At 60.7% G+C, this 230,686-nt stretch carries 217 protein-coding genes, 6 tRNA genes and 3 rRNA genes (2 of these 226 only partly in view); 101 read left to right on the top strand and 125 right to left on the bottom strand.

Annotation, left to right across the window (positions count from 1 at the left end; genetic code table 11):
• On the top strand, positions 1–418 hold the 3' end of the coding sequence (locus tag H6866_07575; GenBank protein USO08624.1) for a DUF3644 domain-containing protein. It extends 503 nt beyond the left edge of the window; only the last 418 of its 921 coding nucleotides appear in the window; its start codon lies beyond the left edge, outside the window; it ends in the stop codon at positions 416–418.
• A 116-nt stretch (positions 419–534) separates the two neighbouring features.
• Here the strand turns inward: H6866_07575 and H6866_07570 are convergent, their stop codons facing one another.
• The 6 genes from H6866_07570 to H6866_07545 form a co-directional block, all read right to left on the bottom strand.
• Positions 535–750, bottom strand: a complete 216-nt coding sequence (locus H6866_07570) for a hypothetical protein (protein USO07278.1) — start codon at positions 748–750, stop codon at positions 535–537.
• 641 nt (positions 751–1,391) lie between these two features.
• Positions 1,392–1,610 (bottom strand): DUF2892 domain-containing protein, encoded by a 219-nt coding sequence (locus H6866_07565; GenBank protein USO07277.1) that lies wholly within the window; start codon positions 1,608–1,610, stop codon positions 1,392–1,394.
• A 5-nt stretch (positions 1,611–1,615) separates the two neighbouring features.
• Positions 1,616–2,908: an NAD(P)/FAD-dependent oxidoreductase gene (locus H6866_07560; protein ID USO07276.1), complete on the bottom strand. Its 1,293-nt coding sequence runs from the start codon at positions 2,906–2,908 to the stop codon at positions 1,616–1,618.
• Complete coding sequence (locus H6866_07555; GenBank protein ID USO07275.1) at positions 2,901–6,137, bottom strand: efflux RND transporter permease subunit; 3,237 nt, start codon at positions 6,135–6,137, stop codon at positions 2,901–2,903. The genes H6866_07560 and H6866_07555 overlap by 8 nt, the downstream gene beginning before the upstream one ends.
• Entirely contained in the window at positions 6,134–7,123 is a 990-nt protein-coding gene (locus H6866_07550) for an efflux RND transporter periplasmic adaptor subunit (protein ID USO08623.1), read from the bottom strand. Before H6866_07550 ends, H6866_07555 begins: the two co-directional genes overlap by 4 nt.
• Complete coding sequence (locus tag H6866_07545; GenBank protein ID USO07274.1) at positions 7,114–7,440, bottom strand: helix-turn-helix transcriptional regulator; 327 nt, start codon at positions 7,438–7,440, stop codon at positions 7,114–7,116. The genes H6866_07550 and H6866_07545 overlap by 10 nt, the downstream gene beginning before the upstream one ends.
• A gap of 141 nt (positions 7,441–7,581) precedes the next feature.
• Here H6866_07545 and H6866_07540 point away from each other — a divergent pair, with 141 nt between their 5' ends.
• From H6866_07540 to H6866_07530, 3 genes are read left to right on the top strand one after another with little or no spacing between them, the layout of a single operon-like run.
• On the top strand, positions 7,582–7,914 hold the full coding sequence (locus H6866_07540) for a rhodanese-like domain-containing protein (GenBank protein ID USO07273.1): 333 nt from the start codon (positions 7,582–7,584) through the stop codon (positions 7,912–7,914).
• Between the two features lie 42 nt (positions 7,915–7,956).
• Positions 7,957–8,304, top strand: coding sequence for a carboxymuconolactone decarboxylase family protein (locus tag H6866_07535; GenBank protein USO07272.1), 348 nt, complete (start codon positions 7,957–7,959; stop codon positions 8,302–8,304).
• A 27-nt stretch (positions 8,305–8,331) separates the two neighbouring features.
• Positions 8,332–8,514, top strand: coding sequence for a DUF2892 domain-containing protein (locus tag H6866_07530; GenBank protein USO07271.1), 183 nt, complete (start codon positions 8,332–8,334; stop codon positions 8,512–8,514).
• Here H6866_07530 and greB read toward each other — a convergent pair.
• The 7 genes from greB to H6866_07495 form a co-directional block, all read right to left on the bottom strand.
• Positions 8,511–9,071: a transcription elongation factor GreB gene (gene greB / locus H6866_07525; GenBank protein USO07270.1), complete on the bottom strand. Its 561-nt coding sequence runs from the start codon at positions 9,069–9,071 to the stop codon at positions 8,511–8,513. The genes H6866_07530 and greB overlap by 4 nt on opposite strands.
• Positions 9,068–9,811 (bottom strand): rRNA pseudouridine synthase, encoded by a 744-nt coding sequence (locus tag H6866_07520; GenBank protein ID USO07269.1) that lies wholly within the window; start codon positions 9,809–9,811, stop codon positions 9,068–9,070. The genes greB and H6866_07520 overlap by 4 nt, the downstream gene beginning before the upstream one ends.
• 58 nt (positions 9,812–9,869) lie before the next feature.
• Entirely contained in the window at positions 9,870–10,415 is a 546-nt protein-coding gene (locus H6866_07515; GenBank protein USO07268.1) for a hypothetical protein, read from the bottom strand.
• 47 nt (positions 10,416–10,462) lie between these two features.
• Positions 10,463–10,963, bottom strand: a complete 501-nt coding sequence (locus H6866_07510; protein USO07267.1) for a response regulator — start codon at positions 10,961–10,963, stop codon at positions 10,463–10,465.
• A gap of 132 nt (positions 10,964–11,095) precedes the next feature.
• Positions 11,096–12,451 carry a VWA domain-containing protein gene (locus H6866_07505; protein ID USO07266.1) on the bottom strand — a complete coding sequence of 452 codons (1,356 nt, stop codon included), beginning with the start codon at positions 12,449–12,451 and terminating at the stop codon, positions 11,096–11,098.
• A 49-nt stretch (positions 12,452–12,500) separates the two neighbouring features.
• Positions 12,501–13,055 carry a pilus assembly protein gene (locus H6866_07500; protein USO07265.1) on the bottom strand — a complete coding sequence of 185 codons (555 nt, stop codon included), beginning with the start codon at positions 13,053–13,055 and terminating at the stop codon, positions 12,501–12,503.
• Positions 13,048–13,608: a pilus assembly protein gene (locus tag H6866_07495; GenBank protein ID USO07264.1), complete on the bottom strand. Its 561-nt coding sequence runs from the start codon at positions 13,606–13,608 to the stop codon at positions 13,048–13,050. Before H6866_07495 ends, H6866_07500 begins: the two co-directional genes overlap by 8 nt.
• Before the next feature lie 247 nt (positions 13,609–13,855).
• Here H6866_07495 and H6866_07490 point away from each other — a divergent pair, with 247 nt between their 5' ends.
• From H6866_07490 to H6866_07450, 9 genes are all read left to right on the top strand, one after another.
• The gene (locus H6866_07490) at positions 13,856–14,041 is read left to right on the top strand and encodes a Flp family type IVb pilin (GenBank protein ID USO07263.1); all 186 of its coding nucleotides are present in this window, start codon (positions 13,856–13,858) and stop codon (positions 14,039–14,041) included.
• A gap of 83 nt (positions 14,042–14,124) precedes the next feature.
• Entirely contained in the window at positions 14,125–14,625 is a 501-nt protein-coding gene (locus tag H6866_07485) for a prepilin peptidase (GenBank protein USO07262.1), read from the top strand.
• A 58-nt stretch (positions 14,626–14,683) separates the two neighbouring features.
• On the top strand, positions 14,684–15,568 hold the full coding sequence (gene cpaB, locus H6866_07480) for a Flp pilus assembly protein CpaB (protein USO07261.1): 885 nt from the start codon (positions 14,684–14,686) through the stop codon (positions 15,566–15,568).
• A 36-nt stretch (positions 15,569–15,604) separates the two neighbouring features.
• Positions 15,605–17,047: a type II and III secretion system protein family protein gene (locus H6866_07475; GenBank protein USO07260.1), complete on the top strand. Its 1,443-nt coding sequence runs from the start codon at positions 15,605–15,607 to the stop codon at positions 17,045–17,047.
• Between the two features lie 10 nt (positions 17,048–17,057).
• The gene (locus H6866_07470) at positions 17,058–17,747 is read left to right on the top strand and encodes a hypothetical protein (protein USO07259.1); all 690 of its coding nucleotides are present in this window, start codon (positions 17,058–17,060) and stop codon (positions 17,745–17,747) included.
• 121 nt (positions 17,748–17,868) lie between these two features.
• Positions 17,869–19,125 (top strand): AAA family ATPase, encoded by a 1,257-nt coding sequence (locus H6866_07465; protein USO07258.1) that lies wholly within the window; start codon positions 17,869–17,871, stop codon positions 19,123–19,125.
• Positions 19,126–19,137: 12 nt separating this feature from the next.
• Positions 19,138–20,604 carry a CpaF family protein gene (locus H6866_07460; GenBank protein USO07257.1) on the top strand — a complete coding sequence of 489 codons (1,467 nt, stop codon included), beginning with the start codon at positions 19,138–19,140 and terminating at the stop codon, positions 20,602–20,604.
• A 2-nt stretch (positions 20,605–20,606) separates the two neighbouring features.
• A complete protein-coding gene (locus tag H6866_07455; protein USO07256.1) occupies positions 20,607–21,611 on the top strand; it encodes a type II secretion system F family protein in 1,005 nt (334 codons plus the stop codon).
• Positions 21,612–21,614: 3 nt separating this feature from the next.
• Complete coding sequence (locus H6866_07450) at positions 21,615–22,583, top strand: type II secretion system F family protein (protein ID USO07255.1); 969 nt, start codon at positions 21,615–21,617, stop codon at positions 22,581–22,583.
• Positions 22,584–22,585: 2 nt separating this feature from the next.
• Here the strand turns inward: H6866_07450 and H6866_07445 are convergent, their stop codons facing one another.
• The 3 genes from H6866_07445 to H6866_07435 all read right to left on the bottom strand — a co-directional run bounded on the left by H6866_07445 (position 22,586) and on the right by H6866_07435 (position 24,980).
• Positions 22,586–23,455, bottom strand: coding sequence for a tetratricopeptide repeat protein (locus H6866_07445; protein USO07254.1), 870 nt, complete (start codon positions 23,453–23,455; stop codon positions 22,586–22,588).
• The gene (locus tag H6866_07440) at positions 23,455–24,069 is read right to left on the bottom strand and encodes a pilus assembly protein N-terminal domain-containing protein (GenBank protein ID USO07253.1); all 615 of its coding nucleotides are present in this window, start codon (positions 24,067–24,069) and stop codon (positions 23,455–23,457) included. Before H6866_07440 ends, H6866_07445 begins: the two co-directional genes overlap by 1 nt.
• A 128-nt stretch (positions 24,070–24,197) precedes the next feature.
• A complete protein-coding gene (locus tag H6866_07435) occupies positions 24,198–24,980 on the bottom strand; it encodes an FTR1 family protein (protein ID USO07252.1) in 783 nt (260 codons plus the stop codon).
• 275 nt (positions 24,981–25,255) lie between these two features.
• Between H6866_07435 and H6866_07430 the strand changes: the two genes are divergently transcribed.
• Genes H6866_07430 through hisI form a run of 4 tightly spaced genes read left to right on the top strand, consistent with a single transcriptional unit; the run spans position 25,256 to position 28,139 of the window.
• Entirely contained in the window at positions 25,256–25,969 is a 714-nt protein-coding gene (locus tag H6866_07430) for a hypothetical protein (GenBank protein USO07251.1), read from the top strand.
• A complete protein-coding gene (gene trmFO, locus H6866_07425) occupies positions 25,966–27,339 on the top strand; it encodes a methylenetetrahydrofolate--tRNA-(uracil(54)-C(5))-methyltransferase (FADH(2)-oxidizing) TrmFO (GenBank protein USO07250.1) in 1,374 nt (457 codons plus the stop codon). Before H6866_07430 ends, trmFO begins: the two co-directional genes overlap by 4 nt.
• Positions 27,336–27,680: an Mth938-like domain-containing protein gene (locus H6866_07420; GenBank protein USO07249.1), complete on the top strand. Its 345-nt coding sequence runs from the start codon at positions 27,336–27,338 to the stop codon at positions 27,678–27,680. The genes trmFO and H6866_07420 overlap by 4 nt, the downstream gene beginning before the upstream one ends.
• 57 nt (positions 27,681–27,737) lie before the next feature.
• Positions 27,738–28,139 carry a phosphoribosyl-AMP cyclohydrolase gene (gene hisI, locus H6866_07415; protein ID USO07248.1) on the top strand — a complete coding sequence of 134 codons (402 nt, stop codon included), beginning with the start codon at positions 27,738–27,740 and terminating at the stop codon, positions 28,137–28,139.
• A gap of 1 nt (position 28,140) precedes the next feature.
• Here hisI and H6866_07410 read toward each other — a convergent pair whose 3' ends face one another.
• The gene (locus H6866_07410; GenBank protein USO07247.1) at positions 28,141–29,001 is read right to left on the bottom strand and encodes a metallophosphoesterase; all 861 of its coding nucleotides are present in this window, start codon (positions 28,999–29,001) and stop codon (positions 28,141–28,143) included.
• A 12-nt stretch (positions 29,002–29,013) separates the two neighbouring features.
• Positions 29,014–29,640: a superoxide dismutase gene (locus H6866_07405; GenBank protein ID USO07246.1), complete on the bottom strand. Its 627-nt coding sequence runs from the start codon at positions 29,638–29,640 to the stop codon at positions 29,014–29,016.
• Between the two features lie 131 nt (positions 29,641–29,771).
• Here H6866_07405 and H6866_07400 point away from each other — a divergent pair, with 131 nt between their 5' ends.
• The 4 genes from H6866_07400 to H6866_07385 all read left to right on the top strand — a co-directional run bounded on the left by H6866_07400 (position 29,772) and on the right by H6866_07385 (position 35,556).
• Entirely contained in the window at positions 29,772–31,175 is a 1,404-nt protein-coding gene (locus H6866_07400) for a 3-deoxy-7-phosphoheptulonate synthase class II (GenBank protein USO07245.1), read from the top strand.
• 152 nt (positions 31,176–31,327) lie between these two features.
• On the top strand, positions 31,328–32,476 hold the full coding sequence (locus H6866_07395) for a hypothetical protein (protein ID USO07244.1): 1,149 nt from the start codon (positions 31,328–31,330) through the stop codon (positions 32,474–32,476).
• A gap of 54 nt (positions 32,477–32,530) precedes the next feature.
• Complete coding sequence (locus H6866_07390) at positions 32,531–34,180, top strand: NAD+ synthase (GenBank protein USO07243.1); 1,650 nt, start codon at positions 32,531–32,533, stop codon at positions 34,178–34,180.
• Between the two features lie 32 nt (positions 34,181–34,212).
• Positions 34,213–35,556, top strand: coding sequence for a glutamate--tRNA ligase (locus H6866_07385; protein USO07242.1), 1,344 nt, complete (start codon positions 34,213–34,215; stop codon positions 35,554–35,556).
• 13 nt (positions 35,557–35,569) lie between these two features.
• Here the strand turns inward: H6866_07385 and H6866_07380 are convergent, their stop codons facing one another.
• The 4 genes from H6866_07380 to H6866_07365 form a co-directional block, all read right to left on the bottom strand.
• Positions 35,570–35,866 carry a hypothetical protein gene (locus H6866_07380; GenBank protein USO07241.1) on the bottom strand — a complete coding sequence of 99 codons (297 nt, stop codon included), beginning with the start codon at positions 35,864–35,866 and terminating at the stop codon, positions 35,570–35,572.
• Positions 35,867–35,970: 104 nt separating this feature from the next.
• Entirely contained in the window at positions 35,971–36,444 is a 474-nt protein-coding gene (locus H6866_07375) for a hypothetical protein (protein ID USO07240.1), read from the bottom strand.
• Between the two features lie 95 nt (positions 36,445–36,539).
• Positions 36,540–39,929, bottom strand: coding sequence for a transcription-repair coupling factor (gene mfd / locus H6866_07370; protein ID USO07239.1), 3,390 nt, complete (start codon positions 39,927–39,929; stop codon positions 36,540–36,542).
• On the bottom strand, positions 39,926–40,186 hold the full coding sequence (locus H6866_07365; GenBank protein ID USO07238.1) for a succinate dehydrogenase assembly factor 2: 261 nt from the start codon (positions 40,184–40,186) through the stop codon (positions 39,926–39,928). Before H6866_07365 ends, mfd begins: the two co-directional genes overlap by 4 nt.
• Positions 40,187–40,223: 37 nt before the next feature.
• Here H6866_07365 and recG point away from each other — a divergent pair, with 37 nt between their 5' ends.
• On the top strand, positions 40,224–42,308 hold the full coding sequence (recG, locus tag H6866_07360) for an ATP-dependent DNA helicase RecG (GenBank protein ID USO07237.1): 2,085 nt from the start codon (positions 40,224–40,226) through the stop codon (positions 42,306–42,308).
• On the opposite strand, the gene H6866_07355 is transcribed toward recG, so the two are convergent.
• From H6866_07355 to H6866_07340, 4 genes are all read right to left on the bottom strand, one after another.
• Complete coding sequence (locus H6866_07355) at positions 42,305–42,973, bottom strand: DUF502 domain-containing protein (GenBank protein USO07236.1); 669 nt, start codon at positions 42,971–42,973, stop codon at positions 42,305–42,307. The genes recG and H6866_07355 overlap by 4 nt on opposite strands.
• 39 nt (positions 42,974–43,012) lie before the next feature.
• Positions 43,013–43,088: transfer RNA gene (locus H6866_07350), tRNA-Lys, on the bottom strand.
• 33 nt (positions 43,089–43,121) lie between these two features.
• Complete coding sequence (gene coaD / locus H6866_07345) at positions 43,122–43,622, bottom strand: pantetheine-phosphate adenylyltransferase (protein USO07235.1); 501 nt, start codon at positions 43,620–43,622, stop codon at positions 43,122–43,124.
• A 40-nt stretch (positions 43,623–43,662) separates the two neighbouring features.
• Positions 43,663–44,634, bottom strand: coding sequence for a hypothetical protein (locus tag H6866_07340; protein ID USO07234.1), 972 nt, complete (start codon positions 44,632–44,634; stop codon positions 43,663–43,665).
• Between the two features lie 64 nt (positions 44,635–44,698).
• Between H6866_07340 and H6866_07335 the strand changes: the two genes are divergently transcribed.
• Positions 44,699–45,586 carry a class I SAM-dependent methyltransferase gene (locus H6866_07335; GenBank protein USO07233.1) on the top strand — a complete coding sequence of 296 codons (888 nt, stop codon included), beginning with the start codon at positions 44,699–44,701 and terminating at the stop codon, positions 45,584–45,586.
• 88 nt (positions 45,587–45,674) lie between these two features.
• Entirely contained in the window at positions 45,675–46,475 is an 801-nt protein-coding gene (locus H6866_07330; GenBank protein USO07232.1) for an RNA methyltransferase, read from the top strand.
• A 69-nt stretch (positions 46,476–46,544) separates the two neighbouring features.
• Here the strand turns inward: H6866_07330 and H6866_07325 are convergent, their stop codons facing one another.
• Both H6866_07325 and gyrA read right to left on the bottom strand, forming a co-directional pair.
• Positions 46,545–46,937 carry a hypothetical protein gene (locus tag H6866_07325; protein USO07231.1) on the bottom strand — a complete coding sequence of 131 codons (393 nt, stop codon included), beginning with the start codon at positions 46,935–46,937 and terminating at the stop codon, positions 46,545–46,547.
• A 192-nt stretch (positions 46,938–47,129) separates the two neighbouring features.
• Positions 47,130–49,886, bottom strand: a complete 2,757-nt coding sequence (gene gyrA / locus H6866_07320; protein ID USO07230.1) for a DNA gyrase subunit A — start codon at positions 49,884–49,886, stop codon at positions 47,130–47,132.
• A 222-nt stretch (positions 49,887–50,108) separates the two neighbouring features.
• Here gyrA and H6866_07315 point away from each other — a divergent pair, with 222 nt between their 5' ends.
• The gene (locus H6866_07315; GenBank protein ID USO07229.1) at positions 50,109–51,101 is read left to right on the top strand and encodes a hypothetical protein; all 993 of its coding nucleotides are present in this window, start codon (positions 50,109–50,111) and stop codon (positions 51,099–51,101) included.
• Positions 51,102–51,122: 21 nt separating this feature from the next.
• On the opposite strand, the gene H6866_07310 is transcribed toward H6866_07315, so the two are convergent.
• Positions 51,123–51,329, bottom strand: coding sequence for a hypothetical protein (locus H6866_07310; GenBank protein USO08654.1), 207 nt, complete (start codon positions 51,327–51,329; stop codon positions 51,123–51,125).
• Between the two features lie 29 nt (positions 51,330–51,358).
• Between H6866_07310 and H6866_07305 the strand changes: the two genes are divergently transcribed.
• Complete coding sequence (locus tag H6866_07305) at positions 51,359–52,279, top strand: hypothetical protein (protein USO07228.1); 921 nt, start codon at positions 51,359–51,361, stop codon at positions 52,277–52,279.
• 9 nt (positions 52,280–52,288) lie between these two features.
• Here H6866_07305 and odhB read toward each other — a convergent pair whose 3' ends face one another.
• From odhB to H6866_07285, 4 genes are all read right to left on the bottom strand, one after another.
• On the bottom strand, positions 52,289–53,509 hold the full coding sequence (gene odhB / locus H6866_07300; protein ID USO07227.1) for a 2-oxoglutarate dehydrogenase complex dihydrolipoyllysine-residue succinyltransferase: 1,221 nt from the start codon (positions 53,507–53,509) through the stop codon (positions 52,289–52,291).
• 92 nt (positions 53,510–53,601) lie between these two features.
• Entirely contained in the window at positions 53,602–53,874 is a 273-nt protein-coding gene (locus H6866_07295) for a hypothetical protein (protein ID USO07226.1), read from the bottom strand.
• Positions 53,875–53,972: 98 nt separating this feature from the next.
• A complete protein-coding gene (locus H6866_07290) occupies positions 53,973–54,278 on the bottom strand; it encodes a hypothetical protein (GenBank protein ID USO07225.1) in 306 nt (101 codons plus the stop codon).
• 62 nt (positions 54,279–54,340) lie between these two features.
• The gene (locus tag H6866_07285) at positions 54,341–56,173 is read right to left on the bottom strand and encodes an ABC transporter ATP-binding protein (protein ID USO07224.1); all 1,833 of its coding nucleotides are present in this window, start codon (positions 56,171–56,173) and stop codon (positions 54,341–54,343) included.
• A gap of 62 nt (positions 56,174–56,235) precedes the next feature.
• Here H6866_07285 and H6866_07280 point away from each other — a divergent pair, with 62 nt between their 5' ends.
• Positions 56,236–56,688 (top strand): GNAT family N-acetyltransferase, encoded by a 453-nt coding sequence (locus tag H6866_07280; protein USO07223.1) that lies wholly within the window; start codon positions 56,236–56,238, stop codon positions 56,686–56,688.
• A 2-nt stretch (positions 56,689–56,690) separates the two neighbouring features.
• Here H6866_07280 and H6866_07275 read toward each other — a convergent pair whose 3' ends face one another.
• The 3 genes from H6866_07275 to H6866_07265 all read right to left on the bottom strand — a co-directional run bounded on the left by H6866_07275 (position 56,691) and on the right by H6866_07265 (position 61,248).
• On the bottom strand, positions 56,691–57,314 hold the full coding sequence (locus H6866_07275; protein USO07222.1) for a hypothetical protein: 624 nt from the start codon (positions 57,312–57,314) through the stop codon (positions 56,691–56,693).
• The gene (locus H6866_07270; GenBank protein USO07221.1) at positions 57,311–58,213 is read right to left on the bottom strand and encodes a 4-hydroxy-tetrahydrodipicolinate synthase; all 903 of its coding nucleotides are present in this window, start codon (positions 58,211–58,213) and stop codon (positions 57,311–57,313) included. Before H6866_07270 ends, H6866_07275 begins: the two co-directional genes overlap by 4 nt.
• 83 nt (positions 58,214–58,296) lie before the next feature.
• Positions 58,297–61,248 (bottom strand): 2-oxoglutarate dehydrogenase E1 component, encoded by a 2,952-nt coding sequence (locus H6866_07265; protein USO07220.1) that lies wholly within the window; start codon positions 61,246–61,248, stop codon positions 58,297–58,299.
• 123 nt (positions 61,249–61,371) lie between these two features.
• Between H6866_07265 and H6866_07260 the strand changes: the two genes are divergently transcribed.
• Positions 61,372–62,004 (top strand): exopolysaccharide biosynthesis protein, encoded by a 633-nt coding sequence (locus H6866_07260; protein USO07219.1) that lies wholly within the window; start codon positions 61,372–61,374, stop codon positions 62,002–62,004.
• On the opposite strand, the gene H6866_07255 is transcribed toward H6866_07260, so the two are convergent.
• A complete protein-coding gene (locus H6866_07255) occupies positions 61,970–62,536 on the bottom strand; it encodes a hypothetical protein (protein ID USO07218.1) in 567 nt (188 codons plus the stop codon). The genes H6866_07260 and H6866_07255 overlap by 35 nt on opposite strands.
• A gap of 42 nt (positions 62,537–62,578) precedes the next feature.
• Between H6866_07255 and H6866_07250 the strand changes: the two genes are divergently transcribed.
• Positions 62,579–63,070 (top strand): disulfide bond formation protein B, encoded by a 492-nt coding sequence (locus H6866_07250; GenBank protein USO08622.1) that lies wholly within the window; start codon positions 62,579–62,581, stop codon positions 63,068–63,070.
• A 16-nt stretch (positions 63,071–63,086) separates the two neighbouring features.
• Here H6866_07250 and H6866_07245 read toward each other — a convergent pair whose 3' ends face one another.
• The 3 genes from H6866_07245 to H6866_07235 all read right to left on the bottom strand — a co-directional run bounded on the left by H6866_07245 (position 63,087) and on the right by H6866_07235 (position 64,700).
• Positions 63,087–63,374, bottom strand: coding sequence for a DUF2312 domain-containing protein (locus tag H6866_07245; GenBank protein ID USO07217.1), 288 nt, complete (start codon positions 63,372–63,374; stop codon positions 63,087–63,089).
• A 65-nt stretch (positions 63,375–63,439) separates the two neighbouring features.
• Positions 63,440–64,117, bottom strand: a complete 678-nt coding sequence (locus H6866_07240; GenBank protein ID USO07216.1) for a DotI/IcmL family type IV secretion protein — start codon at positions 64,115–64,117, stop codon at positions 63,440–63,442.
• Positions 64,118–64,121: 4 nt separating this feature from the next.
• Entirely contained in the window at positions 64,122–64,700 is a 579-nt protein-coding gene (locus H6866_07235) for a COQ9 family protein (GenBank protein ID USO07215.1), read from the bottom strand.
• Positions 64,701–64,760: 60 nt separating this feature from the next.
• On the opposite strand from H6866_07235, the gene H6866_07230 reads away from it, so the two are divergent.
• Entirely contained in the window at positions 64,761–66,164 is a 1,404-nt protein-coding gene (locus H6866_07230) for an AarF/ABC1/UbiB kinase family protein (GenBank protein ID USO07214.1), read from the top strand.
• A gap of 13 nt (positions 66,165–66,177) precedes the next feature.
• Positions 66,178–67,071 (top strand): hypothetical protein, encoded by an 894-nt coding sequence (locus H6866_07225; GenBank protein USO07213.1) that lies wholly within the window; start codon positions 66,178–66,180, stop codon positions 67,069–67,071.
• On the opposite strand, the gene H6866_07220 is transcribed toward H6866_07225, so the two are convergent.
• The 3 genes from H6866_07220 to H6866_07210 all read right to left on the bottom strand — a co-directional run bounded on the left by H6866_07220 (position 67,068) and on the right by H6866_07210 (position 71,072).
• Positions 67,068–69,062 (bottom strand): M3 family metallopeptidase, encoded by a 1,995-nt coding sequence (locus tag H6866_07220; protein ID USO07212.1) that lies wholly within the window; start codon positions 69,060–69,062, stop codon positions 67,068–67,070. The two genes, H6866_07225 and H6866_07220, sit on opposite strands and share 4 nt — an antisense overlap.
• Positions 69,063–69,126: 64 nt before the next feature.
• The gene (locus H6866_07215) at positions 69,127–70,377 is read right to left on the bottom strand and encodes a hypothetical protein (protein ID USO07211.1); all 1,251 of its coding nucleotides are present in this window, start codon (positions 70,375–70,377) and stop codon (positions 69,127–69,129) included.
• On the bottom strand, positions 70,374–71,072 hold the full coding sequence (locus tag H6866_07210; protein ID USO07210.1) for a helix-turn-helix transcriptional regulator: 699 nt from the start codon (positions 71,070–71,072) through the stop codon (positions 70,374–70,376). Before H6866_07210 ends, H6866_07215 begins: the two co-directional genes overlap by 4 nt.
• A 228-nt stretch (positions 71,073–71,300) precedes the next feature.
• Between H6866_07210 and H6866_07205 the strand changes: the two genes are divergently transcribed.
• Positions 71,301–71,705, top strand: coding sequence for a hypothetical protein (locus H6866_07205; protein USO07209.1), 405 nt, complete (start codon positions 71,301–71,303; stop codon positions 71,703–71,705).
• A gap of 204 nt (positions 71,706–71,909) precedes the next feature.
• On the top strand, positions 71,910–72,455 hold the full coding sequence (locus tag H6866_07200; GenBank protein USO07208.1) for a hypothetical protein: 546 nt from the start codon (positions 71,910–71,912) through the stop codon (positions 72,453–72,455).
• Between the two features lie 15 nt (positions 72,456–72,470).
• On the opposite strand, the gene H6866_07195 is transcribed toward H6866_07200, so the two are convergent.
• From H6866_07195 to glpD, 3 genes are all read right to left on the bottom strand, one after another.
• A complete protein-coding gene (locus H6866_07195; GenBank protein USO07207.1) occupies positions 72,471–73,238 on the bottom strand; it encodes a hypothetical protein in 768 nt (255 codons plus the stop codon).
• An 85-nt stretch (positions 73,239–73,323) separates the two neighbouring features.
• Complete coding sequence (gene glpK, locus H6866_07190) at positions 73,324–74,772, bottom strand: glycerol kinase GlpK (GenBank protein ID USO07206.1); 1,449 nt, start codon at positions 74,770–74,772, stop codon at positions 73,324–73,326.
• The gene (glpD, locus tag H6866_07185; GenBank protein USO07205.1) at positions 74,769–76,310 is read right to left on the bottom strand and encodes a glycerol-3-phosphate dehydrogenase; all 1,542 of its coding nucleotides are present in this window, start codon (positions 76,308–76,310) and stop codon (positions 74,769–74,771) included. The genes glpK and glpD overlap by 4 nt, the downstream gene beginning before the upstream one ends.
• An 11-nt stretch (positions 76,311–76,321) precedes the next feature.
• On the opposite strand from glpD, the gene H6866_07180 reads away from it, so the two are divergent.
• Positions 76,322–77,557, top strand: coding sequence for a YjbH domain-containing protein (locus H6866_07180; protein ID USO07204.1), 1,236 nt, complete (start codon positions 76,322–76,324; stop codon positions 77,555–77,557).
• Between the two features lie 180 nt (positions 77,558–77,737).
• Here the strand turns inward: H6866_07180 and H6866_07175 are convergent, their stop codons facing one another.
• Together H6866_07175 and glk are read right to left on the bottom strand one after the other, a co-directional pair.
• Positions 77,738–78,712: an RluA family pseudouridine synthase gene (locus H6866_07175; protein USO07203.1), complete on the bottom strand. Its 975-nt coding sequence runs from the start codon at positions 78,710–78,712 to the stop codon at positions 77,738–77,740.
• Complete coding sequence (gene glk, locus H6866_07170; GenBank protein ID USO07202.1) at positions 78,709–79,665, bottom strand: glucokinase; 957 nt, start codon at positions 79,663–79,665, stop codon at positions 78,709–78,711. The genes H6866_07175 and glk overlap by 4 nt, the downstream gene beginning before the upstream one ends.
• 94 nt (positions 79,666–79,759) lie before the next feature.
• On the opposite strand from glk, the gene H6866_07165 reads away from it, so the two are divergent.
• From H6866_07165 to wecB, 4 genes are all read left to right on the top strand, one after another.
• On the top strand, positions 79,760–80,128 hold the full coding sequence (locus tag H6866_07165; GenBank protein ID USO07201.1) for a response regulator: 369 nt from the start codon (positions 79,760–79,762) through the stop codon (positions 80,126–80,128).
• 58 nt (positions 80,129–80,186) lie between these two features.
• A tRNA-Val gene (locus H6866_07160) sits at positions 80,187–80,261 on the top strand.
• Between the two features lie 68 nt (positions 80,262–80,329).
• Complete coding sequence (locus H6866_07155) at positions 80,330–81,205, top strand: methyltransferase domain-containing protein (protein USO07200.1); 876 nt, start codon at positions 80,330–80,332, stop codon at positions 81,203–81,205.
• Positions 81,202–82,296, top strand: coding sequence for a UDP-N-acetylglucosamine 2-epimerase (non-hydrolyzing) (gene wecB / locus H6866_07150; protein ID USO07199.1), 1,095 nt, complete (start codon positions 81,202–81,204; stop codon positions 82,294–82,296). Before H6866_07155 ends, wecB begins: the two co-directional genes overlap by 4 nt.
• Here the strand turns inward: wecB and H6866_07145 are convergent.
• From H6866_07145 to hisH, 5 genes are read right to left on the bottom strand one after another with little or no spacing between them, the layout of a single operon-like run.
• The gene (locus H6866_07145; GenBank protein ID USO07198.1) at positions 82,279–83,394 is read right to left on the bottom strand and encodes a glycosyltransferase family 4 protein; all 1,116 of its coding nucleotides are present in this window, start codon (positions 83,392–83,394) and stop codon (positions 82,279–82,281) included. The two genes, wecB and H6866_07145, sit on opposite strands and share 18 nt — an antisense overlap.
• Positions 83,391–85,013 carry a hypothetical protein gene (locus H6866_07140; protein ID USO07197.1) on the bottom strand — a complete coding sequence of 541 codons (1,623 nt, stop codon included), beginning with the start codon at positions 85,011–85,013 and terminating at the stop codon, positions 83,391–83,393. The genes H6866_07145 and H6866_07140 overlap by 4 nt, the downstream gene beginning before the upstream one ends.
• A complete protein-coding gene (locus H6866_07135; protein ID USO07196.1) occupies positions 85,010–86,146 on the bottom strand; it encodes an N-acetyl sugar amidotransferase in 1,137 nt (378 codons plus the stop codon). Before H6866_07135 ends, H6866_07140 begins: the two co-directional genes overlap by 4 nt.
• A gap of 2 nt (positions 86,147–86,148) precedes the next feature.
• Positions 86,149–86,916, bottom strand: a complete 768-nt coding sequence (gene hisF, locus H6866_07130) for an imidazole glycerol phosphate synthase subunit HisF (GenBank protein USO07195.1) — start codon at positions 86,914–86,916, stop codon at positions 86,149–86,151.
• The gene (gene hisH, locus H6866_07125; GenBank protein USO07194.1) at positions 86,913–87,536 is read right to left on the bottom strand and encodes an imidazole glycerol phosphate synthase subunit HisH; all 624 of its coding nucleotides are present in this window, start codon (positions 87,534–87,536) and stop codon (positions 86,913–86,915) included. The genes hisF and hisH overlap by 4 nt, the downstream gene beginning before the upstream one ends.
• A 72-nt stretch (positions 87,537–87,608) precedes the next feature.
• Here hisH and H6866_07120 point away from each other — a divergent pair, with 72 nt between their 5' ends.
• Genes H6866_07120 through H6866_07090 form a run of 7 tightly spaced genes read left to right on the top strand, consistent with a single transcriptional unit; the run spans position 87,609 to position 94,807 of the window.
• Positions 87,609–89,045 (top strand): oligosaccharide flippase family protein, encoded by a 1,437-nt coding sequence (locus tag H6866_07120; protein USO07193.1) that lies wholly within the window; start codon positions 87,609–87,611, stop codon positions 89,043–89,045.
• A gap of 10 nt (positions 89,046–89,055) precedes the next feature.
• On the top strand, positions 89,056–89,799 hold the full coding sequence (locus H6866_07115; protein USO07192.1) for a sugar transferase: 744 nt from the start codon (positions 89,056–89,058) through the stop codon (positions 89,797–89,799).
• On the top strand, positions 89,796–90,617 hold the full coding sequence (locus H6866_07110; GenBank protein USO07191.1) for a class I SAM-dependent methyltransferase: 822 nt from the start codon (positions 89,796–89,798) through the stop codon (positions 90,615–90,617). Before H6866_07115 ends, H6866_07110 begins: the two co-directional genes overlap by 4 nt.
• Positions 90,617–91,426 (top strand): transketolase, encoded by an 810-nt coding sequence (locus tag H6866_07105; GenBank protein USO07190.1) that lies wholly within the window; start codon positions 90,617–90,619, stop codon positions 91,424–91,426. Before H6866_07110 ends, H6866_07105 begins: the two co-directional genes overlap by 1 nt.
• Position 91,427: 1 nt before the next feature.
• On the top strand, positions 91,428–92,357 hold the full coding sequence (locus H6866_07100; protein ID USO07189.1) for a transketolase: 930 nt from the start codon (positions 91,428–91,430) through the stop codon (positions 92,355–92,357).
• A 36-nt stretch (positions 92,358–92,393) separates the two neighbouring features.
• Positions 92,394–93,554 (top strand): DegT/DnrJ/EryC1/StrS family aminotransferase, encoded by a 1,161-nt coding sequence (locus tag H6866_07095; protein USO07188.1) that lies wholly within the window; start codon positions 92,394–92,396, stop codon positions 93,552–93,554.
• On the top strand, positions 93,551–94,807 hold the full coding sequence (locus tag H6866_07090) for an O-antigen ligase family protein (GenBank protein USO07187.1): 1,257 nt from the start codon (positions 93,551–93,553) through the stop codon (positions 94,805–94,807). Before H6866_07095 ends, H6866_07090 begins: the two co-directional genes overlap by 4 nt.
• 228 nt (positions 94,808–95,035) lie before the next feature.
• Here H6866_07090 and H6866_07085 read toward each other — a convergent pair whose 3' ends face one another.
• The 8 genes from H6866_07085 to rsmI form a co-directional block, all read right to left on the bottom strand.
• Positions 95,036–96,946, bottom strand: a complete 1,911-nt coding sequence (locus H6866_07085; GenBank protein ID USO08621.1) for an ATP-dependent metallopeptidase FtsH/Yme1/Tma family protein — start codon at positions 96,944–96,946, stop codon at positions 95,036–95,038.
• Positions 96,947–97,012: 66 nt separating this feature from the next.
• Complete coding sequence (gene tilS / locus H6866_07080) at positions 97,013–98,011, bottom strand: tRNA lysidine(34) synthetase TilS (GenBank protein USO07186.1); 999 nt, start codon at positions 98,009–98,011, stop codon at positions 97,013–97,015.
• A 39-nt stretch (positions 98,012–98,050) separates the two neighbouring features.
• Positions 98,051–99,106, bottom strand: coding sequence for a tol-pal system protein YbgF (gene ybgF, locus H6866_07075; GenBank protein USO07185.1), 1,056 nt, complete (start codon positions 99,104–99,106; stop codon positions 98,051–98,053).
• Between the two features lie 7 nt (positions 99,107–99,113).
• Positions 99,114–99,668: a peptidoglycan-associated lipoprotein Pal gene (pal, locus tag H6866_07070; GenBank protein USO07184.1), complete on the bottom strand. Its 555-nt coding sequence runs from the start codon at positions 99,666–99,668 to the stop codon at positions 99,114–99,116.
• Positions 99,669–99,816: 148 nt separating this feature from the next.
• Entirely contained in the window at positions 99,817–100,674 is an 858-nt protein-coding gene (locus H6866_07065; protein ID USO07183.1) for a tetratricopeptide repeat protein, read from the bottom strand.
• 3 nt (positions 100,675–100,677) lie between these two features.
• Positions 100,678–101,556 (bottom strand): BON domain-containing protein, encoded by an 879-nt coding sequence (locus tag H6866_07060; GenBank protein ID USO07182.1) that lies wholly within the window; start codon positions 101,554–101,556, stop codon positions 100,678–100,680.
• 13 nt (positions 101,557–101,569) lie between these two features.
• Positions 101,570–101,920, bottom strand: coding sequence for a YraN family protein (locus tag H6866_07055; GenBank protein ID USO07181.1), 351 nt, complete (start codon positions 101,918–101,920; stop codon positions 101,570–101,572).
• Positions 101,907–102,782, bottom strand: a complete 876-nt coding sequence (gene rsmI, locus H6866_07050) for a 16S rRNA (cytidine(1402)-2'-O)-methyltransferase (protein USO07180.1) — start codon at positions 102,780–102,782, stop codon at positions 101,907–101,909. The genes H6866_07055 and rsmI overlap by 14 nt, the downstream gene beginning before the upstream one ends.
• A 28-nt stretch (positions 102,783–102,810) precedes the next feature.
• Here rsmI and H6866_07045 point away from each other — a divergent pair, with 28 nt between their 5' ends.
• Positions 102,811–104,097, top strand: a complete 1,287-nt coding sequence (locus tag H6866_07045) for a penicillin-binding protein activator (GenBank protein USO07179.1) — start codon at positions 102,811–102,813, stop codon at positions 104,095–104,097.
• A gap of 8 nt (positions 104,098–104,105) precedes the next feature.
• On the opposite strand, the gene H6866_07040 is transcribed toward H6866_07045, so the two are convergent.
• A complete protein-coding gene (locus H6866_07040) occupies positions 104,106–104,402 on the bottom strand; it encodes a hypothetical protein (protein ID USO07178.1) in 297 nt (98 codons plus the stop codon).
• Between the two features lie 54 nt (positions 104,403–104,456).
• On the opposite strand from H6866_07040, the gene H6866_07035 reads away from it, so the two are divergent.
• Positions 104,457–105,194, top strand: coding sequence for a rhodanese-related sulfurtransferase (locus H6866_07035; GenBank protein ID USO07177.1), 738 nt, complete (start codon positions 104,457–104,459; stop codon positions 105,192–105,194).
• Positions 105,195–105,230: 36 nt separating this feature from the next.
• Here the strand turns inward: H6866_07035 and H6866_07030 are convergent, their stop codons facing one another.
• Positions 105,231–105,611, bottom strand: coding sequence for an EF-hand domain-containing protein (locus H6866_07030; protein USO07176.1), 381 nt, complete (start codon positions 105,609–105,611; stop codon positions 105,231–105,233).
• 254 nt (positions 105,612–105,865) lie between these two features.
• On the opposite strand from H6866_07030, the gene H6866_07025 reads away from it, so the two are divergent.
• From H6866_07025 to H6866_06980, 10 genes are all read left to right on the top strand, one after another.
• The gene (locus H6866_07025) at positions 105,866–107,212 is read left to right on the top strand and encodes a nucleotide sugar dehydrogenase (GenBank protein ID USO08620.1); all 1,347 of its coding nucleotides are present in this window, start codon (positions 105,866–105,868) and stop codon (positions 107,210–107,212) included.
• Between the two features lie 4 nt (positions 107,213–107,216).
• On the top strand, positions 107,217–108,212 hold the full coding sequence (locus tag H6866_07020) for a Gfo/Idh/MocA family oxidoreductase (protein ID USO07175.1): 996 nt from the start codon (positions 107,217–107,219) through the stop codon (positions 108,210–108,212).
• Positions 108,209–108,772, top strand: a complete 564-nt coding sequence (locus H6866_07015) for an N-acetyltransferase (protein USO07174.1) — start codon at positions 108,209–108,211, stop codon at positions 108,770–108,772. Before H6866_07020 ends, H6866_07015 begins: the two co-directional genes overlap by 4 nt.
• Before the next feature lie 18 nt (positions 108,773–108,790).
• Complete coding sequence (locus H6866_07010; GenBank protein USO07173.1) at positions 108,791–109,957, top strand: DegT/DnrJ/EryC1/StrS family aminotransferase; 1,167 nt, start codon at positions 108,791–108,793, stop codon at positions 109,955–109,957.
• A 16-nt stretch (positions 109,958–109,973) separates the two neighbouring features.
• Positions 109,974–110,939 carry a TerC family protein gene (locus tag H6866_07005; GenBank protein ID USO07172.1) on the top strand — a complete coding sequence of 322 codons (966 nt, stop codon included), beginning with the start codon at positions 109,974–109,976 and terminating at the stop codon, positions 110,937–110,939.
• Positions 110,936–112,021, top strand: coding sequence for an alanine racemase (gene alr, locus H6866_07000; GenBank protein USO07171.1), 1,086 nt, complete (start codon positions 110,936–110,938; stop codon positions 112,019–112,021). Before H6866_07005 ends, alr begins: the two co-directional genes overlap by 4 nt.
• A complete protein-coding gene (locus tag H6866_06995) occupies positions 112,018–112,992 on the top strand; it encodes a GTP-binding protein (protein ID USO07170.1) in 975 nt (324 codons plus the stop codon). The genes alr and H6866_06995 overlap by 4 nt, the downstream gene beginning before the upstream one ends.
• Positions 112,989–113,993 carry a hypothetical protein gene (locus H6866_06990; GenBank protein USO07169.1) on the top strand — a complete coding sequence of 335 codons (1,005 nt, stop codon included), beginning with the start codon at positions 112,989–112,991 and terminating at the stop codon, positions 113,991–113,993. Before H6866_06995 ends, H6866_06990 begins: the two co-directional genes overlap by 4 nt.
• Positions 113,994–114,153: 160 nt before the next feature.
• Positions 114,154–115,221 (top strand): hypothetical protein, encoded by a 1,068-nt coding sequence (locus H6866_06985; GenBank protein USO07168.1) that lies wholly within the window; start codon positions 114,154–114,156, stop codon positions 115,219–115,221.
• Between the two features lie 94 nt (positions 115,222–115,315).
• Entirely contained in the window at positions 115,316–116,665 is a 1,350-nt protein-coding gene (locus H6866_06980; protein ID USO07167.1) for an ammonium transporter, read from the top strand.
• Between the two features lie 42 nt (positions 116,666–116,707).
• On the opposite strand, the gene H6866_06975 is transcribed toward H6866_06980, so the two are convergent.
• From H6866_06975 to H6866_06965, 3 genes are all read right to left on the bottom strand, one after another.
• Complete coding sequence (locus H6866_06975) at positions 116,708–117,973, bottom strand: class I SAM-dependent RNA methyltransferase (GenBank protein USO07166.1); 1,266 nt, start codon at positions 117,971–117,973, stop codon at positions 116,708–116,710.
• Between the two features lie 42 nt (positions 117,974–118,015).
• Positions 118,016–119,200: a CZB domain-containing protein gene (locus H6866_06970; protein USO07165.1), complete on the bottom strand. Its 1,185-nt coding sequence runs from the start codon at positions 119,198–119,200 to the stop codon at positions 118,016–118,018.
• Positions 119,201–119,403: 203 nt separating this feature from the next.
• Positions 119,404–119,480, bottom strand: a tRNA-Met gene (locus H6866_06965).
• 338 nt (positions 119,481–119,818) lie between these two features.
• Here H6866_06965 and H6866_06960 point away from each other — a divergent pair.
• Complete coding sequence (locus H6866_06960) at positions 119,819–120,682, top strand: hypothetical protein (protein USO07164.1); 864 nt, start codon at positions 119,819–119,821, stop codon at positions 120,680–120,682.
• Positions 120,683–120,688: 6 nt separating this feature from the next.
• Here H6866_06960 and H6866_06955 read toward each other — a convergent pair whose 3' ends face one another.
• From H6866_06955 to H6866_06945, 3 genes are read right to left on the bottom strand one after another with little or no spacing between them, the layout of a single operon-like run.
• On the bottom strand, positions 120,689–121,237 hold the full coding sequence (locus tag H6866_06955) for a hypothetical protein (protein ID USO07163.1): 549 nt from the start codon (positions 121,235–121,237) through the stop codon (positions 120,689–120,691).
• 9 nt (positions 121,238–121,246) lie between these two features.
• Positions 121,247–122,227: a hypothetical protein gene (locus H6866_06950; protein USO07162.1), complete on the bottom strand. Its 981-nt coding sequence runs from the start codon at positions 122,225–122,227 to the stop codon at positions 121,247–121,249.
• An 8-nt stretch (positions 122,228–122,235) separates the two neighbouring features.
• A complete protein-coding gene (locus H6866_06945; GenBank protein USO07161.1) occupies positions 122,236–123,651 on the bottom strand; it encodes a PQQ-binding-like beta-propeller repeat protein in 1,416 nt (471 codons plus the stop codon).
• A gap of 27 nt (positions 123,652–123,678) precedes the next feature.
• Between H6866_06945 and H6866_06940 the strand changes: the two genes are divergently transcribed.
• The 7 genes from H6866_06940 (at position 123,679) to atpC (ending at position 129,664) form a co-directional block, all read left to right on the top strand.
• Positions 123,679–124,494 (top strand): hypothetical protein, encoded by an 816-nt coding sequence (locus H6866_06940; GenBank protein USO07160.1) that lies wholly within the window; start codon positions 123,679–123,681, stop codon positions 124,492–124,494.
• A gap of 97 nt (positions 124,495–124,591) precedes the next feature.
• Entirely contained in the window at positions 124,592–125,140 is a 549-nt protein-coding gene (gene atpH, locus H6866_06935; protein ID USO07159.1) for an ATP synthase F1 subunit delta, read from the top strand.
• Between the two features lie 21 nt (positions 125,141–125,161).
• Entirely contained in the window at positions 125,162–126,721 is a 1,560-nt protein-coding gene (locus tag H6866_06930) for a F0F1 ATP synthase subunit alpha (protein USO07158.1), read from the top strand.
• 2 nt (positions 126,722–126,723) lie between these two features.
• Positions 126,724–126,921 (top strand): hypothetical protein, encoded by a 198-nt coding sequence (locus H6866_06925; protein USO07157.1) that lies wholly within the window; start codon positions 126,724–126,726, stop codon positions 126,919–126,921.
• A complete protein-coding gene (locus H6866_06920; protein USO07156.1) occupies positions 126,909–127,793 on the top strand; it encodes a F0F1 ATP synthase subunit gamma in 885 nt (294 codons plus the stop codon). Before H6866_06925 ends, H6866_06920 begins: the two co-directional genes overlap by 13 nt.
• A 26-nt stretch (positions 127,794–127,819) precedes the next feature.
• Positions 127,820–129,253: a F0F1 ATP synthase subunit beta gene (atpD, locus tag H6866_06915; GenBank protein USO07155.1), complete on the top strand. Its 1,434-nt coding sequence runs from the start codon at positions 127,820–127,822 to the stop codon at positions 129,251–129,253.
• Positions 129,254–129,262: 9 nt separating this feature from the next.
• Positions 129,263–129,664 carry an ATP synthase F1 subunit epsilon gene (gene atpC, locus H6866_06910; protein USO07154.1) on the top strand — a complete coding sequence of 134 codons (402 nt, stop codon included), beginning with the start codon at positions 129,263–129,265 and terminating at the stop codon, positions 129,662–129,664.
• A 13-nt stretch (positions 129,665–129,677) separates the two neighbouring features.
• On the opposite strand, the gene ppa is transcribed toward atpC, so the two are convergent.
• A complete protein-coding gene (gene ppa, locus H6866_06905) occupies positions 129,678–130,205 on the bottom strand; it encodes an inorganic diphosphatase (GenBank protein ID USO07153.1) in 528 nt (175 codons plus the stop codon).
• A 218-nt stretch (positions 130,206–130,423) separates the two neighbouring features.
• On the opposite strand from ppa, the gene H6866_06900 reads away from it, so the two are divergent.
• Positions 130,424–131,500, top strand: a complete 1,077-nt coding sequence (locus H6866_06900; protein ID USO07152.1) for a hypothetical protein — start codon at positions 130,424–130,426, stop codon at positions 131,498–131,500.
• Here the strand turns inward: H6866_06900 and phaZ are convergent.
• The 8 genes from phaZ to H6866_06860 form a co-directional block, all read right to left on the bottom strand.
• Positions 131,497–132,897, bottom strand: a complete 1,401-nt coding sequence (gene phaZ, locus H6866_06895; GenBank protein ID USO07151.1) for a polyhydroxyalkanoate depolymerase — start codon at positions 132,895–132,897, stop codon at positions 131,497–131,499. The two genes, H6866_06900 and phaZ, sit on opposite strands and share 4 nt — an antisense overlap.
• Positions 132,898–133,019: 122 nt before the next feature.
• A 5S ribosomal RNA gene (rrf, locus tag H6866_06890) occupies positions 133,020–133,134 on the bottom strand.
• 173 nt (positions 133,135–133,307) lie between these two features.
• Positions 133,308–136,134 (bottom strand): 23S ribosomal RNA (locus tag H6866_06885).
• A gap of 296 nt (positions 136,135–136,430) precedes the next feature.
• Positions 136,431–136,506: transfer RNA gene (locus tag H6866_06880), tRNA-Ala, on the bottom strand.
• A 16-nt stretch (positions 136,507–136,522) separates the two neighbouring features.
• Positions 136,523–136,599 (bottom strand) — tRNA-Ile (locus tag H6866_06875).
• 74 nt (positions 136,600–136,673) lie between these two features.
• Positions 136,674–138,163 (bottom strand): 16S ribosomal RNA (locus H6866_06870).
• Together the 16S, 23S and 5S rRNA genes with 2 tRNA genes alongside form the textbook arrangement of a ribosomal RNA operon.
• Before the next feature lie 566 nt (positions 138,164–138,729).
• A complete protein-coding gene (locus tag H6866_06865) occupies positions 138,730–140,241 on the bottom strand; it encodes a mannitol dehydrogenase family protein (protein ID USO07150.1) in 1,512 nt (503 codons plus the stop codon).
• A 117-nt stretch (positions 140,242–140,358) separates the two neighbouring features.
• Positions 140,359–142,092 (bottom strand): mannitol dehydrogenase family protein, encoded by a 1,734-nt coding sequence (locus tag H6866_06860; GenBank protein ID USO07149.1) that lies wholly within the window; start codon positions 142,090–142,092, stop codon positions 140,359–140,361.
• A gap of 107 nt (positions 142,093–142,199) precedes the next feature.
• Between H6866_06860 and H6866_06855 the strand changes: the two genes are divergently transcribed.
• Together H6866_06855 and H6866_06850 are read left to right on the top strand one after the other, a co-directional pair.
• Positions 142,200–144,653 (top strand): SLBB domain-containing protein, encoded by a 2,454-nt coding sequence (locus tag H6866_06855; GenBank protein USO07148.1) that lies wholly within the window; start codon positions 142,200–142,202, stop codon positions 144,651–144,653.
• A complete protein-coding gene (locus H6866_06850) occupies positions 144,653–145,312 on the top strand; it encodes a hypothetical protein (GenBank protein ID USO07147.1) in 660 nt (219 codons plus the stop codon). The genes H6866_06855 and H6866_06850 overlap by 1 nt, the downstream gene beginning before the upstream one ends.
• On the opposite strand, the gene H6866_06845 is transcribed toward H6866_06850, so the two are convergent.
• Genes H6866_06845 through H6866_06825 form a run of 5 tightly spaced genes read right to left on the bottom strand, consistent with a single transcriptional unit; the run spans position 145,270 to position 149,707 of the window.
• A complete protein-coding gene (locus tag H6866_06845) occupies positions 145,270–146,091 on the bottom strand; it encodes a glycosyltransferase family 2 protein (protein USO07146.1) in 822 nt (273 codons plus the stop codon). The two genes, H6866_06850 and H6866_06845, sit on opposite strands and share 43 nt — an antisense overlap.
• Complete coding sequence (locus H6866_06840; GenBank protein USO07145.1) at positions 146,088–146,894, bottom strand: hypothetical protein; 807 nt, start codon at positions 146,892–146,894, stop codon at positions 146,088–146,090. The genes H6866_06845 and H6866_06840 overlap by 4 nt, the downstream gene beginning before the upstream one ends.
• A complete protein-coding gene (locus H6866_06835; GenBank protein USO07144.1) occupies positions 146,866–148,122 on the bottom strand; it encodes a glycosyltransferase family 4 protein in 1,257 nt (418 codons plus the stop codon). The genes H6866_06840 and H6866_06835 overlap by 29 nt, the downstream gene beginning before the upstream one ends.
• 13 nt (positions 148,123–148,135) lie before the next feature.
• Positions 148,136–149,272, bottom strand: a complete 1,137-nt coding sequence (locus tag H6866_06830) for a hypothetical protein (protein ID USO07143.1) — start codon at positions 149,270–149,272, stop codon at positions 148,136–148,138.
• A 60-nt stretch (positions 149,273–149,332) separates the two neighbouring features.
• Positions 149,333–149,707 carry a hypothetical protein gene (locus H6866_06825; GenBank protein USO07142.1) on the bottom strand — a complete coding sequence of 125 codons (375 nt, stop codon included), beginning with the start codon at positions 149,705–149,707 and terminating at the stop codon, positions 149,333–149,335.
• 179 nt (positions 149,708–149,886) lie between these two features.
• On the opposite strand from H6866_06825, the gene H6866_06820 reads away from it, so the two are divergent.
• Together H6866_06820 and H6866_06815 are read left to right on the top strand one after the other, a co-directional pair.
• The gene (locus tag H6866_06820; protein USO07141.1) at positions 149,887–150,174 is read left to right on the top strand and encodes a hypothetical protein; all 288 of its coding nucleotides are present in this window, start codon (positions 149,887–149,889) and stop codon (positions 150,172–150,174) included.
• A gap of 11 nt (positions 150,175–150,185) precedes the next feature.
• The gene (locus H6866_06815) at positions 150,186–150,530 is read left to right on the top strand and encodes a hypothetical protein (GenBank protein ID USO07140.1); all 345 of its coding nucleotides are present in this window, start codon (positions 150,186–150,188) and stop codon (positions 150,528–150,530) included.
• A 33-nt stretch (positions 150,531–150,563) separates the two neighbouring features.
• Here the strand turns inward: H6866_06815 and H6866_06810 are convergent, their stop codons facing one another.
• A complete protein-coding gene (locus H6866_06810; GenBank protein USO07139.1) occupies positions 150,564–153,752 on the bottom strand; it encodes a hypothetical protein in 3,189 nt (1,062 codons plus the stop codon).
• Positions 153,753–154,096: 344 nt separating this feature from the next.
• On the opposite strand from H6866_06810, the gene H6866_06805 reads away from it, so the two are divergent.
• Complete coding sequence (locus H6866_06805; protein ID USO07138.1) at positions 154,097–154,684, top strand: hypothetical protein; 588 nt, start codon at positions 154,097–154,099, stop codon at positions 154,682–154,684.
• Positions 154,685–154,770: 86 nt separating this feature from the next.
• On the opposite strand, the gene H6866_06800 is transcribed toward H6866_06805, so the two are convergent.
• The gene (locus H6866_06800; protein USO07137.1) at positions 154,771–155,607 is read right to left on the bottom strand and encodes a hypothetical protein; all 837 of its coding nucleotides are present in this window, start codon (positions 155,605–155,607) and stop codon (positions 154,771–154,773) included.
• A gap of 88 nt (positions 155,608–155,695) precedes the next feature.
• Entirely contained in the window at positions 155,696–156,157 is a 462-nt protein-coding gene (locus H6866_06795; GenBank protein ID USO07136.1) for a DUF4402 domain-containing protein, read from the bottom strand.
• A 247-nt stretch (positions 156,158–156,404) separates the two neighbouring features.
• On the opposite strand from H6866_06795, the gene H6866_06790 reads away from it, so the two are divergent.
• Entirely contained in the window at positions 156,405–157,475 is a 1,071-nt protein-coding gene (locus H6866_06790) for a hypothetical protein (GenBank protein USO07135.1), read from the top strand.
• A gap of 95 nt (positions 157,476–157,570) precedes the next feature.
• On the opposite strand, the gene rocD is transcribed toward H6866_06790, so the two are convergent.
• Complete coding sequence (rocD, locus tag H6866_06785; protein ID USO07134.1) at positions 157,571–158,800, bottom strand: ornithine--oxo-acid transaminase; 1,230 nt, start codon at positions 158,798–158,800, stop codon at positions 157,571–157,573.
• A gap of 69 nt (positions 158,801–158,869) precedes the next feature.
• On the opposite strand from rocD, the gene H6866_06780 reads away from it, so the two are divergent.
• Entirely contained in the window at positions 158,870–159,517 is a 648-nt protein-coding gene (locus H6866_06780; GenBank protein ID USO07133.1) for a rhomboid family intramembrane serine protease, read from the top strand.
• Here the strand turns inward: H6866_06780 and H6866_06775 are convergent.
• Both H6866_06775 and H6866_06770 read right to left on the bottom strand, forming a co-directional pair.
• Positions 159,505–161,337 (bottom strand): tetratricopeptide repeat protein, encoded by a 1,833-nt coding sequence (locus H6866_06775; protein USO07132.1) that lies wholly within the window; start codon positions 161,335–161,337, stop codon positions 159,505–159,507. The genes H6866_06780 and H6866_06775 overlap by 13 nt on opposite strands.
• Entirely contained in the window at positions 161,337–162,902 is a 1,566-nt protein-coding gene (locus H6866_06770) for an electron transfer flavoprotein-ubiquinone oxidoreductase (protein ID USO08619.1), read from the bottom strand. Before H6866_06770 ends, H6866_06775 begins: the two co-directional genes overlap by 1 nt.
• Before the next feature lie 142 nt (positions 162,903–163,044).
• On the opposite strand from H6866_06770, the gene H6866_06765 reads away from it, so the two are divergent.
• The 6 genes from H6866_06765 (at position 163,045) to H6866_06740 (ending at position 170,836) form a co-directional block, all read left to right on the top strand.
• On the top strand, positions 163,045–163,962 hold the full coding sequence (locus tag H6866_06765) for a uracil-DNA glycosylase (GenBank protein ID USO08618.1): 918 nt from the start codon (positions 163,045–163,047) through the stop codon (positions 163,960–163,962).
• Between the two features lie 72 nt (positions 163,963–164,034).
• Positions 164,035–165,804, top strand: a complete 1,770-nt coding sequence (locus tag H6866_06760; GenBank protein ID USO07131.1) for a lytic transglycosylase domain-containing protein — start codon at positions 164,035–164,037, stop codon at positions 165,802–165,804.
• A 91-nt stretch (positions 165,805–165,895) separates the two neighbouring features.
• A complete protein-coding gene (gene alaS / locus H6866_06755; GenBank protein ID USO07130.1) occupies positions 165,896–168,556 on the top strand; it encodes an alanine--tRNA ligase in 2,661 nt (886 codons plus the stop codon).
• Between the two features lie 6 nt (positions 168,557–168,562).
• Positions 168,563–168,979: a hypothetical protein gene (locus H6866_06750; protein ID USO07129.1), complete on the top strand. Its 417-nt coding sequence runs from the start codon at positions 168,563–168,565 to the stop codon at positions 168,977–168,979.
• A 115-nt stretch (positions 168,980–169,094) separates the two neighbouring features.
• Positions 169,095–169,421, top strand: a complete 327-nt coding sequence (locus tag H6866_06745) for a hypothetical protein (protein ID USO07128.1) — start codon at positions 169,095–169,097, stop codon at positions 169,419–169,421.
• A gap of 107 nt (positions 169,422–169,528) precedes the next feature.
• Complete coding sequence (locus H6866_06740) at positions 169,529–170,836, top strand: Nramp family divalent metal transporter (protein ID USO07127.1); 1,308 nt, start codon at positions 169,529–169,531, stop codon at positions 170,834–170,836.
• Here the strand turns inward: H6866_06740 and aspS are convergent, their stop codons facing one another.
• Positions 170,837–172,651 (bottom strand): aspartate--tRNA ligase, encoded by a 1,815-nt coding sequence (gene aspS / locus H6866_06735; protein ID USO07126.1) that lies wholly within the window; start codon positions 172,649–172,651, stop codon positions 170,837–170,839.
• A 183-nt stretch (positions 172,652–172,834) separates the two neighbouring features.
• Here aspS and rnd point away from each other — a divergent pair, with 183 nt between their 5' ends.
• From rnd to H6866_06715, 4 genes are all read left to right on the top strand, one after another.
• Positions 172,835–173,938: a ribonuclease D gene (gene rnd / locus H6866_06730; protein ID USO07125.1), complete on the top strand. Its 1,104-nt coding sequence runs from the start codon at positions 172,835–172,837 to the stop codon at positions 173,936–173,938.
• Between the two features lie 111 nt (positions 173,939–174,049).
• The gene (gene xylB, locus H6866_06725; GenBank protein USO07124.1) at positions 174,050–175,546 is read left to right on the top strand and encodes a xylulokinase; all 1,497 of its coding nucleotides are present in this window, start codon (positions 174,050–174,052) and stop codon (positions 175,544–175,546) included.
• Positions 175,515–176,594 carry a hypothetical protein gene (locus H6866_06720; GenBank protein ID USO07123.1) on the top strand — a complete coding sequence of 360 codons (1,080 nt, stop codon included), beginning with the start codon at positions 175,515–175,517 and terminating at the stop codon, positions 176,592–176,594. The genes xylB and H6866_06720 overlap by 32 nt, the downstream gene beginning before the upstream one ends.
• A 93-nt stretch (positions 176,595–176,687) precedes the next feature.
• Positions 176,688–177,971, top strand: coding sequence for an AGE family epimerase/isomerase (locus tag H6866_06715; GenBank protein USO08617.1), 1,284 nt, complete (start codon positions 176,688–176,690; stop codon positions 177,969–177,971).
• Here H6866_06715 and H6866_06710 read toward each other — a convergent pair.
• Genes H6866_06710 through H6866_06700 form a run of 3 tightly spaced genes read right to left on the bottom strand, consistent with a single transcriptional unit; the run spans position 177,937 to position 181,032 of the window.
• A complete protein-coding gene (locus H6866_06710; protein ID USO07122.1) occupies positions 177,937–178,581 on the bottom strand; it encodes a hypothetical protein in 645 nt (214 codons plus the stop codon). The genes H6866_06715 and H6866_06710 overlap by 35 nt on opposite strands.
• 37 nt (positions 178,582–178,618) lie before the next feature.
• The gene (locus tag H6866_06705) at positions 178,619–179,680 is read right to left on the bottom strand and encodes an AI-2E family transporter (protein ID USO07121.1); all 1,062 of its coding nucleotides are present in this window, start codon (positions 179,678–179,680) and stop codon (positions 178,619–178,621) included.
• On the bottom strand, positions 179,680–181,032 hold the full coding sequence (locus H6866_06700) for a hypothetical protein (protein USO07120.1): 1,353 nt from the start codon (positions 181,030–181,032) through the stop codon (positions 179,680–179,682). Before H6866_06700 ends, H6866_06705 begins: the two co-directional genes overlap by 1 nt.
• 71 nt (positions 181,033–181,103) lie before the next feature.
• On the opposite strand from H6866_06700, the gene H6866_06695 reads away from it, so the two are divergent.
• From H6866_06695 to H6866_06685, 3 genes are all read left to right on the top strand, one after another.
• Positions 181,104–182,186: a phosphoribosylformylglycinamidine cyclo-ligase gene (locus tag H6866_06695; protein ID USO07119.1), complete on the top strand. Its 1,083-nt coding sequence runs from the start codon at positions 181,104–181,106 to the stop codon at positions 182,184–182,186.
• Positions 182,183–182,842, top strand: a complete 660-nt coding sequence (locus H6866_06690) for a phosphoribosylglycinamide formyltransferase (protein ID USO07118.1) — start codon at positions 182,183–182,185, stop codon at positions 182,840–182,842. The genes H6866_06695 and H6866_06690 overlap by 4 nt, the downstream gene beginning before the upstream one ends.
• A gap of 79 nt (positions 182,843–182,921) precedes the next feature.
• The gene (locus tag H6866_06685) at positions 182,922–186,149 is read left to right on the top strand and encodes a response regulator (protein ID USO07117.1); all 3,228 of its coding nucleotides are present in this window, start codon (positions 182,922–182,924) and stop codon (positions 186,147–186,149) included.
• A gap of 225 nt (positions 186,150–186,374) precedes the next feature.
• Here H6866_06685 and H6866_06680 read toward each other — a convergent pair whose 3' ends face one another.
• Positions 186,375–186,752, bottom strand: coding sequence for a hypothetical protein (locus H6866_06680; protein USO07116.1), 378 nt, complete (start codon positions 186,750–186,752; stop codon positions 186,375–186,377).
• Positions 186,753–186,855: 103 nt separating this feature from the next.
• A complete protein-coding gene (locus H6866_06675) occupies positions 186,856–187,548 on the bottom strand; it encodes an alpha/beta hydrolase (GenBank protein ID USO07115.1) in 693 nt (230 codons plus the stop codon).
• 178 nt (positions 187,549–187,726) lie between these two features.
• Here H6866_06675 and H6866_06670 point away from each other — a divergent pair, with 178 nt between their 5' ends.
• The 8 genes from H6866_06670 (at position 187,727) to H6866_06635 (ending at position 194,061) form a co-directional block, all read left to right on the top strand.
• Positions 187,727–188,317, top strand: a complete 591-nt coding sequence (locus H6866_06670; GenBank protein ID USO07114.1) for an Rrf2 family transcriptional regulator — start codon at positions 187,727–187,729, stop codon at positions 188,315–188,317.
• A gap of 93 nt (positions 188,318–188,410) precedes the next feature.
• The gene (locus tag H6866_06665; protein USO07113.1) at positions 188,411–189,481 is read left to right on the top strand and encodes a cysteine desulfurase; all 1,071 of its coding nucleotides are present in this window, start codon (positions 188,411–188,413) and stop codon (positions 189,479–189,481) included.
• A complete protein-coding gene (locus H6866_06660; GenBank protein ID USO07112.1) occupies positions 189,478–189,816 on the top strand; it encodes a 2Fe-2S iron-sulfur cluster binding domain-containing protein in 339 nt (112 codons plus the stop codon). The genes H6866_06665 and H6866_06660 overlap by 4 nt, the downstream gene beginning before the upstream one ends.
• A 25-nt stretch (positions 189,817–189,841) precedes the next feature.
• A complete protein-coding gene (locus H6866_06655) occupies positions 189,842–191,161 on the top strand; it encodes a replication-associated recombination protein A (protein USO07111.1) in 1,320 nt (439 codons plus the stop codon).
• Positions 191,158–191,523 (top strand): fluoride efflux transporter CrcB, encoded by a 366-nt coding sequence (gene crcB / locus H6866_06650; protein ID USO07110.1) that lies wholly within the window; start codon positions 191,158–191,160, stop codon positions 191,521–191,523. The genes H6866_06655 and crcB overlap by 4 nt, the downstream gene beginning before the upstream one ends.
• A complete protein-coding gene (locus H6866_06645) occupies positions 191,520–192,470 on the top strand; it encodes an RluA family pseudouridine synthase (protein USO07109.1) in 951 nt (316 codons plus the stop codon). Before crcB ends, H6866_06645 begins: the two co-directional genes overlap by 4 nt.
• Positions 192,471–192,555: 85 nt before the next feature.
• On the top strand, positions 192,556–193,347 hold the full coding sequence (locus H6866_06640; GenBank protein USO07108.1) for a hypothetical protein: 792 nt from the start codon (positions 192,556–192,558) through the stop codon (positions 193,345–193,347).
• 3 nt (positions 193,348–193,350) lie between these two features.
• On the top strand, positions 193,351–194,061 hold the full coding sequence (locus H6866_06635) for a hypothetical protein (GenBank protein USO07107.1): 711 nt from the start codon (positions 193,351–193,353) through the stop codon (positions 194,059–194,061).
• Here H6866_06635 and H6866_06630 read toward each other — a convergent pair.
• The 11 genes from H6866_06630 to H6866_06580 form a co-directional block, all read right to left on the bottom strand.
• On the bottom strand, positions 194,042–194,587 hold the full coding sequence (locus H6866_06630; protein USO07106.1) for a hypothetical protein: 546 nt from the start codon (positions 194,585–194,587) through the stop codon (positions 194,042–194,044). The genes H6866_06635 and H6866_06630 overlap by 20 nt on opposite strands.
• Positions 194,588–196,381, bottom strand: a complete 1,794-nt coding sequence (mutL, locus tag H6866_06625; GenBank protein USO07105.1) for a DNA mismatch repair endonuclease MutL — start codon at positions 196,379–196,381, stop codon at positions 194,588–194,590. It lies immediately after the preceding gene.
• A 92-nt stretch (positions 196,382–196,473) separates the two neighbouring features.
• Complete coding sequence (locus H6866_06620) at positions 196,474–197,763, bottom strand: pentapeptide repeat-containing protein (GenBank protein USO08616.1); 1,290 nt, start codon at positions 197,761–197,763, stop codon at positions 196,474–196,476.
• Between the two features lie 183 nt (positions 197,764–197,946).
• Positions 197,947–199,371: a glucose-6-phosphate isomerase gene (gene pgi, locus H6866_06615; protein ID USO07104.1), complete on the bottom strand. Its 1,425-nt coding sequence runs from the start codon at positions 199,369–199,371 to the stop codon at positions 197,947–197,949.
• On the bottom strand, positions 199,368–200,747 hold the full coding sequence (locus H6866_06610) for an insulinase family protein (GenBank protein ID USO07103.1): 1,380 nt from the start codon (positions 200,745–200,747) through the stop codon (positions 199,368–199,370). The genes pgi and H6866_06610 overlap by 4 nt, the downstream gene beginning before the upstream one ends.
• Complete coding sequence (locus H6866_06605) at positions 200,747–202,111, bottom strand: insulinase family protein (protein USO07102.1); 1,365 nt, start codon at positions 202,109–202,111, stop codon at positions 200,747–200,749. Before H6866_06605 ends, H6866_06610 begins: the two co-directional genes overlap by 1 nt.
• A gap of 30 nt (positions 202,112–202,141) precedes the next feature.
• A complete protein-coding gene (locus H6866_06600; protein USO07101.1) occupies positions 202,142–202,687 on the bottom strand; it encodes a DUF3035 domain-containing protein in 546 nt (181 codons plus the stop codon).
• Between the two features lie 9 nt (positions 202,688–202,696).
• Positions 202,697–203,239, bottom strand: coding sequence for a signal peptidase II (gene lspA, locus H6866_06595; GenBank protein USO07100.1), 543 nt, complete (start codon positions 203,237–203,239; stop codon positions 202,697–202,699).
• Positions 203,240–203,242: 3 nt separating this feature from the next.
• A complete protein-coding gene (locus H6866_06590; GenBank protein USO07099.1) occupies positions 203,243–206,113 on the bottom strand; it encodes an isoleucine--tRNA ligase in 2,871 nt (956 codons plus the stop codon).
• A 51-nt stretch (positions 206,114–206,164) separates the two neighbouring features.
• Positions 206,165–206,842 carry a hypothetical protein gene (locus tag H6866_06585; GenBank protein ID USO07098.1) on the bottom strand — a complete coding sequence of 226 codons (678 nt, stop codon included), beginning with the start codon at positions 206,840–206,842 and terminating at the stop codon, positions 206,165–206,167.
• 65 nt (positions 206,843–206,907) lie between these two features.
• Positions 206,908–207,822 (bottom strand): bifunctional riboflavin kinase/FAD synthetase, encoded by a 915-nt coding sequence (locus H6866_06580; protein USO07097.1) that lies wholly within the window; start codon positions 207,820–207,822, stop codon positions 206,908–206,910.
• Between the two features lie 5 nt (positions 207,823–207,827).
• On the opposite strand from H6866_06580, the gene H6866_06575 reads away from it, so the two are divergent.
• A complete protein-coding gene (locus tag H6866_06575) occupies positions 207,828–208,499 on the top strand; it encodes a D-Ala-D-Ala dipeptidase (protein ID USO07096.1) in 672 nt (223 codons plus the stop codon).
• A 128-nt stretch (positions 208,500–208,627) separates the two neighbouring features.
• Here H6866_06575 and H6866_06570 read toward each other — a convergent pair.
• Positions 208,628–208,704, bottom strand: a tRNA-Met gene (locus tag H6866_06570).
• A 55-nt stretch (positions 208,705–208,759) separates the two neighbouring features.
• Positions 208,760–209,869: a tRNA 2-thiouridine(34) synthase MnmA gene (mnmA, locus tag H6866_06565; GenBank protein ID USO07095.1), complete on the bottom strand. Its 1,110-nt coding sequence runs from the start codon at positions 209,867–209,869 to the stop codon at positions 208,760–208,762.
• A gap of 155 nt (positions 209,870–210,024) precedes the next feature.
• Here mnmA and H6866_06560 point away from each other — a divergent pair, with 155 nt between their 5' ends.
• Both H6866_06560 and H6866_06555 read left to right on the top strand, forming a co-directional pair.
• Positions 210,025–210,510 carry a hypothetical protein gene (locus H6866_06560; protein USO07094.1) on the top strand — a complete coding sequence of 162 codons (486 nt, stop codon included), beginning with the start codon at positions 210,025–210,027 and terminating at the stop codon, positions 210,508–210,510.
• A gap of 27 nt (positions 210,511–210,537) precedes the next feature.
• Positions 210,538–211,503, top strand: coding sequence for a threonylcarbamoyl-AMP synthase (locus H6866_06555; protein USO07093.1), 966 nt, complete (start codon positions 210,538–210,540; stop codon positions 211,501–211,503).
• A gap of 49 nt (positions 211,504–211,552) precedes the next feature.
• Here the strand turns inward: H6866_06555 and rpmG are convergent, their stop codons facing one another.
• The 3 genes from rpmG to H6866_06540 form a co-directional block, all read right to left on the bottom strand.
• Positions 211,553–211,747: a 50S ribosomal protein L33 gene (gene rpmG, locus H6866_06550; protein USO07092.1), complete on the bottom strand. Its 195-nt coding sequence runs from the start codon at positions 211,745–211,747 to the stop codon at positions 211,553–211,555.
• Between the two features lie 86 nt (positions 211,748–211,833).
• On the bottom strand, positions 211,834–214,131 hold the full coding sequence (rnr, locus tag H6866_06545) for a ribonuclease R (protein ID USO07091.1): 2,298 nt from the start codon (positions 214,129–214,131) through the stop codon (positions 211,834–211,836).
• 9 nt (positions 214,132–214,140) lie between these two features.
• Complete coding sequence (locus tag H6866_06540) at positions 214,141–215,859, bottom strand: acyl-CoA dehydrogenase (protein ID USO07090.1); 1,719 nt, start codon at positions 215,857–215,859, stop codon at positions 214,141–214,143.
• A gap of 24 nt (positions 215,860–215,883) precedes the next feature.
• On the opposite strand from H6866_06540, the gene H6866_06535 reads away from it, so the two are divergent.
• Positions 215,884–216,933: a transglycosylase SLT domain-containing protein gene (locus H6866_06535; protein ID USO07089.1), complete on the top strand. Its 1,050-nt coding sequence runs from the start codon at positions 215,884–215,886 to the stop codon at positions 216,931–216,933.
• Positions 216,934–216,951: 18 nt separating this feature from the next.
• On the opposite strand, the gene H6866_06530 is transcribed toward H6866_06535, so the two are convergent.
• From H6866_06530 to H6866_06500, 7 genes are all read right to left on the bottom strand, one after another.
• On the bottom strand, positions 216,952–217,602 hold the full coding sequence (locus tag H6866_06530; protein USO07088.1) for an RlmE family RNA methyltransferase: 651 nt from the start codon (positions 217,600–217,602) through the stop codon (positions 216,952–216,954).
• Between the two features lie 26 nt (positions 217,603–217,628).
• Entirely contained in the window at positions 217,629–218,228 is a 600-nt protein-coding gene (nusG, locus tag H6866_06525; GenBank protein USO07087.1) for a transcription termination/antitermination factor NusG, read from the bottom strand.
• Between the two features lie 12 nt (positions 218,229–218,240).
• Positions 218,241–218,429, bottom strand: coding sequence for a preprotein translocase subunit SecE (gene secE / locus H6866_06520; protein USO07086.1), 189 nt, complete (start codon positions 218,427–218,429; stop codon positions 218,241–218,243).
• Between the two features lie 227 nt (positions 218,430–218,656).
• Entirely contained in the window at positions 218,657–219,328 is a 672-nt protein-coding gene (locus tag H6866_06515; protein USO07085.1) for a hypothetical protein, read from the bottom strand.
• 16 nt (positions 219,329–219,344) lie between these two features.
• Entirely contained in the window at positions 219,345–221,657 is a 2,313-nt protein-coding gene (locus H6866_06510; GenBank protein USO07084.1) for a hypothetical protein, read from the bottom strand.
• Complete coding sequence (locus tag H6866_06505) at positions 221,654–222,163, bottom strand: hypothetical protein (protein USO07083.1); 510 nt, start codon at positions 222,161–222,163, stop codon at positions 221,654–221,656. Before H6866_06505 ends, H6866_06510 begins: the two co-directional genes overlap by 4 nt.
• A gap of 45 nt (positions 222,164–222,208) precedes the next feature.
• Complete coding sequence (locus H6866_06500) at positions 222,209–222,577, bottom strand: hypothetical protein (protein ID USO07082.1); 369 nt, start codon at positions 222,575–222,577, stop codon at positions 222,209–222,211.
• Between the two features lie 148 nt (positions 222,578–222,725).
• Here H6866_06500 and H6866_06495 point away from each other — a divergent pair, with 148 nt between their 5' ends.
• From H6866_06495 to H6866_06485, 3 genes are all read left to right on the top strand, one after another.
• Complete coding sequence (locus H6866_06495; protein USO07081.1) at positions 222,726–223,220, top strand: DUF3341 domain-containing protein; 495 nt, start codon at positions 222,726–222,728, stop codon at positions 223,218–223,220.
• 11 nt (positions 223,221–223,231) lie between these two features.
• Positions 223,232–223,813, top strand: coding sequence for a DedA family protein (locus H6866_06490; protein ID USO07080.1), 582 nt, complete (start codon positions 223,232–223,234; stop codon positions 223,811–223,813).
• A 112-nt stretch (positions 223,814–223,925) separates the two neighbouring features.
• Entirely contained in the window at positions 223,926–224,093 is a 168-nt protein-coding gene (locus tag H6866_06485; protein USO07079.1) for a hypothetical protein, read from the top strand.
• Between the two features lie 54 nt (positions 224,094–224,147).
• Here H6866_06485 and H6866_06480 read toward each other — a convergent pair whose 3' ends face one another.
• From H6866_06480 to H6866_06450, 7 genes are all read right to left on the bottom strand, one after another.
• Complete coding sequence (locus H6866_06480) at positions 224,148–225,347, bottom strand: NAD-binding protein (protein ID USO07078.1); 1,200 nt, start codon at positions 225,345–225,347, stop codon at positions 224,148–224,150.
• Between the two features lie 599 nt (positions 225,348–225,946).
• Entirely contained in the window at positions 225,947–227,311 is a 1,365-nt protein-coding gene (locus H6866_06475; protein USO07077.1) for a sensor histidine kinase N-terminal domain-containing protein, read from the bottom strand.
• Positions 227,308–227,967: a response regulator transcription factor gene (locus tag H6866_06470; protein ID USO07076.1), complete on the bottom strand. Its 660-nt coding sequence runs from the start codon at positions 227,965–227,967 to the stop codon at positions 227,308–227,310. The genes H6866_06475 and H6866_06470 overlap by 4 nt, the downstream gene beginning before the upstream one ends.
• Positions 227,968–227,994: 27 nt before the next feature.
• Positions 227,995–228,672: a hypothetical protein gene (locus tag H6866_06465; GenBank protein USO07075.1), complete on the bottom strand. Its 678-nt coding sequence runs from the start codon at positions 228,670–228,672 to the stop codon at positions 227,995–227,997.
• 31 nt (positions 228,673–228,703) lie between these two features.
• Positions 228,704–229,459 carry an SDR family NAD(P)-dependent oxidoreductase gene (locus H6866_06460; protein ID USO07074.1) on the bottom strand — a complete coding sequence of 252 codons (756 nt, stop codon included), beginning with the start codon at positions 229,457–229,459 and terminating at the stop codon, positions 228,704–228,706.
• Positions 229,449–230,123 (bottom strand): iron-containing redox enzyme family protein, encoded by a 675-nt coding sequence (locus tag H6866_06455; GenBank protein USO07073.1) that lies wholly within the window; start codon positions 230,121–230,123, stop codon positions 229,449–229,451. Before H6866_06455 ends, H6866_06460 begins: the two co-directional genes overlap by 11 nt.
• Positions 230,098–230,686 carry the 3' end of an AMP-binding protein gene (locus tag H6866_06450; GenBank protein USO07072.1) on the bottom strand. It continues 815 nt past the right edge of the window, so only the last 589 of its 1,404 coding nucleotides appear in the window; its start codon lies off the right edge, out of view; the stop codon is at positions 230,098–230,100. Before H6866_06450 ends, H6866_06455 begins: the two co-directional genes overlap by 26 nt.

Below are 230,686 nucleotides of genomic sequence, written 5' to 3'. Positions count from 1 at the left end.
TGAGTACCAATTCAAGGTTATATACACACTCGACAATTCTGCAAAAAGCGGTGCCCATATTCAGTTTGTCAAGCCAGGTTCAGCCGAAGGCAAAGAAATCCATAACATTCTAGAAAAACGCGTTCTTGCTGATGACGATTATCCTTTTAAGCCAGCTCAAGTTTGGGCGACTGTAGCAAGGGAAAGTAAAGTTACTTTTTCTAGGAATGACCATACGAAAGCTTTAAGGCTTTACAAAGCACGTCCGACTCAAAAGAGTTCTCAGCCTCAAAACACAGATAAGAAATATTGTATCTATCATAAAGCCCATAAGGATTACACATATTCTCAAGCGTGGGTGGATTTTTTAGTTACACAAGTTAAAAATCCTGATGAACTTGCCAAAATTCGAGCGGTAAAAGTATGGAATAAAAAATAGCCTTATTAAAGGAAAACGCTTTATCCTTTAGTAAGCGTGTTTCTAATTAAAGGGTGGCTTTTAAGAGCGTTGCAAAATAATATCCGAAATGCCCGCCATTGCCCGTCTTGACTATATCAGTCCTGAAAATTTGGATATTCCTTCATGACAGCTTGCAAGGCATAGGTAATACTACGGGCTGCCGATACGAAAGCACTAAATTGATAACCAAACTCATTATAGTCATGAAAAGATTTGTGCTTTAGCCCTTCAAGAAAATAATCAGCTTCAGCCACCTTGTCTGCAACGATATAAAACCCACGCGCGGGGAATTCAAATTTTTTTGAAGTCATTTAATCCCTCTTTTATCCAGCTAATAGAAATTGAATATATTGAAATTTCTATGCTGTATTAATGCAAGCAGTTGTTGTTGGATACACGCTGAACTACTCCGTTTTTTCGATCAGCATGAGGCACCAAGAAGCTTGATCGCATGATGCGCACTGCGCGTTCGGCGATTTCTATGCGCCACTACCCCGAGATCACCGCCGATTCCCAGTTGCCGGAAAGAGCCGTTTTGTCCTAAATGGCACAGCAGAATGTCACAAAATCAGCCATAGAAGCCATATCACGGCGAGGCGAAAAACTGCGGGAGCAAAACAAAAATGACCATTTTCTCTCCGAGCAGTGAGCCGATCGTCACACTCATTGAAGATATTGACCGAGGCAAAATCGGGTTACTGATTAAACACCAACGGGATTGCACGAAAACAAAACCTTAGCGATCATAGCGCTACAGCAAAAATATAGCGCTAATCCCTATCGGGCATGATCCGCTGGATTTTTGATACAATCGATCAATCCCTATCGTCCTTTAATTTTTGGAATTCTTACCGCAGCGAAGACGGGTTCGGTTTTTTCCAGCAAACTTTCTTCACTCGGATACAAAAAGGCCGGCGGATTCCGCCGGCCTTGGCATTCGTCAAAAGAAGCCTTATTCAAACGCCGCGCCGGGCGCGAGGCCGAGTTTTTTAAGGATTTTGACCAGCGGGCAAAACCCCGTGAAGGACGCCTGAAACAGGTTGAGGCCGACAAAGGCCGTAAGCAACAACCAGCCGGGACCGAACATATAAGCAAGCAGCGCCGATGCCAGCGTCATCACGCCCGCGAAGCGGAGCACCGCTTTGTCGATATTGGTTTTGTTTGCGCCCATGACGGTCATCCTTTTTGGGGTTCGACGATTTTTTTGAGTTTGCGCAGGCCAAGAAGCTGGAGGCCCCAGCGTTCATAGAACGGCTCGGCCGTACCGCGGCGGATCTTATAGACGAAGAAACGTTCAAACAGATATTTGGCCCAGTGGACCCATTTTCCCGCCGACGACCAGTTGAGATTGCGCGGCGGCAATTGCGGCTGGGCGACGAAGGCTATGCCACGGTCACCGAAATCGGCCAGGCAGACCGCGTTCCATGTCGCCTGCGTATTCATCGGCAGGCCGCGCAGCACGCGGTCGATGTTGCGCGCGGTGGCGGTGACCATGGATTCGATCATGAAGCCGGTTTTGGGCACGCCCACCGGCACCGGAGTCTTGCCCTGCGGCGCGATCGCGATGCACACGCCGATGCCGAAGACGTTGCGGTAAGTCGGGTTGCACTGATACCGGTCGACAAGCACGAAGCCGCGCGGGTTGGTCAACCCTTCGATGCCCGCAACCGCCGGCACGCCACGGAAGGCGGGCAGCATCATGGTGTATTTCGTCGCGACCTCGTGCGTGCGCAGGACGTCGCCGTTATCGCCCACTTCCTCGGCCAGAATCTTTCCGTCCTCGAAATGCTTGATCCGGGCGCTGGTGATCCATTTGATGTCGCGGTTGCGCATCTGGCTTTCCAGCAGGCCCTTGGTGTCGCCCACGCCGTCGAGGCCAAGATGCCCGACATAGGGTTCGGAGGTGATGAAGGTCATCGGCACGCGGTCGCGGATTTCGCGTTTGCGCAGCTCGGTATCGAGCACGAAGGCGAATTCGTAAGCCGGGCCGAAACATGATGCGCCCTGTACCGCGCCGACCACGATGGGGCCCGGATCGTCGGCGAATTTTTTAAAGGCATCGTATGCCTTTTCCGCGTGATCGATATGGCAGATCGACTGGGTGAAGCCATTGGGCCCGAAGCCCTGAATCTCGTCAAAGGCGAGATCGGGACCGGTCGCGATCACCAGATAGTCGTATTTGACCAGCGAGCCGTCTTCGAGCGTGATGGAATTCTCGGCCGGGTTTACGCGCTTGGCGCCTTGCGGATAATAGGTGATGCCTTTTTTGCGCATCACGTCCTTGAGATTGACGTCGACATGCTTGCGTTCACGCCAGCCCACCGCAACCCATGGGTTGGACGGTACGAAGTGGTAGCTGTAACCCTGGCCGATAACGCTGACCCGGTCACCCTTGCGCAGATGCGCGCGCAATTCGTACGCCATGATGGTGCCCCCAAGACCGGCACCCAGAACGACAATCTCAGCCATGATGATCCTCCTTATTCGTTAACGGACGTCCGTCGTCCCTTAGGATGACGTAAATTGCGGGAATTACCAAGACCGTCAAAATGGTCGAGGAGGCCAGACCGAATAAAAGCGAGATGGCCAACCCCTGAAAAATCGGATCGGTCAGAATTGTAATCGCGCCGATCATCGCGGCCAGTGCGGTCAGCATGATCGGCCGGAAACGCACGGCCCCGGCCTCCAGCAGCACGTCGCGCAGGCTTTTGCCCGCACCCGCGCCGTGGCGAATGAAATCGACCAGAAGGATCGAGTTGCGCACGATGATACCCGCCAGCGCGATGAACCCGATCATCGATGTCGCGGTGAACGGCGCATGAAAAAGAAGGTGCCCCAGTATGATGCCGATGAAGGTCAACGGAACCGGCGTGAGAATCACCAGCGGAATCTTGAAGCTTTTGAACTGCCCCACCACCAGCACGTAGATGCCAAGCAACGCCACGCCAAACGCGATGCCCATGTCGCGGAAGGTGACATAGGTGATTTCCCATTCGCCGTCCCACAGCAAGGTGGGCTTCGATTCATCGGTCGGCGCGCCGTGGTATTTTATTACCGGCTTCGGCACATCGCCCCAATCCGCCTTGTCTATCACCTTTTCCGCATCGAGCATTCCATAGACCGGGGCTTCGAACGCGCCGGCCAGTTCGGCCATCACCATGTCGGCGTAACGCCCGTTATGGCGGAAGATGACGGGCGAGCCCAGTTCGTCGCGCACGCGCGTGACATCGCCAAGTTCAACCATAGCGGCACCGGCCTTGGCCGGGGCCAGCGGCGTGGTCGCAAGCTTCGTACCCCAGACAAGATCATGCGCGGGCTGGCGAATATCGATCTGCACCGGATTGCGTCCGCCGCCGCGCTGCGAATACCCGACAGGCACGCCGCCCAACAGCATCTGGATGGTATCGTAAACGGTGTTTTGCTCCAGCCCATAGAATTCAAGCCGGTCGGGGTCGATTTCGATATGCAGGCGCGGCGGCTGCACCCCGAAGGAATTGTCGATATCGACCATATAAGGCACCTGCCCGAACGCCTTTTGCGTGCGTTCGGCCACCGCGCGGCGCATGTCCGCGTTTGGCCCGTAAATTTCCGCGATCACGGTGGACAGAACGGGCGGGCCCGGCGGCACTTCCACCACCTTGAGCGGCATATCCTGAAGCACCGGGTCGGCCTTCATGCGCGCGCGCAGGTCGAGCGCGATTTCGTGGCTGCTGCGCGAACGCTCGCCCTTGGGCAGAAGATTGATCTGCATTTCGCCCTTTTCCGGCGACTGACGCAGATAGTAATGCCGCACCAAACCGTTGAAGTTGAAGGGCGCGGGCGTGCCCGCATAGGTCTGCAGAGAAACGACCTCGGGGATTTCCTTCGCGACTTCGGCGGTCCGGTCGAGCGCGCGCTCCGTATCCTCAAGCGCGCTGCCCGCAGGAAGATCGGCAATAACCGCAAGTTCTGATTTGTTGTCGAAGGGCAGCAATTTGACCGTCACGCCGCGCGTCGCGAACAGCGTCATGGATAAAAGCGTCGCCGCGCCAACACCGATCAGGAAAAGGATGGCGACGCGCCGGTCGCGCACGATGGGCGTGGCGAAACGGCGGTAGAGCGCACCAAGCTTCCCCTCGCCGTGATCGGCGTGGTTTTCGCCCGCGGGGAAGCGTTTGGTCACCTTCATCATCAGCCACGGCGCGATGGTGACCGCGACAAAAAACGAAAACAACATCGCGACCGAGGCATTGACCGGGATCGGCGCCATATACGGCCCCATCAGGCCCGATACGAACAGCATCGGCAACAGCGCCGCGACCACGGTCAGCGTCGCGACAATGGTCGGGTTGCCGACTTCGGACACCGCGTCGATCGCGGCCTCGATTTTCGGACGCCCGTCCTTCATCGCCCAGTGGCGGGCGATGTTTTCGATGATGACGATCGCGTCGTCGACCAGAATCCCGATCGAAAAGATCAACGCGAACAGGCTGACGCGGTTGATGGTGTATCCCATCATCTTGGCGGCAAAAAGGGTCAGCAGAATGGTCACGGGAATAATGACCAAAGTCACCGCGGCTTCGCGCCAGCCGATGGAAAACCCGATCAGGACGACGATAGACAGGGTGGCAAGACCAAGGTGAAAAAGCAGTTCGTTCGCCTTTTCATCCGCAGTGTGGCCGTAATTGCGCGTGACCTCGATATCCACGTCCTTCGGCAGAAGCGTGGATTTAAGGGTGGCGAGGCGTTCGAGGATGTCGTCGGACACCACCACCGCGTTCGCACCCGCGCGCTTGGCGATCGCGACACTGACGGCAGGAACGGATTCCTGCCAGTTTCCGTCCTGCGCCTTGTGCCGTGTCATCACGCGCTGTTCCAACGGCATGGTTCCGACCACGACATCGGCGACGTCGCGCACGTAGACCGGGCGGCCGTCATAGGTGGTGAGTTGCAGCAATCCTGCGTCCGGAATACCGGTCAGGGTCTGGCCCGCAAGCACGGTCGCGGTCTTGCCGTCCGCGCGCACATAGCCGGGGGAGATCGCGCTGTTGGCCCCTTTGAGCTTGGCGACAAGTTGTGGCAAGGTGATGCCGTATTCGGCCATTTTGTCCGGTTTCGGCTCGATCCTGATTTCGGCGGGGTCGCCGCCGGACACGTAGGTCAGGCCGACATTGTCGACCTTTACCATTTCGGCCTTCAACCTTTCGGCAAGATCGTACAACGCGCCGCGGTCCCAATGCGTGGCGGCGCCGGGGCTGGGCGAAAGCGTCAGGACCACGATCGCAACGTCGTTGATGCCGCGCCCGACGATCAGCGGTTCAGGAATGCCGATCGGAATGCGGTCGGCGTTGGAGCTCATCTTTTCGTGCACGCGCAAGATCGCGTCCTCGGCCCGGGTGCCGACGATAAAGCGCGCGGTGACCATGACGCGGTCGTCCTGCGTCTGGCTATAGACGTGTTCGACGCCGTTGATGCCCTTGACGATTTCTTCCAACGGCTTGGTCACCAGTTCGACCGCGTCCTGCGCTTTTAGGCCGTCCGCGCGCACGGAGATATCGACCATCGGGACGCTGATCTGCGGCTCCTCCTCGCGCGGGATGGTGATCAGCGCGATCATTCCGAAGACCAGCGCCGCGATCAGCATCAGGGGCGTGAGCGGCGCATTGATCGTCGCGCGCGTCAGGCGGCCCGAAAGCCCAGAATCCCTGTGTTCGCTCATGGACGCACCACCACGTCGCCGGCTTTAAGACCTGAAAGAATCTCCGGTCCCTCCGGCGTCGTCTGGCCCAGACGGACCGGCGCCTCGATCATCTCGCCCGACGGGGTTTTGACGCGCACGAAGTCCATGCCGAAACGGTGCGCGACATAGCCCGCAGGAACGGCAATCGCCCGGCGGGAGTCAACCGCGATCCAGACGCGGACGCGTTCGCCCACGAAATAATCGCCGATGCCCTTGACCGACGCGTCGGCGCGCACACGACCGTCGTTTATTTCCGGATAGACCTTGACGATCGTGCCGGTGGGCGCGGCGGCGGCGCTGACCTCAGGCGCGTCGAGCGTCACGGTGTCGCCTTTATGGACATAGCGCGCATGGCGTTCGGGGATTTCCAGACGCAGCACAAAATCGCCTTCCGCCACCGTGGCCAGCGCTTCGCCCGGCATCACCACCGTGCCAGCGGTCACCGGCACGCTCAGGACGCGGCCCGTCACCGGCGCGAGCACCCGGCCTTCAGCGATCTGGCGGGACAGCACCTCGCGCTCCGCGACCAGCGCCTTGCGCGAATTGAAGGCGACGTCATAGGCACTTTGCGCCTTGTCGAGCGAGGATTGCGAGGCCGAGCCCGAAGGCACCAGCGCCTTGACGCGACCAAGTTCGGTGCGGGACTGGGTGATCTGGGCATCGGTGGCGGCGATGCGGGAGTCGAGCCCGCCGATCTGAAGCGCGATCTTGCGATCGGCAACGACACCGAGGACCTGCCCCTGTTTCACCTCGTCCCCCTCCCTGACCGAAAGGGTGGCGATGGTGCCGTTGATGCGCACGCGGGCGGGGACGACGTTGCGGCTTTCGACCGTGGCGAAGACCGCCTTCTGATCGTGGATCGACCATTCCCTGACCGTATATTCCGGTGCGAGGACCTGCGCGAGCGCGGAGGCGGGCAGCAGAGCGAGAAGCAGCAAGTATAAGGCGAAACGTTTCATTGGCAGTTTCCACAATAGGTATCGTACAAATACTGTATCACCGCACGCGCCGGAGCGGAATCCAGACGATAATAAACCGTCTGTGCCACCTTGCGCGAGGTCACCAGACCTTCGCTGCGCATCTTGCCGAGAAACTGTGAAACCTGGGACTGGCTGGCGCGGCCGTCTTCGGCGTCGACGATGTCGCCGACGCTGAGTTCGCCGCGATGCAGCAGATTGCACAAAATCGACAGACGCACCGGATGCGCCAGAAGCTTGAGCAGACCCACCGCCTGCATCAGGTTTTCGTGTCTTTGGGGTTTGGGTTTGCTTCGTCTGGCCATGTCTTACATTCCTTAAGCCGAATTATCTGTGATCCGGAGGCAGTTGACTTTAGCACGCCGCACTTATATGACTAGATTATTATTTTATAACATAATAATTTAACTTCCGGTAAATCCGGCAAAAGGACCTTCATGTTTTTTATGGCAGCGCACAAAACAATCCGGGCCAGCGACTTGACGCCCGAATCCTGCAAGAGTGCCACAATCCTTGATGTCCGTACCAATAAGGAACATGCGGACGCATGCCTTGACCTGCCGCATATCCACATCCCGATGGACGAAATTCATCCGGAATCCCTGGTGCACGACCACGGGCTGGCCAAGGACGCCAAACTGTATATCCTGTGTCTGGCAGGCAAGCGCGCGGTCGCAGTCGCAAGCCAGTTGACCAAGGCCGGATACACGGACGTGCATGTGATCGAAGGCGGGTTGATGGGGTGTCAGGCCTGCGGCCAGACGATCAAAAAAGGCTGACGGTCAAAAAAGGCTGGGGCAAAACAACGCAAGGAAACGAAAATGAGCAAGGAATTTCCATCGATCATCGCGGATATCAGCGCCTATTCCAAGGAGCTGCGGCAGATCATCCCCGACACGATGACCGGCTTCACCCAGATGGCGAACGCCGCGCTGAAGGCCAACGCGCTGGATGAAAAAACCAAGGAATTGATCGCGCTCGCGCTCGGTGTCGCCGGACATTGCGACGGGTGCCTCGGCTATCACGCCAAGGCGCTGGTGCGGCTTGGCGCAACGCGCGAGGAAGTCGCCGAAACGCTTGGCATGTGCGTATACATGGGTGGCGGCCCGTCGCTGATGTACGCCGCGGACGCCCTGCGCGCCTTCGACCAGTTCAAACAACAAGCCTGATTAACAACAACCCTGAAAGGTTCAAACATGAAACAGAATGTTGGAAATATCGACCGCGCACTGCGCATCGTCGCGGGCGTCGTCATCATCGGCGTTGGCATCTACATGAAAAGCTGGTGGGGCGCCGTCGGCATCGTTCCGCTTGGCACCGGGCTGGTCCGCTTTTGTCCGGCTTACCTGCCGCTGGGTCTTTCGACCAAGAAGGGCTAATCGCCGGTTACGTAGTCGATCGCCAGAATTTCCAGCGTTTCGATTCCGCCGCCGGTGCGCAACTCAACCCGGTCGCCCTCGCGTTTCTTCATCAGCGCGCGGGCGACGGGCGACTGCCAGTTGATCTTTCCATGGGCCATGTCGGCCTCGTCGATGTCGACCAGTTTCACCGTCTGTTTCGTGCCGTCGGCGCGCGCATAGGTCACCGTCGCGCCGAAGAACACCTGTTCCAGCGTCTGCTGGCGGCGCGGATCGACGATTTCCACCTTGTCCAGACGCTTGGTCAGATAGCGCACGCGGCGGTCGATTTCGCGCAAGCGTTTCTTGTTGTACAGGTAATCGCCGTTTTCTGAACGGTCACCGTTTCCCGCCGCCCAGGACACGATTTCGACGATGCGCGGGCGCTCGTCCTTCAGCAGAAAACGCAATTCCTCGCGCAGCGCAGCGGCGCCTTCCGGCGTCATGTAATTTTTCGTGCCGGGAGGCAACGGCGGCGGTTCGTCCGGACGTTCGGCGTCCTCGACCTCGGTCTCCTCGCTGGTGAAGGCCTTGCTCACAGCTTCGCGCCGCGTTTCTTCAAATCGTCGATCAGCGCCGCGACCTGTTTTTTCGAGACTTCGCGCAGCGCGCCTTCCGGCAGGTCGCCCAGCCGGAACGGCCCGTATTGAAGGCGGATCAGGCGGTTGACCACGCAGCCGAAATACTCCATCAGCTTGCGGATTTCGCGGTTTTTCCCTTCGGTCAGGGTGATGGTGTACCAGGTGTTGCGCCCGGTGGGCGCGCGGTCCTCGGTCACCTTCGCACCCTTGTACCTGACCCCGGCCACGGTGACGCCGCGTGCCAGACGCGCGATGTCGTCGTCCTTCAGGCGGCCATGGACGCGGATGCGGTAAACGCGTTCAAGCGCGGTGTCGGGGTGCATCATCGCCTGCGCCAGCGGCCCGTCGGACGACAGCAGCAGCAATCCTTCCGAGTTGACGTCGAGGCGGCCCACGGTCATCAGGCGTGGCAGGCCGGATTGTTTAAGACTGGGCAGTTCGAAGACGGTTTTACGTCCCTGTGCGTCGAAAGTGGTCACCAGCACGTCGAGCGGCTTGTAGACCATGAACAGGCGCGGCAACGGCCTTGTTTCAGCCGAAACGGGTTTGCCGTCGACACAGACTGCGTCCCCCTCCTCCACCGGTGTGGTGACCGTGGCAGGGACGCCATTGACGGTGACACGACCATCAGCGACGAGGCGCTCAGCCTCACGCCGGCTGCCGATACCGGCCTTTTGCAAAAAGATGTTCAGACGCATGGGGTGCAGAATAGCATGTAAGCATCAGATGATGGAATCCCCGTCAGATATGTATCCGTCAGGGGATACGATCGACGGCCATGCCGGGATTGAGATAATCGAAGACGGTGCGCGACGATGTGCCATCAATCAGCCCGCCGGAGAGGACTGGATTTTCAAATAAAACGCCGTTCTGGAAGACCATGTCGACACTGTAGTTATAGCCGGTTTCGTGAGTCTGCATCCGGATAGGCGAAGCAAAGCCGACATCTTTCTTGGTGTTGCGGAAATTCATACGATAACCGTAAAGCGAGTCGACAAAGGCGCGGGTCTCGGCCCGTTCAGCAGGACCGGAGATCATCTGGACCGCGCTGCCGCCATACAGGGCGCTGATCACTTCCGGACGCGAAAGGCGGGTCAGGCTATCGCGGTTGCGCCCGATAATCGCAAAAACCTGGGATTCCCCCATGCCGGGGACCAGCTGATCGATGCGGGTACGGAAATCGTCCGCGCCCTTGAACGCCTTGCCGTTGACGCTTTCCGTGCCGCCGGGCACCGGAAAACGGGCGCACCCGCCCATCAAAAGCGCAAGGCAAAGCAGCGGCACAAGCCAGCGTTTGTTCATGGATTTAGTGTACCATTTCTACGCACTAAACGCATCAATGTTCGAGCTTAACTTATCTCGATCTCGAATGTTTCGGCGTTTTGATGGCCGGAGGGCACGGTAGACATGGAAGGCGCTTCGTCAAGCGCCAACTCCGGTTGGCGGACCGTCGGGCACTTCAAGAAATATCTGTGCAGCGTATCGCGGGTAAAAGGCTTGGTGATAAAGGCCTTGGCCCCCGTACGCACCGTATTCATGACGTTGTCGCGGTTGCTGTCGGCGGAAAGCATCACCACATAGGCTTCCGGATCGGCCTGCATCAAGCGGGCCAGCACGTCCTTGCCGCTGCATCCCGGCAGGTGGATATCCAGAAAAACCATGTCGGGATTGCTGCGCAGATAGGCAGACATCACATCAGCGCCGTTCGACACTTCAACGATTTTTGCCTGCGCGCCCAGCCATTTTTTTACCAGAAAGCGAATAAAGGTATTGTCATCAGCCACCAGAACAACGTTATGTTCGCGGTCCTTGCGGTCAATGGCGGCCTGGCGCGGCTCTGGATTCCTCATGCTGAGACTCTAACCACATATCCGGCGGTTTCATTACGCGCCCATCACGGAAGCCGGAAAAACCCGCCAGGCGCTTTTTTATATATTACGGAAAAGCGCCTAAGATGCGGTGAATTTTCCCTACAATTCTATCTATTTGCTGACCCGCAGGTTGGAGAGAGAATCCCCGATCTGGCGGAACGCCTTGTGCAGTTCGTCGCTATCGGGCGAGTCGAAATAATAATCCGCCTGGCTGGCGCAATTGCGCAGCAGGTTCTGGATGCTCGTACCCGGACTACCGAAAGCGATCGTATAGACGATGACGTTGTTGTTCTTCATCTGGGTACAGACGCTGGAAAGGCGCGTATCCAGTTCATCGACCGCGGTGTTTTGATCGGTAGTGCCCAGACGCCCGTCGGACAGGTACCAGTACGCACCATGACTGGAGCTGCTGATAGTATTTTCGCCGTCAGTCATGATCACCACCGCCTTGTTCATGCGCGGCGTGTTGTAATCGAGCGGCAGGTCGTTTTCATCCATCTCGCCCCCCCACAGGCCGCGCCAGTTCGGGCTTAACATACGCCAGCCCCAGACCGCGCCGGTGACGATGTGAGTGTTGCCGCGCGCCTCCATATTATCGATCGCCGTCAGCACCGCGCTCTCGTCCGAGGTCAATCCCATGCTGGATTGCGGACAGTATTTATTCGGTCCGTGGGTGTCGTCGATCGTGTAAGTCGTCGTGGTCTTGCCTTTTTTGGTCGTCGTTTTGATCCAGTTGTTGTTGCCGTCGTCGGGCCAGTAATACGGTTCAAAACTACCGGAAGACGGCGGCGAGTCGGTGGTATCAAGACTGCTCAGCCGCGCATCGACGCATCCCGCCCAGCTGTCCGGGCCCCAGTTTTTGGCGGCGATAGATCCGGTGGTCAGCCAGCTTTCGTGCTGTGTTCCGATATTCACCGCCTGCGAGAAGGGGACGACGCCGATCCAGAGATGCTGTTGGTCATTGGTGCCGTCGCCGAACAGGGTGCCGACCATTTCCGAGGCCGCATCCTTAAGCGCGCTTAGCCGCGTGCCCGCCATCGACCCGGTGTTATCGAGCACCAGCGCCAGTTCAAGCCCGCTTGTCGCGCGGGTGATTTCGGTTGATGCATCGATCGGCACCGTATCGATGCCAAAATATTTCATGAAGGTGGTTTCGATATGTCCTGTGGCCGTGACGGTGATCACGTTGGTGTCGGGGTCGTATTGCGGATCAATATCGTCGATCGTCGCATCAAGATAATTGTTGAAGTTGACGTTGAGATATTTGTTCACTTCGGTATTCAAGTCTTGAGTACTGATGCTGGCCCCTGCGGCAAGCCCCGCGGCGTCGAGCGCACTTGATAGTTTCGATTGCGCGAGCTGCGCGCGCCCGATATCGACCGCAAGGCCTGCGGTACCCAGCATCGCGATGATGCCGAAGGTCGCGGCGACGACCATGCTGCCGCCCTGCCTCGCTTTACCAAGCAAATTGTTTTTTCCGTTCCTACGCATGACACACACCATCTTTTTTATCTTTTTAATTCGGCGCGGTGGTCAGCGCGCCGAAGCGCGGCTTGAAGACCGCGGTTTTATAGTTTTCACGTGTACTTAAATAATCCTCCGAAAACGGGGGCGTGTAGTAATAGAAAACCTCGGCGACGATGACATTGTCCTCGTCGTTCAGGGTGAAGCCGTCCGGCAATGTCGCCGGTTCGCCCGGATCACCGATCAAACTGTCGCGCGGCAAGGTGCCGCCGCCCGCGTATTGCCAGCGCACAACGGGGCCGTCATCCGGGTCCTGATAGACCGATGAGATGATCACCCGCCCGAGCTCGCCGAATTCGTACGGTTCCATGATTTTGGTCGCGGCGGTGACGATATCGGAAAGATCGGCGTTGGTAACGGCGGTTTGCTGTGCCGTCACGTCCGCAACGGTATAGGCGACGCGGTCTAGCTTCTGGCTGAACAGGACGAAGCGCGTCGATTCGTAAATACCCATCACCAAAAGCAGCAGAATGGGCAGCAGGAACGCGAATTCGGTCGCGGCCACGCCGCGTTCGTCGGATAGGATATGGTGCGCGTTTCTAACCACCGAAAGGCTCGTTCTTTACGACAAAACGGGATGAAATCTCGGCCACCCCATCCTGACCGAGCGAGTCGGTCAAATAGGGCGTCATCAAATTCCAGGGATAGGAAATGGTATAGACCGTGACCTGCCCCGCGGTGCCGGGGCCGGTCACCCCGCGGTCCATGTCGTACTGGCCGTTGCCATTGATGTCGGTATAATTTTCGCCGTTGTCGCGCACGCCGTTGCCGTTGGCGTCGATAAAGGGTTCGGGTTCGCCGACCGAGGAGAAGTCGTCGTAGGATTCGCTTATGATCGAAAGCCTGTCCGGGTCAAAAAATATGCCTAATCGGTCGGCCATCGCAGCGCGGATCGTTTCCTCGCGCGTCATGCCGGATTCGACATAGCCGGTCTTGCCCAGACGCGAAACGGAAAATGTCGCCCCTTCGAGCGCGGATTGCACGAAAAGATACATGCTCAGTTCGATCGATCCCATGATGATCGTCACAAGCACCGGCAGCAGCAGCGCGAATTCAATCGCCGTGACCCCGGATTCATCGGTGCGAAAAACGTTTTTCATCGTGCCCACAATAGATTCGCGGAAGTCTTTAATGCTCCCGTTCTTTATTAATTGTATGGCGCACCGCTTTAAGAGAAGTTTAAGAAAGGCGTTTTATCCGCCCGATTTTCTTGATATGATTCGTGCCGAGCAGTATTCGCTGCATTCTTAACTTACCTTTAATTCGCTTTCGATAGCATTAACCATAACGCCTGAATTCACGTGAGTGCAGGTTACAAACACAACAAGTGGGCAAAAGGAGTCTTTCATGCTGAAACTTTTGGCAAAAATTCAAGCTTTCCGTTATGACGAGCGCGGCGCGACCGCGATCGAATACGGCCTGATCGCCGCCGGGATCGCCGTGGGCATCTCGGTCGTCGTGTTCGCCTTCGGTGACGACCTCGCGAGCCTGTTCACCGACATGTCGACCAAAGTGCAAGAGCGTCCGTCCTAAGGCCGGATCGCCCAGAAATCAGGGCCCACGCCTTCGGGCGTGGGCCTTTTTCATGAGCCGCTATTATTCTGACGGACCCCCTAATGGCCGACATATTACCCGTGGTTTCACTTACGCTGCGCTGTGCCGTCATGGCTTTGGTGCTGATCGCGGCCTGGGAAGATGTGCGCCATATGCGCATCCGCAACGACATTTCGCTGGCGGTCGTGCTTTTATTCGTACCGATGATTTTTCTTCTGCCCTTCAAACTCGCTGGCGCACATGTGATCGTGGCGGTCGTGTTTCTGGCGGCAGGCGCGGCGATGTTCTTCGCGCGACTGATCGGCGGCGGCGATGCCAAGCTGATCGCGGCGCTGGGGCTTTGGCCGCAACTGACGCAGATCGGCAGCTTTCTTTTGATCATGACGGTTTGCGGCGGGATTCTGGCGCTGGCGGGCATCGGCCTCAAGCGCGCAACCTTTACGAAAAATATTGCCGAAAAAATGCCGGTGGATGGCTGGATCCCGGCGCTCGCGCGCGGGGAAACCGTGGTACCCTATGGCGTTGCGATCGCTGTCGCGTGCGCGGCCACGCTGTTTCGATAGATAAACCGCCGTATTTTTTTAACCCCTTGTTTAAGCGCGCGGGCGTAAAGTTGGGAACATGAATCGATCTACTGTCATCATTGTCGCTTCGGGCTTCTTTTTTGCGCTGCTGGCCGCGCTGGCGGTGCAGATGATCGGCGGCAAAAGCCGTAAAGCAGACACTACAGCCGAAACCCAGACCGAATACGTACTGGTCGCCGCGCGCGACCTGAAAACCGGGGAAGAACTGGATAAAAACGCCACGATCTGGGCGCCATGGCCCAAAACCTCGATCTTTAACGGCGCGATCGTGCGCGAGGGCAAGACCACGGCGGACGAGGCTCTTAAAGGCCGCGTCGCGCGCAATTTCGCCAAGGGCGAACCGATGATCAAATCCGCGATGGTCGATGCTGGCAAAAGCAATTTCGTGGCCGCGTCGCTGAAGCCCGGTTATCGGGCGGTTGCGATCAGCGTCAACGCGCAATCGTCGGTCGCGGGCTTCGTGACGCCGGGCGACCATGTCGATGTCATCCTGACTTACGAGGTCCATCTGCCCGCCGACCAGAAAATACGCGAGGCGGCAACACCCGTCGTTTCAAAACTGGCGACCGAAACCGTGATCGAGGATCTGCGCGTTCTGGCCACCGACCAGAGTTCGAGCGCCAAATCAGAAATCAAGGCACCCAAGACCGTCACCGTCGAGGTCAGCCCGACCCAGGCCGAACAACTGATTCTGGCCGCCAAGATGGGGACGCTTTCACTGGTGCTGCGCCCGATCGGGGACGATCAGCCGGTTCGCGCAGGACTTGAACATCAGCCGCCAACCACCACGGATATCAGGGTCAGCGGCGTGATGCGCGAGATCATGCACGGGCAAAATAAGACTGGTTCGACGACTCAAGTTGTGCGACTCTATACAGGCAACCGCGTCGAAAACGTGGAGTTGCGCCCCTTGGGGCAGTAGAAACGCCTTCAATCCCGCCGGTTCCGGCATTCAAGTATGGTTCGCAAGCTATTGAATTACATCGCTTTTGCGGTTTTGTCCGTGGGCGCGCTGGCGCTTACGGAGTCCGTGTATGCGGCCGATGCCAACAGCGTCGCAAAATCCAAGCCGAAAGAGCTTTTGACCCTTTCGATGGGCAAGGCCGACGTGGTGCGGGTGGGTCCGGGCGTCACCGATGTGCTGGTGTCGGATCCCGACATCGTGGAAGTCGGACCGGTCAAGAACGACCAGCTGTACCTGATCGGTTCGGCGGTGGGGGACACCAATGTACTGGTGTTCGGGAAAAGCGGCGACCTGATCAAGCAGATTTCGGTCCACGTCAAGGCGGATACCAGCAAGCTTGAAGAAAGCCTTAAAACCCTTTTCCCGAACGAGAACATAGTCGCCTCCTCGATCGGCGACAAAATCACCCTGAGCGGCACGGTATCAAACGCCGATGTCGCGGCGCGCGCCGCCGATCTGGCCGGACGGTTCGTCACAGGCACCCAGACCGTGGTCAACAATATCAGCGTGCGCGACAACCAACAGGTGATGATCCACGTCAAGATCGTAGAGGTCGCGCGCAACGTTCTTAACGAACTGGGGTTGGAAACCGACATCGCAGGGCTTAAGTCCGGCAATTTCGCGGGCCAGCATTCAACATCCAGCATCGGCACCTATGCCTCGGCCAACGCCGCTTTCAACGGCGGCCCACTGGCCGGCAACCCCGCATTCGGGCTTACGGTCGATCCATCCTTCGGCAACGGCGCCCTGATTTACGACACAGGTTCGACGGGCCCGATCTCGCTGGTCATCCACGCACTGGAGCGCGACGGACTGGTCAACACGCTGGCGCAGCCGAATTTGACCGCGATTTCCGGTGAAAACGCCCGGTTCCTTGCTGGCGGAGAATTTCCGATCCCGTCCCAGCGCGACAATAACGGCAACATCACATACGAATACCGCCCCTTCGGCATCTCGCTTTCCTTCAAGCCGGTGGTGCTGAACCGCGACCGGATCAATTTACAGATTTCAACCGAGGTTTCGGAAGTATCCAACGAACTGACCCTGCAACTGCCAGGCGTCACCGTGCCCAGCTTCACGGTGCGCCGCGCCGAAACCACAGTGGAAATGGCGTCGGGCGGCAGTTTGATGATCGCGGGGCTGATCGAATCCAAGGCCATCGAGCGGATGAACGGCCTGCCTGGCATCAATCAGGTGCCGGTGCTGGGCGCGCTGGCGCGTTCGGAAAGTTTTGCGCGCAATGAATCGGAACTGCTGGTCATCATCAGCGCCTATATGGTCGAGCCTTTCGCCGAAAAAGCCGCCGTGCGCACCACCGACGAAACCAAGCGGACCGAGCCGCTTAACCGGGCACTGGCGGAATCCCTTGCGCTGGCTTATGGGCAGTCGATCAAGACCTACGCGCAGGACCGGCCTTTCGGATATATCATGGAGTGAGGCGCGCAAGATGAAACGCTGGCAACACACATTGATGATTCTGGGTGTCGTTTCGGGGCTGGCTTCGGGCCTGAGCGCGTGTTCTCCCGACAAGCCGTGGCTGATGGAAAAATCGACACTGAACGCCGATAAACTGCGACTGGTCGAAAGCCGATACATTGAAAAACAGCCCCTTGGGGCGATGGATGCCGTGAAAATTGCCGAGGCGGCACAAACCTATCGTAAAAAAGGCGCGGGTCCCTTGTATCTGGTCGTCGCCTATAAGGACGGCGGCAAAACCGGCGACAGCACAATCAGCGCGCGCAAGGCCGAAATCATCAAGGAACTTTTGCAATCGGGCGTGCCTGATGGCGACATCACCGCGTCTAGCGTGCCTTTGGACGCACCGGTGCCGGTCGCGCTGATCGCCTTTGACACGCTGGAAGCCCAAGGACCCGCCGCGTGCGCGGACATGCCGATCCCGGGTTATGACGCCCCCGCAGAAGCCGATAATATGCTGACATACCAGACCGGATGCGGGGTCAAGGGCATGATGGCGCGGCAGATTGAAAACCCGGCCGATCTGGAAGGGCACGCGGGATTGGGCGGACGGAACGATGGCGGGCATCTGGCCGCGGTGGTCAATACACAGCTGCGCCCCGGCACCCCGCGCGATTTCCTGCCAAGTTATGTCCTTTCCGAGCTTGCCGCAGGCAAATAGCCGTTTCCATACAGCGGTTTAAAGCGACCTAAAAGCTGTTTCACCTTAATCCCGCGTTAAGGGTGTCCGGATACATTAAGGGGTAGAACCGTCCCTTATTTTCGTTGATTCTTTAAAGACCATGACCACCCAAAAAGACACACCTCGCCGCTCCGCCCTGAACACCATGCTGCCCACCGCCAGCGTGCATGTCTTCAGCGCAGAAGAGCACACACAAGACATCATCGCCTCGCTTGAGGGCGACTGGCGTTTCGGGCGCGTGACGCTGGAAGTCAAAGGCGGTGGCATCGACGAGGCCATCGCGCTGTACGCCGAATCGCCATCGCCCAGCGTCATCATCCTTCAGACCGACGATACCGGCGACTCGTTTCGGGGCCGACTGGAAAAACTGGCGGGCCAATGCGCCGAAGGCACGCGCGCGCTGGTCATCGGTCCGGTCAACGACGTGCAGCTTTACCGCCAGCTGACCGCGCTTGGCATATCCGATTACCTTGTCCACCCGGTCAGCCTGTTCGACATGGCGGAGGCGATTTCAGGCACGCTGCTTGAAATGCTGGGCGCGTCCGACAGCCGCCTGATCGCCGTGATCGGCGCCAAGGGCGGCGTGGGCACGACCAATGTCGCACACATGGCGGCGCAGATCGCCGCCGAAACGCTGGGGCAAAAAACCATCCTGCTTGACGCCGCAGCGGGTCATTCGACGCTGTGGGCGCAATTCGGGTTTTCACCCAACGGTACACTGGTCGAAGCCGCGAAGGCCGCAATCGATCGCGACCATGATACGCTTTCGCGTATTTTGATGGCGGTATCGGAAAACCTGACCTTCATGAATACCGGCGCGGAACCGCTTTTGGTCAACGGTTCGCAACAAAAACTGTTCGAGATGCTGCTTGAACGCATGCTGGCGCAGTATCCGGTGGTGATCGCCGATCTTTCATCGACCTCGCCCGCGATCCAGTCCCATGTCATTTCGCGCGCCAACGGGGTTTTCGTCGTCACCACACCCACGGTCAACGCGCTTTCGGTCAGCCGCACCCTGATCCGCGAAATCCTGACGATGCGCGGGCAGGAAACAGGCAGCCTGCACATGATCGTCAACCGGCGCGGCGAGATGCCTTCTTACGAGGTTTCGGACAAGGAAATCAGCAGCGCGGTCGGGTTCGACGTCGCCGTGAATATGCCTTACACACCCAAATTGTTCCTAAAGGCGGAAAGCGACGGAAAACGTCCGGGCGATCTGCCGGAGGGCGCGAAACTGCAAGCCGTGCTGGAGCCCATCGTGGCCGAATATCTGGGCGTTTCGTCGGAAGACCACGCGGAATCGGAAAACGGCGGCGGCGGATTTCTGCCGGGTCTTTTGAAGAAATTTTCATCGTAGGAACGGCTTTAAATGTTCGGCAAGCGCACAACGCCACCGTCAAGCGAACCGGCAAAAAAGCCGGAGGTTTCGATGCCGTCCATCGCGCCGGAAGCCAGCACGCCCGCAGCCGCGCCAAGTGAGGCGTCAACCAGACAGGCCGTCCCCAAAATCGACATCAACGAACCCGCCGCGGCGGCCGACGGCGAAGGCGGCGCGAAAATCAATCAACGTATCGAGGCGGTGCGCGAACGCATCTGGCGCGACGTGCGCGAGAGTCTGGATTTGAAGAACCTCGCCTCGATGGAGGTTTCCAAGGCGCGCGAGGAGGTGCAGGCAGCCGTCGCCGAAATCGTGCGTTACCGCGCGATGGACCTGACCAAGGCGGAAATCATCCAGGTATCGCAGGAATGCGCCGACGACATGCTGGGCTTCGGCCCACTGGAACCCCTTCTGGCGCGCGACGACATCGCCGACATCATGATCAACGGGCCGGATACGACCTATATCGAGGTCAAGGGCAAGATCGAAAAGGCCGAAATACGCTTTCGCGACGCGCACCATCTTTTGACCATCTGCCAGCGCATCGTCGGCGCGATCGGCCGCAGGGTCGACGAATCCTCGCCCATCTGCGACGCCCGCCTTTTGGACGGCAGCCGCGTCAACGTCATCATCCCGCCCTTGTCGGTCGACGGCGCGTCGATGACCATCCGGAAATTCAAAAAGGACAAGCTGACACTCGACAAGCTGGTGGAATTCGGCGCCATGACCCCGGCCTGCGCCAAGCTGATCATGGCCATCGGGCGCTCGCGCCTCAACGTCCTTGTTTCCGGCGGCACCGGCTCGGGCAAGACCACGATGCTCAACTGTCTGACGCGATACATCGACAAGGGCGAGCGCGTCATCACCTGCGAGGACGCCTGCGAACTGCAATTGCAACAGCCGCACGTCGTGCGCCTTGAAACCCGCCCGCCCAACCTTGAAGGCGTGGGCGAGGTCACGATGCGCGATCTGGTCAGAAACTGCCTGCGGATGCGCCCCGAACGCATCATCGTGGGCGAGGTGCGCGGGCCTGAAGCCTTCGACCTGTTGCAGGCCATGAACACCGGCCACGACGGGTCGATGGGCACGGTGCACGCCAACAACCCGCGCGAAGCCATTTCGCGCATGGAAAACATGATCGCCATGGCCGGGTTGAACATCGGCCCCAAGGCGGTGCGCGAACAAATCGCATCGGCCGTCAACGTCATTATTCAGGTCCAACGTCTGCGCGACGGGTCGCGCAAGGTCACGCACGTATCCGAAATTACCGGCATGGAAGGCGAGGTCGTGACCATGCAGGATCTGTTCACGCTGGAGATCGAAGGCGAGGACGAATACGGCCGCCTGATCGCAAGCCAGAAATCATCCGGCCTGCGCCCCCGGTTCTACGACCGGTTCCGCCAGTTCAACATGCAAAAACTGGCGGATGAAGCCCTTGGCGAATCCCTGGGGGCATAGGCATGAACGTACTGATCCTGATCGTCTTTGCTTTTCTGGGCCTGGCCGGGGGCGGCGTCGCCGCACTGATCAACCACCGGGCGGAGGCCGCGAAGAAAGCCCGCCGTCTGGCCGTTATCGCCGGGCAGACGCAGCAGGGTACCCGCACTTCCCCCAACCAGTCAGCGACGAGCCCGCAGGCACAGGCAGGCGCGCCGACAAACCCCGCAGAAATCGCCGCCAAACTGAAAAAGGCCGCGCGCGAGCAAAAGGCCCTTTCCGACACCAAGTCCCTGTCTTCGCTGATTTTGCAGACCGGGCTGAAATTAAACCTGACCAAATTCTGGGTTATCTCGGTCGTCTTCGGCAGCGGCGCGACATGGATGCTGTGGTCCACCAGCCTGCCGCGCATCATTGTCCTGCTGATGGGGTTCACCGCGTTTTTCGGTGTGCCGCGCCTGTTTTTGAAGATCAAGGCAAATCGCCGCCAACGCGCCTTTCTGGATGATTTCGCCGATGCGCTGGAATCCATGATCCGTCTGCTCAAGGCCGGGATGCCGGTGGGCGAGGCCATTGCCATGGTGGGGCGCGAATTCCGCGGCCCCGTGGGCGACGAAATGGCGCGGGTTTACGACGAACAACGGGTCGGTGTGCCGTTGCAGGACGCGGTGCGCCGCATGGTGCCGCGCATGCCGCTGGCCGAGGTGCAGATGTTCGCGACGTCGATCGCCATTCAGATCCAGACCGGATCGTCGCTTTCCGAGGTGCTGGGAAATCTGGCCGGGGTCATCCGCGCGCGTTACCGGCTCAAGCGCAAGGTGCAGGCGCTTTCGGCAGAAGCCAAGATTTCCGCGATGATCATCGGCGCGCTGCCGGTGCTCGTTTCTCTCGCCCTGTGGGCGGTCAACCCGGACTATATCGGGCTTTTGTTTTCGACCGGCACCGGGAAAATGCTGTTTAGCGGCATATGCGTGTGGATGTCGCTGGGCATCATCACCATGCGCCAGATGATCAACTTCAAGGTCTAAATCATGCCTGAATTCGACATGCTGAGCATACTGACCTTTCTAAGCGCGCTGGCGGCGGGCATCACCGTCATCGCCATCGCCCTGCCCATAGTCGCGCGCCGCGAAAAGCGTGACAAATATCAAGACATGATCGCACGCAGGCGCCGGGACCTGTTCCACGCCGCGAAGGCCGAACAGGAAAAGCTGCGCGAAAAGCCATCGGCCAAAACGCCGGACGCCAAAGAATCCATCGCCATGATGTTCAAGCTGCGCAAAATGGTCGGCGGCATGGCCGACGATTTGCGCAAAAAGCTGCAACAGGCCGGTTATCGCCAACCCAACGCGCCTTTGGTGTTCATCTTTATCCGTTTTGCCGTACCCCTTGTGCTGGCCGCGGTGTCGATGCTGCTGATATCGCTTTCAAAAAAGGAAATCGCAGATTCCCTCAAGCTTCTGATTCCGCTTGCGGCGCTTTTGCTTGGGTTCGTGCTGCCGAGCGTGATGCTCAAGAACCAGGCCATCAAACGCCAACAGGAAATCAACCTGACCTTCCCGGACGCGCTCGATATGATGCTGGTGTGCGTGCAGGGCGGCATTTCAATCGAGCAGGCGATCAACCGTATCGCGCTGGAAATCGCGGAACATTCGCCGATGCTGGCCGAGGAAATGGGCTTTCTTGGCGCCGAACTCGGACTTCTCAACGACCGGCGCGGCGCGTTTCAGGATTTCGCGCGGCGCGTGGGTTCGGGCGCGGCGCGATCCTTTGCCACGTCGATGATCCAGGCCGAGCAATACGGCACCAGCATTTCAAGCGCGCTGCGCGTCATGGCGGATGAATCGCGCGACATCCGCATGGCGGAAGCCGAGCGCAAGGCCGCGTCCCTGCCCCCGAAACTGACAGTGCCGATGATCGTGTTCTTCCTGCCTGCGCTTTTCGTCGTGATTCTTGGCCCCGCCGGCATTCAGGCCGTCACCGCCGCGCATGGCGGGTAAACCTATTCGACGATAGGCTGCATCCGGAACGATTTCTTGGATGCGGTTTTCTGCGCTTTGGGTTTTTGGGTGGCGGGTTTTTGGATAGTCGGTTTTTCTGGCGCGTCCTTTTTCCCCTCGACGATACGGGCGGGCGAAAGCGAGATCACCTCGCTGCCCGATTCCGTGGGGGCGGCGATTTTTTCCATCACGACCACATCAGTGTCCTTGAGCGAGTCGAGCATCGCGCGGTTGTTCTGGTAGACGGAGGAATCGAGCGCCTGTCCGGTGGCAAGGCGCATCACCCCGCGCGCCTCCTTGATCTTGCCCTGCGCGGCCAGCGACATCGCCAGATTGTTGATCACCGGGGTGGTGTCGCGGTCATCGGGCCAGAGATCGAGCGCCTTTTGAAACTGAAGCTGGGCGTCGGCGTTCTTGCCAAGGCCCGAAAGCGCCAGCGCCAGCGCGTGATGTGCGTCGGGCGACTTGCCGTCCTTATCCAGCGCCTTTTGCGCGAAATCCAGACCTTCGTCGTAATTTCCGGCCGAGATCATCACCATCGCCGCCTCGGTCAGCATGGGCGCGCCCGCGCGCTTGTCCGTGGCGGGGGTGCGGATCACCAATTCGGCATCGTCGATGCGCCCCGCGCGGCGCAGGCCATGCGCGTAATTGACGATGTTCGCGGCATCGCGCGGGTCTTGTTTGTAGAGTTTTTCCTGAAACATCAGGGATTCTTGTGTCATGCCGCCCGCGGCGGCGTCGCGCGCGGCACTGGCGATGGCGCTTGAGATCTTGTCGGATGCGGACGATTTGGAATCCGGCGCGCCCTTGGGATGGATATGGCTGCACCCCGCAAGGGCCAGAAGCGCGGCGCAGATCAGGACGCGGCGCATTATTGCGCACCCCCGTTTATTTCAATCGGATTTTCGCCGACGCTTTCAGGCACGGCGGGCGCATCGCCGCCATCCGACCCGCCAGAAGCGGCAGAGCTTGGCGGCGGCGCAGGCGCGGTGGCGGGCGCGGCGACATCGCTGCCGGGCTGGGGCACGCTGGTTTCATAGCAACGGTCGGGGCAGTAATACATCGCGACCGGGTGGCAGGTTTCGTTCTGGGTCGTAGCGCCGCAAGGCTTGTTGATACGGATGAAGCCGGAGCGCCCACCCCCCACCAGCACATGGCGGTTGAGCAGCGTCTTGCCATCGCGGTCGAGGACGATGATCTTGGTCGCGCCCGGCTGCTGCGGCACCAGCATGATCGTACGCGGATTTTCCAGCACCGCCGACGCCTGCGCCGGGTTGCCGATGATCACGCTGCCCGCATCGCGGTCGAGCTGGATCACCGCAGGGCCGTCCGGCGTCATGCGGATGGGCGTGTCGTCATCCATCGCGGCCGCATCAAGCGGCTTCAGGCGGCTGTAGCCGCCGTCATCAGCAATGCGGGCATCCTGCGCCGATGCCGCGGGCAGGAAGGCCAGAAACGTGAAAAGCGATAAAGCAACAAGACGCATCAGCAACCCGCCCGGAAAAAGCAACGCTGGAAAAGAAAAGCCGGGCCGCACGAATCGGCCCGACTTTATTGTACGTCAAAAGGCAGGGGGACGGGAATCCCCGATCTTGCCGGATTTTGCCGGATTTTTCAGGCCGCAGGGCCGGAATGCGCGTGCTGCATGCGGTCGCGCAGCGCGGCCCATGCCAGCCAGCCCAGCGGCACCGCGACCAGCGCGTAGGTGATGATCTGGGACCCAATCCCATCATCCTCGGCCAGCGTTTCGGTCATCTGGTGGAAAGCCCCTTGCGAAAGCAGGGGCACAGCGCCGGTTTCCGAAAGTTCATGCAGACCCTTCAAAATCATCTGCGCCGCGAACATGATCAGGAAGATCGCCGTCACCTTCAAAAAGCGCCCGATCTGAATCAGATGGCTTTTGCGCACCCAGAAATACGCCATCAGCGCGGCCAGCCCAAGGCCCGGAAGAACGGCCAGCGCTACGTGCGCGGCGCTCATGTCATAGCTGGCGGCGGACATCATCAGTACGGTTTCCATGCCCTCGCGCGTAATCATCAGCGCAACAAAGGCGAAAATGCCGAAGGACGCCCAGAACCCGTCGCGCAGGGCGTGCGATTCCAGACGGTCGCGGATCGACTGGCCCATATGTTTGGCGGCACGTAACATGTGCAGGGTGAAGGTCCCCACCATTACCCCCGCACCTAGCGCCAGCACGCTTTCGGTCATCGGGTTTTGCGAAAGATCGGACAGGACCACGCCCATCACGGCGCTGAGCACCAGCGCGGCGGCAATACCGGCATAGACCGGGCGCGCCAGATGTGGACGCCCCGTGCGCTGAAGATAGGCCAGCGAGATGGCCACAATCAGGAAGGCTTCCATGCCTTCACGAAACGCGATCGTCATGATTTGCAACATTATGTACCCCTTTTTCCTGTCTAGGACCTGAGTTGAGAATGATTATCGTGCGCAAATTGCACAGGGTCAAACCCAAAATCAAGACTCTTTTAGTCCTAATTTAAAAACGGCTGTTTTCCTTTGATTTTTATTCCATGCTCCGTTCGCGGGTTTTATAGAGGGACGGGCCGTTTTTCATACCCGCGCGAATCCCCATACGGCAGGCTAGACGATTCGCGGCCGCCGCCGCCCGGATTTGCAATTGCGGCGCGGGACTTTTACAACCGCATCCCGATATGACCCGCAGACCACGCATCGCCCTGTATCAGGATTACGTGCACAGCACGGCGGGCATGCATGATGCGCTGGCCGCGCATGGATGCAACGTCGTACCCATCGACGCGGCGCAGATCATCACGAACGGCATCGACGCCGACGCGCTGGCAATGCCGGGTGGGGCCGACCTGTATTATTGCGAGAAACTGAACGGCGCGGGCAACGCCACGATCCGTGCTTTTGTCGAGGCAGGCGGCGGCTATCTTGGTATTTGCGCCGGAGCGTATTACGCATGCCGGTCGCTGGAATGGAATAGTGGCGAAATCACGGGGCCTCGCGAACTGGCGCTGATCGACGCGCATGCATACGGGCCATTGACACAATACATGGAAGGCATCGACCGGTCGTGGTGCGGCGCCGCGCCGATCACCACCGCCTATGGCGAAACCTTCCGGTCCGGCTATATCGCGGGCCCGGTGTTCCAGGACATACGCGGCGAAGCAGATGTTCTGGCGCATTACGCGGAAGGCCCCGCGGTCATCGCGCGCGGGCGGGTTATACTGTCGAGTCCGCATATCGAATATACCGGCACGCGGTTTCTGGCCACACGCTATTCCCACAAAAATCCATCCGCCGCGCATGAACGGCATGTGGGCGAAATCCTGCGTATCCATGACGCCGCGCAGCGCGAATTTTTTGATTTTGTCCTCAAACGGCTTATAAACGGCGCATGAACAAACCCATCCATATCGTCGGCGCGGGACTGGCCGGGTCGGAAGCGGCGTGGCAGATCGCGCAAGCGGGCGTATCCGTCGTGCTGCACGAAATGCGCCCCGTGCGCATGACCGATGCGCACAAGACCGAAAACTGCGCCGAGCTTGTGTGCTCCAATTCCTTCCGCTCCGACGACGCGCAAAACAACGCCGTCGGACTTTTGCACGAGGAAATGCGCCGGTGCGGTTCGCTGATCATGCGGTGCGGCGCGGCGGCGGCGGTGCCGGCCGGCGGGGCGCTGGCCGTGGACCGGGACGCGTTTTCGCAAGCCGTCACAAGCGCGCTGCATGAACATCCTTTGATTACCGTCGAACGCGGCGAGGTCGCGGGTCTGCCGCCTGAATCATGGGGGCGCACGATCATCGCGACCGGGCCCCTGACCTCCCCCGCGCTGGCGCAAGCCGTGCAAAAACTGGGCGGCGAGGCGCAACTGGCGTTTTTCGACGCGATCGCGCCGATCATACACACGGAATCCATCGACATGTCGAAGGCATGGTTCCAGTCGCGCTACGACAAGGGCGGCCCGGCCGGCACCGGCAAGGACTATATTAACTGCGCGTTCGACGACAAGGCGGATTATATCGCATTCGTCGAGGCGTTGCTGGCGGCGGAAAAAACAGAGTTCAAGGAATGGGAGAAAAACACCCCCTATTTCGAGGGCTGTATGCCGGTCGAGGTGATGGCCGCGCGCGGGCTGGACACGCTGCGCTTCGGGCCGATGAAGCCGGTCGGCCTGACCAACCCCAACGCCACGCGCCGCCCGTGGGCCGTGGTGCAGCTGCGGCAGGACAACGCGCTGGGCACGCTTTACAACATGGTCGGATTCCAGACCAAGATGAAATACGCCGAACAGACGCGCGTATTCCGCATGATACCGGGGCTTGAGAACGCACAGTTCGCACGGCTTGGCGGGTTGCACCGCAACACCTTCATCAATTCGCCGCGCCTGCTTGACGCCCAGTTGCGAATGAAGGCGCGGCCGGATCTGCGTTTCGCCGGACAGATCACGGGATGCGAAGGCTATGTCGAAAGCGCGGCGGTTGGGCTGATGGCCGGGCGGTTCGCCGCCGCGGAACAGGCGGGACGTACAATCGCGCCGCCGCCTGCGACAACAGCGATGGGCGCGATGCTGGCGCATATCACCGGCGGCGCGGATGCCGAAACATTCCAGCCGATGAACATCAATTTCGGTCTGTTTCCCGATATCGACCTGCGCAACGAAAAGGGCAAGCCGATCAAGGGGCCGGAGCGTAAACAGGCGCTGTCCGCCCGCGCGCTTGCCGATCTGGACGCGTGGCTCAAAACACAGGGCTTGCAGGCGGCGGCATGAGCAGCGACATCACCCCCCTGATCCGCGCCAACCAGATGGTCATTCAATCCTATGGCACGCACGGATTCAAAATCAGCGGCACGGTTTACGGCCATCCCGTCATCGTCCTGCCCGATCGCGTTCTTGCGTGGGACGGCGTTTCGATGGACGCGTTGGCCGCGATCAAGGACGAGGTCGATCTTGTCCTGATGGGCACGGGTGCGCGGGTGCGGATATTGCCGCCCGCGCAACGCCCGGCGGGGATGCGGCTGGATTTCATGGATACCGGCGCCGCCGCGCGCGCCTATAACGCGCTTTTGGCCGACGGACGGCGCGTGGCAGCGGCACTGAAGTCGATTTAAAAACTTGCTTTTGTATTTTTGTGTTAGTACATTAATTCATTCAATCGGAGGACATATATGGCAAAAAGCGAAAAAGAGAAACTGCCCATCACAAGAGATACGATTGTCGCATCGCTCGACTTTTCAAAAGTTGCGGATGTGCATGAGGGACAAACCATCGGCCTTGTTCCCGCCATCGTACAGGACAACACATCAGGGCGCGTTTTGATGCTGGCATTCATGAACGCAGCGGCGTTGGAAAAAACGATCCGCTCCGGCAGGGCCACGTTCTGGACCCGGTCGCGCAAGCGGCTTTGGACCAAGGGCGAGGAGTCCGGAAACTTTATGAATGTCGTACGGATCGAAGTCGATTGCGATGCGGATACCGTGTTGCTGCTGGTGGAACCGCAGGGCGATGCCAAAGCCTGTCACACCGGCGAGGAAAGCTGCTTCTATCGCGGGTTCGATCTGAAGCCGTAAACTAAAACGCGTAAGTCCGGACCAAAGGCATCACCCCGCTGCGGCGCAGGGTCAGGCTGGTTTTGCCGATTTCGATGCGTGCATGGTTGATACCCGCCGGGCGATGTTCGCCCATGTCTTCCCAGCGCGTCATGCGGTCCATGGTGAACAGGCGGATGCGATCGCCATGCGCGGTTTCACGGTTCAGATGCCGGTGGCCGGAAAAGACGAAAACGGAACAACCTGATTGCTTGAGTATGTTCAACGCAAGCGCGCCATTTTTGTAATGCGAACGCAGCGGATTAAAGCGTTCGTCATTATCGACCGGGTTATGGGTCGCGTCGTCGTTGGGCGGTACATGCGTGAACAACAGCACCGGGCGCGAAGGACGGCACTGATCAAACGCGCGGGCAAGATCCACCAGATCGTCCTGCGTGGCCTTGTAGAATTTGTGACGCAGCTGCGGCACGCTACTCAGGCGGATATTCGTGCCGGATTTTCCTGGCTGAACATTCGCCGCCCAGAAGATCAAGGTCGCCTCGTCCGCGTCTATGACCTTCGTAGTCTGGATGAAATCGGGATCGATCCCATGACGAATGTCGTGATTGCCGGGCAACATATGCAGAGCATCGGCCACGGGATTGAAGATATCGCGCACCGTGGCCTGAAGCCAGGCGTCGACCACCCGATCCGGCGTGGTGTCGATATTATCGCCCGTATTGACGACCAGATCGCCGCGTTCATGCGCAAGACGCGCGGCATAGGCGCTGGCACCCTTTAATATGGTTTCGCGCATATCGGTCTGTTCCGCCGCGCTCATATCGCTTGCGCGGTGATCCAGCGACGGCAGATGCAGATCGGTGAACCAGTCGATCGCCAGCATCGAGAATGCCCGTCAGGCCGCCTTCGCGTCGGCCGCGCCTTCGTACATCCGGGCCACGTATTCCCAGTTGATCAGGGAGTCGACGAAGGCTTCGAGATATTTGGGGCGGGCGTTGCGGTAGTCGATGTAATAAGAATGTTCCCACACGTCGCAACCCAAAATCGCCTGTTTGCCATGGGCCAGCGGGTTTTCGCCGTTGGGGGTCTTCATCACCGCAAGTTTGCCGTCGGCTTCGCGCACCAGCCAGACCCAGCCCGAGCCGAACTGGCCCACGCCGCCCGCGATGAAATCGGCACGGAATTTATCGAAGCCGCCGAAGGACTCGGCGATCGCGCGCTCCAGCACGCCGGGCATTTTCTTGCCGCCGCCATCGGGCTTCATCCAGTTCCAGAAATGCATGTGGTTCCAGTGCTGGCCCGCGTTGTTGAACAGCGCCTGTTTTCCCTTGTCCGCGAAAGACGCCTTGACGACGTCTTCAAGGCTTTTGCCTTCAAGGCCGGTGCCCGCCAGAAGCTCGTTGCCCTTGTCGACATAGGCCTTGTGGTGTTTGTCGTGGTGGTATTCCAGCGTTTCTTTCGACATATAAGGCGCGAGCGCGTCATAGGCATAGGGCAGTTCTGGCAGGGTGAAATCGGTCATGGCGGCGCTCCTTGGTTTGTTTTGCGCCAGTCAAAGTAAGTCTTTTGCCGCAAACCGCAAGGGGTTTGCACCGATTGCCCCGGCACGCAAGCCTGTGGCGCAGGGACGCGGGAATGTGCTAAAACCCCGTCATGCACAGCACATTACAGCCCGTTTCCGCCCCGCAACCGAAAAGCGCGCAGCCGCAAAGCGCATGGACGCCCGAAAGCTGGCGCGGGCGCGAGGCGCGGCAAATGCCAACCTATTCCGACGCCGCGAAACTACAGGCCGCCGAAACGCGGCTGGCCGCCCTGCCCCCGCTGGTCTTCGCGGGCGAGGCGCGCAAACTCCAATCGCAGCTCGCGCGCGTGGCGGTGGGCGAGGCGTTTTTGCTTCAGGGCGGCGATTGCGCCGAATCCTTTGCCGAATTTTCCGCGAACAACATCCGCGACACGTTGCGCGTCATTTTGCAAATGGCGGTGGTGCTGACTTTTGCCGGGTCGATGCCGGTGGTCAAGATCGGGCGTATCGCGGGCCAGTTCGCCAAGCCGCGCAGCAAGGCCGACGAAACGCGCGACGGCGTCACCCTGCCCGCCTATCGCGGCGACATCATCAACGGCATCGAGTTCACGCCGGAAGCGCGCGCGCACGACCCCGAACGCATGGTCGCGGCGTATCATCAGGCGGCGGCGACGCTCAACCTCGTGCGCGCCTTCGTCACCGGCGGGTATGCCGATCTGCATCAGGTCAACCGCTGGAACCTTGATTTCGTCACGGATTCCCCGCTGGGCGCGCGTTATGCCGACATCGCACAACGGATCACCGAGGCGCTGGCCTTCATGCGGGCGTGCGGCATCACGTCGGACAAGGTCGCACCGCTGCGCGAAACCGATTTCTATACCAGCCACGAGGCTTTGTTGCTGCCATACGAACAGGCCCTGACCCGCGTCGATTCCACGACCGGGGACTGGTACGACACTTCCGCGCATTTCCTGTGGATCGGCGCGCGCACGGGGCAGCTTGACGGCGCGCAGATCGAATTCGCGCGCGGCATCAAAAACCCGCTGGGGGTCAAGGTAGGCCCCGACCTCGACTCCGATACGCTTTTGCAAATCTGCGAACGCCTGAACCCCGACGACCAGCCCGGCCGGTTGACACTGATCGCGCGCATGGGCGCGGCGGATGCGTCCAAGAAACTGCCGCCCATCCTGCGTGCCGTGAAGGCGGCGGGGCCCAAGGTCATCTGGTCGTGCGATCCGATGCACGGCAACACGGTGACGGCGGAGGCGACGGGGCTTAAAACCCGTCGGTTCGACGACATCCTGTCCGAGGTCGGCAGCTTTTTCGATTCCTGCCGTGCCGAGGGCGTCCACCCCGGCGGCATCCATGTCGAAATGACCGGCCAGCAGGTGACTGAATGCACTGGTGGGCAACACCGTCTGACCGACGCCGATCTGGCCGCGTGTTACAACACGCATTGCGATCCGCGCCTCAATGCCAACCAAGCCTTGGAAATGGCGTTTCTGTTGGCCGAAAAAATCAAGGGAAAACAGTAGCTTATCCGTCCCGTAAATTATTTTCATAATAATTGATTTTTTTACTATTTTCGCCTAGACTGGGGGCGTGGACCGAGGCGCGAAAGTCGCGTTAAAAAATGGGGCGCGCGTGTTCGACAAAATGAAAAATGCGCCCGGAGGATGTGTAGATTATGAGTCTTAAAAAAGCTTTCACCGCTGCTGCTGGTATTTTCACCGTTGCCGGCGGCCTGTTCGCCGCCGCGACACCCGCCGCCGCGCAAACCGGTTTGCGGGCCACGGCGCAGGCGAACACGCAGGCTTCTTCGCAACAAGCGCTCGCCAAATTTCTGGACGGCCAGATCAACCTGAAGACCGGGGCGATCAACGACACACTGTTCCGCAGCCTCAACACGCTTGGCACACAGCTTGGCATGGACAGCGACGTATTGAACATGCGCGCCAAGCTTTCAACCCTTTGGACCATTTCCAACAACGAACTGGGCCAAAACTGGGACGGCAAGTTGACATCGCTGAGCGGTCAGGCGCAGGCGCAATGGAACCGCAAGGTTTTCGAGGCCTTTGATTTCGGCATCGCAGATTTGAAAGAAAACAAAGGATTTTCGCGTGCCATCCAGCAGCCCGGCATGGAAAGCGTGCGCAACCTGACCCGCGGTCTGGACCAGTACCGCAATGGTGTGGCTCCGGCGGCACAACCCGGACCCGGCTTACAGCCGTTTAGCAATCTTGGTAATCTGCCGCTTGTCATCGGTGCTAGTGGAAAACCTGCGGTAAACCCAGCCGCCGCGCCCGTCGTCCATGCCGCGCCCGCCACGAAGTCAGCGGCGCAGCCGCATTTTAAAAAGCCGTCGACACCCACACCGACACAGGCAGCAGGTGGCATACAGCCGACGCAAGCACAGTATAAGGGCGCGATTTTCAATACGCATGAACGCGATGTGTTTTTGTTCGTGGGTCAGGCGCTTTCGCGGTTAATGCCGGATCATGAACATCGCAGCCGCGTCAGCAAAGTCACCGGATCTATCGGCAATTATACGGGCCAGCGCATCCATGACGGCGATGTTGCATCAGGCACGCGCTGGATGCATCCCACGCTGAAAAATCCGCGCGATGCCTATGCCGCCTATACCGCCGGCAATCAGGCTTGCCTGTGGCGCACGTCCCCGGTTTACAGCGCGGCCTATCAGAAGGCGCTGAACGAAGTCAGCGCACGCTTCCCCGATACGAAAAGCGTGATGGCGCAGATCGAATCCGATGGCCAAAAAGCCGCGTCATACACAAAACTGACCCGCGCACAAAGACACGCGATGGATTGCAATTAACAATCCTTTCCGCCAGATATGGGCAGGGATTGAAATAGAGGTTAGGATCAGCGCATGAAGTTTTTATGCGCACAGATCAACCCCACCGTGGGCGCGGTCGCAGGCAACGCTGAATTGATCCGCGCGGCGTGGATGCGGCATCGCGATGCGTGCGACCTGATCGTTTATCCAGAACTATGCCTGTCGGGCTATCCGCCCGAAGACCTTGTCCTCAAACCCGCCTTCATGGAAGCGATCGCGCAGGCGATCGACGGCCTTCGCGCGCTTAACGTGGATGGCGGTGCGGCGATGCTGGTCAGTACGCCATGGCGCATCGGCGACGCATTGTATAACGCACTACTGTTGATCGAGGGCGGCGAGATCGCGGCGGTCATTCCGAAACACCATTTGCCGAATTACAGCGTGTTCGACGAGTTGCGCGTATTCCGCCGTGGCGCGATGCCCGGGCCATTCGATTTTCGCGGCGTGCGTTTGGGTTTCATGACCTGCGAGGATATGTGGCACATGGATGTCGCGGGCGCGCTTAAGGCAGGCGGTGCGCAGGCGCTGATCGTGCCGAACGGGAGCCCGTTCGAGGACGACAAGACCGGCATGCGCCTTGAATTCGCCCGGCTGCGCGTCGCCGAAACCGGCCTGCCGCTTTTGTACGTCAATCAGGTGGGCGGGCAGGACGAGTTGGTATTCGACGGCGCGTCGTTCGGCATGGACGCGGACGGGTCGGTATCCTTCCGAATGAAAGACTTTGTATCCGACGAGGCCATTGCCGCGTTGCAAGACGGGCGATGGGTCGCGGATGCGCGGGCCGATTGGCGTGCGGGAGAAGCCGCGATTTTCGTGGCGCTGAAGTTGGGCTTGCATGACTATGTCGTGAAAAACGGTTTTCCGGGCGTGGTGCTGGGCCTGTCGGGCGGGATCGATTCCGCGCTGGTCGCCGCAATAGCGGCCGAGGCGCTTGGCCCCGCCAATGTGCGCTGCGTGATGATGCCATCGCCCTATACCGCGCAAATCTCGCTGGACGATGCGCAGGCGCTCGCGCGCAATCTGGGCTGTCCTTACGACGTCATTCCGATCGCGCCAGGGATGGATGCGTTCGATGCGATGCTGGACGATGTCGCGCGAACCGGCGTCACACATGAAAACATCCAATCGCGCCTGCGCGGCATGATTGTCATGGCGCTGTCCAACGCCAGCGGCGCGATGGTGGTGTCCACGGGCAACAAATCGGAAATGGCGGTCGGATACGCGACGCTGTACGGCGATATGTGCGGCGGGTTCGCGCTGCTTAAGGATCTTTACAAGACCCAGGTTTACGCGCTGGCGCGGTGGATCAACGCGCGCGACAAAGAACCCGTCATCCCCGAACGCATCATCACCCGCGCACCGTCGGCGGAATTGCGGCCCGGACAGACGGATCAGGATTCCCTGCCGCCTTACGAAATTCTGGACGCCATACTGGAAGGGTTGATCGAATACGACCTTGGCCGACACGAACTGGTCGCACGCGGGTACGACGCGGCGGTGGTGGAGCGCGTGTGGCGGATGCTGGAGCGTGCGGAATACAAGCGGCGACAGGCGCCCCCGGGGGTCAAGATCACGGCGCGGGCCTTCGGGCGCGACCGGCGTTACCCCATTACCAACGGTTTTGTCCCCGCGCCGCTGGCGGCGGGCGAGGCACGGCTTGAGAAACCGGGGGAAACCGGCTAAATACAGGGGCCAAAACTTTTTTCGGGAATCCCATGTCCGTCCGTGTCCGTTTCGCCCCTTCCCCCACCGGCCGCATGCATGTCGGCAACGCACGCACCGCCGTCATCTGCTGGCTGTTCGCGCAGCGCCATAAAGGCTGGTTTCTTTTGCGCATCGACGACACAGATCTGGAGCGATCGAAAGACGAGCTTACGGAGCTGATCAAGACCGACCTGTCGTGGCTGGGCATACGCTGGGACGATTACGTGCACCAGCGCGACCGGATGGACCGTTATCACGCGGTGATCGAACAGCTTAAGACCGATGGGCGCTTATACGCGTGCTACGAAACGCCGGAGGAGCTGGAACTTAAACGCAAGGTCCTGCTGGGTCGCAAGCTGCCGCCGGTTTATGACCGCGCGGCACTGGCGCTTACCGACGACGACAGGGCAAAGCTGGAAGCACAGGGGCGCAAGCCGCACTGGCGTTTCAAGCTGGAGCACAAACCCATCGTCTGGCACGATCTGATCCGCGGCGAGGTGAAGTTCGACGGCGCGCTGATGTCCGACCCCGTACTGATCCGCGAGGACGGCAGCCCGCTGTATCATCTGTGTTCGGTCATCGACGATATCGACTACAAGATCACCCATGTCGTACGCGGGGAGGACCATGTTTCCAACACCGCCGCGCATGTCCAGATGTTCGAGGCAATCGGCGGGCACATGCCGCTTTTCGCGCATTTGCCGCTGATTTCGGACGCCGAAGGCGGGAAGCTGTCGAAACGGCTTGGCTCCCTGAGCATCGGCGATTTGCGCGACAACACGGGGCTGGAGCCGCAGGCGATCATCAGCCTGATGGGGCGGCTTGGCACGTCGGAGCCGATCGAGCCGTTCGCCGACCCGATGACGATGGCGGCGACCTTCGATTTTGCCAATTTCTCGCGCGGGACCCCGAAATTCGACCCGGAGGAACTGATCCGCCTGAACGCCAAGATCGTGCACCAGCTTTCCTTCGATGCCGTGCAAGCGCGGCTGGAAGCAATGACGGGCGCGCCGGTCGACGAGGCGTTCTGGGAGGCGGTACGCCCGAATCTGGAGACCGTGAACGAGTTCAAGGACTGGTGGGCGGTCGCCAAAGGGCCGGTCACCGGCAGCATTGCACCAGACGACCGCGATTTCGTGCATCAGGCGGCGACGCTTTTGCCTGCGGGCGAGTTTAGCGGCGAAACATGGGGCCAATGGCTGGGCGCGATCAAGGGCGGGACGGAGCGCAAGGGCAAGGCGTTGTTCATGCCGCTGCGTCTGGCGCTGACCGGCATGGACCACGGCCCGGAGCTGGATGTCCTGTTGCCGCTGATCGGCCGGGCGCGCGCGCTCGAACGCCTGAAGGCGGCCTGATAATAACGGAACGTCAGCGGCTGTTGACGCGAACCGGTTGGGCCATCGCCGATTCTTCGACCTGCGCACGCCGGTCGCCGCGCATGACGCCGCGCATATTGATCGCGATCAACAGACCATTGAAAACCAGAAATCCGTTCTGATGCGACATCGCGGCAACGCTGAAGGCACACAGGCAGGCAAGGATGTTCAAAGCGAACCCAATGCGCAACCGACCGCCCGTCAAAAGATAATTGGCGCTTACGCCCAGAACCAGCGTTGCCCAATCGAGGCCGTAATATTCACCGATGATTGTTTGAAACGCTGTCATTGTCGCGGGCGCACCTTTTTGTCCTACGCCCACGATACAGATGAAGGTTTTGAAGCCGGTTAAAAATACCTAAAAAGCAGGATAATCCACAAGCAGCTATGCTTTCACTTCGCAAGCAGACGTGGGGCGGCATACGGACCCGCGTTCATCGATGCGTTCATCAACAAGGCCGCGCCCACAAACGTAAGGCTTTCCCGGATTATGCCGTCATCCGGCAGCGGGGAAGCATCAAGCCCGCGCGCAATCACGGCAAGTTGCGGCATCACCCGCGTACGATAGGCCAACGGCGTCAGAGCGCCACGCGCAAGGGCATCGGTTTCATTCTTAATCGCGTCGATGTGACTGGAAAACGCGCCCGCGACCAGCGGATTGGTCCGCAACACATCGACCATGCGATCCATGCAGGTGACGAGAAACGGCTTTTCCGAAAGGGAGGCGTCATTACAAACGGCCTTCGGTGCCTGCGGCGGCGTACCCGCGCGCGCCGCCTTCAAATTGGGCAGAACCAAAGAAGCGACGGCGAACACAGCAATACAGCCAACGGCCTGATGGAAACTGTGGCGAAAAGGATTTTGCATGAAGGATGGGATCAAGACTTTGTTTCGTTATTGAAAAGGCTACAGGAATGCACCGACTGGCGCAATATGATTTCCTGGTTGCGTTTTTCTATAGTTTAGGCCGCAAGCGCGGCCAATTCCTCGGCAATCGCGCGGGCGCCGGTCAAACGCTGGGCCGGTGCATTATAGGCGCGGGTATAGAACAGGCGCTGGTCTGGTTGCAGGCGCATCGTGCCCGCCTTTTGCGCGATCAGCGCGATCACGCCATCGGGATTGGGCGGCACGGATTTGCGGAAACCGACAACCACGCCCTTCGGCCCTGCTTCCAGCGATTCAATGCCGGCCTTGCGGCACAGCGCCTTGATCGTCGTCAGTTGCAGCAGGTTTTCGGCTTCAGGCGGCAGAGGGCCGAAACGGTCGATCAATTCGGCGGCAAAGGCCTCGACCTCGTCCGTTTCCGCCAATGTCGCAAGGCGACGATACAGGCTCATGCGCACGTTGAGATCGTGAACATAAGATTCCGGAATCAGCACGGAAATGCCCAGATTGATCGCCGGCGACCAGCCAAGGTCGATGGGCGGGCCGTCGTCGAGACTGACGCCCGCGCGCGCGGCGGCCACCGCCTCCTCCAGCATCTGCTGGTACAGCTCGACCCCGACCTCGCGGATATGGCCGGATTGCTGTTCGCCCAGAAGATTGCCCGACCCGCGAATGTCAAGATCATGGCTGGCGAGCTGGAATCCGGAGCCGAGGGAATCCAGCATGCCGATGACTTCCAGCCGCTTGATCGCCGTGGGCGGCAGAGGTTTCTTCGCATCCCATGTCAGATAGGCGAAGGCGCGCAGTTTCGAGCGTCCAACCCGCCCGCGGATCTGGTGAAGCTGCGCCAGGCCGAACAAATCGGCATGGTGCACGATCAGCGTATTCGCGGTGGGAACGTCCAGACCGGATTCGATGATGTTGGTCGCCATCAACACCTCGTACTCGCGTTCATAAAACGCGGTCATGCGCGCCTCAAGCTCGCCCGGCGGCATCTGGCCGTGGGCGGTGACGATCTTGACCTCCGGCACCAGGGCGCGGAGTTGTTCCTCCATCTCCTCGATGTCCTTGATGCGCGGAACGACGAAGAAGGTTTGGCCGCCGCGATAATGTTCGCGCAAAATCGCCTCGCGCACGATCAGCGGATCATAGGGCATGACCGACGTGCGCACCGCCAGCCGGTCGACCGGCGGCGTGGCGATCAATGAAAGATCGCGTACGCCGGACAACGCCATTTGCAGCGTGCGCGGGATGGGCGTGGCGCTGAGCGTCAGGACATGCACGTCGCGGCGCAAATCCTTGAGCTTTTCCTTTTGCTTGACGCCGAAATGCTGTTCTTCGTCGACGATGACGAGGCCGAGGTTGTGAAACCGCACGGACGAAGCGAGCAGCGCATGTGTGCCGATCACGATGCCGATCGTACCGTCGGCCAGACCGTCCTTGGTCCGTTTTGCCTCGGCAGCGGAAACGAAGCGGGAAAGCTGCGCGATACGCACCGGAAAACCGGCGAAACGGCGGGTGAAGTTTTCCGTGTGCTGGCGGGCCAGCAGGGTCGTTGGCACCACCACCGCAACCTGCGCCCCGCCCAGAGCGGCCACGAAAGCCGCGCGCAGGGCGATTTCGGTCTTACCGAAGCCGACATCGCCGCAAACCAGCCGGTCCATCGGGCGGCCGAGCGTCAGGTCCTTCAGCGTTTCGGCGATGGCGCGTTCCTGATCCTCGGTTTCGTGATAGGGGAAACGCGCGGCGAATTCCTCGTACGGCGTTTCGGCGGCGTTGAATGGCGCGGCCTTGCGTGTCGCGCGGGCGGCGGCGATTTCAAGAAGCTTGCCCGCCATCGCCAGCAGATCGCGCTTGACCCGCGCCTTGCGCGCCTGCCACCCCGCACCGCCCAGACGATCGAGCTGAACCACGCCTTCGTCCGCGCCGAAACGCGAAAGCATTTCGATGTTCTCGACGGGCAGGAACAGGCGGTCGCCACCGTCATAGACCAGTTTCAGGCAATCATGCAGCGTACCCAGCGCCCGGACCGTCTCCAGCCCTTCGAACCGGCCGATGCCGTGATCGACATGGACCACCAGATCGCCGGGGGAAAGGGACGATACCTCGCGCAAAAACGCGTCGGCCTTGCGCCGGCCACGGCCCGCGCGGGCCAGACGGTCACCCAAAATATCCTGTTCGCTTATCAATGCCAGCCGGTCGTTGGCAAAGCCGTGTTCAAGCGGCAGGACGATCAGTTCCGCCCTGGCCCCGGCCTGTGCGAGCAGCGTGGCGATGCGTTCCTTCGACCCTTCGGAATAACAGGCGATCAGTACTTTTTTGCGTTCGCGCTGAAGCTGCGCGATATGATCGGCCACGGCGGCGAACAGATTCGCGCCCGGCTGGCTGCGGATATCGACGAAATCGCGCCCGCGCCGCGCGCCGGATTCGCCGTCCGGCGCCGGAAACGGCGAAAAGGCGACCGCGTTTTCGGGTATGCGCGCGGCCCATTCCGCATCACTTAAAAACAGGGTTTCGACCGGCACCGGATGATAATGCGTGCCAGAATCCTTGACCGTGCGCAGCAGGCTTTGGCGCGCTTGATACAAATCGGCCACCTGCGCCATACGTTCGGCGCGCGCCTCGGGCACCTGATGGTCGAAACTCAGCCATGCGCCGGGCGTGTAGTCGAACAGGGTTTCAAGCCGGTCGTAGAACAGCGGCAACCAGTGTTCCATGCCGGCATAGCGGCGACCTTCGCCGACCGCCTCGTATAGCGGATCGGCGGCGCCGACGCCGAAAGCCGCGCGATAGGCGCCACGAAACCTGTCGATGGATTCGGGCGTCAGCAATACCTCCGCCACCGTGCCGAGTTCGAGCGCGTCCGCAACGGCCAGCGAACGCTGGGTCGCGGCGTCAAAAAATTTCAGGCTTTCGACCTCGTCGCCGAAAAAGTCGATGCGCATCGGGTTTTCCGCACCCGGCGCAAAAACATCGACGATGCCGCCGCGTACCGCGAATTCACCGCCCTCGCGCACCACGTCGGTGCGCACGAACCCCTGCGCCGCCAGCATGGCGATCAGACCGTCTTGCGAAAGTTTTTCGCCCGCACGCACCGTTATCGCCTGCGCGGCAAGCGCGGCTTCGGGGATTACGCGCTGAACGACCGCGTTGACGGACGTCAGCACCACGCAGGCGCGACGGATATCGGAATTTTTGCGCGCGGACAGTTTGGCGAGCGTGCGCACCCGGCGGCCAACAATGTCGGCACCCGGCGAAACACGGTCATAAGGCAGGCAATCCCATGCGGGAAAGGCCAGCACGTCGATATCCGGCGCGAAATAGGCCAATAAATCCGTAAGCGCGGCGATACGCGAGTCGTCCAGCGCGACGTGTACGGCCAGCGCGCCCTTGCGCTGCGCCTCGATCGCGCGTTCGCGCAGGGCGAACGCGTCCTGACCTTCCGGCGTGCCGTACAGCGTTTTCATGTGAAATTTGGCGTATGCGCGATAAACAGGCGCAGCACATCGCTGTCATCCGCCGGGGACGGTTTTCCGCGCCCGCATTTCCAATCGTAAAGGTCGGGGTCCTGACAGGTCATCAGGCGCTCAAATTCGTCAAGCGCAACCTCGTCGAATTCCGGCACATAGCGGTCGGCGAAGGCGCCAAGCAGCAGGTCCATTTCCCGCGTGCCCCGGTGCCATGCGCGAAAGATCAGTTTTTTGCGGCGGTCGGCCAAGTCCATGGCGCTCTTGATAAACCGGCTTTATAGTCAAATCAACATGCGACCGCTTGTCCTAGACCCTGTGTTCCGGTCCGTCCGCGCGCTTGCGGGCGTGGGGCCGAAGCATGCCAAGGCTTTTGAGAAGCTTTTGGGCGGCGAACGCATTATCGACCTTTTATGGCACGCCCCCATAGAGCTGATCGACCGTCGGCATTCGCCCAAGCTGAAAGACGCAAAGGCAGGACAAGTCGTCACCGCCATCGTCACGGTGCAGGCGCACCAACCAGCACGGCGGCGCGGCACGCCCGCGCGGGTCGTGGTTACGGACGGAAGCGCGACCCTGGACCTTGTCTATTTCAACGCGCATGGCGACTGGCTTGAAAAAACCTATCCCGTGGGCGCGCATGTCGTCATATCGGGCCGGGTCGAGCCGTATAACAACCGCTTGCAGATGGCGCATCCGGACCATGCGGGCAAGCCAGAGGAATTGGAGAGCATCGCACGGGTCGAACCGGTTTATCCGATGACGCAGGGGCTGGGGCCGAAACAGATCGCCCGCGCGATCGAGGCCGCGCTCAAGACCTTGCCCGACCTGCCGGAATGGAACGACGCACCCTTGATGGCGCAACGCGGCTGGCCGGCCTGGACGCATGCCATGCACGCGCTACATCACCCCGAATCCGCCGCCGATCTGGACCCTGAAACACCCGTGCGCGCGCGGCTGGCCTATGACGAATTGCTGGCACGGGCGCTGGCGATGCAATTGGTGCGGGCGCGAAACCGCAGGCAAAAGGGCCGTATCTTCGCGCATGATTCCGCGCTGCGCACCCGGTTCTTCAAATCCCTGCCCTTCCAGCTTACGGGCGCGCAGCGTTTCGCAATCGCGGAAATCGATGCCGACATGCAGGCGCCCTTGCGGATGCTGCGGCTGGTGCAGGGCGATGTCGGGTCCGGCAAGACGGTCGTGGCCTTCGCGGCGATGCTCAACGCCGTGGCCACGGGCGCGCAGGCGGCAATGATGGCGCCGACCGAGCTTCTGGCGCGTCAGCATGCCCGCACGCTGGCTCCGCTGGCCGACGCGCTGGGCATTTCCATCGCCGTTTTGACCGGACGCGACAAGGCAAAGACGCGGCAAGTATTGCTTGAAAAGATCAAGTCCGGCGCAGCACAGATCGTCATCGGCACCCATGCACTGTTTCAGGAGGCGGTGGAATTCCACGATCTTGGTCTTGCCGTGATCGACGAACAGCATCGGTTTGGCGTGCATCAGCGGCTTGAATTATCGTCCAAGGGGTTTGTGCCCGATATTCTGGTGATGACCGCGACGCCGATTCCGCGCACTTTGACCTTAAGCCTTTACGGCGATATGGACATCAGCCGGTTGAATGAAAAACCGCCGGGGCGCAAGCCGGTCGAAACCCGTTTGATTTCAGGCGAACGCATCGATGAGGTGGTGGCGGGGCTGAAGCGCAAGATCGCAAACGGCGCGCGCGCTTACTGGGTGTGCCCGCTGGTCGCCGAAAACGAGGATCTGGACCTTGCCGCCGCAACCGAACGACATACCGATTTGCAAGCGCATTTCGGCGCGCGGGCGGGGTTGTTGCACGGGCAGATGAAGCCCGCCGACAAAGACCGCGTGATGCAGCAATTCGCGCAAGGCGATATCGATATTCTGGTCGCGACCACGGTGATCGAGGTCGGGGTCGACGTGCCCGAAGCCAGTGTCATGGTGATCGAACATGCCGAGCGTTTCGGCCTTGCGCAATTGCATCAGCTGCGCGGCCGCGTCGGGCGCGGGCAGGACGAGGCCGCGTGCATCTTGATGTTCGGCGCGCCGCTTTCGGAAATGGCCAAGGAACGCCTGCGCGTGATACGCGAAACCGAGGACGGGTTCGTAATCGCGGAAAAGGATCTGGCCCTGCGCGGGGCGGGTGAGGTTCTGGGCACCCGTCAATCGGGCCTGCCCGCCTTTCATCTGGCGGACCCGGAAGCGCACGGCGATTTGATGGAGATCGCGTATACCGAGGCCAAATTGCTGGCCGAAAAGGACCCGGCTCTGACCACGCGGCGGGGCGAGGCGCTGAAGGTGCTTTTATACCTGTTCGCACAGGATGCCGCGATCCAGACCCTGCGTTCGGGCTAATTTTTTTTGTTTTCCGGGCGTTTTTTCTGGCCCGGCGCTACGATGCCGCCGGAGACGATCATCTTGATGCCGTCCTCGACCGCCATGTCCAGATAGATCAGGTCTTCCTTGGGGATGAACAGCAAAAATCCCGATGTCGGGTTGGGCGTGGTCGGCAGGAAGACGTTGACCACGGTCGTGGCCGTTTTGCCCTGCACCTCGCCCTGCGTTTCGCCGGTCACGAAACCCATGACCCACATGCCCTTGCGCGGATATTCAAACATCACGACGTCGCGAAAGGCGCGCGACTTGTCGGCGAACACGGTTTCCATGATCTGTTTGCTGGCACCGTAGATCGAACGCACGATGGGCATCCGGTCGAGGATGCGTTCCCAGAGATGGACGAGTTTCCCGCCCAGATAATTGCGCGCCACCATGCCGACGACGATCAGGAAAACCAGAACGATGATCAGGCCAGAGCCGGGAATCCAGAACGGCAGATAGGTATTGGGATTGTATGGCGGTGGAATCAGCCCCGCGACCTTCCTGTCGACGAAGGTGACAAAACTGACGGTGATGACGAAAGTCAGGTAAAGAGGAACGGTGACCAGCAGGCCCGCGATCAACCATGCGCGCAGCCGCGTCAGGATGGAGGGCCGGTGCGATTGCTGAATCGGTGTTTCCATGCCCGCCGTCACCTTGAAAAAAACAGGGTGTGCAAAAACTGGTGACCGCTCCGGGACTTGAACCCGGGACCTACTGATTAAAAGTCAGTTGCTCTACCGACTGAGCTAAGCGGTCGTCACTTGCAAAAAGTGCTTTTGTTTAACCGCTTTAGCGGACGGCTTCAAGGATTTTTTCCTGTACCCCCGCCGTGACGAAGGGGGATACGTCCCCGCCCAGCCGGGCGATTTCCTTGAGGAAGGATGAGGAAACGAACTGCCACTTGTCGGAAGCCATCAGGAAGACCGTCTCGATCTCCGGCGCGAGGCGCGCGTTCATGCCCGTCATCTGGAATTCGTATTCAAAATCCGACACCGCCCGCAAACCCCGGAAAATCACCCCAGCGCCCCGGTTTTTGGCGAATTCGACCAGCAGGCTGTCGAAGGTTTCGACCGTGATTTCACCCCGCTTTTCAGGCAGTTCGGCAATATCCCCGGCCACCATCGCCAGCCGGTCGGCCAGCGAAAACATCGGCTTTTTATTGGGGTTGGTCGCCACCGCCACGATCAGATGATCGACCAGCCGGGCGCAACGCTTGATAATATGCAGGTGCCCCTTGGTGATGGGGTCGAAGGTACCGGGATAAATTCCTATGCGCATCGGGTCGGCCATGGGGATCCTTTTAAGCACTTCCCGGCCGCGCGATCAACCGTCAGCGTCCCGGCCGCATCTGTGGGCAGGGCGGCAGATTTTCGGCAGGACGGATAAAATCGCGCCAGATCCTGTCCGAGCCGCCTACGTCATAATTCAATGCGCCGGGGAATGCCTTTTTACCCGCGTAAAGATAAAGCGCCTCATAGCCGCGTTCATCCATCCGCGCCGTGATATAGGCCTGAAGCCCGGCCTTGTCCCTGTTTGCGATGAAATCCAGCCCCTTTTGGATGACCACGTCGGAGCGGCGGCTAAGCTCCTTATAGACGGCGGGGCAATACGCATCGCGGGGGCGGCCCGCGATATCGAGATAATAGGTTTCAAGATATGGCTGTCCGGGGTTGAACATATACGCCTCGATCGCCGCGTCATCCTGCCTGAAATCGTTGCGCGCGGCATCCAGCGCCTTGAAAAACGCGCGCGGCCAGATCGGATAGCCGGCTGAGGACATCATGCGCCCGGAAACGTCGGCGCAGATACTGGCCGCCGTCACGCGCTCGAGAACTTTTGCCGCGTCGCTTTCGACCCATATCGCATCGATCAGGCAGATTTTTTCGCCCGCGCCGTTTTGCACGACCCATGAATAGCCGGGATATTTCCGCGCCAACTGGTCCAGACGGCGTAACGGTTCTTCGATATCGGTGTACTCCAACGCACCAGGACCGGAAAGAATATTGAATTGCGGCTTCAGCGGCCCGCCATAGCCCAGCTCGCCCGCGCGGAACAACACCACCGGCATGCCGGCATAGCGCGCAAGAACATCCGGGCTGATATTGATGGATGCCGACTCTACGTCTTCGACAGGTGCGGAGATCTTTGCCCCGCCGGACGATCTGAGTACGACTTTAAACACGTTATACCCCAACGCAATGATGGTGGCGCCGAGTATAAAAGCCGTGACGTCTTTACCTGTTTCAGACGAAAATATGCGTTTAAGCGAGGGGGTGGATTTGTCTTTGGCGTTTTTGGTCATGTCACGGCTTACCATAATTTACAAAATCGCTTCAAGTTTTGGCCGGATTTGATAAAAGGGCGGGATGACAGGCCAAAACCCCACGATTTTGCGCGAGGACGGATGGGCGAGCTATGCCCTGCTGGATAGCGGGCACGGACGCAAGCTTGAGCGTTATGGCACGGTTATCGTGGATCGGCCGGAACCGCAGGCGCTGTGGTCGCCCACTTTGCCCGCAGCGCGCTGGGGGCAGGCGCAGGCCGTATTCAAAAACGCGTCGGAGCGCGAGGACGACGAAGGCGGCAATTGGGATTTTCAGGTCAAAAATCCACCTGAAATCTGGGACGTGCCGGTCGAGGGCGCGACCTGCCGCGCACGGTTCATGGCGTTCCGGCATATGGGATTGTTCCCCGAACAGCGTCCGCACTGGGCGTGGATGAAAAACGTCATCGCCGGGCGGCCTTTAAAAATCCTCAACCTGTTTGCCTATACCGGCGCGGCATCGCTGATCGCCGCCGCGTCAGGTGCGCAGGTCACGCATGTCGACGCCAGCAAAAAGGCGATCCAGTGGGCCAAGGACAACCAGGACGCATCGAAGCTGGGCGATGCGCCGATCCGCTGGATCTGCGAGGATGCACGCAAATTCGTCGCGCGCGAAATCCGGCGCGGCAACACATATGACGGCATTCTTCTCGACCCCCCAAAATACGGACGCGGGGCGGATGGCGAGGTATGGCGGTTTGAAAGCGACATTGCGCCGCTGTTGCGCGATTGCGCGGCGTTGTTATCGCCCGACGCGTCGTTCATGATTTTGACCGCCTATGCGCTGCGCCTGTCATCCGTCGCGCTTGGCCACATGCTGCGCGACGTGGCGCCAAAGCGCGGCGGCATAGACCACGGCGAGTTGTGGCTGGGCGACGAAGGCGGCGCGCGGCCCTTGCCCACGTCCCTGTTCGCGCGGTGGGCGGCATGAAAAAAATTGAACCACCAAGAACACTAAGCACACAAAGAGGATGTGCTTTTGTTTTCTTAGTGTTCTTAACGCGCTTAGTGGTAAAAAAATGAATTTTGTAAACACCCGCGCCATTACAAGCCCGGCAAACGAGGAAATCAAGGCAATCCGCGCGCTGGAGCGGCGCAAGGACCGCAAAGAGACGGGCCTGTTCGTGGCCGAGGGGCTGCGCCACGTTCTGGAAGGCATCGAGAACGGATGGGATTTGCAACGGCTCGTCTTTCACACCAAGGTCGCGAGCAAGAACGAAGTCGTGCGCGCGACCCGCGTGTGCGCTGGGAATGGCGGGCTTTGCCTTGAGGTCAACGACGCCGTCCTCGAAAAACTTTCGCACAAGGACAACCCGCAGCAGGTCATCGGGGTTTTTAAACAGAGGCTGAGCGCGCTTGCGGGCATGCCCGCAAAAACATGCGTTGTCGCACTGGAACAGGTGCGCGACCCCGGCAATCTCGGCACCATTCTGCGTACCGTGGACGGCGTAGGCGCAGACGGCGTGATTTTGATCGACCAGTGCTGCGATCCGTTTTCGGTCGAGGCCGTGCGCGCCTCCATGGGCAGCCTGTTCGCCGTGCCCGTCGCAATTGCCACGCGCGACGAATTCATGGCGTTCGCGCGCGGGTGGAAAGGTACGGTCGTCGGCACGCATTTATCGGATCGCACCGTCGATTACCGCAAAGCTGATTACAAGCCGCCCGTGTTGCTGGTGATGGGCAACGAACAGGCGGGTCTTTCACCCGAACTTTCCGCAGCACTGCCCGTTCTTGCCAAACTGCCGATGAAAGGCCGCGCGGATAGCCTGAATTTAGCTATTGCTACAGGTGTGATGCTGTACAAGATACTTGAGGGTTAAGGATTTAACCACCAAGAGCGCCAAGACACCGATTTCTTAGTGTGCTTAGTGGTAAAACCTCGTTCTGGATTAAATTTTTGTCGTGCGCGGCGTGTAGTATTTTCCGAACCTACGGTGTGCCGCTTTTACATCTGCCAGTACTTTGCGCGTATTAAAATTTCTGAAGCCGTTTTTGACAGCCTTTTTTAGATCAGTGACATTCAGCTTCTTTGAGTAGATAGCGTAATCAATCGCGTTGATAAGCAGCGGATCGTGCCCACAAAGTCTGAACATTCTTTTTAGGTCCGATATCGGAAGATTGTAGCCATCAATACTTTCCAGCACGCCGTTGGGACCCAAGGGGCAGTCTGGGTCAATGGATTGGGCGGTGGCGGCTATTTTTTTCAAGTCGCACAGAAGCCTTGGGTCGCCTTTGGACATTCGTATGAATACGCGCCAAAGCGGTGTTTGCTGCTTTCCCATACCCTGGGATTATAAACGCTTCTCTGTATTATGTCTATTAATCGCGGCGAGATATGAGGCACCCCCACTACAGGCAAAGCCGAACGCGATATAGCGCCTCTCCCGCTTTCTTCACGGTGGATTCCGGCCTTCGCCGGAATGACGTTAGCGTGAACAGATGATAACAAACCCCGCCGAAGCGGGGTTTGTTTTTTATTCGTCGTTCTGGGATTCGATGTTTTCGGCTTCCGCGTCCGTGCCTTCCGGCGCGGCTTCGTCGCCCTCATCCTCGTCCTGCATCAGCCAGGCCACCGAAACGACCTTGGACTTGCCTTCGACGTTGAAGACGCGCACGCCCTGTGTCGCGCGGCCGGTAAAGCGGATGTCGGTGACCGGCGTCCTTATCATCTGGCCTTCGTCCGTCACTAGCATGATCTGGTGATCGTCGGTGACCGGGAAGGTCGCGACCATTTTACCGTTCTTGGCGGTCAGGTTCATGTTGGTGATGCCGGAGCCCCCGCGGCCCGTCACGCGGTAATCATAGGCCGAGGTACGCTTGCCGTAGCCTTTGTCGGTCACGCACAGAAGGAACTGCTCGGCCGCCTGCATTTCCCTGAATTTGTCTTCGGAAATCGCGGCGTTCGACGTCGCCTCCTCGTCGGTGTCGCCGTCCTCGGCCCCCCTTTGGGCGTTGGCGGCCTTGATATAGGCCGTGCGTTCGTCCGGGCTGGCGTCGACGTGTTTGAGGATGGACATCGACATGACCTCGTCCTTCGCGGCAAGTTTGATGCCGCGCACGCCGGTCGAGGTGCGGCCCGCGAAAACGCGGATGTCATCGACGGGGAAGCGGATCGCCTTGCCGTCGCGCGTGGCCAGAAGCACGTCTTCGTCGGCGCGGCAGATCTTGACCGAAACCAGTTTCTCGCCTTCCTCCAGCTTCATCGCGATCAGGCCGTTGGCGCGGATATTGCCGAAATCCGAAAGCTTGTTCCGGCGTACGGTGCCGTGCGAGGTGGCGAACAGCAGGTCGAGCTGTTCCCACAATTCCACGTTTTCCGGCAGACGCAGGTAGACCGAGACGTTTTCCCCGGCCTCAAGCGGCATCATGTTGACCAGCGCCTTGCCGCGCGATTGCGCGTTGCCCAGCGGCAACTGCCAGACCTTCATCTTGTGGACGATCCCACGCGAGGTGAAGAACAGAATCGGCGTGTGGGTCGATGCGACGAACAGGTCGGTGACGAAATCGTCCTCTTTCGTGGTCGCGCCGATACGCCCCTTGCCGCCGCGTTTTTGCGCGCGGTAGGTGTTGAGCGGCACGCGTTTGGCGTAACCCGCGTTGGAAACGGTCACCACCATGTCCTCGCGCGCGATCAGGTCCTCGATATCGGCCTCGTCGTAGTTTTCGACAAGCTCGGTCCGGCGCGGAGTGCCGAACTGGGTTTTGACCGCGACCAGCTCGTTCTTAAGCAGGGTGAGCAGTTTTTCACGGCTGGCGAGGATTTCCAGATATTCGCGGATCGCATCGGTGACGTCCTTGAGTTCGTCGCCGATCTTGTCGCGCTCAAGCCCCGTCAGGCGGTGCAGGCGCAGGTCGAGAATGGCGCGGGCCTGTGTTTCCGACATTTTGTAGGTGCCGTTTTCGCTGACCGGATATTCGGGATCGTCGATCAACGCGATCAGCGGCGCGACGTCGCGCGCGGGCCAATCGCGGGCCATCAACTGTTCGCGCGCCTGTTGCGGGTCGGGCGCGTTGCGGATCAACGCGATCACGTCGTCGATATTGGCGACAGCAACCGCAAGACCCGCCAAGATGTGCGCGCGTTCGCGCGCCTTGCCCAGTTCAAAGATGGTGCGGCGGGTGATCACTTCCTCGCGGAATTTGACGAAGGCCTCGATAAACTGTTTGAGGTTGAAGGTCTGGGGCCGCCCGTGGTTGAGCGCCAGCATGTTGCACGGAAAGCTGGTTTGCAGCGGCGTGAATTTGAACAGCTGGTTCAAAACCACGTCGCCCTGCGCGTCGCGTTTGAGTTCGATCACCACACGCACGCCGTCGCGGTCGGATTCATCGCGCAGATCGGCGATCCCTTCCACCTGCTTGTCGCGCACCAGTTCGCCGATGCGTTCAAGCAGTTTGGATTTGTTCACCTGATACGGGACTTCGTGGACGATGATCGCCTCGCGATCCTTGCGGATTTCCTCGATCGTCGTTTTGGCGCGCATCAGCACACTGCCGTTGCCGGTGGTATAGGCAGAACGGATACCGGCGCGGCCCAGAATCTGGCCGCCGGTCGGGAAATCCGGCCCCGGAATAACGGCCATCAATTCCTCGATCGTGATGTCGTTGTTATCGACATAGGCGATGCAGCCGTCCACGACCTCGACCAAATTGTGCGGCGGAATGTTGGTGGCCATGCCGACCGCGATGCCGCCCGCGCCGTTGACCAGCAAATTGGGGATGCGCGAAGGCAGGACCGAGGGTTCCTGAATCGATTCGTCATAGTTGGGACGGAAATCGACCGTGTCCTTGTCGTAGTCTTCGAGGATCGCCTCGCCAGCCTTGGCCAGTCGCGCCTCGGTGTAACGCATGGCGGCGGCGGGGTCGCCGTCCATCGAGCCGAAGTTGCCCTGACCGTCGATGACCGGCAGGCGCATCGAAAAATCCTGCGCCATGCGCACCATGGCGTCGTAAATCGCGGAATCGCCGTGCGGGTGGTATTTCCCCATCACGTCCCCGACGATGCGAGCGGATTTTTTGTAGGATTTGGTGGAATCGTAACCACCGTCCTTCATCGCGTACAGGATGCGGCGATGGACCGGCTTCAACCCGTCCCGCGCATCGGGCAGCGCGCGGGATACAATCACGCTCATCGCGTAATCGAGATAGGATTTCTTCATCTCGTCTTCGAGCTGGACGACGGGGAAGTTTTCGCCCGAAGGCGGGGTTTGCGCCGGGGTGTTTTTTGCGCTCATGGCAGGGTCCGTTTTATGGCTGAAATCATCGCGTCAAACCTAGCCCAAACGCTGCGGAAAACCAAGAATTTTTATACTGAATTTTCGTTTTTAACATGCTGATTTTAATGTGTTTTCTGTTTTTCTGCTTCGTGTAGCGTGCGGGCCTGTTTTCACGACCGGCCGGACAGCATGCGCAATTTAAATATGGCAAATGCCTATATCTTGTGCTAATACCGTGGCATGGATATGGATACCCCGCTTTCGACAAGCTTTTCACACGCCGCGCATGCGCTGGCAATGGACTCGTTGAAAACCGCATTCCTGCCGGGGGAATGGCATCGCACGCAGCATGTTTATGGGGTCACGCACGATCTCGACCTACACAAATCCACAACGGGTGCGTGGGGCATTGAAAATTTACGAAGCCCCGCATCTGCGCAGGCGGAGTTATTTGTTTCACGCCTCGCTCTATATGCCGGGGTTCCTGTCGCACCAACATTTGTGGCCCGGGTGCCTGAAGCCGGGGAATTGCCTCATATGGTCAGCATCGTCCCGTTCGAGCGCATCGTCTATTCCGGTGATCTTGATTATGACTATAATCGCGCCTATCTGCGCCACGAATCATTTGCTTTGCCCTTTTTGTTATGGTTGGGACAGTATAATAAACGCGATCCGCACAATTTATACCTCAATGCGGCGGCAAAAACCCGTTTTTGTGAATTCAATTTCGGCGAGACAAGCCTTGCCGACGCATTCTTGGCCTCCAGCATAGACCCTAGCCACCCACCCGAGGGGATATCCCAAAGCACGCTGGATGCAGTCCAGAATCATTACTTTAGAAACGTCAAAAGGGCTGCGGTGTATGTGACCATTTTAAATGGCATTCCCGTTTTACGCAGCGCTTTCGAGGACGGGTTGCGGCGGCTGGATGCCATGCCGGACGATATCGTCGACCGGGTGCTGGACATCGTCGATACCGCGTGCCCGGTATCGGCATACCAGCGCAGGAGCATCAACACGTATCTGGAGGAGCGCCGCTCACTTCTGGCGCTCCATTATGAACTTGGAGTTTTCGAGCCGCAGATGATCGAAAGCGCACGGTCACCCGGTCTGAACGCAGAATTGGCGATCCATTATAAATTGGGTGGTTCCAATCCGCAGATGATCGGAAGCGCGCGGTCAACCAGTCGGGACGCAAAACCAAGGCAGCGATCGACATATCGTTTTGTTTAGAGTCTTACCTTAGGGCGACCATCAACGGGTGTCATATATCTTGTATTGATCACGTACAGGATGCGGCGATGGACCGGCTTCAACCCGTCGCCGCGCATCGGGCAGCGCGCGGGATACGATCACGCTCATCGCGTAATCGAGGTAGGATTTCTTCATCTCGTCTTCGAGCTGGACGACGGGGAAGTTTTCGTGACCGCACGGATCGCGCCTGAAATTGAAATATGACAAACATTTACGCTCTATGCTAACACCATGGCATGGATATGAGCGTCCCGATTTCGACAAGTTTTTCACGCGCCGCGCATGCGCTGGCAATGGACTCGTTGAAAACCGCATTCCTGCCGGGGGAATGGCATCGCGCGCAGCATGTTTATGGGGTCACGCACGATCTCGACCTACACAAATCCACAACGGGTGCGTGGGGCATTGAAAATTTACGAAGCCCCGCATCTGCGCAGGCGGAGTTATTTGTTTCGCGCCTCGCGCTATATGCCGGAGTTCCTGTCGCACCAACATTTGTGGCCCGGGTGCCTGAAGCCGGGGAATTGCCTCATATGGTCAGCATCGTCCCGTTCGAGCGCATCGTCTATTCCAGCAATCTTGATTATGCGGATTCTTACGCCTATCTGCGCCACACATCATCCGCCTTGCCCTTTTTGTTATGGTTGGGACAGGATACCGACCGCGATCCGCGCAATTTATGCCTCAATGCGGCGGCAAAAACCCGTTTTTGTGAATTCGATTTTGATAGTACAAGCCTTGCCGACGCGTTCAGGGCCGCCAGCATCGACCCCAACCATCCGCCCGAGGGAATATCCGAAAGCATGCTGCACATGGCCCGGATGCGTTACAACGCAAAGGTTGCAGATGCTTCGATGACGGTAGAAATTGGCGAGGGCATTCCCGTTTTACGCAGCGCTTTCGAGGACGGGTTGCGGCGGCTGGATGCCATGCCGGACGACATCGTGGACCGGGTGCTGGACATCGTCGATACCGCATGCCCGGTATCGGCATACCAGCGCAGGAGCATCAACACGTATCTGGAGCTGCGCCATTCATTTCTGCTGCGCAATTATACATACGGCGCTTTCGATTCGCGCATGAAGCGCGTCAAACGCGCGCAGTTACCCGGTCTGAATGCAGAACTAACGCAGCGATCGACATATCGTTTTGTTTAGAGTCCGGTATCAGATTTCAAGCACCAGACGCTGCGGGTCCTCGAGGCATTCCTTGACGCGGACGAGGAAACTGACCGCCTCGCGCCCGTCGATGATGCGGTGGTCGTAAGACAGCGCGACATACATCATCGGGCGCGCCTCGATCGATCCGTCGGGCATTACCACCGGGCGCTGCATGGTTTTGTGCATCCCCAGGATACCGACCTGCGGCGCGTTGAGGATAGGCGTGGACATCAAGCTTCCGAACACGCCGCCATTGGTGATGGTAAAGGTGCCGCCCATCATGTCGGCGGGAGCGAGTTGCCCGTCGCGCGCCTTTTTGGCATAGGCGCCGATATCCTTTTCAATATCGGCCAGCGACTTGGCGTCGGCATCACGCACCACCGGCACGACCAGACCCTGCGGCGTCGAAACCGCGACGCCGATGTCATAGTGGTTTTTATAAATAATGTCGTCGCCGTCGATTTCGGCATTCACCGCCGGAAATTCGCGCAGGCCCGCGATAGCCGCGCGCACGAACAGCCCCATGAAGCCGAGTTTCACGCCGTAGCGTTTTTCAAATTTGTCCTTGTACGCCTCGCGCATCGCCAAAATCGCGGTCATGTCGATTTCGTTGAAGGTGGTGAGCATCGCGGCGGTGTTCTGCGCTTCCTTCAGGCGGCGGGCGATGGTCTGCCTTAGCCTTGTCATTTTCACGCGTTCCTCGCGCGCGCCAAGGTCGCGGGGCGGATTTGACTTTGCTGCTGTCGTAGCGGGCGGTGCAGACGGTGTCGGTTTTGCAGCCGGTTGTTCAAGATGCGCGATCACGTCGCCCTTGGTGACACGTCCGTCCCTGCCCGTGCCCGCGACTTCAGACGCGGCCACGTTGTTATCGGCCATCATTTTACGCGCGGCAGGACCAGGTGTCGGTTCCTTGGGTGTCGCTTCGGGGCGTTCGGTTGATTGTTGCGGGGATTCAGGCGCAGGTTTGCTTTCTTGCGCCTTTGGCGCAGCGGCACCGGCGGCAACATCGCCGATCACTGCGCCCGGTTTCACGCTTTCGCCCGCCTTGGCACCGATCACGGCCAGCGTGCCGGAAGCGGGACTGTTGACCTCCACCGTCACCTTGTCGGTTTCAAGTTCGACCAGCGGCTCGTCCTGCTTGACGGGATCACCTTCCTTCTTCAGCCATTTGGCGATCGTGGCTTCGGAAACGGATTCACCCAAAGACGGGACGATGATGCTGGTCATGGAAAGGCCTGTAAGCTGCGGATTAGACAGCAGGAATTTGGCACGTCATCCCCGCCCGGTCAAGTGGCGGCGGCAGGGAATTTTCCCCTGATTCAGGGCGCTTTCAGGGCGGCAAACCGGGCGCGTATTTCGGCCTCGACCGGGGTGCTGTCATAGATGTCGTCATGGCCGTATCCAAGCGCCGCAAACAGATGTACGGCGGCATGAAAGGCACAGCGCGTCACGCCCGGTTTGGTTGCAATATCACATTTATTATTGCGACCCAGAATTTCCTGACAACGCGGCGGCTTCGGCCCCATGCTGGCCACGGCGTGAGAAAGATCCTCTTCTTCCACAGCGTTGGCAGAAAGGTTGAAGTTGAACATGGCGTCGAGTTTTTCAAGCGCATCATATTCCGAAAGTGCCGGCTCGGGCGCAGGTTCTGGCTTTTCCGGCGCGCGGTACGGTGCCTGCCTGACGGGCCTTAAGCCGAAAGCCCCGGGCTGATTGTGGCGACCACCCCTACCTTTAGGGAGGGAGGCGCGGTCTTTTTCCAGTGTGCGATCAGAAGACGTTCTGGTACCCCGGGCTGGCAATTTAAGAAGCTCTTTTCCCGCTTTTTTCGCCCTTCATTCTCGCGATGCACCCGGCCAATAACCGCTTTCGGCGTGTACGCGGTTTTGAACGCGCGATTCAGAACGTCCGCGATTTCCACGCTCCCGCGCGTGCCGTCCGCCAGTTCGGCCAGTCTGTCCTTGTGTGCCTGCGGCCAAGGGCGTTGCATCACCATGATTTTTTCCTTTTTTGTTATTCGGGCCCGTTATAATGCGGGTTTTCCGAAAAAGTCCAATTTCAATGGCCTTCGCCCAAAAAGCCCCCGGATTGCAAGGACCAAAGACGGGCATAGAGCCCACCGTCGGCCAGTAGCCGCGCGTGTGCCCCGTCCTCGACGATTTTTCCATCCTGCATCACCACCAGCCGGTCGAGGTGCGCGATGGTCGAAAGCCGGTGCGCGATGGCCAGCACGGTGCGGCCTTGCATCAAATCCTTCAGGGCATCCTGAATCAGGCGTTCGGATTCGGAATCGAGGCTGGAGGTCGCCTCGTCCAGTACAAGGATTGGGGCGTTTTTCAGGATCGCGCGGGCGATGGCGATGCGCTGGCGCTGGCCGCCCGAGAGTTTGACACCGCGTTCGCCCACCGTGGCATTGTAATCCGCGCCGCCCTTTGAATCGCGCAAATCCATGATGAATTCATGCGCCTGCGCCGCGCGGGCGGCGGCGATTACCGCGTCATCGGATGCCACTAGATCGCCGTAGCGCAGGTTATCGCGCACCGAACGGTGGAGCATGTCGGCCATCTGCGGGATGAAGCCGATAGCCGCGCGCAACGAGTCCTGCGCGACATGGGCGATGTCCTGTCCGTCGATCAGGATGCGCCCCGACTGCACGTCGTGCAGGCGCAAGAGCAGCTGCATCAGGCTGGATTTTCCCGCCCCCGAAGGGCCGACCAGGCCGACGCGCTGACGCGGCGGGATATGCAGGGTGAAATTGCGGAAGATCGGACGCGCGGGGTAAGAAAAGGTCACGTCGTCAAAGGTGATCGCGGGTTCGCGCACCACCAGCGCGGGCGCGTTCGGGCGGTCGGTGACCTCGTGGGCGTGGACGATCGCCTCCATCCCCTCCTCGATCTCGCCCAGACGTTCAAAAAAGCCGGTATAGACCTCGGTCAGCCAGAAGGCGGCCTGAATCATGCTCAACGCCATGGGCAGGACCATCGTAATTTCGGCCGCCGAAAGGGTGCCGGACTGCCAGCCGCGCACGGTGGCCAGACACAGAGCCAGCATGAACCCGGAATTGAGCACATGCTGGATGCGGAACATGTGCGTGACCTTGACCTCGACCACCGAGGCGGCGGCGGCGTTGTCGTGCAGCGCCTCGCGGAAATAGGCGTCCTCGTGATTGCGGCGGGCGAAGACCTTGACCAGCAGGATGTTGGTGATGATGTCGACGAAACGCCCGCGCATTACGCTGCGCTTGCGCGACGAATTTTCGGAAAGTTTGCGGATGTGTGGAACGAAATAACGCAGATTGACCAGATACGCGGCCAGATACAGCACCGTATAAATCGCGAAGTCGCGTCCGATCCACGCGAACAGTGAAAGCGTGGTCAGGAAGGTCACGCCAGCGAAGATGAAGGGGCTGGTGATGTCGTTGACAATCTGGCGCATGGAATAGGGCATTTCCACCACCTTGCCCGCCAAACGGCCCGCGAAATCGTCCTGAAAATAGCGGTAGGAATGCTGGTGCAGGTACAGGCCGAGCTGGCGGCGGACCATGGCCGCGTAAAACGGCAGCGTCTTTGACTGCAGCCACCCCTGCGTGTTGTAAAGCGCGGGCGAAAGCACCAGCACCAGCCCGACATACAGACCAAGCGGCGTGGCCAGATGCCGCCAGATCGCCGCGCGGTCGTCTGAATCGATGAAGGCGCCGACGATGCGGCCAAAGAAATAGGGCGCAAGACTGCCCAGAATCCCCGCGCAGACGCCCAGCGCCACCATCGTGAAAAACCGGGCGCGGATCTGGCGCATGAAAAACCACAAAAACGGCCAGACCCGATCGGGCAGATACGTCATGCCGTCCGGCGGGTCCTTGTCGATGCTGGCGGGAAAGTCGAAAAATTTCATGGCACGCGTATCTATACACGGATTTCGTTTCAATGCGCCGCTTTTTAATGCGAGTATGCCGCATGGTTGCCTTGCAAGAAGCCGGGCGGGCGGATTTGCCCGTTCTTGAATCCTATCTGCGCGCGATGACGGCGGAAACCGAGGCCGCGACGGGCGACGCCCTGCCCGTGAATATGGCGGCGATTACGGCATCGTTCGACGAAGGCGTGCACTGGTTCCTGTTCACGGACGAGGCCGGTACGCATTTCGGATGCTGCCACATGCAAAGCGTGTTTAATTACTGGCGGGCGGAAAAGCGTTTTTATCTGGGTGGGTTGTATTTCACGCCGGATCATCGTGGGCGCGGATATCTGTCACATATCGTCGCGGCGCTGCGCGCGTGGGCGGCGGAACACGGCGGCGTGCAAATCTATTGCCACATCCATGCGAAAAACGCGCTTAGCACACGGGCATTTGCCAAGGCGGGTTTCGCCCTGGTCGATTACCAACTGCACGTCCTGCACTGGGGTGATTAAGATCAGAACAAAACATCATCCATGCCGTAAAACCCGGCGGGCTGTTTGGCCAGCCAGATTGCGGCTTCCAGCGCGCCACGCGCGAAAACGCGGCGGTCGGTGACAGCATGGCGCAGGGCGATGGTTTCGTGCGCGCCCGTGAACGTCACGGTATGTTCGCCCACCACTTTGCCCATGCGTTCGGACGTATAGGACACCGGCCCGCCAATGGCAGCCCCCAGCGCCAGCGCGGTGCCAGATGGCGCGTCGCGCTTGGCCGCGTGATGCACGTCGTGGATCGCGACCGTGTAGCCATGGGGGCGCAGGCTGGCTGCGATGTCCGCCACGGCACGTTTGAAGACGGCAAGCGAAACGCTGGTATTCACCGCGTGCAGCACCGGTACGATTTCGGATGTCGCGCGCAGCGGCGCCGGGTCCAGCCCGGTGACGCAGCAGACATAGGGTTTATGTAGACGCACCGCGCGCGCCAACAGGTCCGGCGTCGCGTCGGCGCGGGTGAAATCAATCACGACGTCGGCGGATTCCATGTCGCCTGAATACACGCAATCCGTTCGCGCGGCGATTTCGGCGCAGGTCAGACTTCCCATGCGGCCTTGATGCCCCAGTACGTGGATTGCCGTATTCATGCGCAGGCCCGCGCCGGTTCAACCAGCCCCAGCGCCGCCAGCGCGCCGTCGATACGGCGTTCGGATTCCCACGCAACCGGCACCAGCGGCAGGCGCAGTTCATTGCGACAAATTTTGATGCGGGCGCCCGCGTATTTCGCCGGTCCCGGCGAGGTTTCGCAAAACAGCGCGTCGATCAAGGGTAACAGGTCTTCGGACAGGCGGCGCGCCGTAGCATTTTCGTTCGCTTGCACGGCATCGAACAGGCGCACGCATAATTCCGGCGCAATGTTGGACACCACAGATATGACGCCGTGCGCACCCTGAATCAACGCAGGGAGCATGAACGCGTCCTCGCCCGTGTATTGAAGAAAACAGGGGCCGCAGGACAGGCGCGTGCGCGCAATGCGCGCGATGTCGCCGCCCGCGTCCTTGATACCCACGACGCGCGGCAGGGCCACAAGCCGTGTTTGCGTATCCATATCCATGTTCAGCGCGGTGCGGCCGGGAACGTTATAAAGAATCAACGGCAGCGCGCAGGAATCGTGGATGGCGGCGTAATGACGAAAAACGCCTTCCTGCGTCGGGCGGTTGTAATAGGGCGTCACCACCAGCGCGGCATCGGCGCCCGCCACCTGCGCCAGATGCGCCAGACGCACGGCGTGCGCGGTGTCGTTCGACCCGCAGCCGGCAATGACCGGGACACGGCCCGCGGCCGTTTCAAGCGCGATACGATAGATGCGATCCATCTGCGTATCGTCCAGTGCCGCGGCCTCACCCGTCGTGCCGCCGACGCACAGGCCGTGCACACCCGCCGCGATCTGGCGTTCGATCAACCGGCGTAAAGCCGCATCGTCGATGACTCCATCGCAAAACGGGGTGATCAAAGCCGTAATGATGCCGGTGCATGAAAAAGCCATGACCGATTAAAGCAAAACGGCGAAAGGAAAATCCAATCGCCGTTTTTCATTACCGATGCAGATCGTGCATCACATCATGGTTATCACGCGCCGGTGGAGAGCGCCGCATCGATCAAAGCAGCCTGCTCGCTCGCGTGGCGCTTGGCCGAACCGGTGGCCGGGGCCGCGGCATCCGGCCTGCCGACGTATTTCGGTCGACCAGCCTTGTGCTTGATAGTGGTAAGCACGTTTTCAATGCGGCGATCGACGAAGGACCAGTAGCCCTGATTGCCCGGCTCTTCCTGGCACCAGACGACATCCGCGTTGGGATAACGCTTCAATTCCTCGGCCAGCGCATCAGCAGGCCACGGGTAAAGTTGTTCCACACGCAAAATCACGACATCCTTGATGCCCTTGGCCTCACGCGCTTCGTACAGGTCGTAATACAGCTTTCCGCTGCACAGAACGATGCGGCGAATGTCCCGGGGTTTGTTGATCTGATCCTGCGCCTCGGCCTCGTCCCACAGGACGCGGTGGAACATGCTTTCACCAAGGAAATCGCCAATGCGGCTGACCGCACGCTTGTGGCGCAGCAGCGATTTTGGCGACATGACGATCAGCGGCTTCCTGAAATTGCGATTCAACTGGCGGCGCAGCGCATGAAAATAATTTGCCGGCGTCGTGATGTTGACCACAGACCAGTTGTCCTCGGCACTTTGCTGCAGGAAGCGTTCCGGGCGGGCTGATGAGTGCTCCGGCCCCTGCCCTTCCATGCCGTGCGGCAGCAGCATGACAAGACCGGACATGCGCAGCCATTTGGTTTCGGCTGAGGAGATGAACTGGTCGATCATTACCTGTGCACCGTTGACGAAATCGCCAAACTGCCCTTCCCAGCACACCAGTGCGCCGGGCGCCGCAAGGGAATAACCGTAATCGAAACCAAGCACCGCGTTTTCGGAAAGCGGACTGTCGAACGCCTCGAAATTTCCCTGATCCGCAGACAGGTTGCGCAGCGGGTGATATTTCTTCTCGCTCGTCTGATCGTAAAGAATGCAGTGGCGGTGCGAAAACGTACCGCGCCCCACATCCTGCCCGGAAATGCGGACCCTGTGCCCTTCAATCAGCAGCGAGCCAAAGGCGCAGGCCTCGGCCGTACCCCAGTCGAAACCTTCGCCGGTTTCAAACATTTTGCGCTTGGCTTCCAACTGGCGGGCGATTTTCGGATGGATGTCGAAATCCGAAGGCACGGTGGTCAACCCGTTTTTCAGGATTTCCATCACATCTGCGGAAATCGCGGTCTTGGCCCGGCGCGCACTTCCGGCCGTATCCAGCGACTGCTCGATGCCGGTCCAGATGCCCTCAAGCGTATCAGCGCGGTTCGGCATGTAGGTTTTCGCGGATTCGAAATCCTTTTCCAGGCGGGCGCGGAATTCGTCCACCATGGCCTGCGATTCCGCCTCGGTCACCGCGTTTTCGGCAGCAAGTCTTTTCGCGTATTTGGTGCGCGTGGTATCAAGCTCGGCGATGACCTTGTACATATGCGGCTGGGTGAAGGCAGGTTCGTCGCTTTCATTATGGCCGTGGCGGCGATAGCAGGTAATGTCCAGCACCACGTCCTTCTTGAACTGTTGACGGAATTCGATGGCCGTGCGCGCCATACGCACCACGGCCTCCGGATCGTCGCCGTTGACGTGAAAAATCGGCGCGGCAAGCATTTTCGCGACATCAGTGCAGTAAGGGCCGGAGCGTGAATAGGACGGCATGGTGGTAAAGCCGATCTGGTTATTGATCACCACATGCACCGTGCCGCCGACCTTGTATCCGTGCAGTTCCGACATCATCAGCGTTTCGGCCACGATGCCTTGCCCGGCAAAAGCGGCATCGCCATGGATGAGCAGGGGCATCACGCGGTGACGTTCGGCGTCGTTGTGCATTTCCTGCTTGGCGCGCACACGGCCCGCCACAACCGGATTGACCGCTTCGAGGTGCGAGGGATTGGGGGTCAGCGTCACGTGCACCGTGCCGCCCGAAAAGCGCCGGTCGCTGGACGCACCCAGATGGTATTTTACGTCGCCCGAACCCTGAAAATCGCCGGGCGTGGGCGGAGTGCCCTGAAATTCTGAAAGAAGCGCCACGAATGGCTTGCCCAGGACGTTGGTCAGCATATTGAGGCGGCCGCGATGCGCCATGCCGAACACAACCTCGCTCAACCCAAGCGTGGAGCCACGGTCTAGAATTTCTTCGACCGCCGCGATCATGCTTTCGCCGCCTTCAAGCCCAAAACGCTTGGTGCCGACGAATTTGGTCTGCAGGAATTTTTCAAGCCCTTCGGCCAGGGTCAGATCGCCCAGAATTTTCTTTTTCGCGCTGCCGTCGAACTCGATTTTGTTTTCCGGTTTTTCAAGGCGATCCTGAATCCAGAAACGCTGCTCTGGATCGGCCACATACATGTATTCAACGCCGACGGTGCCGCAGTAAATTTCGTGCAATCTGGCAAGAATCTCACGCAAGGTCGCCTGCTGGAACCCTAGATTTCCGTCGACAAAAATCACGCGCTCCATGTCGGCCGGGGTAAACCCCCAGTAGGCGGGCTCCAGTTCCGGATGCGAGGGCACCTCGCGCAGGCCCAGCGGGTCGAGATCGGCCTTGAAGTGGCCACGAATGCGGTAGGCGCGGATCAGCATCATCGCGCGCAACGTGTCGCGGGCGGCGGCGATCATTTGCCCTGAAGCCGGGTCCAAACCGACCACGGGTGCGGCGGCTGGCATGGGGTCGAAACGGGCAGGCTGTTGCGCAGGCGCGGACTGAATATAAGTGACGTTGCCCTGCGTGGTCGATGTGAAGCCGCGGTTTTCGCTTCGATTTTCGGGCATCGCCCAGCTTGGCCCGTGCAGTTCGCGCAGCAGCGTGACCTCGTCATCCGAAAGATCGCGGAAGAACGATGCCCAGCCCGCCTGCACCGAGGCCGGATCGCGAAGATATTGCGCGTAAAGATGGGCGATGTATTCGGCGTTAACGCCGGTAAGCAGGGATCTGGTGTTGGCTGAAGGGGTCATGTTCCGATTCCTTTGGATGCCTTAATATAAGCCGCGAATGTCATAGCATAAATAGCTTGCGTGAAAAGGGGCACAGGCATCGGGCCTTGACGGGGGCGCACAACCCCGGCAAAACCGCCCTTCATGCCCAAAACCGCCGACGCCCCCCACGTTTTGCAGGATGACCCACGGATCAGCGCCCTGTTCCATGCGGTTTTGCACCAGCATGGCGGCCAACGCGTCAGTCTGGGAAAATTGGTCGATTCGCTGGAGGGAAGCGGGTTCGGCGTTCTGCTTTTGCTGTTTTCGCTTCCTTTATGCGTTCCGATTCCAAAACCGCCGCCGCTTGATTTCATATTCGGCGTGCCGCTGTATTACCTGTGTGGACAGATGGTCATGGGCCGCGCGCGCCCGGCCCTGCCGCGCAAAATCCTGAAACGCGAGATCAGCACGGATTTCCTTTTGCGCGCATTCACCCGCGCGCGCGGATTACTGGAACGGTTCGAACGAATGTTCCACCCAAGGCTGACCGGCCTGTCCGATAAATCGGTCAACCGTGTATGCGGCGTGCTTGGGATCGGGCTTACAACCTCGGTCATGGTGCCGTTTCCGATGAGCAATCTGGTGCCCAGCCTATGTATGGCCGTGATGGCGATGGGGATTCTCTCACGCGACCGGCTGGCCGCTTTGGCGGGCGGGATATTCGGGACGCTGTGGGTCGCGGGGCTGATCGCGATCGTGGCTATCGGGGCGCACACGATCCTGCGCTGGCTTTAACCCCAAACCCGGGCAGTCGCAATATCCGCGCGGCGTGAAGAACATTCGCCCTGGTAATTCCGCGCTCTGCCTGTACCAGCACGAAACGTTCATGCGGATACCCCTCCATTTCCTCAAGACTATCGTCGAAGGCGACCGTATCACAAACGTCAATGCCAGCTTCGGCCAGAAACGCCATGACCGCCTGGCCTTTTGTCATACTTGTTCGATGCACGACCTCGGGGCGACCGGGCAGAAGCCAGGATTCGTCGATCCCCACTTCCTTCAGCATGGCAAGATGTTCGGCGCGGGCATCACGGATGGTGCGGCCATTCATAGAATGCAGGCGACCGGCTGGCGTTTCGGGTGTCATTTCGGGCGCGCGCGTGTTCCATACGAAAACAACTCCAGCCTGATGCAGACGCGCAAGGCAGCGATGCACTTCGCCCTCATGGCGGCGCGCCGCCGCTATGTAGAAGGCCGTCAACGGATTATAGAACAGGGGCGTCGGCCGCACCGTTCCCTCGCAGTCGATGAAGGCGATTTTTACCATGCCCTTTCATGCCTAGCGTATCCATGCTAGTTATGTCCCGTGATTTTTCCTCGCTTCCATCTTTTCTCACGCCTGACGCCGCGTTTTTCCGCGCTGGGCCTTGGCGCCGTTTCCGCCGGGGCGCTGGCCATGGCCTATATCGCGCAATACGGGTTCGGGCTTGAGCCGTGCGAATTGTGCCTGATGCAACGGGTGCCCTACGCACTGGGCGCCGTGCTGGCGGTCATGGTTTTTGCACGGCCCGGATGGGCGCGCGGCGCGCTGGCCGCGATGGGCGTGTTTTTCCTTGCCGGCATGGGCATCGCCGCCTTCCATGTCGGGGTCGAACAGCATTGGTGGGCGGGTTTGCCGACGTGCAGCGTCAAGCTGGACGCCAGCAATATCGATGTTTTGCGCGCGCAGATTTTGAACAGCGCGCGCGTGCCGTGCGACAAGATCGCATGGGAAATGTTCGGTATTTCGATGGCCGGGTACAACGTACCAACATCGGCCGTGCTGGCGGCCTTCGCGTTCTGGCAGGCGCGCCGCGCCTGAGAGCCTTACCTTTTAATCAAAGGCCGATCGCGGCGCGGTAGAGGTCGAGTAATTCGTCTTCTTCCTGGCGCTTTTGCGCATCCATTTTGCGCAGACGGATCAGTTTGCGGATCGTTTTTGTGTCGAAGCCGGTGCCCTTGGCCTCGGCATACACGTCCTTGACGTCGGAGGCGATGGCGGATTTTTCTTCCTCCAGCTTTTCGATGCGTTCGACCAGCGATTTCAACCGCGCACCGGCAACGCCGCCGGTATTGGCCGTTTCGGGTTTCGACGGGTCGAAGGGCGTAACGTTGGATTTGGGCATGTGTTCGGATACTCCTCACGCTATGGGCTGGAACGGCTCACACTAAGCGGCGGTGTGGATGAGAATCAAGGCGTTCGTGCCGGTTGTCCACTATCTTGCGCCGGGGCTTGCGCCGGGGCTTGCAACGGGGCTTGCAACGGGGCTTGCCCCAAACCGGAACCCGTCTTCCTGAACGTATCCACGCCGTCGAACGCGGCCCAGCTGTCGATCAGCACACCGTGCGGGTCCGCCCCTTTGGGCGAACGGGTGACCTGTATGCGGATGGTCACGTCGCGGTTGACCGGGGGTTTGCCCGGTACGCTTGAAACGACCAGAGTTAATGGCACCTCAAACGCCCAGGCATAGGCGCCGTTCGACGCCCCCTGCCCCAGCAGGGTCGGCGCCGCATCCGGCGTGGCGTCCATACCCAGAGTTTGTTTGGCGATCGCATCGCCAAAACCCTGTGCGTTCAAAAATCCCGCGAAACCGGCGTAGCCCTGATCGGTGAAATACGGGCGAATAACGGTCAGATGGCGGCCCGTGTTTCCGGACGCGAATTTCAATACCGTGCCCACGATCTCGGATACCCACGACCCGATCTCGGTGACCGTGCGATGCGGCTGGTCCAGCGCCATGGTGGAATCGCCGGTATAAGGACTGTACAGCGCGCCCAGTTCCTGCGCCGTCATCGCAAGTGCGGATCTAGCGGACAGCACAGCGGGAAACAGGGAGGCCAGCATGGCCAAAATCAGAAATCGTTTCATGGCCTCATGCCGCCCGTTTGAATTTGCCTATGGTCTGCCCGATGCACAGCACGTTCGCAATACGCCGTTCCAGAAAGCCATGCGTGGCTGCCATGCCTGGTGAATCGTCAGACAGCCAGAACAGGACAGTCGACGCCATCACGCCGGAAAGCAGCGCACGCTTGGTATAACGGTTGTAATCAGTGGCGGTGTCCCCCGCCCAGTTCCAGATTTTATCGGCGCTGCGCCAGAGCGGCGCGGCACCGCGCAAAGCGCGCAGCGGCAGAGCGCGGCGCGGAAGCGCGACGCGCAACCCCGCGCGGTAAGGCGCCATCAGATCAAGCCGCGTCATCACAGCCCTGGCCACGCGTTCGCGCACACGCAGATGTGTGGGATCGACCACCGCCAGTTGCGCCGTCATCTGCCGGTCGAACAGGTCGCTGGCATACGCCAGCGCCGCGTCAGGCCCCGAAAAAACACCGGGGCGCGCCCCGCAGGCATGTGCGGCCGATTCAAGCGCGGCGCGGGTCCAGCCCTTTTCCGGCGCGTCCGAAAGCGCGCGCAGGACAACGCGGTCTTTCAGGGCTGCGGCATTCTGTGTCATGCCTGTATTTTAGGTACAAAAGGGCTGGAAAAAAAGGCCAAATCGGGCCATTTAAGTGGCATGGACAAAAACCGCCTGACCAGCCGCATCGGCCGTTACACCAAAGTGTCCACGGCTATGGCCGGATTGGCCGCACGGCTGGCGGGCGAAAAATTCCTAGGCTTGAACATCGACCGCGACGTCCATGCCCGCCAGTTGCTGGAATCGCTGGGCGCGCTTAAGGGGCCGATCATGAAAATCGGCCAGATCCTCGCCACGATCCCGGAAGCACTGCCCCCCGAATACGCCCGCGCGTTTCAAGAACTGCAATCCAACGCGCCGCCGATGGGGTGGCCCTTCGTCCGCCGCCGGATGAAGGCAGAGCTGGGTGATGGGTGGGAAAAGAAATTCGCGTCCTTCGGGCAATCAGCGGCGGCCGCGGCCTCGCTCGGACAGGTACACAAGGCGAGTCTGCATGACGGGCGCATGGTTGCGTGCAAGCTGCAATACCCCGATATGAGTGCCGCGATCGAGGCGGATCTCAACCAGCTCAAGCTGGTGTTTTCCCTTTACGAACGCGCCGACAGCGCGATCGACACCCGCCATATCCATGCCGAACTGGCCGCACGGCTGCGCGAGGAGCTGGATTACAACCTCGAAGCGCGCTATTGCGGCCTGTATGCCGACATCCTGAAAGACGAGTCGCGGGTCGCGGTACCCGCCGTGGTGCCGGAACTTTCCACCGCGCGGCTGCTGACCTCGACGTGGCTGGAGGGACAGCGCATTCTGGATTTCGTGGACGCGCCCGAGGCCGTGCGCAACGAAATCGCGCTGAATCTGTTCCGCGCGTGGTACGTGCCCTTGTATTTTTATGGTGTCATTCACGGCGACCCGCATCTGGGCAATTACTCCGTGCGTCCGGATCACGGCCTGAACCTGCTGGATTTCGGCTGCGTACGGGTATTTCGTCCCGCCTTCGTCGGCGGGGTCATCGACCTTTACCACGCATTACAGGACAACGACCGCGCCCGCGCGGTCCATGCCTATGAGAGCTGGGGGTTTGAAAACCTTTCAAACGATTTGATCGACATTCTCAACACATGGGCGCGGTTTTTATACGGCCCGTTGCTGGAGGACCGGGAGCGCGTCATCGGTCAGGCGACCAAAAGGTCGGAAGGCGGCGGGATGTACGGGCACGAAACCGCGATCGAGGTGCATCGCCGCCTGCGCGCGGCGGGTGGCGTAATCGTACCGCGCGAATTCGTGTTCATGGACCGCGCGGCGCTGGGGTTGGGGTCGGTCTTCATACATTTGCAGGCGCGCATCAACTGGCACAAACTGTTCAACGAAATGATCGAAGGGTTCGACACGGCCGCGCTGGCCGCGCGTCAAGCCGAAATACTGCCACGGCACAATCTTCCGCTGCCGGAAGACGCGCAAATCGGTTATCCTGAATCGGTCAAGACCCGCAAACGCAAGAAATAGAAAGGTTCCCAGCATGTCCCGCCAGTCCACGCGCCATCTGCTGATGATCGAGCCCTCGCAGCCCGGATTCAATCCGGAAACCGCCGCAACCAACGATTACCAGATCGACGTGCGCGAAAACGCCACCGAGGTGGCCGCGCGTTACTTGCGCGAATTCCGCGATTTCCGCGACAGGCTGGTGGCATCCGGCGTGTTTGTGACCACGGTGCAAGGACCAAAGAAATGCCCGGACGTGGCCTTCCCCAACTGGTTTTCGACCCACGAGGAACAGGGGCTGGTCATCTATCCCATGCTGACGCCCAACCGTCGCGCCGAACGGATGCCGGGATTGATCAACCTGCTTAAACGCTATTACGGCCTCAAGATGGACATGGCATTCCACGAGGAGGAGGGTAAAGCCCTTGAAAGCACCGGATCGCTGGTGCTTGACCGCGTGCACCGCGTTGCTTATTGCGGCCGGTCCGCCCGTACGGATGAAGGATTGGCGCGCGAATGGTGCAATAAAATGGGCTATGAACCGCTGTTCTTCGACACGGTCGATCATACCGGCAAGCCCGTCTATCACACTGACGTCGTCATGTGGGTGGGCAGCGAGGTGGCTGGCGTATGCTCGGGCGCGATCATCGAGAAGGATCGCGAACGCGTGTTGAAATCCCTAAGCGCGCACCGCGAGGTGGTGGAATTCGACAACAGCCAGCTGCGCGCCTTTTGCGGCAACGCGATTGAGGCGCAAGGCACTGAAAACCAGTTGCTGCTTATCATGTCGGAACGCGCGTACGGCGCGCTTAATTCCGACCAGCGCGCACGCCTGTCGCGGTATTACGCCACCATCGTCACCGGCGAGATTCCGACCATCGAAACCTATGGCGGTGGTTCCGCCCGCTGCATGGTGCAGGAGCTGTTTTAAGCCGCGTCCAAAAGCCCACGTCGGCGCAAGGACGCATCCGGGTCCGGTTCGCGCCCACGGAAGTCACGAAACAGATCAAGCGGCGGGCGCGAACCGCCCAAGGCCAGAACGCGGTCGCGGAAGGCGCGGCCCGTGGCGGGGTCGTACAGGCCCTTTTCCTTGAACAGCGAAAACGCGTCGGCGTCCAGCACCTCCGCCCATTGATAACTGTAATATCCGGCCGAATACCCGCCTGCGAAAATGTGGCTGAAGGACGTGCTTACGCATCCCGCCTCGTAAGGCAGCAAGGCAAGCGGGTCGAGCACGCCGCGTTCAAACGTCAGAACGTCGCCGATCGACGCCGGGTCGGCCGTATGCCATGTCATGTCCAGCAGGCAGAATTGCAGTTGCCGCATCACGAACCATCCGGCCATGAAATTCTGGGATTTTTTCAGCGCATCGATAAGCTGTTGCGGGATCGTTTCACCGGTTTCGTAATGCCGCGCGAAAATATCCAGCGTTTCTTTTTCGGTCAGCCAGTTTTCCATGATCTGGCTGGGCAGTTCGACGAAGTCCCAATATACGGACGTCCCGGAAATCGACGGGTAGTCGATGGTCGTCAGCAAGGTGTGCAGGGCGTGGCCCATTTCGTGGAACAACGTTTCGACCTCGTCGAACGAGAGCAGCGATGGCTTGTCCTTCGTCGGCTTGGTGAAATTGCACACGATCACCGAAAGCGGCAGGCCGGTATTGCCGTCGCGCATGATCCGCCGTTCGCGGAACGTGCCTTGCCACGCGCCGGAATTCTTGCCATCGCGCGGGAAGAAATCGGCATATAAAAGGCCAAGCGGCGTGCCGGTTGCGCTGTCCACCACATCGAAGGGTTTGACATCCGGGTGATAGACGGAATAGGCGCCGCTTTCGCGGAAGCTTAAACCGAACAGTTTTTCGCAATGCGCAAAGCAGCCCTTGAGGACCGCGTCGACAGGGAAATACGGGCGCAGCCTTTCGGAATCGAAAGCATATTTTTTCTGTTTGAGTTTTTCGCTGTAATACCCGACATCCCACGGTTTCAAGTCCGTGCCGGCGAAGGCGCGCAATTCCTCAAGCTCCCGCCGCGCGGCGGGCAGCGCCACGGATTTCAGACGATCAAGAAACGCGAAAACTCGTTCCGGCGTTTCGGCCATGCGTCGTTCCAGCACGAAATCGGCGTGACCGGCATAGCCCAAAAGCCGGGCGCGCGCGTGGCGCAGACCCACGATCTCCTTGGCCAATGCCCGATTGTCGAAATCGTCGCCGTAGGCGCGCGCGGCAAAGGCGCGCCACATCTGTTCGCGCAATTCGCGGTTGTCGGCATAGGTCATGAACGGCACGTAGGACGGATGGTCGAGCGTGAACAGCCAGGCATCCTTGTGGCCTTTGGCCTCCGCTTCCTCCCGCGCGGCGGCGACGGCGCTTTCCGGCAAGCCCGCAAGATCGGCAGGCGCGGTAATGACCAGTTGATAGGCCTTGGCGCTTTTGCGCATGTTGTCGGAAAATCTGGGGCCGAGCTTGGACATTTCGGCGTCAATGGCCTTTAACTGGGCCTTGCCCGCATCATCAAGCAGCGCACCGTTGCGCACAAAACCCTTCCAGTGTTTTTCAAGGCAGGCATATTGCGCGGGATCCTTGATGCCATCGCGCTTTGCCCAGAGCGCGTCGACAAGCCGGAACAATTCGACGTCCTGACTGATTTCGGACGAAAATTCAGCGGATATCGGACCGATTTCCTGTGCCAGCGCCTGCATGGCGTCGGTCGTGTCGGTGCCCAGCAGGCTGTAGAAAACCTCCAGCACCTGCCCCAGTTCCTCGTCACAGGTTTCAAGCCCCGCGATCAGTGAAAAATCGGTCTTGCCCGACGCTTTTATTTCTGCAACGCGACCGCGCGCCAGCGCAATGCGTTCGCGGATCGCGGCAATCCAGTCAAAATTCGTATAGGTGGAAAAATCGGGGGCGGAGATCACGGTCGTCATACACAAAGAATAAGCGACACCCCGCAAAAAACAAGCGCCCCGAAACCGGGGCGCTTGTTTAAAATCACACTCTCAAGGCGATGCGCCCACCCGTAGTACCAGTAGGCGGCTTCCCCGGATCGTTGACGGGCGGGCGGCCGCACACGACGCGACGCGCAGAGCGAACGGACGGCCCGCGATCGAAAGCAGCCACCGTGCGCGCCGGGCCGGCATAATCCTGACCCGGATCGATGCCCTGATCGGCAATCCATCGGTCCATGACTTTTTCCAGACGCTTTGCGTGGTCGCTGCCGGGGACGCTGTACCGTTCGATCAGCGCGGTTTTTACTTCATCGACCGAGGCAAGACGAATTCCCATGGCTTTCATTTCGTCCATTTCGCCGTTGGTTGGGTTGGTGAAATATTCCGCCTTGTCGCCAGCATGGCTTATCTGCTGGTGCAGCGGTATGCCTTCCTTCATCTCATTGGTGGATGCGCTCAAGCCCTGCCATTCGGAAACGAATTCGTGCAGAAGCTTGGTCGCCACCAGCACCAGACGCAGGTTATGCGCATAGAGCGACTCGTCCGATTTGATTGGCAGACCCTTCATTTTATAAGTCAGGCCTGTATCGATTCCCGTGTTCACATCGTGCAACGTCGCACCAAAGTAATACAAGCTCGCCGCGCGCGCAAAGTCGGCCATAGCCCGGAGCGTTGAAAACACGCCGCGATATTGCGGCAAACGACCGGGATGCAGGTTCATGAAGAAGGGCTCGCCCGGACCCAGCGTTTCCGGATCCAGATGGGCAGGATCGTTGCTGGCCTTGATCAAGTCGATAATCGGCTTTTTGAAAATCTGGAAACAACGGATGGAAAGCGCACCAGCCAGCCCTTTAGCCTTGAGGCTGCGAATCTCGTCAAGGAATTCAGGCGCGTTGACGTTAGTAACGTCTTTGATCGTCAGACCGTATTTTTGCGCCAGCTGATGCGGCGTCATCATTTTCGCATCGGGGCAGGATTCTTGTTTGAGGAAGGGGAATACGGCCTCGTCGAGGATTTTACGTTCCAGCTTCAGGAAACGCGCGATCTCCGGATTGTCCGGCAGAACCATCGACTTGCTGGCCTTACTGGCCTTTTTGAATGTGTGTCGCGCGGGCGAAACCGAAGCCGAAACCGCCCCTTTCACCGGATTGTACGCCGGCAAATAAATGACAGGTGTAAAACCGTTCTCAATCAGGAACGGCACGAATTCGTTTAAAATCGACTGCGCGACGATGTCGCCCCCGACGAACAGGGGAACGTATCGTTCGCGACCGGGTTTAAACATCATAGTCATGACGCGGCTTTGGCCTTGGTTTTCGTCGTGATTTCAGGCGCGTTTTCGTCGAGCTTCAACGCGACCTTGTCCCACGCGATATTGAACAGGACGCGGAACGCGTTGGCAAAATCCGTCTGTTTGAGCGCGATGACCGAAACGTTGCTTTCCTCGAAATTGACGAAGGCGATGTAATCGGCATAGGCGTACATTGCCCGGCGCGACATGAATTCCTCGGGGAACCAGCGATATTCGGCAAATTCGCGCGAGATGAAATTCTGCTCCCCCGAGTTGGCGGTGATGCGGAAGCTGATTTTGTCACCCAGATCGGCCATGCGTTTGGAGTGCATGGCGAACCATTCCTGACCCAGCCATTTCTGCCATTCTTCCGGGTGTGCGTTGAACAGCACGATTTCCCCGCCATAGGCCTTGGCGGTTTCGTACAGGTGGTTCATGAAGTCCTTGAACCCTTCGGTGCCGGTATAGGTGCGCAGAAACTCGGTCTGCATGCGCACGCCTTCCTTGCCAATGAAGTCGATGCCGCCGCGTTCAAACGCCGCGCGAATGACAGCCAGCGTGCTTTCACGCGCCTGGGTGTGCCCGCTTTCGATATTACCGATCGAGGTGGTGGAGATGCCGGTGCGACGGGACAGCTCCGCCTGCGACCAATCGAGAAGGCCGCGCGCGCCGCGAATTTGTGCTGTTGAAATGGTCATCTTGAAGCGTTCTATACCCCTGAGTTTGCCCCGGTCAAAGTTTTTCGTTGGGGATTATACATAATGATGAATTCGCAAAAACGCAAGAAAGAAAAAATGTTTTTTTAACTTGCTTCAATTTAGAACTTGACTCCCGTCCTGTCGAGCGGTTATACGATATGGAAATTTAAAAAGAGAAACTTTTGTTTTTATAAAGTCGATATTAGCGGACAAACGGCGACTACGGGTATGAAAAAAACATCGAACAGCAGCTTTGCGGAACTGACCGCGCGCCTGCGCGAAACGCGCGTCAAGGCGTGGCAATATGTCGAAGTCAAGCAAATGGCCGAAATCCTGACCCGCCACCGCGAAAAGCTGCGCGCGGCGATCCGCGATTACCGCACCCTGAGCGAGAAGATCGCCGCCGAAAGCGATGCGACGGAAAAGCTTTATTTGGGTTACGAAGCCATATTCGCGCGCGACCATCTGCGCGATGCGCTGCGCCTGTATGTGATGGTCAACCACGATTATCACGAGGCGCTTGAAGCCTATCTGGCCGAAATGCGCGCACCGGGCGCGATCACCCACCCCCTGCCCCAGCCGAATGCCACACGAGAAAAGCCGGCGCCAAGACGCCGTCGCGACGCCGCATAAGGCGCGCATTTACAACGGAATAAGGGTAACCCCCTTTGGCCCCCGGCACATTCCCCCGTGCCGGGGGTCTTCGCGTTAGAAGATCTGCGGTACAAAAACGCAACGCTGGCCGGGGGGCTTCGTTAGAAGGCCGACGTTAGGGCTCGGACCAATGCAGATGTATTAAGCCTTCCTTCATTTCTTGGCCTTATCATGCAATCAGATATGAAAGCCATTCGCACCACCGACAAGACCACGCGCAAGACCACGCGCCCTGCCGATGAACAGGCGGCACGAGGTCAGGCGCGCCAGTCGCTGGAAGACTCGCTCGCGCTGGTAAGCCAGATCGTCGAGCGGATGCCTTTGGCCGAAGACGGCAATACCGTCAGCGATGCGTTCATGCGCACCGATCCGGTTTTGACGATGCTTGACCGCAGCATTCTGGCCGCGCGCGCAAACCTTGCGCGCATGATCGCCCTGTTCGGCCGCGCCGACGCGATGGCCGAGGCTTTGGAAACACAGATCAGCGCGTTGGAGCGCGCCTATGCCGAAAGGCTGGCGATGCTTAAACGCAAGCGCGAGGAATCGACACGCAAAGACCTTGCGACACACAAGCTTTGGGCGAAAGAAGAGAGGAAGCGTGATGTCCGCACGCAACCCCGCGCCGAACGCCGCCGGAATAATGGTGCCCTGTGGTTATGGGCCTTCCTTATTCTGCGTGATCGGATGACCGATGCCCCAAGATCCGGACACGTACCGAAAGCGGCCTGAAGAACTGCTGAAAGGTTAGAAAGACTCGACGGGTGCCTGATAGGCGGTGTTCATCGCTGATTCAGCCCCGTCGTTGTTTTTTTGCATCGCCGCCACCCATGATTCAGGCGACATCGCGGCGGATTCCATCATCGTGCGTTCGATGCCGCCGAGCGGCATGTCTTGAATCGCGACGACGCGGATCGTCCCCATATCGCGCACCGCGCGCATCCCGTCGCGCAAGTTGGCGGTCAATACGTTCCAGTCGCTGGCAAGTTCGATGGTCACGCCCTCGGGTGCCGGCACGGCGGTCGACACCACCATCAGCATCGGTGTCTGCGCACGCACGGCGGCAGCAGAAATCGTACGCACGTCATTCCAGCCGCTGGAGGATTCGATATGCATGGCGACGATCGTGATTGCATCCTTTTCAAAATGCTGCGTCACATCCTCGGCCGATACGTGCATGACGCGGCGCGGCAGCTGCTTGCCCAGATAGACGCAACCGATATCGGCCATCGAAAGTCCTGAGGCGACCATCCAGCCCCAGGGCTGGATACCGGCGGTGATGACGCGCGTGTCCGCGTCGATCAGGTCGGCGATGGCGGCGGCGGCGGCGTTTTGTACCGCAGGCGCGACATGCCAGAGCGCGATGCCGCGCCCCGCATTCATCAGCGCCGCGTCGACGCTTTGCGTGTCCATCCACGCCAGCGCGATTTTGCGCGCAATATCCTGCGGCTGGGCCCCCATGGCCTGCATTCGTTCGTGAGTGATCGGGCGCGAAAGCGCGGTGCTGGTTTTCATTGTCTTTGTTTCCCCCAAAGAAAAGAACCGTATGTCAAAAACAACGCTAACACGCGGGTTTAGAAATTCGCAAATTTTGTAAATATTATGTCATAACGCGACGAATCGCGGCCTGCCAATGCGCATAGCCATCGTCCCGATTCTGGCTTTTTTCCGGGACAAACCGGGTGTCGCGCCGCCATAGCCCGGCGATCGTTTCCATATCCTTAAATACACCGGAGGTCAGGCCCGCCAGCGCCGCCGCGCCCCATGCGGTCGTTTCGACATTCGCCGGGCGTTCGACCGCGCACTCAAGCTGATCCGCGATCGTCTGGCAGACAAAATCGTTGCGCGCCAAGCCGCCATCGACGCGCAGACAGGACAGCGCCTGGCCGGTGTCGGCCTGCATCGCGCCGATCAGGTCGCGGGTCTGGAAAGCCTGCGCCTCCAGCGCCGCGCGCACGATGTGCGCGGGCGTGGTGCCGCGTGTCAGACCGAACAACGCGCCACGGGCGTGCGGGTCCCAATACGGCGCACCAAGGCCGGTGAGCGCGGGCACGAAAATCACGCCCGCACAATCGGGCACGGAGCGCGCCATCGCCTCGGTTTCCCGCGCGGACGTAATCAGGTGCAGGGAATCGCGCAAAAACTGCACCGCCGCGCCCGCCACGAAAATCGCGCCCTCGATCGCATAGGTGGTCTTTCCATCCAGACGCCACGCAACAGTGGTCAAAAGCCGGTTTTGCGACCGGCGCGGCGTGTCGCCGATATTCATCAGCATGAAGCAGCCGGTGCCGTAGGTGGATTTGCACATACCTGTTTCAAAACAGGCCTGACCGAACAATGCAGCCTGCTGATCGCCGAGGATCGCACGGATCGGCAGCGGTTTGCCGAACAGGTTCGTCACCCCGAAATCGCCGCCGCTTTCGCGCAGCTCGGGCAGCATCGCGCGCGGCACATCCAGCATCACGCACAGCCCATCGTCCCATGCGTGCGCGTGAATGTCGTACAGCATCGTGCGCGAGGCATTGGTCGCGTCGGTCGCGTGCACGCGACCCTCGGTCAGATGCCAGAGCAGGAAGGAATCGACCGTACCGAACGCCAACTCGCCGCGCTCGGCACGTTGGCGCGCGCCCGGGACGTTGTCCAGAATCCATGCGATCTTGGTCCCGGAAAAATAGGCATCGCATAAAAGCCCTGTCTTGCACGCCACCGTTTCGGCGTCTAGACGCACGCAGGCATCGGCGGTGCGCCGGTCCTGCCACACGATGGCGGGCGCGATCGGGCGTCCGGTCGCGCGGTCCCATACAATCGTGGTTTCGCGCTGGTTGGTGATGCCGATCGCGGCAATGGTGTCGATTCCGGTTTTTTCGATCACCTCGCGGCAAAGGGCAAGCGTATCGGCGGCAATCGCGGCCGCATCCTGTTCGACCCATCCGTCATGCGGAGTCGCGATGGCCAGTTCGCGCTGCGCGGTGGCAAGGACTTTGCCGCGCGCGTCGAAAACCAGCGCGCGGGTGCTGGTCGTGCCTTGATCGATCGCAAGGATATTCATGCTTCCCCCAAATGGCGTTCGAGCAACGTGCGCGTATCGTGCCCGGCGTGCAGGCCCAGCTTGGTGCGGCGCCAGAGAATATCCTCGGCCGTGCGCGCCCATTCGGCCTCGCACAGATATGCGATTTCGGCCTCGTACAGACCCGCGCCGAAATCGCGACCAAGATCGGACGGATGATGCGCGCCGCCCAGAATACGCAGCGCGCGCGTGCCGTAGGCGCGCGCCAGACGTTCGATGGTCGCGGCCTCAAGCCACGGATACATGGCGCAAAGATCGCCCGTGAATTCATACAGGCTGCCTTCGGGCAATTCGCCGCCGGGCAGTGGCACGCCTGCGGTCCATGCCGGCGGACGCGGGCCGATCGCGGCGTCCAGCGTGCGCGCGACGTCGTCGGTCACGGTTTCGGCCAGCATCCGCGCGGTGGTGATCTTTCCGCCATAAACCGAAAGCAGCGGCGCGTTTTTTACCGACTGGCGATAAAGGTGATAGTCGCGCGTGACTGCGGCCGCACGTCCGCTGCCGTCGTCAAACAAGGGGCGAACGCCGGAATAGGACCAGACGATCATCTGCGGCAGGGTCTGGCGGGTAAAGAAACGGTTGACGGCATCGCACAGATACTCGGCCTCGTCGCGGGTGCAGGCAGGGGGCACGTCCGGTCCTTCGGTGTGTTCGACATCGGTGGTGCCGATCAGGGTGAAGCGGCCTTCGTACGGGATTGCAAACACGACGCGGCCGTCGGGTTGTTGCAGCAGATAGGCCTGATCGCCATCGTAAATCGCCGGGACAACGATGTGCGATCCGCGCACAAGACGGATTTTCGGGGTGTCCCCCTCCACCAGTCCGTTGCGTTCCAGCACGCGACGTACCCAGGGCCCGGCCGCGTTGACCACCATGCGCGCATGAAAGCGGCGGTCGGTTTCGGTTTCGACGTCCCAGCCCCCCGCCCCGTCCGGCGTCAGGTCGCGCACAGGGGTGCGCGTGAAAATCTGCGCGCCATTGCGCGCGGCGTCCACCGCCTGAAGCACGACCAGCCGCGCGTCGTCGACGCGGGCGTCGGCATAGACAAAGCCCGTGCGCATATTGGCAAACAGCGGCGCACCCGCCGCGTCGGCGCGCAGGTCAAGCCGACGCGAATCCGGCAGCACGTCGCGCCGCGCAAGATGATCGTACAGGGCAAGGCCAAGGCGGATCATCCAGGCCGGGCGCGCGCCGTCGGTCAGCGGCAGGACAAAACGCATCGGGCTTACGATATGCGGGGCGGTTTTCAAAAACACCTCGCGTTCCGCCAGCGCCTTTTTGACCAGACGCAGTTCGCCGTATTCGAGATAGCGCAGCCCGCCATGGATCAGTTTGGTCGATGCGCAGGAGGTCGCGCAGGCCAGATCGCCGCTTTCAAACAACGCCACGCGATAGCCGCGCCCGGCCGCGTCGCGCGCGATGGCGGTGCCGTTCACCCCGCCACCGATGATGGCAAGGTCGAAGCGATTTTCGTGGACAAAGGGTGGCGCCCCTTTGACGGCGGTTGTATGCGAATTCACAGTGGACCCGTATGTTTTACATGGACATCCCCGCGCGCAGGCGGTTTTGCCTGATGATTGTGCCGCTTTTGGGGCTGTTGTCCATGGTCTGCGTGACGCCGGCGTGGTCCGCCGATTCGCGGCGGTGTGTGGCGCTGCGGCTGGACGAGGATCTGGCGCACGGGGTGGGGTATGGATTGAAAAAGGCGCGGTGGCAAGGTGCGGAATTCGAGGATTCCGGCATGGTCACCATACAGCCGCGCATGGCCGGACTGATGGGACCGAGCGTGACATTGCTTTCGCGCGACGTGCGGTTGGCGGTCGGCTTGCACCAGACATCGCCGCAGGAATTGTGGCAAAAGGCGCGGTGGAACATGGAGCGCGTGGGTGGATGCGCACCGCCGCCGGTGACCTCGCTCAAATCGCTGGGGCGGGCATTTTACTGGCGGGTTTATGCCGACATGTTGACGGGATTCAGCCGATTTGAGCCGAAAATTCTTGAGCGTACGCGCACGGTGGCGGAGGCGTTGTTCACGCGTCCATATGGGTTCATTTTCGGCGGCGCGGTCGCGGGCACACTGAACGACAATACCTCGGCGCTGCTTTTATCCGGTGACACGCGCCCGCCCGTGCGGCGCGACATCGCACTCTATTCTGCGCATCCGGAAGTCGAGCGCCTGTTCGCGTCATGGCGGCGGACACCGGTCACCGACCTGCATCTGGCGGTCAGCGCTGGCTGGCTTGAGGAAATGTACGGCGGGACGGGCGCGGAAGTCGTCTGGCGCCCTTTCGGGTCGTCCTTCTGGGCGGGCGCGGATGGGTGGGCGGTGTGGCGGCGCGACCCGGCGCGCATCGGCAACCTGCCCTTTACGGGCTCGGCACGTTTCACCGGGCAGGCGCGGATCGGGTACGACATGCCGGAATCGCGGTTCGGCGCCACGCTGGCCGCCGGCCGGTTTCTGGCCGGAGATTACGGGGCGGCCTTGACCATGTCGCAGGGCTTTGACAACGGCGCGCGGCTGGAGGCACGGATCGCATGGAGCGGGTATCAGGAAAATCAGGGATTCTTCCGCGACACGCGGCTGGACCCTTCGGTGCGTTTCGTGTGGCCTTTGGGCGGTTCCAGACATCGCGCGGTGGAGGCCACGTTCCGGCAGGTCGGGCGCGATGGCGGACAGACGCTCGACCGGCCGCTGCCACTCGACCGGATGACCGAGGGATTTTCGGCGCGCGAGGTGGCACGGCACTGGCCGCAGATGCTTGATTAACGGCAATAAAAAAGCGGCCGCCCGAAGGCGGCCGAAAGTTTGAAAAGTGGGTCACACGAAGTCATAAAAGTAAATCTGCAAGGGGCGGTCCGTTACTGATCGGCAAGCGCAGCCCCTATTCTTTTAATTTACATAAAATTTTAGCGGGATGCAAGCTTTATTTTTGATTTTCTTCTTACCTCAAGACTTTGCCTGGCGCAGGGAAGCGCACAGGGTTTCAAGGTCGGCGGGCAAGGCGCTTTCAAAGCGCATGTCGCGCCCTGTTTCCGGATGGACGAATTCCAGCGCCACGGCGTGCAGCGCCTGACGCGGAAATTCAAGAATCGCCATGGCGCAATCGCCTTCCAGACCCGATTTTTTCAGGCGGCTTTTGGCGGCGGTCGGCTGAAGGCCGTAAAGCGGGTCGCCGACCAGCGGGTATCCCAGATGCCGCATATGCACCCGGATCTGGTGCGTGCGCCCGGATTCAAGCCTGCATTCGACCAGCGCGGCCAGCGCGCCAAAGCGTTCGCATACCGCGTAATTGGTGGCGGCGGCGCGCCCGCCCGGATGCACCGCCATGCGCAGGCGGTCGCGCGGGTGACGGGCGATCGCGGCGTCGATCCGGCCCTTTGACGGCACCGGCACGCCCCAGATACAGGCCCGGTAGGTGCGCGACATGGCGCGCTCGGCAAGCTGTCTGGCCAGCGCCGCATGGGCGCGGTCGGTCTTGGCCACCAGCATCAGGCCGGACGTATCCTTGTCCAGACGGTGCACGATGCCGGGCCGCGCCACCCCGCCGATGCCGGAAAGCGTGCCCGCGCAATGATGCAAAAGCGCGTTGACCAGCGTGCCCGCGGCATGGCCGGCGGCGGGGTGAACCACCAGACCCGCGGGCTTGTCGAGCACCAACAGCGATGAATCCTCGAAAACGATGTTCAGCGGGATGTCCTGCGCCTCCGGTTCGGCCGGGACGGGCGGCGGGATGCTCAGTGCGAGGAACGAGCCCGCGCGCAGCTTATGCGACGCGCTGTCCACGATTTTGCCGTCGACGCGCACTTCCCCCGCCACTATCAACGCCTTGAGCCGCGAGCGCGAAAGATCGGGGACCAAGGTCGCCAGCGCGCGGTCCAGCCGCGCGCCATCAAGTTCCTGCGGCAGGACAAATTCGTTCATGCTTTAAGCGCGGCGTGGCGCAGCCCGCGCAGGGCAAGAACCGGATCGTCGACCAGAAACAGCGGCATGCGGCTGATGTAATCGGTCTGACGCCCTTTGGCGACGAAGTTCGCGCGCAAGGGAGAGGCCAAAAGGTATTCGCGCGGCAGGCGCGGCAGGATGCCGCCAGTCAGATAGACTCCGGCATCCGCCGTCACGGTCAGCGCCAGATTGCCCGCGACGCGGCCCAGAAAAGCCAGCATCAATGTCAGTACCTCGGCACAGGCGGGACAGGCGCCCGCAAGCGCGGCATCGCTGATCTCCTCCGGCGTGCGGTCGGGCAGGTCGAGGGCATCGACGCCGCGCACCGCGTCGTACAGATTGACCAACCCCTTTCCGGAGCAGACACGCTCGGCGGAGATGTGGGAATAGCGGTGTTCGAGCAGCCAGCGCGCAAGCGCGAATTCGCGCGGCGTGACCAGCGGAGCGGTGACATGCCCGCCCTCGCCCGGCACGGCGATCATACGGTTGCTTTTTGAATCATGGACCAACGCCGCGACGCCAAGGCCGGTGCCAGGGCCGATAATGCCGATATTGCCGCCGGAACGGGGCATAGCATCGTCAAACTTGTACAGGCAGGACGCACCGACATCCGCCGCGCCCAGCGCCTGCGCGTGAAAATCATTGATCAGGTGCAGGGATTCCAGACCCAGCGCAGCGGCGCAGGCACGCAGGGAAAAGGTCCACGGAAAATTGGTCAGGGTAAAGACGTCATCGCCCGTCACCGGCGCCGCCACCGCGAACACGCCGCGCGCCGGTTTCGCGCCGCAAGCGTCCAGATAGGCGCGCGCGGCCTCGGCAGGGCCGGGAAAATCGGCGACCTTAAGGGTGCGCGGATCATGGATTCCTGTGTCGTCGGCCAGCGCGAAACGCGCATTCGTGCCGCCAATATCGGCGATAAGAACGGTGGTCATGCCCCCACCCTAACCATCCGGCGGATTGTGGACAAAGCGGTTTTTTCATTCCGCCCTTCACACATGCCGCGGTTTTGCCCTATATGATCGGCCCATGGCTAAAATACTGCTTGCCGAAGATGACGGTTCGATGCGCGGATTCCTTGCCGCGGCCCTGGAAAAGGCCGGGCACGAAGTCACCGCGACGATCGACGGACTGGACGCGCTACGCGCGCTGGAATCGCATACCGATGGCGATTTCAACCTGCTTCTGGCCGATATCGTGATGCCCGGCATGGACGGGATCGAGCTGGCGCAAAAGGCGGCGGAATTGCATCCGTCGATCAAGGTCATGTTCATCACCGGCTTCGCCGCCGTCGCGATGGGTGCCCGCAATCCCCAGCGCACGCAGGCGCGGGTACTTTCCAAGCCTTTTCACCTGCGCGATCTGGTGGATCAGGTAAACCAGCTTTTGGCCGCTTAATTAGGCTTGCATCGGGCCGGTTTAGCCGCTATCTAATACGCCACTTGCGGACGGGTACGGGCACTTAGCTCAGCGGGAGAGCATCACCTTGACATGGTGGGGGTCGCAGGTTCAATCCCTGCAGTGCCCACCATTCGCGTCGGTATCCCGATGCCTGATAAACAGGAGCAAGATTTGTCACAAACCGCAGCAATCAGGCCCATGGCCTCCGTTTCCGTTAACTCTGATTTAAGCCGCCTTGAAGCCGCGATTGAAAAGATCGCGCAGGTCACCGACCAGCAATGGCAGGCCACGCTTTCCGAGCGTAAGAAAAAAGAGCTGGAGTTCCACGATTCGCACCGCGACCGCGCCGCCAACGCGCCTGCCGCCGCAGAAGGCGACACGTACGAAAAATTCTACGGCAACAAGAAATATTACACGGCCACCGATCGCTCGCGTCAGTACGTTGAAAACTGGATCAAGCAGAACGCGCCGGGCGCCGTATTCCTTGATTACGCCTGTGGCGATGGGATGAACGCCATTTCTGCGGCAAAGGCCGGCGCCAAGATGGCCGTGGGTATCGACATATCCCCCATCTCCGTCGAGAACGCCCGCAAGGACGCACAGGCCAGCGGGGTCAGCGCCACAACCCGCTTCGTTCAGGCAGATTGCGAAAACACGCTTTTACCGGACAATTCCGTGGACGTGGTGATTTGCTCCGGCATGCTGCATCATCTGGATCTTTCCTATGCCTTTCCGGAGTTGCGTCGAATCATGAAACCGGGCGCGAAGCTATTGGCCGTTGAAGCGCTTGACTACAATCCCATGATCAAGCTTTACCGCATGATGACGCCACAGATGCGCACAGAATGGGAAAAGGCGCATATCCTGAGCCATAAAGACCTGCGCTTCGCCCGCCGCTTTTTTGAAGTCGGCCAGGTCAAATACTGGCATATCCTGGGCATTGCCACGCCCCATCTGCCGCGTCCTTTGGCGGCGCTGGCGCACAGTTTGGACAAGTTGCTGGAAAAAACGCCGCTGATGCAGATGATGGCGTGGATATTCACGTTTGAACTGACCAAGCCGAAAGCCTCGTGAGTTTACTCACCGTCATCGGCAACAGGCCGCAAATGATCAAAATGGCGCCGGTTTCCACGGAAATCGCCGCGCGCGGGCTGACCGAATACATTGTCCACACCAACCAGCATTACGATCATGCCATGTCGGGCGTGTTTTTCGAGCAGTTGGGCATTCCCGCTCCGTCCCGGTTTTTGACCATCGACGGGCGCAGCCATGCCCGCATGACGGCGGAAATGATGGTCCAGCTTGAGGACTTGATGCTGGAACAATCGCCGCGCGGCGTGCTGGTGTATGGCGACACCAACAGCACGCTGGCTGCCGTGCTGGCGGCGGCAAAGCTGAACATTCCGCTGGCGCATGTCGAGGCGGGACCGCGCACCGGCGACATGACCATGCCGGAGGAAGTCAACCGCATTCCCGCCGACCATCTTTCACGGCTGCGGTTTTGCACCGATGCGGTATCAGTCGAAAACCTGAAGCGCGAGGGGATCGAGGCGGGCGTCTTTTTGACCGGCGATCTGATGTACGACGCCTTCGTCAAATTTCGTCCGACGGCGGCCGTTTCGGATACGCTTGCGCTGCACACAAAGAAATTCGCGGGCAAGCCTTTTGTCTTCATGACCATCCACCGCCCGGCCAACACGGACACAGCGGATGCGATGGGCCGTTTATACGATCTGATCGCGCAAAGCCCGCTGCCGATTCTGTTCGCGGTGCATCCGCGCACGGCCGCGGCGATGGAAAAATTCGGCCTGAAGGAACAGTTTGAAAAGCTGCCGCATCTGGCGATGACACCGCCGCTGGCCTATTTCGACACGATGGCCGCGTTGTTGCAATGCACGTTCACGGTGACCGATTCCGGCGGGCTGCAAAAAGAATCCTACTGGGCCGGGCGTAAAAGTTTCCTTGCGCAGGACATTAGTCCTTGGCCGCAACTGACTGCCGACGGATGGGTGACCTGCATCGGCGCGTTCGACAAGCCCTTGCGCCCCGATCTTTGGAACACGATGCAGGCGCACGAGCCGCAGGTGCCGTTCAAACCGTATTTCGGCGACGGCCAAGCCGCGCGCAAGATCGTCGACGCGCTGGAATCACACGGCTTCTTTTAGGATATCGCGATAGAAGGCGAGCAGGATATCGGCCTGCACTTCCCAATTGTACCGTTCGCGCACCGCATTCTGGCCGCGTTCGCCCATGGCCTTGGCATCCCAGTCATGATCGAGGATATAGCGGATGGCTTCGGCGATCGCGCGCGGCTTATTCGGGTCGACGCATATGCCACAGCCAGATTTTTCGATAATCTCGCGCCATAGCGGAAAATGGGACGCGATGACCGGCAGGCCCGCGCTCATATACTCGAACAGTTTGTTCGGCTGGGCGTCGACGTGATTGGGCAGCGGATGGAAGCATACGATGCCGCCGCGCAGCGTGCGCATCAAGTCTAGTACCGCATCGCGGCTGATCGCGCCGTGATAGACGATCTCGCCGCGTTCGTGCGCGGATTTCAAGGTTTCGCCAAGCGCGGCTGGATGCGGAAAGCCCGCGATATGGATTTTCACATCCGCTATTTTCGCCGCTTGCAGCAACTCGTTCACACCCCGTTCCACGGAGATCGTACCAATATAGGCAACGGATTTTTCGCGTGCATCCCAGCTTTCCCCCGCAGGCATGGCAAGCTCAGAAAGGTTCGGGAAATTGGCAACGCACACGGCGTTCACGCCCGCCTTGTAAAACCGATCGGCGATATGCGGTGTAGCCGCGACCACGCCCGCGAGGCTGCGGCAGATTCCGTCCTCGAACCACTCAACGATACGCGCTATCGGCCCGCGCAGGGGGGCCGGTATCCAGTCCTTGTAAGGTATCTGACGAGGCAGGTCTTCATGCGAGTCGTAGATTACATGCACGCCACGACGGGCGAACAACCATGCCAACGGCAACAGATCAGGCTCATGCACATGCAAAACATCCGGCGCAAGCGCACGCACAGCCCGATACGCGTGCAGCGGCTTTACGCACATGCGGTAAAAGCGCCCCGGACGTTGCGCCAGCGCGTGAAATTTGACGCCATCCTTCTCGTAGCCGTGAGCCGTCGAGATGACGATATGCGTGTCGTATCCCGCAGCCGCAAGCGTGCGGCATTCCTTGACGAAAATGCGCGTATCCTCGGCCGGATGGGCGCTTGAAAGATGCACGACACGCCTGTTCATCCGCCTCTCCGGTTCAGAAAACAAATAATCGTCTGGGCCGCGCCGATCAACAGCATCGAGATCAGATATCCGTGGGATACCCAAACCACCGTAACATCCGTCTGCAGCATGCGCAGGCTGGCCATGCTGACGACAGCCAGAAAGGCCGCCAGTATGTCACGGGAAACGAAGCGGTACACAAGAATTACAAGATCCTGCAGCAGCAGCATGATGACGCTAAGGATAACGCTTGAAATCCCCAGATAATCGTAATTCGTAAAAACAAAACCGGTGCTTACGCTGATCGTATTGATGACTTCGTGTCCGTAATAAACCGGCCCGTATATCAATCCCACGCGATTGGGGATATCGATATAAGGAACGGCGACCAGATGCGCGTAAGCGTTCAATCCAAGTAGACCGGTAACCCCCTGAAACTGTGTGTAATGTATGTGCCAGCTTCCTGCCATAAGCGGTGTGGCGAATACGCGAAACATCACCGCCATTACATTGAGGTAGATTACCTTTGCGTCCGAAAGGTGTCCCGTATCAACATCCTGTACGGCCTGCGGTTTGATCGGATGTCTGGCGTTTGCGTCTTCATAAGGTTTTGAAGACACCGAAGAAATATCAGAAGAATCGTCGTCGATTTTTGCCGTCGCCGGTTTTTTCGGCAAAGAAACCTCTTTCGCGATCCTTTCGTTTTCAATCAATTGCGGCGTCTTGATGATTTGAGAATCCAGCGCGACGTTACAGGCCCGGTATGCCTGATCCAGCGTGAGCGGGACACCCTGTTTTTGCGATACCAGCGCCAGCGAAGCCATAAAAAGGAATGCGGGCAGCATGGGAAGAACGATAATTGCCGCCAGACGCGCGGGTGTCGCATGCAGCTGCGCACGCCAGAAAAAAAGCAAAGATGTCTGCAATAACACCATCACGGCGATGCCCTTCGCACCGACGAGCATCAACAAAGGCAGGCACAGCATGCACAAAAAAACTGCCAGAGCGGCGATGGATTTTTGACCGTTTTTGATCGCCCCCGCAACCAGCAATGCAGAAAACATATAGAATACCGGCAGCAATGCACTGGAGAGCAGGCTGTAGGCATATCGCGGCAAAGCGTGACTAAGCATTTTCAATGAAATTTCGCGATAGATGGCGACATTCGTGAATTCGTAAAGCATCGCGTGCAGGCCTGTGCAACGCCACGGCACATAAGCGAAATACACGCCCGCGAACAACACGACCAGAACACCAAGACCGCCAAGGATAACGGCCCACACGCGTACGGGTAGGCCACCATCACCCGTACCCGGGTTCAGGCGCGCCCACGTATCGCGCAAGGCGCGGTCCGGAAAAAGCGCCGCCGCCAGCAGCGCGGCCAGCACCGGCAAATGGACCACGAGCGCAAGATCGAAAGGATGGGGTAACCATTCGGCGTAATAGCCCGCATAAACCGCGAGCGGCCATTGAAAAAATAAATTCATCAAGCCCGCGACCATCAGGCTGGGACGCATAAACCAATGGCGGTTATAAATATAAATATGCAAAAGCGCCACGCTGGTCATGACCGCCGCAAGCAGGTTCATCAAGCCATAGGCAGACAAAACACCCGCGAAAATGGCGGCATTTTTGATCATACGCCTCTCCGCACGCGTTTTCGTACAAGGGATTTCATGACCCAATCCTTGAACTCAAACAGCCCTTCATTCGACGGATAATCGCGATATGAATGCGGCGGCGATTCCATGATCGCGTCGAACTCCGCGGCGGATACGCCCATTTTCTTGGCCACGAATTCCTTGTCGCCCTCGATCGTCGCGGGGTCGTAAGAAAGCTGCTGTAACTGGGCCAGCGCCTGATCCCGCGTCATCTGGTTCGAGACGATCAGGGACGCGTAATGCGCGCGGCGTTTGTCAAAGCCGAATTTCACCGGCAGGTAATAGGACTGGAAGAATTTGGTGAAGATCGATTCGTAATGCTTGCCGCCGTAATCGCGCCAGCCCAGTTCGTCCGCGATCAGTTTTTTCGCGCGGTCCTTGTAATACGGCACGTAATTGAGCACCCGCACGAAGCGCATCCCGTGGAAGAACGGATACAGGATATAGCGTTTCCACATCGGCAGGACGGGGAAAGTTTTCAGTTTCACCCGCCCGAAGCGTTTATGCACGGCGCGTAAATGACGCAGATCAAGCGCGTTATACCCCCATGACAAGGGTAAGATCGATTCCGTGGAAAGATTGGAGCCGGAGAGGATATGCCGGATGCCGTGTTTTTTGGCGACCTTGTAGAGCACCGCCATGAAGGCGTGGTCCTGCGGGATGTCGCAATTGGCAAGACCAGCCCTGAAAAACGCCAGCTGGAGATCGCGCATTTCCTCCCAATCGATTACTTCCGTGTATAGGTCGAAGCCGATTTTCTTGACGATGTTTTCAATGTTGGCGACCGCCAGTTCCGAGTTCCAGCCGGAATCGCAGTGGACCGCCAGAACACGCAAACCCTTTTGCCCGACCAGCCAGGCGATGTAGCTGGAATCCACGCCGCCCGAAAGACCCATGATCGCGTCATACGGCTTGCCGCGGCCTTCGGCCTTCATCGTCTCGATCAGCGCATCGAGCGCGGGTTCAAGGCGGCCCGCCTGCGCGGATTCAAGCTCCGCACGCATGGTGCGGTCGAATGCGTGACAGTGGGAACAGACGCCCGCATCGTCGAACGTGATTTCCGGGTCGCTGGTATCCATCACGCAGCGTGTACAGACCTGATATGCCGTCATATTCAACTTTCCAGGGTCAGCGATAACAATTCGGCCCTTGTCGGATAGGAGATCAGGACCGCGCGGTGCGGCCCCTGAAAGACGAACAGGCTGCCCGCCGCGACGGCGGATGCATGGCCTTGGTCAAGGACCGCGCGGAAATCTAACAGCCCGCCCGCGCCGCCGCAAGCGATGACAGGCACGTTTACCGCATCGGCCACCGCGCGAGTCAGGGCCACGTCGTATCCCGCCATCGTGCCTTCTCGATCGATGGCGGTGAGCAGAATCTCGCCCGCGCCGCGCGCCTGCGCCTCCTTCGCCCATGCAACCGGGTCTAGCGCGGTCTTGCGCGTACCGCCGTGGGTATAGACTTTCGGCCCGCCGATCAGAGGCTTTTTCACGTCGATCGCCACGACCACGGCCTGCGCCCCGGCAGCCTCGGCGATTTCGGTGATCAGTTCCGGGCGTTCCACCGCGGCCGTATTCAGGATCACCTTTTCAACCCCGCACTGAAACAGGCGCATCGCCTGATCGCGCGTCGTGATGCCGCCGCCATAGGCCAGCGGCATGAAGCATTCGGAGACTATCTCCATAATCTGGTCCATGTCAGGGCCGCGCGCCTCGCGGCTGGCGGTAATGTCCAGCACCGCGATTTCATCGACTTCCTTGTCGTTGAAAATGCGCATGGTGTTGATCGGATCGCCGACATATTTGGGATCGGCGAATTTGACCGTTTTATAAAGGCCGCGCCCTTTAAGCAGCAGCGTGGGTATGACGCGCGGGCGGATCATGACTTGGCCCGCCAGCCGGCAAAGTTGATCAGGAATTTCATACCGTATTTATGGCTCTTTTCCGGGTGGAACTGGACGCCGACGACGTTATCCGCATGCACGGCGCAGCAGAACGCACCGCCATAATCGGCGGTGGCCAGCACGTTTTCGGCGTGCGCGCAGGCAGGATGGTATGAATGCACGAAATAAAAACACGGCGGTTCGGCATAACCGTCGAATAACGGGTGCGCGCAGGTGGGTGCGACTTCGGTCCAGCCCATATGCGGGACACGACGGCCGGGGATGTCGGCAAAGCGTACATTGCGCCCCGGGATCCAGCCAAGACCGGGCAATTTCCCCTCGTCCGAGCCTTCGAGCATCATCTGTTGCCCCACGCAGATGCCGAGAAACGGTTTTTTGTCGGACAGGGCCGCGCGTTCAAGCGCGTCGCGCAGGCCGGAGGCGTTGAGCGCCTGCATACAATGGTCGAAGGCACCCACGCCCGGCAGAAGAATGCGCGCGGCATCGGCGACGGATTCGGGCGTCGCGGCGGCCTTCGCGGCAACGCCGATCTTTTTGAACATATTAAGCACCGAGCCGATATTGCCCGCACCATAATCAATGACAGCCACGTAGGACATGAGGATGATTGCAAATCCCGCAGGTTTTGGACATGTTCTCGGAGGTTAAAGCGAAAAAGTCAACGGCAAGCAATGTCACAGTTCATCAAACATTCCTTCACCATGTTTCGGGGCGCGGCCCTGGGGCAGTTGATCCCGATCGTGATGCTGCCCGTGATATCGCGGCTTTACGGGCCGGGGGCTTATGGCGTTTTTTCAGGAATTCTGGCGCTTGCCAGCGTGCTGGCCGCGATGGGCGCCTTGCGGCTTGAGGTCGCCATCGTCCTGCCGGCCGACGAGACCGAAGGGCTTTCGATCGCACGCGCGGCTTTGCGGCTTGCGTTCTGGGTCATGGTGGCGATGCTTTTGATCTTCGGCGTTTTCCAGCCCGTACTGGTGGCGCGATTCGGGTTTCCGGATATCGGGTACTGGATCTGCGCCGCGCCGGTGCTGGCATTCCTGATGACCTGCGCCCAGATCGGCGGGTATTCCGCGACACGGCACCGCGATTACGGCGCTATCGCGGCGTCGAATGTCCATATCCAGCTGATCAACGGGGCGGCGGCGATCGGTCTGGGTGCAACGGGTCTGGGCGCGGTGGGGCTTGTCGCCGCGCGGGTGGCAGGCCAGATTCTGGGCGTTATGCGTCTGCGCGCGCATTTCCGCGGTCTGCTGGCACCGGTCGACGTTCGGGCGATCGTCACAAAATACCGCAAATTCCCGCTGTTCAATATGCCTTACAGCCTGATCGGCACGTTCACGCGCGAATTCCTGATTCTGGCCCTGACCGCGTTCCACCAGCCCGCCGCCGCCGGTCTTTACGGCATGGCGCGGACCGCCATGCTGGCGCCGGTCAGCCTTGTTTCGTCATCGCTTGGGCAGGTGTTCTACCGCGAGGCGGCGCGCTCGATCGACGATCCGCGATTTGCCGATTTCGCCTATGCGCTGATGCTGGCAACCGCGTGCCTGACCGCGCCGGTGCTGGGTGCCTTTACGCTTTGGGACACGGAAACATTCGGGTTCGTGTTCGGCGCGCGCTGGGCCGAGGCGGGCGTGTATGCCAGCCTGTTCGCACCGGTCGCAGTGCTGTTCATGATGACGTCGTGGCCGGAACGCGTGTTCGAGGTACGCGGGCGGCAGGATATTCCCCTGATGCTGCAAATCGCTTTCGACGGCGCGGCGGTGGTCGCGGTCGTTCTGGGCCTGCGCACGGGCATGGCGGCGCTGGAGGCGGTGGCGGTGTTCGTCGTCATCCAATGCCTGTACCACCTGTCCTATATCGGCTTTGTATTCTGGGCGCTGCACTTGCGCGCGCGGCGCTATGCGTTTTTGTTGCTGTGCGTGCTGGCCGCCGGGCTTACGCCTTACAGCATCGACTGGCTGGCCGGGCGATTTATCCACAATACGCTGGCGCTGTTCATGGTCGATATCGGCGTCACGGGCGCGGCGTGCCTGGCCGGTCTGCTCTATGCCGTGCGGCATGTGGGACGTTCGGCGGGTTTTATTGGCAATCCCGAAAAAGCGGTTTAATGTCCGCTGCATGATCAAACGCACTTTCGATATCATCGCGGCTGCCTGCGGCCTGCTGATCTTCAGCCCCGTCATCGCCGTGTTCATGTTTCTGGTCTGGCGGCAGGATGGACATTCGCCGTTTTACATGGGGCCGCGCGTAGGATTGAACGGCACGCCGTTTCGCATGGCCAAGCTGCGTTCCATGGTCAAGAACGCCGATAAATCCGGTGTCGATTCGACCGGCGCCAACGACATGCGCATCACGCGCGTGGGCCACATGATCCGGCGTTACAAGCTGGACGAAATCACGCAGCTTTGGAACGTACTTCGGGGCGACATGTCGCTGGTCGGCCCACGTCCCAACGTCAAACGCGAAACCGATCTGTATACGACCGAGGAACGCAAGCTTCTGAGCGTGCGGCCCGGCATCACCGACATCGCATCGATCGTGTTTTCGGACGAGGGCGACATCCTCAAGGACCAGCCCGACCCGGATATCGCCTACAACCAGTTGATCCGCCCCGGCAAAAGTCGCCTTGGAATCCTGTACGTCGAAAATGCTTCCTTGTGGCTCGACATCCGCTTGATTCTTTTGACCGTCGTCGCGATTCTGGACAAGCCAAAGGCGCTGCAGGGCGTGCAGCAAATTCTGGCCGCGCTGGGCGCGCCCGAAGACCTGCGTCGTATCGCCGCGCGGCACGAGCCATTGCAACCCGCGCCGCCGCCCGGCGCCAGCGAAATCGTCACCACCAGAGACAAGGTAGCCGCATGACCGCAACCGCCACCGCAACAGCCGACAGCAAGGACATGACCTATAAGGACGTCACCGAAATGAGCGGCGATGAAATTTCGGCCGAGCAGTTGCAACGCCTGTGCAACCGTTATTACTGGGCGGGCGAATATGCGCGCGAAAAGGATGTCGTCGAGGTCGCGTGCGGCACCGGCGCGGGACTTGGGTATTTACAGGCGGTCGCACGCAGCGTGCAGGCTTGCGACGTGGCCGAGGAAGTGCTGGGCGCGCCGCGCGCGCATTACGGCAGCCGCATCCGCATCGACACCGCGGACGCCGTGAAACTGCCCTACGGCGACCATTCGGCGGATGTCGTCCTGATGTTCGAGGCCATCTATTACCTGCCCGACGCCGCCGCGTTTTTGCGCGAGGCGCGACGCGTCCTGCGCCCGGAGGGCATGGTGCTGATCGCCTCTGCCAACAAGGATCTGTACGATTTTAACCCCAGCCCGTTCAGCCATGCGTATTACGGTGCCGCCGATTTCGCGGCACTGGCTGAAAGCGCGGGGTTCACGGTGGCCGAGCTTGCGGGGGGCACGCCGCTTAAACGCGTGTCGCTGCGCCAGCGCGTGCTGCGTCCGGTCAAGCGCATCGTCGTCCATCTTGGGCTGATGCCCAAGACCACGGCGGGCAAGAAATGGATGAAGCGGCTGGTATTCGGGCAGATGGTCCGTCTGCCGGACGAAATCGGCGCCTCGACCTGCCCTTACGAAAAGCCGCAGCCGATTTCCGGCGAAGGGCCGAACCGCGAATACAAGGTGCTGTTCTGCGCCATGCGTAAAAAGGACGGAACGAATTGATGGATTCGCGCGCGCTGGCCAAGACCATACGCCTTAAAACGCTGGAAATGACCAGCCGCGGGGGCGGATCGCATATCGGCTCGATCTTCTCGATGGCCGACATCATCGCGGTTTTATACGGCAAGGTGATGCGACTCGATCCCGCCAATCCGCAATGGATGGGGCGCGACCGTTTCATCCTGTCCAAGGGCCATGCGGGCGCGGCGATCTATGTCGCGCTTTCGGAGCGCGGCTTTTTCCCCAAGGATACACTGGACGCCTATTACACCAACGGGTCGATCATGTCGGGGCACGTGTCGCACAAGAACGTGCCGGGGGTCGAACTTTCGACGGGATCGCTGGGCCACGGGTTGCCGGTCAGCGCGGGGCGGGCCTATGCCCTGCGCCAGCGCAAGTCGAACGCGCGCATGTACTGCGTTTTGAGCGACGGGGAATGCGACGAGGGCTCGAACTGGGAGGCGTTTTTGTTCGCCGGCCACCACAAGCTGCGCAATCTGGTCGCGGTCATCGACCACAACAAGATCCAGAGCCTGCAATCGACCGAGGAAACTTTGGGGCTGGAGCCGTTCGCGGACAAATTGCGCGCCTTTCGCTGGGATGTCGTCGAGGTCGACGGACACGACCACGATGCGCTGGCGGCGGCGCTGGACGTCGATCCGGCGCGAGCCACAGCCCCGCGCGCGGTGATCGCGCACACCATCAAGGGCAAGGGCGTATCGTTCATGGAGCACGCGGTTTTGTGGCATTACCGGACCGCGCGGGGTGAGGAATTCGAGCGCGCGCGCGCCGAGATCATGGCGGGAGCGTAAGATGCGCGATCTGTTCCTGAAGACATTGAAAGACGAAGCCGCACAGGACGAGGCGGTGATGTTCCTGACCGGCGATCTGGGCTTCAGCGTCATCGAGCCGTTTGTCGCGGAATTTCCGGACCGCTTCCTGAATGTCGGCGTGGCCGAACAAAACCTGATCGGCGTCGCCACCGGCCTTGCGCAGGAAGGGTTCAAGACCGTTTGCTATTCGATCGGGAATTTTCCGACGCTGCGCCCGCTGGAGCAGATCCGCAACGATGCCGCCTATCACAACGCCAACGTCAAGGTGGTGTGCGTGGGCGGCGGGTTTTCATACGGCGCGCTGGGCATGTCGCACCACGCGACCGAGGATCTTTCGATCCTGCGCGCCCTGCCCAACATCACCGTGCTGGCGCCCGCGACGGACGCCGAGGTCGTGGCGTGCACGCAGCACATGCTGCGCACGCCGGGGGTGTTCTATCTGCGGCTGGAGCGGGCATCCGCCCCGATTCCGGAAGGGCATGACGACGCGGCGGTCGAAATCGGCAGGCTGCGCACCATTCTGCCGGGAGGAACGGACGTGACCTTCATCGCCTGCGGCGGAGTCCTTGGCGCGGCCATCGGCGCGGCACAGGCGCTGGCAGGCGACGGCATCAAGGCCGGGGTGGTCAGCGCGCATACGATCAAGCCGCTGGACGCCGAGGGGTTGCGCTCCATCATGGGGACAAGCCGCGCCGTCATCACGGTCGAAGAAAATACGATCCTGGGCGGGCTGGGCGGCGCGGTCGCCGAAACCGTGCTGGAATTCGGCATGGCCCTGCCCCGTTTCGCGCGAGCCGGGATTTCGGATACCTACACCGCCGTGGTCGGCGACCAAGGGTACCTGAAGGACCTGTATGGGTTGAACGCCGAAAGCCTTGCGCGCAAGGCGAAAACGCTTTTGAATGCATAAACATAAGGTTCAACCGAACTCCTAAAAGGGTTTCCCATGTCGCACGCCGCCGCCCCCAAGGTTCACGAAAGCCTTGATGCGTATAACCGCAAGATTCCGTTTTTCAACTATCCCGCCCTGTTCAAGGATCACGAGGAAGATTACGTGCGCATCTTCCGCGACGTGTGCGGGCGCGGCGCGTATATCCTGCAAAAGGACCTGAGCGAGTTCGAGGCCGCGATCGCCAAGTTCCTGAAGGTCAAGCACGTCATCGGCACGGCGGACGGCACCAACGCGATCATGATCGGGCTGATGGCCATCGGCCTGAAGCCGGGGGACGAGGTCATCGTATCCTCGCACACCTATATCGCGACCGCGTCGGCGGCGCAGATGCTGGGCGCACGCGCCGTGCCGTGCGATATCGGGCCGGACAACCTGATGGACCCGGCATCGGTCGAGCGCCTGATCACCGAGCGGACCCGCGTGATCCTGCCGACCCATGTCAACGGACGGACCTGCGCGATGGACCCGATCATGGCCCTGGCCGAAAAACACGGGCTGATGGTGGCGGAGGATGCGGCACAGGCGCTGGGATCGACCTATAAGGGTCGGGCCGCCGGCACGTTCGGCCGTTTCGGGACGTTCAGCTTTTACCCCGCCAAGATTCTGGGCTGTTTCGGCGACGGCGGCGCGGTGATCACCAACGACGATACGCTGGGTGCCGCGTTGCGCGCATTGCGCGACCATGGGCGCGACGAAACCGGCAAGGTGGTGTTGTGGGGTACGAATTCGCGGCTGGACAATCTTCAGGCCGCGTTCCTGCATTACAATTTCAAATCCTATCCCGAAATCATGGCGCGCCGGCGCGCCATCGCGGCGATGTACACGCAAGGGCTTTCGGACGTCGCCGAGCTGCGCCTGCCCGCCGGGCCGGACAGCCAGCCAGACCATTACGATGTGTTCCAGAATTACGAGCTGGCCGCCGAAAACCGCGACGCCTTGCGTGAATTTCTTAAAGACAAAGGCATCGGCACGATCATTCAATGGGCGGGCACGCCGGTGCACCAGTTCAAGGATCTGTACCCACAGACCCCGTCATTGCCCAAGGTCGATCATTTCTTCGCGCGCTGCATGATGCTGCCGATGAACATGACGTTGAGCGACGATGACGTGCGGCATGTCATCGCCGCGATCCGCGCCTTCTACGGCCGCGCATGAGCCTGTCCGACATATCGGTGGACAACGGCAGGTCCGCCGCCGCGGTCTGGGCGCTTGCGCCACTTTTGATGCTGGGGCCGCTTTTGAGCTGCGGCATACCCGGCGTGATGGCGCCTTTGTTCATCGGTTGCGCGCTGGTCGCGGTTTCAATCGATTCCTGGCAACGCCGCGCACGGCCAGACATCGACCGGGGACTGGCAACGCTGTTCGGCGCGTTTCTCGCATTCGGAATCGCCAGCATCGTCTGGAGCATCAATCCCGAACACGTCCTGCCCAAGACCATCCAGCTTATACTCAATTTCGGCGCAAGCGCGTTATTGGTGCCGGTCATCGGGCGGATGGGGACGGCGGATTTTAAACGCATCGGCGTATTTTTGATGATCGGTCTTGGACTTGGCCTTGCGATGTATTTGAGCGAAGTGGCGGATGGGTTCAAATTTTACGATCTTTTGCGCGGCGGCAGCGACCACGACCCCATAGACAGCAAGCAGAACAAAGCCGTGGTATTAAGCGCGCTGTGGCTTTATCTGGCGTTCGCTTTCTTTTTTCTGCGCGCGGGCTGGCGCAAACGCGTTATTTTCGTACTGGCCGCCGCCTGCGTCATCGGAATCACGATTTTTACGCATAGCGCCTCCGCACAGGTTGTGCTTTTGGCCGTGATCGCACTAACCCCGGCTTTGCTGTTGTTTCCGGCGCGAACCGGCGCGTTACTGACGCTTGCGGTATCCGGCCTGATTGTGGCGACGATGCCGATGATCGCGCTTGAAATCGATGCGCGCGTCGAGTGGCGGAATTCAAGCGTTTTGAACGATTCGATTAAATCGCGCATCGAAATCTGGGATCAGGCGGCGCGCCGGACGCGCGAAAAGACGTTTTTGGGGTGGGGCCTTGATTCCGCGCGGGCGATGCCCAATCGCGGGGAATTGTCATACCTTGCCGCGACACGGCCTTATGCCAGATATATCCATCACCTGCATCCGCATAACGGGCCGCTGCAAATCTGGTTCGAAACGGGGGCGGCAGGCGCGGCGATGCTGGTGTTCCTGTTTGCGCTGTTCGCGCGGCGGCTGTGCGCATGGCGCGATACCACGGGCGCGCGCTTTGGCACGTTCATCTGGGCGGTCGCGTTTTTATACACGCTGTCGATCTGGGGCATCTGGCAGACATGGTTTGTATCCACGCTGTGCTTTGCCGGCGTGGCCGCCTATGCCGGCATGCGGCGCCTTGCGCTGGAGCATTCTGCCGTCAGGTAGAAGCCTCATACCGTTTTGTCATCATGCGATAACGAATGAATGAGAATCGGTATCATTACAAAAACCGTCATTACCCGCGTATGCGGGTAATCCATGGCAAAGAATGACGGATATCGGTCATCCGGCACAATGGATGCCCCGAACAAGCCGGGACATGACGCGCGAAAATCGCGTCGATCAAAAAAGAAACGTCCTAGCCGTTTTCCGAATAAGGCGCGATCACACGTTTTACGCTTCGGGCTGTGATTCCGGAGTGACCGGCCCCGCGTCCGATCCGCCACGCGGCACCGAGCTGGTGGGTGTGGCTGCGATCGCGGCGTCGTTGTCGCTGTCATCCTTGCGGACGATTTTTTCACCACGCAAAATCGCCTTGATCTCCTCGCCCGAAAGCAATTCATATTCCAAAAGCGCCTGCGCCACCTTGTGCAATTCGTCGATATGGGTGGTCAGGACATCCTTGGCACGGTCGTATCCGGCCTGAACGAGGCGTTTTATTTCCGAGTCGATCACATTCGCCGTTTCTTCGGAAATATTCTTGGACTGGGTCACAGAATGACCCAGAAACACTTCCTCCTGATTGGCGCCGTAATGGACCAGACCCAGCTTCCCGGACATACCCCATTCGGTCACCATGCGCCGCGCCATGTCGGTCGCCATGCGGATGTCGCCGCTGGCACCGGTGGTCACCTTGTCGTCGCCGAAGATGACTTCCTCGGCCACGCGGCCGCCCATCGCGACCGCGAGGTCGGCATGCAGCTTGTCGCGCTTGAGGCTGAGCCGGTCGCCGTCGGGCAGGCGCATCACCATGCCCAGCGCGCGGCCGCGCGGCACGATCGTGGCCTTGTGGATCGGGTCGGATTGCGGTTCGTGCAAGGCGACCACGGCATGTCCTGCCTCGTGATAGGCGGTGAGTTTCTTTTCGTCCTCGGACATCGCCATGGAGCGGCGTTCGGCGCCCATCATCACTTTGTCCTTGGCGTCCTCGAATTCCGTCTGGGTGACGACGCGCTTGTTGCGCCGGGCGGCAAGCAAGGCCGCCTCGTTCACCAGATTGGCCAGATCCGCGCCCGAAAAACCGGGCGTGCCGCGGGCGATAACGCCCAGATCGACGTCGCGCGCCACCGGCACGTTGCGGATATGGACCTTTAAAATCTTTTCACGGCCCTTGACGTCCGGATTCGGAATCACGACCTGACGGTCGAAACGACCGGGACGCAGCAGCGCCGGGTCGAGCACGTCGGGCCGGTTGGTGGCGGCGATGATGATCACGCCCTCCGTCCCCTCGAACCCGTCCATCTCGACCAGCAACTGGTTTAATGTCTGTTCGCGTTCGTCGTTGCCGCCGCCAAGGCCGGCGCCACGATGACGGCCGACCGCGTCGATTTCGTCGATGAAGATAATGCAGGGCGCATTTTTCTTGCCCTGTTCGAACATGTCGCGCACGCGGCTTGCGCCCACACCGACGAACATTTCCACAAAGTCGGAGCCGGAGATGGAGAAGAACGGCACCCCGGCCTCGCCCGCGACGGCGCGGGCAATCAGGGTTTTACCGGTGCCCGGCGGGCCGACCAGCAGCGCGCCTTTCGGGATCTTGCCGCCCAGACGCTGGAATTTCTTGGGGTCCTTGAGAAACTCGACGATTTCGGAAAGTTCTTCCTTCGCTTCCTCGATGCCCGCCACGTCCTCGAAGGTGACGCGCTTGGTTTCCTCGTTCAGCATCCGGGCGCGGGACTTGCCAAAGCCCATCACGCCACCGCCGCCGCGGCCTTGCATCTGACGCATGAAAAACACCCAGACGCCGATCAAAAGCAGCATCGGGAACCACGACAAAAGCAGGGAAAGCGGCGAAACCTGATCCGGGTCCGGTTTTTGCGCGGTGATCTTGACGCTGGTGCCCGACAGGCGTTCGACCACGTTTTCGTTTTCCGGGACCATGGTCGTAAACTGGGTGCCGTCCTTGAGCTGGCCCTTGACGTCCTGGCCCTTGATCACGACCTGCTCGACATCGCCCTTGCGCGCGTCGTTCATGAAGTCGCTATAGGCCAGCGCCTGGATGGCGCCCTTGCCGGTCAGGTCATGATTCTGGACGAAGCCGGAATAGATAAAACCCAGCACCAGAATGACGCCAAGCCATGCCATCAGATTGCGGCCAAAATTATTGTTCACGGGAACGACCCCTTCAGGGTTTGGGTGGGTATATGCTGATCATAAACCGTTTGCCGCCAAAGGCAAGGTTTTCGCGGCCTGTGCCGGTATTTCAGCGGCCACGGAAAGCGTACCCGCATGCGGATCGACGCGCAGCACGCATCCGCCCAACGTGCGCGCGGTGGCGGCAGGCGATTCGAGCAATTCGCGCGCCAGATCCTCCAGCCGGTCGAGGCGCGCACCATAACCTGCCGCGCCCGCCTGTTCATCAACCGCGCGGCGCAGCACGCGCAGCGCGAGTTCAAACGGTTCCGTCCGCAGCGCGTTCAGGTCGAAGACCCATGCCGCGTCATCGTGCGCCACGCTCGCGCGCGTGGCCAGCCGGTCGGAAAGCAGGCGCAGTGTATCGGCGGCGCGTTCGATACGACGCAGGGTGGCGTCAAGGCGCGTATCGTTCAACCCCTCGCCCCGTAGCGCCATGCGCAGACGGTTGCGGGCGTATTTGTCGTTCGCATTGGTCGGGTCCTCGATCCATGCAAGGCCGTGTTCGCGGCAATAGGCCACCAGATCGGCATGGGTATGGCTGGCCAGCAACGGGCGCCAAAGCGTCATTTCATCGCGCTGTGTGCGTTCGCGCATCGCGGCCAGACCGTCGATGCCGCTGCCGCGCGCGAGGCGCAGCAAGAAGGTTTCCGTCTGGTCGTCGCGGTGATGCGCCAGCGCCAGCGTGCGGATGCCGTGGGCGCGCGCATATTCCGCCATCAGCGCATAGCGCGCCGCGCGCGCGGATTCCATGCGCCGCGTAGATGGTTTCGCCCCCTCCCAGCGCAGGGTCGCATGGGCGACGCCCGGCCAGTTCGCGACCCAGTTTGCGACAAGGTCAGCGACCTGCCGCGCCTCGTCCCCGCTTTCGGGGCGCAGGGCGTGATCGACGGTCAGCAGGTGCAGATTGCCGTGCGTGCGCGCAAGCATATGCGCCAGCGCCAGGGAATCGGCCCCGCCGGAGAGCGCAACCGCCAATGGCGCTGCGGCAATATCGGATGGAATATCGAGCTTCACAAGCCTAGTAAACGACAGGCGGCCGCCAGGGCGCAAGCCTCAACCCGCAGGGGCGGCGGCGGGGGCGGCCGTGCAGTTCATGCGGGTGCTTTCCTCCTGCCCGCGGCGCAGAACCGAGGCCGGGCCGCCGGGAAAGCGTTTGGAAAGTTCGCCCAAGGTCAGGCAGGCATCGCTGCGCTTGTTCATCTTATCCAGTGTGATCGACAGTTTAAGCAGGGCATCGGGCGCCTTTTGCCCTTGCGGATGTTCTTGAAACGCTTTGGCAAAGGTTTTCGCGGCCTGCGAATACTGGGTCTGCGCGAAATAGGATTCACCCAGCCAGTATTGCGCGTTCGCGGCCAGCGGATGGGTCGGATAGGTTTTCAGGAAATCGGAAAACGCACGTTGCGCGTCCTGATAATCGCTTTGCTGAAGGTAGGAAAAGGCCTGATCGTAGGCCTTAGCCGGTGAAGCGGGCGTGCCCTGTGGTGTGCCGGAAGTGGTCGCGCCACCGTTGCCGCCCGCCTGTTGTTCGCGGATCTGGCCGAGTTGCGGCGTGGACGCGGGCCGGTAGGCCCCGTTCGGATCGACCAGCGAACCGGACGTACCCGGCTGGGGAGCAGATTGGGGCGTCGCTTGCGGCGCGGTCGGCGCGGGTTGCGGCGGCAGATCCGATGCAGCGCCAGAGGCAGGAGCGGCGGGAGGATTGCCGGCGGAGACAGCCGCGCGTTCCAGCGCCTGCAAACGTTGGTCAGTCGCCGCGACGTATTTATCGTATTCTGCGCGCAACTGACGGAATTGGAAGTCGCGCTGTTCGATCTGGTTGGTCAGGTCGCGCACCTGTTGTTCGAGCGCATCCATGCGCGTCATGTCCATTGCCGCGCCTGACATCAGGGCCGGCGTTGCGCCTTGCGCGGTTACCTGCGGCGCAACCTGCGATGCCATGGGTTGCAATGGTGCGGCCTGAACCGGCAAGGGATTGGGCATGGCGCTTCCGCCAGACATGGCGCCGGGACCGTCATATTGCATACCCTGCGCGCTGGCCGGGCTTGAGAGAGCAAACCCTGCCGCGAAGGGCAGGGTTGCACACAGAATAAGGGAAGCGAATACGCGCATCAGCCAATCACTCGACGCGGGTCACAGCGCGGCGGTTCTGAGCCCAGGACTGGGGATCGGAACCGGTCACTTCCGGGCGCTCCTTGCCGTAGGAGATCGTCTTGATGCGCGAGGGGCTGACACCCAGCGACACGAGGTAGTCACGCACCGCGTTGGCGCGGCGGTCGCCAAGGGCAAGGTTGTATTCACGCGTACCGCGTTCGTCGGTATTGCCTTCGATCATGACGGTTACGTTCGGATACTGGTTAAGCCACTGGGACTGGAGTTGAAGCTGTTGCAGCGCCTCGGGCGTCAGGTCGTAACGGTCGTAGCCGAAATAAACGCGGTCGCCGACATTGACCGTCAGGTCCTCCTGGGACCCCGGAAGGGTGTTGCCCTGAACGCCGGCCATGCCCGCGCCTTGATCGCCAAGCATGCCTTCGCCCTGGCCCTGCACCTGGCCTTGTCCTTCCACGACCGAGTCGGCATAAGGCTGTTCCTGTTTGCCTTTTGCGCACGCAGCCAGCGCCAGCGTGGATAAGGCCAGCAGGGTAAGCAGTTTGTAACGGGTCGGGGTACGCATCGGCGCAATCTCCAATAAGTTCAAGACGGTTGTTGTTCGGTTCGGCACCAAGATGAACCAGTGACCACCGGCAATCAAGGGGGTTTCATCATTTATACGGATGAATATTGGGGATGGATTATGTCTGGATTATGGCCGGATTCGCGGGTCAATGAACGATGCCGCGCAGTTGCTGAAGCAGCAGGGCCGCGTCGCGCCGGTCGGCAGGGTTTGGCACCCGGTCGATATAGCGTTCAAGCGCGGCGATGGCCCCGGCCGGACGCTCAAGACGCGAAAGCAGCACGCCCGCGTCAAGATCGAGGCGGTATTCATCGGGTGCGATTCGCTTCATCAGTTCGACCGTGGCCAGCGCGGACTGGTAATCCTCGGCCTCTATCTGGCGCAATTTGATGTTGTTCTCAAGCCGGATCAAGGTGTCGCGGCGCGAGGCCGGTTCGTAATAACTTGCGGAAAGCTCGGCCTGCGGCCCCAGCGCGCTTTTAAGAATCTCACGCAGTTCATGCGCGCCCAAGACGATGCAGCCCTGAAACGGGTCAAGAATCGCGCGGCGACCATCTTTTTCCAGTCTTATGACATAGTGCGCAGGAAAGCTCAGCCCCTCAATCGCCCATCCCAGATCGTCGCCGACGGTAATGCACAACAAAGAGAGCGCGACCGGCAACCCAAGACGCCGATCGACAACGCGAATCAAATCGGCGTTTTGCAAATCGTTATAGCGATAATCGTCGCCGATATACCCATGGCGACGGGTCATGCATTCACCCAACGCCCAGATACGGGCGTCGATATCGTCGTCGTGACGGACCAGAAATTCCTGATGCAATGCTTGCGTATCGTCCGCCAAACGTTTGCGATGATTGCGGTATTTATCGACACTTAAACCGGGGTGGTTGTGCGAGGATAAGGCTAGGGCGGCTTCAAAAAGGTCTATCGCGGAATCATCCTGCGTGCCCACAAAATCCAGATATTCAATGGCTTCTTCGGCGGTATTGAACCCCCGCTTCATGGCCTAGAACCCGCTATCCACGATCGGCGCCGGACGTCCCGGCGCAGCCACCCCCGCGCGCGGCGGGTTGGGTACACTGGTCATCGGGACGTTGGCATTCGGATAAGCGCTGTCAAGCGGCACGGGACCAGCCGTGCCATAGCTGGTCGTGTTCGTAGAGTACACCATACCGCCATTGGCGACGGGCGCGGCGGCAAGCGGCGCAGCAGTGACGGGAGCCGATTGAATGGGGGCGGATTGGGCGGGCAACATACCGACCGCGTTGGGACCGCCATTGGCGATGACCTGATTCATGGGCTGGCCCGCCAGTTTGACGTAAGACACCACTTGCCTGACATAGGGGAGAGAGCGCGCATAGCCCAGAACCCGATCCAGTTCCGCCTGATTTTGTGCGACCCCCATGATGTAGACCACACCTTGCACCGTATCGAAAGAATAATTGATGCCCTGAACATTCTTGTCGAACAGGACCGTGGTACGCAGGCGGCTGGTGATCCAGGCGTCACGCGCCCAACCGGATATGCCGTCGGAGTTCGCCACCTTGATTTCGTTGATGACCTGACGTACCCCCGGGGCCTGCCATGCCAGGCGGACCGCATCGACCCTGTATTCCGGTTTCTGGACCACGCCGGTCAGCAGCACGCGGCCCTGATCGACAGTCAGCCCGACTTTGGTGAACATGTTGAAATTGTACTGAAACCACAGGTTGTGAATGGTCGCGGAGATGCGCGTATCATCGAGAGAAGCCTTAATCCCGCCCTCGTGCGCGGCGGACACGCCTGCGGCGGACCCAACGGCGACACCCGCCGAAAGCGGCGTACAGCCGGACAAGGCCACCAGGGCAAAAAAGACCAGAAACGGAGAAAACCATGCACGATACATGCAGCACCCTTTATCAGAACGCGTTGGGAATATGCCGAATCAGAGCGTAAGGCGCGATCGCCATCACGTCAAAGCGGCACGCACAATTATCCGCAAGCACGGCATGGGCGTTCAGCCACCACGCCGCGGCGCGACGCACCCGCGCGGCGTTGGCGGGCGTGACCGCCGCCAGCGCGTCGGCCAGCTCGGGGCGGCGCTTGACCTCGACAAAGGCGATCACACCCCGGCGCCGGGCGATAATATCGATTTCACCCACCGGGGTCCTGAAACGGCGCGCCAGAATGCGCCAACCGCACAGGCGCAAGGCCAGCGCCGCAAGCGTTTCTGCGAACAGGCCCGCGCGATGGGTTTCAATCGTCCCCATTCTTCAACCTGAGGGCACGGTCGTAGACCTGTTTTTTCGGAGCGCCTGTCGCGGTCGCGACATGCGCCGCCGCATCGCGAATCGAGAGCGTTTCCATGGCGCGGCGCAGGGCCGTGTCGATATCCTCCAGCCCCGCGCGCGATTCGACCGGCGGGCCGACCAGCAACACGATTTCGCCCTTCATTGTCCCCAAAAGGCATTCGTCGGCCGCACCGGCAGCCAGCGTGAAGCGGCGCGATTCCTCGTACATCTTGGTCAATTCGCGGGCGGTCGCGGCGGGACGGTCGCCCAGAACCGCGTGCGCGTCGCACACGCAATCGTGCAGGCGCTGGGGCGATTCGTAGAATACCAGCGTTGCCGGAACGGATGCGAGTTCGGCAAAAACCGTCCGCCGCGCGGCCGATTTATGCGGCAGAAACCCGGCGAACAAAAACCGGTCGCAAGGCAGTCCCGCAAGCTGCAGGGCGGGCAAAAGCGCGTTCGCCCCCGGCACTGGCACCACGGAAAGCCCGCGCGCCAGCGCCAGATGCACCAGTTTATAACCGGGGTCGGAAAGCAGCGGCGTACCCGCGTCGGAGACCAATGCGAGGGACGCACCGTCCTCCTCAATCCATTTCAGGAGGGCATCGCGCTCGGATTCCGTGCTGTGATCGTTGTAAACAACCAGTTTCGCCGTAATGCCCAGCGATTGCAGCAGGCGGCCGGTGACGCGCGAATCCTCGCACACCACCGCGGTGCAGCCAGCCAGCACGTCGCACGCGCGCAAGGTGATGTCGCGCAGATTGCCGATCGGGGTCGAAACCAGATACAAGCCCGACGCTTGCGCGGGCGGCCCATCCGTGGAATCAATATGACGCTTCATCGAATTACTATAGAAGGTGTTGATCGCAATGCGGACTCTCTTTTTTGCGCTTCTGGCGCTGGTCGTGCTGGCGGGGTGCGAAACCGGGATGGACCACCGTGCGCCGGTCATCGGCACCGCCGATGGACGCCCGCAAAGCGAGCAGGCGCAAACTAGCAGCCCCTTTCCGTCTTCCGAATCGATGATCAACGGCGCCAATACCGTCATGGGCGGCGCGCAGCCGCCGCTGGTGCAACAGGGCGGCGCGGTGGTCGCGGGCAATTTTGCCGAGCCTGTGCGGGTCGCGATTCTGGTGCCGCAAAGCGGCTCGAACGCCGCGATGGGTCAAGCGCTTTTACAGGCGGCGCAGCTTGCGGTGTTCGATCTGAACGAGCCGAATTTCCAACTGATCCCGAAAGACACGATGGGCACGCCCGAAGGCGCGCGCATGGCGGTCGACCAAGCGGCGCGCGACGGCGCGCGGCTGATTCTGGGCCCACTGTTTTCGCAAGAAGTCACCGCCGCCAAGGACGCGGCGCGCGCATACGGCCTGACGGTCATCGGGTTTTCGACCGATTGGCGCACGGCGGGCGGAAACGTTTATTCGATGGGCGTGCTGCCCTTTGAACAGGCGCAGCGCATCGCCCGGTACGCCGCGCAACAGGGGCTAAAGCGCGTGGGCGTCATCGCGCCACGCGACATGTACGGCGATGCCGTGCTGAGCGTGTTCCAGACCGAGGCCGCGCGCGCGGGCATCACCGTTGTCAAGACGGTACGCATCGCCGCCGACGGCAGCGATGCGCCGCAGGGCGTGCAGCAACTGACCGGCGGACAGGCAATGATCTCCGGGCGTCTGCCATACGACGCGATCTTCATGCCGGTGGGCGCGCCCGTCGTCTTGACGCTGGCTTCCGCGTTGCGGCAATACGGGCTGGGGGCAAACGCGGTTCGCTATCTGGGCACCGGGCTGTGGGACGACCCGGCGGTCACGCGGGATCCGACAATGAACGGCGCGATTTATGCCGCGCCCTCGCCCCAATTGCGCGCGACATTCGAGCGTAACTACCAGCATATCTACGGCCAAACTCCGCCGCGTCTGGCCAGCATCGGGTATGACGCTGCGGCGCTGGCCGTCGTGCTGGCGCGTAACGCCGCGCAAAGCGGGCAACGCGTAAGCTACGACCAGGCGGCACTGACCAATCCGAACGGGTTTTCGGGCGTTGACGGGATTTTCCGCTTCGGACCCAACGGGCTGGCCGATCGCGGCATGGCCGTTTTGCAAATCAACAACGGCACAGTACGCGTCGTCGAGCCGGCGCCGAACACGTTTCAGTAAATAGCTGTTTATTCGACGGGATAGCTGCGCCCGCCGCGCGTGCCCGCCGACGAACGGTTGGCCTTGAGAATGTTCAGCCCGTTCATGCGGCCGTCGCGTTCCCAGGCCTGAACCTGCGGCTGATTTTGAAAGCAGCTGTCATATTCGTAATTTCCGGGACGATAGCCTTTTTTGACACAGGCGGCCTCGGCCGCGCTCATGTCGTAGCGGCCAGATCCATAGCCGCCAGTGTCCGGGGATTGGGCGGCACAGGCCGAAAGCAGGGCCAGCGCAAACATCGAAAAAGTCATTCGTCCGATTCGCATGACCGCAGTCTAACCTTGACCGTGCGAAACGCCACCCCTTAAAGAATGCATATCATGCCGTGGATCGTGGCCGCCCTGTACCAATTCAAGCGCGTGGAGGATGCTCCCGCGATGGCCGCGCATCTGCGTGAAATCTGTACGCAAAACGCGATCTGCGGCACGCTGATCATAGCCGGGGAAGGCATCAACGGCACCATCGCCGCGGCCGAGCAATACCAGATGGACGCCGCCATGGCGGCGATCACCGCGCAATTCGATGCGCCGGAGCTGAAATATTCGCGCGCACATGAAAAACCCTTCGCGCGCATGAAAATCAAGGTCAAGCCGGAGATCGTCACAATGCGCCGCGCGGGCGTGGACCCGACCCGGCGCGTCGGCACCTATGTCGCGGCGAAGGACTGGAACGCCCTGATCGACGATCCTGAGGTCCTGGTCATCGATACGCGCAACAGCTTTGAATTCGCGGCAGGCACGTTCGCCCGTGCGATCGACCCCGGCACGGTCAGCTTTCACGAATTTCCGGATTTCGTCGATACGCGCCTGAATCCCGCTCGGGATAAAAAAATCGCGATGTTCTGCACCGGCGGGATCCGCTGCGAGAAGGCGACGAGCTATCTTCTCGATCACGGGTTCGAAAACGTCTATCACCTTAAAGGCGGAATCCTGAAATATCTGGAAACCGTGCCAGAAGCGGAAAGCCTGTGGCGCGGCGGGTGCTTTGTATTCGATGGCCGCGTAAGTCTTGGACACGGCCTTGCGGAACAGCCGGCAAAGGAAAAAGGCGGCGCTTGAACACGCCGCCTTTTTTGTAAAAAGGAATTTCAGGGCTTATTCCGCGTCACCACTTTTGGCGCCCGCGCCTTTTTTGGCTTCCCATTCCTTACGCTTTTCCTCGAACTTGCTGCGCATGGTTTCGCGGTAGGCCTTCATCTCATCCTTGCTGACCTGCCCGTCCTTGTTGGCGTCCATTTCGTCGAAACGTTTTTCCTGAACGGCCATGAATTCAGCCTTGGAGAGCATGCCATCGCCATTGGTGTCGGCATTGAGCATTTTTTCCATGCCCCCATGCGGACCGCCCTGCGGGCCACCAGGACCGCCATGAGGTCCACCCATGTAACCCGGCGGCGGCGTCTGCGCGTCCTGCGCCAAAGCGGGGACAGCCAGCATTGAAAGCGCCAGCGTGGAAAGAAGAATTTTGCGGATCGTCATGCCAATCTCACTTTCTTAAATGTTTCGCCGCGTTCACATTGAAAGCGCGGTCGGTACGTTAGATAGGATGACCCGGAAATGTGCCCACGTTAAGGCTGGAATTGGGCTTTTTTCGACCCCGGCGAACGGACTGGCGAATAGACCTTAAAAAAGGCTGGAAATTGGCCCGCAAAGGGCTTAACTAAACGGCGAAAAGCCAAGGAAATCCAGCAAGGAAGCCCATGTCCAGACCCGCCGCCGCACAACAAAAAGCCATGCCCCCCGCGACAGACCATGCCTTGAGCGAGGCGTTGGCCCGCAAAATCGCCGACCGCACCGCCACCGTCGCGGTCATCGGACTGGGTTATGTCGGCTTGCCGCTGATCCTCGGGTTCGCGGATGCCGGGTTCCCGGTGCTGGGCCTCGACGTCGATGCAGAAAAAATCAAGAAACTGCGCGCGGGCGAATCCTACATCAAGCACATCACGTCCGATTCCGTCGCCGCCGCGATGGCAAAAGGCAAATTCAGAACCGAATCCGACCTTTCCCACGTCGCGGACGCCGATGCAGTCATCATCTGCCTGCCGACGCCGCTGACCAAGCACCGGGACCCAGATCTTTCCTACATCGTGCATACGTCCGAAGTCATCGCACCACACCTTAAGCGCGGACAGCTGATCATTCTGGAGTCCACCACATGGCCGGGCACGACGCGCGAGGTAATGATTCCGCTCCTCGAAAAGGGGTCGGGCCTGATGTCACGGCAGGATTTCTTTGCGGCCTTCAGCCCCGAACGCGAAGATCCGGGCAACCCCAATTTCAACACCCATACCATTCCCAAGGTCGTGGGCGGTGATGGCGAGGACGCGACACAACTGGCCGACGCGCTGTATCGCGGGTTCATCCACAAAACCGTCGTCGTCTCCAGCCCGGACACCGCCGAGGCCGTGAAGCTGACCGAAAACATCTTCCGGTCGATCAACATCGCTTTGGTCAACGAGCTCAAAGTCGTCTACGACGCGATGGGCATCGACGTGTGGGAGGTCATCGGCGGCGCCGCGACCAAGCCGTTCGGCTTCATGCCGTTCTACCCGGGCCCCGGCCTTGGCGGGCACTGCATTCCCATCGATCCCTTCTATCTGACGTGGAAGGCGCGGGAATACGAACTGAACACCAAGTTCATCGAACTCGCGGGCGAGATCATCGCAGGGATGCCAAAATATGTCGTTTCAAAACTGGCGTCCGGATTGAGCACGCGATTCCAGAAATCCCTTTCAGGTGCGAAGATTTTGCTTTTGGGTATGGCGTACAAGAAAAACGTCGACGACATGCGCGAAACGCCCGCGCTTAAAATCATCGACCTGCTGGAAGCCGCAGGCGCACAGGTCAGCTATCACGACGACTGGATCCCGGTCATTCCGCATACGCGCGAGCATCCGGAATATACCGGGCGGGCGTCGGTGCCTTTGAGCCCGGAAACGCTCAAGGCTGCGGATGCGGTGGTGATCGTAACCGAACACGACGCCGTCGATTACGGCATGGTATCGAAACACGCGAAACTGGTCGTCGACACACGCAACGCGATGGCAAAACAGCCGCGCGACAACGTTATCAAGGCTTAAGGCTATGAGCACAACACGAGCAAAAAACATCGCGGTCATTGGGTGTGGGTATTGGGGCCAGAACCTGGTCCGCAGCGCGGCCGAACTTGGCGTTCTGGCGGCAGTGTCGGATTCCGACGCCGCGCGGGCAGAAAAATTCGGCGCACAATATGCCGTTCCCGCCCTGTCTTACGACGCCGTACTGGCCGACCCGTCGATCGCGGGGGTGATGTTGGCGACACCCGCGCCTATGCATGCCGAAATGGCGCTGCGGGCGATCCAATCCGGCAAGCATTGCTTCGTCGAAAAACCCATCGCGATGAGCGTCACGGACGCGGAAGCGATGGTCGCGGCGGCCGACAAGGCCGGACGCATCCTGATGGTCGGGCACGTGCTGCAATACCATCCGGCATTCATCGCGCTGACGGAGATGATCGCGGCGGGTCGGCTGGGCCGGGTCAGGCGGATTTATTCCAATCGCCTGAATTTCGGGAAGGTGCGCACGGAAGAAAACGTGCTGTGGTCCTTCGCGCCGCATGATTTTTCGATGGTGCTGGCGCTGGCCGGGCGCGAACCGACCCATATTCAGGCCGTGTATTCCAGCAACATCGCGGATAGCGCGCTTGCCAGCACAGCCATCGTGCACATGGATTTCGGCGACGGGCTGGACGGCCATATCCATGTGTCGTGGCTTAATCCCTTCAAGGAACAGAAGCTGAGCGTGATCGGCGACAAGGCCATGGCGGTGTTCGACGACACGCGAGGCTGGAACGAAAAGCTCACGGTCTATCCCAATAGCGTGTCCTTCGATGCGAACGGGCAGCCGGTCCTGAACAAGGGCGAGGCCGAATTCGTCGCGCTGGCCGAAAGCCAGCCACTCAAGGACGAGGTCGCACATTTCGCCGATTGCATCGCCAGCGGCGCCGCGCCGCGCACGGACGGGCGGGAAGGCTTGCGCGTTCTCAAGGCCATGCGCGCGTGCGATCACGCGGCGGGCCAAAAGATGGCGGCGGCGGCATGAGCAACGTATTTGTCCATGAAAGCGCCTATGTCGACGACGGGGCCACGATCGGCGCGGGCAGCAAGATCTGGCATTTCGCGCATATCCTGCCCGATACCGTGATCGGTGCGGGCTGTGTCGTCGGGCAAAACGCGATGGTGGGGCCGGACGTGCGCGTCGGCGACGGGTGCAAGATCCAGAACAATGTCAGCCTATATAAGGGCGTGACGCTGGAGGAGGACGTGTTCTGCGGCCCGTCCTGCGTGTTCACCAACGTCCTCAACCCCCGCGCGAACGTCCAGCGCAAGGATGAATTCAGGCCCACGCTGGTCAGGCGCGGCGCCACGATCGGCGCCAACGCGACCATCGTGTGCGGCCATACGCTTGGCGCATACTGCATGATCGGCGCGGGCGCGGTGGTGACGTGCGATGTGCCCGACCACGCGCTGATGGTCGGGGTTCCGGCGCGGCGGCGGGGCTGGGTTTCGCATGCGGGCGAGATTTTGGGTCCGGATTTGGTTTGCCCACGCGAGGGAAGACGCTATGTTGAGGAGAACGGAGTCCTGAAAGAAGCGTCCTGAAAGAAAGAGATACCTACCATGGCCGATTCCAGCATCCTGCCCATTGAATTCGTCGACCTGAAAAAGCAACGTGCCCGCATCGGGGCGCAAATCGATTCCGCGATCCAGCGCGTCCTGACGCACGGCCAGTTTATTCTCGGGCCCGAGGTCCGGCAGTTCGAGGACGGACTGAAAAGTTTTTGCGGCGCCAAGCACGCAGTCGCCTGTTCCAACGGGACGGATGCGATCGGGCTTTCTTTGATGGCGCTCAAGGTCCGGCCGGGCGATGTAGTCATCGTGCCCGCCTTCACTTTCGCTGCGACGGCCGAGGTCGTGGCGTGGATGGGTGCGACGCCGATTTTCGCAGACTCGCTGCCTGATACGTTCAACATCGACCCGGCCAGCATCGAGGCCGCGACAAAAACCGCCAAGGATTCCGGTTTGCGGCCCGTGGGCGTCATCGCGGTCGACCTGTTCGGCCTACCCGCCGATTACGATCGAATCGAAAAAATCTGCGATGCCAACGGCATGTGGTTGATTTGCGATTCCGCGCAAGGTTTCGGCGGCACGTATAAAGGTCGCACCACGGGCAGCATCGGCAAAATCACGACCACCAGCTTTTTCCCGGCCAAGCCGCTGGGCTGTTACGGGGATGGCGGGGCGATATTCACCGACGACGACGAAATCGCCGCGACGCTGCAATCGCTGCGCTTCCACGGCAAGGGCGCGGACAAATACGACAATGTGCGCATCGGCATGAACGCGCGACTCGACACGCTTCAGGCCGCGATCCTGATCGAAAAACTGGCGATCTATAAGGACGAGATCGACCGCCGCAATCTGGTGGCCGACGCCTATACGCGCCAATTGTCGGATGTCGTGCAAACGCCGCGCGTCCCGGCGCAGCTTCGCTCGGTTTGGGCGCAATACACCCTTACGCTCGCGCCCGGAACAGACCGTGCCGCGCTCGCCGCTGCGCTGAAGGACAAGGGCATCCCCAGCGCCGTCTATTACCCAAAGCCGTTGCATCGCCAGACCGCCTATTCAAAATACCCGGTCGCGGGCAACGGAATTCCCGTATGCGAGGATCTGGCGGGCCGGGTCATCAGCCTGCCGATGCACCCGTATCTGAGCGACGCGCAGATCGATTTCATCTGTACGTCGGTGCGCGAGGCGCTGAAAAATCCGGCACAGGCGGCGGCCTGACACCCGGAACCTGACGATGGACCTTTTATGGCTGGGCAAACCCGTCTGGATGTGGGCGGTATTCATGGGCGCGGTGCTTGCGCTGCTCATCCTCGACCTCGGCATCCTGCATAAATCGGACAAGGTGATCAGCGCGCGCGATGCGCTTTTGACCTACGGCTTTTATATATTGTGCGCCCTTGGGTTCGGCGCATGGATATGGGCGGGGCTGGGGCAGGAAAAGGCGATCCAGTATTACACCGGCTATGTGATCGAACAGTCCTTGTCGATGGACAATCTGTTCGTGATGGCGCTGATTTTCGGGTTTTTCAAAATCCCGCGCGCGTATCAGCACCGCGTGCTGTTCTGGGGGATTCTGGGCGTCGTCGTCCTGCGCGGCGTCATGATCGGGACGGGTGCGGCGCTGGTCGCGCATTTCCACTGGGTTCTGTATCTGTTTTCGGCGTTCCTGATCTTTTCGGGGATCAAAATGGTCGCGATGGGCGACCATGAAACAGATATCGGCGCGAACCCCGTGCTGGGTTTCATGCGCCGCCACATGCGGGTGGAGGATACACTGCACGGGCATCATTTCTTTGTTCGACTGCGCGACCCAAACAACAAGATGACCGCCACATACATGACGCCGCTGATGGTCGCGCTGGTGATGATCGAACTGGCGGACGTGGTGTTCGCGGTCGATTCCGTGCCTGCGATCTTCGCGCTGACCACCGATCCCTACATCGTGTACACTTCCAACATCTTCGCCATTCTGGGGCTACGGACCCTGTATTTCGCGCTGGCAGCGGCGATGGAGCGGTTTGCGTATCTGAAATACGCGCTTTCGGCGGTTTTGGTCTTCATCGGATCGAAAATCTTCATTACCGACTTCGTTCTGGGTGATTCCGGGTTTCCGCCCTCTGTCTCGCTGGGCGTGACGTTCGCGCTGCTGGCGGCGGGTGTCGGGTACTCGCTTTGGAAAACGCGCGGGAGGCAGGCATGAGCGGCGGCAACGCACAAGCGATTCTGCGCATCGATCTGGATGCGATCGCCGCGAATTACACCATCCTGACGCAGGCCGCGCGCGGCGTGCCGGTCGCGGGCGTGGTCAAGGCCAATGGATACGGGCTTGGCATCGCGGAAATCGGACGAACATTGTTCGACGCGGGCGCGCGCAAATTCTTCGTCGCCAATGTCGCGGAAGGTGCGGATTTGCGTGCGGTACTGGGGTCGGAAGCCGCGATCTACGTCATCGGCGGGCCGCGTAGCGGCGACTTCAGCGGGTTTCGTGCGTTCGACCTTGTCCCCGTTCTCAATCATCTGGGAGATGTCGAGATATGGCGCGAAAAAGGCGCCGGGCCATGCGCGCTGCATTTCGATACCGGCATGAACCGGCTGGGCCTCGACGCCGGAGAAACCGCGCGCGTGATCGAAGATCCCACGCTGCTGGACGGGGTCGCCGTAACGCTGGGCATGAGCCATTTCGCATCGTCCGAGGACCCGGATGACGCGTTGAACGCAATCCAGATCGAACGGTTCCGCGCGATCACGTCGCGTCTGAACCTGCCGCGCTGGTCGCTGTGCAATACATCCGCCATTCTGCGCTTTCCGGACGCGCTTTACGATCTGGCGCGCGCCGGGTACGGGCTGTACGGGGGCAACCCCCTGCCCCACCGGGACAACCCCATGCGTCCGGCGGTGCAACTGCATGCACGGGTCTTGCAGGTCAAGCCGGTGCGCGCGGGTGAGAGCATCGGGTACAACGCAACCTACAGGGCGGAGCGGGATGACCGGGTCGCAGTTCTGGCGCTTGGGTATGCCGATGGGTATCTGCGTTCGCAATCCAGCCGCGGACATGTGTACTGGCGCGGCATGGCATGCCCGATCGTCGGGCGCGTTTCGATGGACCTTACGACCGTTTCGGTCGGGCATCTGGCCGATGCGCCCAAACCCGGCGACATGGTGGAGATTATCGGCCCGCACCAGCCGATCGACGCGCTGGCCGCAAGTGCCGGGACCAACGGATACGAAATGCTGACACGGCTTGGCGCGCGGTATCAGCGCGTCTATATTCACAACCCATGACGAAGCAAATTCCGGTTACCGTCCTTACGGGCTATCTGGGCGCGGGCAAGACCACGCTGCTTAACCGTATCCTGTCCGAACCGCACGGCAAGAAATACGCGGTCATCATCAATGAATTCGGGTCGGTCGGCGTCGATAACGATCTGGTCGTCGGGGTGGACGAGGAAATATTTGAAATGAACAATGGGTGCATCTGCTGCACCGTACGTGGCGATTTGATCCGCATCATCGCCGGATTGATGCGCCGAGGCCTGGACAAATTCGACGGTATCATCGTGGAAACCACAGGACTGGCCGACCCCGCGCCGGTGGCGCAGACCTTCTTCATGGATGAAGATGTGCGCAAGGTTACGCGGCTGGACGCCGTAATTACCGTGATCGACGCCAAACACCTGCGTGCGCGGCTGACCGACAGTCCGGAGGCGCAGGAGCAGATCGCATTCGCCGACATCATCATCGTCAACAAGACCGATCTGGTGGACGCGGCGGAACTGGCGGCGGTCGAGGCCGCGATCCGCGCGATCAATCCATATGCGCAAATGCACCGCACGATGAACAGTGCCATCGCGCTTGATAAAATCCTCGACCGCGGGGCGTTCGATCTTGGCCGCATCCTTGCGATCGAGCCTGCGTTTTTGGAAGGCGGGCACGAACACCATCACGACAACGCGGTCAAAAGCATCGCGTTGAGCGCGGATCGCGCCGTAATACTGGGCCGGTTCGAGGAATGGATCGGCCAGATTCTGGCCGATCAAGGGCAGAACATCCTGCGTTCCAAGGGTGTTTTGAATATCCGCAACAGCCCGCGCAGATTCGTGTTTCAAGCCGTGCACATGATCGCGGATTCGGCGCCCGGCACGGCATGGAAGGACGGCGAAAAACGCGCAAGCAAGATGGTGTTCATCGGGCGCGATCTGGACCGCGCGGCGCTGCAAAAAGGGTTCGACGATTGTCTTGAGGCGGCGGCATGACCACCGATACCTCGCCGCTTTCGGCCACGAAATTTCAGTTCGACGCGCCGGTCAACGCGGCGTGCTACAGCATCGATGGCGGCGTATTCGCCTTCGCATTGGGCGACGGCAGCGTACAGATCGTGGAAGGTGATGTGTGCGAGGGCGTCAAGGCACACACAGGGGCGGTGCCAGTCATACGCCCTTATGACGACGGATTCATCACGCTTTCGGATGACGGGACGTGCAAAATCATCACCCGCGAGGGCGCGATCAGCGATTTTGCCGATTTGAACGGCGCGTGGACCGAACGCATGGCGGTACACGCGAATGGCAGCGTCGCCATTGCAAACGGGCGCGAAGTGCATTTATGGACACGGGCGGGGAGCGAACCCAAGATCCTCAAGGACCATCCGGGCAGCGTCAACGACATCTGTTTCGCGCCGGACGGGCTGGGTCTTGCCGCCGCGCACCGCGACGGCGTGACGCTGTGGGCGTGGCCGCATTACGAACCCCAGGCGATGCGCCTGGCCTGGAAAGGCGCGCATCTGGCGGTCAGCGTCAGCGCCGATAAACGCTGGGTGGTCACCGCCATGCAGGAAGGCGCGCTGCATATGTGGAACGTACCGCTCAAGCGCGATTACCAGATGCGCGGATACTGGGCCAAGCCCACGCGCATGGCATGGTCGGCGGACCGGAAGTGGCTTGGCACATCCGGGTCCGAAACGGTGATCCTGTGGCCTTTCGACCGCAGCGGGCCGGAAGGGCGTGAGCCCTTGCAGCTTGGCTGGTCGAACGGAGCGCTGGTTACCGCGCTGGCCGCGCATCCGGAAGAGCCCGTCATGGCCGCGGGATTCGAGGACGGAAGCGTCGTCCTGATCGATCTGTCGTCCAAAAAGGCGTTCACGGCCGCAGGCGCTTCGGGCGAGGCTGTCACGGCGATCGCCTTTTCACCGCGCGGCACAACATTCATCGCCGGCAACGAAAAAGGCTCGGCGGTATCGTTCAGCTTTGTTCCATAAGAATCGGGCAAATTGTCGCATACCGAAATAACTATCTGAAATTACTTTGTTTCCAGGCGGGCCTCCCCCGATTTGCTGCATGCGCATATCTGCATTGTGAATTACCATTGCGTGTCGTTGTCGGCAGACGAAAGCCTAAAGCGGGGGGATTGCCTTAGTCATGATGCCACGAGTGATCGAGCGCCTGATTCACAAGATCGAGGACGACGTCCAGAAATTCTCCAAGGACAATGAAACCATCGCCAGCCAGACCAACATGCTGGCGCTTAACGCCACGATCGAGGCCGCACGCTCGGGCGAGGCCGGACGCGGCTTCATCGTCGTCGCGAACGAGGTCAAGTCGCTGGCCAAGCAAGCCAAGGAAAACTCCGACAAGTTCAAGTCGTTGATCATCAACCGCATCCAATACGGCATCAACGTCACGGAAAAGATGGTCCAGCAGGTCGAAGGCGGACGCCTGACCGACATGGCCCAGACGCTGGTGCAGATCATCGTGCGCAACCTGTACGAACGTACCGCCGATTGCCGCTGGTGGGCGACGGACGAAGCATTCTGGAAGTGCCTTGAAGACCCCACGCCGGCCAATCGCGAACATGCGACGAAGCGTCTGGGCGTGATCAACAAATTCTATGGCGTGTACATGAACCTCGTGCTGGCCGATGTGGAGGGGAACGTGCTTGCGATTTCGCGGCCCGATCTGTTTCCCGGTGCGATGGCCGCGAACGTCAAGCGCGAACACTGGTTTTTCGAGGCGATGAAAACGCACAGCGGCGCCGATTACATCGTCGACGACATCCACAATTCCGCGATTCACAACGGCAACCCCACCGCGGTGTATTCGGCGGCGGTACGGCGCGGCGGCGAAATGCAGGGTCAGGCCCTTGGCGTGCTGGGCGTCTTTTTTGACTGGGGGCCGCAATCACACGTCATCTGCTGCAACGAACCGACGCTGACCGACGAAGAAAAAACCCGCAGCCGGGTGCTTCTGCTCGACGGCAAGTTGCGCATCATACAGTCATCCGACGGACAGGGCATATATACGCCGTTCGACCTGGACACCGGCGGGCAGCAACACGGCAGCTATTACGACGCGCAGGGCAACATCGTCGCCTTCGCGCGTACCATCGGGTACGAAGAATATGACGGGCTTGGCTGGTACGGCGTCGTCGTCCAGAAACCCGTCAGTCAGGCCGAGATCGAAAAGAAACTTGTCGACGACGGCATATGACAAAAAACCGTTTCGCTTTCGGATTCTTTCGACGCCGGGGCGTTTTTTAAAGTACGCATTATCAACGACCAGAACATACAAGGGAGAAACGAGAATGTTTAAAAAACTGAACCTGAAATGGCTGGGAGCCGCAAGCGCGTTGATGTGCGCCGCGATATGCACCGCGCCCGCCGCAGCCTTCGCGCAGGACGCCGCACCAACTTTGAACAGCGGCGATACCGCGTGGATGCTCGTATCCGCGATTCTCGTGCTGATGATGACCCTGCCCGGTCTGGCGCTGTTTTACGGCGGCCTGGTGCGCAAGGACAACGTGCTGGCGACGCTGATGCAGACGCTGGCCGTGGCCTGCATCGTTTCGCTGGTCTGGCCGATCATGACCTATTCCATGGCATTTACAGACGGCAACGGCTGGTCCGGCGGCCTGTCCAAGGCGTTCATGAAAGGCGTCGGCGTCGACTCGCTGACGGGCACCATCCCCGAAAACGTGTTCATGCTCTTCCAGATGAAATTCGCGATCATCACCTGCGCGATCATTCTGGGTTCGATCGCAGACCGGATCAAATTCTCGGCCGTGCTGGTGTTCTCGGTGCTGTGGTCGATTTTCGTCTATGCGCCGATCGCCCACTGGGTTTGGGGTCCGGGCGGCTTCCTTGGCGGCGTCGGCATGGATAATTATGCCGGCCTTTTCGGTTTCGGCACCGCGCTCGACTTCGCGGGCGGAACCGTCGTCCATATCAGCTCGGGTGTTGCCGGCCTTGTCGCCGCGCTTGTTCTGGGCAAGTCGATCAAGGTCAATCAGGCCTCGTCGAACAATTTGATCCTGTCTGTCATCGGCGGCGCGCTGCTGTGGGTGGGCTGGTTCGGCTTCAACGCCGGTTCCTCCCTTGCCGCCAACGGCCTTGCCGGCATGGCGTTCCTGGTCACCAACACGGCAGCGTCCGCCGCGTGTCTGGCCTGGATCATGATCGAATGGATGGTCAAGGGCAAACCCTCGGTCGTCGGCGCGCTGTCCGGCTTCGTCGCCGGGCTGGTCGCGATCACGCCGGGTTCCGGCTTCGTCGATTTCGGCGCGTCGATCGTGTTCGGCATCGCCGCTTCGGTGTTCTGCTTCTTCGCGGTCGCGTTCATGAAGGAGAAAATCGGTTATGACGATAGCCTTGACGCCTTCGGCATCCACGGCGTGGGCGGCATCGTCGGCGCCATCCTTACGGGGGTTTACGCTTCCACCGCCATCGGCGGCCATCCTGGCTTGCTGGAAGGAAATTCCAGTCAGGTTATGGCCCAGCTCATCGCGGTCGTCGTCACGGCCGGATATTCGGCGATCGTGACCTTCGTCATCCTGACCGTGCTTAAACACACGATCGGGATCCGCGTCGACGAAAACACCGAACGCGCGGGTCTTGATATCGCGATGCACGGCGAAAAAGTCCACGTCTACAATTAAAGTTTACGCGTTCACGAAAATGGCCCCCGCGTGGGGCCATTTTTATTTCTTCGTGAATTGCGCCACCAATTCGACATGATGCGACCAAGTAAACTGGTCGACGACCTGCACGGTTTCAAGGCGGTAGCCACCATCGACCAGTGTGCGGGCGTCGCGCGCGAACGTCGCGGGATTGCACGATACGCCCACCAGCACCGGCACACGGCCGGACGCCAGCGTCCGCGCCTGTTCTGCACAGCCCGCGCGCGGCGGGTCGAAGACAATCGCGTCATAACGGTTCGCTTCGTCCCGGCGCAGCGGATTTTTGAACAGGTCGCGGCGTATCGCACGCAAAGGCAGCGTGCCGCGGGCGCCGTTAAGCGCGCGGATCGCTGGGTCGACACTTTCATACGCATCGACGGGCCCGCGCGCGAGCATCGGGCCGGTAAAGGTGCCGCAACCGCTGAACAGATCGGCGAATTTGCCGCGTTCTGGCAACAGGTCCATGACCGCGCCCGTCAACGCGGCCTCTCCATCCCGCGTCGGCTGAAGAAACGCCATCGGCGGCAAAACCACACGCAAGGCACCAAAGGCGGCGACAGGCTTGTCGCGTTCCAGCACCAGTTCGGGCGCATCGCGTTCGCGCGCGCGCCAGCTGACACGGGCCACCGGCGTTTCCGCGATCAAGCGTGCAGCCGCCTCGCGCAGCGCCAAATCCGGCTGGCCCTTGCGTCCGACGGGACCGGTGATCGCCAGGTCGAACGCGCCGCCCGCCATCTGGATGAACACGTCGACCGCGCGGCCTTCCTGAACGACCGGCGCGATCAGGGGCAACACACGCGCGCGCAGATCCATGATTTCCGGCGCGGTCACCAGACAAGCCGGGATATCGGCGACCTGACGGCTGCGGCGGCGGTAATAGCCCATATGCAGCGCCTTGCCCTTTTTAAACAGGGCAAAGGTCGCGCGGCGGCGGGTGCCGGGGCCGATAAAGACAGGGTCACGCCAATGGCGAGGGTTCAAACCCTGACGGTGCAGCGCCTCGCGTACGATGTCCTGTTTCCATTCGCGGTACCACGCGTCTTCCATGTGCTGGGCCGAGCAACCGCCGCAGGATTCATAAAAAGGACAAAGCGGCGTTATGCGATGTTCCGATGGCCGGATAATCTGCGCAATGCGCCCGCGCAGGATGCCGTCGTCGCCGCGATGAATCTTCGCCTGCACGACGTCGCCGGGCAGCGCGCGTTCGACATAGATGCGCCCGCGCGCGGATTCATGGATTCCGTCGCCCTTGGGGCCAAGTTTGTGGATCGTCAGATCGCCTGCCATGGGCCGGGTTATACGGCGCAGCCGGGCGCAAGGGCAAACGATTTACGCCGCAAGCAAGGCCTGAAGATTGCTGATGACGGCGGCCGAGGCGGTTTCCAGCAGGTTGTAATGCTGCATCCCCTCGTCGATACGGCCGGTTTCAAAGCATTTCGCCGCCTCGATGCCATGGTGGTGGACCTTTTTATGCGGCTCCTCGATCGCGCTGAAGGCCGGCAGGTTGCGTTTGCTTGCCGCGCCGTCGCCGTAATACCATTTGCCGAGGCGGCAGAGCGTATGATCGGTCAAGTCGGTCGATTTCATCGTGCTTCTGCCCACCGCAAGGTCGAGCAGGCGTTTCTTCCACAGCAGGTGGTCGGCCTGGGCCAGATAGATGACTTTGTCCTGAATATCCTCGTTCGCAAGCTTGCCGCGCCAATCCTCGATCAGGCGCACGCTCTTATCCGTCTGTTCCGCCAGCACGTCGACCATGCGCAGGTTGATGTCGCCCTTGTCCTTGACCACCGACATGTTCTTGGCCAGCATCTCGACTGCGATTTTCTGCTGCGAGATGATGCCCGCAAGCTCGTTGACCTGAGAGCTGATCGAACGCGCATTCTGATTGATCTGGTCGAAATCGCCGGACACTTTCTCGGTCTTGGCGATCACGCCGCCGACGATGTTTTGCGCGTTGGACACCGAACCCAGCACGTCCTGAAAAGAGCTGTTGAGCTGCTGGATCTGGGTGCGGATGGTTTCAGTCGCCTCGCTGGTCTGGCGCGAAAGCGACTTGACCTCGCCCGCCACCACCGCGAACCCCTTGCCATGTTCGCCCGCGCGCGCGGCCTCGATCGTCGCGTTGAGGGCCAGCAGGTTGGTCTGGCCCGCGATTTTTGAAATCAGTTCGACGACGTGGCCGAGCTTGCCAACCACATCCTGCAGGTCGCGGGTCTTGACCGAAACCGTCTCGAACATCTCGCCGGTGCTCAACACTTCGTTCTTCAGGGTGCCCAGCTCGACAATGCCCTGAGCCGTCAGGCGCGAGGATTCCTCAACCGCGTCGGCCGATTTCTGGGCCGAGCTTTCGATCTCGCCAATGGAGGCGGCGAGCTCCTCGACCGCGCTGGCCATCGAGGTCGCGGCACCCTGCACTTCCTTCGTACCGGACAAGATGTGCGCGGTGGAAACGCTGACATCGACCGCAGACATGCTGAGATCGACAACGTTCCTGAGGACGTCCTTGCTTTCCATATCAGAAAATCTCCCGAAGCTGTTGTTTTTCTATAATAATTTCCGGCGCGAGGCGGCCTTCATGTGCGCGACATTAAACCGCATATGCACGCAAATGACAATGAGGTTGCGCAACCCGGTTGCCGGCGCAGGCCTGTTCGCGCGGCATGCCTGCGGCTGCGATTACGCATATCTTATATTATATCTTGGCCGGAAATCGAAACTGGTTGCGGGGGCAGGATTTGAACCTGCGGCCTTCAGGTTATGAGCCTGACGAGCTACCGGGCTGCTCCACCCCGCGCCAATATCAGAACCGGACGATGCCCGGGGAGCCGTTTTGGATATTTGTCTGCTTGCGCATCCAAATGGCGGGCTGCTCCACCCCGCGCTGAAAAGATGCGCTAGGGATAAAGGACGCGTTCGTGAAAAGCAAGCTTTAATACCAAAAAACTGGGGGCCGGTACACGTCGACCGGCCCCCTTATTGATTCCCGTGTCTCAACTTATTGCGTTGATACATTCTCAGTATAGCACGGATTTCCGATAAATTTGCATAAAATTTTATTTTTATCTATTGCGTTGATTTTGTTTATATTTTTATTATTTGCATAATACATATCCGCTGGTATAGGGTGCCCCGATGCTTTTCACGCTCAGCCTTCCTGGCCGACACGGCCAGACCATGCAGGTCTTTAACGCACTTGCGCGTCTGTTGCCGGATACGGCGCGCACAAATGACCGTACAGCCACGTCCGACGTATATGAATTACCGATCGATTACCATCCGTCCGGGCATGTCGCGGGCGACGAACAGTTCGGCATCCGTATCCGCGTCGACCCCGATGCCGCGCGAGCACATTTTGCGGCGCAGGCCGAACATGTAACGATTCCTTTCGACGGGTATTTGCAAGACCGCGAGGAAACGGCACGAGCGATGCCGGATTTCGCATCCGTGTGCGACAGGCTGCAAAATCATGTCCATCACTTCGACCATATTGGCATCAACGTGCCCGCCGAAATCCGGCAGGAAGACTGGTGCTGGCCGCTACGCCGCGTGACGGGGGGCGGCTATCTTTACGAATATCCGGCTGGCATGGACGGGTACGACCCAAGAGAGAATCTGTGGCTGTTCGCGGTGCGGAATACCGAGCGACACCTGCGGCCAAGCGCGGACGCGCAAACAAAGTTCGAGTTCGTGCACGACCGCGCATCGCCGGATTCGCTGGTACAGATCGATGTGCAAACCGATCTGAGCCGAACGCAGGCGGAAAAACTGTTCCCCGAAGGTGTGTCCCTGCCCGGTCTTGCGGATTATTTCATGAGCGTGCATACGCGCACCGACATGCCAGGCATGCGGCATGTCCGGCTGGATATCCGGTTCGCGCCGGGCGCCTCCGCATGGGCATCAGGCCAGATGCTACTGCTGGAACAAGGCGGCAAGAGGCTGCGTATGGCGCTGGACGCGCCGGCAGTCAGAGTGCCGGGAGTTAGGGCACCGGTTTAGCGCGGTCTATTTTTTCGTATCGTCTTTCGCGTGGTCTTTCGGGCCCTGCTCTTTTGGGGCGCGGTCGGGCGCGGGGGTAATGCCCTGTGCCGCCATCTGTTTTTTCATGGTTGTGCCCATTATGTTCGGATCGACCTGATCGAACAGGCGCAACGCCTCGGCATAGGGCGCGATTTCAGGCGCGTTGCAGCCCTTCTGTTTAATCAGCGCCGTGACTTGCTGCTTGACCCTGCCGCTGCCCTCGGCGACCAGCGCGCCTACCTGTGCCTCGGATTCCGCCGGGTGGTTGTTAAAGATCGCCAGATACATGCGCATGACGATCAAATCGACGTTGCCATAGAAATTGCCGTTCTGCGCCCCCGTGATCTTGCCGCCGTTGCAAAGCTGATCATAGACCACGGCCTCGTTCAGCTTGGTGAACAGGTTGGCGACGAAACGCTCCTCCGGCCCAGGCATGGCGTCAGATGCATCATCGGCGCGGGCGGTATGCGCCAGCGTCGCAAGGCTGGCCGCAAAAACGGTCAGAAACACAGTAAAAAGCAAGTTGCGGCGCATGTGGATCTTTCAATGTTCCAGTTGATCGAGGACGCCGGTCGCGCCATCGAGGGTGAGCCATAGCTTACCGCTTTGCGCCGCATCATAAAAGTGTTCACCGATATTGGTGACCGTGGGGATGCCGCTTTCCCGCGCAACGGTGCAGGCATGGGAGAGCGTGCCGCCAATACCGAAGGCCAGCGCATCGGCAGCGGGAAACCATTCCACCGTGTCCGGCGTGGCGGCGCGGAAAAGCAGGATAACCGGGGCGTCGTATCTGGCTTTCAGTTCGGCCGGAGCGGTTTTGGGCGTATCGTGCGCTATGGCGAGGGCGATGCCGGTCACGGTGCCAAGGCAGACGGGCTGGCCTTTTTGCCGCTGCGGCGGAGATGCGGTTTCCGGCCCGGTCGGCGGCACTGCGACGTTCCCGTCCCAGAACCAGACCGGACTTTCGCCCTCCGCCGCCCCGACGCGGGGGGGAAGGATCGGGTCCCATACGTCGGCGATGCGCGTACGGCGCATCTGCACGGCCTGAATGTCGCGCAGGGTTTTGCGAATGGCGCGCGGGGCGGCGGCGGGATCGGCCATATAAAGGGCCACGTCGCGGCCGTGGCTGCCAAGGCGGATGAGCAGCGATTGCAGGACAAGACCAAGAGCAAGGCTTTCGGCCAGCGTGCCGGATTGCGGCAAGGCGCGATGCATGAAGCGGCCGATCGCCCACTGGATGCGGACCATGCGCCAGAGACCGCCAATGGTGTAGCGTACGGCAAATTCATATCCTCCACCGGCTATCGGCACGGGAGTCATCATGCCGCCGCTGAGCATGGCGGTAAGGGCAGTCCAGTCGATATAGGGTATGTCGTCGCGCCAGCGCAACATGGAGATAGCGGGCACGGACAAAGAGAGGGCGCGCGCGGCCCTGACCCAGGAATCCGCGAAGACTTCTTCCAGTCTGTGCTTGGACGCCGCATCAAAGCGGCGGCCGGAAACGGCCTCGTCAGGGAATTTCATCCACAGGATCATGGTTTGTCCGCCAGCGCATCAAGCCCGCCGAAGGCTGCGAGAGACCACGCGCCAGGCACGTAGAGGATGTCGTCCGCGTCCACCGGCGCGGCGGTGGTGTATTTGCCCACGTTCCAGCGTGCACGCTCGATGCCGGTGGCCGTATCACGCAGGGTGAATACGCCGTCATAGGTGACCGCGGCAACCAAACGGCCATGCGCCGCGAAAACGGCAGGAGCCTGCAACTCGCCGCCCGCGCTGGCCTGCCAGACGATCGCGCCGTCCTTCGCGGCGAGGGCCACGAGGTCGCCGTTTTTAAGGGCGTGGATAATAAGGTCCGCTTCCGGCGCGTAAAGACCGGGCTGCAAGGGCATTGAAGCAAGGGGGCGTTGCCAGACGATCGTGCCGTTCGGGGTTATGGCCTGCGCCCAGCCGGCATCATCCTTGCGAGGCACGCCGATCTGCCCGCGTCCAGTGGAAGTGAGGATCAGCCGGCCTGTCCGATCCGCCACCGGGGAACCCCAGGGCTGGCCTGGAAGGGAAATCGACCACCGGGTCGTACCGTTCGCGGCATCGAGTGCGTAGAAGACGGAGTGGTCGCTGCCTTCTTTTGGCTGGGCAGGCACGTAAAGCGTGTCACCCAGCAGCAAAGGCGTGGCGTCGAGATGGCCTATGGCGGCGTGCCAGAGCGGGGCGCCGTCATTCGCATCCAGCGCCCATAGCCCTTCGGGGCCTGTGCCGGTGTAAAGCCGGTTACGCAAGGGATCGAGGGTCGCTGTTTCCTCGATATGGCCGCCGAAGCGGCGTGCCCATGCGGGTGCGCCGGTGGCGGCGTCGATGGCGATCAGGGCGGCGGCCACGGTATAATGCAGACCTTCGGAGGCGTAGACGCGACCTCCCGGCGCGGGTGTCAGAGCGAAGACGGGTTCCGACGTGGGCAGGAACCATGCGGGCGCGCCATCCGCCGCGCGCAGAGCCATCACGCCACCATCGTACTGGCCATAGAGGAGCAGCCCGTGCGCGAGGACGGGGGTGGAGAGAATCTGGCGATCCGCGCGCCGGTTCCACAACAGGGTCAGGCCCGGACTTTTTTCAGGCAGGGGCGCTGGCCGGGGCGGCAGATCGAAGGCGCGGGGAACCGGCAGTTCGGCCACCGCCTGCGAACCATGGAGGCGAATGGCGAGGCTCGGCCCCCGGACCCACCATGCGCCCATGCCCGCGAGCATCAGGATCGCGGCGAACGCCGCGACAATCCTGCGGTGGCGGCGCATAAAGGCCGTAAACCCCGCAAGGCCGGCCACCGCGCCAAGCAGCGCAAGCAGCCACGGCACCAGTTCCGCCAGCGGGAGGAAGGCAGGGAAAAAGTACAAACGGCGGGGCATCGGCTTGCGGCGCACGGCGACATGATAGCGCAGGGCAAGCGATGACGTCATGACCGATTTGGGGTAGACTGCGTGGGCATGGCCGATGTCAAAACCCCAACCGACTGGCGCGCGCGGATATTTCCGCCGCACGACCACCTGCCCCACGATCTGACAACCGCCGACTGGCTTAAGACGCTGGCGGTGATTTTGATGCTGGTCGACCATGTCGGCTATTACCTTTTTCCCGGGCATGAATGGTTTCGCGTCATCGGGCGACCGGGGATGCCGATCTGGTTTTTCCTGTGCGGTTACGCGCGGCATCAGGACATCCCGACGCGCTGGCTGGGCGGCGGCTTGATCCTGTTCGTGGCCAATATGGCCGCTTTCATGTCCCCGCTGCCATTGAACGCGCTTTTCTCCATGGCGATTTGCAGGCTGGCCGTGGGGCCTTTGTGGCGGTTGTTGGAAAACAGGCCCGTCTATTTCTGGTGGATCGTTTTCCTGCTGCTGTTCTGCGGGCCGGTTGCGGACATGCTGTTTGAATACGGCACGTTCGGGGTGATGTTCGCGGCGATCGGATACGGGATGCGGCGGCGGGCCGAGATCGCGCCGCTTTTTAGCCGCGACCCGATGACGCCGATGTTCATCCTTACGACCACGGTCTTCGTCATATACGAGGCCATGCATTTCGGTTTCACCACGCTGGCATCAAGCGCCATGGCGGCGGGATTCGTCGGTATTTACCTTGCGCTTTCAGGGTTTCGCACCGCCACCCTGCCCGGCACGGGGGATAGCGCGCACGCGCCGTTGGTACGGTTCATGGGGCGCTATACGCTCGAGATTTATGTCATTCACCTGCTGATCCTGAAGGCGGTCATCCTGATGCAGGCGCTCGCCGCGCGGCTGGTTTAAAAATCCACGGAAAACCGGGGTTTTAAAAGGTTGCGCGGCGTAATGCCGCGTGCTACATCCTTCGCGACTTTTCAAAATCGGGGATATCGGGTCCAGGATGAGCGCAGGACAGGTCGCACACCGTTACGCCAAGGCATGGCTTTCCGCCGCGAAAGATAAGCAGGCCCTTGAGCCCGTGGCGCAGGACATCCATGCGCTGCTGTCGATGGCCGCCGCCTCGCCCGAATTCATGACCTTTTTAACCTCGCCGCTGATCGGCCGCGCCGATCAGGACAAGGCCATGAGGGCCATCGCGCAAAAAGCCAAATTCCACGAGCTGACCACCGCACTTTTGTCGGTGATGGCGCAAAGGCGCCGCCTGTCCGTCCTGCCTGCCACGCTGGCGGCCGCGCGCAACCTGATCGACGCCGCCGCGGGCACCGCGCGCGCGCTGGTGACGACCGCCACCGCGCTTGACGAAAAGCGCGTGGCCGATATTCGCGACGCGCTTGCGAAAAAACTAGGCAAGGACGTGGCCGTGCAGACCAAAATCGACCCCGCCATCATCGGCGGAATGGTGGTGCGCGTCGGCTCCACCCTGATCGACGATTCCGTGAAAACCAAGCTGGACCGCATGGCACGCCGCCTGCAGGGCCAGGCCGCCTGAAGATAATTGGGAGTATGAAGAATGGAACTCAAAGCCTCTGAAATCTCTGCGATCCTGAAAGAGCAGGTCGCCAATTTCAACGCCATGGCCGACGTGGCCGAGGTGGGAACCGTGCTGTCGGTCGGCGACGGCGTCGCACGGGTCTATGGCCTCGACGGCGTGCGCGCGGGCGAGATGGTGGAATTCCCCGGCGGCATCAAGGGAATGGCCCTGAACCTTGAGATCGACAATGTGGGGATCGTGATCTTCGGGTCGGACCGCGACATCAAGGAAGGCGACATCGTGCGCCGGACCGGCGAAATCGTCTCGACGCCGGTGGGCAAGGAATTGCTGGGCCGCGTCGTCGACGCGCTGGGCAATCCGATCGACGGCAAGGGGCCGATCAAGTCGGGCAAATCCTCGCGGGTCGAGGTCAAAGCCCCCGGCATCATCCCGCGCAAATCCGTGCACGAGCCGATGCAAACCGGCCTTAAGGCGCTTGACGCGCTGGTGCCCGTGGGCCGCGGCCAACGCGAGCTGATCATCGGCGACCGTCAGACCGGCAAAACGGCGGTTGCGATCGACACGATCCTCAACCAGAAATCCGTCAACGCCGCGGGCGACGAGAAACAAAAACTGTATTGCATCTATGTCGCCATCGGGCAAAAGCGTTCGACCGTGGCGCAGCTTGTGCGCATTCTGGAAGAACGCGGCGCGATGGAATATTCCATCGTCGTGGCCGCCACCGCGTCGGACCCCGCACCGATGCAGTTCCTCGCGCCCTACACCGCCTGCGCGATGGGCGAGTATTTCCGCGACAACGGAATGCACGCACTGATCATCTATGACGATCTGTCCAAGCAGGCCGTGGCGTACCGCCAGATGTCGCTGCTGCTGCGCCGTCCGCCGGGCCGCGAAGCGTATCCGGGCGACGTGTTCTATATCCACTCGCGTCTGCTGGAGCGCGCGGCCAAGATGAACGACAAGAACGGCGGCGGCAGCCTGACCGCGCTTCCCGTCATCGAAACGCAGGCAGGCGACGTGTCGGCCTATATTCCGACCAACGTGATCTCGATCACCGACGGCCAGATCTTCCTTGAAACCGCCCTGTTCTATAAAGGCATCCGTCCCGCCATCAATGTCGGGCTTAGCGTGTCCCGCGTCGGTTCTGCCGCGCAGATCAAGGCGATGAAGCAGGTGGCCGGCTCGATCAAGCTGGAGCTCGCGCAATTCCGCGAGATGGAGGCGTTTTCGCAATTCGCCTCGGACCTTGACGCTTCGACCCAGAAACTTCTGGCGCGCGGCAGCCGGTTGACCGAGCTTTTGAAGCAACCGCAATACTCGCCCCTCGCGGCCGAGGAGCAGGTGCTCGTGATCTTCGCGGGCGTCAAAGGGTATCTCGACGCGATGCCGGTTGGCCGCGTCGGCGCGTTCGAGGCCGAGATGCTGCGCGATTCGCGCGCGGGCGGCACGGGCAAGGCGCTGCTGGACGAGATCCGCAGCAAAAAAGCCCTGGACAAGGAACTGGAGGAGAAGATGCACGGCTATCTCAAAGGCTTGCTGCAATCCTTCGGCGTCAGCGAAACCGCAAAGGCCGCCTAAACGTGAGCACCGCACCTGACCACGAGGACGACATGCTGATGCTGCCCTTCAATAAGGCGGCGCCGGACGGGTACGTCCAGTTGGGCGCATGTGCCAGCACGATGACGCAGATCCTGGTACGCGAGGGGTCGGTGGCACAGCATGAAGGCCGCACCATTATGGATCATTACAAATTGTTCGGTACGCCATGCCCAGCCTGAAGGACTACCGCAACCGCATCACATCGGTGAAATCGACGAGGAAGATCACCTCGGCGATGAAGATGGTCGCGGCGTCGAAATTGCGCCGGGCGCAAGAAAACGCCGAAAAGGCCCAGCCCTATGCCAGCGCCATGGCAGGTATGCTCGCGCGCGTCGCGGCGGGCGTCGTGGTCAGCCCATCGCTGCCGCGACTGTTGATCGGCACGGGGTCGGAGCAAACGCATCTTTTGATCGTCATGACCGGCGACCGCGGGCTTGCAGGCGGGTTCAACGCCAACCTTGTGCGTTTTGCGCGCGCGCGCATTCGCGAGCTTGAAGCGCAGGGCCGGACGGTCAAGATCGTCGCCGTCGGGCGCAAGGCGCGCGATCTTTTGCGCCGCGACCACAAGGACAAGATGATCAAAGCCCGCACCGAGATCAGCCAGAAAGGCAAAGTGCCTTTCGCGGCGGCGGACCAGCTTGCGGATTACCTGCTTGAGGAATTTGGGCGCGGGACATTCGATGTCGCGACCCTGATCTACAACGATTTCAAAAATATCCTCAGCCAAGTGCCGACGGCGCAGCAGATCGTGCCCTTCCGCCTGCCGGAAGCCGGGGCCAACGACAATACGCCCAAGGCGCCCTATACGTTCGAGCCGAGCGAGAACGCATTGCTGGCCAGCCTGCTGCCCCGCAACCTGTCGGTGCAGATCTACCGCGCGATGCTGGATTCCGAGGCCGGGTTCTATGCCGCGCAAATGACTGCGATGGACAACGCGACACGCAACGCGGGTGAGTTGATCAAGAAGCTGACGCTGCAATACAACCGTGCGCGTCAGGCGTTCATCACCAAAGAGCTTATTGAAATCATCTCCGGCGCCGAAGCCGTGTAGATCACAGTTAAGAAGGAAGAACGACGATGGCGAAAACAAACGGAAAAATCACGCAGGTGCTGGGCGCCGTGGTGGACGTGCAGTTCGAGGACGGCAGCGTGCCGCAGATCCTCAACGCGCTCAAAACCAAGAACGCGGGCAACGACAATCAGGAACTGGTGCTGGAAGTCGCACAGCACCTGGGCGAAAACACCGTGCGCTGCATCGCCATGGATTCGACCGACGGGCTGGTGCGCGGGCAAGACGTGACCGATACCGGCGATGCCATTCAGGTGCCGGTCGGACCTGAAACCCTGGGCCGCATTCTGGACGTCATTGGCAATCCGATTGATGAGCGCGGACCGGTGAAGGCGAAGACAAGCTATCCCATCCACCGTCCGGCGCCGGAATTCGTGGATCAGGCGGCAACCATCGAACAACTGGTCACCGGCATCAAGGTCATCGACCTGATCTGCCCCTATGCCAAGGGCGGCAAGATCGGCCTGTTCGGCGGCGCCGGCGTGGGCAAGACCGTGACCATCCAGGAACTGATCAACAACATCGCCAAGGCGCATGGCGGCGTGTCGGTGTTCGCGGGCGTGGGCGAGCGCACGCGCGAAGGCAACGATCTGTACCATGAAATGATCGAAGCCGGCGTCATCAAGCTGGACGGCGAAGGCTCGAAAGTGGGCCTTGTCTATGGCCAGATGAACGAACCGCCGGGCGCGCGGGCGCGTGTCGCGCTTTCGGGCCTGACGCAGGCGGAATATTTCCGCGACGTGGAAGGTCAGGACGTGTTGTTCTTCATGGACAACGTGTTCCGCTTCACGCAGGCGGGCGCCGAGGTGTCGGCGCTTTTGGGCCGCATCCCCTCGGCCGTGGGCTATCAACCCACGCTTGCGACCGACATGGGCGCGCTGCAGGAGCGCATCACCTCGACCAACAAGGGTTCGATCACCTCGGTGCAGGCCGTGTATGTGCCCGCCGACGATTTGACCGACCCGGCCCCGGCCACCACCTTCGCGCACCTTGACGCGACGACGGTGCTCAGCCGTCAGATCGCGGAACTTGGGATTTATCCGGCGGTCGATCCGCTCGACTCCACCTCGCGCATCCTTGATGCCTCGGTGGTCGGCGCCGATCATTACCGTGTCGCGACGTCGGTGCAAAAGACGCTGCAGCAATACAAGGCCTTGCAGGATATCATCGCCATCCTGGGCATGGACGAGCTGTCGGAAGACGACAAGCTGGTCGTCGCCCGCGCGCGGAAAATCCAGCGTTTCCTTTCGCAGCCTTTCCATGTTGCCGAAGTGTTCACCGGAAGCCCGGGCGTGTTCGTCGAAAAGGCCGATACGGTCAAGGGTTTCGACATGATCGTTTCGGGCGAATGCGACCATCTGCCAGAGGCTGCATTCTACATGGTCGGCACGATCGAGCAGGCATTCGCCAAGGCCGAGAAACTCGCACGCGAAGCGGCGTAAGGATCGACCATGGCCGGTTTGTTCACATTTGAACTCATTTCCCCGGAGGAAAAGCTTATCTCGGAAGACGTGGCCATGGTCACGGTTCCGGGCGAAGAAGGCGAATTCGGCGTGTTGGCCGGTCATTCTCCCCTATTGTCCCCGGTACGTCCGGGCGTGGTGCATATCTACAAAACGGCGGCCAATGAAAACCCGCGGCGCGTATTCGTCGCGGGCGGATTTGCCGATGTCGGGCCCGACCATTGCACCGTTCTGGCGGAGGAAGCGCACGATCTGGCGTTCGTCGACGTGCACGCGCTGGAAGCCGACATCCACGAACTGACCGGGCTGGTCGCAGCGGTTGGCGAGGCGGAGCGCCCGGCCATCGAAAAGCGGCTGACCATCGCGCGCGCGAAGCGCGCCGCGCTTTAGGCCGCGGTTTATTTCAGGCGGTCGCGCGCTTAATTCCTTCAATCACCAGTTCGCCCGCCTTGGCGGCGTCGCCCCAGCCCAGCGTCTTCGACCATTTTCCGGGTTCAAGATCCTTGTAATGGGTGAAAAAATGCTGGATCTGTTCGCGCAGGATGGGCGGCAGATCGGCCACGTCATTGATGTTTTCGTGATAGGGATGCAACTTGGCCACCGGCACCGCGATGATTTTTTCATCACGTCCGCCGTCATCCTCCATCAGCAGCACGCCGATGGGGCGCGAGCGCAGCACCGCGCCCGGCATCACCGCAACCTGCCCCACCACCAGCACATCCACCGGATCACCGTCGCCCGAAAGCGTGTGCGGGATAAAGCCGTAATTGCCGGGATAGACCATCGCGGTATGCAGAAAGCGGTCGACGAACATCAGACCCGATTCCTTGTCCATCTCGTATTTGACCGGGTCGCCACCTTTCGGATTTTCGATGATGACATTGACGTCGAAGGGTGGGTTTTGACCGACGGAGATTTTAGACAGGGGCATAAGAAAACCGCGTGAAAGGGGTGCAGAAAAAACACTGCGTCCGTTTTGGCAAAGCGCGCGCAGTTTGTCCAGTTTCGGTGCGAGAACGTATATTTTACAAAAAACTTGACCGGGTTATTGTGTTATTATATTAATACATAATGCCGTACGATTTACGGCATAAGCGCGGCCACCAAAGGCCGCGCGAAACAAAAATTATAACGAGAGAGTGTGTGTTCATGTCCGCATCCGCCGCGCTGCGCGCCGCCTGTGTCAAAGAACCCCGCGAAAGCGAGGCCCCGGCGGTCGATTTGCGCGATGCCCTGCCTGTAAGAGACAATATTTACCAGGTCCTATTCCCAAAAGGCGGACGGACGCTGGGTATGCCCAAAGGGTATCAGGACCGGGATTTCTGGAACATGGCAGGATTCGAGATCGACCGTTTCCTGACGCCGGATTTTTACCGCGTGCGCGATGTGCGCCGCGAGCTTGGCGAAACGCCGGTTGAGATCTGGGTCAATGAACGCAAGCCCGCCGACATCGTTTCACGTCTGGCCATGGCCATCCCGGAAAGCGGCATTTCCATGGGCAATATCGGCTTTGCCGGCAGCGATACCATCGACGAGTTCGAACACCAGCGCAAGCGCGGCAAGCTGGCGCGGCAATTCGCGAGAATCCCGCTGGAAAAAATCATGGACACGCAGATGTCGCGCGGTGCCATCTGTCTTCTGGTTCCTGAGAAATTCAACATCCTCTCACTGGATGAACTGCAAGGCGTCGACGCCACCGCCAAATATTTCGCGATTGCCGATAAATTCGCGCGCGGGCTGGAGCGGAAAGACGGAATCTCGCTGCGCTTTATCCGTGAGGCCAAAGGCGGCACCGAGGACGACTTGCTTCTGGCCGGCCTGCGCCCGGATATCTCTCCCTATGCCTTTGTCGACATCGATTTCGTGCAATCCGGGAAATCGGCGGTTGAACGCAACCTGCGCATCGCCTTCATGGATGCCGCCAAATGGGATGCCATTAAAGATGGGCGCATGCGTTTTGATGACATGAGCGTTGACGAGATGAAGGCCGAGCGCGGCGTTCTGGCGACCTCGTCCGGCTTCCTGATCCGCCCGCGCCATCAATTTACCCCGGCACAAGAGCGCATCAACGACCTGTTCGTCGCACGCGCACAGGACGCCATTCAGAAGTTGGGCCGCGCACCGCTGAGATTTCGCGATGCCGAAGCCCGCCCCACGCCGGCGCAATTCCGCGCGGGACATGGCGGAGCACAAGCCGTGGATGGTTTTCGCCCGACTTATCGTTAAGCCATCGCAGGCATGCGCTTCCGGACTTGAGCCGGAACAACCGTACGATGCAGATCGTGGCTTTCGATAAAATTGCTCAGAAGCGGCAGAATGCTGCTGCGCCAGCGTTTCCCATCAAAAATCCCGTAATGCCCGGCACCGGGCTGGAGCCATTGAACACGCCTTGAGGCGGGCAACGCAGAACACAAATCATGCGCGGCCAGACATTGGCCGGGCGGCGCGATATCATCGCGTTCACCTTCCACTGTCATCAGGGCAACACGGCGGATTTTTGCCGGATCCACTTTGCGTTTACGCCCCTGTTCGTCGGTATGCACAAATTCGCCCTTGGCCAGTTTGCAGTCGATGAACACATCGCCAATGGTGCTCAGATAGAATTCTTCGGGCATGTCCATAACGGCATTATATTCACCATAAAAACCGTCGAATTTCGTTACGGCGTCACGATCGCCGCGCGCCGTGGCGTGCATCATATCCAGATGCGCATCACGATGGCGACCGGCGTTCATACTCATGAACGCGGTCAACTGCATGAACCCCGCATAGATTTTTCGTCCCGCGCCGGGCAGCCCCGGCGGCACCGTGGAGATCATGTTTCTTTCAAACCAGCCCAGATCATGTTCGGTGGCCAGACGGTTGACCGTGCAGGGGTTGATGCGGGTATCGATCGGACTGCCCATCAGGGTCATGGATTTGGGCGCGTTGGGGTTGTTGTCCTCCTCCATCAAGCTGACCGTCGCAAGCAAGGGGACACCAGGCTGACAAACCGCGACCGCATGCACATCACCGCCGAAATAACCAAAAAATTGTTTTAGATAGATCATGTAGGTATCGAGATCAAAACGGCCCGCGGAGAGCGGCACCTGCGAAGCCGATCGCCAATCCGTGACATAGACGTCATGATCCCGCGTCAGCCCCCTGACCGTGTCGCGCAGCAGCGTCGCAAAATGGCCAGACATAGGCGCCACCAACAATACACGCGGACGACGGACGGCATTTGGTGCATCGCTTTCGAAATGCACGAGGTCGCCAAACGGCAGGCTCATGACTGCTTCCGGTGTATGGCCCGGAATATCCCATGCCTGTTTGGGATAGGTGCGCGTCAGTCGGTCGGCCAGCGCCAACGTGCCCGCGCCCATCGCGGCGACGGGACCGAAGGCCGCACGAATTGGGGGCAAATCAAAAAACGCGGCGCCAACGCGGGCGGCCTGGTTGAACGGTTCGGCGGCACCAAGGGACAAGGCGGCGTGAAAATTCGTCAATGCCTGGGCGGTAGAAAAATCAAAGGCTGCAAAGGACATGTTTTTTATTTCTCCCTGTTCCGACTCGCGCGGATGTTCGTTCAGCATGCGAAAGGTGGAACAGGCCTGTCCAGCATCGGGCATTGTGCGGCGCATGAGTGCCATAATGCCTGGAAACAAAAAGCCCCGGCACGAAGGCCGGGGCTTGAATTCGATACATTGAATTCGATACATGGTGAAAAGGTCTTGAAGTAAATCCTTCGTTTTGTTCTTGGAAGAACTGGCAATGACCTACTCTCCCGTGCCTTAAGACACAGTACCATCGGCGCTGCAGGGTTTCACCGTCGAGTTCGAAATGGGATCGCGTGTATCACCTGCGCGAAAATCACCAGCTCGTCGAAGAACAAAAGAAGGAAGTGAAGATGAAGCGTTGCCGCGCGTTGCATGGCAACATCCAATCATCAATTTATTCAAGTTTCCTGCTGAGACTTTCACACGAAAGCGGCCGATTACCACGCAGGGCAACCGTCAACAGGGTTCGACCCTGCACGCCATTCGAAAAAATCTCAAGCCGATCGGGCAATTAGTACCGGTTAGCTTCACGCCTCGCAGCGCTTCCACATCCGGCCTATCAACGTCGTAGTCTTCGACGGCCCTGATAGGGATACCTAGTTTTGAAGGAGGCTTCACGCTTAGATGCTTTCAGCGTTTATCCCGTCCGAACATAGCTACCCGGCGTTACTGCTGGCGCAATAACCGGTACACCAGAGGTTCGTTCACTCCGGTCCTCTCGTACTAGGAGCAACTCTTCTCAAGTATCCTACACCCATGGCAGATAGGGACCAAACTGTCTCACGACGTTCTGAACCCAGCTCACGTACCACTTTAAATGGCGAACAGCCATACCCTTGGGAGCTTCTCCACCCCCAGGATGTGATGAGCCGACATCGAGGTGCCAAACAGCGCCGTCGCTGTGGACGCTTGGGCGCTATCAGCCTGTTATCCCCAGAGTACCTTTTATCCGTTGAGCGATGGCCCTTCCATACAGAACCACCGGATCACTATGACCGACTTTCGTCTCTGCTCGACTTGTCAGTCTCGCAGTCAGGCAAGCTTATGCCATTGCACTCGATGGACGATTTCCGACCGTCCTGAGCTTACCATCGCGCGCCTCCGTTACTCTTTGGGAGGCGACCGCCCCAGTCAAACTACCCGCCACGCAATGTCCCCGACCCGGATAACGGGCCTAGGTTAGACATCAGGAAACACAAGGGTGGTATTTCACTTGTCGGCTCCACACCGGCTGGCGCCGGGTTTCAAAGCCTTCCACCTATGCTACACATGTATTTCCTAATGCCATTGCGAAGTTATAGTAAAGGTTCATGGGGTCTTTCCGTCTAACCACGGGAACTCCGCATCTTCACGGAGAATTCAATTTCGCTGAGTGAATGTTGGAGACAGCGGGGAAGTCGTTACTCCATTCGTGCAGGTCGGAACTTACCCGACAAGGAATTTCGCTACCTTAGGACCGTTATAGTTACGGCCGCCGTTTACCGGGGCTTCAATTCAAGGCTTTCACCTCTCCTTTTAACCTTCCGGCACCGGGCAGGAGTCAGACCCTATACCTCGACTTACTCGTCTTAGCAGAGCCCTGTGTTTTTGATAAACAGTCGCCACCCCCTGGCTTGTGCCCCCCCTACGAAGTTGCCTTTATAGGGGGCTTGCTTATCCCGAAGTTACGCAAGCAATTTGCCGAGTTCCTTCAACATCCTTCTCTCAAGCCCCTGGGTATACTCTACCAGACCACCTGTGTCGGTTTCGGGTACGGACTATGCGGTGGAGCTATTTCCTGGAAGTTCATCGCCCGCCCGGTCAATCCAATAAGACCGAACAAACTTTGACCTTCGTCACTTCCACCAGGTCACGGAATATTAACCGTGTTGCCATCGACTACGCCTTTCGGCCTCGCCTTAGGATCCGACTCACCCTGCGCGGATTAGCCTTGCGCAGGAACCCTTGGTCTTTCGGGGACAGTGTTTCTCACACTGTTATTCGCTACTCATGTCAGAATTCTCGCTTCTGATATCTCCAGGCAACCTCGCGATTGCCCTTCACAGACTTACAGAATGCTCCGCTACCACTCCAGAGAACCGAAATTCTCTGAAATCCTAAGCTTCGGTGTATGGCTTTAGCCCCGTTACATCTTCGGCGCAAAAACTCTTAATTAGACCAGTGAGCTATTACGCTTTCTTTAAAAGATGGCTGCTTCTAAGCCAACTTCCTGGTTGTTTTGGAGTCTTCACTTCCTTTCCCACTTAGCCATAACTTGGGGACCTTAGCTGTAGGTCTGGACTCTTTTCCTCTCGGCGACGGACCTTATCACCCGCCGCCTGTCTGCCATGGTCGCACTTTCGGGTATTCGGAGTTTGGTTAGATTTGGTAGGGCTCGCGCCCCCCTAGTCGATCCAGTGCTCTACCCCCCGAAGTGAGGATACATGACGCTCTACCTAAATAGATTTCGCGGAGAACCAGCTATTACCCGGTTTGATTGGCCTTTCACCCCTAACCACAGCTCATCCCACAATTTTTCAACATTGATGGGTTCGGCCCTCCAGTGCGTGTTACCGCACCTTCAGCCTGGCCATGGCTAGATCACCGGGTTTCGGGTCTAATTCGTGCAACTAAATCGCCCTATTCGGACTCGCTTTCGCTACGCCTTCACCTTTCGGCTTAAGCTTGCTGCACAAACTAACTCTCTGACCCATTATACAAGAGGTACGCTGTCACGGGACAAGCCCGCTCCAACTGCTCGTATGCATCCAGTTTCAGGTCTGTTTCACTCCCCTAATAGGGGTTCTTTTCACCTTTCCCTCACGGTACTGGTTCGCTATCGGTCGATAAGGAGTACTTAGGCTTGGAGGATGGTCCCCCCATGTTCAGACAGGATTGCACGTGTCCCGCCTTACTCGAAGATTGATCTGTTTTTTACCTGTACGAGGCTATCACTCTCTTTGGCCCGACTTTCCAGACGGTTCCAGTTATTACAGATCAACCATTGGCCTAGTCCGCGTTCGCTCGCCACTACTAACGGAGTCTCGGTTGATGTCCTTTCCTACGGGTACTGAGATGTTTCAGTTCCCCGCGTTCGCTTAAAACCCCTATGTATTCAGGATTTTATACCTTTTACTTGATCCGTTACCGGAGACCGGTGACCGAAGTCGCGCCTTTGTGCAGGCCCGCTCTCGGAAAACAGATCAAAAGGTGGGTTGCCCCATTCGGAGATCGCCGGGTCAAAGCCTATTCGCAGCTCACCGACGCTTATCGCAGCGTATCACGTCCTTCATCGCCTCTTATCGCCAAGGCATCCACCAGATGCACTTGTCATACTTGAGATTTAATCGAACAACGCACAGAGCCAAGCCCTCTTGTAAAAGCCTTGGATAAAATCTGCGCCGTTCGTGTTTACTTGTACTACAGCAGAAATTGAATAAATGAGATGCTGGAGACCACGTTGTTACCTGTCTTGTCGCTGATACAACAAGACCGGAACTACCATGATCTTATTCATCTTCACTTACTTCAAAACCTATTCACGATGTATCAAAAACCACTGACTTTAGAAGCCAGGATCAAAGGGTTGATATAACCACTTGATCCTGATTTCAAAATCGGATCCCGGACTAAAGAGATGGTGGAGACGAAGAGGATCGAACTCTCGACCTCCTGAATGCAAATCAGGCGCTCTCCCAGCTGAGCTACGTCCCCTTAATGTTGGCGATAATGGTGGGCCAGGCAAGATTTGAACTTGCGACCCCACGCTTATCAAGCGTGTGCTCTGACCAACTGAGCTACTAGCCCGCTTTAATCCGAATACCAAAGAGATGCGAAGACAGCGAACCGACCCAAACATGTTTGGGACGCTCCCCGACTTTTCCTTAGAAAGGAGGTGATCCAGCCGCTCCTTCCGAAACGGCTACCTTGTTACGACTTAGCACCAGTCATTGACCCTGCCGTGGCCAGCTGCCCCCTTACGGTCAGCGCACTGTCTTCAGGCAGAACCAACTCCCATTGCTTGACGGGCGGTGTGTACAAGACCCGGGAACGTATTCACCGTGGCATGCTGATCCACGATTACTAGCGATTCCGGCTTCGTGCTCTCGAGTTGCAGAGAACAGTCCGAATTGAGATAACTTTTGGAGATTAGCTCCGGCTCGCGCCATTGCTGCCCACTGTAGTTACCATTGTAGCACGTGTGTAGCCCAGGCCGTAAGGGCCATGATGACTTGACGTCGTCCCCACCTTCCTCCGGCTTGTCACCGGCAGTTTCGCCTGAGTGCCCAACTTAATGATGGCAACAGGAGATAAGGGTTGCGCTCGTTGCGGGACTTAACCCAACATCTCACGACACGAGCTGACGACAGCCATGCAGCACCTGTGTCCAGTGCTCCGAAGAGAAAGTCGCGTCTCTGCGACCGGTCACTGGCATGTCAAGGCCTGGTAAGGTTCTTCGCGTTGCTTCGAATTAAACCACATGCTCCACCGCTTGTGCGGGTCCCCGTCAATTTCTTTGAGTTTTAATCTTGCGACCGTACTCCCCAGGCGGTGTGCTTAATGCGTTAGCTGCGCCACCGAACAGTAAACTGCCCAGCAGCTAGCACACATCGTTTACGGCGTGGACTACCAGGGTATCTAATCCTGTTTGATCCCCACGCTTTCGTGCCTGAGCGTCAGTTATCGTCTAGTTGGCCGCTTACGCCACTGGTGTTCCTCCCAATATCTACGAATTTCACCTCTACACTGGGAATTCCGCCAACCTCTCCGATACTCAAGACTGCCAGTTTCAAAAGCAATTCCGAGGTTAAGCCCCGGGATTTCACTCCTGACTTGGCAATCCGCCTGCGCACGCTTTACGCCCAGTAATTCCGAACAACGCTCGCTCCCTCCGTATTACCGCGGCTGCTGGCACGGAGTTAGCCGGAGCTTTTTCTGGGGCTACCGTCATTATCGTCACCCCTAAAAGAATTTTACAACCCTAAGGCCTTCTTCATTCACGCGGCATGGCTGGATCAGGCTTTCGCCCATTGTCCAATATTCCTTACTGCTGCCTCCCGTAGGAGTCTGGACCGTGTCTCAGTTCCAGTGTGGCTGATCATCCTCTGAGACCAGCTATGGATCGTCGCCTTGGTAGGCTGTTACCCCACCAACTAGCTAATCCAACGCGGGCTGATCCTTGAGCGATAAATCTTTGGTCCGAGGACATCATACGGTATTAATCCCAGTTTCCCGAGGCTATTCCGTACTCAAGGGCACATTCCCACGCGTTACTCACCCGTGCGCCACTCACCCGAAGGTGCGTTCGACTTGCATGTATTAGGCCTGCCGCCAGCGTTCGTTCTGAGCCAGAATCAAACTCTCAAGTTGAAAGTATTGACCTGACCATATCACTGGCATCTCCGTTTCATCTTGCGATGAAAAAGTCCGATTGGGTAACCGGAACCGGAGTGCATATGATGGTCGTTCATAAAATTGACTGACCTGCATGTATTTTGCGTATTTGAATGCAGATACGTTGCAGATCAATCGTCGTGACGTCGTGAAGACGAACTCATGAGCAAGCTCATGAGACACGGATCGCTGCCTGCGTATCTCTTTAGTATCTATACCACGATGTTCAAAAACCGCGCCCGAAACCAGCCATCCCTCTTCGGGATGGCCTCCCGGGCAAAAACCAAACCTATTTGGATAACCGTCTTATAGTTGGAAACTATTTAACGGTCAAGACCGATCGGCTTGTTACTCGAACCGGCTTTCGCTTTTGGCTCCTGCCGTCGGTGTGGGGTCTTATAAGGCTATTACTTCCCCCGTGTCAAACATCTTTTTAAACTTTTTTAAGAAAATCGTCATTCAACGCAAAAGCCCGAAAAGCGGCCGATAAAAAACCCCTCCCTACTTTTCGGGAGGGGCATACATATCATTCACAAAGATAGGCTAAAAACCCAGGGCGACACTGGCTTCACGCATGGTTTCGAGTGTGCCTTTGCTGTAAATCGAGGCCAGGTATTTTGACACCGGCTCAACCACACGCGGATCTTTGCCCAAATCACCGAACAGCTGAGTCATGGCGAGCAACGGCGCAGGATTGGCTCCGCCTTCGACAGCTTTTTCCTGCAGCTCGACAGCCAGAGGGTGCCTGACCACAATTTCACGACCGGTTTCATCCTTGCCGCCACGTACGCGCCGCAACCAAGCCGCCAGCGCAAGCGCTAGAAGATCAATGCTTTCTTCCTTTTTCAGGCGATCTTTGATCGAAGCCAAAACGGTGTTGAGCGGCGCATCAGTTGCCACGCGCTGCACCGTGTCCTTAATGGCCGGATTGGCGAAGCGATCGACAAGTTTTTGTTTATAGGCAGGCAGATCGATTCCCGGCACGGGCAGCAGCGTTTGGCCTGTTTCGCGATCCATCAGCGCGCGCATGTACATTTTGAACAGCGGGTTCGCCATGGTTTCATCGATGTAGGTATACCCCGCCAAATCGCCAAGACATGCCACGGCAAGATGGCTTGCGTTGAGCAGGCGCAACTTCATCACCTCATAAGGCTCGACATCCGGCACAAACTGGGCGCCAACATTTTCCCAGGAAGGACGGCCGTCCACGAACTTATCCTCGATCACCCATTGGGTGAAAGATTCGCACACAACAGGCCATGCGTCCGCGATGCCCAGGCTCTGCTCGACATACGCAATATCCTCGGACTTCGTCACCGGCGTGATGCGGTCAACCATGGTGTTGGGGAAGGTGGCATTTTGCTCGATCCATGCCGCGAGCTTTGGATCACGCAACTTTGCAAACGCCATCACCGCTTCACACAAGACGTTTCCGTTATGCTGAATATTATCGCATGACAAAGCCGTAAAAGGTTTCATTCCTTTCTGCATACGGCGGTTATAGGATTCCACGATAATACCAATCGCGCTTTTCGGAGTTTGCGGATTGGTCAAATCAGCAGCCACCACCGGATGGTTCGGGTCCAGTTTTTTGGTGACCGGGTTCAGGCAATATCCGTTTTCCGTGACCGTCAGGCTTACAATTTTTGTCGAGGGCTTTTCGATTTGCGCCAAAAGCTCGGCACTAGATTCCCCCGCAAAAATTATTTGCGCGGCAGAGCCGATGACGGATGCCTTCTCATGCGTGCCTTCGCGCTCGACCAGGGTATAAAGAACATCCTGCGGCGCCAGCGCGTCTTGCATCTTTTTATCGCCCGGCATCAAGCCGGCACCGGCGATTGCCCACGCAGCGTTGGCCGAGAAATCCTTTTGCATCAGTTCATGGGTATAGCGCGCCATGTGTGCGCGGTGAAAACCGCCAAACCCCAGATGCACGATGCCACAGACAAGCTTACCGCGGTCGTAGCCCGGAATCTCAACACCTTCCGGCATTGAAGCGAGATTGCCTTGTTTGAGCGGAACCACCTTGGTTTTGGCAGCAGGTGAGGCAGTCATGATAAACTCCTTGCTATGTTTTAAAATAAAATGGGACCGTTCCTTTATAGAGAGGCACGGTCCCGAAATCCATCAGGATTCAAGCTTTTGATCGCGCGCGCATGCGCGCGGCACATCTCAGGTCACGCGCGGACGCAGGCCTGCAGCATTATCCACCACGGCACCCGTGTGGAACTTGAAGGGCGCGGAACCGTCAATACCCAATGCCCGCCACATTGCCTCTTGCACACCCTTGGTATCCAGAAGGTGAAGATATTTCGCCACCGGCGCGACAAAGCGTTCGTCCTCCCCCAGATCGCCGAACAAGGATTTTAGCCCCAGTTGCGGCAGCGGATCGGAATTAGACGCCCCCTGCATACCAAGACGGGCAAGCTCGTCCTTGAGCGGATGGTTCACGACAATGTCGCCGCCGCGTTCGTTTTTGCCGCCACGCGTACGCTTGAGCCAGGCCGCCGCAATTAGCGAGAGCAGTTCGATCGGCTGGTTGGCCGCCAGACGCTCGCGCACCGTATCGACCAACACCTGCAACGGCGCATCGGTGGCCACGCGCTGGGTGGTATCATCAATGGCGGGATTTACAAAGCGCGCGACCAGCGTTTTCTTGTAATCAGCCAGATCAACACCCGGCACTTCGGGTACGGTGGGGCCGGTCTCCTCCTCCATCAGACGTTCCATGAACGCCTGAAAATCAGCATTTGCCATCGTTTCATCAATCCCTGCCAGACCGGCGACATCGCCCAGGCAGGCGATGCCCAAATGGCTAACGTTCAGGAGACGCAGCTTCATGATTTCGTACGGTGTCACATCCGGCACGAACTGGGCGCCCACTTTTTCAAAATTCGGGCGGCCAGCAACATAAGCATCTTCTATCACCCATTGGGTAAAGATCTCGGTCGGGATAACGTTACCATCTTCCAACCCGGTCAGCGCCTTCGCCAACGCCGTGTGTTTCGGCGCTGTTTTCGGTGCAATCCGATCAACCATACTGTTCGGGAATGCCGTATTTTCACGCGCATAGGCAGGCAGCGACGGATCCCACGCCGTGATAAACGACATCAGGGCTTCGCGTGTGTAATCGCCATTGTGCACTATGTTGTCGAGAGATTGGACCGTAAACCCGCCCACGCCCTCATCGCGTCGCGTTTTCAGCGCATGGGCGATATATCCCAACGCCGTTTTTGGGCGCGGTGCGGTCAGATCATGCCGGATATCCGGATGGTCCAACATCAACTTGCCATGCGAGTCGAGATAGTATCCGTTCGCAGTCATGGCCATTGCGACCATCCGTATATCAGGTGCGGCCATGACATTGATCACCGCCTGCGGGTTTTCCGGCGCATAGATAACGTTGCGCACAGAACCAATGACGGTTGCCCTGTTGTCAGATCCGGGATTTTCGATGAGCGTATATAAACCGTCCTGCGCCAGGGCATTATCGCGCGATGCCGTGCCCACAAGACTGACGCCTGTAATGGCCCAGTCCAGCGCCTCTCCTTTTTGCATAAGATCGTGCAAGTATTTTGCTAAATGGCTGCGGGCGAAATTCCCCAAACCAAACATGACGATACCGCTTTTTAACTGCGTGCGGTCGTAAGCGGGCTTTTCCACACCGGCGCTAATATCGGGCAAGGCAGCATTGGACAGGCGCATCGAATTCACCCTCTTTTGTAAATATGAAAACTGCAAAAAGATAAAAATTATACTTGGATTATGCAACTTTTTAATTTGAGCGCCCTCAAGCGAAGGTAAGCCCCGTCTCTTTTCCCTACAAGACGCTTCAGTGGCTACATAACGCCAGGGTTCATCCAGCCCGGCACAGCCGGCGGCCATTCTTAAAAGGTGGATAGTCACGTTTTGGGTGCTTTCGCCTTGCGATATTCCCCATATACTTGCATGGTTTTTGCCATGCTTTTGGGGAGGGTGGTCCTATTTTCAGACGTCTGACGCTGATCCTGTGCGTGTATCTGGCCGCGTTCGCGGCACAGGTCAATTACGTGGGCGCGCAGGAAGCCGCAGACAGTGCTTCACAGGCAGAAACGCAAGACATGAGCCTTGCGGATATCGACGCCGCCCTGCCCGCGCATCTGCGCCAGCCCCTACCACTGGACGCACCGGCGCAAGGCACACCGGCAAACGCGCGGATGAGCGAACTTGCGCCCGACCTTGCGCTCGATTCCGCCCTTCCCGTCGTCACTCCGCCACGCGGCGCGCCCGCTTCGCAGCTTGAGCAGTTTTACCGCGCGGCATCGGGCGACCCGACCCTGCGCCAGTTCGGTTACGACTTCCTTGCCGCCACCCCCAAAGGCACACCCGCGAACGGTGCCGTGCAGGACGATTACGTGCTGGGCGCGGGCGACCGGCTGACCATCGCCTTTCTGGGCGAACGCAAGGACCGCGAAAGCTACACCATCGACAAGACGGGTACACTGAACATCGATCTATTGCCGCCGATGGCGGCGGCGGGCAAGACGCTGGGCGAATTGCGCGCCGACCTTATCCGCCTGATGCAATCGGAAAGTTATCACGGCGACATTTATCTTTCGCTGGAACATGTGCGCCAGATCGGCGTGCTGGTGGCCGGAGGGGTGGCGCGTCCAGGACGGCAGGCGGTAACGCCGCTGCAAACCGTGCTGGAGGCGCTGGAGCAAAGCGGCGGCATATTGAAAACGGGCAGCCTGCGCGCGATCAAGCTGATCCGTGACGGGAACGCCGAAACGGTCGATCTGTACGGCGTTATCGCCGGGCGCGGCAGTGTCAAACTGCCCCTGTTGCGCGACGGCGACCGGATCATCGTGCCGCCGCTGGGATCCACCATGGCGGTCACGGGCGATGTGCGCACGCCCGGTATTTTTGAACTTCCAGATGACGAAGCGCCAAGCGTTGCCGATGCATTAAGGCTGGCGGGCGGCCCGACCGCGCGCGGACAAAACCGCGTGGTCTTGCAAACGCCGCACGGCAACGGCACGCGCACCAGCATATCCATTTCGGCCGATTCAACCGACCGCGCAGTCGGCGACGGCGCAATCATCGCGGTCAACCGCACGCTGGACCGCAGTGTAGGATCCTTTACCCTTTTGGGCGAAACGCGCAGTCCCGGCACCTACCCGCTGGCACCTTACAAAAAGCTTTCGGCACTGTTGCGGCGGGCGGAGGCGTTCGGCGACGACGTCTATCCGTTGATGGGCGTGATCAGCAGGCGCAAGGATTCGGACCTGTCGCGCGACCTGATCGCGTTTTCGCCGCAAGGCATATTCACGGGCCGTGTCGACGAACCGACCAAGGACGGCGACGAAATCCGGCTTTTATCGCGCGCGGACGTGCGCACGATCATGGACGGCAAGCAGCCAGACGACCTGCCCCCGCTTGTCGCCGGTTTCGTGCGCGAACACGCGGTCAGCCTGCTTGGTGCGGTGCGCACCCCAGGCCGGTGGCCGGTGGCGGGCTCGATTTCGGCGTTGCGGCTTGTGGACGTCGCGGGCGGCGCCAACAACGACGCCGATCTGACCCGGGCCGAGATCAGCCGCAACGATGTCGGCCTGATGTCGGCATCGACCTCCGCGATCAGCCACCGCGACGTCGTGGATCTAAGCGATCCGCATGACGGCGGGCTGACACTGCGCGCGGGGGACGCGCTGCACATCCCCGACCGGTTCGAGGCTGTGACCCGGCAAAGCGTCACTATTCGCGGCGAGGTACGCAACCCCGGCACATACGATCTGATGCGCGGGGATACGTTGCTTGTCCTGATCGAACGCGCGGGCGGACTGACCGATCAGGCCTATCCGCTTGGCACCGTGTTTTCGCGCGCGACGGAACGTCGGCGCGAGAAGGAGAAATTTTCCATCGCCGCGCATGATCTGGAACGGTCGATCGCGCTGGCCGCGAACAACGACACGGGCAAAGTCGATATGGCGCAGATGGCGCTGGCCAAGGATCTGGTCAACGAACTCAAGACCATCGAACCCGTGGGCCGGATCACCGTGGAATCAGACCCTGAAATTTTACGCCGCGACCCGGCGCAGGACATCCTGCTTGAAGCAGACGACATCATCTATGTCCCGAAACGGCCTTTGAGCGTCCGGGTGACGGGCGAGGTCTTAAGCCCTGCCGCGCTGCAATTCCGGTCCGACAAGAAATTCCGCGATTACATCACCGAGGCGGGCGGCACCACGATGAATGCCGACGAGGGACGGATATTCGTGCTTTATCCCAACGGCTCGGCCCGGCCCGTCAGCGGGCGGACCTGGACGCGCGTGAATCCTTTGATGGTCACGCCGGGCAGCACCATCGTCGTGCCGCGCGATCCCAAACCGTTCGATTTCATCGAATCCGCCAAGGACATCACGCAGATCCTGTCCAACCTTGCGGTCAGCGGCATTTACGCCAATGATCTGATCGACCGAACGCATTGATGCGCTTTAGCATCATCACGATCACCAAGAACAATCCGGACGGGTTTGCCCGCACGCGCGCGAGCGTGGCGGCGCAGGATTGTCCCGATTGCGAATGGATCGTGATCGATGGCGCGGTCGAAGAAGACGCCGGAATTTACGACGCCATGAACAAGGGCATCGCGCGCGCGACGGGTGATTACCTGATCTTCATGAACGCGGGCGACGTGTTCGTGGACGGCGGCGTGCTTTCGCGCATTCTGCCCTTTCTCGGCCCTGGTTTTCTTTACGGCGACGCGCGCGAGGGCGGGCGCCTCAAACCCGCGCGACATGGTATCGCCTATGGGATGCCGACGCATCATCAGGCGATGGTTTTCCTGCGCGGCGCGCGGCGATACGATCTGCGTTACCCCATCGCCGCCGATTATAAATTCACCGCGCAATACTGGATGGACGGCACACGCGCGCACCTGCCCTTCGCGGTGTGCGATTTCGAGACCGGCGGCGTTTCGCAGCGCAACCCCGCGCGAGGACGACGCGAACAGACAGCGATCCGTCGCGAGTTGGGGATAAGCGCACCGGGCGTGCGCGGCGTGCAGGCGGTGGCCCACGCGTTTAAATCCCTTTTCCCGCGGATTTACTGGAGGCTGCGCAGCCGCCTTTGGACGTCGCGCGCATAGCCCGCGCGGGCGAGCGCGAAATCAAGCCCCGCCGCGCCGTCCAAAAAACCGGCGCGCAGGACATAGGCGTATAAAAACACCAGATAGGGCCGCGCCCATGACGCGCGGGTCAGGGTCTTAAGCTCCTGTCGCCACGGCACAGGGTCGGGCGGGAAAGCGTCGCGCGCGATCATCGCGGCCTCCCAAGTCGCATAGCGTTCGTGGCGGCGGTTCCATTCGCCACGGCCCTTGCGGTTGTAATGAACCAGCGCGGCGGAAACCTGTCCGATCGTTACATCCGGGCCCAGCGGTAAGGGCTGGTAATGGCCTTCGATTTCGCCCATGCCGGGGATATCGAGATCGCCCACGACCGGAAAACGGAAACGGTCGCGGCGAAACAGGCACAGCTTGTTGTTGGCCATGCCAAAGCGCAGGCGGCGGCCCAGCCAGACATAGCGCCCGCGCACGAAATAGCCGTCGGCCATGTTACCGCGCGCGAACAGCAAGCGCAGTTCGCGGATCAGTTCCGGCGTCGCCACCTCGTCCGCGTCGACGAAAAACACCCAAGGCTGAAGCCCCGGCATCGCGTCGAGGCACCACTGGCGTTTTTTCGGGTATTTGCCGTTCCACGAAAAGGGCAGGAATTCCGCCCCCATATTCTTGGCCGTGGCCATGGTGTCGTCGGTGGAATTGGAATCGACCACCACCACCTGCCGGAACGTGCCGACCAACGGCAGAAGGCAATGAGCCAGATTTTCGCCCTCGTTCTTCGTGACGACGATGACGCTGGCCGGGATCATTCGCGCAAAAGTCCGTAACCCAGCCCCGCCACCAGACCAAGCAACGCAAACACCGGCATTATCAGATACGGGTCGGGGAAAACCGGGTGGGCATCGACACTGGGCGGGTCAATCGCCTCGGCCGCGAAATCACGGTCGATGCCGACCATCATGCGGGTGCGTTCCTGTTCCTTCAGCAAGGCGATCAGCGCATCGCGGTGATCGGGATTCGCGACCATGCCCAACTGGGCGCGCAGATAGGCGATGCGCTGGTCGGTGCGCTGGCGCGCATCGGTGCGGATGGTTTCGTCGGTCAGGCGGTGCAGCGCGCGCAGCATGTCCGCCGCCAGTTCGCGGTCGCGCAGGCGCAACGCGATGCGGCGCATCTGGGTCGCCCCGACGGGGCGAATGCGGACATGCGCATCCAGCCAGCGCGCCAGTATGGCGGGATCGGTGGCGCAGGACGCACATAATGCGCCCAGCCGGCCTTTGAGCGCGTCATCCTTTTGTAGAGCGGCGGCGATGCGCGGTCCGGTCATCAGGGTTTCGTATATCGAAAAATCGGCAGCGGTGACCGACCCCACGCGCTGGAGCAGGTATTGCACCGTCGGCGATTCCGACGCGGGCAACAGCGCCGAAAGGTCGGCCCCCGGTCCGTGTCCGCCCGGCCCCACCACCATCGACGCCTGCCAGCAGCGCGGCAAAACCAGACACAGGAAAAGCGCCAGCACAAGGCCCAGCGCAAGGCCGATCGCACCGGCGCGGCGGCGGGCCCAGAGAACGGGCCATGGATCGTCAGCGAGGGCGCGCAGCGTCGTGGTCATGCAGGACTTTTTTTATCACGTTGGACCATAGGGCAAAAGCCTCCCGCGGGAGGCGGGCCTTAAGCGCGGCCTGCGCGCCCTCGTGGGCGGCAAACCACGCCTCGGCATCGTTGCGGTAAAGGGCGATCGCGGCGGCAAGCTGTTTGCCGTCGCCGGGGCGGACGACCTGCCCGCAGGCATAGCGCGCGATGATGCGCGCGATGTCGGATTCCGCCGGGCCCACGAACACGCAGGGGCGGCGCGCGCCAAGGGCGCCGTAGAATTTGGACGGCAACAGCATACCCAAAGCCTCGTCGCGCATGGTCACCAGATGCACGTCGCCGCTTTCCATCAAGGTACGCAGTGCCGCGCGCGGCTGCGGCGGCATCAGTCGGATATTGTCCAGACCGCCTTGCGCGCGCAGTTGCGCCAAACGCTCGAATCCCGGCCCCTGCCCGACGAAGGTCAGTTCAATGTCCGGCTGGGCTTTCAGCAAGATGCGCGCGGCCTGGACGATGGCTTCGACCGGGTGGGCGCGACCGATGCTGCCGGCATACAGAACGCGGAATTTTTCGCCCGTGGGGTCGGAATACAGGCGGCGACCGCGCAGATCGCGCCGATGGGGCAAATCGCCGGTGGGGGCCAGCGGCCGGTCGGGCATCGCAGGCGCTGTTTCGTCGACCTGTTCCGCGTCGGGCCAGTTTTCGATCACCGCGGTGCGTCGAATATCGAGGCCGGTGCGGGTTATGTAACGCTGCATGCAGCGCGAAAGCGTCACGACACAGGCGGCGCGGCGCAGTACGTACCGGCCATAACGGCGCAGCAGGTCAAGCACACCCGGCGGCACGGGCATATCCAGCACCGGAAAAAGATCGGGGTACAGGTCATGGCACCAGTGGATATGCGCCGCCTTCCAGCGCCGCGCGACAAGATCGCCCAACACATAGAGCATCGGTGGATCGGACAGGGTGATCACGATGTCGTGCCGTCCGGCCCGCAGCATCGCGCGCGCCAGCCGCGCCATCAGCGCCAAATAGCGCCAGAATCCGGGGCCGCCCGCCCGGACGCGGGTGATGCCGATCGCACCACGGCGGCTTTGGCCGGGCTTGCCTTCCCCCGTCGCCAGAATGGTGACATTGTACCCGCTTTTGACCAGATGCCGCGCCAGATCGTGCAGCAACCGCCCCGTCGCTCCGTTCAGGGGCGGATAGGCGCGGTTGACGATCAGAATGCCGGGACGGGTGGACATGACAGGTTCGTGGTTACCATTCCTGTTTGGGCTTTGTCCAATCCGCCGTGGCAAGCCCGGTTAGCAACAGCCCGAAACCGAAGGATTTATAGGACCCATATAAAAACAGCGCCGGAACCAGCGGCAGGAACAACGCCGCGCGCATAACCCAATCCCCCGCCAGCCGCCGCCATGCATGCACCGTCAAAGCCGCCAGCGCCGCACCCGCCAGCGCAAGGCCGATCCAGCCCGTCTTCCACAGCAGGGCGGAAAGCAAAGCGTGGGAAAACCGTACCCATAAATCGCCCACGGCAGGCGATTTGACCAGCGCGCCCCAACCCGCGCCGAACAGCGCGGTCAGCGGATTCTGCCCCAGTTGATCCACCAGCGCCGCCAGTTCATCGCCGCGCGCGTTGACACCGACCGCCAGTGTCTTGTCGTATAATTGCGCCGCAAGCCATGCGAGCGGAGACCAGAGCAGCGCCGCCAGCGCGGCAAACCCCAGCGAGATCATCAGGGCCCGGCGCGGTACCAGAACCCACGCGCGGACCAGCAGCGCGCACCACGCCAGCGCCAGCAGCGCCAAAGTCGCGCGCTGCATCATGCCCGTCATGGCCAGCACCGGCGGCACCGACAAGACCAGCGCCGCAAGAGCATCGCGCGCGCGGCGCGCCGCGAAACATCCGTACAGCAGAAGGAACGCGGCGGCAAAGGCGACCAGCGGCGAATTCGCAAGGTATAAAAGGTCATGCGGACCACCGAAGGGCGCGGCCGCGCCCAGTAAAAAGCGCAGCGAAAATACAAGCCCGATGCCCAGCATGAGATAGACCAGATCGCGCCCATGGCCGGGCGCATACAACGCGGCAAGGCCAAGCGGCAAGGCCAGCGCGGCAAAAGCGACCAAATCGCGCAGCATGTCGGCGGCGTCGTTGCCCATCAAAACGCCGCCAATCAGTGGCAGCGTCAAACCATACGCCACCAGCGCAAGCAGCGGCGCGACCCAGATGCCGCGCGGGCGGCGCAGCGGCAGCACGGCCAGCAGGATCAGGACGATGATCGTAACCTCTATGCCGCCGGGATGGTCCGGCGTGGGGCTGCCCGCCACGGCATAAAGCGCGGCGGCCAGCGCCAGCGCGGCACGGCGTACGCGATCCGCGTTCGTATCCTTCACATTATTTTGCACATACGGATCACACGCGCTTTTCGCGAAAAGCGCAATCGTACTTCAGGATTAATCCCCGTAACCCGCCGGGAATGGCGAGGGAATGCTGTTGCCGGAACCGCCGCGCCCGCCATAGCTGCGGGCCGTGACCTGCGACTGGTTATAGGATTGCGCCGAAAACGGATTGGACACCGTGTAAGGCGTGTAGGGATTGACGTTGTTTTTCTGCTGCTGGTCCTGCGCGTAAGGGTGCGAAACAAAAGCGCCGGCGCGCAGATTGATCGGCCCCGCACTGATATAGGACGGGCCGGTCGCCGTGCCGCCACCCGATAGCGGCGGTTTACCGGGATCAGCCGCTGCGCCGGTCGCGTCCTGCGCATGGACGGGCATTGCGAAAGCCAGAAAAGCAAGGCACAGGGCCGTAAAAGCGATATGTCGGGTCATATGTTCATTATAGCAAAAACTTTGTGTCAAAAGCTTGGAATTTTATCCAGCAGCGCATTAACGCTTTCTTCAATTATTTTTCATAAGTTATATGCAGACAAGCATGAAACACGGTGCGCCGCCCGCCAGAAAACAGGACGGCACATCGAAAAACAAAGACCAATAATAAGGGGTGTCCCATGAAGATGAGTGCCGAAGAATTTCTCAAGGAAGCCGGACTGGACGAGGCCATGGCGCCCGGCCAGATCAAGTACAGGACGCATGTCGGGGAAAAGCCGGGCACGTCCTATACCATGGTCTATGACTGGAAAACCGATCCCAACAAGATCCGCATCGAAATGCGCCCCGGTCTGACGGGCCACATGCCCGAGAAAAAAGACCTTTCCAAATACGCCGTGTGGCTGCAGTCGAAAAATTATTTCGAGCTGGATTTTCTGGCCGCCGAAAAACACGGCACGACACACTAAGGAGCGAAACCATGTCCGTTAAAAGCGCTTTCACCAGCTCATCCTTCGCCAAATGCATCGGCTATTTTGCCGGCTTTGTCATGGGCCGCGCCTTCACCAGCCCGGAAGCCGCGCGCACATGCCTGCGCCATGCGGGCGCCGGAAACCGCGCGGGATTTGAAGCATCCGCCCCCGCCGCCATCGGTCTTGGCGTAAAACAGGGGGAAAGGCTCGAAACACGGCCGCTTCAAGTCGATGCGTCGACGCTACGTGAAGCCTTCAATCAGGGCCGCGCGTCAGGCATGACAGCAAAATCGGTGGCCGCGGCAAAGCCGCGCAGGCGTCCAGCCACGACACCAAGGCTCGCCCCCGCTTGAGCCGAAAAACCCCGCCCCGGACAGGCGGGGTTTTTATTTCGCGGGTGCGGCATCGGCAACGTGCAGGCCGCCGGGCAATACCTCGACCGTGCAGGGCAGGTCGGCAGCGGAAAGGATACGGCAGCGCCGGTTCGCGTCGTCCAGCGTCAGGCGCGCGGAAGAAACGCGCAGCGTGTGTTCGCCGGTTTTCACCGCGGCATAACTGTCGGTAGGTTCGACCAACGGCTCAAGACCGTCCATCGCTTTCCCGGCGAGTTTGCGGATCTTGTACCACATCACGCCCATCAGCACGCGCGAGTTGTAGACACCGAGGTTGAGAACCACGGTCTTGTCATCAAGGCGCCGCGGGTCAAGGCCGGGGTCGTCGCCCTCGACCGATTTCAGGCCGGCCAAGACCTGCACCGGCACGTCCGCACCGGGAGCCATGTAAATGTCGTGGCCAAGAAGTTGCGTGCCGTCATAACCGATTTTTACGGGGCCCGGGTCCGGCCGTTGCCAGCCATCGGTCGTCGAACGGCCATCCACCATCAGCGCGTAATCGCCCGGCGGCACCGGCGCAAACAGATAATACCCGTCCGATTCCGTGCGTGTGCCGATCACCTTTTTGCCTGCGGCGTCGTACAGGCCCAGAGACAGGCCGCCCAAGGGTGTCAGTTTCTGTTTTTTGCCCTTGCCGGTGCGGCCATAGACGCGGCCTTCGACCTCGCCACCCATATGAACGGCATATTCAAGCTGGGTCACATGACCTTCGCGCGGCAGGATGGACACGCCGCGCGCGGCGGGCAGCCAGTACGGGTCGGCCAACGATTCCGGGATCAATTCGACATCGGTCGCACGGAAATTCTGAAGGCGGGTGAAAAAGGCGTGTCCGGTCTTGTCGGTTTCGACCGCGCCGCCGTTCTGGACCATCTGGATGGTCGCCTCGGGAATGGGGTCGTCGCCTTCGTCGTATTTGCCATCGCCGTTTTTATCCAGATAGACCAGCACCGCGACGCTGCCATTGGTGCCTGTCTGATCGTCGCCGACGATGATTTTTTTCGTCTGCGGATCGCGGCTGATGCCGAAACTGGTGTTCAGGTAGACGCCCATGTCGCCGCGCGAATTATACGACAGGCTGGGCGAAACGATGCCATGGCCGGTGCGCCAGTTGGCTTGTACCGTCGCGGTGTTCAGGCGGTCGATGCCGCTGTGCATCAGGTCAAGCCGGGCGTCGATGTCTTCCGTAATGTCGCGCTGGAATTCCATTTCGATATGGTCGAGCGCCGGGTCGGGACGGATGTTGTAATCGGTGTCGAACCGGATGCGGGTGCGCCCCAAGGAGCCGCGCACCGAGGTCAGGCTTTCCAGCGCATCGGTCGTATCGCTGCCATTGCGATCGTAATGAAGGTTCTGATTGAAGGCCATGCGGCCCCACGACCATGACAGGCCGAGATCCGTGTCCGTCACCCCGTAGCCGCCATAAAATTTGTGATCAAGGTCGAAATTATAATTCGTCCCGCGTCCGATCTGCAGCGGTGCCGGACCATGCGCTGAAAAATGGTTCTCGATGCGCGGCTGCAGCGCACCGTCCGGCGCGACATCAAATTCGGGCGTCGAGAACGTGATTTCGTCGCGCAACTGATGCCGCCCGATATCGGCGCTGGCCGTCAGCGCGGCCGAGGATTCGCCATTCGTCTGCGCCGCCGCGTCGGCGTTGAACAGAATCGGCCCCGCCACCGTGGACGTGCCCGCATGCGCGGTGGTAACACGCCGGCGGTTATCGTCGGTGCCGATCACGCCGGATTCAAGGCCCAGCTCAACCGCGCTGTCGGCACCCAGCGCATGTTCGTAAAGCGCGGTCAGGCGCGGCTGGCCCATGTTGTCCGGCATCGCCCCCTTGCGGTAAAGCTGGGTTCCGTCGGCGGTCAGCGCCACATCGTAAACGCTGCCCGCGTCCGTCAGGCGCGCGGGGTCGACGGGAAGAGATACGTTTTCCTCGCGCCGCTGGCCCTGCGGCCCGTAAAAAACCAGACGGAAATCGTTGCGCGAGCGAAATAGACCGACATCGGTAAAGGCGTATTGCCCGTCCGCACCGATGGTCTGATGGTCCAGAAGCTGCGCGCCGCGATAAAGTTCGACATCCCAACCCGGTGTGGCGGATCCCGTAATGCCGGCAGCAGGGTTGAGATATACTCTGCCCGGGTCGATATTGGTGATGCGCACCCCGCTTCCCGCGTGCAGGCTGGTCTGCAACGCAAGCTGCGGCGGCGTCAGATCGCCGAGTTGATAGCTGCGGGCATGAAGGGGGCCAAGCAGGTCGGCGCGCGGCGAATCCTTGCGGTAATTGGCGCGCAATCCGGTCAATCCCTGATGTTCGTCGATCTGGCTGTGTGTCACCAGCACCCCGCCCGCGACATCACCGTGCGTCGCCACCGACATGCCGCCACTGGTGCCTGTATCGCCGGTCGCGCCGTCGCGTGTGTATCCGGCGTTCATCGTAACATCAACAAAGGGCACATCCGGCGCGTTGGACGGTGCGTCTTCGTGCATCGGCAGTTGCGGGCGCGCATTCGCGCGCACGCTCAATGGCGCACCGGCGCGATTCCTTCGTGCCTCGACCGGCAGCGGATCGGGCGAGGCGACGTTCAGCGTCAGGGTCTGGATTTCGGGTGCCAGAGTCAGCCCGAACCACCGCGCCAGTTCGTCGGCGGGGACGTAGATATCGCCATCGCGCGCGACGACGGCATCGGAGGGCGCATATTCGCCCGACGCCGTCCTGACCGTGTGCGTGGCGAGGTTGAGGTCGAAACGATTGCCCTCGCGGATATACCATCCATCCGCCGTCCCCTTGCCCGCGTTGATCGCGATCGGCAATTCCAGCGCCGCCGCGAAATCGCCCAGCGCGATGAGCAGGCGGCCCTGTTCGACCGTGGCCGAAACGATGCCTTCCACCGGCAGATCGCGGGGCAGCACGATGTTGAAAAACAGCGTCTCCCCTTCGGGCAGCACGACCGTTTCGCGTTTATCCGGCTTCAGGCCGAGTTGTGCATCCACCTGATCGAATTTTCCGCCCACGCTTGCGACAAAGCGTCGCGCAATTTCCAGCAGGGCCGCCTGCCGGGCGGGAGGCATCGGCATCGGCGGTTCCGCCACCACGGTTTCCGTCGTCGTATTTTTCGGGGTCGTATTTTTCGGGGTGGCCGCCCGCGCCGCGCAGGGCGGAATCAGTAAAAGGCCCGTCACCGCGGCCCATAGAAACAAATGTAACAGTGGGTTTTTCTTACGCCCAAGCATGCACGCGCATGGTTGCAAAGGGCGTGCCACAAACAATTGAAAACAGGTTATGTTTAACATTGCATTATGTATATGAACTTATTGAAAAGCTTTCATTTTTTCATATTCATTAATTGCGTGTGGCTTTTGTTAACCTTGTATTATCGATTCTTAACTTATGCTATTTTTTAGAAGATGATTCGGCTGAAAGGGGCGAAGAACTCGTAGCGGACCGGATCATTCTTAGTTTTGGGAATCGGAAAAATAACCTCTGGCGCATACGCATGTGCCCTTAAACGCAGGAGAATCCTCACATGAAGTTTCATTCTTTCAAGCAATATGCCCTGACGGGCGCTTTGATTGTCGGCCTTGGCCTTGCGCCGATGGCCGTCGTACGCGCGGCGGACAACGTCAACGTTAGCGCCACCGTCACGATTCTGGGCGCACTGACCGCCACCAAAGTGGCCGACATGGCTTTCGGCACTTGGTATTATGCCGCCGGCTCAACCGCCTCGACCCTGGTCAAGGATACGGCCGGCACCGTCACGGCGACCCCTGGTACCAGCGCCACGCTGACCAGCGTTGCCGCCAACTCGACCCCAGCGCAGGTAACCGTGCAAATTGGGGGTGGCTCTGCCTCGGAAAACAACACGACCGTACACATGTCGGTCGGGGCACTTGGCGCCTTTACGGACAACACGCATATCGCGCTGAGCAGCACCACCTATAAATACGGGGCCGCATCCGAAGCCAGCGTCACGCCCGGCGGCGCCGCCGTCAACGTCGTGATTTCCGATGGTACGGCCGCCGAACCTGTCTATCTGGGCGCGACCATCACGCTTACGGGTACGGCCGCCACCGGCGCCGATACCGCCAGCTTTAACGTCGCCTTCGCGTACTAAACCATCAAGTCAATTCGGGATTTCACCAGTCCCGCAAAAAAGGCGCCCGAACGGCGCCTTTTTTCGTTTACGGTCCTTTGCCGCCATCATTTCCCCACGGGGATCCATTTTTCGGCATAGATCGTCTTTTCATCATTGGCATCCGCATAGACGATATGCAGTTTTCCGCCGCTGAGCGCCTTGACCTTCAGCGGAAGGGTAAAATCGCGCTCACGTATCTCGCGGAAGATATTGGCATTGTTCAGGCCGCCGATATATCGGCGTGAGCCATCGGGTGATTCATAGGTTACGCCAAGCGTACCCTGAATGCCGTAAGGCCCTTCCTCGCGCGTGACCGGCACGGTCAATTCTATCGCGTGCGTGTCGGGGTTGATGCGCGTGGCGACGTCGCCGATCACCGCCTTGGCACGGCCATCGCCGACGCGATAGACGACAGGCACGCTGAACCCGACCAAAATTCTGACCGAAACCTTGTTATCCTTGATTTCGTTACCGTCGTCATCGGCGGCGGAATCGGGCAAGGATGTCTGTTGCAGCAGGAAATGCGCGCGGTAATCGCCGGAGGGCGGCACGGCCCCGTCAAGGCGCAGGGCCATACGGATTTTCTGTGCCGCGTGGGGCGCCAACGTCACCCGGCGCGGGGAAAAGACCAGATGTGCAGCCAGATCGAAATCCCCGTCAGGGGATGTTTCGACATTGTCGTAATTGCCCGTCTTTTCCTGCATACGCATGTGACGCCAAGCCATTTCGTAGGTTTCCACAGAATCGCCGGTATTGATGACCGTGACATCGGCATAACGCTGGTGCCCGGAAATCATCACCGTCATGGGCGACACGGCAATACCCGCGCGGGCCGGAACCACCGAGAAGGCGGTAAAAATCAAGAACAGGGCAAAAAGAAAGCGCAGGGTTTTCATGCTCATCGTCATATCCTCGTATGCTTCGTCCTTCCTAACCGGGAACAGTGCCGGACAAAAGCCGAAACCGGCGATTTTCCGTACCCTTTTCACATCAAAAATCGAAATAAAGCTGGATTGTGCCGGAATAGGCGCCCGACGCGTACCCGTTACCGTTTCCGGATGTATGCGCGACCGCGCCCAGATGCACGCTCATCGCGCCGCTGCCGTCTGTCGATCCGGGGGCGGTCACATCGAAATTATCCATCGTCATCTGTTCGCCAGCGCCTGCCGTCATCGCCTGGGTCTGGGTCGCGGTCACCGCATTGATCACCGTATTCGCCGGTAGGCCGGTGACGTTGTAGATGCCGGGGTGCGGCGCGCGGATTTGGGTCAGGCTGCCGGAATGGCTGTAGGACCCGTCGGCCGCCACGGTAATGGTGTAATCGCCGTTATTGTTCAGGATGAACCACTGTCCGAAATCCAGCGCCTGAACCACATTTGCGGTGGCGGCAACGGCCGCGGGCGCGGCGCACAGGGCCAAAAGGGCCATAAGTATCAGGGCAATCCGTTGCATGAATGTCCAGCTTTACCGCGCGGGAGGGCGCGCGGCAACCTGCAGAATCCCCGGTTTCCATACCTTATTGACGGGATTCCGCCAAAGCACGTACCATTGTAATGGGGGCGAATCAGCGTAAGTCCGCATATTCATTCAAAATTTCTTATCTGGTTCTCCTTGGGCTCATCTTCCGGACAGGGTTTTTCACCTGATGTCCTTCCTTTCAATGATTCGTCCGCCCTGGCGCGGACGGATTGTTACGATATTGAAAATCAAGTCCGGCGGCCCTGCGGCCATCGGATTCGTTTTCATGTTCGCCGCCCTTGCCGCCTGCGGCCCCACGTCCTCCTCTGCCGAACGCAACCCCAATGTCAGCGAGAATGTCAGCGAGGGCGCGGCCATCGCCGCGATCAGCGTGCCCCCCGGCATGGATGACCGCCCCCTTCAACCCGGCCAAAGCGGCACCGAATACATGCCCAATGGTTTGCCCGCCCTTGCCCCCGCGCGCGGGATCAACGCCGATACGATGTTCGCGCAGAAGCTTTCAAACGACGAGGCGCGTTTTAAACGGCTGGAAAATGCGGTCGCGGATATGCGCCGCGAATTCGACGCGATCAAGCCCGCCATCATCCGCCTGAGCGCGGTGGAAAGCGACATGGAGGAACTGGTCGCGCAGCTTCAGACGCTGGTGCCGAACGGCGGCGGCGCCTCCGCTGTCAAAGGCCGCTCGCGCGCCAATATCGACGATGCGATGTCGATCCCCGATATCGGTCCGATGCCGGACGCCCAAGCCGCCGACCTTACGCAAGAGCAAGTGAAACCGCCCACGAAGGCCCACAAGCCCACACCCGCAGCATCTGCCGCGCCACCTCCTGTCGCCCCGGCACCCCTCGTCCCGACGCCTGTCGCAGAATCCACGCCGCCGAAAGATGAAAAACCGGCCCCCGAAAAACCCGCGCCCGCGCCCGCATCCCCTGCCCAGTCCGGCGCGCAAAACGTATCGGCGCTGCGCGTGGGCGAACACACGGATTCCAAAGTCACGCGCACGCGCATCGTTCTCGATGTCGGGGCGAAGACGCCCTACAGCTACAACCTCGATAACAGCGAACATCTTTTGATGATCGAGCTGCCACAGGCAGGTTGGTCCACCGCACTCAAGGGCGGGGCCAAAAATTCATCCCTGCTGGCCGGATGGAGCGCCACTGCCGAAGGGTCGGGCGGCACCATCCTTGCCGTGCAGCTAAAATCAAACGCGCGGGTGGCCGGCGTCGACGCCATACCCGCCGGGAACGGCAAGCCGTTCCGCATCGTCTTCGACCTGGAGGTGTCCCCCTGAGCCCGGGAGACTCCAGGCCGTTTGTCGTGTGACCGCGGCGCCACCGGGAAGTTTCGGCTTCCGGCGTCGCGGCACACGATCTTTTTTAGTTTTGGTTACGCCATTTCAGCCAGGGTCGCGGCAAGCGTGTCGGCGGCCCAGTCCAGCTGTTCGCGCTCGATGATCAGCGGCGGCGCGAAACGCACCACCGTGCCGTGCGTGTCCTTGGAAAGCAGGCCCTTTTCCAGCAGCCGGTCACAGACTTGACGCGCCGTGGCGCGCGCGGGGTCGATCTCCATGCCGATCAACAGGCCGCGTCCGCGCACGTCGCGCACCAGCGGCGATTTGATCGCCCGCAGGCGGCCGAGCATATGTTCGCCCAGTTCCGCCGCGCGCTCGGACAGGCGGTCGTCACGCAAGATTTTGATCGCCTCGATCCCGATCGCGGCGGCAATGGGGTTGCCGCCGAAGGTCGAACCGTGGCTGCCGGCATCAAGCACGTCCATCACGTCGCGCCGCGCAAGAAACGCGGAAACCGGATAAATGCCGCCGCCCAATGCCTTGCCAAGCATCAGGCCGTCGGGTTTGTCGATTTCGTGCTGGAAGCAGAAATCGCGTCCGGTGCGGCCCATGCCGGTCTGGATCTCGTCGAGGAAGAAAAGCACATCGTGTTTGCGGCACAAATCCTGCGCCGCCTTCAAAAAGCCGGGCGGCGGCATCAATATCCCGCCCTCGCCCTGAATGGGCTCGGTCAGAAAGGCGCAGGTGTCGGGCGTGATCGCGGCTTCCAGCGCGGCCAGATCGCCAAACGGGATGATATCGAACCCCGGCGTCAGCGGGCCGAAGCCGCGTTTGTAGTCGGCGTCGGAGGAAAAACTGATGATGGTCGTGGTGCGGCCGTGGAAATTCCCGGCGGAAACGATGACGCGCTGGCGTCCGTCGGCGATGCCCTTGACCTGGTGGCCCCAGCGGCGCGCGACCTTGACCGCGGTTTCCACCGCCTCGGCCCCAGAATTCATCGGTTGCAGCACGTCCATGCCGGTGAATTCGCAAAGCGTCTGCGCGAATTCGCCCAGACGGTCGGTGTGGAACGCGCGCGCGGGTATGTCGAGCCGGTCGAGCTGGTCCATCAGCGCCTGTTTGATGCGCGCGTTCAAATGCCCGAAGCTGACCGCGGAATAAGCGGAAAGGAAATCGAGGTATTTGCGCCCTTCGGTATCCCAAAGCCACACCCCGTCGCCGCGATTGAGGACGATCGAAAGCGGCTTGTAAATCTGGGCCAGATACTGGCGTTCACGCGCGATATAAGCGTCGGTTTTATTCCCGGCAGGAATGTGGTCCGTCATGGAATTGCCCTCCTTCGCTGATATGTTCATTATACCACAAAACAACCCGAACCCGGATTGCACCGCAGCATGAGCGTCACGCCTTTCAAACGCCCGTCCAACCAGAACCAACCGCCGCTTTTGAACCTGCCGCCGCTGACGGCATGGACCTTGACGCTTCTGGTCGCGATCGAAATCGCGCTTAAATTCGGGCCTGCCGACGTCGTGCTGCCCCTCGCTTACCGTTTCACGTTCATCGCGGCGCGATTTACCGTGCCCGGCCTGTGGCAGGACAGCGCGGTTCTGACGCCCGTCACCTATCTGTTCATCCATGGCGGCTGGCTGCATGTGGCGATGAACGGGTTGATGCTGATGGCTTTCGGCGCTGCGTGCGAACGGATGCTGGGCGCAAAGCGCACGGCGATCCTGTTTCTGGCCAGCGGTATCGTGGCGGCAGCGGCGGAATTCGCCATCGCGCCGCATTCCACCCAGCCGATGGTGGGCGCGTCGGGCGCGCTGTCGGGCCTGTTCGCCTATGTCATTTTGCGCTTGCAGGCGGACGGACGGATGCAAGCCGGTCGTTACGGGATCTGGGGCGTCGCAGCGCTGTGGATCGGCCTGTCGCTGGCGATGTCGGCGATGGGGAATTTCATCGGCGTGGGCGACGTCGCATGGGCCGCGCATGCGGGTGGATTCATCGCGGGCGTGCTGCTTGCGCGGCTGCGTTACTTCGCCTGAGGATTCTTCGTATCCGCGGCCTGCGCCACGAATGCGGCGGGCCCGTTTGAAAGCTTGAGCGAAATTTCGCCGATTAGTTTCGCGTCCTTGACCGAATCCGCGTAATCCAGCGCGCGTTGCCATTGATAGCGCGCCTCAAGCGAACGTCCGGTGCGCGCATAGACGTCGCCCAGATGGTCGTTAAGCACCGGATCGTAGGGCTTGAGCGAAACGGCGCGTTCCAGCAGCGTCGTCGCCTGAGTCAGGTCGCCCTGACGGTAGAACACCCAGCCGAGCGAGTCGGTGATATACGGGTCCTGCGGCGCGCGGGCCATCGCGCGCATCAGCATCTGCCGCGCCTGCGCCAGGTGAAGGTTCTTGTCGGCCCAGCTGTAGCCCAGAAAATTAAGCACTTGCGGGTTTTCCGGACGGTATTCAAGCGCGGTCTTGAGATCCGCTTCCGCCTTCGGCCATTCGCCCAGTTCGTCCTCGGCCATCGCGCGCACGAAATAAACCGACCAGAGATCGTCATCGACGCGGCCGCCGGACATCTGCACCGCGCGGTCGTAACTAGCCACCGCCTTGCTGTAATCGCCCGCATCGCGGTAAATCTCGCCCAACGCGTAGGCGATGCGCGGTTCCGGGCTTTTTTCGAGCAGGGATTCGAGCTGGGATTCGGCCTGATCGGTCTTGCCGCCTGCGGCGCGCAACTGGGCCAGCCGGATCTGGGCGTCAACATAATCGGGATCGCCGGGCTGGACGCCTTCATAGATCGCGGCGGCATCGGCTTCTCGTTTCTGTTCCTCGAAAATCGTGCCGACCAGCAGGGCAAGACCCGGCACGTCGCCGCGGATCATGCGGCCAAGCTGGGCGAAGATCAGCGCGGAATCGGCGGCATGGTCGGCCAGCATCGTCTGGGCCAGATCCATGAAGGCCAAGCCCACGCCCGCGGTCACGCCCTTGAGGTGGTAGGAATACTGCGCGGGCATATCCGGCGTGCGCCCCTGATCGAGGGCGTCGAGCCAGGCCTTCGCCTGCTTGTCCATGGGATTGAGGCGCAATGCCTCGTTCAGCGCGGCGCGCGCCTGTTCGGTGCGGTGCTGGCGAATGTTGTAAGCCGCGATCATCAGCGTACCCGACGGGGTCAGCGGCACGCGCGCCAGCGCGTCGAACACGCGGTTGGCGACATCGGTCTGCCCCGCCCATTCGGCGGCAAGACCGCGATGCAGCGCCTGCAGCAGCGCCAGACCGTCGACTCCGGAATCGAGCGGAAGGCCGCGACCCGCCTTGATCCAGCTGATCAAAACCGGCTGGACGAAGGCGACCAGCGCGGGCGAACGCAGCGTCCCCAGAAGTTTTTGCGCGCCCACCAGATCGCCGCCGCGCACCGCGCGCGCCAGCAGCACGACCGTAGCCAGATCGTGCCCGTCGCCGGCCACCGTGGCCCCGGCACCGCCCTGCGCCTGATCGGGGTCGATATTGTCAAGTTGCGCCGCGTATTGCGCGGCACGGTCGAACTGCCCCGCGCTGAGCGCGAGCAGCATCATGCGCAGCATCGTCGTCGGGTCGTTCGCGTTCGGGTCGGAAAGCTTGTCGAGATACGTGTTGGCCGTGGCCCAGTCGTGCTGGTCCTGCGCGAAATTGGCGGCCAGAACATCGCCGGTCACGGTTTCATTGGGCGTCCAGTTCGCCGCGGCCTGCGCCTGTGGGCGGGTGGCGGCGCCATCGGCGCCCGTATCTTCCCCACCACCATGCGGCCGGGGTGACCGGGCGATCGCGTAGGCGAGAAAACCAAGCGCGATCAGGATGATCAAAGTGGGAAGGCGTCGTTGCGTATTCATTACATGGCCCCGTAATTCGGCCCGTCGCCGCCCTGCGGCACGGTCCAGTCGATGTTTTGCGACGGATCCTTAATGTCGCAGGTCTTGCAGTGTACACAATTCTGCGCGTTGATCTGAAAGCGTTTTTTGCCGTCTTCCTCGACAATCTCGTAAACGCCGGCCGGACAGTAACGCTGTGCCGGTTCGGCGTATAGCGGCAGGTTGACGTCGACGGGTATCGTCGGATTGCGCAAGCGCAGGTGGCAGGGCTGGTCCTCGGCATGATTGGTGTTGGACAAGAACACGGATGAAAGCCGGTCGAAGGTGACGACGCCATCCGGTTTGGGATAGGCGATTTGCGGGTAATCGGCGGCCTTGCCGGTACAGGCGTAATCGTCGTGGTTTTTCAGGGTATAGGGCAAAAGCCAGCCGCCCAGCGTCTGGAACGCCGCGTTGATCAGGCCCATGACCAGCCCGCGATTGAAGCCGGGGCGGATGTTGCGCACGCGGTAAAGTTCACGGTACAGCCAGCTTTCGCGGAACAGGGACGTGTAATCCTTCGCGCCCGCGATCGCCTCGGCCGCCAGCATCCCCGACTTGATCGCGGCGTGGTTGCCCTTGATCTTGGCGACGTTCAGGAAACCGGCCGTGTCGCCGACCAGAAGCCCGCCGGGGAAGGTCAATTTCGGCAGGGATTGCAGCCCGCCTTCGGAAAGCGCGCGCGCGCCATAGGCGATGCGCTTGCCCCCTTCGAGCAGCGGGCGCACGGCGGGATGAAGTTTAAAACGCTGCATTTCCTCGAACGGCGAAAGATACGGATTTTTGTAATCAAGACCGGTGACGAAGCCGATCAGCACCTGGTTGTTTTCTGCGTGATAGACGAAGGAACCGCCATAAGTGTCTGATTTCAGCGGCCAGCCCAGTGTGTGGACGCACAGGCCGGGGCGGTGTTTTTCGGGCAAAACCTCCCACACCTCCTTGACGCCGAGGGCATAGGTCTGCGGCTGCGTCCCTTTGCGCAGGTCGAATTTGTACATCACCTGCTTGGCCAGGGAACCGCGACAACCTTCCGCCAGCACAGTGGTTTTTGCGTGCAGTTCCATCCCCGGCTGAAATTGCGCCGTGTGTTCGCCGCGCTTGTCGACGCCCATGTCGCCGGTCGCGACGCCGATGCAGACATTGTCGCGGTAAAGCATTTCGGCAGCAGCGAAGCCGGGATAGATTTCGACACCCAGCTCCTCGGCCTGACGGGCAAGCCAGCGGCCAAGTTCGCCAAGCGAGATGATATAATTGCCGCGATTGTGCATCTGCGGCGGGGTGGGCAGGCGAAAGGCGCGCGTGCGGGTCAGGAACAGGAAACGGTCGTCGCCGCAAGGCTGGCGCAAGGGCGCGCCGCGTTCCTTCCAATCGGGGATAAGCTCGTCAAGGCCGCGCGGCTCGAACACCGCGCCGGAAAGCAAATGCGCGCCAACCTCGGACCCCTTTTCCAGCACGCAGACGCTTAACCCCGCATCAAGCTGTTTCAAGCGGATCGCACAGGCAAGCCCCGCAGGTCCGGCGCCGACGATCACGACGTCATAGGCCATTACGGAGCGGTCGGGACGAATGGGGGCAGGATCGGAATCGGTCATAAGGAGGAACCGGGCATCTTTCGGTGGCAGGTTTCGGTGGCAGGCGTTTTTCGTGTCTGCTACGACTATGACATCCGGCACCGACAATGCAAAGGCCATGGGACATCCTTTCACACACGCGCTGCAATGGCATCTCGACAACGGCGTCGAAGTGGCCGTCGACGATGCCCCGGTCAACCGGACCGCGAAAAAGGCGTCGCCCCAGCCCATGACCATGTCCGGTGCCATGTCCGGTGCCACGCCCGGTGCCACGCCCGGCGCCGCCGGGCCTGTCCCCGCATCCACTACCGTATCCGCCATCGAATCCTCCGGGGCATACGCGACGGCACGACGTCCGGCCGCAAGCGGCAGCCATGCGCAGGCGGTGCACGACGCCGCCACGGCGGCGCGCGCGGCAATGACTTTGGAAGATCTGCGCACGGCGATTCGCGATTTCGACGGGCTGGACGTCAAACGCACCGCGACCAACATGGTCTTCGCCGACGGCAACCCCGGCGCACCGGTAATGGTGATCGGCGAGGCGCCGGGAGCGGACGAAGACCGACAGGGCCTGCCTTTTGTCGGGGTTTCGGGCCAGTTGCTGGATCGCATGTTCGCATGCATCGACCTTGCGCGCGGCGCGCAGGACGCCGCCCGGGCGCTTTATATCAGCAACATCCTCAACTGGCGGCCACCGGGCAACCGCACTCCGAGCGAGGCGGAAATCCAGATCGCCCTGCCCTTCATCGAACGGCACATCGCCCTGATCCGCCCGCGATTTCTGGTGCTGGCCGGCGCGGTGGCGGCCAAGGGGCTGATGGCCACGGACCAGTCCATCTCGCGTCTGCGCGGCAAGTTTTACACCTATAAACCCGTGACGCCGGATATCGGCGCGGGGCTGGAACCGTTCAGCCAGAAGCCGCGAATCCTACCCACTTATCACCCGTCTTTCCTGTTGCGTACACCGGTGCAAAAGCGCAAGGCGTGGCAGGATCTGTTGTTGTTATCCCAAGAGCTTGCGGCACTACCGCAATAATATTTCACGGTTACGAAAAATTTTTACCGGGCAGGCTGGACTCTCTCCCCCGGCCCCACTATTCGCCCTAGAATGGGTGTGTTTCCTGAACCGCGTTATCGCAAGCGTATCGGGGGGGCCGTCGTAACGGCCGCCGCAATATGCGCATGCCTGTACGTTTTCGTACCCAAGGCGCGGGCCAGCGGCGACATCATTCCCATACCCGTTTCGCGTCCGGCTCCAGCCGCGCTCGCGTCCGACTCCAATACCGCGCCGTCGGCGAACGCGATGCGGCTTTCGGCGCACGACGTCGCGCTGTACCGCAAGATATTCGCCGCGCAACGACGCGGAGACCGCGGCGCGGTGCGCGCGCTTGAAGCGAAGCTGGAGGATTCCAGCCTGCTTGACTGGGCGCATATGACGCGCGATGCGCACAATGCCGGGTCCAGCATCTGGCTGCCGGAGGGCGTCGCCGATGCGCCGCGCGTCTATCGTTCACCCCTGCCCCGCACGCCGAAGCAACAGGACGCGGCGGATTCGATCGCGCGGGCGGTCGGGCTTTTGCTCAAGACCGACGATCTGGCGCAGGCGGAAGGCATCGCGCGCCGCGCGCTGGCGGCGGGCACGCTGGACCGGATCGAATACGCAAGGCTGATCGGCAATATCGCCGCCGCGCATCTTTACAGCAACCACGCGCAGGCGGCACAACGGCTTGGGCATCTGGCCCTGCAAATCGGCGGGACGCTCGTGCCCGAAGCGGCATGGACCGCGGGGCTTGCCAGCTGGACGCTGGGCGATTACGCGCGGGCGGGACAATATTTCGCCTGGGCGCCGCATTCGGCCTATGCCGACAAGAATTTGCGCGCGGCATCCGCCTATTGGGCGGGGCGCGCGGCCATGCGCACCGGACATTACAAGGCGGTGTCGCGCTGGCTGGCCGAGGCCGCGCGTTATCCGCGCCAGTTTTACGGCCTGATCGCGACCCGCGCCCTGGGTGCGCGGTTCGATTTCAACTGGTCGGTACCGCCTTTGGGCAACCGGCATTTGCAGATACTGGCCCAGAACCCCGGCGCGGTGCGCGCGCTCAAGCTCGCGCAGGCGGGGCAGATGGACATGGCGCGGCTGCAATTGCAACTGCTTGACGAAAAATCCGCGCCGCAATGGCGCGAGGCGCTGGCCGCGCTGGCGGTCGGCGTGCTCGACCCCGCGTCGGTGATGCGGATCGCCAGCTTGTTGCAGCATCCGGCGGGCGGGCGCGTCGATACCGCGTTCTATCCCGTGGCGCCGTGGCAGCCCAAGGACGGATACCGGCTGGAACCCGCGCTGCTGAACGCCTTTATCCGGCAGGAATCGCGATTCCGGGTCGCCGCCACCAATAAAAGCTCGGGCGCGCGCGGGCTGTTGCAGATGATGCCGCGCACCGCGCGCGCAATGGACAAGGTGGCGGCAGACCCCGCCGCGCTGGCCGATCCCGCGACGTCGATGATGATCGGGCAGAAATATATCGAAAGACTGCTCGATCGCACGGACGGCAACCTGTTCGAGGCGGCGATCGCCTATAACGCCGGCCCCGGCAATCTGGCCACGTGGAAGGCGCGGTTCGCAGGCATAGACGACCCGCTTTTATTCATCGAACTGATCCCGTATCAGGAAACGCGCGGCTATGTCGAAAAGGTGATGGCGAATTACTGGATCTATTCCCTGCGGCTGGACGCCGGTGGAAACGGCATCGCGACACTGGACGCCGTGGCGGCCGGGCACCCCGCGCAATACGCCCGCGCCACCAACCGCGACTTGAGCCACGATTCCAACGATATCGTCGTCGGCGCGGTGCAGGATGACGACGTCCCCACCAGCCGGTAAGGCATCCGCGCCGCAGAAATGCCGCTTGCATTTGCCGGCGCCGCTTGGCACTAATAGGGCCTTCCTTTCAGCGTTTTACAGGCGGTTTTCAATGGTTTCGGTCAAGGACATTCGCGCGGAGTTTCTTAATTTCTTCGTCGGCAAGGGGCATACGCATGTCGCCTCCAGCCCGCTGGTGCCACAGAACGACCCGACATTGATGTTCGCCAATTCCGGCATGGTGCAGTTTAAAAACGTGTTCACCGGCGCGGAAAAACGCCCCTATACCCGCGCCACCACCGCGCAGAAAAGCGTGCGCGCGGGCGGCAAGCACAACGATCTGGACAATGTCGGGTATACCGCGCGGCACCATACGTTCTTTGAAATGCTGGGGAATTTTTCGTTCGGCGATTATTTCAAGGACGACGCGATCGCCTTCGCGTGGGAGCTGGTCACCAAGAATTTCGACATGAACAAGGACAAGCTTCTGGTCACCGTACATTCGAGCGACGAGGAAGCCGCCGCGATCTGGAAAAAGGTCGCGGGTTTCCACGATTCCAAAATCATCCGCATCCCGACCAACGACAATTTCTGGATGATGGGCGATACCGGGCCGTGCGGCCCGTGTTCGGAAATCTTTTACGATCAGGGCGACAAGCTGCAAGGCGGCCCTCCTGGCTCGCCCGATCAAGACGGCGACCGGTTCCTCGAATTCTGGAACCTCGTGTTCATGCAGTTCGAGCAGGAGCCGGACGGCAAGGGCGGACATATCCGCAAGCCTTTGCCCAGACCGTCGATCGACACCGGCATGGGGCTGGAGCGCATCGCCGCCCTGCTGCAGGGCAAATATTCCAATTACGACATCGATCTGCTTCGTTCGATCATCGAGCATGTGGCGCAGATCACCGGCGTCAATCCGGACGGGCCGCAGGCGGCCAGCCACCGGGTGATCGCGGACCATCTGCGCTGTTCCGCCTTCCTTCTGGCCGACGGGGTGATGCCGTCGAACGAAGGGCGCGGCTACGTGCTGCGCCGGATCATGCGCCGGGGCATGCGCCATGCGCATATTCTGGGTGCGCAGGAGCCGTTGATGTACAAGCTGGTGCCGACGTTGATCAGCACGATGGGTGAGGCGTACCCGGAACTGATCGCGGCATCGGCCCTGATCACCGAAACACTGAAGCTTGAAGAAACCCGCTTCAAGCGCACGCTGGAGCGCGGGTTGCGCCTGCTCGACGACGAAACGCAAAACCTTGCCAAAGGCGGCACGCTTTCGGGCGAGGTCGCGTTCAAGCTGTACGACACTTACGGGTTTCCGGTGGATCTGACCGCCGACGCGCTCAAACCGCGCGGCATCGCCGTCGATATGGACGAATTCAACGCCTCGATGGAAAAACAAAAAGAGGAAGCACGCAAACACTGGGCCGGATCGGGCGAAGCCGCGAACGACAAGGTCTGGTTCGAGATTCTGGAGCAATGCGGGCCGAGCGAATTCCTTGGCTACGCCCAAAATCAGGCGGAGGGCAAGGCGCTGGCGCTGATCCGCGAGGGCGCGCGCGTGAAAGAAGCCAAGGCCGGCGAAACGGTCTGGATCGTCGCCAATCAAACACCGTTCTATGCCGAATCCGGCGGACAGGTCGGCGACGAAGGCCGGATCGCGGGCGAGGGTTTCGCGGGAGAGGTGTTCGATTGCCAGAAACATCTGGGCAAGATCTGGGCGCACGGAGTGCGCGTGACCAAGGGCACGATTCGCGAGGGCGACGCCATCGACCTTTCCATCGACATCGCGCGGCGCGATTTCATCCGTGGCGCGCACTCGGCGACGCATTTGCTGCACGAGGCCCTGCGCCGCCGGCTGGGCACGCATGTCGCGCAAAAAGGTTCGCTGCAGACGGCGGGGCGCACGCGGTTCGATATTTCGCAACCCGTGCCGATGAGCGCCGAGGATATTTCTGCCGTGGAGACCGAGGTCAACGCCCGCATCCGCGCCAATTCCGATATCGTCACGCGGGTCATGCCGCTGGACGAAGCACGGGAAAGCGGCGCCATGGCCCTGTTCGGCGAAAAATACGATTCCGAAGTGCGGGTCGTGTCGATGGGCGGACGCGAGGACGGCGCGGCCAAGGAATTCTCGGTGGAGCTTTGCGGCGGCACGCACGCCAAGCGCACCGGCGACATCGGCGCGTTCAAGATCGTTTCCGAATCCGCCGTGTCGGCGGGCATCCGCCGGATCGAGGCGGTGACCGGCGATGCCGCCATCGCCTATCTTTCGGGACGGGATTCGATGCTTCAGAAAACCGCGCAGCTTCTCAAGGCCGCGCCGGACGACGTGCCGGGCCGGGTCGAGGCGCTGGTCGAGGAGCGCAAACGGCTGGAAAAAGAGGTCGCGGATCTGCGCCGCAAACTGGCCGCCGGGGGCGGCGGCGCGGCGGCGCCCGAGGTCAAGGAAGTGGGCGGGGTGAAATTCACCGCACGGGTGCTGGCCGATATTCCGGCGGGCGACCTTAAACCCCTGGCCGACGACCTGAAATCCAAACTCGGGTCCGGCGTCATCGCGCTGGTCGCGATCAACGAGGGCAAGGCGTCGCTGGTCGTCGCGGTCACCGACGACCTGACCAAGAAATTCTCGGCCGTGGATCTGGTCAAGGCCGGGGCGGAAGCGCTGGGCGGCAAGGGCGGCGGCGGACGCCCAGACATGGCGCAGGCGGGCGGGCCGGACGGCAGCCGCGCCGAGGACGCGGTGCGCGCGATCGAAAGCAAGCTCGCGGCCTGACACTCGATGAAAAAAACACCCCCGCCCAGTTTCACCTCTGGCATGGACCCGCACGAGGGACGCGAGTTGGAATTGATGCTGATGGGCGAGAAAAAAGCCGCGCTGTTCGCCGATTTCGTCAATCGCGACGGAACGGCCAATGAGGCCGCGATTCCCGAACGCGCCTTCGCGCCGCATATCGAAGCCGGACGCATCAAACGTTTTTCGACCGATAGGTCGATTCCAAATCTCGGGCGCGTCTATCGCACCGTGGTTTTCACCTTGCCGACCGAAGCATGGCGCGCGGGTGCGCTGATGTGGTTACAAGGATTTCACGACGACCATGCGCATCTCATGACCGGGCGGATTTTGGGATATAGCGAGCCGCAAATCGCGGCGTATCTGGAATTCCAGTCTTCAACCGTGCACCAGGATATTTCATAATCCTGCCTCAATTTCGTCCATAACCCGGACTTATTTCACCACAATCCAGGCGCAGCGTTCCCATCGCCGACGGGTCGCTTTTGACCCGCATCGGTTTACCCCTTTGGAGACTTCCATGACCTCGTTCAAATCCACCCTGCTGGCGGCCGCTTTGATGACCGCTTTCGTCGCCCCGGCTTTCGCGCAGGACGCATCCATGAACACCGACGCCACCGCGTCCGCGCCGGTCGCAAGCACGACCACCGATGCGACGACGACCGCCACCACGCCTGCGCCCAAGGCCGAAGCCGTGAAGAAGCACGTCAAAAAAGCCAAGCACGAAGCCAAGAAAAAAGCCAAGCGCGCAAAAAAAGCCCAGATGAAAGCCAAAGCTGAAACCACCACGGATTCGAGCACCAGCACGGATTCCAGCACCGATACCGCCGCGCCCGCCGCGCAGTAACGGCAGACACTTCCCAAAAGGAAGCGGGGCGTCCTTGCGGCGCCCCGCTTTTTATCGCCCACACGGTTATTGCGCCGATGCGGGCGGCATGGTGAAGTTGTCGCGCCATGTTTCGTCACACGCGCGGTTCGCATTCGTCCTTACCCGAAATCCGGGAATCTATTCCTGTTTCCGGCGGCACGGCGTGGAAGCGGGCGCTGAGCTTCGCCGGGCCAGGCTATCTGGTGGCCACCGGGTACATGGACCCGGGCAACTGGGCGACGTCGATCGCGGGCGGTTCGGCCTTCGGCTATACGCTTTTGTCGGTCGCGCTTTTATCCAACATCATTGCGATGCTGTTGCAGGCTTTATGCGTGCGCCTTGGCATCGGCGCGGGACGCGATCTGGCGCAGGCATGCCGCGACGCGTTTCCCCGGCCCATCGCCTTTTTTTTGTGGGTCATGGCGGAAATCGCCATCTGCGCCACCGATCTGGCCGAAATCATCGGCACCGCCATCGCGCTGCAGATCCTGTTCGGTATTCCGCTGGGGATCGGCGTCATCGTCACCACGCTGGACGTCTTTCTGGTGCTTGCGCTCCAGAATCTCGGCTTCCGATGGATCGAGGCGTTCATCATCTCGCTGCTGGTCGTCATCGCCGCGTGTTTCGGTATCGAAATCGCGCTGGCGCGGCCCGATTTCGCGGCGGTGCTTTCCGGGTTCGCGCCCGATCTTTCGATCGTGCGCAATCCGGACATGCTGTATATCGCGCTCGGCATTCTGGGCGCCACGGTGATGCCGCATAACCTGTATCTGCATTCCGCGATCGTACAAACGCGAGCGGTCGGCACCAGCGAGGCGGAACGGCGCGCGGCGATCCGCTACGCCAGCTGGGATTCCTCGGTCGCGCTCATGCTCGCGCTTTTCGTCAATGCCGCGATTCTAATTCTGGCGGCGGCGACGTTCCATTTCAGCGGGCACCGCGATGTCGCGGATATCACTACCGCCTCGACGCTGCTCAATCCCCTGCTCGGGTCGGGTATCGCGGCGCTGGCCTTTGCCGTCGCGCTATTATGTTCCGGGCTCAATTCAACCGTGACCGCGACCATCACCGGGCAGGTGGTGATGGAGGGGTTTGTGCATATCCGCCTTAAACCCGTCTGGCGTCGGCTTTTGACCCGCGGCATCGCGATACTGCCCGCGATCGCGGCGGCACTATATTACGGCGCCGAAGGCACCACTAAGCTGCTTGTCGCCTCGCAAGTCGTCCTGAGCCTGCAACTGCCCTTCGCGATGGTGCCGCTGGTGTGGTTTACCGCGCAGAAAAGCAAGATGGGCGCATTCACCGCCCCGCGCTGGATGAGCGCCGCGGCGATCGCCTCAAGCGCGCTGATCATCGGGCTGAATGTCAAGATGCTGGCGGATTTCTTTCCCTAGTCAGGCCGCTTCGTCGGATTTGATTTTCGGCTTCGGCAGATCGAGCTTGATGTGCAGGTCCTTGAGCTGTTGCGCGTCAACCTCGGACGGGGCGTTCATCAGCAAGTCCTCGAACGCGCCGTTCATGACGAAGGGATAGACTTCGCGCAAATTGGGTTCGTTCGCGAAGATCATCACGATGCGGTCGATGCCGTAGGCGCAGCCGCCGTGCGGCGGGGCGCCGAACATCATCGCATTCAGCATGCCGCCGAATTTGCGTTCGAGCACATCGCGCCCGTAACCCGCGAGGGCAAACACGCGCTCCATGATCTCAGGCTTGTGGTTGCGGATCGCGCCCGAAGCCAGTTCGTACCCGTTGCACACACAGTCGTACTGGTGGGCCTTGATGGCTAGCGGGTCGGCCGCATCCAGCGCGGCGAGGCCGCCTTGCGGCATCGAGAACGGGTTGTGCGCGAAATCGAGCTTGCCGGTTTTTTCGTCCATTTCGTACATCGGGAAATCGACGATCCAGCAGAATTTATAGACGCCCTTCTCGCGGACGCCCATATCGTCGCAGATTTTATCGCGCGCCTTGCCCGCGAATTTCGCGGCGGCGTTTTCCTTGTCGCAGACAAAGAACACGGCGTCGCCGCTTTCAAGACCTGCCAGTTTCTTCAGGTCTTCCTGCGCGGCTTGCGGCACGAACTTGGCAATGGGGCCCTTGCCCTCGGCGCCATCGAACACGATGTAACCCAAGCCCGGCGCGCCTTCGCCGCGTGCCCAGTCATTGAGTTTATCGAAGAAGCTGCGCGGCTGGCCCGACACCTTGGGCGCGCGGATGGCGCGCACAACCCCGCCCGCCTGGATCACGCCCTTGAAGGCCTTGAATTCGACATCGTCGCGTTTGAACACGTCGGTCACGTCGCAAATTTCAAGCGGGTTGCGCAGGTCCGGCTTATCGGAGCCGTATTTGAGCATCGCCTGCGCATACGGAATGCGCTGCCACGGCCATTGCGTGACCGTGTGCGGGGTGCCCTGCCAATTCGAGAATTCCTGAAACAGGCCGCCGATGACGGGTTCCATGGTCGAGAACACGTCGTCCTGCGTGACGAAGCTCATTTCCACGTCAAGCTGATAGAATTCGGCCAGACGATCGGCGCGGCCGTCTTCATCGCGGAAGCAGGGCGCGATCTGGAAGTAACGGTCGAAACCGGACATCATCAGCAATTGCTTGAACTGCTGCGGAGCCTGCGGCAGGGCATAGAACTTGCCCGGATGCACGCGGGAGGGCACAAGGAAGTCGCGCGCGCCTTCGGGGCTCGAAGCCGTCAGGATGGGCGTCTGGAATTCGTTGAAGCCTGAATCCGTCATGCGCTTGCGGATGGAGGACACGACCGCCGAGCGCAGCTTGATTTTTTTCTGCATCTTTTCGCGGCGGAGGTCGAGGTAACGGTATTTGAGGCGCACATCCTCGCCCGCGTCTTCATCGGATGCCACCTGCAGCGGCAGCACCTTGGCCGCGGATTGCAGCGTCGCCGTTTCGATCACGACCTCGATACCACCCGTCGGGAGTCTGTCGTTCGTCGTCCCCGCCGCGCGGGCCACCACCTTGCCATCCACCGTGATCACGGATTCGACACGCCAGTGCGAAATCTCGTCAAACTGTTTGTGCCCGCCCGGAAGCACCACCTGTGTCAGGCCGAAGGTATCGCGCAGGTCGATGAACAGCAGACCGCCGTGATCGCGCACCGAATGGATCCAGCCGGAAAGACGGACGGTTTGCCCCACATGGTCGGGGCGAAGGGCGGCGCAATTATGGGTACGATAGGCGTGCATGACGGTTCATCCTTGTTTTCGGGGCGTATTTAACCGCCTGGCCGTCCAAAGGCCAAGGGAATTCATGCGTGTACACACCCGGACCACATAAATCCATTCGATTTATGCGATCGCGCGGACGCCGCCGGGCCACATGCCGAATTTCCTTGGCGGACACGGATAGCAGCGTTAAAACCCGTGTTCATGAGCAAACCGCCTTTTTTGGCCCTCGACACCGAATTCCTGCGCGAACGCACCTATTACCCGCAACTTTGCCTTGTGCAGGTGGCTGCGCCGGAGGGCGATGCCATCCTGCTCGACCCCATTTCGGGCGACGATATGAGCGACCTTGAGGCCGCGCTTTTCGACCCCGACGTCGTCAAGGTGTTCCACGCCGGGCGGCAGGATCTGGAGATTTTCGTGCGCCTGTTCGGCCGGGTGCCGGCGCCGCTGTTCGATACGCAGATCGCGGCGATGGCCCTGGGGTACGGCGAATCCGTGTCCTATGCCGCGCTGGTCGCCGATGTCTGCCGCCATTCGATCGACAAGTCGCAACAATACACGGACTGGTCGATCCGGCCTTTGCGTGCCGAACAACTGGCCTATGCCGCGGACGACGTCCTGTACCTGCGCACGGTGTACGAGAATTTCTGCGAACGGCTGGAGCGCCGGGGCCGCCGGTCGTGGATCGAGGAGGAGATGGCGGCGCTGACCAATCCCGCGATTTACAGCGTCGATCCCGACCATGCGTGGGAACGGGTGAAGATCCGGTCGGACAAGCCGCATGTTCTGGCGGTTTTGCGCGCGCTGGCCGCGTGGCGCGAGCGCGAGGCGCAGCGCCGCGATATCCCGAAGGGACGCGTGTTCAAGGACGAAACCCTGGCTGAAATCGCCATGACCCAGCCGCGCGACGCGCGTTCGCTGGCCCGCGTGCGCGGTTTTCCCACGGATCTGGCCGAAAAAAATCTTGGGCAGACGATTTTGAAGATCATCGAGGAGGCACTGGCCCTGCCGCGCGAGGAAATGCCACGCATTGTTCGCGCCAAGCCCTTTCCGCAAGAGCTGCAACCGGTCTTGGAAATGCTTAAGATGCTGCTGCGCATCCAGGCATCGGAGGCCGGGATCGCGCCCCGGCTTCTGGCCGATTCCGACGACCTTCAGGCGCTGGCCATCGGCGGCGAAAACGCGCCCGTTCCCTGCCTTTCCGGCTGGCGGCGCGCCGTGTTCGGCGAACAGGCGCTGGCGCTGACTTCGGGACGCCTGTCTTTATCCGTGGATAAGGGCCAGATTGTCAAAACTCACACTTGATGCTGCAGCGCGTTGCATGCTGAATTTCTTGACTAAGGATATTGTATTTTCGTAATATCGCCCTGCTTTTGTATGGCAGACTATAAAAACGCTAGCGCATAGACGTTGGTTATGTATCTAGGGATTGATGTTGGCACATCGGGTGTGAAGGCTCTACTGACCGATTCTGAGTTTCAGATATTGGACAGGGAGACCGTATCCCTTCCTATTTCGCGTCCGCATCCCCTGTGGTCCGAGCAAAGCCCGGAGGATTGGTGGACAGCAACCCGCAGCGCCATCGATGCGATCAAGGCGCGACGCCCCAAGGATATCGCCCAAGTCCGCGCCATCGGACTTGCTGGTCAGATGCACGGCGCTGTCCTTTTGGACAAGAACGACAAGGTGCTGCGCCCGGCCATCCTGTGGAACGACGGTCGCTGTGCCGAGGAATGCGCTCTTATCGAGCAATCCGTTCCCGATTCCCGCGCCATTACCGGCAACATCGCGATGCCGGGCTTCACCGCCCCAAAACTGCTGTGGGTCAAGCGCCACGAGCCTGATATTTTCGCGCAGGTCGCCTGCGTGCTTCTTCCCAAGGATTATATCCGCTTCCGCATGACGGGCGAAAAGCTGGGCGACATGTCGGATTGCGCCGGCACGCTCTGGCTTGACGTCAACAAACGTTGCTGGTCCGACAAAATGCTGGCCGCGTGCGACCTGTCCGAAAAACATATGCCAAAGCTTTGCGAGGGAGATTCCGTCGCGGGTACTTTGCGGTCCGACCTTGCCGAACGCTGGGGCATGAATCCTGGCGTTATTTTTGCCGGCGGCGGCGGCGACAATGCTGCGGGCGCCGTTGGTATCGGCGCGGTTCGCGACGATCAGGCCTTTATTTCCCTTGGCACGTCCGGCGTTTATTTCGTTGCGACCAACCAGCACTGTGCAGCGCCGGAACGTACGGTCCACGCCTTCTGCCACGCGCTCACGGGCCGCTGGCACCAGATGGGTGTGATTTTGAGCGCCGCTTCCTGCGTCAAGACGGCAACCGGCTGGCTTGGCGCGCATGACGAAGCCGAATTGTGCGCACCTCTTGAAAAGCACTTCAACACCGACCTCAATACCGTTTTCCTGCCCTATCTGTCGGGCGAACGCACCCCGCACAACAATCCGAACGCGACGGGCTGCTATGTTGGCATGACCCATGATACGATGCGGGCCGATCTGGCGCAGGCGACGCTTGAAGGCGTGGCTTTTGCCTTTGCCGATTGTCAGGATGCGCTTGAAGCCGCGGGCGCACGCCCGAAAGAAGTGACCCTGATCGGCGGCGGTTCCCGCAACGATTTGTGGGGCGAGATCATCGCCTCCGTCCTCAATAAAACGGTCGTCTACGTCGCGGACGGGGATCAGGGCCCCGCCTTCGGGGCCGCCAAGCTGGCCGCCCTTGCGCACAACCCGGCCGACGCGGAGCGTATTCTTGCCCGCCCCAGCGTGCTTGCACGCACCCAACCCAATAAAGCATGGCAGGAAGGACTGCGGGCACGCCTGCAAACCTACCGCGACCTATACACCCGGATTTTCACCACAGAGGGACAAAAAGATGACGGTTTATCGTACCGCCGATGCGCTTGATGGACTCCACGCCAGGCTTCTGGCGATGGATCCCGCGGACATCGTATCCATTAGCGATTTCGACCTGACTCTGGCCGTCAAACCGGACATCAACTTCCATTACGTCACCCTGAGCCGCGACCAGCGCTCTGTTTTGGCCGATGCCTCCGACACACTGGCCGCAACCATCATCCTGACGGCACGGGGGGAGGCATCGACCCTTTCCGGCATTTTCGGCAATGCGGCTGCCTTCCCGACTTGCCTTGCCTCCAACTGCGGGCACCATGTTCTGGTCGATACCAGCCAGCCGGATGCCAAACGAATTCGCATTCCACTTGAAGATGAGGATGCCGAGCGGAATCTTCCTACAATCATGGCAAGCATCAGACATGTACTGACGAGCGTGGGCACCCGTTTTGCCCATACAGACAACACCATCACCCTGAACACCAGCCCCGTCGACATTGCCATCAACGGGCACGGTATGTTGACGCTCGACCCGCGAGAGCTTTCCGGCGCCATCGTATTCGAGCGCATATCCACGGAAGAATGCGCGGAGCTTGAAACGCTGTTTGACAAGACGCTTGAAAATCTAGGCCCTGCAGCCAGCCAGTTTTATCACGTCAGCAAGAAAGTTCCGCTTCCGGACGGACGCGTCAACGGCTATATCGACCTGAAACCCGGCGGTATGTCCAAAGGCAAAACGGCCCTTACACTTCTGGGTTTGCCTCAGTTCCAAGGCAAGATTTCCGCGCGTACCCATTTCCTGGTCGCGGGCGACAGCGCACCCGATCTGGAGATGATGGAAGCCGTTTCCAAGCGTTACGGCCAAGATCGCGTCATCAACATCTGGGTCGGCGACGACAAGGCTGTATACGACTTCGACCGAAAGGTTCCGGGCATGACTTTCTGGAACCTGCCGGGTTGTCAGGTCACCTCCATCACCGCCATGTACAATATGTTGCGCGCCGCCATGGCAACACATGCGCGGCATCCAGTTGCGACAGCGCACTCGATCGCACCCGCCGGCGAGCACGCATGGCCCACGCCTGTCGCTCACATGGTTTAAATCTGTTTGCGTGCATCGACATTTGCGGAGCTGAATACTAAAATCATTTCCGGTATGTTTGCGTCTGCTTTTTCGACACGAAAACCCGGTCCGATGACCGTGATGGACGCCGCGGCGCAGGTACTGGCCGCGCGGTGGGTGCCGAAATGGCACGAGGTGTTCACGGATCCCGAAACCGGTCTGTTTTTTGAACGGGTGGACCGGACGTTCCGGCCCGTCGCCACAGGGCGGCGGCGGCTTTTGTCGCAGCTCAGGCAACTGGCCATGTACGCCCACGCGGCGCGGCGCAAGGACACGCTTTTGTTTCGGGGTCTGTTTTTATTCCGGCCCGACCTTGAAGCAGCGTTTACCGCCATCACGCGGCATTTTTCACGCGAAAACGGCGTCTGGCGTTTCGCGCTGGATGATGCGTGCGCACCGCTTGACGACACGCAAGACCTGTACACGCAGGCCTTTGTGATTTTCGCCGCCGCGCATTACGGGCGCGCCACCGGCGACCCGGCCGCGCGCGCCACGGCACTGGAAGCCGCGGGCCATATCGATACGGCATTCCGCGACGGCATGGACGCCGGTTTTGCCGAAGCGCTGGACGCGCACGGTACGCCGGTCGCCGATACGCCCCGGCGGCATGAATCGCACATGCATCTGCTGGAAGCCGTACTGGAGGCCGGATCGTTGTGGGACGATGCGATCTTCCGCCGTTTGGCCGATGAAATCGTGGCCCTGTTCCATGCGCGGTTTTACGATGCCGGCACCCATTGCCTGAGCGAATATTTCACCCCCGACCTCGCGCCCCTGCCCGACGCGCAAAGCGGGCGCATCATCTGCGAACCCGGCCATTATTACGAATGGATATGGCTTTTGAAAAAGCATGCCGCGCGCGCGCATGACGCGACCTGCCTGCGGCTTTTGGCATGGGCGAACGCGCATGGATGGGATGCGCAGTATGGCGGCATATACGACGAACTGGATCCCAACGGCACGCCGGTACGCGACACCAAGCGGCTGTGGCCTTTGACCGAGGCGCTCAAGGCCAATGCGCTTTTGCTTGATATCGCACCGGACCGCGACGCGGCCAAGGATCTGATGGCGCGGGTCGCGGCGCTTTTGAACGGGGTCTATATCGAAAAGCGCGGATTCTGGACCGAATGGCGCAACCGCGATTTGAGTCCGGCCACCGACTACATGCCCGCGACCACGCCTTATCACGTCTATTTCGGGGTGATGGAAGCGCGCGATGCGTTGCGCGCGCGGGGGGCGTCGAAATCTTTGCGCGCTGGGCCGCGCATGGCCGTGTACGCGGTAGCCCGGGCGGCATCGGCGTTGGTGCGCGCGGCGCGTTTCAAGCTGAAAAAAGTTCGTCCTGTTCGGGATTGAGGACGGCGCGGGCCATTGCCACCGTCACCGGGCGCTTTTCGACCAGCGAGCGTTGATCGAGCTGCGCCACCAGATCGCGCGCGGCGGAAAAACTGCGCTCCATGCGCGCTATGCAGTACTCGATCACGCCGATGTCGATGCGCATCTGGCGGTCGGCGAACAGCTTGACCAACAAGGCACGCAAAAGTTGTTCGTCTGGCAGGCCGATCGCCACCTGCGGGCAGGATTTGAGGCGCGACGCCAGATCCGGGATCGCGAACCGCATCAGCGCCAGCGGCCGCGCGCCGGTCATCAACACCGCGCCCGGCATCTGGCGCACGCGATTATAGAGGTGGAAGAGCGTTTCTTCCTGCGGGCGGACACCCACGAGGTTTTCCAGATGCTCGATCACCGTCGCGTTCTGGCCGACATGCGCCGACCAGATGGCGGCAAGGTGCGTCTTGCCAGACCCTTCGGGTCCGTAAATATATAAAAACGGCGCGTTCCATTCGGGCCAACGGTCGATCAGAGCCAGCGCATCGCGGTTTGAATCGGAAACCAGAAAATCCTCGCGCGCCATCGCGGGCGTAAGCGGAAAAGATAACGGAATCTGGCTTTTCAAAACGCCCATGACGCCTTTTCGATACGTGTTTCAATCCTTCGTGGATTTATCCCGCGTAATAGCCGCTTTTTTTGTATTGCGAAAGGACAAAGCGCACCATCACACCGGCCACCGCCGCGACCGGCACGGCGATCAGCAATCCGACAAATCCCGCAAGGCTGGCCCCCGCCATCAGCGCGAAAATGATCCAAAGCGGGTGCAACCCGACATTGCCGCCGACCAGACGCGGCGTCAGCACATGACCTTCGAGGAATTGACCGAGCGCGAAGACCACCAGCGCCGCGACCACGGCCGTCATGTCGCCGGTGGTGAACCACGCGACCGCGAGCGAGGCGACCAGACCAAAGATGGAACCGACAAACGGCATGATGGTCAAAAGCCCCGCGAACAGGCCGATCACAAAGCCGAAATTGATACCGATCAGCGTCAATCCCACGCCGTAAAACAGGCCAAGAATCAGGCAGACGGTCAATTGCCCGCGCACGAAGCCCGCAAGGCGGCGGTTGATTTCCGCGACAAGCTCGCGCACCGTCATCGCCCCTTCGCGGGGGACGAGCCCGTCAACCGCGCTGACAAGGCGCGGCCAGTCGAGCATCATGTAAAATGCCACCACCGGCATCAGAACCACGAAGCTGGCAAAATCGAACAGCGCCGCGCCGCCCGCGATCAATCCCGCGGCCACGCCCTTACCCGCGCCAAGGATCCGGCCCGCGTGATCCTGTAGATTGCCGACGATTCCGCCAGCCGTATCGGGCAGGCTGAAATCGAATCCATAGCGGCGCCCGGTATCGACAAGCCAATTATGCGCGTAATCGATCCAGCCCGGCAGCGCGGATGCGAGTTGCGAGGCCTCGCGCGCCATCAGCGGAATGCTCAACCCGATCAGCAGGCCGAAGGCAAGCAGGAAGGCCAGCAGCAACACCAGCACCGCCGCCCAGCGCGGCCAGCCCCGGTTCACCAGACGCGTGAGCGCGGGATTGAGCAGATAGGCGATGACAAGGCCAAGGATGAAAGGCGGCAGGATGCCCTGAAACAGCCAGACAAAGCCGATGAACAGCGCAACCACCGCGCCCCAGAACCAGATCGTGCCAGCACGCGCGGCAAGCATCAGTAACGGTTCCCGATGGCGAGCAGGAATTGCGGCGATGCGCCGCCCAAGGCGGGCGAGGCCACCGCGCCCGGCGGCAGTTGGGTGAGATTCAGACCGGCTTGCGCCATCGCGCCCGCCAGCATTTGCGGTCCGCCGTTATAGGCGAATTGCAGGCTGGCCTGGCCGGGGCTGATCGATTGCACGTTCACCGATTCCAGACCCGGCACGCGCGCAAGCGCCTGACGGATCGTCACCCATTCGCGCAGATTGGAAAACCGCGCAAGGGTGCGATAGGCGCCCATCGGCGTGTCCATACCTGTACCCGTATTGGCACCCGTGCGGGCGGCGGACGCATCCACGGGCATGCGCGGGGGCGCGGCATCGTCCAGCGTGTTGCGGGTGACAGCCCCCGCCGCACCCGGCGCGGCACGCAACAGGGTCATGGCGCGGTCCACCGCCGTGCCCAGCGGGTCGCGCGCGGTGCCCGGCACGGTAAAGCGGCCCACGGGGATCGTGTCGTCGCCGTCGGTCTTGTACAGCGCGACCGAAACGCCGCCATCGCGTTGCGGTTCGGCCACCGCGGCCACAGCCCATGCGGTTTCATAGCGGCGCAAAAGGGCATTGAGATTGCCGCGCAGCGAAATCGGCTGCGGCGGGGAATAATCGCGCACGTCTTCGACATCCCCGACCGGCAGCACCACCGGCACGGATTTGTCGCGGGCAAGCGCACCGCGTTCTTCCCATGCCGCGCGCCACGGGTTGGCCTGTCCCCACAGGGTCTGGCCGCCCGGCGCGCCGTACCATGGCAGCACCAAAACCGGACGGGCGCGCGAAACGCGCTGCGGCGCGGATTGGACTGATTGCTGGCGCGGCAGGGACACGGTGGTGACGCTGGCCTGCACGCCGCTGGCGTCGGTATGCGTCACGGTGGCCGCGGCCGGCGATTCCTGCGCCTGCGGCTGTTGCGCCGGTTCGGCGGCGGCAAGTTGGATTGTACGTTTTGCCGCTGAAGGGTCGAAACGGATGTCGAGCGTACCGGCATAGCGACGCGAGGTCATTTTCTCGTTGACGATTTCGACATCGCGCACCACGCCCGCGATCACGCGGTCGTCGGGCACGACGATATCGGCGCTGCGGCTTTGCGGCACAATTTTTTCGGCCATCGCCTGCCAGGCCTTGCGCCGCGCCTCGCTGAACGCCTTGTTGCGTGCGTCGAGCGCCGAGGTGCCGGTGACATCAACGCTTATGCCCTTGACCGAATAAGGGTCGTCCGCACCGGCATGGGCCGCGTGCGGCGTCCCAAGCGCCAGAAAGGCCGCAAAAAATACGGTTAACGGAAGCAGAAAAACGCGATACAACAGCGGCGGCATCAGGAGGTTCGACCTGTATTTTCGATGTGGGTGGTTCCCTTTTGTACAACTGCTAACGGATCGGCATCAACATGAATAACAAGGCGGCTGACGCTTATAAACAGGCCGGGGTCGACGTCGACGCCGGCAACGCGCTGGTCGAGGCGATCAAACCCGCAGCGGCGGCCAGCAGGCGAAGCGGCGTCATGGCCGGGCTGGGCGGATTTGGCGCGTTTTTCGACCCGCGCGCGGCCGGGTTTCAGGACCCGATCCTGGTCGCCACCACGGACGGGGTGGGCACCAAGCTGAAAATCGCCATCGATACCGGGCTGCATGCCGGAATCGGGCAGGATCTGGTCGCGATGTGCGTCAACGACCTGATCGTGCAGGGGGCCGAGCCCTTGTTTTTCCTTGATTATTTCGCGACAGGGCAGCTGGATGTCGCGCACGCGGCGACGATCGTCAATGGCATCGCGCAGGCGTGCCAGGCCTGCGGATGCGCGCTGATCGGCGGGGAAACCGCGGAAATGCCAGGCATGTACGCCAAGGGCGATTACGATCTGGCCGGTTTCGCGGTGGGCGCGGTCGAACGCGGAAGACAGATCACCGGCGCCGGTATCGCGGCGGGGGACGTCGTGCTTGGCCTTGCGTCATCCGGGGTGCATTCCAACGGCTTTTCGCTGGTGCGCAAGATCGTGACCGGCGCGGGCGCGCGCCTTGAAGATCCCGCACCCTTCGCCGGCAACAACCGGACACTGGCGCAGGTGCTTTTGGAACCGACGCGGCTGTATGTCACCGGTGTTCTGGGCGCGATCAAACAGGGCGCGGCAATCAAGGGGCTTGCGCATATCACCGGCGGGGGGTTGAGCGAGAATATCCCGCGCGTGCTCCCGCAAGGTCTGGGCGTGCGGCTTGATGCCAGTGCGTGGCCCATGCCCCCGGTTTTCAAATGGATGGCGCAGGAAGGCGCGCTGAGCGAGGCCGATCTGGCGCGAACCTTTAATTGCGGCATCGGCATGGTCGTCATCGTATCACCCGGCGAAGCCAAGCAGGTGGCAGACGCCTTGAGCGCGGGCGGGGAAAGCGTCCATACCATCGGGCAGGTCGTGCAATGCGCGAATGATGCGCGCGTCATCATTGATAATGCAGGACAAAACTGGATGGGTGGATCTTGAAAACCCTGCGGCTCGCGGTTCTGATTTCCGGGCGGGGAAGCAATTTGCAGGCGTTGATCGACGCGTGTAAAAAACCAGACTATCCCGCTGAAATCGCTGTCGTGATCTCCAACATTCCAGATGCGGCGGGGCTTGCGCGCGCCGCGGCGGCAGGCCTTCCGGTGGCCGTCGTCGACCACAGGGATTTCCGCAAGGCGGAAGGATTCGACAAGGCAGGATTCGAGACCGCACTGGCGCAAATCGCCGAACAACACGCGACAGGGCTGGTATGTCTGGCCGGGTTCATGCGCATCCTTGGCCCCGTTTTCCTGAAACGATTCAAGGATAAGGTCATCAATATTCATCCCTCGCTTTTACCCCGGCACAAGGGGTTGCACGTGCACGAGGCGGTGCTGGCGGCGGGCGACACGGTCAGCGGCTGCTCGGTGCACGTGGTCAGCGAAGGCATGGACGAAGGTCCGGTCATCGACCAGAGAGCCGTGCCGGTACATTCCGGCGATACGCCGGAAATACTGGCCGCGCGTGTGCTTGAACAGGAACATGTCCTGTACCCCGCCGTGGTCGCGCAGATCGCGCGCGGCGATATCGTCATCGAGGGCGGGCACATCACCGCCGGACGAGCGGAAAAAACAAAAAACAGTGAAAAAACAAGCTGAAACCGCCAGCGCCCCGATTGAAAGCGGAGGCATCCTTGGGCATCATGGCTAGATACGGGAAGAATCGGAGAAACCGCCCATGTCCCTGCCCCCATGGCGGCCCTTCCTGTACGGGGTCGCGTTTCGCCGCTACGCATTCGCCCTTGTCGTGGCGTTGGTTGCAATCGCGGGTGCGTGCACGCCTGTACGCGCGCTTGCGTCCGATGCCGAGTCCAATCTTTCATCCTCGGCCGTACCGACCGTCAATTCCACGCTGATCCTGAACGACCGGCAGAACGTCTATGACGCGATGCCTTTCCTTTACCATACGCGCGACATTTCCGGCGACCTTGGCATGCGCGAGGTCTATTTCCGCCACCGGAACAATCTGCGCGGCGAACGGATGGCCGCCACGCCCCTGAATCTTAGCTTCGATCCGGTGCCGCACTGGATCGTCATGGACATCGTCAATTCCTCGCACCAGAGCGACTGGGTTTTCGATTTCGGGACGCTGGGCGCAGGGCGCGCCGGGCTGGCCGCGCAAATCATGGTTCTGGACGGCGGGCGCGGTGCGATCTTGGCCGACACTATGCCGGATAGCGAGGCGCCCCGTCTGCACGGCCATGCTGTGCCGCTCAAGCTCCAGCCGGGTCAGCAGATGACGCTGATCCTGTATGTCGTGCCAACCGACCATTCGCCGTTTCTGATCGCGCCGCGCGTCGTATCGGCGGAAACGCTGATCGCGGATACGGACGACGATTCAAGCGGGTTCGCGGGCAAGGCGGCATCAGATGCCCTGCCGGTGGATATCGTTCTGGTGTTGATGGCCGGCGCGGCGATATTTTTCATGGGCGGCATGTTCATGCGGCGCGGGGCCGGGTTTTTCCCGCACGCCTTGTATTTCCTGACGCAGGGCGCATGGTTCTGGCTGAGCCTCAACGCTGTGCAGGCCGGCATTCCCGGCGCGGCGCAGGTGCCGGGCGTCGCACTGGCGGGCGGCGGGCTGCTTGCGCTTGCGGTCACGCAATCCGTCGTCGCGGCGCAGGACGGCGAGGCGGGCGACAGCATCATCCTTTATATCTGCGCCAGTTTCGTTGTCCTGGCGATCATGTCCTTCGTGTTCATCGTGCCGCAAAACACCGTGATGCGCATGGGCGTCATCGGCTTCGCCACGGTGCTGGCCTATGTCGTGGCGGCGGGCAAGGCGTTGATGGTCAGCCGCGACATGCGGACCTGCGGCACCATCACCGGGTTGACATGGCTGATCGTCCTTGCGGTCAACGCACTGCCGTATCTGGCGGCGCTGGGCACGCTGCCCGCCCTGCCCGCCTTCCTGCACGCGCCCGCGATCGCCATGCCGCTGGTCTGCGTGATGATGGTGCTTTCCGGTGCGACCTATATGCGTGCCGCGAATATCGCGATGGTGCGCGAGATTTTGCGGCAGGCGCAGCGTGCGCAGAACATCTCGCGCCTTAAACAAAGCAAGGAATCGGCCGATCAGGCGCGGCTGCTGCGGGTGATTGAGCGCGAGCGCGAGATCATGGAAGATCTGCGCGCGCGCGAGGCGGAGCGCACCGAGGAAATGCGCATGGCCAAAATTTCCGCGGACGAGGCGAACCGCGCCAAATCCGCCTTTCTGGCCGTGGTCAGCCATGAGATCCGCACCCCGATGACCGGCATCATGGGCATGGTGCGCCTGCTGCTTGATACGCAGATGAGCCGCGAACAGCGCGACTATACCCAGACCATCCAGGATTCGGGCGATGCGATGCTCGCGCTGCTCAACGACATTCTCGATTTCTCGAAAATCGAGGGCGGCGGCATGACGCTGGAGGTTATCGATTTCGACCTGCACCGCGTGGTCCATTCGGTAGCGATGCTGATGAACGGGCACGCGACGCAGCGCGGCATCTATCTGCATACCGAGATCGACGCCGACTGCCCGCGATTCGTCAAAGGCGACCCCACACGGCTGCGGCAGGTGTTTTTGAACATGGTCGGCAACGCGATCAAGTTCACCCAACGCGGCGGCGTGACCATCCGCCTGAAGGCCGGGGACGCGTCGATGCTGCCGATCGACAAGGCCACGCAACTACCCATCGTGTGCGCGGTAGAAGACACGGGCATCGGCATTTCGGAAGAAGCACAGAAAAATCTGTTCAGCCCGTTCAGCCAGGCGGATTCGTCGATCGCGCGCAAATTCGGCGGCACCGGCCTCGGCCTTGCGATCTGCAAGCGTCTGATCGAGGCGATGGACAGCCAGATCGAGCTGAAATCGGTGGAGGGACAAGGCACGACATTTTCCTTCACGCTGATCCTCCCCGCAGGCGACCAGAAACGGGCGCTGGCCGAAGGCGGTACCGGCGATGCCCATGTTCCGGGCAATCTGGCCAAACCAATGGAAATTCTGGTCGTCGACGACAACGCGGTCAACCGCAAGGTGATGCAGGGTCTGCTTGCACGCGACGGGCACCGCGTCACCGCTGCCGCTTCGGGCAAGGAGGCTCTCGACATTCTTGCGCAAAAGCCGTTCCAGCTGATGTTCCTGGATATCGAGATGCCCGAAATGAACGGGCTGGAGGTCATGGAGCGCATCGCGGGCGGCACGGATGCGCGGGCGCGGGAAACGCCGGTGGTGGCGTTGACCGGCAATGTCAGCGAGGAAGACAGGCTGCGCTATAAAACCGCGGGGATGTGCGACACGCTGGCCAAGCCGATCGACCCGGAACGTTTACGACATGTCGTTCTGGCCTATGGCCAACCAGCCACGCCGCGCCCAATGCCGCCAGACGGCGGGAAGCCGGTAATGTTCGATTTGTCGGAGGACGAACTGGAAGAAGACAGTTTCGCCGATTCGGTCGAATTCGCCCCCGCGGCTTCACATGATACGGGCGCAACGCATGGATACACCCCGCAGCCACAAGAGTTCGATACCGCGCCCGTTCAACCGAACGTCGCAAACCCGCCCGCCGCAAACGCGCTTGATGACACGCTGTTCAACGCGGGTGCGATCGTATCCTTGCGTCAATCTTTGGGAGAGCGCCAATTGCAGGAAATGCTGGAAGGCGTTTTCGCGCACAACAAGAGCGTAGTGCCGACGATGCAGACCGCGTTCAACGAAGGCGACAAGGAAACGCTGCGTGGGTGCGCGCATGAACTTAAAGGTATGAACGGCAATTTCGGCCTCAAGGCCATCGCCGCCGTGGCGGAAACCATTGAGCGCGCCTGCCGGCACGGCGACATGCCCTTCGAACAGCTTGACGCGCTGGTGTTCGAGCAGTTGCCCGATTTGATCGTACGCAGCGAACAAGCGCTTAAAACACGTTAGCGTATATCGCGACCATCATACTGATCCTCATTACAAAGACCGTCATTACCCGCGCATGTGGGCAATCCACGGTAAGGTAAGAAATGACGCAGATCGGTCATCCGGCACAATGGATGCCCCGAACAAGTCGAGGCATGACGCGTGAAAAATTGCGTCGATCAAAAAAATCGGTAATAAAAATCCGCCTTTTCGGGCGGTTGGCATTCATTCGGTAGAGATCGTAGATCAGGCGGCGGCGGTATGGGCGGTGCGCATACTGCGGCTATAGGCACAAAGATGGCGATGCCAGGCATCAAGCGTGGCGGCATCGCCAAGACGATAAGTCGCCTTTACGGTGCGTTTTTCCGATTTCAGCCGGACGACACCATCGTTTTCATCGGTCGGCGCGCAACCCAACGCAATTTCCATCACCAGATCGGCGGCGCGCATGCCCATGATCTCGCCCGCGCGGTCGTACACAGCCGTCAGCCCGCACAAGGACGCCTGATAGGCGCAGCCCGCGGCACAGGTGCCGTACATGCGGTGGCCATCGCGGCGCAGCATGTCGGCAAGTTCAAGGACCATCTGGTCCTCGCTGCGCATCATGGAATCGGAAGGTTTCATATCGTTCGAGTCTGCTTTCGCATTGCGGCAAAACTTGGGCAAGCATAATTCTTGTCTTTATATTATGTCAAGACAAGAATTGGAGGGCTTTACCCGGGTAACTTTAGGCCGCCTCGGCCAACAACAGCTCCGCCATGCGGATCGGATCGACCGTGCGCCCGGCCTGAGCCAGATTCATGTGGTCGTGCACCGCCTCAACCAGCTCACCCATGCGGTTTTTGAAGAAATGGTTCGCGCCATCGACCATGCGGTGGTCGATCTTGATGCCTTTTTGCATGCGCAGCTTATCCACCAGTTTTTGTACCGGCTGGGGCTGGACCATGTCGTCATTCGCGCCGTGGATGATCAGGCCCGATGTCGGGCACGGGGCGAGAAAGCTGAAGTCATAGACATTGGCGGGCGGCGTTACCGAGATAAATCCGCGAATTTCCGGGCGGCGCATCAAAAGCTGCATCCCGATCCACGCACCGAACGCAAAGCCACCGACCCAGACGTAGGGCGCGTTGGGGTTGAGCGCCTGCATCCAGTCGAGCGCGGCGGCAGCATCGGAAAGTTCACCTTCGCCCTTGTCGTGGTCGCCCTGGCTTTTGCCCACGCCACGGAAATTGAAACGCAGGGTTGAAAAACCGCGCGCCACAAATATCTGGTGCAAGGAGTAAGCGATTTTGTTGTTCATCGTACCCCCGTGTTCCGGATGGGGGTGCAGTACCAGCGCCAATGGCGCGTTGGGCAGTTTGGAGTGGGTGTATCGGCCTTCGATGCGGCCTGCGGGACCGTTAATGATAACTTCAGGCATATGCGACTTTCTTCACTTGCTATGCTTTGAACCACCTGCTCCGGGATGCGTGACCCCTTTGTTTAAATTTTTCAAAGGGTAAGCATGCAACTGGAACCGCCCTATGGGTAGCCGCGTTATAGGAGGGAGTCCAGATGTTTGTCAATTTTAATTCGCAACCGCAGCAAAATGGGATGTCATGAAAAGCCTCGATTTTATCTCCCCCATTGCAGGACGGGCCGTTTCAGCCACCGGCGTCGCATATTTGCGCAGCGAAACGAACGACGGAGCAAATCTTAAACAACAGGCGAACAATAACGTGGAACAATTTGAAACGACATCGCGCGGGCGCCATGCCCTGACCGCCATGATTGACCTTACGAAAATGCAGGACGGACGGCCGGTACCGTTATCCGAAATCGCGGCGCGGCGTCAGATATCGCTGTCGTATCTTGAGCAGATGTTCGCAGGACTGCGGCGGCACGCGCTGGTCAAAAGCCATCGCGGGCCGGGCGGCGGATACCGTCTGGGCATGCCGGCCAATTCCATTTCCGTCGCGGCGATCATGCGCGCGGTGGAAGACAGTCCGACCGCCCAGCGCAACCGGCAGCAGCAGGCATCGCGTCGACAGGCGAACGATACATGTCCGTCATCCAAATTGTGGGAGTCGCTCAACGGCCTTATCTACAAAATGCTCGACCGCGTAACACTGGACGATGTGGCGAAGAACGAGCGCAGCGGCATGTACGAAGCGCTGTTCAAATCCGTCTTGGCGGCCAAAGACAGCTGACGCAAACAACGGAAGATCAGAGAAAATCCATGACTTCACGGGCGTTTGCCCGTACAACCGGCCTGGAACCATAACGGATCCCGGGCTTTTTCGATGATCTACCTTGACCATAACGCCACCACGCCGATCCGCCCGGATGCGCAGGACGCACTTGTATCCGCGCTTACGGAAGTCGGCAACGCATCATCCGTCCATGCCGCCGGGCGCAGGGCGCGCGGCGTGGTTGAAGCCGCGCGCCGCGATGTTGCCGCCCTGTGCGGCGTGGAGGCCAAGCAGGTGATTTTCACCAGCGGCGCGACCGAGGCCAACAACACCGTCCTGCGCACCTATCAGGGACCGGTTTTCGCCTCGGCGATCGAACATCCCTCCGTGATTGAGGCCACGGACGCGCAAATCATCCCCGTTTCAAAAAACGGTATCGTCGACCTTGCGGCGCTGGAGCGGATGCTTGAACACACAAACCGCGCCCTTGTATCGGTGATGTGGGTCAACAACGAAACCGGCGTCATCCAACCGGTGGAAGATATCGCCGCGTTGTGCCGCCGCGCGGGTGCACTGTTCCATTGCGACGCGGTGCAGGCGGCGGGTCGCGTTCCGGTTTCCATGGTCGCCGATTACCTGACCCTGTCGGCGCACAAGATCGGCGGGCCGCAGGGCGTGGGGGCTCTGGTCGTCGCACCCAAGGCACCACCCGTCAGGCTGATATACGGCGGCGGGCAGGAACGCCGACAGCGCGCAGGCACTGAAAACGTCGCGGGTATCGCCGGGTTCGGCGCCGCCGCGCGGGACGCGCTGGCCGGGTTGGCCGGTTTCGCCGCGCTCGCGTCCTGGCGCAACGCGATCGAATCCGCGCTGGCCGGCATCCATGTTTTCGGCACAGGCGCGCCACGTGTCGCCAATACCAGTTGTTTCGCACTGCGCGGCGTGAACGCCGATACGCAGCTGATGGCACTCGACCTTGCGGGCATTTGCGTGTCCTCCGGCTCCGCGTGTTCGTCGGGGTCGGTCAAGCCCTCGCACGTACTGGCCGCTATGGGCGCCGACAGCGCGCTTTCGGCGTGCGCTCTGCGCGTCAGTCTGGGCTGGACGACGACGCAGGCCGAAATCGACGCATTCATTGCGGCGTGGCAAAAGCTGGCCGCGCAATGGGTGCGGGCCGCATGAACATTCATGTGACCTTCATCCTTGCCGACGGCACGCAGCGCACCCTTGCGGGCGAGACCGGATATTCGGTCATGGAGATCGCGCGCGAAGCCGGGATCGAGGCGATCGAGGGGGCGTGCGGCGGCTCGTGCGCCTGCGCGACCTGTCATGTCGTGGTCGACCCGGCATGGTTCGCGCGCACCCTGCCCGAAGGCGGCATCGGGCTTGAAGAAGACGACATGCTGGAGCTTGCCTTTTACCGCGCGCCGACCTCGCGGCTTGGCTGTCAGATCGTTATGACCGAGGCACTGGACGGGCTGGTGGTCGGCCTGCCGGGGACGGCCTTATTGCGATAGGCCGCCCAGCCGCTATAGTAGGCCAATGCCGCAGACCCGACCGCTTTTCGCATCAATGAAGGACGAAGTACGCCCGCTGGCCGACCGGCTGCGCCCGCGCACGCTTGATGACGTGGTGGGACAGGACCATCTGCTTGGTCCCGGCGCGCCGTTGCGGACCATGGCCGAAAAGCACGCGCTGACCTCGATGATCCTGTGGGGGCCGCCGGGTTGCGGCAAAACCACGCTTGCGCGCATTCTGGCCGAAGGGTCGGGGCTGTCCTTCGTGCAGTTATCGGCGATTTTTTCGGGCGTGGCGGAATTGCGCAAGGTGTTCGAACAAGCGAAGGCGCAGGCCGAGCAAGGACGCAAGACACTGTTGTTTGTCGACGAAATCCATCGTTTCAACAAGGCGCAGCAGGATGCGTTTTTGCCTTATGTCGAGGACGGGACCATCCTTCTGGTCGGCGCGACCACGGAAAATCCGTCCTTTGAACTCAACGCCGCTTTGCTTTCGCGCGCATGTGTGTTCATCCTCAATCGCCTTGACGATGCGGCGCTTGAGCAGATCATCGCGCGGGCGCAGGCCACGCTTGGCCGTACGCTGCAATTCGCGGACGAGGCGCGGCGCAGCCTCAAGGCCATGGCGGACGGCGACGGGCGGTTCCTGCTTAACATGATCGAACAGATCGCGGCGCAAACGAAACCCGGCGAAACAATCGACGCCGAGCGACTGGGCACACTGGTGCAGCGGCGCGCGCCCCTTTACGACAAGTCGGACGAAGGGCATTACAACCTGATCTCGGCCCTGCACAAATCGGTGCGCGGGTCGGACCCGGACGCCGCGCTGTACTGGTTTTGCCGGATGCTTGCGGGGGGCGAGGACCCGCATTTCATCGCGCGGCGCATGACCCGCATGGCGGTCGAGGATATCGGTCTTGCCAGCCCGCAGGCCCTGCCGCTGTGCATCGCGGCATGGCAGGCCTATGAACGGCTGGGCAGCCCGGAAGGGGAACTGGCGCTGGCCGAGGCGCTGTTATACCTGGCGAGCGCGCCCAAATCGGTCGCGACCTACAAGGCCTATGGCGCGGCGCGGCGCGCGGCGAAGGATCACGGATCGCTGATGCCACCCGCGCATATCCTGAATGCGCCCACCAAGCTGATGCAGGAAATCGGATACGGGCAGGATTACGTCTATGACCCGGACACCGAAGACGGGTTTTCCGGACAGAATTACTTTCCCGACGGCATGAGGCGCGAAACGTTCTATAATCCACCCGGACAGGGGTTTGAAAAGGACATCCGCGCGCGGATCGAAAACTGGGCGCGGATGCGCGCGCAAAAACAGAAAGCGGGGAAGGCATGAACGCACTCTGGGTGGCGCTGGGCGGCGCGATCGGCGCGGCGGCGCGATATGGAATCGGCGTCGGCCTTGCGCGCGCGAGCGTGAATTTTCCCTTCGGTACGCTGGCCGCGAACACCCTTGGCGGTCTGATCATGGGGGTTCTGGTCGGGTGGCTGGCGATGCGCGATCCTGTCGGCCCGGCGCTGAAGCTGTTTTTAACCACGGGCATACTGGGCGGGTTTACGACTTTTTCCACCTTCTCGCTTGAAACGGTGATGCTGTACGACCGCAAGCCGATGCTTGCGATTGTTTATGTCGGCGCCAGCGTCGCCCTGTCCATCGCGGCCTGCGTGCTGGGATTAAGGATGATGCGCGGCGCATGAGCATCGTACAACCCGACGACGACGGGCAGCGGCTGGACCGCTGGCTGAAAAAGAACCACCCGCAGATTCCGTTCGGGCAGGTGCAGAAGCTTTTGCGCACCGGGCAGGTGCGCGTCGACGGCAAGCGCGTCAAACCAGATACCCGTCTGAAACAGGGGCAGGATGTGCGCCTGCCGCCCGCGCTGAGCAACAGCAAAGTCGCGGCCAAAACCGTGGCGGGCAAGGATGCGACGATGCTGCGCAAGCTCGTGATCCACGAGGACGAGGATCTGATCGCGATCAACAAACCCGCAGGGCTTGCGGTGCAAGGCGGGCCGGGCATCACACGGCATATCGACGGGATGCTGGGCGCGCTGGCCGGGGCGAACGGGGTGCGTCCGCGTCTGGTCCACAGGCTGGACCGCGACACGTCCGGGGTTTTGCTGCTTGCCCGCTCGGCCGAGGTCGCGCGGCGGCTGGGTGCCGCGTTCGCGGGGCGGGACGTTGAAAAAATCTATATCGCACTGACCTGTCCCGGTCCGGCGCAGGATTCGGGCCGCGTCGATGCGGCGCTGGCCAAGGGCCAATCCGGCGGTGCGCTGGAAAAAATGATGCCGGACGACGCGGCCGGGCGCGCCGCGATCACCGATTATCGCGTGCTGGCGCGCGGCGGCATGACCGCCGGCGGTGCGCCCGCGCTGGTCGAATTCCACCCTTTGACCGGGCGCACGCACCAGATCCGCGTCCATGCCGCGCTTTTGGGCGCGCCTTTATGGGGCGACCGCAAATACGGCGCGCGGGTGGGCGATCGGTTTTATCTGCACGCGCGCGAATTGCGCCTGACCCACCCTAAAACCGGCGCGGCTCTGGTGCTTAAGGCCGCGCTACCGCCCGATTTTCAGGCCCGCGCACGGGCGCTCGGCCTGTCGCTCAAAGTCCCGGCCAAGATCCAAACGTGGGCGGATTAGCTGCGTTCAGGCGGCATTCACAAGCCCGTGCAGACACGATATACTTGGTTTCGCGCGTTACCCATCCACATGGAGTTCATCCCCCATGCAAGCCCCTTTGAGCGAACGGAACCTTACCATTGTCGGTTTTCTCGCGGCCATCGCCGCGGCCGCGTTCGGGCTGGTCGTATTTTACGGCCGCTATCCCTTTGCCGAGGACGGCACCAATACCCTGATCGCACTTTACCTTAGCGCGTGCATAATCCTGTTCTTCGGCATACGGTTTTGGAATATCGTGATTCTGGCTTTCGCGGTGCTTTCGCTTTTCGGGGTGCAAATCTATGCCGCGCAAAAATTCGACTGGCGCGAAAACTACATTTCGCTTGCGCAAATGGGGCAGCCGTTCTTCCTGAACGAGTTCATCGACCATTACCCAACCTACGAGGAATATACGTTCGCCTTCCTCAATGCCCCTGACTGGGTCCGTTTCAACAATGAGTGCGTGCAGCCCGCACTGACCCAGAACCCGGTACCGCCGCGTTGCGCCTCGTCCGATCTGATTCAGCGTTATTACCGCATCGACATCGTACAGGCGATGCGCGAACACTACGCGAAGATGAAAAACACCGCGAAGATGGTGAAGGAAGGAAAGCTCAGCAAGCGTTCGGCTTATGCCGAATGCATCGCCAACAAATCCTGCGTCACCATTCCGCTTTTGCCCAAGGGCGTGGATGCCAACAACATCGACCCATCGTCGCATGATTATATCGGCGTGCGCGAAGCATTCTGGTCGCTGATCAACGACCAGCGGATGACGCCTCTTGTGTGCCAGCAGGTGCCCTTGTGCCAGGCGCTGACCAACATGAAGGCGATCACCCCTGACAACATGCCGTTCTAGACAATGCAGCGTTTTTATAAGGACGTTTCCGTCGGACCCGCCGAAGCAGGCGGGTTCGTCGTTTTGCTGGACGGGCGTCCCGTGCGCACGCCGGGCAAGTCCGTCTTGATCGCGCGTAGCCGCGCGCTGGCCGATGCGCTTGCACGTGAATGGGAAGCGCAGGAAAAATCTATAAAGCCAGAGTCCATGCCTTTGACCCAGCTTGCAACGACCGCGACCGACCGCGCGGCGCAACGCGCCGATATCGCGGCGACGGCTTTGGCCTACCTTGAAACTGATCTTTTGTGTTACCGCGCGGCGTTACCGGACACGCTGGTCGCGGCGCAGGAAACACTCTGGAACCCATGGCTGGACTGGTTCGCGGGCCGGTTCGGCGCAAGGCTTGCGACGACGCAGCATCTTGCGCCCGTGGCGCAGCCCGAAGCGGCGATCAAGGCCACGCGGGGTACCGTCGCGGCGATGGACCCGGACGTTTTTACCGTGTTTCAGGCGGCGACGGCGGCCACGGGTTCAGCCGTGCTTGGTCTTGCGTTGGCCCTGGGCGCGCTTGATGCCGAAACGGCGTTCGAGGCCGCGCTGTGCGAGGAGCTGCATTACGAGCGCGAACACGATCTGACGCGCCATGGCCTGGACCCGATCGAGGAGAAGCGCCGCGCCGCGCTGTTGCGCGACCTGCGTGCGGCGGCAGATTACCTTAAAGCCACCACGATTTAACGTTTGGCAGGTCCTGACCCTTGTGGGCCATGCGGCCGCCACGGATCAGCCTTGCAAGGGTATACAGCAAAGGTGGCGCCATACACCCCAGCGTGATCATCAGCATCAGCCGCGCATTCAGCTCGTAAAACCGGGTTATCACTGAAATACGGACGTCTTCGGGGACCGCGTCAACACTGGGGTATTGGCCCAGTGTTTCGATCAGCGGCGTCTGATCGGCATTGGCGTGGATCAGCGCGCCCGCAGCCAGCATCCCGACTACGAAAAAGATCGAGGATATCCAGAAGGTGCGCACCATCCATCTTCCGTGCATCGCGGCCATGGGATCGGCCCGCCCACGTAAACGGTAGGCCCAAATCACACCCGCGATCATCGCAAGGAAAAACGGGCCGGCCAGAACGCCGATCGGCGAAAAGGCCAAAGGAAGCGAAACACCCAAAAGTAAATAGCAGCGTAGAACGCTTTTTCGCGAATCCACCATCGGCGGCGTGGACACAGGAAGCGGATCGGCTATTTCTTCGGACATCTAGCGCCTCGCGAAAAGTTTTTCGATATCCGCCAAGCTTAGCGCGACATGGGTCGGGCGTCCATGGTTGCACTGGCCGGAAAGCGGAGTCGTTTCCATCTGGCGTAAAAGCGCGTTCATTTCATCGGCATTCAGCATCCGGCCTGCACGGACCGAGCCGTGGCACGCCTCGCGCGCAAGCAGAGCCAAAAGCGCGTCGCGCGCGACCTCTCCCGCCCCGTTTTCGGCCAGTTGGTCGGCCAAATCGGCCAGTAACGCATGGGCATCGACCTTGCCGTTGAAACGCGCGGGCAATTCACGCAAGGCAACCGAATTCGGGCCAAACGGCTCCACCACGATGCCCAGACCCGCCAGCAGACCGGCATGTTCCAGCAACAGCGCGGCGGAGTCCGCGTCCAGGTCGACGATGTCGGGCACAAGCAATGGCTGGCGCGCGATGCCGCCCGATGCGCATTCGGCCTTGAGCCGTTCATAGACGATGCGTTCATGCGCGGCGTGCTGGTCGACCAGCACGATTCCATCCGCCGTCTGCGCGACGATATAGGTCGTATGAATTTGCGCGCGCGCAACGCCCAGCGGAAAATCTGGCGATGCGCTGCCATCGTTGGCATTGGCGGGCATGATGGATTGCGGCGCGTTTTCCCGTGGCAAAACCACAGATGCGTGCACCGGCACCGGCGCCTGCGGCTGCCAGTGGCGGGCAAAGCCGCTTTCCCGCACCATTTGAAGCGGTGCCGCGGCATATTGCGTATAGCCGGACGCAGCGGCACCGCTTTTTGTTAAATCAGGGCGCGCGACACTTTTTGTCGCGTGCACCTGCAAGGCGTGCTGAATCGAGGACACAAGCAACCCGCGCACTAGGGCCGGGTCCCGAAACCGGACTTCCTGTTTCGCCGGGTGGACGTTGACATCGACCTGCGCGGCGGGCAGATCGACGAACAGTACCGCAACCGGATGCCGGCCGCCCATCATCGTATCGGCATAGGCACCCTTGAGCGCGCCAAGCAGCAAGCGGTCGCGCACAGGACGGTTGTTGACGAAAAGATACTGGTGCTGTGCATTGCCGCGCGAAAAGGTCGGCAAGGCCGCGTAACCGCGCAGACGCACACCGTCGCGGACGGCATCAAGCGGCATCGCGGCATCGGCGAAACCGTTGCCCACGATCTGGGCGATGCGTTCCGCCGGGTCGTCCACGGGTGGACAGGTAAGAACCATGCGTCCGTCATTGCTCAGGCTAAAGCGCACATGGGGATGCGCCATGGCCAGACGGGTGACGACACCCTTGAGGGACGTCGCCTCGGCCACGTCGCCGCGCAGGAATTTAAGGCGCGCGGGCGTGGCGTGAAACAGGTCACGAACCTCGACCCGCGTGCCTGCGGCGCGCGCCGCAGGCATAACCGCGCCGACGCGGCCGCCATCGACACCAATCGACCAGCCATCGGCCCCACCCCGTGCGCGGGAAGAAACGTTCAGACGCGCGACCGCGCCGATGCTGGGCAGCGCCTCCCCCCTGAAGCCGAAGGAGGTGATGTTGACCAGATCGTCGTCCGCAAGTTTCGATGTCGCGTGGCGGCGCACCGCAAGTTCAAGGTCGGCGGCGTCCATGCCGATCCCGTCATCGTCGACCGCGAGAAACGCTTTGCCGCCGCCGCGCATGTCGATCGCGATCTGCGTCGCGCCGGCATCAAGCGCGTTTTCGATCAATTCGCGCGCGCAGGCGGCCGGGTTTTCCACGACCTCGCCCGCGGCGATACGGTTGATCAGATAATCGGGTAACTGGCGGATAACGGACATGGCATAAGAACAGCACGCGCGCGGGGGCGGACGCAATCCTTAATACCGTTTCGTCATCATACGATGACGAAAGCGTTTAGACGCCGCTGTTATCAGAGGAATTCCGTACCCTGATCGAGCATCGCGCCCTCAAGCACCGCGCCCGCGAAGATGGCACCTTCGAGCTTGGCGCCGGTCAGGTCAGCCTTGCGCAAATCGGCACCCGAAAAATCGGCATAGCACAGGTCGGCGTTGGTCAGCCGCACACCCGCCATCTTGGCGTTGCGCATGATCGAATAGCGCAGGGTCGCGCCCATCATGCTCACGGGCTGGATGCGTTTGATTTCGCCGCCCGGCCCGTGGAAAAGCAGCGGGGACAGATTCGCGCCCGTGAAATCGCAGCGCGAAAGGCGCGCGTCCTTGAACGAGGAGCCGCGCACGTCGGCGTTGACGAAGGAACAGTCGCGGAAGTCGGATTCGTCGAAGATCGAGGATTGCATCTCGGTCCCCGAGAAGTCCTGATTGACGAAGTTGGCCCCAATCGCCTTCATCGCGGTGAGCGAATATTTGTTCAGATCCTCCAACTCGCGCAGATCGAAGCCGGAAAGGTCGAGCTGGGTGCCCTGCGCGCCGCGTGTCTTGACCCAGGAAACGTGTTCCTTGAGCAGGTCGGCCAAGGGGCGTTCGAGGTTCGAAACCTCGTCCCCCGTCGGCTTTTCGGTGATGCTGTTGGAGAAATCGGCCCCGGCGGTTTCAACCATCGCCATCGAGGTTTTTTCAAGAATCGCGTTTTTAAGACTGGAGCCACGCAAATCGGTGCCCGACAGGTCGGAATGCGACAGGTTTGCGCCTTCCAGATTGGCGTTGCGGAAATCGGCGCCCTGAATGCGGACGTTGGATAGATCGGCGTCGGAAAAATCGGCCGACGATGCGCGTACGCCCGAAAGATTGGTTTCCATCATGCGCGCGCCGGTAAAGACCGTGCGGGCGACCGGGGCGTTTTGGCCGTCGCGGCGGACGCGGTCGGCCAGATAGCCTTCCTGCCCCTTTTCCATGATCTTGCCTTCGCGCAGATCGGCGGATTTGAGGTCGGCGCCGGTCAAATTCGCGCCAGCGACGAAAGCGCCGCGAAAATCGGCGCGCACGAAGGACGCGCCTTCAAGGTTGGCGCGGCGTAGATCGCAGGCAAAGAACGTGGCGGACGCGAATTTACCACTGGAAAGGTCGGTGCCGATCAGGCAGGAACCGGTGAAGTCGGCATGGCTCATATCGTGGCCGCGCATCGAAAGTCCGGAAAGATTCTTGAATTTGATGACCGCGCGCGAACCGCCGTGCTGCCCCTTCATATACATGGAGTGCAGTTTCATGATGTGGTCCAGCTCGTCTTGCGACAAGTGGGCCATGCGAATTTCGGTCTGTGGATTCGTTTGTCCGGTCATTGATTAAAATTTTAATTCATTTCCACCCATTACCACTCTGCGGCAAATGTATGAAAAATCAGTTTATTTATTTGATTTATCTGCGAATTATTCTGCGTCATAAACCGTTTGCGCGCAAGGATGGTCTTTAGACAGTGTCGTCAGATATTATCCAAGCAGTTTCTTGCCCAGTTCGACGCCGAATTGATCGAACGGATTGATATTCCATAGAAACCCAAGAATCGCGGTTTTGTGTTCCTCCACCGCCATTAAATGCCCAAGGGTAAAGGCATCGATACGGGGCAGCAAAATCGCCGTGGCCGGGCGGTTGCCCGGCGTAACGGTTTCGGGCCGGTCGCCCCCGCCTTCGGCCAGCGCACGAATCTGGGCGCGCATATGCCGGTTGAGGTCCGCCGTACCCGGCACGCCGTCATCAACCATGCCCACGAAATCGCAAGGTACGACGTCTGTACCCTGATGCACCATCTGCATAAAGGCGTGCTGGGCGGCGGTGCCGGTCGCGCCAAAAACCACCGGCGCGGTGGCATAGGCGGTTTCCCGGCCCGCGCAATCGACGCGCTTGCCGTTTGATTCCATCTCCAATTGTTGCAGATAGGCGGGCAGCAGGGCCAGACGCTGCACATACGGTAAAACCGCATACGCCGAACAGCCCAGAAAATTGCGATACCATAATTGCAAAAGGGCCATGGTCAGCGGGATGTTCCGTTCGGGCACCGCTTCGGCCAGATGGCGGTCGGCAGCATGGGCGCCCGCCAGAAAACGCTCGAACACCGTGAATCCATGGGCCAGCGCGATCGTTACCCCCACCGAAGACCAGACCGAAAACCGGCCGCCGACCCAATCGGGAAAGGCCAGAATATTGGCGTCATCCACCCCCGCCTCGCGCGCGGCTTGTGGATTGGCGGTCGCCGCCGCAATGCGCCCCGCGCGGGCCGGGCCCAGCCAGTTTTTAAGGCAATCGAGGTTGAAGCGCGTTTCAAGCGTGGTGAAGGTCTTGGACGCCGCGACGACCAATGTCGCCGCCGGGTCCAGCCTTTCCAGCAGCGGGTGACGCTCGGTGGCATCGTAACCCGCGATGAAGTGGATGCGCGGGCCGTCGGCTTCAGCGCGCAGCGCGTCGCAGACCAGCTGGGTGCCCAGAATCGAGCCACCGATGCCGACATGAATGACGTCCGTGACGGATTTATCGGCGCGGATACGGTTTACGAAGGCGCGCATCCCATCCAGCATCCCGCGCACCGGCGCGGGCGGCGCTGGATCGCGCAGAGCGGTATGCCATGCCGGGCGGTTTTCGGTCGGGTTGACCACCCTGCCCGCCATCATCGCGGTGCATGCGCCCGCCACGTCGCGGGCACGGGCGAAATCGTGCAAAAGCCGCATGGTTTCATGCGACGCGCGATGATGGGTGAAGTCGAACACCGTGAAGTCGGCGCCGGTCAAAACCATGCGTCCGGTACGATCCGAATCTTTCAGCAGCGCGGGAATATCCAGCGCCGCCTCGCGCGCATGCGCGGCCAGCGCCGCCCATTCCACTGTCTTGTCTGGTGTCTTGTCCGGGGGCGGGATCGTCATTTCGTGACGCTCCCCTCGACATCCGGCAGGACCGTGATCGTGTTCACATCCAGGCCCTGCGGTTTCGCGCCCACCAGAATGATCTGCGGTTTCTGGTTGAAGATTCGGGCGGCCGCGCGGCGAATATCGGCGGGCGTCACCTTTGCGATTTTTTCGCGGTAATCGTCATAGGCGCTTACCGGGCGGCCATTGACCTGCAGCGCGGTCAAGGCGCCCGCGATCGCGCGGGTGGAGGAAAAGCTCAACGGCAGGGAACCGATCAGGTATTCCTTCGCCGCGGCAAGACGGTCCGCCGATACGTCCTGATTTTTCATCCGATCCGCGATCGCTTCGACTGTTTCAACGCTGGACGCAACGTTTTGCGGCTGCATCGAGGCCATGACCGTATAGCGATCGGCATGATCGAGATTGGTCATGCCCGAATAAATCCCGTAGGTCAGGCCGCGTTTTTCGCGCACCTCATCCATCAGCAGCGAGGAAAACCCACCGCCGCCGTATATATAATCCATCACCACCGCGGCATAGTGATCGGGATCGTGCAGGCCGATGCCCGGCCAGATCAGCGTCATATTGGTCTGGGGCTGCGGCGTTGCATAAAAAACCGGCTTTTCGGGCGCAGGCATCGGGCTTTCCGGCAGGGCGGCTTGTTTTGCGCCCACAGGCAGATCGCCGAAGATACGATCGACAGCCGAGGCCGCCTGATCTTTCGTCATGTCGCCACTGACGCCCACGAACAGGCGATCGCGCGCAACGTCGCGCAGCCATGCGTCGTGCAGATCGGCCGGAGTAAGCGCGTTCATGCCGGCCAGCGTGCCGCCGATATTACGGGCATAAGGATGGCCCTTGAAAGACAGATCGTTGGACAGGCGCGCGCCGATCCAGTCGGCATCGGTCATGGCGGAACGGATGCGCGTCAAATTCGCCTGCTTCATGCGTTCGACCGCGTCGGGGTCGAAGCGCGGCGCGCGCAACGCCAGATGGAGAAGGTCGAACGCCTTGTCCTGATGCCGGGTCAAAGTGCGCAGGCTGCCGGAAAAATCATCACGGTCGGAAGCAAAGCGCAAGTCGATCGCATTATCGCGCAGCGCGCCCTGAAATTCCGGCGATTTGATTTCACCCGCGCCTTCGTCAAGCGTGTTCGACAAAAGCTGCGAAACGCCCTGCCGCCCCGCAGGATCCAGCGATGCGCCGCCCTTGATAGCAAAGGAAAGCGCGATCACGGGCAGGCTGTGATCCTCGACCAGCCAGACGGTTATGCCGTTGGGCGTCTTGAAGGATTGGATATCCAGCACGCGCCCGGGAACAGCCGTCGAGGCCAAGGCGGGCAGCGCCAGCGCCAAATACAAAAAAACGGCAAGCAGGAAACGGGGCATCATTACATCAAGCCTTCCACCTTCAAGGGGATCATGAACCCGCTGACACCCAGCTTGCCCGCGATATACGTGTTCAACGCTGCCTGCGCGTCGATGGGGGTGAGTTTTTCAAGGCGGTCCGGCCAGGATTCAATATCGTCCAGTTTCACACCCACGGCCAGCGCCTCGCCTACCCGCATCGCTGGACCAGCCAGCGAGTCGCGGGCATAGACGGCGTCGTCCTGCATGCGGGTGATGGCGGCGCGCACCTCTTGCGGCGTGAAGCCGTTGACACTGGCGTTTTCAAACACGGCATTTACCGCGCCCGCCAGTTTCTGCATGTCGACGCCGGGCGCGGGCGTCGCATAGACAAGCCATGTACCATCGTCGCGGGCATAGGGGTTGTATGACACATCGACATCGGTCGCGATTTTCTGTTTGACCACCAGTTCCCGGTACAGGCGGCCGGTATCACCGCCGAACAAATCCTCAAGCAGTTCGAGACGCAGGGCCGCGTCCGGGTTTTCCGGGGCAGAGGGCACGCGCAGTTCGCGTTGCCATGAGGGTTGGCGAATATCCTCGCGCTGGACGATGACCGCGATTTCGCCTTCCAGAACCGGAGAAACGGGGCGCCCTTTGTGCGGAAGTGTTTGGGCCGGAATCTTGCCGTAGGTCGCCTCGGCCAGCGGCAGGACCTGATCGAGCGTGGTGTCGCCGGAAACCACCAGTATGGCATTGTCGGGCGCGTACCATTTTTTATAGAAGGTCAGCGCATCGACCCAGCGCAGGCCCTGCATTTCCGGCATCCAACCGATGACCGGGCGGCCATAGGGATGATTGGGGAACAGCACGTTGTTCATGCGTTCGCGCAACAGCACGCCGGGGTCGCTTTCGACGTTCTGGCGGCGCTCCTCCATCACCACCTGTTTTTCGTGCAGGATGTCGGGCAAAGTCGGCGTCAGATTTTTCATGCGGTCCGCCTCCATCCGCATGACGTCGCCCAAGCGGTCCTTGGGCACGGTTTCGTGATAGGCGGTGTAGTCCCACGAGGTAAACGCGTTATCCTCGCCGCCCATGCGTTGAACCGTTTCGGAGAATTTTCCGGGGCCGAGCGTGGGCGTCCCCTTGAACATCAGGTGTTCCATGAAATGCGCGGTGCCGGATACGCCGATCGGTTCGTCCCCCGCGCCCGATTTGTACCAGATCATGTGGGTAAGCGCCGGCGTGCGGTGATTGGGGATGACCACGACCTGCATTCCGTTTTTCAGGGTCGCGGTCTGGGCGTTGTAAACACCGGCCAGTGCGGATGCGGGCGCGCACGCAGCCATGGCCAGCACGAAAAAGGCCGAAAACAGGAAAAGCCGGGTGGCGGCAGGACGAAGGGTCACGATGGACGCTCCCTTAAAATTAAAAAAGTGTCAGGGCGTCTGAAGTATGTCTTCGTTACGCTTTTCAATCGTGGTCGTGCCGTTATCGGTCGCGCCCTCGGCCTGAAGGCGTTTTTGCTCCTCCACCGGATCGATGGTTTTTCCGGGCGGCGTCTTTTCCTTCCAGAACAGCAGGCGTTCGACGACGGGCTGGTCCTTTTTATCCATTTCCTTGACTTCGGTATTCACCGAGGACCGGATATTGGGGTCGGCCTGCCCAACACCGAGTTTCGAGAGAAACGCGCCGTTCGTGCCCGAATTCTGCGTCGCGGCTGCTTTGGTGTCACTGACGCCGAAGACCGTCTGTTTGGTCTGTTCACGGACCGAAATTTCCATCGGCCGATCCTCGCCCGGGCGGGGCGGGCGCAGGGTGTAATCGGGCGGCACCGAAAGCGGCGCGCGGGTCACCACCGAAAATTCATCGGGCGGTGCGGCCTGAAGGCCCAGTTCCTGTTTCACATTGGCATCGCCGCCGCAAGCCGCAAGTGTCATCGTCGCGGCCAGCAGCATCAGGGAAATCGGGTTCTTGATCATCATACGGGTAGTCTAGCCTGTGTCTTTGGCAAAAAATAGGCCGTGAATGAGCAACAGCGCAACCCCTATGGAAATTGAGGCGTCGGCCACGTTAAAAGCCGGGAAATGGGCGTTTTCCCAGTAAAAATCAAGAAAGTCGATCACTGCCCCGAAACGGACGCGGTCGGTCAAATTGCCCAGCGCCCCGCCCACGATCATCGCCAGCGCGATGATTTCCACCACCCGTATCGAACGCATCATCCAAAGCGCAAACCCCGCCGCGATGACCAGAGTCCCCACGATCAGGATCAAATTCGAGTAATCGCCCAACATCCCGCCGCCCAGCGCGCCGAAGCTGATGCCCGAATTCCAGACCATGGTCAGGTTGAGAAAGGGCGAAAGGACCAGCGTCACAGGACCCAGACGTTCGGGCGGATTGAGAATCCAGCCCACAAAGGACTCGGTCGCGCCTACGTTCAGGGCGGAGCGAAACAGGATTTCGGTCACCAGATATTTGGTGATCTGGTCAAGGAGCAGGATGCCGATGGCAAGCAGGGGGCCGAACAGTCGCGCCATGGGTCAGGCCGCCTTCCGGTTTTTTTTTAGGAACGCGCGTACCGCATCGGCATCGCGCGGGGTCAGAGTCGGAAATTCTACGTCCATGCCAACATCGGGCAGGATTTTCCAGCTGCGTTCACATTTTTTTCCTTCGGCCCGCCCGACGACCACGCCCACGCCCGGTACGCCGGGCAGAGTAAAGGCGCCTTCGGGCGCGGCACCACGGATCAGCGTCGTCTGCGAGGTGATCACGATTTCCGCCCAGTCGATATCATCCGGTGAGTCTGCATTTATGTAGATATGCGGGTGCGCCTCAAGCGCGGAACCAATCATCTTGTCCTTGCGCGCGATTTCCATCGCGCCCAGCACGACGTCGCGCACGGCCAGAACGCGGTCCCATTTTTCGGCCAGCGCCGGGTCGCGCCAGCTTTCAGGCAGGGTTACGAAATCGGTCAGATGCACCGAGTCCGCATCGTTTTTGAAGATACCGCGCGGGCGATACTGCCAGGCCTCGTCCGCGGTGAAGCTGAGGACCGGGGCCAGCCAGCCGCACAGGGATTCCAGCATCGCCGCCATCACGCTGCGGGTCGCGCGACGTTCAAACATGTCCGGACGGTCGCAATACAGGCGGTCCTTGCGGATATCGAAATAAAAGGCGGAGAGCGGCCCGTTGCAGAAGCCATAGACCAGATGCGCCATGCGTCCGAAATCGAAATCCGCGATCGCCTTGCGCACATCGCCGTCGAGCGTGGAGAGCAGGTGCAGCATATAGCGTTCGAGCGCAGGCAGTTTTTCAAGATCGTTCAGATCCACCGCCTCGTCCGGCGTGAAACCGTCAAGCGCGCCGAGCAGGTATTTATAGGTATTGCGGATGCGACGGTACATGTCGGCGGTGGTCTTGAGGACGGTGTCGCCGATGCGCACGTCTTCGCTGTAATCAGTGGTGATGGTCCACAGACGCAGGATGTCGGCGCCATATTTTTCCATCACGCTTTGCGGCGCGACGACGTTGCCTGTCGATTTGGACATTTTCATGCCCTTTTCGTCGAGCACGAAACCATGGGTCAGCACCGCGTTATAGGGCGCGCGGCCCACGGTGCCGCAGGATTCAAGCAAGGAGGAATGAAACCAGCCGCGATGCTGGTCCGAACCTTCGAGGTACAGATCGGCGGGCCATGGCAGGCCGCGCGGCGCCAGCACGAACTGGTGTGTCGAACCGGATTCAAACCAGACATCGACGATGTCGCGCACCTGCTGGTAATCGGCAGCGTTGTATTTTTCACCCAGAAAATCCTGCGGGTCGCGCGCGAACCACGCGTCGGACCCTTCGGATTCAAAAATATCCGCGATGCGTTTGCAAACGTCGGCGTCACGCAGCACGTTTCCGGTCGCACGATCGACGAAAATCGCGATCGGCACGCCCCATGCGCGCTGGCGGCTGATGCACCAGTCGGGGCGCGATTCGACCATCGCGCGGATACGGTTTTCACCCTGCGGCGGATACCATTTCGTTTCGCCGATCGCCTTCAACGCCTTTGCGCGCAGGTCGTTGGTTTCCATCGAAATGAACCATTGCGGCGTGGTGCGGAAGATCAGCGGCGCCTTTGACCGCCAGCTATGCGGGTAATCGTGGCGCAGCGAGCCCTTGGCGAGAAGGTTCCCAACCTCGTCGATCGCCTTGAGCGGCGCGAAATTGCCCTGATCGAATTCACCCTTGGCATTGAAAATCGCCAGACCGCCGAACAATGGCACAGAAGCGCGGAAGCGCCCGTCATCGTCGACATTGTCGGGAATTTCGATGCCGTTGGCGCGGCCGAGCTCAAAGTCGTCGGCGCCGTGGCCGGGCGCGATATGGACAAAGCCGGTCCCGGCATCGTCGGTGACGAAATCGCCCATCAGCACCGGCACGTCGAATTCGTACCCCTTGCCGCGCAGCGGGTGGGCGCAGACCGTCCCGGCCAGCGCCGCGCCCTTGAATTCCGCGCCCTTGGTCCATGCTGCAATGCCGGATTTTTCGCGCACGTCCTCGGCCAGTTTCTGGTTCAGCACCAGCTTTTCGCCCTGTTTGACGCGTGCGCCATCGGCCACCGCGTCCACGGTATAAACCGCGTAATCCATGTCAGCGCCCGCAGCGATCGCGCGGTTCGATGGCATGGTCCATGGCGTGGTCGTCCAGATGACAACCGACGCGCCGTCGATTTCGGGGGCCGCCGCCTTCACCACCGGAAATTTCACCCAGATGGTGATGGATTTGTGTTCGTGGTATTCAACCTCGGCCTCGGCCAGCGCGGTTTTTTCGACCGTCGACCACAGGACGGGTTTGACACCCTTGTACAGGCCGCCATTCATCAGGAATTTGTGAATCTCGCGCGCGATCTGCGCCTCGGCGGGTTTGGTCATGGTCAGATACGGATCTTTCCAGTTCCCGACCACGCCCAGACGCTGGAATTCAACCGCCTGCACGTCGACCCAGTGCTGTGCGAATTCGCGGCATTCGCGGCGGAATTCCAGAATGGGCACCGAATCCTTGTCGCGGCCTTCGGCGCGATATTTTTCCTCGATCTTCCATTCGATGGGCAAGCCGTGGCAATCCCAACCCGGCACGTAATCAGCGTCGCGACCCGTCATCTGCATCGTGCGGTTGATCACATCCTTGAGGATCTTGTTGACCGCGTGGCCGATATGGATGTTGCCGTTGGCATAGGGCGGGCCGTCATGCAGCGTCCATTGTCTGCGCCCCGTTTTTTCACGCAGGCGCGCATACAGGTCCATCGTCCGCCAGCGTTCCAGCGCTTCCGGCTCGCGCTGCGGCAGGTCGCCGCGCATCGGGAATTCCGTCTTCGGCAGGAAAACGGTGGTCTTGAAAAATTCGGCGTCGTAGGTGGCGGTCATGATGGGCTCCGGCCCATGGTTCTACGAAATTCCGCCTGAAAATGAAAGCGTTTATGGGGTTTTGGACACGATTCCGGAGGAAGTGCGCTGCTGCGCGCGATCCGTCATATACGCCGCGTGTTCCCGCGCCTGCGCTTCGGAAATATCATCCAGTTGACGCAGCACCGTGCGCAGCGCGGTGTGCAGCGTATCCTGCGCGACAGGCCACGCATCGACATTCAAATGGCGGACCGCACCGCCGACCGCGTCCAGCACTTGACGGGCATGCATGGCCAAATCCGGCTCGTCGCAGGGGATGTGATAGATTTCCTCCTCGCCAGTATCGATCACAAGCTGGTCCAGCTGCCACGAACAGGCGGGATCGCCCGGTTCGGGCTTGAGGAAGACGAAGCTTGCCAAAAATGAGGAGTCTCCAAGCTCGAACAAAATCTGCCGATCGCCTTGACGCAGCCAGCCCCATTGCAGGAATTCGGCGGGGTGCTGGGGGCGGCCTTGCGTGTCGCTCAGAGCCGCGCGCGGATATAGATCCCTACGTTGGCGGGGCGCCGCACCAAGCCCCAGCGCCAGCGCCACATCTCGTACGTTTTCAAAGACAAACAAGGGCTCGGTGCAATGCACGCAGTAAGGCGGCATCGCCGCGCTTTGAGCAAAGGATTGGACCAGACGTTCGAATGGCGTGGTGAAAACCTGACGATCCGGGTGCGTCTCAGGCGCGAGAGGCCGGCGCATGGGGGTACGCTCCAACTTGTTTTTTTCTGTATACGGAAAATAACGGCTGGCTTCAATACATAATCTCAACGACCGGATTCCATGCCCGCCATGGCCACGCCCAGAATTTCCCGTGCGCGCGCAACATCCTGTGCGATTTGCGCTTTCAGGGCGTCGAGCGTGTCGAATTTCGCCTCGTCGCGCAGCTTGCGCACCGGTTGCACGCGCAGCGTTTGTCCGTAAAGGTCGCCGCTGAAATCAAGAACATAGACTTCAAGCAAGGGTTCCGGGGTCGCGAACATCGGACGGATGCCGATATTGGCGGCACCCATGCGCCATTCCCCGTCGATCAGAACGCGCGCCGCGTAAACACCATGGGCCGGGACGCAGGTTTCGCCCAAGGGCATGTTGGCGGTGGGGTAGCCCAGTTCGCGCCCGCGCGCGTCACCATGGACGACCGGCCCCTCGATTTCCCACGCCCAGCCCAGCATCGCGTTGGCGGCGGCGATATCGCCTTCTTTCAGCGCCGCGCGGATACGGGTGGAGGAAACCGGCGCATCGCCCGCTGCCTCCAGCGTCACGGCCGTGACCTGAAAGCGCCCGTCGGCCTGAAGCGTATCGACATGGCCCGCGCGCCCCTTGCCAAAGTGAAAATCCGACCCGACCACGACATGCGCGGCATCCAGATGGCCGACAACGATCATATCGACGAACTGCGCCGCCGAAAGACCGGCCATGATGGCGTTGAAGTCGAGGATCTGGACCTCGTCCACGTCCAGTTCCTTCAGGCGGCGCGCCTTCACCGTTTCCGGCGTCAGGCGGAAGGGCGGCGCATCGGGATTGAAAAACGCGCGCGGGTGCGGTTCGAAGGTCACGGCCACAAGCGGCCGGCCTTGCGCATCGGCAATCGCGCGCGCGCGCGCCAAAAGGGCGGCATGACCCAGATGGACACCATCGAAATTGCCGATGGCAACGACGGGGCGGGGTGGGGTATCGTTCATCGCGCATGACCCTAATCAAGCCCGAAGCACTTGTCGACCTTGGCGAAGCGGCGCACAAGGCGCGTGTCGATCTGCGCATCGACCTGATCTATGCCGACGCCGCGCATCCGCTTAACCAGACCTTCGCCACCGCCATTTACCGGCCGGGGGCGCGGTTGCGGCTTTACTGCGATCTTGCGGACATCGTGCTGGCGGCGGGACGCGCCGCGAACGCGCAAGGGTTGCGGCTGGTCGCCACCGACGGATTACGCACGACCGAGGCACAGGCGCGCATGGCGCAAACACCGCGCGTGCGCGCAAATCCGCACTGGACGCAACCCGGACCCGGCATGCTGATCTCCCCGCCCGGCGCGGGCGCGCATCCGCGCGGCATGGCGGTGGACGTCATGATCGAGACGCTTGCGGGCAAGGTCCTCGACATGGGTTGCGCGCTCGATTATTTCTCGCCCGATCCTGCGGACAATCCGGCGGCGCGGAATTATCCGGTTTCGGACGACGTGCGCGCCAACCGCGCATGGCTTGACGCGGTCATGGCGGCGGGGGCGCTGGCATGCGGAAAAGAGCTGTGCCCGCTGCCCTCGGAATGGTGGGATTATCGCCTGCCGCGCGATATATATGAATCCCATGCGCCCCTGTCGGACGCGGACCTGCCGGAAAACATGCGGATGTGTTCATGACGCATGAGAGTGCACGTTTCGTGTCGGGGGCGCGGAGAGGATGGTAGCGGAGGAGGGACTCGAACCCCCGACCCCGCGCGCGTTGCGCGCGCTTGCCGTTACGTTTCGTGTCGGGGGCGCGGAGAGGATGGTAGCGGAGGAGGGACTCGAACCCCCGACACGGGGATTATGATTCCCCTGCTCTAACCAGCTGAGCTACTCCGCCATCGAAAAGACGTCACGCTTATAGGATTTGCACCGGTTTGTTGTCAAGGTTGGCTTCAGGCCGCCGCCGCGATCCAGCCGCCGCCCAGAACCCGGTCACCGTCATAACATACCGCGGCCTGACCCGGCGAAATGCCGTATTGCGGGGTTTCCAGCCTGATGCGCCCACCCGCGCGGTCAAGGCGCGCCGGCACAGGTTGGGCCACCGAGCGCAGTTTGACCGTGACCGCGCGTACGTCCGCGCCCAGCCAGTTGCAATCCGTCAGAGTTACCGTATCGCAGGCCAGCGCCTCACGCGGGCCGACGACGACGCGGGCGTTTTCGGCATCCACCTTCACCACGTACAGAGGCGTGTTGTTTTCGGTATGGCCGCCGCCAACGCCGATGCCCTTGCGCTGGCCCACCGTGTAACCGACCACGCCCCGATGCCGCCCCAGCACGCGGCCATCGACATGCACGATGTCGCCGGGGCGCACGGCGTCGGGCCGCAGGCGTTCGACCACGGCCGCGTAATCGCCGTTGGGGACGAAGCAGATGTCCTGACTGTCCGGCTTGGCGGCGGTGACCAGCCCCAGCCGCCTTGCGTGTTCCCTTGTCACGTCCTTCGACCAGACACCAAGCGGAAAGCGCAGGAAGTCGAGCTGTTCCTGTGTGGTTGCGAACAGAAAATAACTTTGGTCCTTGGCGGGGTCGTGGGCGCGATGCAGTTCGGCGCGGCCGTCATTGACCACGCGGCGGATATAATGGCCAGTGGCCATGCAATCGGCGCCCAGATCCTTTGCCACCGCCAGCAGATCGCGGAATTTGACCGTCTGGTTGCAGCGCACGCACGGGATCGGGGTTCGGCCATGCAGATAGCTGTCGGCGAAATCCTGCATCACTGCATCGGAAAACCTGTTCTCGTAATTGAGTACATAGTGCGGAAACCCACGCGCCTGCGCGACCATCTGGGCGTCGTAAATATCCTGACCGGCACAGCACGCGCCCTTTTTTTCAAGCGCGAGGCCGTGGTCGTAAAGTTGCAGCGTCACGCCCACGACGTCATACCCTTCCTCGTGCAGCAGGCTGGCCACCACGGACGAATCCACCCCGCCCGACATGGCGACGACCACGCGGGTATCCTTTGGGGGTTTGGCAAAACCCAACGAGTTAAGGCCGGTTTCCATGCCGTTCTTATACGCCGGGGCGGGGCCCGACTTCAAGAAAACCCGTTTTCGCAAAACGCCCATGCCACAGCTTTTCCTCAAACCCGTCGCGCACAAGCCGTATTGGGGGGGCAGTGTGGTTTCATCGACATCCATACATACCGGGAAGTTTCATCATGCCGTTCACCAAAACCCGCTGCACCGCCTCGTCCGCCACGCTGGCCCGCATCGTGCAGGCGCGCGACGCCATACGCAGCCATGATTACGCCGCGCTTAACGGCCTTTTGGCCGCCGGACTTAATCCCAACATTCCCGCGCCGGACGGCCGTTACCTGGTCCATGACGCGATTTTGTTCGACGCATCCGGGACGTCGATCGACCTTCTGGTGCATTACCACGCTAATCTGGATGCACGCTGGACGCAGTATCTGAACTGGACGCCCGCGCATGTCGCGTGGTTCGCCGGGCGCGCCGACATCGTCGAAAAGCTGCGGCGACTGGGCGCGGATATCGAGCTTGAGGACACGCGCGGCTGGTCGGCCCGCCGGGCCATGCCCTGCCCGATCACGCAGATCGAAGGCCAGCTTAAATTCGGCGCGCTTTCGATGCTGGTCGGCCACACCACCGAGCGCCCGATCTTCAACAGCGGGCATATTGCCTAATCCCCCGCATCCCGCTAGGGATGCGGGATGCGCATTCTGGCTGCCAACACATCCGGAGCGATCGCCGAAGCCGCCGCCGTTCTTAAAAGCGGCGGGCTTGTCGGTCTGCCCACCGAAACCGTTTACGGGCTTGCCGCCGACGCGACCAACGGGCGCGCGGTCGCGGCGATTTTCGCGGCCAAAGGGCGGCCCGCCTTCAACCCGTTGATCGTGCATGTCGAGACCACGGCGCAGGCCGAGACAATCGCGGTTTTCGACGAACGCGCCCATGCGGTCGCGACCGCGTTCTGGCCGGGGCCTTTGACCATCATCCTGCCGCGCCGCGCGGATGCGAAAACGCATGAACTGGCCACGGCGGGGTTGGGTACCGTGGCGCTGCGCTGTCCCGCGCATCCGGTCGCGCGCGCCGTCATCGCCGCCGCCGGGGTACCACTGGCCGCGCCCAGCGCCAACGCATCGGGCACACTTTCGCCGACCAGCCCCGCGCATGTCGCGGCTTCGCTGGGCGATGCGGTGGATATTATCCTTGCCGCCGGGTCGTCCGTGGTGGGGCTGGAATCGACCGTACTGGATTTATCGGAGGATGTGCCGGTCGTGCTGCGCCCCGGCGCGGTGACGCCGGACCAGCTTGGCCGCGTGCTGGGCGCAACACCCGCCATCGACGACGGGGCGCATGACGCACCAAAATCGCCGGGACAGTTGCTGCGCCATTACGCGCCGAAAACGCGGCTGCGCCTGAACGCCGCCGCGCCCGAGGCGGGAGAGGCTTATCTTGCCTTCGGCCCGATGCTTTTGACCCGCGCGCGCATCGACCCCGCGATACGAAATCTTTCACCCAACGGCGACCTGGCCGAGGCCGCAGCCAATCTGTTTGCGTTTCTGCACGATCTGGACGGCGGGGGATACGCCGGGATCGCGGTCGCGCCCATCCCGCAAACGGGGCTGGGGCTTGCGATCAACGACCGGCTGCGCCGCGCGGCGGGCGGGCAATAAAAAAAGCGCCCCCAAGGGCGCTTTTGCAAAAGCAAGGCGGTAATGCCGCTTACTTGATCTTGTCTTCCTTGAAGTCGACATGCGCGCCGAGCTTGCCGGTTTTTTCGTTTTTCGCGCGCGGGTCGTATTTCTTTTTGACCAGTTTTTCGGTCTTGGTCTTTTTGTTCGCCTTGGTGACGTAGTAATAACCGGTGCCCGCGGTCGAGACCAGCTTCACTTTGACGGTTGCGCCTTTTTTCGCCATGACTGCTACTTCCTTCGAATCCTGAATTTCCAGCCGTTCTTTTGGCCGATCAGACCCGCAAAGTCAATAAAATCCTCGCAGCCATGCTAGCGGCGCGGTTTTTTGCCCTTTTTGCCGGGTTTTTCGCGACGTTTGCCCCCGCGCCCCGGCCCGCGCCCGCCATTGCCCCCATGTCCGCGCACGGATTTCGGCATGGCGCGCAGATGCGGTTTGCGACCCTGATAACCGGGCACATCCGCCCCGTCCTCGGCCCCCACCAGCTCAAAAGCCGTCGATCCGGTCAGACGGTCGGCGTCGACCACCATCACGCGCACCGGCGCACACAGACGGAACAGGCGTCCCGTGCGGCGACCGATCAGGGCATGTTGGTCCTCGGAGTGGACGTAATAATCGGGCGGCAGGGTGCGGATCGGCACCAGCCCGTCCGCGCCCGTTTCGTCCAGCGTCACGAACAGGCCGAAACGCGTGACCCCGGATATCCGGCCCGAAAAGACCTGTCCGAGATGGCGGGCCAGAAAGGCAGCGGTGAAACGGTCGACGGCAGCGCGCTCGGCCTCCATCGAGGCGCGTTCGGTGAGCGAGATGTGGTCGGCGGTTTCGGCAAGGCGGTGCGTTTCGCCCTCCTCCAGCCCGCCGTCGCCGAGGCCGTAGGCACGGATCAGCGAACGGTGGACGATCAAATCGGCATAGCGCCGGATCGGTGAGGTGAAATGCGCGTATTTCTGCAAGCCAAGCCCGAAATGCCCGATATTTTCCGGGGAATAGACGGCCTGCGACTGTGCGCGCAGGACGATCTGGTTGACCAGCGGCGCGTGGTCGAGCCCCCGCACCTTGTCGAGCAGGCCGTTGAACATCTGAGGGCGGACCACCTGCCCCTTGGCGAGGTTGAGGCCGAAGCCTTCCAGAAAGGCGCGGGCGCCATCGATCTTTTCGCCCGAGGGCTGGTCGTGGATGCGGTAGATGCACGGGGCGGTCTTCGCCTCCAGCGCGCGGGCGGCGGCCACGTTGGCAAGGATCATGAATTCCTCGATCAGCTTGTGGCTGTCGTAACGCGGGCGCAGCGCGACACCGGTCATGTCGCCCTTCGCATCCACCACGACCTTGCGTTCCGGCATGTCGAGGTCAAGCGCGCCGCGCCGGGCGCGCGCCGCGTCGAGAATCTTGAACGCGGCATAAAGCGGGCGGATCACCGTATCCATCAACGGATCGGTCACGGCGTCCGGCGCGCCGTTGAGCGCGTCCTGCACCTGTTCATAGGTCAGGCGCGCGGCGGAGCGCATCAAGCCGCGCACGAATTTATACGTTTTCAGTTCCCCCGCGGCGTCGATCGACATGTGCACGGCCAGACAGGCGCGGTCGCCATCCGGGCGCAGCGAACACAGATCGTTTGAAAGTTTTTCCGGCAGCATGGGCAGGACACGGTCGGGAAAATAGGTCGAATTGCCACGCTTGTATGCCTCGCGATCCAGTGCCGATCCGGGGCGCACGTAATGCGCGACGTCCGCGATCGCGACGATCAGATGGTATCCATCGCCCTGTTTTTGCGCGAACACCGCGTCGTCGAAATCACGCGCATCAGCGCCATCGATCGTGACCAGCGGGATGGCGCGCAGGTCCTCGCGCGCGCCAAGCGGCGGCACGGTCATCCCTTCGGTTTCGGAAACCACGCCCGCAGGGAAATCAATGCGCAGACCCTTTTCGTGCAGCGCGATCAGGGAAATCGCCTTTGGATCGTCGTCGTGACCGATGATCGCATGCAGACGCGCGCGCGGACGAGAGAGTTTCGCGCCTTCATCGACAAAAGCTTCGACCAGCGCGCCATGTTCCATTTCAGGCTGGCGGGAGGCCGGCACATCGAGCTGATACTCATCCCGTTCCTTCCGGTGCACGGGCTGAAGCCGCCAGACCGCACCGGCGCGGACAACACGACCCAGCACCAGACGGTCCTGCACCTTGCCCAGACGACGGACGATCCGGGCGGTTATATCGCCGTCCTTGTGATGCCTGATCTGGGCAAGAATACGATCGCCCAACCCCGGCGCATCATGTTCGTGGTGCGCGGGCTCAAGCGCGATGCGCGCGGGCAGATCCTTTTCCGTTTCGACCGGTTGCGCAAACACGTCGCCGTCAAGCGTGATTTCGGATATGCGCAAAATCGCGACCGCCGGGCCATCCGCGTCGCGCGGGGCGGCCAGTGCGTAAGTCTTGGCCGGAAGCTGTTCGATCTGGCCTTCGCCCACCAGTTCCTTGAGCAGTTTTTTAAGCGGGATTTTTTCGTGGTCCTTAAGGCCGAAGGCACGGGCCAGATCGCGGCGCGTCACCGGGCGGCCCGCGTTTTCGATCGCGGCGATCAGAGCATCGGGTGTCAGCGGCGGTTTCGTCATCGCAACCTCCTAAAGCCTTGCAGCCAGAATCGCATCGGCGCCGTGGCGCACGGTGCAGGCCAACCCCTCTACCTGCGGCAGGATATGATCGGCGAAAAAGCGCGCTAGCGTGATGCGCGATTGCAGATAATCGGATGAGAATCCGCCCGTATCCTGCGCACGGAACAAGGCGCGGGCGGCCAGCGCACCGCGCGCGAGCGCGGCCCCCGCCATCACATGCCCGGCCAGCGTCAGATAGGGATGCGCGACCGCCCCGGCCGCGTCCATGCCGTTATTTTCGCCGCCACGGGCGAGCAGCGCGCCGGTCGCACCGCGCAACGCATCAAAGCCCGCGTGCAGGCGTTCGCCGATGATGGAAAGATCGGCGCCGTGGGATTCCTCAAGCTCGGTCAACAGCGGCGTGTTTTCGTCCAGCCATGCGCGCATCGCGGCACCATCGTCGCGGATCAGCTTGCGTCCGACCAGATCAAGCGCCTGAATGCCGTTGGTTCCCTCGTAGATCGGCAGGATGCGCGCATCACGCAGGAATTGTGCCGCGCCGGTTTCCTCGATGAAGCCCATGCCGCCATGGACTTGTACGCCCAGATTGGCGACATCCACCGCCCGGTCGGTGCACCAGCCCTTGACGATCGGGGTAAGCAAATCGACACGCGACGCATTGTCGGAATCAAGTGCGCAGGCCGCGTCATAAGCCATCATGCGCCCCGCCTGCACGAAGGCCTGCATGGTCAGCAGCATGCGTTTGACGTCGGGGTGCTCGACAATCGCCCTGCCCCCGCCCTGCACCCGGTCGCGGGCGTAAGACAGCGCTTTCTGGGTCGCGGCCTCGGCGATCGCGACACCCTGCAGACCGACCGACAGGCGCGCGTTGTTCATCATCGTGAACATATACTTGATGCCTTCGTTTTCGCGGCCCACCAGATAGGCTGTGGCGCCGCCCCCATCGCCGAACGCCATGGTGCAGGTCGGGCTTGCATGGATGCCGAGCTTGTGTTCGAGCGCGGCGCACACTAGATCGTTGCGCGTACCGTCCGCCAGAATCTTCGGCACGATAAACAGCGAGATGCCCTTGACCCCGTCGGGCGCGTCGGGCAGACGCGCAAGCACCAGATGAATGATGTTTTCGGCCAGATCGTGTTCGCCGTAGGTGATGAAAATCTTTTGCCCGATGACGCGATAGGTGCCGTCGTCCGCGCGCACGGCGCGGGTGCGCACGGCGGCAAGATCGGACCCCGCCTGCGGTTCGGTCAGGTTCATCGTGCCGGTCCATTCGCCCGAAACGAGCTTGGGCAGGTAATATGCCTTTTGTTCCGCGCTGCCGTGGTGAGCGATCGCCTCGACCGCGCCCTGATTGAGCAGCGGGCACAGGCCGAACGCCATATTGGCCGCCTGCCACATTTCCTGAATCGGGAAGGCCAGCGTCCAGGGCAGACCCTGACCGCCGTGATCGGTGGCGAAGGGCACGCCGTTCCAGCCGCCGTCGCGATAGGCGGCATAGGCGTCCTTCCAGCCTTTCGGCGTTTCGACCGCGCCATTCGCAAGCGTGCAGCCCTGACGGTCGCCCGTCACGTTCAGGGGGGCAAGCGTGTTTTCGGCCAGTTTCGCGGCCTCGGCCAGCACCGGCTCGGCCAGTTCGGCGGCGTCGGCAGGCAAACCGGCAAGCCGGTCCGCGCCAAAGGCGTGGCGAAGGGTGAAAAGCATGTCGGTCAGGGGGGCCTGATAGGTCATGGCGGCTAATTCCTTTGATTCCTTATGACTTTAGCACTTGGCACGGGGGTTGCAGAGATTAAATCCACGATGATGGGTTTGAACGGCAATTTTCAGGTTTTCGGGCGGCAGGGCGCGGCGCAGACGCGCGTGACCTCGGCCATCCAGCAGGCCAGCGCCCGTACCGGGGTCGATTTCGGCTATCTGGTGCAACAAGCGCAGGTGGAAAGCAGCCTGAACCCCAATGCGCAGGCGCGGACATCTTCGGCAACCGGGCTTTACCAGTTCGTCGACCAGACATGGCTGCGGATGATGAAGACGCACGGGGCCGAACACGGTTACGGCCAGATGGCCGACGCGATCCGGCAGGACCGGAACGGCAATTACAGCGTTCCCGGCCACGCCATGCGCAACCGCATCCTGAATTTACGCAAGGATCCGCAGGCGGCATCGCTGATGGCGGCGTCGCTGGCATGCGAGAACAACAGCTATCTGCAACAGGCGACCGGCAGCACCCCGTCTTCGACCGATCTGTATATGGCGCATTTCATGGGGGCGCAGGGCGCGTCGAATTTCCTGAACGCGATGAAGAAAAACCCGTGGGCGCCCGCGGCCAGCATGTTCCCCGAAGCCGCGCGCGCCAATCGCGGCGTGTTTTACGCGCAAGGTCGCCCGCTGACGCTGCAACAGGTTTACAACAATTTCGACGCCAAATTCGCCGGGTCCGGCGATACCCCGGTCGCGGGACAGACACAGGTCGCGGCCGCCGCGTTCCGGCCCGTGGTGTTGCCACAGGCCGACGACTGGTCGAACCCGGACACAGGCACGGGCACAGGCGCGCAGATCGCCGCCAGCGCCTTAAGCACCGGCGCAGGGAATACCAGCGGGATTCGCGCCCTGACGCGCGACATATCGCAAAACGATACGGTACAAAGCGCATCCCAAAGCGATACGATGTCGGTTGCGGATGCGGGCGGCTATCCTGGGTTCGTGTCGGGCCTCGGCTCGCGGGTCAGCTGGCCGATGGACGCGGTTTTGAACATCCATGCGCATATGCGCGACCCGATCAACGACGAAAGCCGTTATAACGCCTGATTGTCAACGTGGCCGGCTTTATTTCCTGAAACCCGTACCGACCAGATAGACTTCGGACGATTCCGCGCGCGAGGCCGGTGGTTTCAGATGGCGCACGGTTTCAAAGCGAGGTTTGAGCATCGCCAGAAATTCACCTTCCGCGCCGCCCTGAAAGACCTTGGTGACAAAGCCGCCGCCGGGGGCCAGCACGTCGGACGCGAATTCCCACGCCATTTCCACCAGCGCCATCATGCGCAGATGGTCGGTACGCTTGTGCCCCGTGGTGTTGGGCGAAAGGTCGGAGAGCACCAGATCCGCCTCACCTTTCATCAGGGCCTTGAGCCGGTCCGGCGCTGCGTCGTCGGTGAAATCCATTTCGATGAAATCGACACCTTCAAGCGGGTCCATGGGCAGAATGTCGATGGCGGCGATGTGCGCGACCTTTTTGCGCGAAAGCACCTGCGACCAACCACCGGGCGCCGCGCCCAGATCGACCACGCGCATACCGGGCTTGATCAGTTTCAGGCGCGCGTCCATCTCAAGAAGCTTGAAGGCCGCGCGCGAACGATAACCTTCCGCGTTCGCCTTATGGACGTACGGGTCGTTGATATGGCGGTTAAGCCATTGTTTCGAGGATTCCTTGGCCGCCTTGTTCTTGACGCGCTGCGCGCGGTTGCCGGGTCTTTTCATGTCGCTACACCGGCACAGGGCTGCCTTTAGGTTTTTTCGACCTGGCTGAAATCAAGCTCGACCGGGGTCGGGCGGCCGAAGATCGAAACGGAAGCCTTGAGCTTGCCTTTCTCGTCATCCACTTCCTCGACCGTGCCGACCATCGAGGCGAAGGCGCCGTCGGTGATGCGCACTTCCTCGCCGATGTCGAAAGTGATGGTGCGGCGCGCCGGACCGCCTTCGGGCGCTGTCAGTTGTTGCATCAGGCGTGCGGCCTCGCCTTCCGAAATCGCCTGCGGCTTGTTGCCGGAACCCAGAAAGCCCGTCACCTTGGGCGTATTCTTCACAAGGTGCCACGCATCGTCCGACATATTCATCTTGACCATGACGTAGCCCGGAAACACGTTGCGTTCGACCGCGACGCGCTTGCCGCGCTTGATTTCGGTCACTTCCTCTTTCGGGATGATGATTTCGTGAAACGATTCCTCAAGCCCCTGTTTCTTGGCCTTTTCAAGGATGGATTCCCTGACCTTGCCTTCAAAGCCCGAATAGACGTGGAGCACATACCAGCGCGGGTTGTTGCCCGGCGTGGTGCCGGATGCAGTGCCGGTTGCGGCTTCGGTTGCGGGTGCGTTCGTCGCGGTCATCGTCTTTGGTCCTTATCCGAGAACAAGTTGAATGAGATAGGCAATGACCTGGTCGGCGCTGAACAGGAAGATCGCCATGATCACCACCATCACGAACACCATCACCGCGGAAACCGTGGTTTCCTGACGGGTCGGCCAGGTGACGCGCGCGGCTTCCTGCCGTACCTGTTTGATGAATTCGATCGGGCCTGTCTTTGCCATTGTCTTATGCCTTTTTAAAAAACCTTTTCCGCCAGCGGTTCGTAATCGCCGGGGCGATGAACGGGAACCGAATTTTGCGGGAATGACGGGGTTATAGGCCGAAACGCCCATAGAATCCAGCATTTTTTATTGTTTTTTATTGTTTGGTCGCCCACACGCCGCTTGGGCTTCGCTCGCATAAGCTTGCGCGGCACATCTTGATCGTTCTCGTGTGTGCCGCGCCGTATCTAACGCACGCCCGGCCTTGCCCCGGATTGCGGTGCCGACGCGGGCGGCGCGAACATAGCGGCGATTTGTAAAAACCAGTTTGCCTGCGCACCGCTCAGGACCTGCGCGTCCATGGCCAGCCAGTCGTTACTGATCTGGCGGCGGATCGCGTTGCTGGCAAAGGCGACGTTCAAAAACGGCCCCCGGCTTTGCGAGGTATCGGCATACAGCATCGTGCGCGCGGGTGCGGCGCCGGCGCCGCAACACGGGTAGGAAACCGAGAATACCGCATAGGCGTTTTCACCACGCAGCAAGCGTTCTGGCCGGACCCAGACGATACCGTCATGGGTTTCCATCCGGCACTGAAAAGCCAACATCAAATCGGGTGAAAGGTCGGGCGCGGATTTGTCGTCCTGCCGCGCGGGGGCAAAGACATAAAAGCGCGCGGGCGCACCTTGCACCGTCGCGTCCAGAAACGGGCGGCCATCAGCCCCGCGCAGCTGGATCAGCGGTTCGTCGTGGCGGCCCAGAATAAAAAATTCCGCCAGATCGGGGCGCAGCATCGCGGCAGGCGTGATCGTCGCGGCCGCACGCATTTCATCCTCGCTTACGGGGATCAACGCCGCCTCGAAATCCGGGGCAAGCACCTGTGGCGTCGTTTCCTTTTTAGCGCCGAAAAGTCCGCTTAACATGGTTTATCCTTTCTTTTCATGCCGGGTGGATGCTGCGCCGACGCAGCCGGTCCGCCCCTCTTGCATTCCCTTGTTGTTCGACAGCGACCAGTTTCACGTCGATGTCGCGCATGACTTGGGGCGCGGATGTGCCGTCCTGTTCAACGGCCTGGGTGAATTCCGGCACGATCACCGTTTTTCCAATGGCCGTCCGGTCCTGAAGATGCGCGATCAGGTCCTTGTTCCACGCCACCTGCCGCGCAACATCGGGCGCGATTGATTCCCGCGCGCGGCGTTCGGCCAGCGCCTGCGTGATACGGTCATGCGCGGCCGCGTTGTTTTCCACCGATTGGGCGGAATAAGCCGCGATCGCCGCACCGTCCGTATTGCGAAAGACGATTCCGCCATCGGGATTGACCACCGCCGGCGCGTTGGCATCGCCCGAACCAGACCCCGCCGCATTGAATTTATTCAGGCAACACGCCCTGACCGTGCCGTCCGCATTGTATTGCACGGGGCCTGCCGGCGCTGATTCACGGAAAGCAGATTCCGGGGGCGCGGACGAAGCTTTGATTTCCGACGGGACGAGTGCCGCACGCGGTGTAGCGACGCTCGGTATGGCAACGGTCGGCGCGGCGATAGTCGGCGCGGGGGCGGGTGCAGGGGCGGCGGGCGGATGCACAAGCACGGTTTTCGCGCTTATGTCCGTTGTCACCGGCGTGCGCGTCCCGTGTACTGGCAAAGCGGGCGCGGGTGCCGCTTGGCCATGGGGCGGCGCGACAATCTGTGCGGCGATCTGCGTGCCAATCTGTGCGCTAATTAGCGCGAGGGCACGCGCCTGCGCCCGCACGCGCGGCAGATCGTCGCCCGATCCTGCATTCGCGCCTCGCGCCCCCGTTTCCGGCATTCGTATCGCGCGGCGCAAATCCATGATCGCTTCGGCCAATGCCGGGCGCGACATGGTGGGCAAGATTCGGGGCTGTTCGCGCGCAAGCTGCCGCAAATCGCCAAGGATCGCCGGTGCGGGCGGCGATACAGGCGGCACGACAGTAAGCATGCGGGTAAAGACGGATACGCGCAAAGGCGTGGGAAGCGCGGGCATGGATTCACGAATCTCAGCGCCAAGCCGAACCTGCAAGGCCGTACGCAGCGGCCCCGGCGGCAAGGCGTGGGTGGCAGCAAGGCGCAGCGTCTGCCCCGCCATCAGCGTCAGCGCGGGTGCAATTTGTCCCGTGCCCCCCATGCCCCCCGTGCCGCGCAGTTGCGTGCGCATTTCGCGCAAGATAACGGCTATGGCCGCGCGCAATTCGCGCGGCAGCGTGCGGTCGCGGGCCAGCGCGCGCAGGTCGCGCAATATTTCGGCGGGGCCGGGCACATGGCCCGGCGTGGCGTTATCGTTGTCCGCGCGCGTGGCGGCGGCGTTATCGTTGTCCGCGCGCGTGGCGGCGGCGTTATCGTTGTCCGCGCGCGTGGCGGCGGCAAGCACGGCAGAAAGCCGCGCGAGGGGCATAGCGACCAGCGCCGCCGCAAGCCGCGCCACCACGGTTTCAATGCCCGGTACGTTCAATCCCGGCGCATTGACACCGGCAAAGGCGGCAAGTTGCGGCACCAGCGCACCCAGTTCGCGCAAGGTTTCGGCCAGCAGCGCCGCACGTTCGGGCGCAGCGACCGGCAGGCGGGCGATGTCCGCCAAACGGACGATATGCGAGAGCGTTTTCAGAACGAGCGGAGAAAGCCCGCCTTCACGCAGCGCCTTTGCGATTTCCTGCCCAAGCGCCGGGTCCAGCCCCGCCGCCGCGACGATGCCCGGCAGCGCCGCCAGCATCCGGTCGAGCGCGCGGATATCCGCATCGCGGTCGGTGCCCAGATACAACAGCAGGCGCCTGCGGCGTCCGCTTTCAAAATAGGCGCGCAGATCGGTGATGTTGACCGAGGTCATCACCGTGCCGTAGATCGTCGCGCGCTGGATCACACGGGAAAAATCGGACCCGCGTTCATCGATTCCATCGAACACGCTCAACGCGCAGGGGTTGTAATCGGGCAGGTCGGGCAGGCGATCGTCGATCACCAGACGCAGATACAGGCCGGTGGTCGCGCTTGATCGGGCAAAGGCGTCGATACGACGGGCCAGTTCGGCGGACAGGCCGGCATTGTCGTCCCCTCCCAGCCGCGATTGCAGTTCGGCCCGCGCATCCGCGAGAACGTCGAAGGCATGGCCCGTCCATTCGCGATCGAAAGGCGTGCCGCGTTCGACCTGTGCGATCAGGCGGCGCACGTCGCGCGCGACACCGATGCCGCCAGCCGTTTCGCCGGTCGCTTCCCGCACCGCCTGTGCCACGGGTGACGTCATGGCCGGAACCGCAGCGCTTCAAGCCAAGTGTCAAGCCATGGACGCTTGTTGGTGGTGCATTGCTGGTCCAGCTGATCCTGCATGTGCCAGATTTCGGTGCTGGCGCCATGCGCGCCTTTACTGTCGCGGACCGCGGTCAGCAGGGCGGCGCGGTCGGCCACGCCCGGCCCTGTGTCAATCAGCATCAATCCCACCGCCGCCAGCGCAAAGACGCCGGAGGCCGTGGCCGCCGCGCGCTTGGTACGCTCGGCGCCGGTTTCACCCCAGACGATGCAGCATGCCTTGCGCGAGGGCGTCAACCCATAGGCCAACGATGCCATGCCAAAGACCGCGGTCGCGGCGGCGGTGCCGTAGGTCAGCCAAGCCGCGGCGGTGGCGCTGATCCCGGTCGTGCCGATGACCAGCGGCAGGACAAGCGGGATGCAGCAGGCTTTCGGCGTCACGGCGACAATGCCGACAGCGCCCAATGCGCCCGAAAATCGGGCAAAAACTTCTTTTGCTTTCATGAAAACGGAAATTCCTGTCGTGCGTGGTTTTTCGGATGAAAAACGTCACACGACGGGTGGCGCGCGCGAGGCGTAAGGGGCGCGGGCCAGGCCCGCCGCCATGATTTGCGGCGCGGGCATAGCCAGCGCGCGCAGCGTTCGCGCGGGCACGGTCCACGCCACCGGGGCGGGCGCGGCACCCGCATGATTGAATGAAAAGCCGCAGAATTCGTGACTGGCGGCGGATTTGTCATGACGGTCGCCGCGCGGGTCGTATTTACCGGAATCCACGACATGCGCCCCACCCGCCCCGGCGCAGACGACCAGCGCCGCGTGGCCTGCCGTCTGCCCCGGCATAAAACCCGCCGGAATCAGGGCGCGCAGCGCGAACGCGACCAGCGCGAGCATGAAACCCAGCTCACGCCAATAGGGCATATGTTGTGTACCGGTACGCATTGTCACCATCCGGTTTCCCATGTTTGCCGCGTGTTTGCAAGCGCAAGCGGGAACCGGATTGCCATTTCCGGCATTGGTACTATTGTAATATCCGTAAAAATATCAGGAAAAAGCCACAGGAGGCCCCATGTCCAAAGTCATCACCGCCACGTTCAAGACCCGCGAGGCCGCCGAGGTGGCATTGCACCGGCTTGAGGCCTTGGGCATCGGGGACAGTCAGGTCAGCGTCGTCGTGTCCGAAAACACACGCGAGCAGGCTTTCGACCTTAAGCGCGACAATAAATCCGACGAGGGCATCGCCTATGGCGGTGTCGCAGGCGGGTTGGTCGGCGCGGTCCTGGGCGCGCTTTTGACCGCGGGCGCGGTCGCCATTCCGGCCGCGGGCATCGTGGTTTCGGGTTGGCTGGTCGCGGGGGCCGCGGGGGCCGGCGCAGGCGCGCTGACCGGCGGCTTCGTGGGCGGGCTGATCGGCACAGCGATCCCGGAATACGAGGCCCAGCTGCACGAGGGCGCGGTGCGCGAAGGCGCGATCCTTTTGGCCGTGCGCGCAGCCGACCACGATCAGGCGCACCAGATCAAGACGACGCTGGAAGAAACCGACGCGCATAACATCGCGGCCTGACTTCTTTTATTATGTTCGAATCCCTGCGTCAGGCCGTCATCCGCGAAGCAGACAAGCCGCGCGCCACACGCGCGCTTTTCGTCGTGGCCTTCATGGAAAGCAGTTTTTTCCCGATCCCGCCCGATGCGCTGTTGGCGCCCATGGTGCTGCGCCGCCCGCATGAATGGCTGAAGCTGGCCGCGATCTGCACGCTGGGCAGCATATTGGGCGGTATCCTCGGTTATGCGATCGGATATTTCCTGATGGACTCGGTCGCGGGCTGGGTGATCGACGGGTACCATCTGCGTGCCGGGGTCGATAAATTCCAAGCCCTGTTCGCCGAATACGGCGCGGCGATCATCCTGCTTAAGGGGTTGACGCCGATCCCGTACAAACTTGTGACCATCGCCAGCGGCGCGGCGCATTATCCGCTGGGCACGTTCATCGTCCTGTCGGCGATCACGCGCGGGGCGCGATTCCTTCTGGTGGCTGGCGGGTTGCGCGCGATCAAGGACGAATGGCGCGCACATATCGAAAAGCATCTGGTGTGGTGGATGCTCGGTATTCTGGCCATCGCTCTGGCCGCTGCCGCGCTGGCGCTGAAGATGATGTAGATAAAACTTAACATCTTATTGAATTTAAATAATTTTTTTCTTCAGCTTGGCTTCAGCTTCCTGTGCCAGAATGATAATGTAACGCGACCACATTCAAACGAAGGATTCGTTCATGGCCATTTCAGCACTCACATCACTGCCCGCGACCATTCCGGCGGCACAGAAATCACAACAGGCCGCGCCAGCGCGTGCGCCCGATCATGACGGCGATGCGGATGATCGCGCAGGCGCGGTCGATACCGACCGCGATGCGGGCGGACGTGTCGACATCAAAGCCTGATATACCGTCCATACGCCTGTTTCAAAAAACCCCGCCAAGGCGGGGTTTTTCCTTTTAAGTGTCGAATTGCAGCAGGCGGTCGATCAGATGTTCGCCCTGAAGCTTTTCACCGCTCAACGCCATGGCCAGTAGCTCACCGCCCAGAATCGTCGGCGAGATCACCAGATCCGGGTGCACCAGTTTGACCCGCGCCATATTGCGCGCATCGTTGACGACCGCCACGGTCTTGACCGAACCGCCCAGTTCCTTGGCCGCCAGCACGACGAACACATTGGTGGAATCGTCGTCGCACAAGGCCAGAATGGCCTTCGCGTCCTTGCCGTTCGCGCGGGCCAGCACGTCCGTGTCGGTAGCATCGCCGACAATCAATTCCGTTTCCTCGATCGGGTGCTCGGGCTGGGTGTTGACGATGAACAACACCTTGTTTCCACGTTCCAAGAGTTTTTTCGCACTGTTGAGCGCAAGCGCGCTTTGGCTGACGATAATGTAGTGATTGGTGTATTTCATGCTTCCTCCTTGGGGGTGCAGCAAACGGTCGAGCTTCCGGCTGATCAACGGGATGAGCAGCGTACTGAGCGATGTGGCGAATACGGTGATTCCGATAATGATGACGGACACGACGAACAATCGCGTTTCAGGCGTGACCGGCACGATGTCGCCGTAACCCACGGTGGACATGGTGACGATCGAAAAATACAGGGCCGTCGTCAGGTCGCTGATGGGCGGCGCAAACTCCGTGCCCATGATATACGCGCCCATGACCGAATACACGATCAACATCAGGAAGCTGGTCAGCGCAAACAGACTGGCGGCAGCAACACTGCTGCGCTGGAACGATCTGTGCGCCAGAATCAGGCCGGTCAGCAAGGCCGCATTGTAATAGGCAAGCCCCGGCAATTGCACCGGACCCGCCAGCAGATAGCCGGCAAGATCGACGACGATGACCATCGCAGAAATGATCCAGGCCAGGCGCGAGCGCAGCAACAGGCCGATCGACATGGCGGCAAGGAAAACGCCGGCGATGACGCGCGGCGCGCCATCGACAAAATCAAGCAGCACCGCCATGGACAAGGACATGACCCCCTGCAGACTGAAACCGCCCGCCAAGACCTTTTCCGCCAAAGGACGCAATTCAAGCAGGCTTAAAAACAGGACCGCCAAAAACAACGGCAGATGCGGAAACCATAAATGAAGACGCAGACGCCGGTTCAGGGCCGTCAGCAGACGTGACACGGATCTGTCGGATGCGGTCATGGAAAGATGTCTTTCGCGCTCCACCGCGCTGGCCACGCGGTTTCAATGGTGTCCCTTAAAAACGTACAGGGCAACGGGAACGAACCTCGCAACCTACGGTTTCAAGGCATTCCCGAATGCGAAATCAGGCATAAACCAGAAAGCGCGACTATACAAGATGATAATAATTACAGGTGGTTAGCTGTTGTCGAGGGCACCCTAGCAAGCCAAAAAGCCGGTGCACGAACCCCGTTTAAAGAGCGCACTGATAACCGCCGGGCGTTGATGGCCCGCGACCGCTTCGGATGCCCTCGACAACCAAGAACTATGCTTTGATGTTGACGCGGCCACCGCGATCATTATCGCGACCGACATCCACGCCGCCGATTTCATCGCCGTCGTGATCGTTACCGCCCTGCGCAGACTGCAGAAGCTGCTGTGGCTGTCCGTTTGGCTGCGGCCTTGCCAAGTATTGCAAGGCGGACTGGGTCTGTAATGCACCTATAGACATAAAGAGAACTCCTTTCTTTGTAATAAAACGCCTCTTCCTAAGGCGTGGAATCAGTGTGCCCGGCAAGGCTGAAGCCTTCCTGAAGATATTGACCGTTTTTCTTTCAGATTCAGGCGGATTTGAAAAGAATCTCGACACGCAGGCCGGTCGGCGCGACATCCTTAAGCGTGATTTCGGCACCGTGCATGTCGGCAATCCATTTCACCATCGCAAGTCCAAGACCACTGCCCTGCGAACCAGATTTGTCGATACGGTAAAACCGCTCGAACACGCTTTCTTTGTAAGCATCCGGAATGCCGGGACCGGTATCCTCGACTGCCAATAAAATTCCATTATCCGCACCGCGAAGGGAAAGCGTGAGCGTGCCGCCATCGGGTGTAAATTTCGAGGCGTTTTCGAGCAGGTTGCGCAAAAGAACGGCTATCGCCTCGCTGTTGCCGTCAAGCATGGACGCGGTCTTGATATCCAGCACGAGCATCTGGCGTTTTGCATCCGTAACCGGGCGCATTTCTTCCGCCGCACGCGCGACAAGAGCGGCGAGATCAAACGTGTTGACGTTCCGATCCTGGTTTTGCAACCGCGCGAAGGAGAGGAGCCCTTCGACAAGCCGCGTGGAACGATTGACCGACGCCAGAAGATTTTCAAGACCTTCACGGCTTTCTTCGTTCATATCCCGCTGGCGCAGCAGCACCTGCACCTGCGTTTTCATCGCGGCCAAAGGCGTGCGCAATTCATGGGCGGCGTTGTCGGTGAAGGCTCTTTCCTGCCGTAACGTCTGGTCCACGCGGCCAAAAAGGCGATTGAGCGCCCTGATCAGAGAAGCGATTTCCTGCGGCACCTGATCAGGATGGATAGGCGTAAGATCGCCCGCATCGCGCCGGTCCACCGCATGGGAAAGATGCACCAACGGCTTCAGGCTCCGCGTCGTTCCGAACCAGATCAGAACAAAAATACTGGGCAGGAAAAACACCGAAGGAACGAACATACTGCCTAGAATCTGCAGGATCAGTTCGGTGCGGATGTCCAGTTTTTCTGCCGCGACCACGACGATGCCGTCCGCTTCGTCCACGAAGGTGAAAAAACGCCAACGGACGTTACCGACTTTCTGATTTGAATACCCTGCGGGCGGACGGATATTGCCGAATCCGTTCGCCCCTTCAGACATCGTGACCGGCCGTCCGTTTTTCCATACGGTAAAGGCGATGTTTTTTTCGTAGTGATGGAAAACAGTGTCCGGCGTTTCACCCAGTTCAATGCCGACTTCGTCGCTTTCGTCCATTTCGTGCGCGGTAAGCTGATAGAGCACCTTGGCTGCCTGCGCGAGCTCGGCGTCATAAACCTCGCCGATTTCATGGTAGGTGAAGACGAAGGAAATAGCCGCGACGATCAGGCTTGCGACGGCGACCGGTACGATGACAAGCTTGAGTATCCGGAAGCGCAGCGAATAGAGGCTGGAAGAGGCCGTGGTCTTCATGGCTCGATCACGTATCCGACGCCGCGGATGGTTTTGATGAAATCACGACCGAGCTTCCGTCGCAGAGCCGAGATATGCACCTCGACCGTGTTGCTTTCAACTTTCTCGGCATTGTCCCAATCGTAAATGTGGCCTTCGATCTGGGTCTTGCTAATGACCTTGCCGATATTACTCATAACGATTTCAAGAACGGCCAGTTCCCGCCCCGAAAGAGGGACGGTCCTTCCTGCCTTGAGAACGCTGCGAGCACCGACATCAAAACGGATGTCACCGTATTCGATATAGGGGGCCGCCCTTCCCTGCGAACGCCGGATCAGCGCGGCGATACGCGCCAGAAGCTCGTCGAGGTCGAAAGGTTTTACGAGGTAATCGTCGGCCCCCGTGTTGAGTCCTTCGATCCGGTGGGAGACGCCGTCCCGCGCGGTCAGCATAAGAACCGGCTTCATGTCGCCCGCCGCACGCATGCTACGCACAAGATCGAGGCCGGATTTTTTGGGCAGGTTGATATCGGAAACGACAAGGTCGTAAGGCGTGGTCGCCATCGCGTCCTCCGCATCTTCGGCGTTTCTGACCCAATCCACGGCATAGGCCATCTTCAGGCCCATGACCGTGGCTTTCCCCAGCATTTCGTCGTCTTCAATCAGCAAAAGGCGCATGATGTCTTTTATAAAAGGTCCGGCGCGTCAGTTAAAGCCGCTTGTAACGCCATTTTTGGCGACAATGCCCAGATCGGCCTCGATCTCCTTGCGACGTCCTGCATCCGCTACCGCGCGACCTTCACGCGGCGGCGCGGAAAGGGCTTTTTGCAAAGGCGCCACCGCTTCCTTGTATTTTTTCTGTTTCACAAGATAGTCCCCATAAAAGTAATTCTGATCGATACCATCGGGGTTGATGGCCAGCGCCGCTCGCAGCTCCGTTTCCGCTTTTTTGTCGTCGCCGAAGGCAACGGGCCAGCCTGGCACCTGATAATACAAAGAACCAAGACTTGTATGCGCGGACCCATCAAGCGCGCGGTCGTCGATTTGCAACGCCTGCTCGAACAGCGTCTTGGCGTCCTTGACCTTGCCAAGAGCGGAAATTCCGCCCTCCATGCCCGCATCGGTGGCAAGAATAATGCCTTCCCAGATTTTGGGCTCGGCACGATTCGGCCATCGGGCGGCGATTTGCGCGGCTCTATCACCCAACGCCGCCATGTCGCTTTTCTGAAGTTTTTTATCCGCGACTTCGTATTTGATATGCGCCCATTCGTTTTGCAACCCAGAAACGTCCTGCATAACCGGATCGACCGCAACTTCCTGCGCCATGGCCGGCGCACCTAAAAGGCATGCCGCAAATAAAAGGGCATAGGGTTTCGTATTCATGATGCTTTCTCCTTGTCTTTAATGGATGAATTCAGGCGCGCATTTCGTGCAAGACGCTGTTGGCGATGTCGCGCTGCGACACCAGTGCCTTGTCGATGACCGCAGGCGCAATCGCGTTGATGCGGGCAAAAAGTTTTTCAGGAAAGCCTATGGTCAGGCATTTACGGTCCGACTGAATGGCTTCAAGAACGATCGTGGCCACTTTTTCCGGTGAATCGTTCACGGTTTTCGTGCGCGCGTGCAGCGTGGCGATCGCCCCGCCATTGAGTCCCGTTTTAACCGCGCGGGGCGCAATGTGGGTGACCGTTATGCCACGGCCCGCATATTCGCGGCGAAGGGCTTCCGAAAAGGCCTTCATTCCCGCCTTTGTCGCCGAGTACGTCGTAAAATGCGGAAAAGGGATGGAGCCAAAGACAGAACCGATATTAACGATTTGCCCCCGCCCCCGCGCCAGCATGCCCGGCAGGACTGCCTGCGCCAGGCGGATGGGGGTTTGCAGATTGACACGCAGCATCGCCTCCAGATTTCCGGCGGGCTGGTCTTGCGTGTGCCCGAAATACATGAGCCCCGCGAGATTGATGAGGATATCGGTTTTGCCGTCCTTGAGTTCGGCACACAATTCCTCAACCGCCGCTCCGTTTGAAAGGTCGCATACGCGGGTTGACGGGCCCTCGCCTCGATCGACCACGGTCACGCTGGCTTCGGCTTCGGTCAGCTTTTGGGCCAGAACACGGCCAATGCCACCCTGCCCGCCCGTCAGAACGACGTTTTTACCTTTAAGCTGCATGACGTGTTTCCCGTTTGCTTTGCGGCAACGCGCGGAAAATACCGGCGAAAAGCTGGAAGGCATTTTGCGCGACTTCGATGATCGCGGCCTGATCGTCTGGATCCGTGATTCCGTTCATCGTTTCTTCGAAAAAGGCCATGTGCTTGATGTCCAAAGAGCCGTGCGAATATAGATAGGTAAACGCATTGTTCGGGAGGTTAAGCGCCTTTTTCACGCTGTCCGCCCCTTTACTGGCGATCTCGGTGCTGGTGCTTTCAAGCATGAAGACCATGCCGAAAAATCCGACCGGGTTTTTGCGTGCGATGTAATCGTAATTATAGGCGACCATCGCCTGCGTGGCGATTTGGGGGGCGGATTTACGAACGGCTTCCCTGTCGCCGCCACAAGCCGCGATATCATTCAAAATCCATTCCTCGTGACCGATTTCCTCTTCCAGATATTCCACGATCGACTTGTGCATCCAGTTCTTTTCATCCGGCAGGTTCGTACCCATGCTCATCAAAAGCGGTACGGTATGGCGCACGTGATGATAGGCCTGCGCCAGGTAGGCCGCGTAGGTTTCACGGTCGATGCGACCCTGAAGCGCGTCGGCCAGTTGCGGTACGCCGTAAAGTGCCGCGCGGTACACTTCCGTTTCCTTAACCAGTCTTTGATAGAAACTCATTCTCGCTCTCCTTTACTATGATGGATTGGTAACGTGAAAGAATATTGGTGCGGCGCGGACGCCCCGTACCTGTAAGCGTGCCGTCAGCCACGGTGAATGGCGGCACGGCTGTAAATCCGTCAATGCGCGCATAAGCCGGCAGGCGGGCATTGGCGCGCGCAACCGCCGCCGGCACATCGGCATCGGGCCTTGCCGACACGATCAACGCATAAAGCGCGGGAAGCCCATCGCCGTATACAATCGCCTGTGCGATTTCCGGTTGCGCCAGAAGTTCGCTTTCCGACCATTCTGGGGCAACGTTGCGTCCATGCGAGGTGATCAGGACGTTCTTTTTGCGACCGTCGATGTAAAGCGTGCCACCTTCTCCAAAGCGTCCAAGATCTCCCGTGGCGAAGTTTTTTTGCGGCGCGTCCGCATCACCGAGATACCCTAAAAATGCTGGGTCACGGATTACGATCTCGCCGCCTTCGATTATGGCCGTTACATGCGGCAGCAGTGTGCCGACACTGCCCGCGCGGTCGTTCCCGGGTGTATTGAGGCTGACGACGGAGGCGCATTCGCTC

It is taken from the genome of Rhodospirillales bacterium (genome assembly GCA_023898805.1).
Lineage (GTDB): Bacteria > Pseudomonadota > Alphaproteobacteria > Micavibrionales > UBA1664 > UBA6145.
Note: the sequence above shows the minus strand (reverse complement) of the source record. Positions and strands in the feature narration are given on the sequence as shown.

What these genes read in the sequence shown, in the direction of transcription:
- H6866_07570 (USO07278.1), bottom strand. Translation starts at nt 750, where the DNA reads ATGACTTCAAAAAAATTTGAATTCCCCGCGCGTGGGTTTTATATCGTT.
- H6866_07565 (USO07277.1), bottom strand. Translation starts at nt 1,610, where the DNA reads ATGGGCGCAAACAAAACCAATATCGACAAAGCGGTGCTCCGCTTCGCG.
- H6866_07560 (USO07276.1), bottom strand. Translation starts at nt 2,908, where the DNA reads ATGGCTGAGATTGTCGTTCTGGGTGCCGGTCTTGGGGGCACCATCATG.
- H6866_07555 (USO07275.1), bottom strand. Translation starts at nt 6,137, where the DNA reads ATGAGCGAACACAGGGATTCTGGGCTTTCGGGCCGCCTGACGCGCGCG.
- H6866_07545 (USO07274.1), bottom strand. Translation starts at nt 7,440, where the DNA reads ATGGCCAGACGAAGCAAACCCAAACCCCAAAGACACGAAAACCTGATG.
- H6866_07540 (USO07273.1), top strand. Translation starts at nt 7,582, where the DNA reads ATGGCAGCGCACAAAACAATCCGGGCCAGCGACTTGACGCCCGAATCC.
- H6866_07535 (USO07272.1), top strand. Translation starts at nt 7,957, where the DNA reads ATGAGCAAGGAATTTCCATCGATCATCGCGGATATCAGCGCCTATTCC.
- H6866_07530 (USO07271.1), top strand. Translation starts at nt 8,332, where the DNA reads ATGAAACAGAATGTTGGAAATATCGACCGCGCACTGCGCATCGTCGCG.
- H6866_07520 (USO07269.1), bottom strand. Translation starts at nt 9,811, where the DNA reads ATGCGTCTGAACATCTTTTTGCAAAAGGCCGGTATCGGCAGCCGGCGT.
- H6866_07515 (USO07268.1), bottom strand. Translation starts at nt 10,415, where the DNA reads ATGAACAAACGCTGGCTTGTGCCGCTGCTTTGCCTTGCGCTTTTGATG.
- H6866_07510 (USO07267.1), bottom strand. Translation starts at nt 10,963, where the DNA reads ATGAGGAATCCAGAGCCGCGCCAGGCCGCCATTGACCGCAAGGACCGC.
- H6866_07495 (USO07264.1), bottom strand. Translation starts at nt 13,608, where the DNA reads ATGAAAAACGTTTTTCGCACCGATGAATCCGGGGTCACGGCGATTGAA.
- H6866_07490 (USO07263.1), top strand. Translation starts at nt 13,856, where the DNA reads ATGCTGAAACTTTTGGCAAAAATTCAAGCTTTCCGTTATGACGAGCGC.
- H6866_07485 (USO07262.1), top strand. Translation starts at nt 14,125, where the DNA reads ATGGCCGACATATTACCCGTGGTTTCACTTACGCTGCGCTGTGCCGTC.
- cpaB (USO07261.1), top strand. Translation starts at nt 14,684, where the DNA reads ATGAATCGATCTACTGTCATCATTGTCGCTTCGGGCTTCTTTTTTGCG.
- H6866_07475 (USO07260.1), top strand. Translation starts at nt 15,605, where the DNA reads ATGGTTCGCAAGCTATTGAATTACATCGCTTTTGCGGTTTTGTCCGTG.
- H6866_07470 (USO07259.1), top strand. Translation starts at nt 17,058, where the DNA reads ATGAAACGCTGGCAACACACATTGATGATTCTGGGTGTCGTTTCGGGG.
- H6866_07465 (USO07258.1), top strand. Translation starts at nt 17,869, where the DNA reads ATGACCACCCAAAAAGACACACCTCGCCGCTCCGCCCTGAACACCATG.
- H6866_07460 (USO07257.1), top strand. Translation starts at nt 19,138, where the DNA reads ATGTTCGGCAAGCGCACAACGCCACCGTCAAGCGAACCGGCAAAAAAG.
- H6866_07455 (USO07256.1), top strand. Translation starts at nt 20,607, where the DNA reads ATGAACGTACTGATCCTGATCGTCTTTGCTTTTCTGGGCCTGGCCGGG.
- H6866_07450 (USO07255.1), top strand. Translation starts at nt 21,615, where the DNA reads ATGCCTGAATTCGACATGCTGAGCATACTGACCTTTCTAAGCGCGCTG.
- H6866_07445 (USO07254.1), bottom strand. Translation starts at nt 23,455, where the DNA reads ATGCGCCGCGTCCTGATCTGCGCCGCGCTTCTGGCCCTTGCGGGGTGC.
- H6866_07440 (USO07253.1), bottom strand. Translation starts at nt 24,069, where the DNA reads ATGCGTCTTGTTGCTTTATCGCTTTTCACGTTTCTGGCCTTCCTGCCC.
- H6866_07435 (USO07252.1), bottom strand. Translation starts at nt 24,980, where the DNA reads ATGTTGCAAATCATGACGATCGCGTTTCGTGAAGGCATGGAAGCCTTC.
- H6866_07430 (USO07251.1), top strand. Translation starts at nt 25,256, where the DNA reads ATGACCCGCAGACCACGCATCGCCCTGTATCAGGATTACGTGCACAGC.
- trmFO (USO07250.1), top strand. Translation starts at nt 25,966, where the DNA reads ATGAACAAACCCATCCATATCGTCGGCGCGGGACTGGCCGGGTCGGAA.
- H6866_07420 (USO07249.1), top strand. Translation starts at nt 27,336, where the DNA reads ATGAGCAGCGACATCACCCCCCTGATCCGCGCCAACCAGATGGTCATT.
- hisI (USO07248.1), top strand. Translation starts at nt 27,738, where the DNA reads ATGGCAAAAAGCGAAAAAGAGAAACTGCCCATCACAAGAGATACGATT.
- H6866_07410 (USO07247.1), bottom strand. Translation starts at nt 29,001, where the DNA reads ATGCTGGCGATCGACTGGTTCACCGATCTGCATCTGCCGTCGCTGGAT.
- H6866_07405 (USO07246.1), bottom strand. Translation starts at nt 29,640, where the DNA reads ATGACCGATTTCACCCTGCCAGAACTGCCCTATGCCTATGACGCGCTC.
- H6866_07400 (USO07245.1), top strand. Translation starts at nt 29,772, where the DNA reads ATGCACAGCACATTACAGCCCGTTTCCGCCCCGCAACCGAAAAGCGCG.
- H6866_07395 (USO07244.1), top strand. Translation starts at nt 31,328, where the DNA reads ATGAGTCTTAAAAAAGCTTTCACCGCTGCTGCTGGTATTTTCACCGTT.
- H6866_07390 (USO07243.1), top strand. Translation starts at nt 32,531, where the DNA reads ATGAAGTTTTTATGCGCACAGATCAACCCCACCGTGGGCGCGGTCGCA.
- H6866_07385 (USO07242.1), top strand. Translation starts at nt 34,213, where the DNA reads ATGTCCGTCCGTGTCCGTTTCGCCCCTTCCCCCACCGGCCGCATGCAT.
- H6866_07380 (USO07241.1), bottom strand. Translation starts at nt 35,866, where the DNA reads ATGACAGCGTTTCAAACAATCATCGGTGAATATTACGGCCTCGATTGG.
- H6866_07375 (USO07240.1), bottom strand. Translation starts at nt 36,444, where the DNA reads ATGCAAAATCCTTTTCGCCACAGTTTCCATCAGGCCGTTGGCTGTATT.
- mfd (USO07239.1), bottom strand. Translation starts at nt 39,929, where the DNA reads ATGAAAACGCTGTACGGCACGCCGGAAGGTCAGGACGCGTTCGCCCTG.
- H6866_07365 (USO07238.1), bottom strand. Translation starts at nt 40,186, where the DNA reads ATGGACTTGGCCGACCGCCGCAAAAAACTGATCTTTCGCGCATGGCAC.
- recG (USO07237.1), top strand. Translation starts at nt 40,224, where the DNA reads ATGCGACCGCTTGTCCTAGACCCTGTGTTCCGGTCCGTCCGCGCGCTT.
- H6866_07355 (USO07236.1), bottom strand. Translation starts at nt 42,973, where the DNA reads ATGGAAACACCGATTCAGCAATCGCACCGGCCCTCCATCCTGACGCGG.
- coaD (USO07235.1), bottom strand. Translation starts at nt 43,622, where the DNA reads ATGGCCGACCCGATGCGCATAGGAATTTATCCCGGTACCTTCGACCCC.
- H6866_07340 (USO07234.1), bottom strand. Translation starts at nt 44,634, where the DNA reads ATGACCAAAAACGCCAAAGACAAATCCACCCCCTCGCTTAAACGCATA.
- H6866_07335 (USO07233.1), top strand. Translation starts at nt 44,699, where the DNA reads ATGACAGGCCAAAACCCCACGATTTTGCGCGAGGACGGATGGGCGAGC.
- H6866_07330 (USO07232.1), top strand. Translation starts at nt 45,675, where the DNA reads ATGAATTTTGTAAACACCCGCGCCATTACAAGCCCGGCAAACGAGGAA.
- H6866_07325 (USO07231.1), bottom strand. Translation starts at nt 46,937, where the DNA reads ATGGGAAAGCAGCAAACACCGCTTTGGCGCGTATTCATACGAATGTCC.
- gyrA (USO07230.1), bottom strand. Translation starts at nt 49,886, where the DNA reads ATGAGCGCAAAAAACACCCCGGCGCAAACCCCGCCTTCGGGCGAAAAC.
- H6866_07315 (USO07229.1), top strand. Translation starts at nt 50,109, where the DNA reads ATGGATATGGATACCCCGCTTTCGACAAGCTTTTCACACGCCGCGCAT.
- H6866_07305 (USO07228.1), top strand. Translation starts at nt 51,359, where the DNA reads ATGGATATGAGCGTCCCGATTTCGACAAGTTTTTCACGCGCCGCGCAT.
- odhB (USO07227.1), bottom strand. Translation starts at nt 53,509, where the DNA reads ATGACCAGCATCATCGTCCCGTCTTTGGGTGAATCCGTTTCCGAAGCC.
- H6866_07295 (USO07226.1), bottom strand. Translation starts at nt 53,874, where the DNA reads ATGTTCAACTTCAACCTTTCTGCCAACGCTGTGGAAGAAGAGGATCTT.
- H6866_07290 (USO07225.1), bottom strand. Translation starts at nt 54,278, where the DNA reads ATGGTGATGCAACGCCCTTGGCCGCAGGCACACAAGGACAGACTGGCC.
- H6866_07285 (USO07224.1), bottom strand. Translation starts at nt 56,173, where the DNA reads ATGAAATTTTTCGACTTTCCCGCCAGCATCGACAAGGACCCGCCGGAC.
- H6866_07280 (USO07223.1), top strand. Translation starts at nt 56,236, where the DNA reads ATGGTTGCCTTGCAAGAAGCCGGGCGGGCGGATTTGCCCGTTCTTGAA.
- H6866_07275 (USO07222.1), bottom strand. Translation starts at nt 57,314, where the DNA reads ATGAATACGGCAATCCACGTACTGGGGCATCAAGGCCGCATGGGAAGT.
- H6866_07270 (USO07221.1), bottom strand. Translation starts at nt 58,213, where the DNA reads ATGGCTTTTTCATGCACCGGCATCATTACGGCTTTGATCACCCCGTTT.
- H6866_07265 (USO07220.1), bottom strand. Translation starts at nt 61,248, where the DNA reads ATGACCCCTTCAGCCAACACCAGATCCCTGCTTACCGGCGTTAACGCC.
- H6866_07260 (USO07219.1), top strand. Translation starts at nt 61,372, where the DNA reads ATGCCCAAAACCGCCGACGCCCCCCACGTTTTGCAGGATGACCCACGG.
- H6866_07255 (USO07218.1), bottom strand. Translation starts at nt 62,536, where the DNA reads ATGGTAAAAATCGCCTTCATCGACTGCGAGGGAACGGTGCGGCCGACG.
- H6866_07245 (USO07217.1), bottom strand. Translation starts at nt 63,374, where the DNA reads ATGCCCAAATCCAACGTTACGCCCTTCGACCCGTCGAAACCCGAAACG.
- H6866_07240 (USO07216.1), bottom strand. Translation starts at nt 64,117, where the DNA reads ATGAAACGATTTCTGATTTTGGCCATGCTGGCCTCCCTGTTTCCCGCT.
- H6866_07235 (USO07215.1), bottom strand. Translation starts at nt 64,700, where the DNA reads ATGACACAGAATGCCGCAGCCCTGAAAGACCGCGTTGTCCTGCGCGCG.
- H6866_07230 (USO07214.1), top strand. Translation starts at nt 64,761, where the DNA reads ATGGACAAAAACCGCCTGACCAGCCGCATCGGCCGTTACACCAAAGTG.
- H6866_07225 (USO07213.1), top strand. Translation starts at nt 66,178, where the DNA reads ATGTCCCGCCAGTCCACGCGCCATCTGCTGATGATCGAGCCCTCGCAG.
- H6866_07220 (USO07212.1), bottom strand. Translation starts at nt 69,062, where the DNA reads ATGACGACCGTGATCTCCGCCCCCGATTTTTCCACCTATACGAATTTT.
- H6866_07215 (USO07211.1), bottom strand. Translation starts at nt 70,377, where the DNA reads ATGACTATGATGTTTAAACCCGGTCGCGAACGATACGTTCCCCTGTTC.
- H6866_07210 (USO07210.1), bottom strand. Translation starts at nt 71,072, where the DNA reads ATGACCATTTCAACAGCACAAATTCGCGGCGCGCGCGGCCTTCTCGAT.
- H6866_07205 (USO07209.1), top strand. Translation starts at nt 71,301, where the DNA reads ATGAAAAAAACATCGAACAGCAGCTTTGCGGAACTGACCGCGCGCCTG.
- H6866_07200 (USO07208.1), top strand. Translation starts at nt 71,910, where the DNA reads ATGAAAGCCATTCGCACCACCGACAAGACCACGCGCAAGACCACGCGC.
- H6866_07195 (USO07207.1), bottom strand. Translation starts at nt 73,238, where the DNA reads ATGAAAACCAGCACCGCGCTTTCGCGCCCGATCACTCACGAACGAATG.
- glpK (USO07206.1), bottom strand. Translation starts at nt 74,772, where the DNA reads ATGAATATCCTTGCGATCGATCAAGGCACGACCAGCACCCGCGCGCTG.
- H6866_07180 (USO07204.1), top strand. Translation starts at nt 76,322, where the DNA reads ATGTTTTACATGGACATCCCCGCGCGCAGGCGGTTTTGCCTGATGATT.
- H6866_07175 (USO07203.1), bottom strand. Translation starts at nt 78,712, where the DNA reads ATGAACGAATTTGTCCTGCCGCAGGAACTTGATGGCGCGCGGCTGGAC.
- glk (USO07202.1), bottom strand. Translation starts at nt 79,665, where the DNA reads ATGACCACCGTTCTTATCGCCGATATTGGCGGCACGAATGCGCGTTTC.
- H6866_07165 (USO07201.1), top strand. Translation starts at nt 79,760, where the DNA reads ATGGCTAAAATACTGCTTGCCGAAGATGACGGTTCGATGCGCGGATTC.
- H6866_07155 (USO07200.1), top strand. Translation starts at nt 80,330, where the DNA reads ATGGCCTCCGTTTCCGTTAACTCTGATTTAAGCCGCCTTGAAGCCGCG.
- H6866_07145 (USO07198.1), bottom strand. Translation starts at nt 83,394, where the DNA reads ATGAACAGGCGTGTCGTGCATCTTTCAAGCGCCCATCCGGCCGAGGAT.
- H6866_07140 (USO07197.1), bottom strand. Translation starts at nt 85,013, where the DNA reads ATGATCAAAAATGCCGCCATTTTCGCGGGTGTTTTGTCTGCCTATGGC.
- H6866_07135 (USO07196.1), bottom strand. Translation starts at nt 86,146, where the DNA reads ATGACGGCATATCAGGTCTGTACACGCTGCGTGATGGATACCAGCGAC.
- hisF (USO07195.1), bottom strand. Translation starts at nt 86,916, where the DNA reads ATGATCCGCCCGCGCGTCATACCCACGCTGCTGCTTAAAGGGCGCGGC.
- hisH (USO07194.1), bottom strand. Translation starts at nt 87,536, where the DNA reads ATGTCCTACGTGGCTGTCATTGATTATGGTGCGGGCAATATCGGCTCG.
- H6866_07120 (USO07193.1), top strand. Translation starts at nt 87,609, where the DNA reads ATGTCACAGTTCATCAAACATTCCTTCACCATGTTTCGGGGCGCGGCC.
- H6866_07115 (USO07192.1), top strand. Translation starts at nt 89,056, where the DNA reads ATGATCAAACGCACTTTCGATATCATCGCGGCTGCCTGCGGCCTGCTG.
- H6866_07110 (USO07191.1), top strand. Translation starts at nt 89,796, where the DNA reads ATGACCGCAACCGCCACCGCAACAGCCGACAGCAAGGACATGACCTAT.
- H6866_07105 (USO07190.1), top strand. Translation starts at nt 90,617, where the DNA reads ATGGATTCGCGCGCGCTGGCCAAGACCATACGCCTTAAAACGCTGGAA.
- H6866_07100 (USO07189.1), top strand. Translation starts at nt 91,428, where the DNA reads ATGCGCGATCTGTTCCTGAAGACATTGAAAGACGAAGCCGCACAGGAC.
- H6866_07095 (USO07188.1), top strand. Translation starts at nt 92,394, where the DNA reads ATGTCGCACGCCGCCGCCCCCAAGGTTCACGAAAGCCTTGATGCGTAT.
- H6866_07090 (USO07187.1), top strand. Translation starts at nt 93,551, where the DNA reads ATGAGCCTGTCCGACATATCGGTGGACAACGGCAGGTCCGCCGCCGCG.
- H6866_07085 (USO08621.1), bottom strand. Translation starts at nt 96,946, where the DNA reads ATGGCATGGCTTGGCGTCATTCTGGTGCTGGGTTTTATCTATTCCGGC.
- ybgF (USO07185.1), bottom strand. Translation starts at nt 99,106, where the DNA reads ATGCGCGTATTCGCTTCCCTTATTCTGTGTGCAACCCTGCCCTTCGCG.
- pal (USO07184.1), bottom strand. Translation starts at nt 99,668, where the DNA reads ATGCGTACCCCGACCCGTTACAAACTGCTTACCCTGCTGGCCTTATCC.
- H6866_07065 (USO07183.1), bottom strand. Translation starts at nt 100,674, where the DNA reads ATGAAGCGGGGGTTCAATACCGCCGAAGAAGCCATTGAATATCTGGAT.
- H6866_07060 (USO07182.1), bottom strand. Translation starts at nt 101,556, where the DNA reads ATGTATCGTGCATGGTTTTCTCCGTTTCTGGTCTTTTTTGCCCTGGTG.
- H6866_07055 (USO07181.1), bottom strand. Translation starts at nt 101,920, where the DNA reads ATGGGGACGATTGAAACCCATCGCGCGGGCCTGTTCGCAGAAACGCTT.
- rsmI (USO07180.1), bottom strand. Translation starts at nt 102,782, where the DNA reads ATGAAGCGTCATATTGATTCCACGGATGGGCCGCCCGCGCAAGCGTCG.
- H6866_07045 (USO07179.1), top strand. Translation starts at nt 102,811, where the DNA reads ATGCGGACTCTCTTTTTTGCGCTTCTGGCGCTGGTCGTGCTGGCGGGG.
- H6866_07040 (USO07178.1), bottom strand. Translation starts at nt 104,402, where the DNA reads ATGCGAATCGGACGAATGACTTTTTCGATGTTTGCGCTGGCCCTGCTT.
- H6866_07035 (USO07177.1), top strand. Translation starts at nt 104,457, where the DNA reads ATGCCGTGGATCGTGGCCGCCCTGTACCAATTCAAGCGCGTGGAGGAT.
- H6866_07030 (USO07176.1), bottom strand. Translation starts at nt 105,611, where the DNA reads ATGACGATCCGCAAAATTCTTCTTTCCACGCTGGCGCTTTCAATGCTG.
- H6866_07025 (USO08620.1), top strand. Translation starts at nt 105,866, where the DNA reads ATGCCCCCCGCGACAGACCATGCCTTGAGCGAGGCGTTGGCCCGCAAA.
- H6866_07020 (USO07175.1), top strand. Translation starts at nt 107,217, where the DNA reads ATGAGCACAACACGAGCAAAAAACATCGCGGTCATTGGGTGTGGGTAT.
- H6866_07015 (USO07174.1), top strand. Translation starts at nt 108,209, where the DNA reads ATGAGCAACGTATTTGTCCATGAAAGCGCCTATGTCGACGACGGGGCC.
- H6866_07010 (USO07173.1), top strand. Translation starts at nt 108,791, where the DNA reads ATGGCCGATTCCAGCATCCTGCCCATTGAATTCGTCGACCTGAAAAAG.
- H6866_07005 (USO07172.1), top strand. Translation starts at nt 109,974, where the DNA reads ATGGACCTTTTATGGCTGGGCAAACCCGTCTGGATGTGGGCGGTATTC.
- alr (USO07171.1), top strand. Translation starts at nt 110,936, where the DNA reads ATGAGCGGCGGCAACGCACAAGCGATTCTGCGCATCGATCTGGATGCG.
- H6866_06995 (USO07170.1), top strand. Translation starts at nt 112,018, where the DNA reads ATGACGAAGCAAATTCCGGTTACCGTCCTTACGGGCTATCTGGGCGCG.
- H6866_06990 (USO07169.1), top strand. Translation starts at nt 112,989, where the DNA reads ATGACCACCGATACCTCGCCGCTTTCGGCCACGAAATTTCAGTTCGAC.
- H6866_06985 (USO07168.1), top strand. Translation starts at nt 114,154, where the DNA reads ATGATGCCACGAGTGATCGAGCGCCTGATTCACAAGATCGAGGACGAC.
- H6866_06980 (USO07167.1), top strand. Translation starts at nt 115,316, where the DNA reads ATGTTTAAAAAACTGAACCTGAAATGGCTGGGAGCCGCAAGCGCGTTG.
- H6866_06975 (USO07166.1), bottom strand. Translation starts at nt 117,973, where the DNA reads ATGGCAGGCGATCTGACGATCCACAAACTTGGCCCCAAGGGCGACGGA.
- H6866_06970 (USO07165.1), bottom strand. Translation starts at nt 119,200, where the DNA reads ATGGAAAGCAAGGACGTCCTCAGGAACGTTGTCGATCTCAGCATGTCT.
- H6866_06960 (USO07164.1), top strand. Translation starts at nt 119,819, where the DNA reads ATGCTTTTCACGCTCAGCCTTCCTGGCCGACACGGCCAGACCATGCAG.
- H6866_06955 (USO07163.1), bottom strand. Translation starts at nt 121,237, where the DNA reads ATGCGCCGCAACTTGCTTTTTACTGTGTTTCTGACCGTTTTTGCGGCC.
- H6866_06950 (USO07162.1), bottom strand. Translation starts at nt 122,227, where the DNA reads ATGAAATTCCCTGACGAGGCCGTTTCCGGCCGCCGCTTTGATGCGGCG.
- H6866_06945 (USO07161.1), bottom strand. Translation starts at nt 123,651, where the DNA reads ATGACGTCATCGCTTGCCCTGCGCTATCATGTCGCCGTGCGCCGCAAG.
- H6866_06940 (USO07160.1), top strand. Translation starts at nt 123,679, where the DNA reads ATGGCCGATGTCAAAACCCCAACCGACTGGCGCGCGCGGATATTTCCG.
- atpH (USO07159.1), top strand. Translation starts at nt 124,592, where the DNA reads ATGAGCGCAGGACAGGTCGCACACCGTTACGCCAAGGCATGGCTTTCC.
- H6866_06930 (USO07158.1), top strand. Translation starts at nt 125,162, where the DNA reads ATGGAACTCAAAGCCTCTGAAATCTCTGCGATCCTGAAAGAGCAGGTC.
- H6866_06920 (USO07156.1), top strand. Translation starts at nt 126,909, where the DNA reads ATGCCCAGCCTGAAGGACTACCGCAACCGCATCACATCGGTGAAATCG.
- atpD (USO07155.1), top strand. Translation starts at nt 127,820, where the DNA reads ATGGCGAAAACAAACGGAAAAATCACGCAGGTGCTGGGCGCCGTGGTG.
- atpC (USO07154.1), top strand. Translation starts at nt 129,263, where the DNA reads ATGGCCGGTTTGTTCACATTTGAACTCATTTCCCCGGAGGAAAAGCTT.
- ppa (USO07153.1), bottom strand. Translation starts at nt 130,205, where the DNA reads ATGCCCCTGTCTAAAATCTCCGTCGGTCAAAACCCACCCTTCGACGTC.
- H6866_06900 (USO07152.1), top strand. Translation starts at nt 130,424, where the DNA reads ATGTCCGCATCCGCCGCGCTGCGCGCCGCCTGTGTCAAAGAACCCCGC.
- phaZ (USO07151.1), bottom strand. Translation starts at nt 132,897, where the DNA reads ATGCGCCGCACAATGCCCGATGCTGGACAGGCCTGTTCCACCTTTCGC.
- H6866_06865 (USO07150.1), bottom strand. Translation starts at nt 140,241, where the DNA reads ATGACTGCCTCACCTGCTGCCAAAACCAAGGTGGTTCCGCTCAAACAA.
- H6866_06850 (USO07147.1), top strand. Translation starts at nt 144,653, where the DNA reads ATGCGCTTTAGCATCATCACGATCACCAAGAACAATCCGGACGGGTTT.
- H6866_06845 (USO07146.1), bottom strand. Translation starts at nt 146,091, where the DNA reads ATGATCCCGGCCAGCGTCATCGTCGTCACGAAGAACGAGGGCGAAAAT.
- H6866_06840 (USO07145.1), bottom strand. Translation starts at nt 146,894, where the DNA reads ATGACCACGACGCTGCGCGCCCTCGCTGACGATCCATGGCCCGTTCTC.
- H6866_06835 (USO07144.1), bottom strand. Translation starts at nt 148,122, where the DNA reads ATGTCCACCCGTCCCGGCATTCTGATCGTCAACCGCGCCTATCCGCCC.
- H6866_06825 (USO07142.1), bottom strand. Translation starts at nt 149,707, where the DNA reads ATGACCCGACATATCGCTTTTACGGCCCTGTGCCTTGCTTTTCTGGCT.
- H6866_06820 (USO07141.1), top strand. Translation starts at nt 149,887, where the DNA reads ATGAAGATGAGTGCCGAAGAATTTCTCAAGGAAGCCGGACTGGACGAG.
- H6866_06815 (USO07140.1), top strand. Translation starts at nt 150,186, where the DNA reads ATGTCCGTTAAAAGCGCTTTCACCAGCTCATCCTTCGCCAAATGCATC.
- H6866_06805 (USO07138.1), top strand. Translation starts at nt 154,097, where the DNA reads ATGAAGTTTCATTCTTTCAAGCAATATGCCCTGACGGGCGCTTTGATT.
- H6866_06800 (USO07137.1), bottom strand. Translation starts at nt 155,607, where the DNA reads ATGAGCATGAAAACCCTGCGCTTTCTTTTTGCCCTGTTCTTGATTTTT.
- H6866_06795 (USO07136.1), bottom strand. Translation starts at nt 156,157, where the DNA reads ATGCAACGGATTGCCCTGATACTTATGGCCCTTTTGGCCCTGTGCGCC.
- rocD (USO07134.1), bottom strand. Translation starts at nt 158,800, where the DNA reads ATGACGGACCACATTCCTGCCGGGAATAAAACCGACGCTTATATCGCG.
- H6866_06780 (USO07133.1), top strand. Translation starts at nt 158,870, where the DNA reads ATGAGCGTCACGCCTTTCAAACGCCCGTCCAACCAGAACCAACCGCCG.
- H6866_06775 (USO07132.1), bottom strand. Translation starts at nt 161,337, where the DNA reads ATGAATACGCAACGACGCCTTCCCACTTTGATCATCCTGATCGCGCTT.
- H6866_06770 (USO08619.1), bottom strand. Translation starts at nt 162,902, where the DNA reads ATGGCCTATGACGTCGTGATCGTCGGCGCCGGACCTGCGGGGCTTGCC.
- H6866_06765 (USO08618.1), top strand. Translation starts at nt 163,045, where the DNA reads ATGGGACATCCTTTCACACACGCGCTGCAATGGCATCTCGACAACGGC.
- H6866_06760 (USO07131.1), top strand. Translation starts at nt 164,035, where the DNA reads ATGGGTGTGTTTCCTGAACCGCGTTATCGCAAGCGTATCGGGGGGGCC.
- alaS (USO07130.1), top strand. Translation starts at nt 165,896, where the DNA reads ATGGTTTCGGTCAAGGACATTCGCGCGGAGTTTCTTAATTTCTTCGTC.
- H6866_06750 (USO07129.1), top strand. Translation starts at nt 168,563, where the DNA reads ATGAAAAAAACACCCCCGCCCAGTTTCACCTCTGGCATGGACCCGCAC.
- H6866_06745 (USO07128.1), top strand. Translation starts at nt 169,095, where the DNA reads ATGACCTCGTTCAAATCCACCCTGCTGGCGGCCGCTTTGATGACCGCT.
- H6866_06740 (USO07127.1), top strand. Translation starts at nt 169,529, where the DNA reads ATGTTTCGTCACACGCGCGGTTCGCATTCGTCCTTACCCGAAATCCGG.
- aspS (USO07126.1), bottom strand. Translation starts at nt 172,651, where the DNA reads ATGCACGCCTATCGTACCCATAATTGCGCCGCCCTTCGCCCCGACCAT.
- rnd (USO07125.1), top strand. Translation starts at nt 172,835, where the DNA reads ATGAGCAAACCGCCTTTTTTGGCCCTCGACACCGAATTCCTGCGCGAA.
- xylB (USO07124.1), top strand. Translation starts at nt 174,050, where the DNA reads ATGTATCTAGGGATTGATGTTGGCACATCGGGTGTGAAGGCTCTACTG.
- H6866_06720 (USO07123.1), top strand. Translation starts at nt 175,515, where the DNA reads ATGACGGTTTATCGTACCGCCGATGCGCTTGATGGACTCCACGCCAGG.
- H6866_06715 (USO08617.1), top strand. Translation starts at nt 176,688, where the DNA reads ATGACCGTGATGGACGCCGCGGCGCAGGTACTGGCCGCGCGGTGGGTG.
- H6866_06710 (USO07122.1), bottom strand. Translation starts at nt 178,581, where the DNA reads ATGGGCGTTTTGAAAAGCCAGATTCCGTTATCTTTTCCGCTTACGCCC.
- H6866_06705 (USO07121.1), bottom strand. Translation starts at nt 179,680, where the DNA reads ATGCTTGCCGCGCGTGCTGGCACGATCTGGTTCTGGGGCGCGGTGGTT.
- H6866_06700 (USO07120.1), bottom strand. Translation starts at nt 181,032, where the DNA reads ATGCCGCCGCTGTTGTATCGCGTTTTTCTGCTTCCGTTAACCGTATTT.
- H6866_06695 (USO07119.1), top strand. Translation starts at nt 181,104, where the DNA reads ATGAATAACAAGGCGGCTGACGCTTATAAACAGGCCGGGGTCGACGTC.
- H6866_06685 (USO07117.1), top strand. Translation starts at nt 182,922, where the DNA reads ATGTCCCTGCCCCCATGGCGGCCCTTCCTGTACGGGGTCGCGTTTCGC.
- H6866_06680 (USO07116.1), bottom strand. Translation starts at nt 186,752, where the DNA reads ATGAAACCTTCCGATTCCATGATGCGCAGCGAGGACCAGATGGTCCTT.
- H6866_06675 (USO07115.1), bottom strand. Translation starts at nt 187,548, where the DNA reads ATGCCTGAAGTTATCATTAACGGTCCCGCAGGCCGCATCGAAGGCCGA.
- H6866_06670 (USO07114.1), top strand. Translation starts at nt 187,727, where the DNA reads ATGAAAAGCCTCGATTTTATCTCCCCCATTGCAGGACGGGCCGTTTCA.
- H6866_06665 (USO07113.1), top strand. Translation starts at nt 188,411, where the DNA reads ATGATCTACCTTGACCATAACGCCACCACGCCGATCCGCCCGGATGCG.
- H6866_06660 (USO07112.1), top strand. Translation starts at nt 189,478, where the DNA reads ATGAACATTCATGTGACCTTCATCCTTGCCGACGGCACGCAGCGCACC.
- H6866_06655 (USO07111.1), top strand. Translation starts at nt 189,842, where the DNA reads ATGCCGCAGACCCGACCGCTTTTCGCATCAATGAAGGACGAAGTACGC.
- crcB (USO07110.1), top strand. Translation starts at nt 191,158, where the DNA reads ATGAACGCACTCTGGGTGGCGCTGGGCGGCGCGATCGGCGCGGCGGCG.
- H6866_06645 (USO07109.1), top strand. Translation starts at nt 191,520, where the DNA reads ATGAGCATCGTACAACCCGACGACGACGGGCAGCGGCTGGACCGCTGG.
- H6866_06640 (USO07108.1), top strand. Translation starts at nt 192,556, where the DNA reads ATGCAAGCCCCTTTGAGCGAACGGAACCTTACCATTGTCGGTTTTCTC.
- H6866_06635 (USO07107.1), top strand. Translation starts at nt 193,351, where the DNA reads ATGCAGCGTTTTTATAAGGACGTTTCCGTCGGACCCGCCGAAGCAGGC.
- H6866_06630 (USO07106.1), bottom strand. Translation starts at nt 194,587, where the DNA reads ATGTCCGAAGAAATAGCCGATCCGCTTCCTGTGTCCACGCCGCCGATG.
- mutL (USO07105.1), bottom strand. Translation starts at nt 196,381, where the DNA reads ATGTCCGTTATCCGCCAGTTACCCGATTATCTGATCAACCGTATCGCC.
- H6866_06620 (USO08616.1), bottom strand. Translation starts at nt 197,763, where the DNA reads ATGGCCCACTTGTCGCAAGACGAGCTGGACCACATCATGAAACTGCAC.
- pgi (USO07104.1), bottom strand. Translation starts at nt 199,371, where the DNA reads ATGACGATCCCGCCCCCGGACAAGACACCAGACAAGACAGTGGAATGG.
- H6866_06610 (USO07103.1), bottom strand. Translation starts at nt 200,747, where the DNA reads ATGATGCCCCGTTTCCTGCTTGCCGTTTTTTTGTATTTGGCGCTGGCG.
- H6866_06600 (USO07101.1), bottom strand. Translation starts at nt 202,687, where the DNA reads ATGATGATCAAGAACCCGATTTCCCTGATGCTGCTGGCCGCGACGATG.
- lspA (USO07100.1), bottom strand. Translation starts at nt 203,239, where the DNA reads ATGGCGCGACTGTTCGGCCCCCTGCTTGCCATCGGCATCCTGCTCCTT.
- H6866_06590 (USO07099.1), bottom strand. Translation starts at nt 206,113, where the DNA reads ATGACCGCCACCTACGACGCCGAATTTTTCAAGACCACCGTTTTCCTG.
- H6866_06585 (USO07098.1), bottom strand. Translation starts at nt 206,842, where the DNA reads ATGCGCCGGCCTCTCGCGCCTGAGACGCACCCGGATCGTCAGGTTTTC.
- H6866_06580 (USO07097.1), bottom strand. Translation starts at nt 207,822, where the DNA reads ATGAACGATACCCCACCCCGCCCCGTCGTTGCCATCGGCAATTTCGAT.
- H6866_06575 (USO07096.1), top strand. Translation starts at nt 207,828, where the DNA reads ATGACCCTAATCAAGCCCGAAGCACTTGTCGACCTTGGCGAAGCGGCG.
- mnmA (USO07095.1), bottom strand. Translation starts at nt 209,869, where the DNA reads ATGGAAACCGGCCTTAACTCGTTGGGTTTTGCCAAACCCCCAAAGGAT.
- H6866_06560 (USO07094.1), top strand. Translation starts at nt 210,025, where the DNA reads ATGCCGTTCACCAAAACCCGCTGCACCGCCTCGTCCGCCACGCTGGCC.
- H6866_06555 (USO07093.1), top strand. Translation starts at nt 210,538, where the DNA reads ATGCGCATTCTGGCTGCCAACACATCCGGAGCGATCGCCGAAGCCGCC.
- rpmG (USO07092.1), bottom strand. Translation starts at nt 211,747, where the DNA reads ATGGCGAAAAAAGGCGCAACCGTCAAAGTGAAGCTGGTCTCGACCGCG.
- rnr (USO07091.1), bottom strand. Translation starts at nt 214,131, where the DNA reads ATGACGAAACCGCCGCTGACACCCGATGCTCTGATCGCCGCGATCGAA.
- H6866_06540 (USO07090.1), bottom strand. Translation starts at nt 215,859, where the DNA reads ATGACCTATCAGGCCCCCCTGACCGACATGCTTTTCACCCTTCGCCAC.
- H6866_06535 (USO07089.1), top strand. Translation starts at nt 215,884, where the DNA reads ATGACTTTAGCACTTGGCACGGGGGTTGCAGAGATTAAATCCACGATG.
- H6866_06530 (USO07088.1), bottom strand. Translation starts at nt 217,602, where the DNA reads ATGAAAAGACCCGGCAACCGCGCGCAGCGCGTCAAGAACAAGGCGGCC.
- nusG (USO07087.1), bottom strand. Translation starts at nt 218,228, where the DNA reads ATGACCGCGACGAACGCACCCGCAACCGAAGCCGCAACCGGCACTGCA.
- secE (USO07086.1), bottom strand. Translation starts at nt 218,429, where the DNA reads ATGGCAAAGACAGGCCCGATCGAATTCATCAAACAGGTACGGCAGGAA.
- H6866_06515 (USO07085.1), bottom strand. Translation starts at nt 219,328, where the DNA reads ATGTTAAGCGGACTTTTCGGCGCTAAAAAGGAAACGACGCCACAGGTG.
- H6866_06510 (USO07084.1), bottom strand. Translation starts at nt 221,657, where the DNA reads ATGACGTCACCCGTGGCACAGGCGGTGCGGGAAGCGACCGGCGAAACG.
- H6866_06505 (USO07083.1), bottom strand. Translation starts at nt 222,163, where the DNA reads ATGAAAGCAAAAGAAGTTTTTGCCCGATTTTCGGGCGCATTGGGCGCT.
- H6866_06500 (USO07082.1), bottom strand. Translation starts at nt 222,577, where the DNA reads ATGCCCTATTGGCGTGAGCTGGGTTTCATGCTCGCGCTGGTCGCGTTC.
- H6866_06495 (USO07081.1), top strand. Translation starts at nt 222,726, where the DNA reads ATGTCCAAAGTCATCACCGCCACGTTCAAGACCCGCGAGGCCGCCGAG.
- H6866_06490 (USO07080.1), top strand. Translation starts at nt 223,232, where the DNA reads ATGTTCGAATCCCTGCGTCAGGCCGTCATCCGCGAAGCAGACAAGCCG.
- H6866_06485 (USO07079.1), top strand. Translation starts at nt 223,926, where the DNA reads ATGGCCATTTCAGCACTCACATCACTGCCCGCGACCATTCCGGCGGCA.
- H6866_06480 (USO07078.1), bottom strand. Translation starts at nt 225,347, where the DNA reads ATGACCGCATCCGACAGATCCGTGTCACGTCTGCTGACGGCCCTGAAC.
- H6866_06475 (USO07077.1), bottom strand. Translation starts at nt 227,311, where the DNA reads ATGAAGACCACGGCCTCTTCCAGCCTCTATTCGCTGCGCTTCCGGATA.
- H6866_06470 (USO07076.1), bottom strand. Translation starts at nt 227,967, where the DNA reads ATGCGCCTTTTGCTGATTGAAGACGACGAAATGCTGGGGAAAGCCACG.
- H6866_06465 (USO07075.1), bottom strand. Translation starts at nt 228,672, where the DNA reads ATGAATACGAAACCCTATGCCCTTTTATTTGCGGCATGCCTTTTAGGT.
- H6866_06460 (USO07074.1), bottom strand. Translation starts at nt 229,459, where the DNA reads ATGCAGCTTAAAGGTAAAAACGTCGTTCTGACGGGCGGGCAGGGTGGC.
- H6866_06455 (USO07073.1), bottom strand. Translation starts at nt 230,123, where the DNA reads ATGAGTTTCTATCAAAGACTGGTTAAGGAAACGGAAGTGTACCGCGCG.